The sequence below is a fragment of the Micromonospora sp. DSM 43699 genome (genome assembly GCF_055517075.1).
The window spans coordinates 1-162,153 of record NZ_JBTMMT010000008.1; the positions used below are offsets into that span (position 1 = coordinate 1).

A 162,153-nucleotide genomic window follows, 5' to 3' on the forward strand; every position below is an offset into this window, starting at 1 on the left:
GGGGTATTGCGCCGGGTCGCTATTCGGGGCGGGTGGGAAAGGGGCGGGGGACGGGGCTTTTTCCGTTACTTCGGGTGACGGCGGGGCCGCCCGGACCTGGCAAGATCGCCGTTCGGTCCCCACCGCCGGGACGACCCGGTGGACCCTGTAAAGAGGACCCGAAAGCTCGGCACCGCTCTTGCGAACGACCCCGGGGGGTCTGCGAGTATGTCCCAATGCCCCAGCAGCAGTCCTCCCCTCTCGCGTTCTTCGACAACGCGAACTCGCAACCAGATTTCACGGTCGGCCTGCGCGGATACAACACGCACCAGGTCGATGACTTCCTCGGCCGGATGACAGCCGCGCTGACCCAGTCGGAGCAGGCCCGCGCCGAGGCCGAGCAGCGGATGAACGATGCCCAGCGTCGGCTCCGCCAGGCCGAGCAGCGGCAGGCCGCCCTGGAGCAGAAGCTCACCGACACCAACAAGCAGCTCGAGGAGAACAGCCGGCCGACTCTCTCCGGTCTCGGCACCCGGGTCGAGCAGATCCTCCGGCTGGCCGAGGAGCAGGCCAACGACCACCGCAACGAGGCCAAGCGCGAGTCGGAAGGGATCCTCTCCGCTGCCCGGCTGGAGGCGCGGGAGATCACCGACAAGGCCCGCGCCGAGGCCGCCGCGATGAAGGCCACCGCCGAGCGCGAGGCCGGCACCGTCCGTACCGCCGCCGAGCGGGAGGCCGCCGAGGCCCGGGTGCAGGCCCGTCGGGAGGCCGACACGCTGCGTGCCGACGCCGACCGGGAGACCAAGCAGCTGCGTACGGTCACCGCGCACGAGGTGGCCGAGCTGAAGTCGACGGTCGAGCGGGAGGTCGCCACCCTGCGCGCCACCGCCGAGCGGGAGATCACCCAGCAGCGGGCGAAGGCCGCCCGGGAGGCCGAGGAGAAGCGCGCCGAGGCGACCAAGCTGCTCACCGACGCCCGCGACAAGCGCGACAAGGACCTCCAGGCGTTGGAGCTCCAGCTCGCCGAGCGCCGGGAGAAGGCCGAGCGCGAGGAGTCGGAACGGCACGCCGCCCAGGTGGCGCAGACCCAGAAGCTGGTCGGCGAGGCCGAGCAGCGGGCCCGGGCCGCCCAGGAGCGGGCCAAGGAGATCGAGCAGCGCGCCGAGGCCCGTCGGGTCGAGTCCGAGCGCACCGCCAACGAGACCGTCGACAAGGCAAAGGCGCTGTCCGAGAAGACCCTCAACGAGGCCAAGGCCGAGGCGAAGCGGCTACTCACCGAGGCGCGTACCGAGGCGGACCTCACCACCCAGGCGGCCCGTCGCGAGGTGGACGACCTCACCCGCCAGAAGGACGCGGTCACCTCCCAGCTCGGCCAGATGCTCTCCGGCCTGGCCGGGATCGTGCCGGGCGTGCCGGCACAGCAGCAGGCCGCCGCGCCGGCCAAGTCGGAGCCGGCCAAGGCCGACGCCGAGTCGCGGGCCACCGCGGAGACCACCGGCTGATCGGGCCGTACCGACGGGGCATGTGTCGCGGCGCGGGAAGACACCGGACGACCGGTGGACCCCCGCGCCGCGCCCGTTTCCGCCCTGTGACACCCTGTCGCGCGACCACAGTGAAACAGCTCCCCACAGCGGCGTCCGTATCGCCCCCGGAGGGCCGGATGCGTGTGAGGATGGGGGCATGTCGCACGGCGAGGAACTGTTCGCTCTCGGCGGGGATGTGACGACGGAGCCCAGCTTCGAGTCCGCCCTGCGGGGATACGACAAACGACAGGTCGACCGGTACGTCGCTCGTGCGGAGCACGAGATCACCACCCTGACCGGTGAGCGGGAACAGGCGTACACCCAGATCCACAAGCTGGCCGGTCAGGTCGAGCACCTCCAGCGGGATCTCGCCCAGGTGCGCAAGCAGATCGGCGTGGTGGACCGGGCCTCCTTCAAACACCTCGGCCCCCGGGTCGAACAGATCCTCGCCCTCGCCGAGGAGCAGGCGGACGCGATCCTGGCCGCCGCCAACGAGGAGATCGAGGCCCGCCGGGCAGCCGCCGAGCACATCATCGACGAGGCCCGGGAGCAGGCCGGCAGGGCGCTCAAGGACTTCGAGATCGCACTCGCCGCCCGGCGCGCCGAGGAGGAACGCCACACCACGGCCCGCAAGGCCGAGGCGGACGCCGCCGTGCGTACGGCGAAGCAGGAGGCCACCCGGCTGCGCGCCACCGCCAAGGACGAGGCGACCCTGCTGCGCGCGACCGCCGAGGAGGACTCGAACCGGCTGCGTACCACCGCCGAGGACGAGTCGAACCGGCTGCGTGCTGCCGCCGAGGAGGCCCTCAACAAGGCCAAGCAGGAGGCCATCCAGCTGCGCGACACCGCACGGGAGATCCACAGCCGGGCCCAGCAGGAGGCCACCAAGCTCCGCGAGACGGCCAAGGCGGCGCTGGCCAAGGCCCAGAAGGAAGCCACCGACCTACGCGAGGCCGCCAAGGAGGTGCACGCCAAGGCGCAGCAGGAGGCGAAGCGGCTCACCGAGACGGCGACCGAGACCAGCCGGGCCACCCACGCCAAGGCGCTCCAGCAGGCCAAGCAGGTCACCGACGACGCCGACGGGGCGGCGAAGGCGACCCGGGACCGGGCCCACCAGGAGGCGCACCGGCTGACCACCGAGGCGACCGAGGCGGCCCAACGCAGCCGCACCGAGGCCGAGGCGTACGCGCAGCGGATGCAGACCGAGACCGAGGCGTACGTGCGGCAGTCGCGTGCCCAGACGCAGCAGGAGCTGGGGGCCTGGCGCGCGGGGGTGGAGCAGGAGGTCAACGGCCGGCGGGAGGCCGCCGACCGGGAGCTGGCCCGGCGTCGCGCCGCCGCCGATCAGGAGTACGCCGAGCGCCGCGCCGAGCTGGACCGCAAGCACCAGACCCGGCACGACGAGCTGGAGCAGCAGCACAAGACCCGGCACGACGAGCTGGAACGGGAGTGGACCGCCCGACGCGACGAGATCGAGCAGGGCGCGGCGGAGATCCGCCGCGCCGCCGAGTCGGACGCGGCGACGCTGCGCCGGCAGGCCGAGCAGGAGACCGCCGAGCTGCTCGACCGGGTCGAGCGGGAGACCGCCGACAAGCGCCGCCAGGCCGACGAGCACGTCGCCGCCTCGCGCCGGCAGTTCGACGAGTACGCGGCCACCACCCAACAGCACCTGGCCACCACCCAACAGCACCTCGCCGCCACCCAGCAGGAGGCAGCGGCCGGCCGTCAGCAGCTCGCCCGGGTGATGTTGGAGATCGCCCAGGCCCAGCAGCAGCTCGCCGACCTGCGTCAGGAGACCTGGCAGGCGCGGCAGGAGCACGACGAGGTCCAGCGGCAGTTCACCGAACTCCGGATGCGCACCACCGCACCGGCCGGCCTCGACGGGGCGGTTTCGTCGCCGGACGGCGACGGGGCCGGGGCGGTGCTGTCGCCGGACGGCGACCGGGCCGGGGCGGTCCCGCTTGGCAACGGCACCAGGCCGAAGGCGACCCGCACCGCCGACGGCTCCTCGCCGGAGCAGGTGGGTTCCGGTGCCACGGCGGACTCGGTCGTGGCCGTCACCAAACCGGCGGGGGGTCCGGCCGCCAACGGTGCGAGACCGACGGAGAACGGCACGAAGCCGAAGGCGGAGCCGGTGACCACGGTCGACGGTGAGACGGCAAGCGCCGGGGTGGACGGCGAACCGACCGTCGCCGCGGTTCCCGGCGCCGCCGGTCGGAGGGCCACCCCGACGAAGATCACCAGTACCGGTGAGAACGGCAAACGCCCCACCAAGCCGACCACCGACGAACGCAGCGCCAAACCGAGCACGGTGACCGTCGAGTCCGAGTGAACACGTGCCCGACAGGGTGGGGTCGGATGACCCGGGGTCGCCGGCGACGACAGACCCCACTACCCTTCGAACCGGGATCCGCACTTTAGGTGTTCACCGAGACGGATCGGTGATCTACTGCGCAGATGGCGGATGCGAAAGCGGCAACGCCGGGCCGGGCAGGGACACGGCCCGGCCGAGCAGGAAGCGGCCCAGGCAAGTACACGGCCCGGCCGAGCAGGAACGGGCGCGGCCGAGCACAGGCCGGGCACAGATGAACAGGGGCCGGGCAGGGTGCGCGGTGCCGGAGTAGGACTGGACCTGCCAGCGGCAGTCCAGGTGCAGCACGGGGAGGTTCGGTGGCACAGCACGGCCCGGCACGCGACGACGTGACCCGGGACAGCGCCCCTCGGGGCGTACCGGCGGCCCGGCCCGGGACGGAGCCGGTCGCGGAGCGGACCGCCGAGTCGACCGCCCCGACCCAGGCGGACAGCGGCAACCCGGCCGCCACCTCCACCGCCCCGACCCAGGCGGACGACGGCAACCCGGCCACGACCTCCACCGCCCCGGCCGGATCGACGAGCGCCGCCCCGACCCGATCGGGCGCTGCCGTCACCGGCACGGAGAACGCCGGGTCGGTGGACACGGAGGCGGACGGCGACCCGGGGGAACACCGGCCCGCCGATCCGGTCGCCACCGGCTCGGGGCGCTTCGGTCGGCCCGGTCGACCACTGCGCCGCAGCAGCTTCCTGGTCGGCTTCACCGGCGCGCTCGGCGTGCTGCTGGCGTACACCGTGTTTCTGGGGATTCGCAACGCGGGCGGAATCCTGGTCCTGGTGGTGATCGCGCTCTTCCTGGCGGTGGGGCTCAATCCGGCGGTGGTCCGGCTGCGCCGCTGGGGGTTGCCACACGGCCTGGCCGTGACGGTGGTGGTGCTGATTCTGATGCTGCTGATCGTCGCCGGGTTGGTGGCGCTGGTGCCGCCGGTGGTGACCCAGACCGGCCAGTTCATCGACCAGCTACCCAGCTACGTCGAGGAGTTGCGCCGCAACCGCGCCGTCAACGATCTCGTGGTGCGGTACGACGTGATGCAACGGGTGCAGGAGTTGGCGAACGCGGACACCGTCGGCCGGGCACTCGGCGGAGTTCTCGGCGGCGCCCAGTTGATCTTCGGCACCATCTTCCGGGTGCTCACCGTGCTGGTGCTGACGATCTACTTCCTGGCCTACTTCGACAAGCTGCGCGACCTCGGGTACGCACTGGTGCCGAGGTCGCGCCGGCAACGGGTCAGTCTGATCGGCGACGAGATCCTGACCAAGGTCGGCGCGTACATGGTGGGGGCGCTGAGCATCGCGGTGCTGGCCGGTACGACCACCTTCGTCTTCGCGCTGGTCGTCGAGCTGCCCTACGCGTTCGCGCTGGCCGTGGTGGTGGCGGTGACCGACCTGATCCCGCAGATCGGCGCCACCCTCGGCGCGGTGATCGTCAGTCTGGTCGGGTTCGCCACCGGGCTGCCGATCGGCATCGCCTGCGTGGTCTTCTTCGTGCTCTACCAGCAGGTGGAGAACTACCTCATCTACCCCAAGATCATGCGGCGTTCGGTGGAGGTCAACGAGGTGGCCGCACTGCTCGCCGCACTGCTCGGGGTGGCGCTGATGGGGGTGGTCGGCGCGTTGATCGCCATCCCGGTGGTCGCCGCCCTCCAGCTGATCCTGCGCGAGGTGGTCCTCCCCCGCCAGGAACGCCGCTGACCACCCCACACCCCCACGCTCCCACGCCCCCGCACGGACAACCCACACCCGGCCCACCGGGAACCCCGGACACCACCCACAACAACCATGTTGTAGTGGCATCCTCCAGCCGGGAGGCCCCTACAACATGGACAACACCGTTGCGTTAACGCCATGGGCGGCTGGTCAACCTGACAGAAAGTGCCCGATCGGGGAGCGGGGTGGGCCCGCTTGGCGATCATGGAGTGGTGGTGCCGACCTTGGGGGCTTTACGGGCGTTCTGTTACCCACCACAACTCCATGATCGGCGAGGCAGCGGTGGTTGACGAACATCCGTTCCACCTAACGCAACGGTGTTGACAACATGGATCGAGCACGATCTTGAACCGCGTCGCGCGGGTGGGCGAAGCGGGCAGGCGAAGCGGGTGGGCGGGCGAAGCGGGTGGGCGGGACACGGGCGAGAGGCGGTGCGCGCAGCCGGAGCCAGGCGCCGGAGCCGGAGCCGGGCACGGGAGCTGACGCGAGACACGCGCCGGGTTGGGCTCAGGCGGTGGTGGGGCCGGGAACGGGGGTGTCGGCGAAGGCGGCCACCGTACGGTCGGCGTACGCGCTGACGTCGCCGGTCTCCATCGGGCCGTCCCAGCTGGTCGGCAACGGTAGCGGCACCGCCGGGTTCACCCGCCGGACGATCTCGTCGAGCACCCGCTCGGCGTCGCCCACCCAGAGGTGCTTGGCCCCCGGCACGCCGACCACCTCGGCCTGCGGCACCGCCGCGAAGCGTTCCCGGGCCTCATCGGGGCGCAGGTAGTCGTCGAACTCGGGCACCAGCGCGGTCAACGGCCGGCCCGACTCCGCCCAGACGGCCAGGTCCCCCGGGTTCGAGAAACGCAGCGGCGGGGAGAGCAGGATCGCCCCGGCCACCGCCGGGTCACAGCCGAACTTGAGGGTCAGGTCGGTGCCGAACGACCAGCCGACCAGCCAGATGTTCGGCAGCTCGTGGAACTCGGCGTACTCGATCGCGGCGGCGACGTCGAAGCGCTCGGCCACCGCGTTGTCGAAGGCCCCCTCGCTGGTGCCCCGCACGCTGCTGGTGCCCCTGGTGTTGAACCGGAGCACCGCCAGGTCGGCCAGGGCGGGCAGCCGCCAGGCCGCCTTGCGGAAGACGTGGCTGTCCATCATCCCGCCGTGGGTGGGCAACGGGTGCAGGCAGACCAGGGTGCCCGCCGGCGCCCGGTCGACCGGGCGGGCCAGTTCGCCGACGAGCCGTAGGCCGTCGGCGGTGTGCAGCTCGATGTCCTCCCGGTGGCCGGGCAGGATCGACGACGCGCGGATCGGTGTGCTCACCGCCCAAGTCTGACGCGAAGTCGCCGCGCCCGCCCGCCCGGGGCGGAACCGGGGTGACCCAGATCGCCCACTCGGCAGCGCGCCGGCTGGTCCCGGGAGCCCCAGCGCGGGCGCACCCGCCGGATCGGTCAGCCGTAACGGGAGGCGCCCGCCGGATCGGTCGGCCACACGCGGCGCACCCGCCGGATCGGTCAGCCACAGCACGGCACCCACCGGAACCGGTCAGCCGTAGCGGGGGGCGCCCCGGCCGCGCAGCAGGTTCGGGCCCCGACGGTCGCGGGCCCGCCAGCAGCCGCTGTGCCAGTGCCGCCGGTCGGTGAGATCACCCGTGCCGTCGGCGGGCCAGGCCACCAGGTGCGCCACCCCGGGGCGGATCTCCTGGTCACACCCGGGGCAGCGGTACGTCTTGACCGACGCGCCGCCGCTGATCCCGCGTACCTGCCACTCGCCGTCGCGCCACTGCTGCACCGATTCCACGCCGTGGCGGGCACGGTCGGCGTCCAAGTGGGCGGTGTCCTCGCGGCGGGGACGGTTGCGACGGGGGCTCACCTTGCCAAGGTTACGGTCAGTTCCAGGTGTCCGGCCGGGTGAGGTCGTCCGCCACCACCGCCCCGCCGAGCACCGTCGCCGCGTCCGCCTCGGTGAAGCCCCGGGACGGCCAGCCGAAAAGGGCCGTCAGGTGGGCCTTCTCCAGCCCGAGCAGCTCCAACCGGCTCAACTGCGGATACAGGTAGGCGGCTCTGCCGTTGATCGTCCGGTTCCCCTCGGTACGGCGGCCGACGATCCCGCTGCGGTACTCCAGCTGCACTTCGAGCCGCCGGTCCGCCGACCCGGTGACGACCAGGAGCACGTCCAGCATGGCCGGGAACTCGGCGACGTCGACCTGGCAACTGTCCAGCCGGCTGTCGGGGGGCAGGGTGGTCAACCGGAGCGGGGAGGCGCATCGGTGCGCCTCGTCCAGCCGCAGCGCGGCCACCGCCGCGCGGAGGGCACCGTCGTCGGCGACGGCGGCGGCGGTGTGTACCCGGGCGTACAGGCCGGGCACCGGCTGCCAGCGCAGGAACCAGCCCGGCTGCCCGCCCGGGTCGCGCGGCGGCACCCGGCGTACCCGCCCGTCGAAGTCGACGGCGGTGGCGGGCCGCTCCGGGTAGGTCGTCCCGTCGTGGAACGTGTCCTCGACGGCGGCCACGTCGGTGCCGAGGTCCACTGCGACCACCCGCCCGCCGGGCAGCTCCAGCCGGCCCCCCTCGACGCCCCTGCGGATGCCCCAGGTGAGCAGCCGGGCCCGCGCCGGGTCGACACCGAAGTGCAACAGCTCGGGATCGGTACCCACCAGGTCGGGGCGGGTGGTCGCCCCGGAAACCCCCTCGACCAGGGGAGGCGCGGCAACCGTCACGGCCGCCGGCTGCTCCCGGCCGTCACCCGGCAGGCCGGTGACCGTGCCGACGCCGAGCACCGCCACCAGGCCCAGCGCGACACCCACCCCGACCCGCCGACGACGACGGCGGGCCCGTCCGCCGGCCATCGCCCGGACGGTCAGCCCGTCGGTGTCCACCGCCCCCTCGGCCCGCTCCCGCAGGGTGTCGCTGATCCGCTGGTCCAGGTCGGTCACGGCCGGCTCCCGTTCGTCGAGGGGACGCCGAGGCGCTCCCGGAGGTGGGTGAGCGCCCGCATCGCGTGGGTGCGGACGGTGACCGGTGAGCAGTCCAGGATCTGGGCGTTGACAAGCATCCGGCGTACGTACACGTCGGGACGGTCGGTGCGGACGATCCGCCGCCAGTGCACGTACGCCCGGGCCAGCACGTCCTGGGTGAGGTCTTCCGCCCGGTGCGGGTCGCCGGTCAGCAGCCGGGCCAGCCGGACGAGCGCCGGCCCCCGGCTGCTGACGTACTCCTCGAAGGTCACACCCGTCAGACGCCGTCACGGGCGTCCGCCGTTGACCCGGATCAGCGTCGGGTGTGCTCGCGGAAACCCCTGCCGGTCCCACGGCCCAGGTAGCCGGCGGTGACCAGGTGTTCCAGCAGCGGCGCGGGGGCTAGGCCCGGCTCGCGCTGCTCCCGGTAGAGCGCCCGCTGGGCGGCCAGCGCCACGTCCAGGCCGATCGCGTCGAGCAGCGCGAACGGGCCCGTCGGGTAACCGCAGCCGAGCGTCATCGCGTGGTCGATGTCGTCGGCGGTGGCGTAGCCGGCCTCCACCATCTTCACCGCGTCGTTCAGGTACGGCAACAGCAATGCGTCGACCACGAACCCGGCCCGGTCGTCGCAGACCACGGCGGTCCTGCCGAGCGCGGCGCAGACCGCGCGGGCCGTGGCGGTGGCCTCCGCCGAGGTACGGACGGTGCGGACCACCTCGACCAGCGGTCGCACCGGCGTCGGGCCGACGAAGTGCAGGCCGAGTACGTCGGCGGGGCGTGCGGTGGCCATCGCCACCTCGATCACCGGCAGCGCGGAGGTGGTGGTGGCGAGCAGCACTCCAGGCTTGCAGATCTCGTCGAGGCTGGCGAACAGCGCCCGCTTGACGCTCAGCTCATCGACCACCGCCTCGACCACCAGGTCGACGTCGACGAGCTGCTCCAGCGTGGCCGACCAGGTGATCCGGGCCAGGGCGGCGTCCCGGTCGGCCCGGTCGAGGTCACCGCGGGTGACCTCCTCGTCGAGCAAGGTCCGGACCGCCTCGGCGATCCCGGCGGACGGCTCCGCGCCCCCGCTCACCGGCACCACCTGGTAGCCGGCCCGCGCGAAGACCCCGACGAGACCGCTCGCCATCACCCCCGTACCGATGATGCCGACCCTGGTCACGACTGCGGGGCTCGCAAGCTCACTCCTCGCGCTCCCGACGCCGACCCTGGTCACGACTGCGGGGCTCGCAAGCTCACTCCTCGCGCTCCCGACGCCGACCCTGGTCACGACTGCGGGGCTCGCAAGCTCACTCCTCGCGCTCCCGACGCCGACCCTGGTGAACTCACCTGCGGCGTCGGCGTCGGACGGGGTGGCGGTCGGGGTCAGCTCGTCGGGTACGACCTTCGGCGAGCCCGGCTTCTCGTAGGTGTAGAAGCCGCGTCCGGACTTGCGACCGAGCAGCCCCGCGGTGACCATCTGCTTGATCAACGGCGCCGGGGCGTGCCGACGGTCCCGCCCGCCGCGCCGGTACATCGTGTTCAGGATCTCGTACGAGGTGTCCAGGCCGATCAGGTCCAGCAGGGCGAGCGGACCCATCGGCAGGCCGCAACCGAGCTTCATCGCCGCGTCGACGTCCTCCCGGGTGACGTACCGGGCCTCGAACAGGCTCACCGCGTGGTTGAGGTAGCCGAACAGCAGGGCGTTGGCGATGAAGCCGGCCCGGTCACCGATCGTGACGGCCACCTTGCCGAGCCGGGCGCAGAGCGCCTCGACGTCGTCGACCACGTCGGCGGCGGTGACCACGGTGCGGACCACCTCGACCAGCTTCATCACCGGTGCCGGGTTGAAGAAGTGCAGGCCGACGACCTGCTGGGGTCGGTTGGTGGCGACCGAGATGTCGGTGACACTCAGCGACGAGGTGTTGGTGGCCAGCACGGTGTCGGGCCGGCAGACCCGGTCCAGCTCGGCGAAGAGCCGCTGCTTCAGGTCGAGGCGCTCGGGGACCGCCTCGACCACCAGGTCCACCGAGTGCAGCGCGGCCAGCCCGACCTGGAAGTCGACCCGGGAGTGCAGGACGTCCCGGTCGGCCTCGGCCAGCCTGCCCTTCGCCATCGCCCGGTCGGTCGACCGGGCGAGGGTGGCCCGGCCACGTGCCAGGGCGTCCTCGGAGATCTCCACCGCGACGACGTCGACGCCGTTGCGGGCGAACACCTCGACGATGCCGACACCCATGGTGCCCAGCCCCACCACGCCCACCCTGGTGAACTCCCGCGCCACGACCGGCCTCCCTGGTTGACTCCGCCGTCGCCGACATGAACGAACGCTAAGGTTATCCGCCGGAGTCTGCCACGCGGCGGCACGCCGTCGCGACGCGGGCGGGATTTGCCGCACCCCGCAGCGGCATCCGGCCCGGCCGCTCCCCCGCCCCGGGGCCGACGCCTGCCGCTCCCCCTCGGGCCACCGGGTCGGCCCGGCAGGCGGAACCATCGGCCAGGGACGCGCGGCCGTCGGCCCGGTCAGGGCGCGGCGACCGCCCCGATCAGGGCCAACAGCTCGGCGACGAACTCGGCGGGTCGCTCCAGGTGCGGGCTGTGCCCGCAGTCCGGCAGGGCCACCTCCCGGTAGCTGCCCCCGGCGGCGGCGTACCGTTCCAGCACCGCCCGGGTCTGGCCGATCATCGGCTGTGGTGGGCACGCCTGCTCACCCGGCCACCCGGGCACCACCCCCAACGAGCCCAGGTACGGCAGGTCGAACAGCGAGGTGTCGGAGACGATCACGTCGGCCTCACCGCGTACCCAGGTCACCGGCGGCTTGACCGCGACGGCGACCAGCTCGTCGGCGATCCGGAAGTGGGCCGGGGCCAGCGCGTTGAGCACCCCCCGGTCGCCGGCCGCGACGCCCGGCCAGTGCGGCGAGGGCACGGCGGTGCCTGGGTAGTTGTCGTCGCCGGTGGCGGTGGAGAGCAGGCTGTCGAGCAACAGTTCCTCGTCCTCGACCAGGCAGGCCGGGTCCGCCACGTAGCCGGCCCGCAGCACGGCGCGGGGGGAGGTCGAGGCGTCCACCCCCCGGTCACCGGCGGCGAGCCGGGCCACGAAGTCGGCGTTGGCGGTGCCCGCCCCGGTGCCGGCGAAGTCGGGGGTGGTCGGGGTGCCGGCGAGATCCCGGGTCCCCCCGAAGCCGTACGGGGAGACCGGCGCCTCCAGCAACAGCGCGCCCACCCGGTCGGGTCGGTCGACGAGCAACCGCATCGCCACTCCCCCGCCGAGGGAGTGCCCGACCACCACCGGACGCGCCCCGACGGCGAACAGTCCCGGGGTGTCGAGCAGGGCGGCCACGTCGTCGGCGAAGTCGGCCAGGCCCCGGCGGGCGTCGACCGGGGCGGTCTGCGTACCCCCGTAGCCGCGCAGGTCCGGGGCGACCACCCGCAGCGTCGCCGGCAGACGGCGCAGCAGTGGCACCCAGAAGGCCGACGACGAGCCGTTGCCGTGCACCAGCAGCACCGGCGTCCCGTCCGGTGGCCCGGCCACCCGGATGTGCTGGGTGATGCCGTTCGCGGTCACGGTGCGCTGCGCGATCTCCATCCGCGGCATGCTGCCACGGCAGGCCGGTCGGGTCCATGGGCCACCTCCCCGCGCCCCGCGCCACACCCGGCCCACCGGGCCGCCCGCAACATCAATGTTGTAGTGGCCTCGTAGCTGGAGGTTGCCACTACAACATTGATCGAGCACGATCTTGAGCCACGGGGCGGGGTGGGGCCGGAGCCGGTGACCCCATCCGGGGCAGCCGCGCCGTCAGGCGTCGACGCCGCTCCGGATGGAAGCGGCGGGTAGGGCGTCGGTCGGGCCGGGGGCGCGCGGTGGCAGCGGCAGCGTCGGCCGGTGGTCCCGACGGCCACCGGTGCCGCCGGTGAAGCGCAGACCGACCGGGTCGGTGGTGGCCAACCCCGGGTCGAAGTAACGCAGTTCGGTACGGCCCAGCCGGATCACGTCGCCGTCGGTGAGCGGCTCGGCGTCGGTGATCCGCCGGTCGTTGAGCCAGGTGCCGTTGGTCGACCCCAGGTCGGCCAGGACCACCCCGCCCTCGGTCAGCCGCACCTCGGCGTGCCGCCGACTCAGGTGCGCGTCGGCCACCGCGATGTCGGCGGTCGGCGCCCGGCCGATCACCTGCGGTTGGGGCCGGACGCGGAAGCTCGCTCCCCGCATCGGCCCGCCGGCAACCGTCAACAGCGGCATCAGTTCCGGATGATCCTGCATGGACAGTCAGCTCCCCACCCACCGTCGCCCCACGGTCAGCCTGCCAGCTCCGTGTGATCAGCTCACCACCCACCCGGTCATCTCCGCGACCCCTGCCGGACATCCACCGTCCACCGAACAGGCGGCGACCGGGAGTCGTAGCCGAACAAGGCTCACAACTACCAGCCGGTAGCTTCCGGGTCTAGACTTCCGCCATGACGGCTGTGCAGGTCCCGGGTGTCCCGGTCATCTCCGAGGGTCGGCTGATCTCGACCAGCCCGGCCACCGGCGCCGAGGCCGGCAGCCTGCCGGTCGCCACCACCGAGGAGGTGGAGCGCGCGGTCGCCCGCGCCCGGACGGCCGGGCAGTGGTGGGCCGGGCTCGGCTTCGACGGTCGCCGCACCCGGCTGCTGCGCTGGCGGGCGCTGCTCGCCCAGCGGATCGAGGAGCTGGCCGAGCTGATCCACGTCGAGGGCGGCAAGCCGGTCGGCGACGGGGTCGTCGAGGTCCTCACCGCCATCGAACACATCGACTGGGCGGCCCGCAACGCCCGCCGGGTGCTGGGGCCGCGCCGGGTCCGTTCCCGGCTGATCCTCGCCGAGTTCTCCGGCCACCTGGAATACCAACCGCACGGCGTGGTCGGGGTGATCGGCCCGTGGAACTATCCCGTCTTCACCCCGATCGGCTCCGCCGCGTACGCGCTGGCCGCCGGCAACGCGGTCGTCCTCAAGCCCAGCGAGTACACCCCGGTGGTCGGCCAGTGGCTGGTCGACACGTTCGCCGAGGTGGTGCCGGAGCAGCAGGTGTTCACGGCGGTGCACGGCCTGGGCGACGTCGGCGCGGCCCTGTGCCGCTCGGGCGTGGACAAGCTGGCCTTCACCGGCTCCACGGCGACCGCCCGCAAGGTGATGGCGGCCTGCGCCGAGTCGCTGACCCCGGTGCTGTTGGAGGCCGGCGGCAAGGACGCGATGATCGTGGCCGCCGACGCCGACCTGGACGCCGCCGCCGAGGCGTGCGTCTGGGGCGCGCTCACCAACGCCGGTCAGACCTGCATCGGCATCGAACGGGTCTACGCGGTGGCGTCGGTCCACGACGAGTTCGTCGGCAAGGTGGTCGCCCGCGCCGAACGGCTGACCGTCGGCGCGGACGGGGCCGACCTCGGTCCGATCACCATGCCGAGCCAGCTCGACGTGATCCGTCGGCACATCGAGGACGCCATCGCCGCCGGAGGGCGGGCGGTGCTCGGTGGTCCGGCCGCCGTACAGCCGCCGTACGTGCACCCGACCGTACTGGTGGACGTCCCCGAGTCCGCCTCGGCCATCCGCGAGGAGACCTTCGGGCCGACCGTGACCATCAGCCGGGTCGCCGACGCCGACGAGGCCGTACGCCGGGCCAACGCCCTGCCGTACGGCCTGGGTGGTTCGGTCTTCGGCCGGCGTGACGCGGTGGCCATCGCCCGGCGACTGCGCTCGGGGATGGCCTCGGTCAACTCGGCGCTGACCTTCGCCGGCATGTCCACGCTGCCGTTCGGCGGGGTGGGCGACTCGGGCTTCGGCCGGATCCACGGCGAGGACGGGCTGCGCGAGTTCGGCCGGGCCAAGTCGATCACCAGGCGACGGGCCCGGTCGCTGCTGCCCTCGATGACCTTCGAGCGGACCCCGACCGACGTGGCCCGCCTCGTCAAGGTCACCAAGGCGCTCTACGGCCGACGCTGACCCCGCCCGCACTGCGGAACGCCGACGTGGGCGGAATGCCACAGCGCGCCGACGCGGGCGGAATGCCACAGCGCGCCGACGACCGGTCAGAAGAGGGTCAGCTCGTCGCGCACGATGCCGCGCAGCCGGTCGTAGTCGACTACCACGCAGCGGATGCCCCGGTCGGTGGCGAGGACCCGGGCCTGCGGCTTGATCTCCTGGGCGGCGAAGACGCCGGTCACCGGGGCGAGCAGCGGGTCCCGGTTCATCAGTTCGAGGTAGCGGGTGAGCTGCTCGACCCCGTCGATGTCGCCACGCCGCTTGACCTCGACGGCGACCGCACCGGAGTTGGCGTCCCGGCAGAGCAGGTCGACCGGGCCGATCGCGGTCATGTACTCGCGCCGGACCAGGGTGAAGCCGGTCCCGAGGGTCTCCGGGTTGGCGGCCAGCAGCTCCTGCAGGTGCGCCTCGACGCCGTCCTTGCGCAGCCCCGGGTCGACCCCCAGCTCGTACGAGGTGTCCTGGAAGATCTCCGCCAGGTTGATCCGCAGCTCCTCGCCGGCCTTGTTGACCACCCGCCACACGCCGGGGGCCTCCTCCAGCCGACAGGGCGGGCTCATCCAGTTCAACGGTTTGTACGCCCGGTCGTCGGCGTGGATCGACACCGACCCGTCCGCCTTGACCATGAGCAGGCGGGTGGCCAGCGGCAGGTGCGCCGAGAGCCGTCCGACGTAGTCCACCGAGCACTTCGCAATCACCAGACGCACCCGACGAGGGTAGCCGAGGACCGGTCGGTCACCGTCGAGCGGCACTGGCGCGCCGGTGCGATGCTGAGATGGTGCTCGAAGTCCTCACCGGTACCGGCCTCGCCGCCTCGGCGGGCCTCAACGCCTACATTCCCCTGCTCACCATGGGCCTGCTCGCCCGCTACACCGGCCTGATCGACCTGCCGAGCGGCTGGCAGTGGCTCGGCAACGGTTGGGTCCTGGCGATCCTCGCGGCGCTGCTCGCGGTCGAGGTCGTCGCCGACAAGGTGCCGGTGGTCGACCACGTCAACGACGTCGTGCAGACGGTGGTCCGCCCCACCGCCGGCGGCCTCGCCTTCGGCGCCGGGTCGGGCTCCGAGACGGTGACGGTGAGCGACCCGGGCGGGTTCTTCACCTCCCACCAGTGGGTGCCGGTGGCCGCCGGTGTCGCCATCGCGCTCGGGGTGCACCTGTTCAAGGCGGCGGCCCGGCCGGTGGTCAACGCGACCACGGCGGGCTTCGGCGCCCCGGTGGCCAGCACCGCCGAGGACGCGACGAGCGTGCTGATGTCCCTGGTGGCGATCATCCTGCCGGTGCTGGTGCTGGCGTTCCTGCTGGGCATGGTGGCGTTCGTGGTCTGGTTCCTACGGCGACGCCGGGGCCGCCGCCAGGAACGCGAGGCGGCACGCGCCGCCGGCTACCGGGTCTGACCCACCCCCCGCGCACGTCGATGGCCGGCACCCCGGGCGGGGTGCCGGCCAACGGCGTCATGTGCGGGTGCGGGTGGGTCAGCTGTTCCAGTGCTCGGCGACGAGGTCGGCGGCCTGCTGCTCCCACTGGGCGTAGTGGTCGGGGTAGGCCGAGACCTGGACGGTCTGGGCGGCCTTGGTCAGCGGCATGTCCTGCCAGCCGTCGACCTGCTTGAGGCCCTTGAGGAACGCGGTGGTGGCGTACTCGGGGTCGGTGATCTGCTCGACCGTGCCCCAGCCGGACGACGGGCGCTGCTGGAACAGGCCCTGCGAGTCGTGGTCGTTGCGGTCGCCCAGGTGGCCCAGGTTCTCCAGCTTGGACTCCTGGAGGGCGGTGGCGATGGAGATGACCGCGGCCCGCTCGTCCAGGCCCGACTTCTTGGTCGCGGCGATGATCGCCCTGACGTTGGCGGTCTGCTCGTCGTCCAGGTCGATGCGGGACTGGTCGCCCTGCACACCGTGCGGGATCAGCTTGCCCTTGTCCACCGCCGGCTTGTCGGCCTGCACCACGGCCACGGTGTGGTCGGTGCCGGTCGACTCGGCCGTGCCGTGGTTCAGCGGGCCGGCGGCGAGGCCACCGGCGACGGCCAGACCGGCGATACCGAGAACGCTCTTGCGCAGGATGGTGGTCTTCATGGGGGATGCTCCTTCGAGGGGGTCGACGCCACCCGGCCGATCGGGGGACCGGACCACCGGACGCAGCCGGTGGGCGGGGGCGTAAGCACCACGACGAGGCGCTCATACGGGGGAAGTCCATAGGTCTCCGGCGGGCCTTGCCGCTCGCGCCGGAACCATGTGTAACGACCGGGGGCCCCACGTCATTCCGGGGCGCTGCCCACCTCCGGGCTGGCCGGGCGGGGTGCTGCTGCGGTCGTACGGTGGGTGTAACGACTGCGGGCCGGCCGGGATTCCGCCGCCAGGGTGTCCCCGGTCACCGGACGCCCACCCCGGACCACCCCGATCCGGGGCACCCGGGCCGGGACCGCCCGCACCGATCCGACCGCCCGGGACATCCGCTGACATCCGGGACATTCCGCGATCTCGGCGCACTCGGGGGTACGCCGCAGTCTTCGGGACTCGCCCGGCGACGTCGGAGCACCGCCGGGCGGCGGCGCTGGCTCCGAACCGGGCGATCCTCGGCGGAACCCCACGCGTCCGCTGACCAGATGCCTAAGATTGCGGCATATACGCCGAAAGGGAGGTTGTCATGACCACAGCGATGGAAATGCCCCGGGTTCAGGAGTGCGCGGCCTCGTCCTGCGCCTACAACCACACCAACGACTGCCACGCGTTCGCCATCACCATCGGCAGCAGCGACCACGCCCACTGCCACACGTTCGTGGAGTCACCGATCCGCGGCGGCCTCGACCAGCTCGTCGCCCAGGTCGGCGCGTGCAGCCGGGCCGACTGCCGGCACAACGCGGAGCTGGAGTGTCACGCCCCGGCGATCACCGTCGGCCCGGACAACGACCTCGCCGACTGCATGACCTACCAGAGCCGCTGACCACCCCCGCCGCCGACGACACCACACCACCACACCCCCCGCTGCCGCCCAGGTCGGCCTGGTCGCACACTGGACGTCATGGATGACGAGCTCGCGATCTCCGTACGGGGACTGCGCAAGGCGTACGGCGACAACGTCGCGGTGGCGGGGGTGGACCTGGACGTCCGCCGGGGCGAGGTGTTCGCCCTGCTCGGCCCCAACGGCGCGGGCAAGACCACCACCGTGGAGATCCTGGAGGGCTACCGGCAGCGCGACGCCGGCGAGGTCAACGTGCTCGGCAACGACCCGGCCCGGCCAGCGGCCGACTGGCGGTCCCGGGTCGGCATCGTGCTCCAGGGCACCGGCGAGTTCGACGAGCTGACCGTCCGCGAGGTGGTCAGGCACTTCTCCGGCTTCTATCCCGACGCGGACGACCCGGACAAGGTCGTCGAGCGGGTCGGGCTGGGGGCCAAGGCGAGGGCCCGCACGCACACCCTCTCCGGCGGACAGAAGCGCCGGCTCGACGTGGCGCTGGGCATCATCGGCCGCCCCGAGCTGCTCTTCCTCGACGAGCCCACCACCGGCTTCGACCCGGAGGCCCGGCGCGAGTTCTGGGAGCTGATCCGGGACCTCGCCGCCGCCGGCACCACCATCGTGCTCACCACCCACTACCTGGACGAGGCCGAGTCGCTTGCCGACCGGGTCGGGGTGATCGCCGCCGGCCGGCTGGTAGAGGTGGCCCCACCCGACCGGCTCGGCAACCGGCAGGACGCCCTGGCGACAGTCTCCTGGCGTACCCCGGACGGGACGCCGGAGTCGGCGCAGAGTGCGACGCCGACGGCGCTGGTGGCGGAGCTGGCCGCGCGATACGGCGGTGAGGTGCCCGGTCTCACGGTGACCCGGCCGACCCTGGAAGACGTCTACCTGAGCATGATCGGACACTGATGACGACCAGCACGAGGCCGGCGACCCCGGTCCCCACCAGTGGCGGCCGACGGATCGGGCCGGGGGCGCTCGCCCTGCGCCAGGGTCGGCTGGAGATCACCCAGTTCCTGCGCAGCAGGGAGTCCGTCGTCTTCACGATGGGCTTCCCGATCATCATGATCCTGATCTTCGCGTCGATCTTCGACGGGACGATCGGCGGCGGGGTGAAGTTCACCCAGTACTTCATCACCGGCATGATCGCCACCGGCCTGATGACGGTGAGCTTCCAGAACCTCGGCATCTGGATCCCGATCGAGCGGGACCGGGGCGTGCTCAAGCGCTACCGGGGCACCCCGATGCCAAAGTGGGTCTGGTTCGCCGGCAAAGTGATCATGGTGGTGGCGATCGGCATCGCCGAGACCGCGCTGCTGCTGGCGGTCGCCGTGGCGCTGTTCGACCTCGACCTGCCGGCCACCGCCGGGAAGTGGTTCACCTTCGGTTGGGTCGCCGTGCTCGGGGTGACCGCCTGCACCCTGTGCGGGATCGCCATCTCGTCGCTGGCCCGCACCGCGCGCAGCGGCTCGGCGGTGGTCACCCCGGTCTCCCTGGTGCTCCAGTTCATCTCCGGGGTGTTCTTCGTCTTCACCGACCTGCCCACCTGGATGCAGCAGGTGGCCGCGCTGTTCCCGCTCAAGTGGATGTGCCAGGGGCTGCGCGCGGTCTTCCTGCCGGCGAGCTTCGGCGCCCAGGAACCCGGCGGCTCCTTCGAGCTGGGCCGGGTCGCCCTGGTCCTGGCGCTGTGGTGCGTGATCGGCCTGGTCCTCTGCCTGACCACCTTCCGCTGGACCACCAAGCGCGACGGCTGACCCGCCGCCCCCGGCGTCCCGCCGGCCCCACGCCGCGCCGGGCGGGGCCGGGGCGGGACGTGATCGACACAGTTGCGCCGATACTGCGGTATCCGCTGGTGCGGATACCGCAGTATCGGCGACATTACGACCGGGCTACGCCGGCCGGGTCGGCTCAGTAGGAGTAGAAGCCCTGGCCGGTCTTGCGGCCCAGGTCGCCTGCGGTCGCCATCCGCTGGAGCAGCTCCGGCGGGAAGAACTTCTCGTCGGCGGTGTCGGTGTAGATGTTCTTCGTGGCGTTCAGCAGGACGTCCACGCCGGTCAGGTCGACAGTGGCCAGCGGACCCATCGCGTGACCGAAGCCCAGCTTGCAGGCGGTGTCCAGGTCCTCGGCCGACATCACCCCGGACTCGACCAGCCTGACCGCCTCCATGGCCAGAGCGCAGATCAGCCGGGTGGTGACGAAGCCGGCGATGTCCCGGTTGACCACCACCACCGTCTTGCCGATCTCCTCGGCGAACGCCTTCGCCGTGGCGATGGTGGCGTCGCTTGTCTTGTAGCCGCGGACCAGCTCGCAGAGCTTCATCATCGGCACCGGGGAGAAGAAGTGGGTGCCGACGACCGACTCCGGCCGCTCGGTGACCACGGCGATCTGGGTCACCGGGATGGCCGAGGTGTTTGTCGCCAGCACCGCGTCGGCCCGGCAGATCCTGTCCAGCGCGCGGAACACCTCGTGCTTGATCTCGATCTTCTCGAAGACCGCCTCGACCACCACGTCCGCGTCGGCCGCCGCCTCCAGTTCGGTGGTCGGGGTGATCCGGGCCAAGGTCGCCTCGACCTCGGACGGGTCGATCTTGCCCTTCTCGGCGAACTTCGCCAGCGACTTCCGGATCCCGGCCAGGCCCCGGGCGGTGGCTGCGTCGTCCACGTCCCGCAGCGTCACCTGCCAGCCCGCCTGCGCCGCCACCTGGGCGATGCCGGAGCCCATCAGCCCGGCCCCGACGACCGCGAGTCGACCCGCCATCTGCTTCTCCCTCGCTGCGATTGAGTGTCTGCCAGCACCCTAGTAGGCGGGCCTGAACGACCACTAAGCCACCGGCACCGGCGCGGGTCAGACGGCGCGGATCAGATGGTCAGGTCGGGAGCCTCCGGGGCGGTACCGCGCTCCACCTCCACGCCGAGCGCCCGCAGGTCGGCCACGAAGTCCGGGTAGCCCCGGTCGACGTGGTGCACGTGGGAGACCTCGGTGACCCCGTCCGCGCAGAGCCCCGCGATGATCAGCCCGGCGCCGGCCCGGATGTCGGTGGCGCGTACCGGTGCACCGGAGAGCCGGTCCCGGCCCCGCACCACGGCGTGATGGCCGTCGGTCTTGATGTCCGCACCGAGACGGGTCATCTCGTTGGCGAACATGAAGCGGCCGTCGAAGATGTTCTCGGTGATCAGCGACGCGCCGTCGCTCACCGCCGCCAGCCCGATCGCCATCGGCAGCAGATCGGTGGCGAACCCCGGGTACGGCAGGGTGACCACGTCGACGGCGGCGGGCCGGTCGTCGGCGCGTACCCGGAAGGCGTCACCCCGGGTCTCGACCAGCGCTCCGGCCGACACCAGCTTGTCCAGCGCGACCTCCAGGCAGGCCGGGTCGATCCCGGTGACCGTCACGTCCCCCCGGGTCATCGCCGCGCCGAACGCCCAGGTGCCGGCCACGATCCGGTCCCCCACCGTGGCGTGCCGCACCGGCCTCAGCGCGGGCACCCCGACGATGCGCAGGGTGGAGCTGCCGCAACCGGAGATCCGGGCGCCCATCCGGTTGAGCATGGTGCAGAGGTCGACGATCTCCGGCTCCCGGGCCGCGTTGTCGATCGTCGTCACACCCCGGGCCAGCACCGCCGCCATCACCAGGTTCTCGGTGGCGCCCACGCTCGGGAAGTCCAGCACGATCTCGGCTCCCCGCAGGCCGCCCGGGGCCGCGGCGATGACGAAACCGTGCTCACCGGAGACGTCCGCGCCCATCCGGGCCAGCCCGGCGATGTGCATGTCCAGGCCCCGCGAGCCGATGGCGTCGCCGCCCGGGTGGGCCACCCGCACGTACCCCCGGCGGGCCAGCAGCGGGCCGAGCACGCAGATCGACGCCCGCAGCCGGCGGACCAGGTCGTAGTCGGCGTCCGCGCCGGGCTGCTCGGGTACGTCGATGACGACCGACCGGGACCGGGCCTGCCCGCCGTACGCCACCATCGGGTCCACCGGGTCGTCCGTATCGAAGCTGACCACGCAACCGAGCCGACGCAGCACCTCCCCCATGATGGCGATGTCGGTGATCCGGGGCACGTTCGTGATCACCGTCCGCCCCGGTGCCAGCAGTGCCGCCGCCATCAGCTTCAACGCCGAGTTCTTCGCCCCGACGACGTGCACCGTGCCGGCCAGCCGGGCGTCCCCGCCGACCCGGATGACGTCGACGTCGTCGACCGCCGGGTCACCGGCGTCACCCGGCCCCACCCCCGCCGGCCAGCCGGCCGGGTCCGGCCGGGCCGGGATGGTCAGGTCCGGTATCCGTAGGCTGTGCGTCATGGCCGTCCACCTCACGCGCATCTACACCAAGGCCGGCGACGCCGGCATGACCAGGCTGAGCAACAACGAGCAGGTGCCGAAGACCGATCCACGGATCGCCGCGTACGCGGACGTCGACGAGTGCAACGCCGCGCTCGGTGTGGCGCTCGCCCTGGGGCAGCTCGACGACGAGCTGCGGGCCGTGCTGGAGTCGATCCAGAACGACATGTTCGACGTCGGCGCCGACCTGGCCACCCCCGTCGAGCCGGACCCGGCGTACCCACCGCTGCGGGTCACCGAGGAGTACGTCGAACGCCTCGAAGGCTGGTGCGACGAGTACAACGGGCGTCTGAGCAAGCTCGACTCCTTCATCCTCCCCGGCGGCACCGCAGGCGCGGCGCTGCTGCACGTGGCACGGACGATCGCCCGGCGCGCCGAACGGGCGGCCTGGGCCCTGGTCGCCCACGATCCGGATCGCACCAGCTCCCTTCCGGCCAAGTATCTCAACCGCCTGTCCGACCTGCTGTTCATCCTGTCAAGGACGGCCAATCCGGGCGGCGATGTGCTATGGGTGCCGGGCGGCAAGCGCTGAGCACGGGCGCGCTGCACCACGTCGAGGTCTGGGTACCCGATCTGGAGGCCGCGAAGCGGAGCTGGGGCTGGCTGCTCGGTGAGCTCGGCTGGACGCCGTACCAGGACTGGTCCGCCGGCCGGTCCTGGCGGCACGGCCCGACGTACCTGGTCCTGGAGGAGTCCCCGGCGCTGGCCGGACGGGTCCACGACCGGCTCGCTCCGGGCCTCAACCACCTGGCCTTCCACGCCGGTCCGCCGCACGCGGTGGACCGGCTGGTGGCCGCCGCACCGGCCCACGGCTGGACGCTGCTGTTCGCCGACCGCCACCCGCACGCCGGCGGCCCGGACAGCTATGCCGGCTACCTCACCGACGGGCAGGGCTACGAGGTGGAACTGGTCGCCGGAACCGACTGACCGGCACCGCCGAGAGCCGGGCCACGGGTCAGGACGCCGGCCGAGGTACACGGGGTCAGGACCGGTCCAGTGCGCCCCGGCGGGTCGGGGCGCTCCGTCCGGCACCCGGCCGTCGGGAACCGGGCACCCGGCACCTCGGTGATCGACCGGGCCGGACCGCCCCGGCGCAGGGCCGGACCGGTGCCCGCCGACGCCGCGCCTGGGCCCGGCGTACGGTCAACGCGACCACGACCACCACGACCACCGCGCCGCCGACAGCGGTCGGCAGCCCCGTGGACGCCGCGCCGGCCGCCCAGCCGAGCAGCACCGTGCCGGGCACCCAGACCAGCACCGCGACCCCGTCGAAGAACACGAACCGGGCGTACGGCAGCCCGGCCGCGCCGGCCACCCGGGGCACCAGGGTACGGACGAAGGCGGTCCACCGGCCGAGCAGCACCGCCGTCCCGCCCCGGGCGACGATCAGCGCCTCAGCCCGCCGCCACCGGTGCTCGCCGACCCACCGGCCCAGCCGGCCGCCGCGCAGCCGGGGTCCGAACAGCCGACCTTCCAGGTAGCCGAGCTGATCCCCGGCGAAGGCAGCGAGGGTGGTGACGGCGAGGGCCGTGCCGAGGTCCAGCCGACCGGCCCTCGCCAGCAGCCCGACGGTCAGCATCGTGGTCGCCGCCGGCAGCACCAGCCCGAGCAGCAGGCCCACCTCGGCGGCGAGGACCGCCGCCGCGGTCAGCAGGACGAATCCGGGCGGCAGGGTGCCGAGGCGGTCCAGCAGGGAGTCCACGAAGGTCATGTCGGCAAGCGTGCGGCAGCCAGCCGGCCCCACCGGTCCTCCCGCCGGCCGGGCCGGGTCCTCCGGGTGGCCGGTCGTGCCCCTAGGGCGTTCCCGGGGTGGGCACCGGGTTGAAGTCGTCGTCCACCAGGCCGAGCCGGTGCGCCACCACCGCCGCCTGCACCCGGTTGCGCAGGTCCAGCTTCTCCATGGCCGCCGAGACATGGGTCTTGACCGTGGTGACCCCCAGGTGCAGCCGGGCACCGATCTCCGCATTGGACAGGCCGGTGCCGACCAACGCCAGCACCTCCCGCTCCCGGGGGCTGAGCAGCTGCAACCCGGGCTGCGGCGCGCTGGTCTCCGGCCGCAGCTCGTGGTCGTGGGCGGCGATCGCCCGACGGACGATCCGGGCCAGCACCGGCGGTGCCACAAGCGCCTCCCCCCGGGCCGCCCGACTCACCGCGTCGATCAGTTCCTCGGGCACGCCGTCCTTCACCAGGTAGCCGATCGCCCCGGCACCCAGCGCGCCGTAGACGTCGGCGTCGTCGGCGAAGGTGGTCAGCACCACCACCCGGACCCCCGGTTGCCGGGCGAGGATCCGGCGGGTCGCCTCGATGCCGTCCATCCGCGGCATCCGAAGGTCCATCAGGACGATGTCGGGGCGCAGCCGTTCGGTGAGGCGGACCGCCTCGTGGCCGTCTCCCGCCTCGCCGACGATCTCGAAACCACCGGCCGTGCGCAACAGCAGGCCCACCCCCGCCCGGACCAGCGCCTGGTCGTCCACCACGAGCACCCGGATCACGAAACCCCCCGTACCGGCAGCCGAGCCAGCAGCTGCCACCCGCCGGCATGGGTCGGGCCGGCGGTCAGGGTGCCACCCAACAGCCCCACCCGCTCCCGCATCCCGGCCAGTCCGTGCCCGGACGAGGGTAGCGCCGGGCCGGGCCGGGGGTGCTCCGGGCCGCTGTCGCGCACCTCGACCAGCAGCCCGAACGGCTCCGACCGGACGACCACGCTGGCGGTCGCACCCGGACCGGCGTGCTTGAGGCTGTTGGTCAGGCCCTCCTGGATCACCCGGGCGGCGGTGGTGCGCACCACGAGCGGGGTGCTGGCCGCCCGGTCGTCGACGGTGACCTGCACCGCCAGGCCAGCGGCCCGGACCAACTGTTGCGCCTCGGTGATGATCTGCTCGGGCTCGACCATCGGCGCGCCACCCTCGATCGCCTCCGGATCGCGCAGCACCTCCAACAGCTCGCGTAGCTCGTCCAGCACCCGTCCGGCGGTGGACCGCAGTTCGCCGAGCGCCGTGACGGCCTCGTCCACCCGCCCGGTCCGCCGGGTGGCGTACTGGGCGGCCCCGGCCTGGAGGGCGATCGCCGCGACGTGGTGCGCGACGATGTCGTGCAGGTCCCGGGCGATGCTGGCGCGTTCGGCGAGCCGGGCGGCCCGGGTCTGCATCTCCTGCCGCGACTCGGCGTCCCGGGCCCGTTCCTCGGCCACCACCGCCGCGTTGCGCAGCCCCCGCAGGTAACGGCCGAAGGCGACCGGCGCGGCCGAGGAACCGACAAGCATGGCCAACCGGAGCAGGCCCGGGCCGCCGACCAGCGCGTCCGGCGGGCCCGAGTCGAGCACCGTGTAGATCACCACCGCGAGGAACAGCGCGAAGGCCGCGCCGGTGGCCGGCCAGCCCGCCCGGTACGCGACGAACCCCAGCGCCGCCGCGGCGCACAACAGCGGGGTACCCGTGCCGAACGGCGCGAACTGGACTGCGGCCAGCATCAGCGCGCTCTCCAGCACCAGCACCGGGCCGGGCCACCGGCGTACCCCCACCAGCGCCAGCCCGGCGATCACGGCGAGCGCCACGTTGACGCCCCGGTCGGTGACCTCCGGGGTCAGGCTATTCAGCCCGCTGGCCAGGCCCAGCCCGGCCGCGACCAGCCCGAGCAGCAGCTCCGGCCACCAGGTACGTCCGCCCCTCACCCGGCCAACCCTACGGAGCAGCGGTCGGACGGCGGTCCTCCCACCGGCCGCCCGGCCTCCTCCGGGTGGCCGGTGCTCGGGCCACCGGGGCGATCCGGCGACCCGGCAGTCGTTCCTAGCCTCGGCGGCATGAGCGATTCGTGGGCGTTCCTGAGCCAGTTCACCCGGCATCCGTTCACCGTGGGCGCGGTGGCCCCCAGCGGCGCGGGGTTGGCCGCCGACATCACCGCGGCGGTGCCCGGCACGGGCGACCCGGTGGTGGTCGAGCTGGGCCCGGGCACCGGCGCGTTCACCCGGGCCATCCAGCGTCGGCTCGGCGGCCGGGGGCAGCACCTGGCGCTGGAGGTCAACCCGCGTTTCGCGGCCCGGGTGGCCCGGCGGTACCCGACGGTGGAGGTGGTGCTCGGCGACGCGGCGGCGCTCGGCGGTCTGCTGGCCGCACGACGGCACCCGTCCGCCGACGTGGTGGTCAGCGGCCTGCCGTGGGCGGCGTTCCGGGAGAGCCGGCAGCGCAGCGTGCTGGATGCGGTGGCGGCCGGGCTGGGCGACGGGGGCGTCTTCACCACGTTCGCCTACCGGCACGCCCTGTGGACCCCGCCGGCCCGGCGCTTCCGCAGTCTGCTGCAGCAGGTGTTCGACGAGGTCACCGTGGGCCGGACGGTCTGGGGGAACCTGCCGCCGGCGCTGGTCTACCACTGTCGTCGCCCGCTGCGGGCCGGCGACTGACCGGACGACGGGTCAGGCGGCTGGCCAGTCCTGGGAGGCCATACGTGGCGAGGCCGCCCCGGGTGGGGCGGCCTCGAGCCAGGAGGAGAAACCGGTCACCGTCGACCGCGCCATGGCGATCTCGACCGGCGCGTGTCGACTGGTACAGCGGAGGATCACCCAGTCGGACGGCATGGAGAGCCGTTCCTGCCCCTCGGGCAGCCGCCGTCGCTCCACCACCAGCTCCTTGCGGGAGAGCACCCGCTTGGGCCGTAGGGCGAAGCTGAACATCCGGTACCAGCGCAGCTGGTCGCCGACGAACCGGGCGAAGCCCGGGGACCAGCCCCGACCATCCAGGACTGTGGTGACCCGGACGCTCAGCCGGATGATGCCACCGCTACGGGTGACCAGCGCCCGCCGGACGAAGAGGATCAGGACCGCGACCAGGAGCACCGCGATGCCGATTCCGATCCCTTCGACGATCTCCATCGGCGGGCGGGTTCAGCGGGCCGGAGTGGCCGGGGTGGCACTCTCGGCGAGCACTGTCACGCTCTCGGCGCCGACCGACAGGAATCCGCCGGTGATGTCGAAGGCGACCTGCTGGCCGCCGGCCTGCTTGATCCGGACCTGGCTGGGCTCGGCCAGCTGACCGAGCAGCGGCGCGTGCCCAGGCAGCACACCCAGCTCACCCTCGGTCGTACGGGCGACGACCATCTCGGCCTCGCCGGACCAGACCTTCTCCTCGACGGCTACGAGGTCGACGTGAAGCTGCTGTGCCACGCTGTCTCCTTGCTGCGGCGACGGATTGTCGAAAGTCTAGTCCGGCCGCTGGTGCCACCCCAACGCGGGTGGCGAGACCTGCACCACCACCCGGCGTGTCGCGGCACCGTGGGGCGGCACCGCCACCGGGCGGGGATCACTTGGCCTTGTTGCGGAACTCCGGATGCTCCAGCAGGAAGGCGTCCAACTGCTCGTTGCCGAGGGCGGCGAAGAAGTCGTCGGCGGCGGGCAGCAAACGCTCCCCCCGGTAGCCGTTGCCGGTGCCGATCCCCTCCCCCGGCAGCTTGATCATCTCGACGTTCTCCGAGCGGATGCCCTTGAGCGCGATGGCGAAGTCGACCACGCTGCTGCCCCGGCCGTTGAAGGTCAGCGACTGACCGGCGGCCCGGATCACCCGGTCCAGCTTGATCGGGTTGGTCACCACGTCGGCGCTGAACGCCTGGCCGACCATCGCCTTGATGAACTGCTGCTGGTGCCGCTGCCGGCCGTAGTCGGCGTCCGGGACACCGTTCTTCGGGTACCGCTGCCGGACGTAGTCGAGCGCCTGCCAGCCGCTGAGGTGCTGGTTGCCCTTCTTGTAGACCGCCTGCGGCCCGATGTAGCCCTCGCCGTACGGGTTGCCCTTGCGATGCTTGCCGTTCGGCTCGCGGTGCTCGGACTTGACCTCCCGCTCGATGTACATGTCGACGCCGCCCATCGCGTCGACGATCTTCTGGAAGCCGGTGAAGTTGATGATCGCGCCAGCGTCGAACCGCTCGATCCCGGTCGCCTTCTGCACGGTCTTGGCGAGCAGTTCGAAGCCCTGCGGGGCGCTGGGGTTCTTGCCCTCGACGATGCTGCCGTGCGACATCGCGCCGTTGATCTTGCCGGAGCCGCCCCGGTAGCCGGCCTTGTCGAACTTGGGGATGTCGACGTAGAGATCGCGCGGGACGGAGAAGATGTAGGCCCGGTCCAGCGACTCGGGCACGTGCAGCACCATGATCGAGTCGGCCAGCGGCGGGGTCTTCGCGTCCCGCGGGTCGATGCCCACCAGCAGGATGTTCAACGGGCCCTTGACGTTGCTCTTGCGCTCCTGCGCCCCGGCCGCCTTGTCGCCGAAGAGGTCTGCCTTGCCCACCGAGCCCTCGTAGCGGGACAGCAGCGTCTCGTAGCCCACCAGGACCGCGCCGCTGAGCATCATCAGCACGACCCCGAAGACGGTGCACACCCGGGCCCAGCGCGGCACCCCCGACCAGATGGACGGCTTGCCGCCGCCCTTGCCGGTCTTACCCACGAGCAGCTCCATTCGTCGCGCCACGAGGATCCGTCACGAGAATTCGTCACGTCCACGAACAGAAGACGGGCGTCCACCGTCGAAAGTTGCACCGGATCGACACCCGTTCGTGAGCGTCGTACGCAAAACGGTACCGTGCCCGCGCGCAGGCCGCTCCCCCGGCAACCGGACAACCGCACTCACCAGGCCGGTAACGGCCGAAGGCCACCCCGGTGTGCGACCGGGGTGGCCTTCGTGGGACGCCTTGTCGTGCGGCTCGGCCGACGACTGTCGGGGGGGCTCAGCCCTCCGACATCAGCTCCTTCGCCTTGCGCTCCAGGTCCTCCAGACCGCCGCACATGAAGAAGGCCTGCTCGGGGAAGTGGTCGTACTCGCCCTCGCTGATCTTCTTGAACGCCTCGATGGTCTCGGCGATCGCGACCGTCGAGCCCGGCACGCCGGTGAACTGCTCGGCGGCGTAGGTGTTCTGCGAGAGGAAGCGCTCGATCCGGCGGGCCCGGCCGACGGTGAGCTTGTCCTCCTCGGAGAGCTCCTCGATGCCGAGGATCGCGATGATGTCCTGGAGGTCCTTGTAGCGCTGGAGGATGCGCTTGACCTCGGTCGCCACCGTGAAGTGCTCCTCACCGACGAACTCCGGGGCGAGGATCCGGGACGAGGACGCCAGCGGGTCCACGGCCGGGTAGATGCCCTTGTCGGAGATCGACCGCTCCAGGTTGGTGGTCGCGTCCAGGTGGGCGAAGGTGGTGGCCGGCGCCGGGTCGGTGTAGTCGTCGGCGGGCACGTAGATCGCCTGGAGCGAGGTGATGGCCTGGCCCCGGACGGAGGTGATCCGCTCCTGGAGTTCGCCCATCTCGTCGGCCAGGGTCGGCTGGTAACCCACCGCGCTCGGCATCCGGCCGAGCAGGGTGGAGACCTCGGAACCGGCCTGGGTGAAGCGGAAGATGTTGTCGATGAAGAGCAGCACCTCCTGCTTCTTGACGTCCCGGAAGTACTCGGCCATGGTCAGCGCGGACAGCGCCACCCGCAGCCGGGTGCCCGGCGGCTCGTCCATCTGGCCGTAGACCAGCGCGGTCTTGTCGATGACGCCGGACTCGGTCATCTCGGCGATCAGGTCGTTGCCCTCACGGGTGCGCTCACCCACGCCGGCGAAGACCGAGGTACCACCGAAGTTCCGGGCAACACGGGTGATCATCTCCTGGATGAGCACCGTCTTGCCCACGCCCGCGCCGCCGAACAGGCCGATCTTGCCGCCCTTGACGTACGGGGCGAGCAGGTCGATGACCTTGATGCCGGTCTCCAGCATCTCGGTCTTCGGCTCCAGGTCCGCGAAGGCCGGGGCCTTGCGGTGGATGCCCCACCGGTCGTCCGCGTCGAGCGTCTCGCCCTCGGTGAGGTTGAGGCACTCGCCGATGGCGTTGAAGACGTGGCCCTTGACCGCGTCGCCCACCGGGACGGTGATCGGCGAGCCGGTGTCGGTGACCTCGGCGCCCCGGACCAGACCGTCGGTCGGCTGCATGGAGATGGCGCGGATCAGGTTGTCACCCAGGTGCTGGGCGACCTCCAGGGTCAGCGTCTTCTCACCGCCGGAGAGGTTCACCTCGACGTGCAGGGCGTTGAACAGGGCCGGCATGGCGTCGCGCGGGAACTCGGCGTCGACGACCGGGCCGATGACCCGAACCACGCGACCGGTGGCCGTCCTGGTCTCTGCCGGTCCCCCGGCAACTGCGGATACAGTCATCACACTTCACTTCCCGACGCGGCCAGCGCGTTCGCGCCGCCGACGATCTCACTGATCTCCTGGGTGATCCCGGCCTGGCGGGCCGAGTTCATCTCACGCGTGTACTTCTCGATCATGTCTTCGGCGTTGTCGGTGGCGCTCTTCATCGCCCGCCGACGGGCCGCCGATTCGCTCGCCGCCGACTCCAGCAACGCCGCGTAGATCCGCGTGTTGATGTACCTCGGCAACAGCGCGTCGAGCAGCGACTCCGCCTCCGGCTCGAACTCGTACGCCGGCAGCAGCCCCTCGGAGCGCGGCCGGTCCTCGACCTGCATCGGACCGATGATCTTGGTGACCGGGTTCTGCGTCATCAGGCTGTGGAACTCGGTGTAGACGATGTGCAACTCGTCGATGCCGAGCACCCCGTCCGGTCCGGCGTCACCGTCGGTGTCGTCCGCACCGGCGGTGAACGCCGCGATCAGCGTCTCACCCACCTCGCGGGCGTCGGCGAAGGTGGGCTGCTCCGAGAAGCCGGTCCAGTTCGCCGCGATCTCCCGGTTGCGGAACCGGTAGAACGTCAGGCCCTTACGCCCGATGACGTAGAGCACCGGCTCCTTGCCGTCGGCGGTGAGCCGGGCGATCAGCGACTCGGCGGTCCTGATCGCGTTGGAGCTGTACCCGCCGGCCAGGCCCCGGTCGGAGGTGACCAGCAGGACGCCCGCCCGCCGCACCTGCTCGCGCGGGGTGAGCAGCGGGTGGTCGATCCGGGCGTTCGAGGCCAGCGCGGTGAGCACGCCGGTGATCGCCTGGGCGTACGGCAGGGACGCCGTCACCCGGGCCTGGGCCTTGGCGATGCGGCTCGTCGCCACGAGCTCCATCGCCTTGGTGATCTTCTTCATCCCCTTCGCCGAACGGATCCGTTGACGAAGAACGCGTACCTGGGCCGCCATGAGTCAGCCCTACTGCTTCTCGGCGTCGCCGCCGGCGTACCGGGTGACCGTCTCGCGGTCGGCCTCGCCCTCCAGCGGCTTGGCAGGCGCGTCGTTGACCCGGTGCTCGTCGGCCTTGCCGAGGAAGACCTGCTTGAACTCGGTGATGGCCGAGTCGAGCGAGGACGCGATGTCGTCGCCCCACTTGCCACCGGCGATCGAGGCCAGCACGCCCTCGTGCTTGTGCCGCAGGTACTGGAGGAACTCCGACTCGAAGCGACGGACCTCGCCGACCGGGACGTCGTCCAGCTTGCCCTCGACGCCGGACCAGACCGAGACGACCTGCTCCTGCACCGGGTACGGCGAGTAGTTCGGCTGCTTGAGCAGCTCGACCAGCCGGGAGCCCCGGTTCAGCTGGGCCTGCGAGGCCTTGTCCAGGTCGGAGGCGAAGGCGGCGAACGCCTCCAGCTCACGGAACTGGGCCAGGTTGAGCCGCAGCGAGCCGGAGACCTTCTTCATCGGCTTCATCTGCGCGGCGCCACCGACCCGGGAGACCGAGGTACCGACGTTGATGGCCGGCCGGACGCCCTGGTTGAACAGGTCGGACTCCAGGAAGATCTGGCCGTCGGTGATGGAGATGACGTTGGTCGGGATGAAGGCCGAGATGTCGTTGGCCTTCGTCTCGATGATCGGCAGGCCGGTCATCGAGCCGCCACCCAGCGCGTCGGAGAGCTTCGCGCAGCGCTCCAGCAGGCGGGAGTGCAGGTAGAAGACGTCACCCGGGTACGCCTCACGGCCCGGCGGGCGACGCAGCAGCAGCGACACGGCCCGGTACGCCTCGGCCTGCTTGCTCAGGTCGTCGAAGACGATCAGGACGTGCTTGCCGCCGTACATCCAGTGCTGCCCGATGGACGAGCCGGTGTACGGGGCGAGGTACTTGAAACCGGCCGGGTCGGACGCCGGGGAGGCCACGATGGTGGTGTACTCCAGCGCGCCCGCGTCCTCCAGGATGCCCTTGATCGAGGCGATCGTGGAGGCCTTCTGGCCGATGGCGACGTAGATGCAGCGGACCTGCTTCTTCGGGTCGCCGGAGCGCCAGTTGTCCCGCTGGTTGAGGATGGTGTCCAGCGCGACGGTGGTCTTGCCGGTCTTCCGGTCGCCGATGATCAGCTGCCGCTGGCCCCGACCGATCGGGGTCATCGCGTCGATCGCCTTGATGCCGGTCTGCAGCGGCTCGTCGACCGACTGCCGGGACATCACGTTCGGGGCCTGGAGCTCCAGCTCGCGGAAGCCCTCGTCGGCGATGTCGCCGAGGCCGTCGATCGGCTGGCCGAGCGCGTTGACCACGCGGCCGAGGAAGGCGTCGCCGACCGGTACGGAGAGCACCCGGCCGGTGCGCTTGACGCGCTGCCCCTCCTCCAGCTTGGCGGAGTCACCGAGAACGACGACGCCGATCTCCCGGACGTCGAGGTTCAACGCCACGCCGAGCGTGCCGTCCTCGAACTCCAGGAGCTCGTTGGTCATGGTCGAGGGCAGCCCCTCGACGTGGGCGATGCCGTCACCGGTGTCGGCGACGGTGCCGACCTCCTCGCGGGAGACGTCGGTCGAGTAGGAGGAGACGTAGCGCTCCAGGGCGCCGCGGATCTCCTCCGTCGAGATGGTCAGCTCGGCCATCCTCTGCTTCCTTAAAATTCAGGGGCCCGGGATACCTAGTACCGACCGGTCCGAATGGCGTCGATCAAAGGGCGGCGAGGCCGCTTGTCAGCGCTTCACGAGCGCGTTGCGGGTCTCGTTGAGGCGGCGCAGGACGGTGCCGTCGTACAGGTCGGAACCGACCCGCACGCTCACCCCACCGAGCACCTCCGGGTCGACCGTCTGCTTGACGGAAACCTCTCGACCGTACATCGCGGAGAGGCGGGCACCGAGCCGTTGCTCGTCGGCCTCGCTCAACGGGGCAGCCACGGTCACGTAAGCGACCTGGCGGTCCCGCCGATCGGCGGCCAGCTCGACCAGCCGGGTGAGTGCCCCGGTGAAGGAGCGCCCCCCGAACCCGCCGAGAGCCGCCTCGACGAGGCGGACGGTGACCGGGCGGGCCTTGCCGTCGAGCAACTCCCGGGCCAGCGCGGCCCGCTGCCCGGCCGGGGCGATCGGGTCGGCGAGCGCCGCGGAGAGCGCGGACTGACCGGCGACCACCTGGCCGAAGCGGAACAGCTCGTCCTCGACCTCACCGAGGTCGCCGGCGGAGTCGGCGCTGGCCAGCAGCGCCTCCACCCCGAGCCGCTCGGTGCCGTCGAGCAGCTCCGACGGCGTCGACCAACGGCCGGCGACCAGGCCGGTCAGCAGGCCGAGCGCGTCCGCGCCGATCTTGCCGGCCAGGATGCCGTCGAGCAGCCCGGCGCGGTCGTCGCCGGAGCGGGCCGGGTCGGACAGCGCCCGGCGCAGCCGCGGCTCGCCCCGCAGCAGGGCGGCGACGGAGAGGATGTCGTCGGCGGTGGTGGCCACCGCCGACGGCTCCGCACCGCGGACGTACGCGTCGAGGCGCTCGGCCGCGATCGCGTACGACTCCCGGCTGGCGGCCTGCATCAGCGGGCCCCCGTGCTCTCGAGGTTGCTCAGGAACCGGTCCACGGTGCCCTTGCGGCGCGCCTCGTCGGCCAGCGACTCGCCGACGATCTTGCTGGCCAGGTCGACCGCGATGGTGCCGACCTCGGTGCGCAGCTCACGCACGATGGTGGCCCGCTCGGCGGCGAGCTGCTCCTTGCCGGCCGCGATGATCCGGTCGGACTCCTCGCGTGCCTTGCCGAGGATGTCCTGTCGGATGCCCTCCGCGTCGGCCCGTGCGTCGTCCCGGATCTTGGCGGCGTCGGTACGCGCCTCGGCGAGCTGCGCGCGGTACTGCTCGAGGAGCTGGTTGGCCTCGGCCTGGGCGGCCTCGGCGCGCTTGATGCCACCCTCGATCGCGTCGACCCGGGCCTGGAACGTCTGCTCCATGCGGGGGAAGACGAACTTCATCAGCACGATGCAGAGCACGATGAAGGCGACACCACCGACCACGATCTCCTGCCAGATCGGGAAGATCGGGTTGTGCGTCGACTCACCACCCTCTGCGGCGAGAAGGAACATGAGAGACCTCCCGGTCAGAGGGGGGATCAGGCGCCGGACCAGATGAAGCCGAAGGCGATGCCGAGCAGGGCGAGCGCCTCGATGACGGCGAAGCCGATCCAGACGTACGGCAGGGTCATCCGGGACGACTCCGGCTGCCGGGCGGTCGACTGGATGTAGGCGGCGAAGACCAGGCCGACGCCGATGCCCGGGCCGATGGCGGCGAGGCCGTAGCCGATGGCGGCGGTGCTGCCGGTGACCTCGGCGAGAACGCTAGCGTCCATGGGTGTGGTTCCTCCTGGGTATCTCGCGTGACTCTCACGCGGGACGACAACGGGTTGGTGCGGTGGACGAGTGCTCGCTCACGAGCCCCTGCCCGGGTGGATCAGTGTTCGTCGGCGAGCGCGCCCTGCACGTAGCTGGCGGTGAGGACCGTGAAGACGTACGCCTGCAGACAGATCACCAGGAACTCGAGGAAGGTGAGCGCGATGGTCATCACCCAGGACAGCACCGAGACCGGCGCGAGCCAGGCGTTGGCGCTGATCATCGCGAAGCCGCCGAGCGTGAAGACCAACAGGAGCATGTGGCCGGCGAACATGTTGGCGAAGAGACGCACGGCCAGCGAGAACGGCCGGATGATGAAGGTCGAGAAGAGCTCGATCGGGACCAGCAGCGGCAGGATGTACCAGGGTGCCGGCGGCATCAGCGCGTGCTTGAAGTACTTGCCGACGCCGTGGTGCCGGATGCCGACGTAGTTGAACATCACGTAGCTGATCACGGCGAGGAAGGCCGGGAAGGCGATGTGCGAGTTCGGGGAGATCTGGAAGAACGGCACGATCGCGAAGAGGTTGGTCAGCAGGATGAAGCAGAACAGCGTGGTGAAGTACGGCGCGAACCGCACCCCCCGGTGCCCGATCATGTCGATCGCGATGTTGTTCCGCACGAAGCCGTAGATCGACTCGGCCAGCCACTGCTTCTTCGTCGGCACCAGCTGCGGCTTCCGGTAGGTCGCCAGGAAGAAGATGATCAGGATGCCGACCGCGATCCAGACCATCGCCGTGACCTTGGTGAACCAGTACGAGTCGTGCGCACCCCAGGGCAGGATGCTGGGCAGGTAGAAGTCCTCCACGCTGGGTGGGAATGCCGCCTGGCCCGCTGCCAGGACGTTCGCCTGTCCGAACACCGCGTCCCTTCCTAAGTAGGCGTGCCGAGCCGGCGGACGACCAGGATGATTCCCCCGGCCATGCCGAGCACGACACCGATCCCGGTGGCGATGCCGCCGGAGTCGAGCCACTGGTCGACCAGCCAGCCGATGAAACCCCAGACGAGCATGCCCCCGATGAGGTACGAGAGCGCGGTCCAGCCCTGACCGGCGCCGGTCGGAACGTCGTCCGGACCGCCGGTGGGTTGGGGGGTTCGGTCACCAGCCATGACGGGGCGAACGATATCAGCCGAGGAGACGAGGCTGTGCCTCACCCCCCGCACAACCTTCGTTGTGTGGGCTTCCGGCGGGCTCCTTCGTCTGGGGGCACGCTACTCCCCTTCCGCCAACCAGAGAATGACCGAACGCGGACAGTCGCGCGCGTGTCCACCAATTGGGACGGTCAGTCGACCGATCGACGGGAATGCACCCTGGTCAGCCACCAGATGTGCACTCCGGTCCAGACCGCCACGCCGGCGGCGATGCCGACACAGAGCGGAACCAGTCCGTCCCACCCGGTCGACGCCACCGCCACCATGACCACCCCCAGCAGGGTGAACTTGGCCGCGTACAGCCCCAGGCCGAGCGGGAGCACCAGCTGCGGGTTGACCGCGTCGGCCCGGGCCAGCACCACGGTGGTCAGGGTGTGGCTGAGCACCGTCACCGCCACCCCGGCCGCCGCGCCGACCGCCGCGTCCGCACCGCCGGTCACCCCGCCGACCAGCGCCGCGAGGGCCCCCAGCACCGCCGAGGCGGCCAACAGCACAGGCAGGTGGCGCAACCGCCAACCCCGGTCGTCGGCCGTCGCCGCCGTACCCGCCCCGGGCTCAGCCACGGGGGTACGCCGGGAAGCCGCCGACCGACCCGGTGCCCGTCAGGCCGCTGCCGAGCCGCTCGACGTCCGACCCCCACCAGGTGTGCTTCGCGTTCTCCACAGCGAAGGAGTCTACGGAGCCGCACACTGGTGACCGTGAGATGCCTCGTCACCGGCGCCACCGGGTACATCGGTGGGCGGCTCGCGCCCCGACTGCTGGCCGAGGGGCACCAGGTGCGCTGCCTGGCCCGTAAGGCCGGTCGACTGCGCGACGTGCCCTGGGCCGCCCACGCCGAGGTGGTCGAGGGGGACCTGCGGAAACCGGAGACGCTGCCGGCCGCCTTCGAGGGCGTCGACGTCGCGTACTACCTGGTGCACTCGCTGGGGCAGGCCGACTTCGAGGCGGCCGACCGGGAGGCCGCCACCCACTTCGCCGCGGCCGCCGCCGCGGCCGGCGTACGCCGGATCGTCTATCTGGGTGGGCCGGAGCCGGCGGCGGGCGGCGAGGTGCCCTCGCCGCACCTGCGGTCCCGGGCCGAGGTGGCGCGGATCCTGCTGGCCGGCGGAGTGCCCACGGTGGTGTTACGGGCCGCCGTGATCATCGGATCCGGGTCGGCCTCCTTCGAGATGCTGCGCTACCTCACCGAGCGGCTGCCGGCCATGGTCACCCCCCGCTGGGTCGGCAACCGGATCCAGCCGATCGCCGTCCGGGACGTGCTGCGCTACCTGGTCGGCTGTGCCACCCTGCCGGCCGAGGTGGACCGGGCCTTCGACATCGGCGGCCCGGACGTGCTCACCTTCCGGGAGATGATGCAGCGGTACGCCCGGGTCGCCGGGTTGCGCCGCCGGATCATCGTGCCGGTCCGCCCGCTGACCCCGGCGCTCTCCTCGCACTGGGTGGGGCTGATCACGCCGGTGCCGAACGCCATCGCCCGCCCGCTGGTGGAGAGCCTGATCCACGAGGCGGTGGCGCACGAACACGACATCGCCCGGTGGCTGCCCGACCCGCCCGGCGGACTGACCGGCTTCGACGACGCCGTCGCGCTGGCCCTGACCATGGTGCGCGACGCCCAGGTGGAGACCCGTTGGTCGAACGCGAGCGGCCCGGACGCACCGGCCGAGCCGCTGCCGTCGGACCCGCACTGGTCCGGTGGCACGGTCTACACCGACGTCCGGGAACGCGAGGTCGACGCCTCGCCGGCCGCGCTCTGGCGGGTGATCGAGGGCGTCGGCGGTGAACACGGGTGGTACTCGTTCCCGCTCGCCTGGTCCGTCCGGGGCTGGCTGGACCGGCTGGTCGGCGGGGTGGGACTGCGTCGGGGCCGCCGTGACCCGCACCGCCTCCAGGTCGGCGAGGCGTTGGACTTCTGGCGGGTGGAGGAGATCGTCCCGGGTGAGCTGCTCCGGTTGCGTGCCGAGATGCGCCTACCCGGTCGGGCGTGGTTGGAGATGCGCGCCGAACCGGTCGGAGAGGGCCGCGCCCGCTACGTCCAACGCGCCGTCTTCCTCCCCCGCGGCCTGCCCGGCCACCTCTACTGGCTCTCGGTGGCCCCCTTCCACGCCGTCGTCTTCGGCGGCATGGCCCGCAACATCGCCAACCACGCCCCGACCCGCTGATCCCCCGTCCCGGGACGAGGTCAGTTGCCGGTGCGGGGGGTGGGGGTGAGGCGGTAGGTGATGGACTCGTTGGGCGGGACGAAGTCCCGGACGGGGGTGTCGGACAGGGCGGCGGCGAGGATCCGGCCCACCGCGTCGACCATCCGGGACTGGACGGCGGCACCGACGGCGTCGCGCGGGTCGTCCGGGTTGGCGGCGATCTGGGCGACCGCGAGCTGCGGGGTGAAGGCCACCACCGACTCGGTCTCGTTCCGCTCCGAGCTGCCGGTCTTGCCGGCCACCGGACGGCCCAGCCCCGGACGGAGCTTCTCCGCCGTGCCACCGTCGCAGCGGCGGTACATCGACTGGTCGCCGACCGGGCACCGGGCCGCGTCGGCGGCGGCGCGGGCCACCTCGGTGTCGATCACCTGCCGGCAGTCCGGCCGACCCGCGGCCACCTCGTGCCCGGCGCTGTCGGTGATCGACACCACAGGCAGCGGCGCGCACCAGGTCCCCTCGGCGGCCACCGTGGCGTACGCGTTGGCCAGGTCGAGCGGGGTGGTGGAGGAGACGCCGAGGGTGAACGCCCCCCAGTCGCGGGCGCTGTGCCGGGCCAGTGCGGCGTCGTCGGGGGCGCGGAACCGGATGCCCAGCCGCTCGGCCATCTCCACCACCCGGTCCGCGCCGACCTTCTCGGTGAGCCAGGCGAAGTAGGTGTTCACCGAGCGCCCGAAGCCGGTCCACATGGTGCGGTAGCCGTCCATCCACTCGGGGGTGGCGTTGGCCGGGCACCACCGCCCGCCGCAGCCGGCCCGGGGGTCGTCGGTCGGGAAGCGGGTCACGATCCGGCTCGGCGCGACGAAGCCGGTCTCCAGCGGCAGCCCGGACTCCAGGGCGGCCAACAGGGTGAACAGCTTGAACGTCGAGCCGGCCTGGTATCCCTCGATGCCGTTGCCGCCGGCGATCAGCTGGTTGACCGTGTTCGGATAGTTCTGCTGCCCGGCCGGGTTCGGAGCCACGCTGTAGTTGCGGTTCACCGCCAGGGCGAGCACCCGGCCGGTGCCCGGCTGGACCACCGCTGCGGGTGCCGCCCGGGGATCGTCGACGGCGTAGATGTCGGTCACCTGGCGTACGGCGGCCCGCTGCACGGCCGGGTCGAGCGAGGAGACGATCCGGAAACCGCCCCGGCGCAGGGTGTCCTGTCGTTCGGCGGCGGTGGCGCCGAAGGCCGGCTGGTCGCTCCACCACTGGGTGAACCAGTCGCAGAAGAAGCCCCAGTCGTTACGAGTCTCGGGCACTGCGGTGCAGTCATTCGGTGTCCGGCTGGGGCGCAACGCCAGCGGGGCGTCCCGGGCCGCCGCCGCGTCCGCCGCCGGCACCTGGGCCAGCGCCACCATCCGGTCCAGCACGTACGACCGCCGGGTCAGCGCCGCGTCGGCGTCGCCGTTGATCGGGTCGTCGGTGTCCGGGGAGCGGACCAGCCCGGCCAGCAGCGCCGCCTGGTCCAGGGTCAGGTTGGCCGCGGTGGTGGAGAAGTACCGCTTGGTCGCGGCGGCGATGCCGTACGCCCCGGCGCCGAAGTACGCGATGTTGAGGTAGCGGGTGAGGATCTCGTCCTTGGTCAGCTCCCGCTCCAACGCCAGGGCGTACCGCATCTCCTGGAGCTTGCGGGCGGTGCTGACCTCGGTGGCCTTCTTCCGCTGTTCCTTTGTCAGCCGGGGATCGTTGCTGAGCACGTTGCGGACGTACTGCATGGTCAGCGTGGAGGCGCCCTGCCGGGCCCGGCCGTCACGCTGGTTGACGGTGAACGCCCGGACCACCCCCCGCAGGTCGACGCCCCGATGCTGGTAGAACCGGGCGTCCTCGGCGGCCACGATGGCCTGCCGCATCACCGGGGCCACCTTGACCAACGGCACGTCCACCCGGTCCTCGGTGTAGAACGAGGTGATCAGGGTGACGCCGTCGGCGGCGTACAGGGTGGAGCGTTGGGCGGTGGGTGGGGTGCGCAGGGTGTTGGGCAGTTCGGCGTAGGAGGATGCGAGCCCGCCGAAGCCGATGCCGAACACCAGGGCGAGCGGCAGGGCCGCCACCGCCAGCACCAGACCGGCGAGCACGCCGGCGATCAACACAGTGAACGCCTTGTCGAGGTGGGCCCGGATCATCAGTACTCCCCGCAGGAGTCGTCAGGACCCGTTCAGCATGACCCGCAAAACCGCCCGAACTCTCATCTTTCCCCGAATACGGAAAAAGCTCGCACGGCACACACGGCGCGCGGGACGGGACACGCCGCCCCGGTCACCCGGACGAGACAGACCGGACGGCACCGGAGAACGGCACCCGGATCAGGACCGGAACAAGCTCAGGGCAGCAGGGCCGAGGCGAGCGGGTGCACGGTCTCCTCGATCTCGTCGGCCACCCGACTGAAACACTGGTCGCCCCGGCCCCACGGATCGTCCAGGTCGTCGGAGTGCAGCGCAGTCGCACCCTGCCGCGCCGCGTCGACCGCCGCGACCAGGGCCACCCCCCGGGCGTACACGGCATCGGGGGTGGCCTGTGCCGGCGGCAGGGCGGCGGTGTCCACCGCGCCGAGCAGCCGGCCGAACTCCCCCAGCACGAAGGTGCGCCCGGCGGCGTCCGGGCGCAACGCCACCACGTACTCCTGCTGGTCGGCGGTGGCGGTGAGGACGAGGTCGGCGGCGTCGATCAGGTCGGAGCGGAGCTTGCGGGCGGCGAAACCCTCGACGTCGCCACCCCGGCCCAGCACCTGCCGGGCGGCGGGCGGGTTCATCTCCTCCCCCGCGTGCCAGCCGCCGGTGCCGGCGCTGTGGCTGTGCAGCAGCGCGTCCGAGCCTGCCGGGTCGACACCGAGCCGCCCCAGCCGCCCCCGGACGGCGAGCACCAGCAGCCGCTCGGCCATCGGGGACCGGCAGATGTTGCCCATGCAGACGTGCAGGACGGTGAACGGCGGCACTCAGGCTCCCCGCTCGTCGAGGATGTCCGGTGCCACCTCACGGAGCTGGTCCAGGTCGATCGCGCCGACCCGGAGCAGCCGGGGCACCTCACCGGTCAGGTCGACGATGGTGCTCGGCACCGGCTCGGGGCAGGCGCCGGCATCCAGGTAGACGCGCACCGAGTAGCTGAGCTGGTCGCGGGCCTCCTCGGCGGTCAGCGCGGCCGGCTGGCCCACCTTGTTGGCCGAGGCCACCGCCATCGGGCCGGTCTCCCGCAGCACCTCCAACGCCACCGGGTGCAGCGGCATCCGTACCGCCACCGTCCCGCTGGCGTCGCCCAGGTCCCAGGCGAGGCTCGGCGAGTGCTCCACCACGATGGTCAACGCCCCCGGCCAGAACGCCTCCACCAGGTCACGGGCCGCCTTGGGCAGCGAGAAGACCAGGCCGTCGAGGGTGTGCCGGGAGCCGATCAGCACCGGCGGCGCCGCCTGGCTGCCACCCCGCGCGTCGGAGAGGGCCCGCACCGCGTACGGGGTGAACGCGTCCGCGCCGATCCCGTAGACCGTGTCGGTGGGCAGAACGACCAGCTCGCCGTTCTTGACCGCCTCGATCGCCGCGGCGACACCGCGGTCCCGGTCGGCGGGCGACCGACAGTCGTAGAGCATCACGAGGAGCCAGTCTGCCACGCCGACGTCCGGACGTCGTGCGGGCCGTCCGACCCGCGGGACGCGGTGGCGAAACGGGGCCGGCCGGCCAGGTCCCGGTGCGCCCGCACCGCCGCGTACCGGCCGTCCGCGGCGAGCAGTGCCGGGACCGCCGCGCCGTGCGTGTCGTCGTGCTCGACGCCCAGGTCACCGCCGGGTCGCAGCAGCTCGGCCGCCCGGCGCAGCACCGGGCGGACCACGGCCAGCCCGTCCGCCCCGCCGAAGACCGCCTCGTCCGGGTCGTACCCGGCCACCTCCGGGGGAACCGCGACCGTACGCGGCACGTACGGCGGGTTGCACAGCAGCACGTCCACCGCGCCGACCAGGTCGGCGAGCAGCCCCGGGTCGGTGACGTCGGCGACCACCACCTCGACCGGCCGGTCCCCGGCGGCGGCCCGCTCGGCGGCGTTGCGCCGCAGCCAGGTCAGCGCGGCGGGGGACCGCTCCACCGCCACCACCCGGGCCGTCGGCACCTCCTGGGCCACCGCGAGCGCGATCGCCCCCGAGCCGCTGCACAGGTCGACCACCACCGGGTCCGGGCGGGTCGACGCCCGGTCGATCCCCCAGCCGGCCAGCAGCTCCGTCTCCGGGCGGGGCACGAAGACCCCCGGCCCCACCGCCAGCTCCAGGTGCCGGAAGCCGGCCCGGCCGGTCAGGTGCTGCAACGGCTCGCGGTCGGCCCGCCGGGCCACCAGCGCGTCGTAGCGGGCCCGCTGGGCGGGGGTGAAGCCGTCGGCCAGGGCGAGCCGGCCCCGGGGCACGTCCAGCACGTACGCGGCGAGCTGCTCCGCCTCGGCGCGGGCCGACGCCACCCCGGCGGCGGCGAGGGTACGGGCGGCGCGGGCCACCACGAGCGAGGGCCGCTCGCGTTCTGTCCCTTCGGACGGGTGGCGCGGAAGTGAGGTCACGACATAATCATGATGCGTCGTCGGCCGCGCCACGAGTGGGTGTGGGCCCCCGCGTCGACCCGGCGGCGAGGCCGACGGTCCGGACGCGCACCGACAGGAGGTTCGCCAGGTGGGGTGGCTCGACCGGGTCGATGACCAGGTTGACTCCCTGACGCATGCCCGCCACCTCCAGGAGGCCAGCCGATCGGCCGAGGCGGTCGGGGTCCTCGACCGGGTGCTGCGCACCACCGCCGATCCGTACACCAGGGCCGACGCCCTGGTGCAGCGGCTCTGCGCGTTGATCAATCTCGGCCGGACGGCCGAGTTCACCAGGGCCATCGAAGAGGCCTCCGGGGCCGTCCGGGACCTCCCCGAGCCCTACCTGCACGGGCACCTCAACGCACTGGCCGCGCTCGCCGCGCACCACCAGGGCGCGCTGGACCGCTGCGTCATGCACCTGGTCCGGGCGGCCCGCGCGCTCGGCGCCGCGGAGGACCGGGACCGGGACACCGCCTGGGGCTGGCACGACCTGGCGATGGCCTACTCCTACCTCAGCTTCCACGGCCATGCGCTCGGCGCGATCGAGCGGGCCCGCCAGCACGGTGCCGCCGCCGGCATCCCCGAGGAGACCTTCGCCGCCCCGGGCATCCGACTGCGCAACGCCGTCGCGCTGGACCACAACGGCGACAGCGACGGCTGCCTGCGGGTGCTCCGCGACATCGCGGCCGACCTGGCGCGCTTCGCCTCCGACGGCCGGGCCGACCGGCTTCGACCGAGCAGCCTCGCCGCGTACGGCTACGCGGCGGTCCGCCGGGCGGCGCTCGGCGACCCGGGTCCGGTCGGCCCGGAGCCGGCCCGGCTGCTCGACCACAGCGGGGACAGCGCCCGGGCCCGGGACATGCGCCAGCTCGGCCACGTCTGCCTGGCGGTCGCCGACGGACGCCCGATCGAGGCGATCACCCGACTGGACTCGGCCCGGGTGTCGGCCGAGACGCTCGGCGCGGCGGAACCGTCCCGGCTGCGCAGCATCGCCTTCTCCCGGGCCGGCGACCACGCCGCCGCGCACCGCGCCGACCGGATGGCGTTCCGGCTGGCCGGGCAGCGCAACGACCGGTTGCGGGACGTCTACATCGACGGCATCGCGGCCCGGATCGACCACGAGGAGATGCGCCGGGAGGCGGCCCGCTACGAGGGCGAGGCACTGACCGACCCGCTGACCGGGCTGGCCAACCGGCGTCAGTTGGAGCGGCACATCGGCTCGGTGGTGTCCCGGGGCGAGCGGGTGGTGATCGGCGTCTGCGACCTGGACGGCTTCAAGGCGGTCAACACCACCCACGGCCACCACTCCGGTGACCTGGTGCTGCAACGGATCGCCGGAGTGATCAACCGGGTGATGCGCCGCGGCGACTTCGTGGCCCGCTACGGCGGCGACGAGTTCGTGGTGGTGCTCTCCGGGGCCGGCATGACCGAAGCGGCCGAGGTGGCCCGCCGGATCGACGCGGCCGTGCGCACCGAGGACTGGGAGTCGCTGGTCCCCGGCACGCCGGTCGGGGTCAGCATAGGCTTCGCCGAGGTCGACGGCAGCGGCGGCGGCACCGCGGTACGCGACGCCCTCGGCACCGCGTTCGAGATCGCCGACCGGGAGATGCTGCGGGCCAAGACCCGCTCCCGCGCCGGCTGACCCGGCCGGGTCGCGGGTCGGTCAGCGGCGGGTCAGCTCGGTGTCGCCGGCGAGGCGGGCGGCGCGGTCGGCCTCGGTGAGGGCGTCGAGGACGCCGTCCAGCTCCCCGGCGAGGGCCAGGTCGAGGTTGTACGCCGTGTAGCCGATCCGGTGGTCGGTGATCCGGTTCTGCGGGTAGTTGTAGGTGCGGATCCGCTCCGAGCGGTCCACGGTGCGCACCTGCGCCCTGCGGGCGTCCGAGGCGGCGGCGTCGGCCTGCTCCTGGGCCACCGCCAGCAGCCGGGCCCGCAGGATGCGCATCGCCTGCTCGCGGTTCTGCAGCTGGGACTTCTCGTTCTGGCAGGAGACCACCACACCGGTCGGCAGGTGGGTGATCCGTACCGCCGAGTCGGTGGTGTTCACCGACTGCCCGCCCGGCCCGGACGAGCGGAACACGTCGATCCGCAGCTCGTTCGGGTCGATGCTGACGTCGACGTCCTCGGCCTCGGGCAGCACCAGCACGCCTGCCGCGCTGGTGTGGATGCGGCCCTGCGACTCGGTGACCGGGACCCGCTGGACCCGGTGCACGCCGCCCTCCCACTTGAGCCGGGACCAGACGCCGTTGCCGCCCTCCGGCACGCCCTTGGTCTTGATCGCCAGCGAGACGTCCTTGACCCCACCGAGGTCGGAGTCCTGCGCGTCGATCACCTCGGTCAGCCAGCCGTGCCGCTCGGCGTACCGGGTGTACATCCGCAGCAGGTCACCGGCGAAGAGCGCCGACTCCTCGCCACCCTCCCCGGCCTTGATCTCGATGATCACGTCCTTGGCGTCGTGCGGATCCCGCGGGATCAGCAGCTCGGCCAGCCGCTCCTCGAGCGCCGGCACGGTCACCGCGATCGACTCCGCCTCCTCGGCGAAGGCCGGCTCCTCGGCCGCCAGCTCCCGGGCCGCGACCAGGTCGGCACGGGCCTGTTCCAGCTCACCCGCGGCCTTGTGCAGCGGGACCAGCTCGGCATAGCGGCGACCGACCCGGCGGGCGGTGTTCTGGTCGGCGTGGATGGCCGGGTCGGCCAGCCGCTTCTCCAGTTCGGCGTACTCGTCGAGGAGGGCGGCCAGGCGCTCGCTGCTCATACGGGGTGTACTCCTTCGACGGGTTCCCCGCGGAAGAACCGGGGACGGAGGTGGCAAGTAGGCGGAACGGACGAACGCCCGCGTCCGGCACGGGGCCGGACGCGGGCGTCGTCGGTGGAGCTACTTGGCCTTCTTCGCCTGAACCTTGGCGTACTTCTGCTGGAACTTGGCGACCCGGCCGGCGGTGTCGAGGACGCGCTGCTTGCCGGTGTAGAACGGGTGGCAGGCGCTGCAGGTCTCGACGCTGATCGTCCCGCCCTTGGCGGTGCTGCGGGTCGTGAAGGAGCTGCCGCAGGAGCACTTGACCTCGGTGGTCACGTACTCCGGGTGGATGTTGGGCTTCATGTCGCCTCGGTCCTTTCGTCAGGTGGTCGCCGGGTCGCCGCTGATCCCCCGCCGCCTGGTGCGCGACGGACTCGGGCGTGAACCGGAACCGGTGGCCGATTGACCAGTGTGCCATGGGCGTGAGCCGACCCGGCGAGCGGGCCGCACGATCGGTCCGGCAGTGGTAACGCCTGCCCACCGGGCCGCATTCCCGCCGTCCCGGCCCACATTCCTCGACCGGCCTGCCGGCCCCGCGCGCGGCCCGCGTCGGCGGGGTCGGGGGCCGGCCGGGTCGGCGGACGCGGCCCGGCCGGGTCGGCGGCGGGACGGAAGCCGGTCCGGCCGGACCGGGCGGGCTCCTCCCCCAGGTTCAGGAGCCCGCCCGATAGGGCGGCCGGGCGGCGGACGCCTCCCCAGGTCCTCCTCCGCCGCCCACCGGTGGGCACGCCCCGGCCGGATCGACCGCGAACCCGCGAACCCGCCTACCCCAGTCAACCCGGCTACGCACAGAATTTTCAAGAGCTGCCAGTCCCATCGAAGGAAAAGTTCATCAGCAGCAATCCCCAGCCAGTGCGAATCCGGGTACGACGAAGGGCACGGCCGCTGCGGCCGTGCCCTTCGTGGCGGTCTTCACCCGGGTGGGGTCACTCCCCCGGTGTCGACTTGGCGATCTGCATCAGGAACTCGATGTTGGTGCGGGACTGCTTGAGCCGGTCGATCAGCAGATCCAGCGCCGCCTGCGAATCCAGCGAGTGCAGCACCTTGCGGAGCTTGTGGATGATCGCCAATTCCTCCGGCGCGAACAGGACCTCCTCCTTGCGCGTACCGGAGGGGTTGATGTCGATCGCCGGGAAGACCCGCTTGTCGGCGATCTTCCGGTCCAGCTTCAACTCGGCGTTGCCGGTGCCCTTGAACTCCTCGAAGATGACCGTGTCCGCCATGGACCCGGTCTCCACCAACGCGGTGGCGAGGATGGTCAGCGAGCCGCCGTTCTCGATGTTGCGGGCCGCACCCAGGAACCGCTTCGGCGGGTAGAGCGCCGTGGAGTCGATACCACCGGACATGATCCGGCCGGAGGCCGGCGCCGCCAGGTTGTACGACCGACCGAGCCGGGTCACCGAGTCGAGCAGTACGACCACGTCGTGGCCCAGCTCGACCAGGCGCTTGGCCCGCTCGATCGCCAACTCGGCGATCGTGGTGTGGTCCTGCGGCGGACGGTCGAACGTGGCCGCGATGACCTCGCCCTTCACCGACCGCTGCATGTCGGTGACCTCTTCCGGCCGCTCGTCCACCAGCACCACCATCAGGTGGCACTCCGGGTTGTTCCGGGTGATGGCGTTCGCGATGGCCTGGAGCACCATCGTCTTGCCCGCCTTGGGCGGCGACACGATCAGCGCCCGCTGCCCCTTGCCGATGGGCATCACCAGGTCGATCACCCGGGTGGTGAGGATGTGCGGCTCGGTCTCCAGCCGCAGCCGTTCCTGCGGGTAGAGCGGCGTGAGCTTGTAGAACTCGGGACGGCGACGGGCCTCGTCGGGCTCCATGCCGTTGATGGTGTCCAGCCGGACCAGCGGGTTGTACTTGTCCCGCCGCTGGTCGCCACTGCCGCCGCTGTCCCGGGCGGCACGGACGGCGCCGGTGATCGCGTCACCCCGGCGCAGGCCGTGCTTCTTGATCTGCGACATCGAGACGTAGACGTCGTTCGGACCGGCCAGGTAGCCGGTGGTCCGGACGAAGGCGTAGTTGTCGAGCACGTCGATGATGCCGGCGACCGGCACCAGCACGTCGTCCTCGCTGACCTGCGGCTCGCGACCGCCGCCGCTGTCCGTCCCGCCCTCGATCCGGTCGCCCCGACCACGCCGACGGTCCCGGAACCGGCTGCGTCGGCCCCGCCGACCGCCACCCTCGCCGTCGTCGTCCGGATCGTCACGGTTGTCGCGGCTGTCGCGCTGACCCCGATCGCTGCCGCGGTCGCCCCGGTCGTTGCGGTCCGCCCGCTCACCTCGGTCGTTGCGGTCACCCCGGTCGTTGCGGTCACCCCGGTCGTTGCGATCGGCCCGGTCGCTGCCCACCCGCTCGGCCCGGTCGTTACCGGCCCGCTCGCCACGGTCGTTACCCGTGCGGTCGCTACCGGTACGGCCGGCCCGGTCGTTGTCCGCCCGCTCGGCCCGGTCGTTACCGGCCCGCTCGGCCCGGTCACTGCCCGCCCGCTCGGCCCGGTCGTTACCGGCCCGCTCGCCGCGCTCGGCCCGGTCGACGCCGGCCCGCTCGCCACGGTCCCGACCGCCGCGCGCCTCGGGACGCTCACCGGTCTCGACCGGCGCCTCCTCGGTCCGGCTCTCGACGGTCCGGCTCTCGACGGTCCGCGTCTCGGCAGCCGGCCGCGCCTCGGCGGTGCTGGCCCGGCTGCGCCGGGTCCGGGTCCGACCCTCGGTCTCACCGGTGGCGGCAGGGGCCGCCGACGCCGGCTCGGGGGCCCGCTCCGGGGTCACCTCGGCGCGCACCTCCTCCCGGACGGGGGCAGCCGCAGCAGCCACCTCGGCCCGCGGTCGAGGGGTGCCGGTCGCGGCGCCGCCCTGCTGCCGCTCGGAGATCGCGCTGATCAGCTCGCCCTTGCGCATGCGGGCGGTCCCGGAGATGCCGAGCGACGCGGCCAGGCTCTGCAGCTCCGGCAGCAGCATCGCCGACAGACCGGTACCGCTGCGCCGACGGCGGGCGGGGGCGGCGGTGGTGGCATCGCCAGCGACGTTGGAAACATCCGACGTCACGTCGGTGGTGTCGCTCAATGGATTCCTTCCCTCGATAGGCCGGGACTGCCCGGGATCGACAAGCAAGGTGGCCGGGCGGCCTCGGTGCACCCGCCTCGCATGACGCGTCGCGGGAGTCTGTGGCACAGCAGCCGGGCGGTTTCCCAACTCACCAACGTCGGTGAGCAGGTCTCGCCGTCTGCGGCGACCTGCGGAAACTGCGGTGCGGCGTGGGCCTTTGGCAGGGGTGACGGGCTGACCGCCGAGAGCTTCGGGGTGCGCCGACCCGCAGAGAGATCGCGTGCTTTCGCGGCTGTGCTGAGTCTAGAGCGTAATCAACTCTTCCGACCTGCGGCAACAGGGTCCCGCTCGGCGTGTCCCAGTCTACCCCGTACGACCGTCGCTCCGCGCACCTCTACCGGCAACCGCCAGACTTCCCATTCTGTTCCCGGCACTAACCCGTCGGGCGGCCCGTCGAACGCCAGCACCGTCGGGCCAGCCCCACTGACCACAGCGGCCACACCGGCCGCACGCAGCTCGCTGACCAGGGCCGCAGTCTCCGGCATTCCCGCCGCACGGTAATTCTGGTGCAGCCGGTCGACGGTGGCCGGCAGGAGCAACGCAGGCTCGGCGGTCAACGCGTGCACCAGCAACGCCGACCGGCCCGCGTTCAGGGCCGCGTCCGCGTGCGGCACGGTCGCCGGCAGCGCCGCCCGCGCGGTGGCCGTCAACCCCCGCTCGGCCGGCACGAAGACAGTGGGCCGTACCCCGGCGGCGACCGGCAACGAGACCGCCCGGCCGCCGGTCGGCTCGGTCCAGGCGATGGTGAACCCGCCGAGCAGGCAGGGGGCGACATTGTCCGGATGGCCCTCGATCTCGGCGGCCAGCCGCAGCACCGCGTCGTCGTCGAGCCGCTGCCCGCCGTCGGTGACCAGCGCGCGGGCCAGCAGCACCCCGGCCACGATCGCCGCCGAGGAGGAGCCCAGGCCACGGGCCTGCGGAATCCGGTTGACGCATTCCAGCGCCAGCCCCGGCGGCTGCCCACCGAGCTGGTCGAAGGCGGCCCGCATGGCGACCACCACCAGGTGCCGGTCGTCCGGCGGCAGCTCGCCGGCGCCCTCGCCGGTCACCGCCACCCGGACACCGGCCGGGGTCACCTCGGCGGCCACGTCGTCGTGCAGGGCGAGGGCCAGCCCGAAGGCGTCGAACCCGGGGCCCAGGTTGGCACTGGTCGCGGGCACCCGCACCCGCACCGGCCCGGAGGCGAAAGTCGTCGGCACCGGCTCATGCTAGGGCCCGGGACCGACGTCGCGCCTGCTCGCCCGGACGGTGGGACTGGATCACCTCGGTTAGCCTGACGCCGACCCCACCGCCGGCCGGGAGGCCACATGGAGATGTTCGGTTACCGACTCGTGCAGCTGCTGGGCCACCTGCCCGTGCTGCTGACGCTGCTCGCCGTCCTGGTGGTCGCCGCCACCGCCCGCCGCCGGCTGCCCGGTCGGGCCCGGTCGTTGCTGCTCGCCGGGGCCGCCCTACTGCTGTTGCTGGAACTGCTCAGCACCGCCTGGGTGGCAGCCCTGCCGGAGCTGATCCGGTCGCGCTCGCTCCCCGGCGGGATGCGGCAGTTCGAGCTGTGGAACCTCACCGTCAGCGTGGTCGGCTGGCTCGGCTACCCCGTCGGCCTGGGCCTCGTCGTCGCCGCCGTGTTCGTCGGCCGCGCCGCGTCCCCCACGCCCGGCCATCCGTGGGGCACCTGGACGCCCCCGGCTGGCGGGACACCCACCGGCGCCGCCGGTGGCCCACCACCCGGATTCGCCGCCGGCCATCCGGCCACCAGCCACCCTGCCGTCGGCCACCCTGCCCCAGGTCCGACGGTGCCGGGCCAGGCCGCCGCTGCCCGGGGCGGGAGCGACAGTCCGCCGACCGTCCCGCCGCAGGTCGACCGCCCCGACTGAGCAGCGTCCGGCGGTTCAGCGAGCGGGCAGCGGGTCCGGGTCGGCGGCCGGGCCGGTGAGCGAGAGCCGGCGGGTGGCGATCCGCCAGCCGACCGCGTACACCAGGGTGACCAGGCCGCAGCCGGCGAGCACCACCCGCTCGTCCACCCGGTCGACCACGCCGGCGACCACCAGCTGGCTGACCGAGATCGCCAGGGTGGCAAGCATCATGTCGGTGGCGAACACCCGGCCCCGCAGCCGGTCGGGCACCTCACCCTGGAGGGCGAAGTTCGACAGCACCCAGTTGCTGCCGCCACCGAAGTGGGCCACGAAGACCAGCACCACCACCAGCGGGAACCAGGGTGTCACCGCCGCGCCCAGGTAGGCCAGCCCGTACAGGGACATCGACAGGGCCAGGCCGGGCAGCAGCCAGGCCCGGTTGGTCAACACCCGGCTCATCAGGATCGGCCCGACCAGCGCCCCCGCCCCGCGCGCCGCGAAGAGCAGACCGGTGCCGACCGGCCCCACCCCGTAGAGGGCGGCCAGCAAGGGGAAGACGGTCAACACTCCGTTGCCCAGCCCCACCGCCGACTTCACCGTGACCAGCGCCAGCACCCGGGGCCGGTGCCGGATGTGGCCCAACGCCTCGCGGATCGCCGTCCAGGTGCGCGGCGTCGACCGGTCGGGCTCCCGGGCCGCCTGCAACGGCCGGCGGATCAGCGCTGCCAGGCCCGCCGCCAGCACCAGGCCGACCGCACCCACCCAGAAGCAGGCGTACGGCCCGACCGCCGCGCTCAACACCCCACCGAGGGACGCGCCGACCACGGTCATCGTCCCCCAGGCGGACCCGGCCACGGCGTTGCCCGCGGCCAGGTCGGCCGGGTCGAGCACATTGGGCAGGGCGGCCTGCGCCGACGGCGAGTAGAACGCCTTGCCGACCGCCACCAGCGTGATCGCCGCCATGGCCAGCCAGGCCGTGCCGGCGTCGCGGACGCCGAGCAGCAGCAGCACACCGAGCAGCGTCACGCCGTTCGCGGCCATCATGACCTTCCGGCGGTCGAACCGGTCGGCGATGGTCCCGGTGTACGGCAGCAGCAGCGCCAGCACCCCGGTGTCCAGGGCCAGCACCAGGGCACCCCAGACGCCACTGCCTGTCAACTGCGGCAGCAGCACCAGCAGCGGCACCATGACGAACCAGTCGGCACCGAAGACCACCAGCTCGGCCAGGAAGAGGTTGCGGAAGTCCCGGTTGCGGACCAGGACCGAGAGCGGAGAGGACACGTACCCGGACCCTACCCGCCGGCTCGCGGCACTGCCGTTCGGCTCAGCAGCCGGGAGACCGTGACGAAGGTGTAGCCACGGGCCCGCAGACCGCTGATCATCGCGTCCAGCCCGCGCAGCGCCACCTGCCGGTTCTCCGACCCCGCGTCGTGGGCGAGCAGGATGGTGCCGGGCACGACGTCGGCCACGATCCGCCGGGCGTGTCCGGCCGGGTCGTCCGGGAACTCGCCCTCCACCATCTGCAGCGACCAGAGCACGACGCGGTAGTCGAGACGTACGGCGGCGTGCAGCACCCCGCCGCCCAGGTGCCCGTACGGGGGCCGGACCAGCCGGGGCGGCACCCCGGCGACCTCGGTGATGGCCTCGTGCGACCGGCGCAGGTCGTCGTGTACGGCGGGGGCGGACAGCCGTGCCAGATCCCGGTGCCGCCAGCTGTGGTTGCCCACCTCGTGCCGGGTCAACCGGCCCCGGATCAGGTCGGCGTGCCGACGCACCCGTGTGCCGACCAGGAAGAATGTCGCCGGCACCGCGTGCCGGTCCAGGATGTCCAGTACGGTCGGCGTCCACCGGGGCAGCGGGCCGTCGTCGAAGGTCAGCGCGACCAGTCGCTCGGTGGTCGGCACGTGCCACACCACCTGGAGCCCACCCGAGCCGACGTCCTGTCGCCGGTTGCCGACCGTGGCGCTGGCCGGGCCGGCGGAGAGCGGCAGGTGCCGGTCGGCGAGCCACGTCCCCTGCGACATCCCGGCGGCGCCCAACGTGACGCCCCCGACCAGCAGCGCCCCGCCGCCCAGCAGCCGCCGTCGGCCCCACCGCCCGCCGCCCGGGTCGGCCGTCTCCGGCCCGCTCCGCGCCATCACCCAGGGTGGATCGACGATGACCGAAAGTAGATGAACACAGGGTGACCGTACCCGTCGGCCGGCCCGATGTCCCGGGCCCGGCCCGACGCGATGTCACCGGCCCGGCCCGACGCGATGTCACCGGCCCGGCCCGACGCGATGTCACCGGCCCGGCCCGACGCGCGCCGGGCCGGCGCCCCCGGGACCGAAGAGGACGCGCCCCCGGCCGGTGACCCCGGACCGGGGGCGCGTCGTGACGCGACTGTCGCGCCGAAGGCGACCCGAGGCGCTATTCGGCAGGCGGCAGCGGTGACCGGCGGCTCTTCGGCAGCCGCAGCACCTCGAACTGGTCGGTGCCGTCCACCAGCGCGGCCGACGGCGTCGGCCGGGCCGGCGTCTCGGCCGACGCCTCGGCGGCCGGGGCACCCACCGGGGCCGACACCTCGGCGTCCCGGTCGGCGGGCTTCCCGGTCGGCTCGTCGCCGTCGGTGGGGCTGCCCCGCCGGCCGGCCCGCCGCTCACGAAGCGACTCCTTGGTGCGCTCCACCATCGTGTAGAGGGTCGGCACCAGGACCAGGGTGAGCAGGGTGGAGCTGAGCAGGCCACCGATCACCACCACCGCGAGCGGCTGGGAGATGAAGCCACCCTCCCCGGTCAGCCCGAGGGCCATCGGTAGCAGCGCGAAGATGGTGGCCACAGCGGTCATCAGGATCGGCCGCAGCCGTCGCCGACCGCCCTCGACCACCGCCTCGGTGATGCCCATCCCCTGCGCCCGGTACTGGTTGACCAGGTCCAACAGCACGATCGCGTTGGTCACCACGATGCCGACCAGCATGAGCACGCCGATCAGCGCCGGCACGCCCAACGGGGTCCCGGTGACCAGCAGCAGACCGATCGCGCCGGTCGCCGCGAACGGGATCGAGATCAGCAGGATCAGCGCCTGGGTGATGCTCCGGAACGTCGCCACCATGATCAGGAAGACGATCGCGATCGCGGCCAGCACAGCCAGGCCCAGGTCACCGAAGGCGTCCTCCTGCTGGGCGCTCGCCCCGCCGACGGCGATCGTCGCCCCCGGCACGTCCAGGTCGTCCAGCCGCTTCTTGAGCTCGGTGGTGGTCGCGCCGAGGTTCGAGCCGGTGGCCGTACCGGTCACCGACACGCTGCGCTCACCGTCGATCCGGGTCACCTGCTGCGGTCCCTCACCCCGGGTGACGTCGGCGATGTCGTCGAGCTTGACCGGGCCCACCGGCAGCGCCCGCAACTGCTCCTCGGTCAGCGGCGGGACGGCAGTGGTCCGCAGCACGACGTCCTGCTGACCACCGTCGAGGGTCACCCGGCCCAGCGGGCTGCCCCGGTACGCCTGCGACACCAACTGCCCGACCGCGGCCTCGCTGAGCCCCACCCGGGCGGCGGCCAACCGGTCGACGGTGACGTCGACCCGGGGCACCCGGTCGGCCAGGCTGGTGGCGACGTCCTCGACCCCGGGGGTGCCCGCCATCGCGGCCCGGACCTGGTCGGCCGCCCGGTTCAGGGTGTCGGTGTCGGCGGCCTGGACGACCACCTCCAGCTGGTTGCCCGAGGCGCCCCCCTGCCCGCTGTCGAAGCTCAGCTCGCCCGCCGCGGAGCCGAGCCCGTCGAACTCCCGGCGGAGGACCTGCTTCATCTCCTTGGCGTCGGTATCGCCGCCGAGCGCCACCGACCAGCGGGCGGTGTTGTTGCCGCCACCGGCCAGCCACGGCTGGTCGTTCCCGCCCGCGCTGACCTGGTAGGTCTCGACCCCGTCGGTACGCCCCAGCACCCCCTCCACCAGGCGGGCCGCCTGGTCGGTGGCGGCCAGCCCCGACCCGGCCGGCAGCTTCTGGCTGATGCTCAGGGTGTCCTGGCCGGAGTCGTCGAGGAAGTTGGTCTCCAGCTTCTGGGCCAGGCCGAAGGTGCCGAACAGCAGCAGGATGCCCACCGCAACGGTGATCCACCGGGTCCGGCGGGTCCGGGTGGCGAACCCGATCGCCGGCAGGTACGCCCGCTGCAACGGGCTGCGCAGTTCCTTCTCCTCGGCGGCCCGGCGGACCGCCTCGTCCGCCCCGTCGCGCGGCGGCTTGAGGAACCAGTAGGCCAGCACCGGGATCACCGTCAGCGACACCAGCAGCGAGGCGAGCAGGGCCACCGTGACGGTGATCGCGAACGGCGCGAAGAGCTGCCCCACGAAGCCGCCCACCAGGGCGATCGGCGCGAACACCGCGACCGTGGTGAGGGTCGACGCGGTGACCGCCCCGGCCACCTCGCGGACGGCGGTGACTATCGCCTCCCGCTTCGGCTCGCCGTACTCCAGGTGGCGTTTGATGTTCTCCAGGACCACGATCGAGTCGTCCACCACCCGCCCGACCGCGATGGTGAGCGCGCCCAGGGTGAGCAGGTTGAGCGAGTAGTCGCCGATCCAGAGGGCGAGCAGCGCCACCACCACCGACAGCGGGATGGAGACCGCGGTGACCAGGGTGGACCGGACGGAGAGCAGGAAGACCAGGATCACCACGACCGCCATCAGCAGGCCGAGCAGCCCCTCGGTGGTCAGGCTCTCGATCGACTTCTCCACGAACGGGGCCTGGTCGAACACGATGGTCAGCTCGGCACCGGAGGCGGACCGCAGGTCGTCCAGCCGGTCCCGGATGTCGTGCGAGATCCGTACGGCGTTGCCGTCCTGGGCGGCCGTGACCTGGACCCCGATGCTCTCCCTGCCGTTGGTCCGGGTGAGCGCGGTGGCCGGGGCGAGCTGCTGCTCGACTGTCGCCACATCGCCGAGCCGGACCGGGGCGGTCTTGGGCGCGGTCGAGGTGAGCGCGATGCCGCGCAGCTCGTCGAGGGTGGTGACCGGGGCCCCCACCTGCACCGGCAGCGCGCTGCTGCCGTCCACGACCGCACCGGCCGGGACGGCGATGCCGTTGGTCTTCAGCGCGGTGGCGATCGCGGTCGGGCTCAGCTTCGCGGCGGCGAACTTCGCCGGGTTCGGCACGATCGTCACGACCTGGTCGCGGGTGCCGGTCACGGCGACCGTGCGGACGCCGTCGATCCCCTCCAGCTCGGGTACGACGGTGTCGCGCAGCTTGTCGGCGAGCGCCTGCTCGTCACCGCCACCGGTGGCGGCCAGCACCACGGCCGGCAGGTCGTCGGTGCTGCCGGTGATGACCTGCGGGTCCACCTCGTCGGGCAGCTGCGCGTCGACCCGGCTCAGCGCGGTCTGCATCTTGTTGGCCACGTCGTCGATGTCGGTGCCGAAGACGAACTCCACAGCGATCGTCGCCGACCCCTCCCGCGAGGTGGAGGTGACCTTCTCCAGCCCGGGGATGCTCTGCAGGCTGTTCTCGATCGGCTCGGTGACCTGCGCCTCGACGATCTCCGGCGAGGCACCCGGATAGACCGCGACGACGAACGCGCCGGGGAACTCCAGCGACGGCAGGAGCTGCTGCTTGAGCGAGGGGACGGCGAACGCCCCGAACGCCGCGGTCACCACCGCGATCAGGGCGACGAGCCCCCGGTTGGCGAGGCTGGATCTGGCGAGCAGCGACATCGGCGTGGCTCACTCCTGGGAGAGGGGACAGGCATGGGAAAGTCTGCCCGACCCGGTCTCCCCCGCCCCGCACGGGGTGGCCACCCGCCCCGCCGGGGTCGACAGGGCGGGCAGGGTGGGATCAGACCAGGTCGAGGGAGCGGGCGGCGGTCAGCGCGTCGTTGGCGATGGTGATCGGCGCGGGGGCTGTGGAGATGGCCCACTCCGGGTCCTTCAGGCCGTGGCCGGTGACCGTGCAGACCACCGTGCCGCCGGCCGGGACCTGACCCGCCGCGCCCTGCTGGAGCAGGCCCGCCACGCTGGCCGCGCTGCCCAGCTCGACGAAGACCCCCACCTCCCGGGCGAGCAGCCGGTAGGCCGCGAGGATCTCCCGGTCGGTCACCGCGGCGATCAGCCCCTGCGAGGCGTCCCGGGCGTCGAGCGCCTTGGTCCAGCTCGCCGGGTTGCCGATCCGGATGGCGGTGGCGATGGTCGACGGCTCCGGCACCACCTGACCGCTGACGATCGGGGCCGCCCCGGCGGCCTGGAAGCCGTACATCTTCGGGGCGCGGGTGGCGTTGCCGGCCCGCAGGTCCTCCGAGTAGCCCATCCAGTAGGCGGAGATGTTGCCGGCGTTGCCGACCGGCAGGCAGTGGATGTCGGGGGCGTCACCGAGCGCCTCGACGATCTCGAAGGCGGCCGTCTTCTGGCCGTGCAGCCGGTCCGGGTTGACCGAGTTGACCAGGGCCACCGGGAAGTCCTGGGCGAGCTTCGAGGCCAGCGCAAGGCAGTCGTCGAAGTTGCCCTGCACCTGGAGGAGCTTCGCACCGTGCACGAGCGCCTGGGCCAGCTTGCCCAGCGCGATCTTGCCCTGCGGCACCAGCACCGCGCAGGTGATCCCGGCCCGCGCGGCGTACGCGGCGGCGGAGGCGCTGGTGTTGCCGGTGGAGGCGCAGATGATCGCCTTGTCGCCGGCCTCGACCGCCTTGGAGACCGCGACCGTCATGCCCCGGTCCTTGAACGAGCCGGTCGGGTTGGCCCCCTCGACCTTCAGGTAGACGTCGGCGCCGAGCCGGGCGGAGAGCGCCGGCGCGGGAAGCAGCGGGGTGTTCCCCTCGTGCAGGGTGACCACGGGCGTGGCGTCGGTGACCGGCAGCCGGTCCCGGTACGTCTCGATCAGACCCCGCCACATGTCGCTCTCCTCGCCTCTGCCCGCCCCGGCCGTGCCGGAAGCCCCTGCCAGCCTGGACCAGCCTCGCCGATCACCCCTCGGCACACCCACCGGAAACCATCAGGCGAGACGCCGGGTCACGCCCCGCCCTCGACCCGCAGCACGCTGGCCACCGAGCGGACGATGTCCAGCCCGCGCAGCTCCCGTACCGTCGCGGCGAGCGCGGCGTCCGGGGCGACGTGGGTGACGATGACCAGGTCGGCGTCCTCACCCCGACCGGCCGGACCGCCGCCGGCCGGGCCCTGCCGGACGGTGGCGATGGAGACGTCGTGCCGGGCGAACACCCCGGCCACCGCCTGGAGCACGCCCGGCCGGTCCACCACGTCGAGGCTGATGTGGTAGCGGGTCAGCGCCTCGCCCATCGGCCGGACCGACAGGTCGGCGTACGCGGACTCGCTTGCCGCGAACGCCCCGGCGAGCCGGTTGCGGGCCACCGCGACCACGTCACCGAGGACCGCGCTGGCGGTCGGCGCGCCACCGGCACCCCGGCCGTAGAACATCAGCTGCCCGGCCGCCTCGGCCTCGACGAAGACCGCGTTGAACGCGTCGCCGACGCTGGCCAGCGGGTGGGTCAGCGGGATCATCGCGGGGTGCACCCGGACGCTCACCGTCTCCCGGCCGGCCGGGTCGACGCCCCGGGCGGCGATGCAGAGCAGCTTGATGGTGCAGCCCATCGCCTTGGCGCTGGCCATGTCGGCGACCGTCACCTCGGTGATGCCCTCGCGGTGCACGTCGGCGGCGGTGACCCGGGTGTGGAAGGCGAGCGAGGCCAGGATGGCGGCCTTCGCGGCGGCGTCGAAGCCCTCCACGTCGGCGGTCGGGTCGGCCTCGGCGTAACCCAGCTCGGTCGCCTCGTCCAGCGCTTCGGCGAAGCCGGCGCCGGTGGCGTCCATCGCGGAGAGGATGAAGTTGGTGGTGCCGTTGACGATGCCGGTGACCCGGTTGATCCGGTCGCCGTGCAGCGACTCGCGCAGCGGACGCAGCAGCGGGATCGCCCCGGCGACGGACGCCTCGTAGAAGAGGTCGGCCCCGCCCTCGGCCGCCGCGTCGTGCAGGGCCGCGCCGTCCTCGGCGAGCAGCGCCTTGTTGGCGGTGACCACGCTCTTGCCGGCGCGCAGCGCCTCCACCAGCCAGGTCCGCGCCGGTTCGATGCCGCCGACCACCTCGACGACCACGTCCACGTCGTCGCGTTTGATCAGGCCGAGCGGGTCGGTGGTGAACAGCGCCGGGTCGACGGGGAGGTCACCCCGGGCCCGGCCGACCCGGCGTACGGCGATGCCGGCGATCTCCAGCGGAGCGCCGATCCGGGCGGCCAGGTCGGCGGCCTGCGTGTGCAGCAGCCGGACCACCTCGCTACCTACCGTTCCGCAGCCGAGCAGGGCCAAGCGCACAGGTGACGTCATCCCACATCCAAAGCGAGCAGGTCTTCTTCGGTCTCCCGTCGAACGATCAGCCGGGCTCGGCCGTCACGCACCGCGACCACCGGGGGTCGGGGCACATGGTTGTAGTTGCTGGCCATGCTGCGGCAGTACGCTCCCGTGCCGGGGACCGCGACAAGATCTCCGGGCTGCACGTCGGCGGGCAGGAATTCATCCTTCACCACGATGTCCCCGGACTCACAGTGCTTTCCCACCACGCGGGCCAGCAGCGGCGCGGCGGTCGAGGCCCGGCCGGCCAGGGTCGCCGAGTACGACGCGTCGTAGAGGGCGGTCCGGATGTTGTCGCTCATCCCCCCGTCCACGCTCACGTACGTCCGCAGCCCGTCCACGTCCTTGACGGTGCCGACCGTGTAGAGGGTGAGGACGGCGGGGCCGACGATGGCCCGGCCCGGCTCGATCGACAGGTGCGGTACGGCCAGGTTCTCCGCCGCGCACTCCGAGTCGACGATCTTGCGGAGCCGCTTGGCCAGCTCGTCCGGCGTGGCCGGGTCGTCCTGGGTGGTGTAGGCGATGCCGAACCCGCCGCCCAAGTCCAGCTCGGGCAGCTCCACCCCGCGGGCGTCGCGGATCTGCGCCTGGAGGGCGAGCACCCGGCGGGCGGAGACCTCGAAGCCGCTGGTGTCGAAGATCTGCGAGCCGATGTGCGAGTGCAGCCCGCGCAGGTCCAGCACACCCTCGTCGATGACCTTGAAGGCGGCTGCGGCGGCGGCCCCACCGGCCAGCGAGAAGCCGAACTTCTGGTCCTCGTGGGCGGTGGCGATGAACTCGTGGGTGTGCGCCTCCACCCCGACGGTGACCCGGATCAGCACGCCGGGGCGGACCCCGCGCTCCCGGGCCAGCGCGGTGAGCCGGTCGATCTCGGTGAACGAGTCGAGGATGATCCGCCCCACCCCGGCGTCCAGCGCCCGGGTCAGCTCGGTGACCGACTTGTTGTTGCCGTGGAAGCCGATCCGGTCCGCCGGCATACCGGCCGACAGCGCGGTGGCCAGCTCGCCGCCGGTGCAGACGTCCAGGTGCAGACCCTCCTCGGCGATCATCCGGACCACCGCCCGGCAGAGGAACGCCTTGCCGGCGTAGTAGACGTCCACGTCGGGGAAGGCGGCCCGGAAGTCCCGGGCCCGCGAGCGCAGGTCGTCCTCGTCGAGGACGTACGCCGGGGTGCCGTACTCGGCCGCCAGCTCGCGGACGTCGAGACCCGCGACGGTCAGCGCGCCGCCCGCGCCGCGCGCGACCCGGCGGGGCCAGAGCTGTGGCACCAGGGCGTTGACGTCGGCCGGGGGACGCAGCCAGCCCGGCCCCCGGTCACCGATGTCGCCGTGCATCGCGCCGGCTTCGTGGGCGCGCATCAGCGATCTCCGCCCCGGGGCCGCGACGACCGCCGGCCCGCTCCGCCGACCTGCGGACGCAGGCCCGTTCCTGGGTTACGCATGGGCTACATCCTCTCCGGGGCGGCGACGCCGAGCAGGCGCAGTCCGTTGGCGATCACCGTGCGGGTGGCGTCGTTGAGCCAGAGCCGGGCCCGGTGCAGGTCGGTGACCTCCTCGTCACCGCGCGGCAGGATCCGGCAGTTGTCGTAGAACCGGTGGTACGCCCCGGCCAGGTCCTCCAGGTAGCGGGCCACCCGGTGCGGCTCGCGCAGCTCGGCGGCGGCGGCGACCACCGCGGGGAACTCGGCGAGCGCCTTGAGCAGCTCGTTCTCCTTGTCGTGGTCGAGCAGCTCGGGGTGGAACCCGGCCCCGTCGCCCCGGCCCAGGCCGACCTCGGCGGCGTTGCGGCCGACGCTTGCCGTCCGCGCGGCGACGTACTGCACGTAGTAGACCGGGTTGTCGCGGGTGGCCCGGGTCCACAGCTCCACGTCGATGTCGATCGGCGAGTCGCTGGAGTAGCGGGCCAGGGCGTAACGGGCGGCGTCCACCCCGATCGCGTCGACCAGGTCCTCCAGGGTGACCACGGTGCCGGCCCGCTTGCTCATCCGCACCGGGACGCCGTCGCGGACCAGGTTGACCAGCTGGCCGATGAGGATCTCCAGGTTGACCGCCGGGTCGTCGCCGAAGCAGGCGGACATCGCCTTCATCCGCCCGATGTAGCCGTGGTGGTCGGCACCCAGCATGATCACGACCCGTTCGAAGCCGCGCTCCCGCTTGTCCAGGTAGTAGGCGCAGTCGGCGGCGAAGTAGGTCCACTCGCCGTTGGACTTGCGCAGCACCCGGTCCTTGTCGTCACCGAAGTCGGTGGTGCGCAGCCAGGTCGCCCCGTCGGCCTCGTACAGGTGGCCCTGCGCGCGGAGCCGTTCCAGGGCCAGCTCCAGTTCGCCCCGGTCGTGCAGGTCCTTCTCGTTGAAGTAGGTGTCGAACTCCACCCCGAAGCCGCGCAGCGAGGCCTTGATCTCGGCGAACATCGACGTCACGCCCTCGACCCGGAACACCTCCTGGGCCTCGGCGTCGGCCAGGTCGAGCACGTCCGGCCGGATCGCCCGGACCTGCTCGGCGATCTCGGCGATGTACGCCCCGCCGTAGCCGTCCTCGGGGGCCGGCTCGCCCTTCGCGGCGCACAGCAACGACCTGGCGAACCTGTCGATCTGCGACCCGGCGTCGTTGAAGTAGTACTCGGTGCCGACGTCCGCGCCGGTGGCCCGCAGCAGCCTGCTGAGCGCGTCGCCGACGGCCGCCCAGCGGACCCCGCCGATGTGCACCGGGCCGGTCGGGTTGGCCGAGACGAACTCCAGGTTGATCCGCTGGCCGGCGAGCCGGTCGCTGCGGCCGTACTCCTGGCCTGCCTCGACGATCACCCGGGCGAGCTGGCCGGCGGCGGCGGCGTCGAGCCGGATGTTCAGGAAGCCGGGGCCGGCGATCTCCACCGACTTGACGCCGGCCGCCCGGCCGAGCTGTTCGGCGAGCGCGGCGGCCAACTCCCGGGGCGGGACGCCCACCTTCTTGCTGAGCTGGAGGGCCAGCGTGGAGGCGTAGTCACCGTGGTCGGGGTTGCGCGGTCGCTCCACCGCCGTACGCGCCGGAAGCGCGTCGGGGTCGAGCCCGCGCGCGGTGAATACGGCGTGGGCTGCGGAGAGGACGACCTCGGCCAGTTCTGCGGGAGTCACCGAACCATGTTATCGGGGGTAGACTCGGGCACTCGGCGGCGACCCTGAGCGTCACCCGGCCCGCCAGATCCCCTGACCGACCGACCTGACGAGGCACGATGAGCATCAGCACCCCGGGCGGCCCTGAGCGCCGTCCGACCGTGGTCAGCACCGGCAAGAAGCCGGCGGCGGGCCGGCCCGCCGCCGGCGCCAAGCCCGGGGCCGCCAAGCCCGCAGGCACCCCCCGGCAGACCTCGGGCGGAAAGGGCCCCCGCAAGCCGATCACGCCGGTGAAGGTGAGCCAGGGCCGGTCCTGGGGCCCGATCGCCCTGTTCGTCGCCGTGGGCGTGCTCGCTGCCTCGATCATCGGCTACGGCGCGTACGCGGCCTTCCAGGGTTCCAAGTCGTGGGAGCAGCGGGCCGCCGACATCGACGGCATCGTCGACTTCCGGGACAAGGACCCCAAGCTCGTCCAGGGTGGTCAGCACCAGCAGGGCGCGATCAAGTACGACGTCCTCCCGCCGGTGGCCGGCCCGCACAACCCGGCCTGGCAGAACTGCATGGGCGACGTCTACGACGCCCCGATCGCCAACGAGCACGCGGTGCACAGCCTGGAGCACGGCACGGTCTGGATCACCTACCGCCCCGACCTGCCGGCCGACCAGGTCAGCAAGCTCCGCAGCAAGACGCAGGGCGTGGAGAAGGTCATGCTCAGCCCGTTCGAGGGGCTGGACAAGCCGATCTCGCTCCAGGCCTGGGGCTACCAGCTCAAGGTCGACAACGCCGACGACAGCCGGATCGACGAGTTCATCAAGACGCTGCGGGTGAACGCCTCGGTCGAGGGTCCGAACGCCAACTGCGGCCAGGGCATCACGGCCACCGGCACCGCCCCCCGCGACAACGTCCCGCAGCAACAGCAGCAGCCCACCCAGTGAGGACACGGCGATGACCGCCCCCGCGACGACCGACACGCCGCCCGTCGAGCCCCCGGTCACCAGCTCCGGTGACCGGCGGCCCGCCGGCCGCTACGGCGCACTCGCCCTGACCGCCGCCGTCGTGGTCGGTCTCCTGCTCGGGTACGCCGGCGGCCTGCTGACCCCGACGTTGACCCGGCCGGGTGACGGCTCCGCCGAGGCGGGCTTCGCCCGGGACATGAGCACCCACCACGCCCAGGCGGTGGAGATGGGGCTGATCGCCTTCGACCGGGGCACCGATCCCGAGGTACGCCAGATCGGCGGCGACATCGCCACCGGCCAGCAGGGTGAGATCGGCACCATGCAGACCTGGCTGCGGTCGTGGGGGCTCGACCCGACCGGCAGCCAGCCCCGGATGGCCTGGATGCCCGACGGTGCCACCAAGGTCGAGAACGGCCTGATGCCGGGCATGGCGACCCCGGAGGAGATGGCGAAGCTACGCGTCGCCCAGGGCCGTGAGCTGGACGTCCTCTTCCTCCAGATGATGATCAAGCACCACCTCGGCGGGATCCACATGATCCAGGGCATCCTCGACGCCGGTGGCGACGACGACGTCCGTACGGTGGCGCAGACCATGAAGAACACCCAGCAGACGGACCTGACCAACCTCCAGAACGCCCTGAAGCGTCTGGGCGGCTGACCCGTCCCCACGCGTCCGAGAGGCCCGCGTCCCGCTCCGGCGGACGCGGGCCTCCGTGCGTCACCGCCCCCTCGCCGACGCGGTTGCGGGCCCCGACGGCACGCGGCGACCTGGAACGCGAAGACCTGCAACGCGGGTTATGGGCGATTTGTATTTTTAGCGCGGTCCGCACCTTTGAGGCCCTAAGAGACTTTTCTACCCACATATCGTGACCGGTAGTGATTCGTGCTCGTTGCGTAGGACGTGGGGGTTGCACTCAGAGACGCGCGGCGCTCGGTCACCAGCTGGTGCCGACGCCACACCATCGGCGGTGACGGAGCGGTGGCAGCCGCCCGTCGCGGACACCGGCAGGGCGAGTCGGGAGCGCTCAGCCGGGAACAGGAACTCGAACTGATCGACGTACTGCGGGGCGTCCACCCCGACGGGTTCGGGCTGGACGAGGAGCTCTGGACGCGGCAGAGCCTCGCCGCGCTGATCCAGCGCCGCTTCGACCTGGCGGTCGACGCCGGCACGGTCGGGTCGTACCTGCGGGCCTGGGGGTTGGGTCCGCGGGAGCCGCGCGAGCGGGCCTGCGGGCTCTGCGTCGGCGCGGTCGAGCGTTGGGTACGCAGTGACTACCCGGCCATCACCCGGGCCGCCCAGGAACACGACGCGGAGGTCTACTGGATCGGCCGGGTACGCCTGCGCGGCACCATGCCCGCCGCCGAGGTGATCTCGGCGGTGTCGTCCCGGGGCCAGGTCCGGTTCATGGTGACCACGCCGAGCGTGGATCCACCACTGCCCCGCGACTTCGTGTTCCGGCTCAGCGGCGCCGACCAGCACCCGGTGCACCTGATCGTGGACGGCTCCTGGCCCCGGAACGAATGGCCCCGCCGGCTGCCCCGGCGCATCGTCCTGCACCCGCTGCCGAGCTGCGGCCGCGCCCAGGCCGCCGCCTGACCCACTCGACCCGGGCCGGCACCCGACCCGCTCGGCCTGGCCGGCGGCGACGTTCCGCCCGGCTCGGCCGGCGGGTGATCCACCCGGCCTGACCGGAGGTGACATCTTCGCTCGTCGCCGACGGCAGTCGCCGCCGACCCCTCGCCAGCCTCGGCATCATGATCATCCAGGTCAGCGGGGCGTACCGGCGGGGGCCGGGTCGCGATTCGGTGATCCCGGAGGGGTTTGCTACTCTTCTCAGGTCGCTGAGCCCCCGTAGCTCAGGGGATAGAGCACCGCCCTCCGGAGGCGGTGGCGCAGGTTCGAATCCTGCCGGGGGCACACTTGCTAGGAAACCGAGACCAGCACACGAAGGCCGCTGACCAGGGGAAACCCGATCAGCGGCCTTCGTCGTACGAGTGGGGCTCAGGCGGATTCGCGGCGGGCCTTCGCACGGCGTTTTCCCTCGTGCATGGCCTGCACCCGGGGCACCGGGATGGTGCGCCCCTCGGCTACCAGGTCGACCGGGAGCCGCTGCGGCGCGGGCATCGCCCCGGCCCACGGATCCCGGTCACCGAGCAACGCGGGGACCGTCCGCACGGTGAAGTCCGCCGGGGTGATCCGGTCGAGGTCGTCCCAGGCGACCGGGAACGAGACCGGCAACCCGGGGCGCAGCCGGGGGCTGTACGCGGCCACCACTGTCGCCCCGCCGGCCCGGGTCGGGTCGACGAAGACCCGGCCACCCCGGTCCTCGCGGATGAAGGCGGTGGTCGCCGACTCCGGGTCGAGGCCTTCGGTGTGTACGGCGAGCGCCCGGGTGGCGGCGGCGACCTCCTCGGTGGTGGTGTCCGGGTGCACCGGGACGAAGACGTGCAGCCCCTTGGCACCACTGGTCTTCACCGCGCCGGCCAGCCCGACGTCGGCCAGCGCGCGGCGGACCGCCCCGGCGACCCGGGCCACCGTCGCGAAGTCCTCCCCCTCGGGCGGGTCGAGGTCGAGCACGAGGTGGGTGGGCTGCTCCGGGCTGGTCGCGGTGACCAGTGCCGGGTGGTACTCGACCGCCCGCTGGTTGGCGAACCAGAGCAGGGTGCGCCGGTCGTCGCAGAGCGCGTACGACACCTGCCGGTGGGACGTCTCGGCCCAGATCGCCGTGCGGCGTACCCATTCCGGGGTGTATTTCGGCAGGTTCTTCTGCATGAACGGCTCCTGCCCGCGCAGCAGCCGGACCACCGACAGCGGCCGGTCGCGCAGGACGGGGAGGAGGCGGTCGTGCACGGTGTCCAGGTAGTCGACCAGGTCCCGCTTGGTCACGTCGCCACCGGCGAGCAGCGGCTGACCGAGGTTGGTCAGACCGACCCCGTCGCGCGTCTCCTCCGCCCCGGCCATCCGCCCACCCTCCCGGCCGCACCGGCCGGGCGCAACCCCGACACGGGTCGGCCGACAGACCCGTCGTCGAGATCTTCGTCTGTGACCATGACACCGGCGGAAGGAGGCACCCCGTGTCCCAGGAACACAGCGACGGATGCGCCGGCGGGGAACAGGACGGCGTCTGCACCCTGCGGGAGGCGCTGGACCGGGTGGGCGGCAAGTGGAGCATCGGCATCCTGCTGGCCGCCTCCCCCGGGCCGGTCCGCTTCAGTGAGTTGGAGCGGCAGGTCGAGGGGATCAGCCGACGGATGCTCACCCTGACCCTGCGCAACCTGGAACGGGACGGTCTGCTGCACCGCCAGGCCCACCCGACCGTGCCGCCGAGGGTCGAGTACCGCGCCACCCCGATGGCGCTGGAGCTCTACGAACCGCTCGTGGCGTTGACCGCCTGGGCACAGCGGCACCGCACGGCGATCAGCGAGGCGCGGGCCGCCTACGACCGCAAGCACGGCCGGGAATGAGCCCCTGACCGGGCCTGTGGCGAACGCCACCGTGTTTCTCTGACCGATCGGTCAGTTCTGACCGATCGGTCAGGCATGCTGGAACGCATGATCCGTCGCACCCCCCGCACGCACGGCGAGATCCTCGCCGCGGCGGCCCGGCGGTTCGCGGTGACCGGCTACAAGGGCACCTCGTTGCAGGACATCGCCCGCGAGGTGGGCTGCTCCAAGGCGGCGGTGCTCTACCACTTCGCCGGCAAGGAGGCCCTGCTCGCCGAGCTGATGGCGGGGCCGATCTCGGTGCTCTGTGAGCTGGACGAGCGGATCTCGGCGTTGACCGGGGCAGCGGCGCAGCAGGTGGCGGCGGAGGGCTTCGTCGACCTCGCGGTGCGGTTCCGCGGCGAGATCGCGCTGCTGCGCGGGGAGTTCCCGGAACTGCTCGCCCAACCGGCCTTCGCCCACGTCCAGCGCATCTCGGAGCGGCTGATCGAGGCGATGACCGGCCCCGACGGCGGGCAGGACGCGCGGGTCGCCGCGCTGGTGCTGCTCGCCGGCATCGCCGAGGGATGCGGCACGTTCACCGACATCTCCGACGAGGAACTGCGTCCCGCCCTGCTGGCCGTCGCCCAGCGGGTGCTCCTCTCCCCCGTACCGCCGCCACCACGGCCACCTCTCGACCTACCCGATCACGAATGAGGACAAGGATCTGATGGCGACCCTGCTGTACCGGCTAGGCCGGGCATCGTTGCGCCGCCGGCGACTCGTCGTCGCCGTCTGGCTCGTCGTACTCGTCGGCCTCGGCATCGCCGCGGCCACCCTGAAGGGCCCGACCGCCAGCAACTTCACCATGCCCGGCACCGAGTCCCAGCAGGCGCTGGACCTGCTCGCCGAGCGCTTCCCGGCGGCCAGCGGCGCCACCGGCACCATCGCGGTGAAGGCACCCGCGGACGGCCAGTTGACCACCCCCGAGGGGCAGGCCGTGGTCAAGGGGGTCGTCCAGGAGTCGGCGACGCTGCCCGGCGTGGTCGGCGCGGTCGACCCGTACCAGTCCCAGGCGATCACCCCCGACGGCCGGTACGCCCTGATCCAGGTGCAGTTCGCCACCGGCGGGGACGAGGTCACCGACGACCAGCGCGAGGCGTACGAGAAGGTCGGCGCGCAGGCCGAGGCGCGGGGCTGGCAGATCGCCCCCGGCGGTGAGGTGCTCAACTCCGAGCCGGAGGTCGGCTCGACCGAGGCGCTTGGCGTACTGGTCGCCGCGATCGTCCTGATCGTCACCTTCGGCTCGTTGGTAGCGGCCGGGATGACCATGCTGAACGCGCTGATCGGCGTCGGGGTCGGCATGGCCGGCCTGTTCGCCCTCAGCGGTGCGGTCGAGCTGACCAGCACCGCGCCCATCCTGGCCCTGATGCTCGGCCTGGCGGTCGGCATCGACTACTCGTTGTTCATCACCTCCCGGCACCGACAGCACCTGCTCGAAGGGCTCACCCCCGAGGAGGCGGTCGGCCGGGCCGTCGGCACCGCCGGTTCCGCCGTGCTCTTCGCCGGCGCCACAGTGGTCATCGCGCTCGCCGGCCTCGCCGTCGTCGGCATCCCGTTCCTCACCGTGATGGGTCTGGCCGCCGCCGGCACGGTGAGCGTGGCGGTGCTGGTGGCGATCACGCTCGCCCCGGCGCTGCTCGGTTTCGCCGGCCGCCGGGTCCTCCCCCGTAAACTGCGCAACGCCGGGACCGGACCGGCCCACCGGGCCGCGCCGGCCGCCGAGGACCGCTCCGGTTTCGGGTTCCGCTGGGCGCACTGGATCACCCGGCTGCGCATCCCGGTCATCCTGGTCGGCCTGCTCGGCCTGGGGCTGCTCGCCCTGCCGGCCCAGGACATGCGGATCGCCCTGCCGGACGCCAGCACCGCCGCGGTGGGCAGCCCGGCCCGGACCAGCGCCGACCTGATCCGGGAGGGCTTCGGCCCGGGCTTCACCGGCCGGCTCGCCGTGGTGGTCACCTCGGACTCCCCGCAGGACACCGCGACCGCCGTGCCGCAGGTGACGGCGCTGGTCCAGCGTACCGAAGGGGTGTTGGCGGTGGCCCCGCCGCAGCTCGACCCGTCCGGACGGACCGCGCTGATCGGGGTGATCCCGAAGAGCGGCCCGACCGACGCCGCCACCGAGACGCTGGTCCACGACATCCGGGACCGGGTCGGCTCGGTCGGCAACGCCGAGGTGCTGCTGACCGGCGTGACCGCGATCGGCATCGACGTGTCCGAGAAGCTCGCCGACGCGATGCCGGTCTACCTGCTGCTCGTGGTGGGGCTGTCGATCCTGCTGCTGATGCTGGTCTTCCGGTCGATCCTGGTGCCGGTGAAAGCGGCGTTGGGCTTCCTGCTCACGGTGGCCGCGACCTTCGGCATCACGGTCGCGGTGTTCCAGCAGGGTCACCTCGCCGGCCTGGTCGGTCTGGACAGCCCGGCCCCGCTGATCAGCTTCCTGCCGATCCTGCTGATCGGCATCCTGTTCGGTCTGGCCATGGACTACGAGGTCTTCCTGGTCTCCCGGATGCGGGAGGACTTCGTGCACGGCGACAGCGCCCGCCAGGCCACCATCAACGGGATGGGGCACGGTGCCCGGGTGGTCACCGCCGCCGCGCTGATCATGATGTCGGTCTTCGGGGGCTTCGTCTTCCTCGACGACCCGGTGATCAAATCGATGGGCTTCGCGCTGGCGGTCGGTGTCGCCATCGACGCCTTCGTGGTCCGGATGACCATCGTCCCCGCCGTGATGTCCCTGCTGAACACCAGGGCGTGGTGGCTCCCCCGCTGGCTCGACAAGGTCCTCCCCAACGTCGACATCGAGGGCGAAGGCCTCCGCGCCCACCTCGACAAGCAGCCGGTCGACGCCTGACCACTGTCGATCATGGAGTTGTGGTGCCGGACAACGGTGGTGAAAACCCACCAACCGGGCACCACAACTCCATGATCCACCGACACGGCGACGCCTGGGCGCGCGGACACCGGGCGGTGGGATGGGGTCAGAGGCCGGAGGGGTAGGTTTCCAGCTCGGCCACCCGCGACGGGGTGGGCAGAGGGTGCAGGGCGGTGGAGGTGTCGCACCAGACGAAGGCGTCGTAGCGGTCGGCCAGTCGGGTGGGGACGTAGTTGCCCCAGCTCTCGAAGGTCGGGTCGTAGACCACCCCGATGGCCCGGTGGTCGGCGGTGTCGGTGGCCCAGTCGGGCTGGTCGGGGTCGCCGAAGACGAGCACCGCCCGCTCCGGCAGCAGCTCGTGCAGCCGCTGCTCCACCGAGCCCTCCCGGGCCGGCGGCACCGTCATCACCTCGGCCGGCGAACCCCAGTGCGGGGCGGCGACCACCGTCCCGCGGTAGCCGCCGACACCGATGAGCGCCACCGCCTCGCGGCCCAGCCGCTCCCGGGCGAGCTGACCGATGTTGACCATCCCGTCGTCGGCCATGTCGGTGGCCCGGGCGTCCCCGACGTGCGTGTTGTGCGCCCAGACGATCCCGCGGGACCCCGGGCCGTAGCGGGTCAGCAGCCGGTCCAGGGTGTCGGCCATGTGGACGTCCCGCACGTTCCAGGAATCCGGTCCGCCGTGCACCATCGCCCGGTAGTACCGTTCCGCACCGGCCACCACCTCCGCGTTCTGCCAGGCCGCGAAGGCGTCCGGGCCGTCCGAGGCGACATGGGCCCGGGTACGCGTCAGCAGCCGGATCACCTCCTCCTCGCAGCGCGCCGAGACGAACCGGCTGGCCGCGCCGTACTCCTCGACCCGCCTGCCGTACGGCTCGAAGCACCGGTACGCGTCCTGCGCCGCCTCCATCGCGTGCGGGTCCTCCTCGCCGAGATAGTCGAAGATGGCCTGCATGGACTCCCAGAGGCTGTAGACGTCCAGCCCGTGGAAGCCGGCCCGCTCCCGCTCCGGACGTTCCAGGTTCCAGGCCCGCAGCCAGCGGCAGAACCGGTCCACCTCGGCGTTGGCCCACATCCAGGTCGGCCAGCGGGTGAACCGCCCCAGCGCGGTACGCGGGTCCGCCGCGCCGCCTGGTGCACCCACCACCGACCGGTGCACCCGGTCGCAGTCCGGCCAGTCCCCCTCCACCGCCACGAAGTCGAACCCCTGCTCGGCGATGAGCCGTCGGGTGAGCTGTTCGCGCAACCGGTAGTAGTCGTGACTGCCGTGCGTCGCCTCGCCGATCATGACCACGCGGGCGTCCCGGACGCGCTCCACCAGCGGGTCGAAGTCGCTCGGCGTACCGAGCCGCTGTACCAGCATGGGCGGGGCTACCCGGCAGGATCGGCGGACAAACCGCTGATCCTGCCGGGCCCGTGCGGTGTGGCGACGGGTGGAACGGGTAGCCGGGCGGCATGAGCGTCACCGGCATGCAGTTGCAGGAGTACCTGGCCGGCCTCGACTACCCGGTCTCCCGCGAGGACCTGGTCCGCTGGGGTCAGGAGAACGGCGCGAGCACCGAGTTGCTCCAGCTGCTGCGCGCCCTGCCCGCCGAGCAGTTCGACGACCCGGCCGAGCTGAACCAGGCCCTGGTCACCCACAGCTGACACCCGGACGGGGTCACCGCCGACGGCCACCGACCCGGGCCCGGTGCCGGTCGCGCGGTGCGGTCCGGGCGGGGCGCCACGGGTCCGTGTCGCCGGCTCGGCGACGGTACGGACAGGCTGCACGGGCGGTCGGTCTGGAACTACCTGGCCGGCAGGTACTGAGACGTTCCGGCCACCGGGCTCAGAGGTCGACGGTGCGGGCCTCGGCGCGGGCGGTCTCCGCCGCCGCCAGGACGGCCACCACCTCCCGGCCGAAGCGGACGTCACACAGGTGGTCCCGGTCGCCCGAGTCGATCTGCCCCAGCAGTTGGTCGAGGGCCGTGCCGAAGGCGGTCAGCGCGTTGCCGTCGCCCGGCGGGACGGACCCGGTGCCGTTCTCGCCGTAGAAGACGTAGTCCCGGGTGACCGCCGTCGGCGGGGCGTCCAGGGTCAACGACAGGGCGCTCGTGGCACCCCCGTCGTGGGTGAGCAGCAGATGCACCAGTCCGGCGGGGCCGTCCATCGCGGCGACCCGGGTGACCCGGCCGAGCACCGGCAGGACGATCGACAGCGCGTGCGGGCCGATGTCCCACAGCGCCCCCTGCTCCTGCCGCCAGCGGGAGTCGCCGTACGGGCTGCCGGGTTGGTAGATCGAGGCGAACTGGGTGGCGCGGGCGTGCTGCCAACCACCGGCCGCGGCGGTGGCGGTGAGGAAACCGTCGATGTTCGGGAGGAACCGCTGGGTGAAGAAGACCACCGAGGCCACCCCGGCGGCCTGCACGGCGTCGACCACCCGGTCCGCCTCGGCGGGTTCCAGTGCCAGCGGCTTGTCGAGCAGCAGGTGCCGGCCGGCGGTGGCGGCCCGGACGGCGATCCCGGCCTGCACGTCCGGGGGCAGCGCCACGGCCACCGCGTCACACGCGTCGAGCAGCGCGTCGACGTCGTCGAACGCCGGTACGCCGTGCCGGGCGGCCAACGCGCCGGCCCGCTCCGGGTTGCGCCCCCAGACACCCGCCAGTTCGGCGCGCGGATGCGCGTCCAGCCCCGCGCCGTGCGTCTGCGCCGCCCAGTGACCGGTGCCGAACAGGCCGAACCGCAGCACGAGGTACCCCCGGTGTCGTCGTCGGCCACCCGATGCGGTGACCGTGACCCACGCTAGTCGTCCACCCCGGTCGCCGCAGCCGACGCGGCCGGTCCCCGGGACGGGAGCAGGGTTGCCTCGTTGCGGCAGGCCGCCCGACCCGCCCGGATCCCGCTGACCCGGGACCTGGACGGCGGCGAGTACTACGCCGGTTAGTAGGCTGTGCCGGTGACCGACACACCCATCGGATGTCCGCGATGACCGGCGCGGCGGCGGCCGGTTCGCCGGTGGACGGAGTCCCCGCCACGGCGGCGATCGTGCTGTCGCTCGTACTGGCGCTGTGGGCTCTGGTGGCGGCGGTCCGGCACCGGCCGCCGGACCTGGCGCAGTCCGTCGGCCTGGGCCTGCTGGAGCTGGCGCTGCTCGCACTGACCGGGCTGGCCCTGGTCGCCGTCGCCGGGGGTGAACGGGCCGGCGAGCCGGGCGCGTTCTTCGGGTACCTGGTGACGCTCGTCTGCCTGCCCCCGCTGGCCTGGGTGCTGGCCCGGATGGAGCCGACCCGGTGGGGGTCGGCGATCGTCTGCGCGGTCTGCCTGGTCGTCCCGGTGGTCGTGGTCCGGCTCCAGCAGACCTGGGAGGTCGTCGGTGGCTGACCCCCGGGCGGCGGAGCGCGCCACCGACGCCGGGCCGGCGCGGGCCACCAACACCGGGCCGGGGCGGTTGCTGATCGCCGTCTACATCCTGTTCGCCATCGCCGCCACGTCCCGGGCCGGGCTCCAGATCGCCACGAGGTTCGACGAGGCGCCGGTGGCGTACCTGCTCTCGGCGGTGGCCGCGCTGATCTACATCGTGGCGGCGGTCGGGCTGGCCCGCGCCGGTCACACCGGCCGGCGGGTCGCGCTGGCCTGCTGCTCGGTGGAGCTGGTCGGGGTGGTCGGCGTCGGGGTGCTCAGCCTGGTCGACGCCGAACTCTTCCCCGACGAGACGGTCTGGTCCGGCTTCGGCAGCGGGTACGGCTACATCCCGCTGGTGCTGCCGGTGCTCGGGCTGCTCTGGCTCCGGCGCACCCGCACCACCACCGGCCCCCACGCCCGCCCGCCCGCCTGACCGGCACCGCCTGACCGGCACCGCCTGACCGGCACCGCCGCCCGGTGCGGACCGGACGGCGGTGGCGGAACGCGCCGGTCAGTCCTTCGGGCCGCCGGCCACGTAGACGACCTGGCCGGAGACGAAGGACGCGCCCTCGCTGACCAGGAACGAGATGGTGTGCGCGACGTCCTCCGGACGGCCGGGGCGGCGGACCGGGATCTCGGCGGCGGCGTGCTTCTGAAGGTCGTCGAAGTCGACCTTCATCCGGGCGGCGGTGGCGGCGGTCATGTCGGTGACGATGAAGCCGGGGGCGACCGCGTTGACCGTCACCCCGAACGGCCCCAGCTCGATGGCGAGGGTCTTGGTGAAGCCCTGCAGGCCGGCCTTGGCCGCCGCGTAGTTGGCCTGGCCCCGGTTACCCAGCGCCGAGGTGCTGGAGAGGTTGACGATCCGGCCGTACTTCCGCTCGACCATGTGCCGCTGGGCGGCCTGGCTGAACAGGAACGCGCCGCGCAGGTGCACCCCCAGCACGGTGTCCCAGTCGGCGTCGGTCATCTTGAACAGCAGGTTGTCCCGCAGCACCCCGGCGTTGTTGACAAGCACGGTCGGCCCGCCCAGCTCGGTGGCGATCCGCTCGACGGCGGCCTCCACCTGGGACCGGTCGGCCACGTCCGCACCCACCCCGAGCGCCCGACCACCGGCGGCGGTGATCGCGTCGACCGTCTGCCTGGTCGCCTGCTCCTCGATGTCGACCACGGCGACGACCATCCCGTCGGCGGCCAGCCGACTGGCGGTGGCCGCGCCGATGCCGCGCGCGGCTCCGGTCACGATGGCGACGCGGGGCTCCTCCGACACGACTACCTCCCGGTAACTTGTGGCTCGATCGGAGGAGCTTAACCCAGCGGCACGCCGGCCGGCCCGGTCAGCGACCGGGCCGCCGGCGGATACTCCGGTCAGTAGGTGGCGGAACGGCAGAGCCGGATCCAGCGGTAGCCGTGCCCGCCCAGCTTCAGGCTGTCCAGCTTGCCGACGTCGCCGTAACCCCGGTCGGTGAGCACGTCGATCGGCAGGTCCGCCTCGGCGGCCAGGGTGCCCAGGTCCACCTCGACGTCCTCGGTGCCGAGGTTGTGCAGGAAGACCATGGTGCCGGTGGGGCCGTCGGCGCGGTGCGCGAGCACCCCGGCCGGCATCGGCACGTCGATGTGCGAGGTCGAGCCGGAGCCGATCTCGGGGGCCTCCCGCAGCGTGCGGATCATCCGCTCGAACCAGGCCAGCAGCGACTTCGGGTCACCCCGTTGGGCGGTGACGTTGACCTGCTGGTAACCGAAGTCACCCTGGTCGATCACCGGGCGGATCAGCTTCTCCGGGTCGGCCGTGGAGAAGCCCGCGTTCTCCTTGTACGACCACTGCATCGGGGTACGGATCGCGTTGCGCCCGTCCAGCGCCAGGTTCTCGCCCATCCCGATCTCCTCGCCGTAACGCAGCACCGGCGTGCCGCGCAGCGAGAACTGGAGCGCGTACGCCAGCTCGATGTGCCGGCGGTCGTTGCCGAGCATCGGGGCGAGCCGGCGCCGGATGCCCCGGCCGTAGAGCTGCATGTTCTCGTCCGGCCCGAACTTCGCCAGCACGTCGTTGCGCTGGTCGGCGGTGAGCCGGGACAGGTCGATCTCGTCGTGGTTGCGCAGGAAGGTCGCCCACTGGCCGCCGGTGGGCAGCTTCGGGGTGTCGCGCAGCGCGTCGACGATCGTCTCCGGGTCCTCCCGGGCGAGGGCGAGCATCAGCCGGCCGTTGAGCATGAAGTCGAAGAGCATGTGGATCCGGTTGCCCGAGCCGCTGCCGTCGCCGAAGTAGACGGGCAACTGGTCCGGTTCGACGTTCGCCTCGGCCAGCAGCACCGCGTCGCCGCGCCGCCACTGCACGTGCTGGCGCAGGTCGGTGAGGAAGTCGAAGTCCTTGGGCGCGTCCGGGTTGCCCGGCTCGGTCTGCTCGATGATGAACGGCACGGCGTCCATCCGGAACCCGGAGACGCCGAGCTGGAGCCAGAACGAGGTGATCTTCTTGATCTCGGCGCGGACCTTCGGGTTCTCGATGTTCAGGTCCGGCTGGAACTTGTAGAAGCGGTGGTAGAACCACGCCTTGGCGGTCCGGTCGTAGCTCCACGTCTCGTGCTGCTCGCCCGGGAACACCATGCCCTGGTGCCGGTCCGCCGGCTCGTGGTCGGCCCAGACGTACCAGTCACGGTACGGCGAGTCGGGCGAGGATCGGGCCGACTGGAACCACGGGTGCTGGTCGGAGGTGTGGTTGACCACCAGGTCGATGATCACCCGGATCCCCCGGTTCTGCGCCTGGTGCAGCAGTTCGGCGAAGTCGCCGAGGGTCCCCAGTCGTGGGTCGACGTTGTAGAAGTCGGTCGCGTCGTACCCGTCGTCCTGGTTGGGCGAGGGATGGATCGGGTTGAGCCAGAGGCAGGTCACCCCCAGCCGCGCCAGGTAGTCGAGCCGGCCGATGAGGCCACGGAAGTCACCGACCCCGTCACCGTCGGAGTCCGCGTACGTGTCGACGTCGAGGCAGTAGACGACTGCCTCGGAGTACCACCTGTCACCCATGCCGGCCTAATGTCTCCGTTCCGCCGTCGCCGCAAACGCGAGTCCTCCTCCCGCGAGGTCCGGGGTACGGTGCCGGGATGGCTGATCATCCGACGGACGGCTCCCGCACGGTGGACTGGGACGAGGGCCGGTGGTCGCACCCACCGGTGCGGGTGGACCGGACCGACGACGGTGGACTGCTGGTGGAGCCGGGGGCGGAGAGCGACCTGTGGCGGCACACCGGCTACGGCTTCGTCCACGACGACGGGCCGGCGCTGCTCGCTGCGCTGCCCGCCAGCGGCGCGGTCGAGGTAAGCTTCGTGCTGGACTACACGGCGCAGTTCGACCAGGCCGGGGTGCTGGTCCGGGTGGACGAGCGGAACTGGGTGAAGGCCGGGGTGGAGATCAGCGACGGGCTGCCGCAGGTCGGCGCGGTGGTCACCAGGGAGTTCTCGGACTGGTCGGTGGCCCCGGTGCCGGACTGGACCGGGCGCGTGGTGACCGTACGGGTCAGCCGGGACGGCGACGCGTTGACCGTCCGGGCCCGCACCGACGACGAGGGGTGGCGGTTGGTCCGGCTGGCTCCGCTCGCCCCGGACGCGGTCGCGCTGGCCGGGCCGTTCTGCTGCTCGCCCTCCCGGGGCGGGTTGACAGTCCGGTTCACCGGCTGGCGGCAGGGGCCGGCGGACCGGGAACTGCACCCGACGGACTGAGCCTCGGGTCAGGGCGGGACAGGGTGGCCCGGCCCACCCGCAGGTGTAAGCGGTGGTCGGGCGGGTACCACTGTCCGATCCCACCGGCACCGAGGAGGACGACGATGGCCCTCGCCCAGGACGTCGACCCGAACCAGTTCACCGGGCTGACCGGCTGGGTGGCGAGCGTGATCGACGCCCTCGGCGCGGCCGGTGTCGCCTTCCTGGTGGCGCTGGAGAGCATCATCCCGCCGATCCCCAGCGAGATCGTGCTGGCGATGGCGGGTTACCTCGCCGCCGAGGGCCGGTTCAACCTGGTGGTGATCGTCCTCGCCGCGACGGTCGGCTCGCTGGTCGGCGCACTGGTGCTCTACTGGCTCGGTGCCGCGCTCGGCGAGGAGCGGCTCAAGCGCTGGCTGGACCACATCCCGCTGGTCGACCGGGACGACCTGGAGAAGGCCGACCGCTGGTTCGAGCGGCACGGCCGGTGGGCGGTGCTGATCGGCCGGCTGGTGCCCGTGGTCCGCAGCCTGGTCTCCGTCCCGGCCGGTGCGAACCGGATGCCGATGGGCGAGTTCGTCCTGCTCACCACGCTGGGCAGCGGGGCGTGGAACGCGCTGGTCGTCGGTCTCGGCTACACGCTGGGCTCGCGCTGGCAGGACGTCGAGAAGTACAGCGACTGGTTCAACTACGCCATCTTCGCGGTCCTCGCCGTCATGATCGTGAGCTGGGCCGGCAAGAAGATCCGCTCCCGGCGCGACCGGAACGACAGGCAGTCGGCGACCGCCGACCACTGACCGGGCCACCCCACCGGGCCACCCCACCGGGTCGCCCCGCCCGAGCGACCGCTCGGCCCGAGAGACCTGCCCGCCGCAACCGGCCGGTCCCTCGGGCGGCGTCGGTCAGAACTTCGCGGTGATCGAGGTGAACTCCCAGGTGTTCTGGGCGATGCCGGAGCAGTTGGCGACCACTCCGCCACCCGGGCAGGGCCGGTCCCGGTTGACCGCCCAGAAGGTGAACCGGGACAGCCCCGGGGCCTTGGCCCAGTCCCGGATCTGGGTCCAGGTGGCCGGCGAGGTCAGCTCCTGCTGGTCGGAGAGGCCGTTCATGCCGCTGATGCCCATGTGCGCGTACGCGGTGGCGTCGGACCAGCCGAACGCCGACTTCAGGGTGTTCTTCAGCCCCTCGGCGGCATCGACGGAGTTCTGGTACATGTTCGCCCCGCCGCCGAAGTCGAACGGCATGATGGTGAAGGTGTCGATGTTCGCACCGAGCGCGGCTGCCTGCCTGACCAGCCGGGTGCCGTAGTACGACGGCCCGGTGGTCGTGGTGCCGAAGGTGACGATCGTCCTGATCCCCGGGTTGTTCTGCTTGACGATCTTCAGCGCGCCGAGGATCCGGTCCTGCACCGCCTCGTTCTCGAACTCGTCGCTGTTCTCGATGTCGACGTCGATCGCCTTCAGGCCGTACGCGTTGATCACCTGCTGGTAGGCCCCGGCGAGGGCGCTTGCCGACGCGCAGTTCGGGCCGAGCTTGTTGCCGCTCCACCCGCCGAACGACGGGATGACGTCGCCGCCGGCCGCCCGGATCGCGGCGATGGTGCTGGCGTGCGCGCCACCGGTGAGCGGGCCGGAACCGTCCCAGGCGGGGGTGCAGCCTCCACCGGAGAGCACGAACGCGACGGTGAACCACTTGACCCCGGTCGCCCCCATCACGGTGGCCGGTGCGGGCGGGTCACCCCAGCCCGGGTAGAGGTAGGGGGCGGCGGCCATCGGGCCGGTGCCCCCGGTGCAGCCGGTGGTGGTGGCCGAGACCGCTGCCGACTTCGCCGACTCGCCTACCGAGTTGTACGCCGTGACGGTCCAGCTGTGCGCGGAGCAGGTGGCCAGCCCGGAGACGGTCGTGGAGGTGCCGGTGACGGTGGCCTTCACCGTGCTGCCCTCGTAGATCCGGTAGCCGGTGACCGTGCCGGGGACGGCGTTCCAGGCCAGCGTGGCCGAGGACGCGGTGGTGCCGGTGACCCGCAGCCCGCCGGGGGTGGCCGGGCCGGTCGGGTTGCCGGGGCCGCCGCCGGTGCAGGCCCCGCCGTTGACCGTGCAGTCGGTCGGGTCGCCGGTGCCGGCGACGACGAAACCGAAGGTGGTGCTGGCACCCGGTGCGAGGCTGCCGTTCCAGCTCTGGTTGAGGGCGGTGACGTGCTGGCCGGAGCTGGTCAGCCGGGCGTCCCAGAACGAGCCGACGGCGCTGCCCGACGGCAGGTCGAACTGGACGTTCCACGAGCTGATCGCGGTCGAGGTGTCGTTGGTGACTGTGAACTTCGCCTCGTACCCGCTGCTCCAGCTGGCGGTGCGGACGAAGGCGGCGGTGGCGGCGGACGCGGCCGGCGGGGCCACGAGCGTGCCGGCGACCAGGGCAGCGGCGAGCGCGACGGCGAGGGTGGCCGCGCGGGGGGAGCGGAGTCTCACGGGTGGCCTCCAGGGACCGGAGCGGGGGTGACCGGCCCGCCTGCGCGGGCCGGTGGGGGCGCGGTCCGGGGGCGGGACCGCCGGGACGACCGATGGACCGATCCACGGTTGTCTACGTCCGCCTATTATTAAGACTCTTAACTGTTAATGTCCAGCGCCGGACAACTTCCCCGCCGGCCCAGCCCCCGGCCGCACCGCGCACCGGCCGCACCGGCCGACGGGCCAACGGGGTCCGTGCCGACGCGGCACGGACCCCGACTGCCGACTCAGCGACGGAAGGTGAACCAGTTGACGTTGACGAAGTCGGCCGACTGGCCGCTGCTGAAGGTCAGGTAGACGCTGTGCCGGCCGGTCACCGCCGAAACGTTGCCCGGCACCGACCGCCAGCTCTGCCAGCCACCGGTGTTGGCCAGGGCGAAGCTACCGATCGGGGTGCCGGTCGGGCTGTCCAACCGGACCTCGACCAGGCCACTCACCCCGCTGGCCGCCCCGGACGCCACCCGGGCCAGGAAGTCGCGCGGCCCGCCGGTGCCGAAGTCCACGTTGTCGTAGCGGGCCCAGTCGCCGTTGCGCAGCGCGGCGATGTTCTGCCCGCCCTCGGCACACGTCTCGACCGCGACCCCGTTCTGCCCGGAGAACGCCTCGGCCTGGATCGTGCCGTAGGCGTCCACGGTGCCGGACGGCGGCGGCGTGGTCGGGGCCGGCGTGGTGGGGGTCGGCGTCGGGTTGGAGCCGCCGCCCCGACGGTAGACCGCGACGTAGTCGACGAGCATCGGCCGACCGGAGACCGTCGAGCCGGTCGGCGTGACGTAGCCGGCCACCCCGTCCGGGAAGGAGCCGCCCATCGCCACGTTGAGCAGCAGGAAGTAGCCGCCGTGGCCGGTCATCTGCGCCCAGTAGGTCGCACCGACCTGGGTCTCGGTGACGGTGTGGAACAGCTGCCCGTCGACGTACCAGCGCAGTTGCTGCGGGCTGACCGAGGTGTCCCACTCGGTGCGGTAGGTGTGGAAGGCGGCCTGGCAGGCGCTGCCGGGGCAGACCCGGGTGGCGCCGAGCCCGCTGAACTCGTTGCATGGGCCACCGGGGGCGACCCCGCAGTGCAGCGCGCCCCAGACCTGGTTGAGCCCGTTGACGTTCTCCATCACGTCGATCTCGCCGATGCCCGGCCAGTTCTGGTAGTTGCCCCGGTAGGGCGCACCGAGCGCCCAGAACGCCGGCCAGTAGCCGGCCGCCTGGGCGGCCGTGACGTTGGGCATCTGGATTCGCCCCTCGATCGCCAGCACCCCGCCGGACGGGGGCTTGAAGTCGGTGCGGACCGTCTCGATCCGGGCCGAGGTCCACCGGCCGGCGGAGTCGCGCAGCGGGGTGATCCGCAGGTTGCCGGCACCGTCCTGGGCCAGGTTGGCGGTGCTTCCGGTGTACGTCTGGATCTCGCCGGTGCCCCAGTTGGCCGGGCCGCCGGGGTAGCTGGTGCCGGTGTCCACGATCCAGTTGGCCGAGGACGGCAGGGTGCCGGACGCACCTGTGAAGTCGTCGCTCCACATCAGGTTCCACCCCGACGGCGGCGTCGGGACGGCGGCCTGTGCCGCGACCGAGAGGCCGGTCAGTGCGGTGGCGGTGGCGAGGGTGACCGCCAGGGCGAGCCGGCGGCGGGACCGGCGCGGGGCGGTGGGGGCGACCGGGGCCGCCGGGACAGCGTTCATCGGGATGCCTCTCCGAGGGGGACGGGAGCTAGAGAGCGCTCTCTGAGCGGTTTTCTACGCTCCCGCCCCGCTGCTTGTCAACGTTCGTCGATGGCTTCGACGAGTTCCGACTGTGGCCGGCGCAGCAGCAGGTGCTCGGCCGCCGTCCACCCGGTGGTGGTGACCAGGTAGAGCACCGCCGCCAACGGCACCACCAACGCCACCAGCACCGTGCCATACGGCAGCAGCGGGATCACCCGGGCCAGCAGTGCCGCCCCCGGCTGATCCGTCGGGGCATCTGCCGACGCGGCCGTCCGCTGGGCCCGCCGGGACAGGAACCGGGCCGACCCGAGCAGGGCCGCCAGCAGCACCCCGAAGACCACAAGCACCGACGGTGACAGCCCGTCGCCCAGGTGCCAGCCCAGCGGCACCCCGGCCAGCCGCGCGTCGAGCAACCCGGCAGCACCGTCCCCGGTGCCGAACAGGCGGTACATGACCAGGAAGAACGGCGCCTGGAGCAGAGCCGGCAGGCACCCCGCCACCGGCGACGCGCCGGCCCGGCGGTAGAGCGCGAACATCTCCGACTGCAGCTTCGCCGGGTCGCCCGCGTACCGCTGCCGGAGCTGGCGGAGCTGCGGGGCGAGCGCCGCGCGACGCCGCTCCCCGCGGACCTGGGCGACGGTGAGCGGCGAGATCAGCAGTCGGACGGCGACGGTGAACAGGACGATGGCGGCGGCGGTGGCGACCCCGCCCAGTGGCGTCAGCAGCTCGGCGAGCCAGCCGACGAAGGAACCCGCGGCGACAGCCGCGTCGTGCACAGGTGAGAAGGCGAGCATGGAGGAACCCCTCGGTCCGATTCCGGAAGTCCGCACGGGACGGCTGCCGGCGGCCCACCAGGGGACGCCGGCCCGTGCACCGCAGGGACGGATGACGACGGAATCGGTCAGGGGTCGGCGGCGCGCGGGTCAGCCCGCGACCGGGGACCACCCGACCGGAGAGCAACGCCCGGGTGCCCGGGGGCGGGGTCGGCCCGCCGCGTCCGGGTCGACCTGGCGGGGCACCCGTCGACGTCGGGCCCGGTCCCGCAGCCCGACCGCCCGCCGCCCGAGCCCGGGGCCGGTCACCGGGCGGGGACGCGCCGCCAGCAGGACGACGAGCAACAGCGCGGCCACCACCGCCGCACCGGCCAGCAGGTCGCCCGGCCGGTCCGCGAACAGCGTCAGCCCGATGAGCGCGTACGCCCACAGACCCGTCACCACCCGCAGACCCGGCACGCGCACCAGACTAGGACCCGCTGTCACGTCCCACCGCCGCGACGGCCTCGACCACCGTCGCCGGCCGGTCGACGTGCAGCAGGTGCCGGGCGTCCCGGAACACCTCCTGCCGGCCCGCCGGGAAGCTCGCCGCCAGCCGGGCGTGCCCGGCCCGCCACGCCGCCCGACCAACCGGGGTGGGCACGTCGCCGAGCGCGGTCAGCACCCGCACCGGCAGCGTCGGTGCCGCCGTCACCTCGCGTAGCGCCACCAGCTCCGCCGCCACCGCCGGATGCGCCAGCCACTGCACCAGCGCGCCGACAAGCACCGCCGCCGAGCCGTACGGCACCGCCGCCGCCGGGTCGGGCGGCCGGACGCTCATCCGGCGTACCGCCCGATGCCAGGCCCACGGGCCGACCCGACGGACCAGCCCCGACCGGTCCAGCGCCCCGGCCACCATCGGGGCGGCCGCCGCCACCGCGCCGGCCGACCACGCCGACAACCGCTCCCAGCCCGCTGCCCGGGTCCCGCCCGGGTCCGCCAGGCGCGGTGCCGCCAGGCTGGGATCCGCGAGCACCAGCCCGGCCAGCCGCCCCGGATGCCGCCGGGCGTACGCCTCCGCGGGCAGGGCCGCCGCCGAGTGGGCCACCAGCACCGGCCGCTCCAGCCCGGCCACCCCCGCGGCGATCCGGGCCACCTCGTCGCCGAGGGTGGGCACCCGGAAGTCCTCCGGCCCCGGCCGGTCCAGCCGGCCCACCCGGTAGCCGGCGGCACGCAGCAGGGGGGCCAGCCGGTCCCAGGTCTCCGCCCCCTCCCCCATCCCCGGGCAGAGCAGCACCCCCGGCCCACCGGCCCCGCCCGACCGACCGGTCACGCCACCCTGCGCCGCCCGGTCGGCGGCGGGCCGGTCGCCGGGCCGGCCGGTCACCGGGGTTCCTCCGGGCGGGGACCCAGGCGGGCGACGGCGGCGGCGAGCAGCAGCCAGCCGGACAGCCCGGTCAACTGGGTCCGCTGCCACAGGCCCAACCCCCACTCGGGGCGCACCGCGGCGATCAGCGTCCCGACCGTGCCGACCAGCAGCACCACCGCCACCACCAGCCCGGCCCGGCGGCGGGCCGGGCCACGCAGCACGGCGAGGATCGCCACCACCGAGAGCAGCGCGCCGGCCACCGCCACCGACGAGGTGACTGTGTGCGCCTGGTGCCGCCAGGACAGCTCGCCCAGCTCCTCCAGCCGCGCGCAGCGGGCGTCCACCGACGGTGCGCAGTCCATCGTGGTCCAGCCGCCGTCCACGGCGGTGGCCACTCCGAAGAGCAGCAACCCCCACCAGGCCGGCCGTGGCACGTCCCGGGCCACCCGGCCCAGCAGCAGCCCGGCCACCGCCGCACAGAGCCCGGTCGCCACGTCGCCCAGCTGGAAGAGCCTGTGGTACGGCTGGTCCCGCGCGGCAAGCTCGCTGAGGTAGCTGCCGACCGGGTCGAGCCCCGGGTTGAGCACCGGGCCGAGCAGCCAGGAGGCGTAACAGACCGCCGCCAGCACGAGCGCCACCGCCGCCCCGGCCCGGGCCGCGCGGGGGCGGTTCACGACTCGCGGACCATCGGGAACGGCAGGGTCTCCCGGATGGACCGGCCGGTCAGCAGCATCACCAGCCGGTCCACGCCCAGCCCCAACCCGCCGGTCGGCGGCATCGCGTACTCCAGCGCGGTGAGGAAGTCCTCGTCCAGCTCCATCGCCTCCGGGTCGCCGCCGGCCGCCTTGAGCGACTGGGCGGTCAACCGCCGCCGCTGCTCGGTCGGGTCGACCAGCTCCGAGTACGCGGTGCCCAGCTCCATCCCGAACGCCACCAGGTCCCACCGCTCGGCCAGCCGGGGGTCGACCCGGTGCTGACGGGTCAACGGCGAGACCTCGGTCGGGAAGTCCAGATAGAACGTGGGCACGTCGGTGACCGCCTCGACCAGCCGCTCGTACAGCTCCGACAGCAGCTCGGCGCGCCCCCAACCCGGGTCGTACGGCACCCGGGCGCCGTCGGCGAGGCGGCGCAGGGTGGCCCCGTCGGTGTCCACGGTGACCTCCTCGCCCAGCGCGGCGGAGACCGCCTCGTGCACCGTGCGCACCGGCCACGGCCCACCGATGTCCACCAGCTCACCGGTGCCCGGTCGACGGGCCAGTGGAGCGCCGTGCACCGCCACCGCCGCCGCCACGATCAACTCCCGGGCCAGCTCCCGCATGTCGTGGTAGTCGGCGTACGCCTGGTACGCCTCCAGCACGGTGAACTCCGGGTTGTGGCTGAAGTCGACGCCCTCGTTGCGGAACACCCGACCCAACTCGTACACCCGCTCGACGCCGCCCACGGCGAGCCGCTTCAGATAGAGCTCGGGGGCGATCCGCAGGGTCAACCGCAGGTCGTAGGCGTTGCTGTGGGTGACGAACGGACGGGCGTTGGCGCCGCCGTGCACCCGTTGCAGGATCGGCGTCTCCACCTCCAGGAAGTCCCGGGTCACCAGGGTCCGCCGCAGGCTGGTCAGGGTGGCGCTGCGCGCCCGCAGCAGCTCCCGCGCCGACGGGTTGATCGCCAGGTCCAGGTAGCGGCGGCGGACCCGCGCCTCCGGGTCGGCCAGGCCGTGGTGCTTGTCCGGCAGCGGGCGCAGGCACTTGGCGGTGAGCCGCCAGTCGGCCACCCGCACGGACACCTCGCCGCGCCGGGTGGCGTACACCTCGCCTGTCGCGCCGACGTGGTCGCCGATGTCGACGGTGGCCCGCCACCGGTCCAGCTCCTTCTCCAGCATCAGTTGCAGGTCGCCACTGCCGTCACGGACGGTGACGAAGCAGACCCGGCCGTGGTCGCGGACGAGCAGCACCCGCCCGGCCACCGAGACCGTCTCCCCGGTGCCGGTGTCCGGGGCCAGCCCGGCGTGCCGCTGCCGCACCGCCGCGCACCCGTCGGTACGCGGCCACCCCACCGGGTACGCCTCGACGCCCTCCGCCCGCAGCCGGTCCAGCTTCGCCCGACGCACCCGGACCTGCTCGGGAAGCTGCTCGCGGGCCGGTTCCGGGCTGACCGCGTGCACCACTGCGGCCTCCGGCGGCACGAACCCCACCCCACCACCGGCCGGTGGTGCCCCGTACAGCGGGGACGGGCGGCCACCGGGCAACGCCAGGAAGCCCTCGGCGACGGCGGCGGCCAACCCCACCCGGGCCAGTTCCCGCCGCTCGCCGAAGCACAGGTAGCGGGGCGTCCAGTGCGGCTGGTACTTGGCGTTGGACAGGTACAGCGACTCCAACTGCCACCAGCGGGAGAAGAACAGCAGGGTACGCCGCCACAGCCGGATCACCGGGCCGGCACCGATCCGGGCACCCTGCTCGAAGACCGACCGGAACACGGCGAAGTTCAACGACACCCGCTCGACGCCCAGCCGGGGGGCCGCACCGAGCAGCGCGGCCACCATGAACTCGGTGACCCCGTTGTCGGCGGTGCGGTCCCGACGCATCAGGTCCAGCGACAACCCGTCGGCGCCCCACGGGCTCAGCGACAGCAGCGCCCGCACCCGGCCGGTGCCGTCCCGGGCCTCGACCAGCACACAGTCGCCGTCGGCCGGGTCGCCGAGCCGGCCCAGCGCCATCGAGAAGCCGCGCTCGTGCTCGGTGTCCCGCCAGCGGGTGGCCAGCGCGGCGAGGTCGGCCAGCTCGTCCGGCGGGATCTCGGCGTGCCGACGGACCAGCGCGGTGTGCCCGGCCCGCTCGACCCGGTGCACCGCCTGCCGGACCGGACGCATGTCCCGCCCGCCCAGGTCGAACTCCCGGGCCAGCAGGATCGCCTCGTCGCCCAGTTGCAGCACCTTCAACCCGTGCCTGTGGTAGGCCCGCGCGCCGACCTCGCTGGCCCCCATCACCGCCGGGGTCCAGGCGTACTCCCGGGCCTGCTCCAGCCAGGCGGTGATGGCCGGCCCCCACGCCTCCGGATCGCCGACCGGGTCGCCGCTGGCCAGGCTCACCCCGTTGACCACCCGGTAGGTCAGCGCCGCCTTGCCGCTGGCCGAGAAGATCGCCGCCTTGTCGCGCCGGGTGGCGAAGTAGCCGAGCGAGTCCCGCTCGCCGTAGCGGGCCAGCAGCTCCCGGATCCGCTGCTCCTCGTCGGGGTGCAGCACGGCGGCGGCGCGCTGCGAGCGCAGCAGGGTGAACAGGCCGGCGAGGAAGGCGACCGCGCCCATCCCGCCGAGCAGCAGGTTGACCCAGCCGGGGGCCTGACCGTGCCGGGTGACGTCCAGGGTGATCGCCCCGCCGAAGACCTTCTCGATGGCGTACCCGAGCCGGTCCAGCCAACTGCGCAGGCTGCCGGGCACGGCGGTGAGCAGCAGGTAGCCGAGCCCGACGGCGCCCGCGGCGAGGCCGAAGAACACCCCCAGGGCGCGGCGGGTGCTGCCGCTGCGGACCCGGGCGTAGAACTCCCGCCGGGCGGCCAGCAGCAGGGCCAGCGCGGCGGCGGCGAAGCCGATGCCCACCCAGACGCCCACGGTGTCGATCAGGTCGAAGATCCGCCGCCCGGCGTCGTCGGTGAGCCGGTCCGCGCCGACGGTCACCAGCAGCAGACCGGCCAGCGCGCCGACGACCAGGCTGAGGGTGAAGTAGACGACGAGCACCCAGTACGCCAGCCGTTTACGCCGCAGCACCGCCGCGGCGAGGGTGCCCAGGAACACCGCGTACGCCAGGTTGGCGGGGGCAGGCACCAGCAGCGTGTCGATGGTGGTCCGCACCGGCTGGAACTCGGCGTTGGCCGCACTGCTCACCGCCGCCAGCGCGCAGATCGCGGCGATGAACCACAGCAGCGCCGCGAACATCCGGGGCACCTGCCGCCGCCAGTCCGGCGCGGACGGCCGGGCGGGGTGGCCCGGGCGGCCGGTGTGGCCGGGGTGGACCGGCGGGGCCGCGACCTGGGACACCGTCGTCGGGGTCACCTGACCTCCCTCACGTCGCCGGCCCCGGCCCACCCGGTCGGGGCGGGGGTGCGCCACGGCACCGGTCGGCGGACCGGGTCATGGTAAGCATCCGGCGCGATGGCCCGCCGTGTCGCGTTTTCCCCGCCGGACACTCTGGGTAATGGGCCGGGCGACACCGCGGCGAAACCCGCCGCGACCCGACGGGACGGACGGTGATGGGCGATGACCAGTGGGGTGGCGGCCGGGGCGACGGCTCCGGAGCAGACCGGGGTCGACCGGCTCACGGTGGGCGTGGAGGAGGAGTTCCTCCTGGTCGACCCGCACACCGGTGCCGCGGTGCCCGCCATCGACCTGGTCATGGCGCAGGTGCCGGCCGAGCTGCGCGGGCAGGTGGAGCGGGAGTTCCAGACCAGCCAGATCGAGATCGGCAGCCCGCCCGGGTTGGAGCTGAGCTCGATCCGGCACTCGCTGGGCGTGCTGCGCGCCGCGCTGGCCGACGCCGCCGAGCGGGCCGGCGTACGGGTGCTGGCCATCGGGACCGGTCCGGTGGCGGGGCCGGTGCCGCCGGTGGTGGACAAGCCCCGCTTCGACCGGATGATCGAGCGGTTCCGGCTGCTGGTGCCCGGCCCCGGCAACAACGGCATGCACGTACACGTGGGTGTTCCCGATCCGGACACCGGGGTGCAGGTGCTCAACCACATCCGGCCGTGGCTGCCGGTGCTGCACGCGATGACCACCAACTCGCCGTTCTCCGAGGGCGTCGACACCGGCTACGCGAGCTGGCGCTCCGTCGAGTGGGAGCGCTGGCCTTCGGTGGCGCCCACCCCCTACCTGGAGTCGTCCGAGCACTACGAGCGGCTGATCCGGCAGTTGATCGCCAGCGGGGTGATGCTCGACGAGGGGATGCTCTACTGGTACGCCCGGCTGTCGGCGAAGTACCCGACCGTGGAGGTCCGCATCGGTGACGTCTGCCCCTCGGTGGACGACGCGGTGCTGGTGGCGGGGCTGGTCCGGGCGCTGGTCGCCACCGCCATGGACGACGTGGCGGCGGGCCGCCCGGCGGTGAACACCGACCATCACATGCTGGTCGCCGCGCACTGGCGGGCCGCCCACGACGGGTTGGAGGGCGACGGCGTCGACCTGGCCAACGGTGAGCTGCGCCCGGCCTGGGAGCTGGTGGACCGGCTGGTCGAGCGGGTCCGTCCGGCGCTGGAGGCGCACGACGACCTGGCCGAGGTGACCGAACTGCTGGCCGGGTTGCGTCGGCACGGCACCGGGGCCGCCCGGCAGCGGGCCGTGTTCGCCCGGTCGGGTCGGTTGGAGGACGTGGTCGCCGAGGTCGCCCGGCAGACCCGTGGCTGACCATCGTGCCGCTGGCCGGCCCGTCGCTGGTCGGCCCGTCGGCAGGTGGTCCGGGGGCGGCCGTCGTGCCGCTGACCGGCCCGTGCTCGGCCGGCGCGTGGAAGACTGGGCATCGTGGCAGAGCGGCTGATCGTCGTCGGTGGGGACGCCGCCGGGATGGCGGCGGCCTCCCAGGCCCGCCGCCGCCGGGGCAGCGACGACCTGGAGATCGTGGCGTTCGAGCGGGGACACTTCACGTCGTACTCGGCGTGCGGCATCCCGTACTGGATCAGTGGCCTGGTCGAGGAGCGGGACGCGTTGATCGCCCGCGACCCGGCCACCTTCCGCGACGACTTCGCCATCGACGTGCGGCTGCGTACCGAGGTCACCGGCATCGACCTCGACCGTCGGGAGGTCACCGCCCGCCGGCTCGACGACGGCGGCGAGGTCCACGAACGGTTCGACACCCTGGTGTACGCCACCGGCGCGGTCCCCAACCTGCCCGACTGGGCGACCGAAGACGTCGACGGCATCTTCGGCATCCAGACCCTCGACGACGCGGCGGGGTTACGTGCCTGGCTGGACGGCACCCCGGCACCCCGCCGCGCGGTGGTCGTCGGCGGCGGTTACATCGGGGTGGAGATGGCCGAGGCGCTGATCCAGCGCGGGCTCACCGTCACCCTGGTCGAACGGGCCGAGCAGCCGATGGCCACCGTCGACGAGGACATGGCCGGCCTGGTCGCCAGGGCAATGCGCGAGCTGGGCATCGAGATCCGTACCGGCGTCACGGTGAGCGGGGTCGAGCAGCGCGACGGCCGGGTGTCCGCGGTGGTCACCTCCGCCGGCCCGGTGCCGGCCGACGTCGTGGTCCTCGGCCTGGGCGTACGCCCCAACACCGCGCTCGCCGCCGCCGCCGGCTTCCCCCTCGGTCAGTCCGGCGGGGTACGGGTGGACCGCCGGATGCGGGTGCCCGGGGTGCCCGGCGTCTGGGCGGCAGGCGACTGCGTGGAGACCCTGCACCGGGTCACCGGCACGTCGGTGCACATCCCGCTCGGCACCCACGCCAACAAGCAGGGCCGGGTCGCCGGGATCAACATCGGCGGCGGGTACGCCACCTTCCCCGGCGTGATCGGCACCGCCGTGACGAAGGTCTGCGACCTGGAGGTGGGGCGTACCGGGCTGCGGGAACGGGACGCCGCGGCGGCCGGGTTCGAGTTCGTCTCGGTGATCGCCGAGTCGACCAACCGGGCCGGTTACTACCCGGGGGCCCAGCCGATGACGGTGAAGCTGATCGCCGAGCGGCCCACCGGGCGGCTGCTCGGCGCGCAGATCGTCGGTCGTTCCGAGGCGGCGAAGCGGATCGACGCGCTGGCCGTGGCGTTGTGGAACGAGATGACTGTGGACGAGATGACCGCCCTCGATCTCGGCTACGCCCCGCCGTACGCCCCGGTCTGGGACCCGGTGCTGATCGCCGCCCGCAAGGCCGTCGACGCCCTCGACCGCTGACCTGCCATCCCCCCGCCCACCGTCTCTGCGCTGCACCCCCGCCCGGCCCGCAGCCTTCCCCGCGCCACACCATCGCGGCCTACCACCCCGCACGCCGGCACCACCCCGCACGCTCGCACCACCCCGCACGCTCGCACCACCCCGCACGCTCGCACCACCCCCACGCCGGCACCGGCCCGCACGGCGACGCCCGCGTTGCTGCCGTCGTGCTGTTGCCTTTGTGGAGAGTTGTTGTCGCTATAGCCAGTCGCCAGTTCAGCAACAACACTCCACGATCGCCACAATGGGCGGGTGGAGGTTCCGGCGGGGTTGTCGTGGGTGCGGCAGCAACCCGACGGGCGGGAGTGGCTGGCGGTGCTGCCCCGGTGGCGGGACGAGTGCGCGCAGCAGTGGTCGCTGCGGCTCGGCAGGCCCTTCCCCTACGCGTTCGCCTCGCTGGCGATGCCGGCCGAGCTGCCCGACGGCACTTCGGCGGTGCTGAAGTTGCAGTACCCGGACCCGGACAGCCGGCACGAGGCCGACGCGCTGGCGCACTGGGACGGCGAGGCGGCGGTCCGGCTTCTCGCTCACGACCCGCAGCGACGGGCGCTGCTGGTGGAGCGGTGCCGACCCGGCTCACCCCTGCACGAACTCCCTTCCGACGAGGCGGTGGACGTGGTCGCCGCGCTGCTGCCCCGGCTGTGGCGGCGGCCGGCCGGGCCGTTCATCCCGCTCGCCGAGGAGGCCACCGGCTGGCGGCACCGGCTGCCCGAGAAGTGGGAACGGGCCGGCCGGCCGTACGAGCGGCGACTCGTCGACGCGGCCCTCGACCGGCTCGACGGGCTGGCCGGCAGCCAGGGCGAGCAGGTGCTCGTCAACCAGGATCTGCACGCCGGCAACGTGCTGCGGGCGACCCGCGAACCGTGGCTGGTGATCGACCCCAAGCCGTTGCTGGGCGAGCGGGAGTTCGCAGTGGTGCCGATCGTGCGCGGCGTCGAGCTGGGGCACTCCCCCGGGGCGGTACGGCGGCGGCTGGACCGGATCACGGGCGCGCTCGGGCTGGACCGGGAGCGGGTGGCCGGCTGGACGATCGCGCACTGCCTCGCCTGGAGCCTGGACGGCGACACGGTCTTCACCAACCAGGTGGAGGTGGCCCGCTGGCTGCTCGACGGCCACTGAACCCGGCACCCCCGGCGACGCGGCTCAGGGTTGGCAGGTGGGGCACCAGTAGAGGTTGCGGCCGGCCAGCCCACCCCGGCTGATCGGGCTGCCGCAGACGTGGCAGGGGGCACCGGGGCGGCGGTAGACGTACACCTCGCCGCCGTGCCGGTCGACGCGCGCCGGGCGGCCCATCGCCTCGGGTAGGTGGGCGTCGCGGACGGTGTCGATCCGGCCGCGCGCCACCGCCAGCGTCATCAACTCCACCAGGTCGGCCCAGAGCGCCGCCCAGCAGGCCGCTGTGAGCTGCCGGCCGGGCAACGTCGGCCGCAGACCGGCCCGGAACAGCGCCTCGGTCACGAAGATCAGCCCGGTGCCCGCGACCACCGACTGGTCCAGCAGCAGCGCGGCGAGCGGGGTGGGGCTGCGCCGGATCCGGGCGTACCCGTGGTCGGGGTCGGCGTCGGCGCGCAACGGGTCCGGGCCGAGCCGGCCGCGCAGCGCCGCCACCTCGGGCGGGGTCAGCAGCTCGCAGGCGGTGGGTCCGCGCAGGTCGAGCCAGTGCCGGTCGCTGGCCAGCCGCAACCGGACCTGCCCCACCGGTACGGGCGGCTCACCGTCCCCGTCGGTGAACTTGCCGTACAGGCCGAGGTGGACGTGCAGGGTCCGCTCGTCGGCGTAGTGGTGCAGCAGATGCTTGCCGTACGCCTCGGTGTCGTCGAGGACGGTGCCGGAGAGCCGGGCGGCGCCCTCGGCGAACCGGCCCTGCGGGCTGCTGGCGGTGACCTTGTCGCCGGCGAACAGCTCGGCGTGCCGGGCCGCGAGGCGGTGGATGGTGTGTCCCTCTGGCACGGGTGCCAAGGGTAGTCAGGCGGCCGGGGCCCCACCGACGCCGGTGCCACGGCCTGCCGATCGGAGTGTGGTCGATCGACGGGTGGGGTACGTACCTGTAGTTCCCGCGTGGCGGCCACCGACCCTTCCGAGGGCTGCACGCATCGACAAGGAGGTGTGGTGGTGAACGTTCCTTCTCTCCTGCGTCGCCGTACGGCGCAGGACAGCAACGGTGACGGGGTGGTCGACGCGCGCGACGGGCAGCCGGTGGTGACCGACCGGGACGCCGACCGGGCGACGTACCGCAGCGGGTCGCTGGCCACCGACGGCGAGCGCGACGCCGACGCGGCGCGACGCACCGCCGAGCGCGACGCCGACGCGGCCGGGGTCGGCGGCCGACCGACCGGCGAACGCACCATGGACGCCGGGCCTGACGCCGACGCCGAGCGGCGCGCGGCGGAGCGCGGCGCGTTGGCGCGGGCGGCGACCGCCCGCAGCGCCGTCGACGGCACGCGGAGCGCCGCTGCCGCGCGGCCCTCGACCGTCGACGACGAGCCGCGCACGCCGACCGACCCGATCCGAGTCGCCGACGCCGGCCCGGTCCGCACCGCACCGCGCCCGGTGGACGCCGACCGCCCGACCGCCCGGGACCGGACGACGGCCGTCGACCCGACGATGCCCACCGCCGGCGTCGCCACCCGCCCCGCCGACCGGGACCGGGTCGACGCCGACGGGGCCCGCCCGGAGGCGGCTGTGGTGGCCGGTCCGAAGCCGCGGGCCAGCCTGCTCGCCACGCTCGGCCTGATCGTCTCGGTGGTGGGCGCGGCGTTCGTGCTCACCGGCACCCTCGCCGGGTACGGCATCGCGCTCGGCGCGTTCGGCGCGGTCTGCTCGGTGCTGGGCCTGATCGCGACCCGCCGTCGGCACGTGGCCGGCACCACGGACGCGCTGATCGGCGTGCTGGTCGGTCTGGCCGCGGTGGTGCTGGGCGTGGTCGCGTTCACCGGCCAGTTCGACTGGCCGACCACGGACGGCGACTGGGTGGCCCGGCTCCGCGAGTGGCTTGACTCACAGTTTGTGGACCGGTTCTGACGGGCACATATGACCCCGCCGGCGGTTCGCCGGCAACGCTGGACCAGCCGGTTCGCCGGCTTCGCCCGATCAGCTCTGGTGGTTCACCAGCCGGGCACCCATATCGTTCGGTGGCAGCGGTTCGCCGTCACCGATGCGCACAGGGGCCGTCACCTCCGCCGAGGTGACGGCCCCTTCGCGTTGCGCTGCCACGCAACGGATCGCCGCCCCATCCCCAGCACACGCAATGAACTGCTGCCGTACGCAAGTCTCGGCGGTGGTTGTCGTGGCCCCCGGCCGCATACCGTTGACCCACGGCGCCAGCCCGTGGGCCACGGAGGCCGGGCGCGCCCGACCCCGGGAGCCAGGACAATGACGATGGACCCCACCAGCCAGCGCTTCCTGATGTGCCGGCCGACGTACTTCGCCGTCGACTACGCCATCAACCCGTGGATGGACCCGACCGCGCCGGTCGACACCGCGCTGGCGATCCGGCAGTGGGAGCAGCTCCGCCGCACCTACCTCGATCTCGGCCACACCGTCGAGCTGATCGACCCGGTCGCCGGTCTGCCGGACATGGTCTTCGCCGCCAACGGCGGCACGGTGCTCGACGACCGGGCGATGGCGGTGCAGTTCCGCGACCCGCAGCGCGCCGACGAGGCCCCCGCCTACCGGGCCTGGTTCGAGGCCGCCGGCTTCGAGGTGTACGACCCGAAGCACGTCAACGAGGGCGAGGGCGACGTCCTGCTGGTCGGCGACCACCTGCTCGCCGGCACCGGGTTCCGCACCGCGCACGCCGCGCACGCCCAGTTGCAGGAGGTCTTCGGCTACCCGGTGATCACCATGCAGCTTGTCGACCCGCGCTTCTACCACCTGGACACCGCGCTTACCGTGCTCGACGAGCGGACCGTGGCGTACCTGCCCGAGGCGTTCTCCCCCGGCAGCCGCGCGGTGCTGCGTCGGCTCTTCCCGGACGCGGTCCACGCCACCATGGCCGACGCCGGGGTGCTGGGCCTCAACGCGGTGAGCGACGGCCGGCACGTGGTGCTGCCCGCGCAGGCCACCGGGCTGGCCGCGCAGCTGCGCGACCGGGGTTACCAGACCATCGGGGTCGACCTGTCCGAGCTGCGCAAGGCCGGCGGCGGACCGAAGTGCTGCACGTTGCGACTCCGTCAGGGAAAGGCGAGCCAGTGATCGACGACATGCTGCGGACCCCGTCCGCCGTCCGGGACGCGGAGCGGTACACCGCGCACAACTACCACCCGCTGCCGGTGGTGATCTCGTCGGCCGAGGGGGCCTGGCTCACCGACGTGGACGGCCGCCGCTACCTGGACTGCCTGGCCGGCTACTCGGCGCTGAACTTCGGCCACCGGCATCCCACCCTGATCCGGGCCGCCCACGAGCAGCTCGACCGGCTCACCCTGACCAGTCGGGCGTTCGTCCACGACCAGTTCGCCGACTTCTGCCGGGAGCTGGCCGCACTCTGCGGCAAGGACCTGGTGCTGCCGATGAACACCGGCGCCGAGGCGGTGGAGACCGGCATCAAGGTCGCCCGTAAGTGGGGCTACCAGGTCAAGGGGGTCGCCCCGGGGCAGGCCAACATCATCGTGGCCGACGGCAACTTCCACGGCCGGACCACCACCATCGTCAGTTTCTCCACCGACGAAGACGCCCGCGCCGACTTCGGGCCGTACACCCCGGGGTTCACCGTGGTGCCCTACGGCGACCTGGCGGCGCTGGAGGCGGCGATCGACGAGAACACTGTGGCGGTGCTGCTGGAGCCGATCCAGGGCGAGCAGGGCGTCGTACTGCCGCCGGAGGGTTACCTGCCGGGCGTACGCCGGGTCTGCACCGAGCGGAACGTGCTGTTCGTGGCCGACGAGATCCAGTCCGGCCTGGGCCGCACCGGGCGCACCTTCGCCTGTGAGCACGAGGGCGTCGTACCTGACCTGTACCTGTTGGGCAAGGCGCTCGGCGGTGGCATCGTGCCGGTCTCCGCGGTGGCCGCGAACGCCGGCGTGCTCGGGGTGCTCAAGCCGGGCCAGCACGGCTCGACCTTCGGGGGCAACCCGCTGGCCTGCGCGGTCGCCACCGAGGTGGTCCGGCTGCTGGCCACCGGTGAGTTCCAACGCCGCTCCGCCGAGCTGGGCGAACGGCTGCGGTCCGGGCTGGAAGGGCTGCTCGGCAAGGGGCTGGTGGCGGTGCGGGTGCGCGGGCTGTGGGCCGGCGTGGACATCGACCCGGCGCTGATGACCGGTCGGCAGGCCTGCGAGCGGCTGATGGAGCGGGGTGTGCTGGCCAAGGACACCCACGGCTCCACCATCCGGCTGGCCCCGCCGTTGGTGATCACCTCCGACGAGATCGACCACGCGGTGGCGCAGCTCGCCGCCGTGCTGGCCGGCTGACCTCCGTATGACGGGAGAGGCGCCGGGACCGCTATGGTCCCGGCGCCTTCGTGCCGGTGCGTCAGGCCCGCCGGGGTCAGCCCTCGCGCAGCGGTCGCCCCACCTCGTGCAGGTGCGCCAGCCCCTGCCGGTACGAGTCGATCAGCCCGGTCTCCGTGTACGAGATGCCCTGCTCGGCGCAGTACGCCTTGACCAGCGGCTGGGCCCGGCGCAGGTTACCCCGGGGCATGTTCGGGAACAGGTGGTGCTCGATCTGGTAGTTCAGGCCGCCCAGCGCCTGGTCGACGAACCAGCCGCCGGACACGTTGCGCGAGGTGAGCACCTGCTTGCGCAGGTAGTCGAGGTCGTCCTCGTCGGTGGGCATCAGCATGCCCTTGTGGTTGGGGGCGAAGGCGCACCCCATGTAGAGGCCCCAGAGCCCCTGGTGGACGACGGCGAAGAGCAGCGCCTTCACCGGAGACATCACCGCGAGCAGCAGGCCGACGTAGCCGACGGTGTGCAGCACGAGCAGCAGCGCCTCCACGACCCGGTGCCGCATCGGCACCCGCCACCGGCCGTCCGACTCCCGGCCGGTCAGAGCCTGGATGCTCGCCACGTGCAGCGCCAGCCCCTCCAGCAGGAGCAGCGGGAAGAACAGCCACGCCTGCCGGCGGGCCATCCGCCGGCCCAGGCCCCGGGTCGCCATCGCCTGCTCGTGCGTCCAGACCAGCGCGCCCGCGCCGACGTCGGGATCGTCGTCGGTGTGGTTGGGGTTGGCGTGGTGCCGGTTGTGCTTGTCCACCCACCAGCCGTAGCTGAGCCCCACGGCGAGATTGCCGGCGATCAGGCCGGCCGCCTCGCTGGGCCCGCGCCGGCGGAACATCTGCCGGTGCCCGGCGTCGTGCCCGAGGAACGCCACCTGGGTGGTGGCCACCGCCATCACGACCGCCAGCGGCAGCTGCCACCAGGAATCGCCGACCACCCCTACCAACACCCAACCGGCCAGGAAGGCGCCCAGGGTTCCGACGATGCGGACCGCGTACCGGCCGGGCCGCCGGCTCAGCAGTCCCGCCTCGGCAACCTGGCGGGACAGGCGCGCATAGTCGCTGCCCCGCCGGGCGGTCGACGCTGCCAACGTCGATGAACTCATGTGATGTCGCCCTCCGGTGTCGCGGGTCGCACGTGATGTGCGACCCTCCGTCACAATCCTGGCGGTATTGGTAGCGCGGGGCAATCCTGCAATACCCCGAGTCGGGGGTGGGGTTACCCCTACCGGACCCGCGCCACCGGGACATCGCCGGTCGGAGGCGGGACGGCGGGCGTCGGAACATGGTCCCGATGCCCACCGTCTGGCACCGCCCGCAGCGGTGGCCGGTTCAGTTGCGGGGCAGCCGCATCGCCATGGTGGGAGCCTCGGCCATCACCGACGTCGGGGTGAACGCCGCACCGGTGGGCAGCTCCCGGGCCCGACCGATCTGCACCCCGGGATACAGCTCCACCATGTCCGCGCCGCCGAGCACCCGGGACTGCTTCGGGGCCAGCACGACGCGCTCCGACTCGGTCATCGACCCGTTCGGCCGGATGCCGGAGCCGTTGGTGCTGACGTCGGTGACGATCACCTCGCCGACCCGCAGCTCGAACCGGACGTGACCCCGGCTGATCCACCGACGTGCCTCGTCGTTGAGCCACTGGCCGAGCATCACGCCGCCGGGCTCCTCCGGTGCCCGGCCGACCGTCACCGGTTGCTCCTCGGTGAGCACGAAACGACGGCGGATCAGACCGCCGATCCGGATCGCCAGCACCTCGCTGCGCGGGCGCGGCCCGGCGTCGGAGAGCCGGGTGCCGTGCCGGGGACAGGTCGGCACGCCCTGCCGCAGGGCCGGCGGCGGCTGACCGGCCGGCGCGCGGTCCACCCGGGCCAGATCGGCGAACGCCCCGCCACCACCACCCCCGCCGAACAACGCGCAGCCCGACTCGGGGCAACGCCACTGCCGGGCCAGCAGCTGCCCACCGACCGGGGAGCGGTCACCCTCGACCGGGCTGTGCCCACCACCGACGTGCGCGACGAAGACCGGGCCACCCGCGCCGGGCACCGGGGCGACCACCCGCCCCGGCTGCTCCACCAACCACGGGAACCGGCCGCGCAGGCCGTCGAGCCGAACCCGGCTGACCACCGGCAGCCCGAGCAGGTCGGCCACCTCCAGCATCCGGTCGCCCGGATTGTCGAGCACCTCGACCAGGCCGTCGTCGGCCCACCGGCGCACCACCATCCGCTCGTTGGAGGTGAGGTCGGCGTCGGAGAGCAACGCCCGGTGCACGATCGCGTAGACCGGGACACTGTCCTCCTCCAGCTCGCGGGACAGGGCGTCGATCACCATGCCGAGCCGCAGCAGGCTGGCCGGACGGCCGCCGTCGAGGTCCTGGTAGCGGATCACCTCGGCCAGGTCCAGTACGGCTCGGGCCAGGGACGGGTCGGTGCAGACCCGCCCCTCGATCGCGTCGAGCACCTTGCTGATCTCGAATCTCATCGCGCGCTCCGGAGGATCTCGTCGCTCTGCCGGGCTGCCACCGCCGGCCCGACCAGCACCTGGGCGCCGGCTCGACAGTGGGCAGGCGCTGCCATGGGACGACCCTACCGGTGGCCGGGTCAACCCATCCGGCCCACCGCCGCCCGCAGCCGGGTCACGTCACGCCGCCGCCGCTCGTAGGTGGCGGCGAGGGTGATCAGTGTCAGCCCGCCGACGGCCAGGTAGATCCAGCGGGGCAGCAGGTCCCAACCCCGGACCAGCTCGTGCAGCGCGAGCAGGACGAGGCTGCCACCGCCGAGCACCACCGGCGCCTGCCAGCGCCGGGCCGCCCCGACCAGCACCACGCCCAGTGCGGCGGCACCGAGCAGCAGCCGCCGCACCGGCTGCGGGTCCGCAGCCACCAGCACCGAGACCAGGCTGGGCAGCAACCCGGCGGCGAGCCCGGGACCGAGGGCCAGCCAGCTGGTCAACCCCGGCCGGGTGCGCAGCGCCAGCAGGCCGGCCACCAGGGTCAACCCGGCCGCCGGCAGGGTGTACGCCTCCAGCAGCACCACCTCGCCACTGATCAGCAGCAGCCACGCCCCGAGCAGCTCGCTGCCGCCGGCCACCACTGCGAAGACCCACCGTCTGCCGGCCGACCGGCCCGGGTACAGCACCCGCAGCGCGGCGGCGGCCCCCCAGAGAACGCAGATCACCGCGGCGTGCCGGATCGCGCCGACGGTGAGCAGCAGGGCGAGCACGGCCACCGCCTGCGCCGCCGCCTCCAGCGCCCGTACGGTGAGCGGCCCGCGCCGGGCCAGCAGGGGCGTGCCGAGGAGCACCGCCACCGCCACCCCGAGCACCGGGAAGCCGGCCGTCCGGGTGGGCAGACCGGCCGCCAGCGGAGCGGTGAGCGCGAAACAGGTGGCCGCCGCGACCGTGGTCAGGCAGCCGAGCAGCCGTACCCCGGCCCACCTGCCTACCGCACCGACCACCGCCGCCGTGACCACCAGCAGGGCCAGCCCGGCCAGGGTGCCGGCCCGGGTGGCGAGCAGCCCGACCAGACCGGCGGCCGTCCACAGCAGACCGACCGGGGTGGTCACCGGGACGCCCGTGCCGGCGAGCGCGGCGATCAGCAGGGCGGCGACGCCGACGAGCAGCACCGCCGCCGGCACCACCGGCCAGGGGACGGGACCGGCGAGCAGCAGCACGGGCAGCGCCGCCGCCCCGAACGGCAGCGCGGCGACGACCGGACCGGACCGGCCGCCGGTGTGCCGGTGAGCGATCAGCGCGGCAGCGAGGGCGAGGGTCAGCAGCGCCACCCCGACCACCGCCGCACCGGGCGGCCCGTCTCCGGTCGGCGCCCCAGACCAGGGCCGGACCGGCCCACCGTACGGGGCGAACAGTGCGGTCAGGGCCACCGGAGCGGAGGCGACCAGGGCGCACCCGGCCAGCCCTACGCCGACCACCCGGCCCGGTGTCACCGGATCGGTACGCCGGTCGGCCAGCACCAGCGCGACAAGCGCCAGCGCGGCGTAGAGCGCCGCCGACTCGCCACCCGGTACGACGGCCGGCGTGACCACGGCGGCGAGCGCCACGGCGAGCGCGGTGCCGGCGTACCCGTCGAGGGCGGGGCGGCGGCGACGCAGCGCGAGGAGCGGGACCATCAGCAGCACGGCGGCGGCGAACCCGGCCCGCAGCTGCCACCACGGCGGCGAACCCGCGGCCCGCAGCGCGACTGCCGCGCCGGCCGGCACGGTGAGCAGCGCGACAGTCAGCGCTACCCCGGCGACCCGGCCCGCGACGGCGTTCACCGGGCGGCCGGGCAGCGCCACCGCCAGCCCGACGGCCAGCACCACCCCGAGCGCCACCAGCAGCCCCACCGGGTCGGCCGACGCCACCAGCAGCCCGTGCCCGAGCAGCACGGCGGCACCCCCGGCACCGACCAGCACGGTCGGCGTACGACGGGCCCGCAGCACCGCGACCGGCAGCAGCGCCGCGCCGACGACCAGGTCGACCGCGAGGGTGGCCGGCCACGGGGTGACAGTCACCGCCGGCAGCGCTGCGGCGGTGACCACCGCCCCCAGCAGTACGGTCACCGGACGGGCCGCCCTCGGCAGCAGCAGTACGCCGGCACCGACGGTGAACAGCACGGCGAGCGGGAGCTGCCAGCCCCAGGACAGGTCGGGTCCGGCTGCGGCGCCCCGCCACGCGGGCAGTGACCGGTCCACCGCGAGCGCCGCGACCGCCCCGCTGGCGAGCAGGCCGACCTGGGCCGCCCCGCCCGCGACGAGCAACGCGCCGACCCGGGGGCCGATCCGGTGCCGCTGCGGCAGCAGCCGGACGGCACCGGCCAGACCGGCCGCCACCAGGCCGACGGCGAGCAGCAGGAAACCGGCCCGCAGCTCGGCTACCGGCCGCAGCAACGCGGCGGCCACCAACGGCACCAGCAGCCCGGCGGTGAGCTGCCGGAACACCCGGGCACCGGCGGCCCGGGCCGCGCCGGCCAGCACCACCCCGACCAGCAGCAGCGGCAGGCCGGCGAGCAGCGGCTGGTCGGCGGCCCGGCCCAGGGCCAGCGGCACCAGGGCGCAACTTGCGGCGACCGTCACCGCGGCACCGAAGCCGAGCCAGCCGAACACCCGGCCGGCGAGCACGGCGGCCGAGCCGGCCAACGCCTCCCCGGCGCGTGGGGTGGTGGTGCCCGACCCCCCGGCGGGCACCACCACCGCTCCCTCTGGACCCGGAGCGGCCGGACCCGACCCTGGCGGCAGCGCTCCGGCCGGCACCGGAGCGGCGGGATTCGGCCCACCCGGCACCGGGCCGGTCGTGCCGGTGGCCGCCGGGGCGGCCGGAGCCGGCGACCGGCGGCGCAGCGCGACCACCACCGCGAGGTCGAGCAGTGCCACCCCGAGGAAGACCAGCGTCCAGCCGGTGGCCCCGGGTCGGGACTGCGCCGCCGCCAGCGGCAGCACCGGCTGGACCACGAGCAGCGCCGCGAACCACGGCACGGTGAGCCGACTGAGCAGGGCGTATCCGGTGGCGACCGCCGCGCTGACCCCGCCGACCAGGGCGGCGTACCGGGTGCCCGGCCAGTCGGCGGTGCCGAGCAGGTTCACCGACCAGGCGGCGTACCCGTCGAGGACCACAAGCAGCAGCCCCACCGCGGCGAACGTCTCGGCGGTGCCGCGCAGTCCACGCCACCTCGCCACCAGCGGCACCGCCAGGGCGAGCGCGGTGAACGCGGCCAGGATCAGCGCCCGGCCGGCCACCCCCACCGTCGCCCAGGCGACCGCGGTGAAGACCACCGCCGCCGTGCCGAGCAGCAGGCCGCCGAGGACGAACAGCAGCCACTGGATCGTCCGCGTCGAGGTCTCCGGACGACCCGGCGCCGACGGGTTCCCGGACCCGGCCGGCGGCACCTGCCCACCGGGCGCGACGACGCCGCCCCGGGGCACCGGCACCACCGGGCGGCCGGCCGGTGCGGCCGGGCGCGCGCCCGGCGCGGGCGGGTGGACGGCTTGGGCGGGCGGGCGGACAGCCTGTGCGGGCGCGACCGGATGCGCGGCCGTCAGGGCCGGAGGGGCAGCCGCGCCGACCGGCGTCGGCGCGGGGATCTCGCGGCGGATCCGGGCCGCCAGCTCCGCCCGTTGGCGCTGCGCCGCGAGCAGTCGCGCGCCGACCCCCTGGTACGCCTCCCGGGCCCGTTCGACCTCCCGGCCGAGGGTGACGATCTCCCGGTCCAGCCGGACCACCTCAGCGGCGGGCGGGTACGGCCCGAGCCCGCAGCGGACACACCCCCGGGTCAGCTCGGCGGGCGCACCACAGCGGGGGCAGGGGTAACCGGTGTTCTCCACCCGGCCATCCTGCCGGGGGGCGGCGATCGCAGGCCAGAGTGCCCGTACCTACGTACGGGTGGTCTCGTGCACCCAGACGGCGTACGCCGGGTCGCCGCTCTCCACCCGGGTGACCAGGATCTCGGGCACCTCGTACGGATGGTTGGCCCGGATCTGGCCGACCAGCGCCGTGGCCCGGTCGGGCGCGGTCTTGAACTGCACCGACCACTCGGTGCTGGTCTCCACCCCGGCCCGCCACCAGTACGTACTGTCGACCTGGCCGCCGACCTGGGCGCAGGCGGCCAGTCGCCCGGCCACCGCGGCAGCCGCCATCAGGTCCGCGACGGACCGCGAGTCCACCACTGTCGTCACCACGCAGATCTGGTCCACCTGCGCACCCTACGTGGGAACGAGGTCGAACCGGTCCACCGTCACGGTGCGTCTATCCGGTGGTCACGCCGTCCCGGTTGGCGGCGACCCATCTGTCGATCCGGGCCCACCAGTCGAAGAGCCAGTCGATCCGCTCCTGACGACCGGTCGGGACGTCCTCCGGAGGCACCGACCAGAACCGCATCACGATCCGTTTGTCCATCGGCAGTTCCCGCCAGACGTCGCCGACTGTCAGCATCCGGTCCAGGCCGGTGTGCGCCACGAAGATCACCCCGGCGTCCGGGGCGGCGTCCAGGGCGGCCAGCACCCCACCGGGCTGCGGGGCGAGCACGTGCTGCATCCGCTCGGCACGCGCCGCCATCCGTTCCAGGCCGAGCCCGCGCAGCTTGGCGATGGCCCGCAACCGCCGCCCCGGGGTGAAGTTGCCGCCCTCCGGAAAGATCACGAAGGCGTCGTCGTCGTCCAGGTCGGTGGCGAGGTGGCCGATCTGCCGGACCGCCGAATCACGGCCGTCACCGGGGGCGATGAAGCGGTTGGGCAACCGGTTGAGCAGGACGTCGATCGCCGGATCCCACTGGAGGGTCTCCTTGAGCACGATCCGGGGCTCCCGCCGGAACCAGTTGACCAGGGAGTGGATCAGGATGAACGAGTCACCCGGGCCGGCGTGCCGGCAGAGCACCAGCTCCGGCCGACCGGGAAGCGCGGTGTCGGGGTCGGTGCCGACCACGTCGATGCTCAACCGCAGCGTCCACCGGGCCTGCCAGAACAGGGCCTGGAGGAACCAACCGGCGAGCACGTAGTGGGCCCGCTGGAAGGCCGGTGAACGTTTCCACCGGCCGAATCCCGAGGCCAGCCAGAGCACGAAGAGGGCGACCAGCGCGGCAGCGTCCCAGAGCAGGTAGACGCAGCCGATCCAGAGCAGCCGCAGCGGACGCAGCCGGCCCGGCACGAACGGTGACACGGCCAGCGCGAGCAGCGCCCAGACCGGCACGGTGGTCACCACCGTGATCGCGAGCAGGATCACCGCGGGCGCGAACAGCAACCGGCGCACCCATCGTGGGGGTAGCGGCATCAGCGGTCCAGGGTCGCCAGGTAGGCCCGGGAGGCGGTGTAGGCGCGGCTGATCCGCCGCCCCACCGCCGCCATGTCCCGGTACGCCCACGGGCTGTCGTCGCGCGGCTCCAGCCCACCGGTCGGCAGCACGTGCACCGCCACCCCCTCGGGCAGCGCCGCCAACTCCCTGGCGAACCGGTGCCGGCGGGCGATCTCGAACGCGACCTGGGCGATCTCCCAGGGCCGTCGGGGTGGCGTCAACTCCCGCTCGATCCGACCCACCTGGAGGACGAAGATCTGCTTCGCGCCGACCGCCACCGCCTCGCCGATCGGGATCGAGTTGACGATCCCGCCGTCGATGTAGTGCTGACCGTCGATCTGGGCCGGGGGCAGCAGCCCCGGCACGGAGGCGGAGGCGAGCACCGCCGGCACCAGCGGTCCGGTGTGGAACCAGTGCTCGGCGGCCCGTTCGATGTTGGCCGCGCAGCAGCGGAACGGCACCTTCAGGTCGGCGAAGGTGGTCTCCGCCCCCAACTCGCCCTCCAACAGCTTGCGCAGCGGCCGGGGCGAGTGCAGGTGGGTACGGGCGGCGAACCGGCGCAGTTGCCGGGCCACCGAGTCGCCGTACACCTCGCTCGCCTCCGGCGAGGCCCAGAGCCGTACCAGCCGGTCGGTGACCGCCTCGGACGGGTCGGCGGCGACCAACGCGCCGTTGACCGCGCCGATCGAGGTGCCGAGCACGACGTCGGGGCGGATCCGGGCCCGGAACAGGGCGCGCAGCATGCCCACCTCGACCGCGCCGAGCACTCCCCCGCCGCCGAGCACGAACGCCACCGGACCGCCACTCATGCCGTTCATCCTGGCACGCCGCCGCCCGCAGCTGCGGCGCAGCCGCTGGCCACCGGCCCCGACCGCGGGTTCGTAGCGGTGGGAGAACGCACCACTGCCCACAGCGATCGGGCAATTGGACAACCGTTGACAGGGGGGACACATTCCCGCAACCTGACACCACCCCGACCCCAGGCAGGTGCGAACACTGATGGCAGCCCTGAACGCCGGTAGGTTGCTGGCCCGCAGGTACCGGCTCCTCGACAGGATCGGGGCCGGCGGGATGTCGGTGATCTGGCGGGCCCGCGACGAGGTGCTCGACCGGGTCGTCGCGGTCAAGGTGCTCGCGCCGTCGCTGGCCGCCGACGCCCGCTTCCGGGACATGGTCCGCGAGGAGGCGCGTTCCGCCGCCCAGCTCGTCCACCCGCACGTGACCGCGGTGCACGACTACGGCGAGGCGCTCGCCCCGGACGGCGAGATCACCTCGTTCGTGGTGATGGAGCTGCTCACCGGCGAGGAGTTGGAGCACCGGCTGACCGAGGGGGCGCTGCCCTGGCCGGAGGCGGTCGAGGTGGGCGCCCAGGTGGCCGAGGCGTTGGCGGCGGCGCACCGGCTGGGCATCGTGCACCGGGACATCACCCCGGCGAACGTGATGATGACCAGGGTCGGCGCCAAGGTGCTCGACTTCGGCATCGCCACCCAGATCGGCACCCCCGACGACGACGAGGACGGGGGCACCTTCGGTACCCCGGCGTACGTGGCCCCGGAGCGGCTGGACGGGGCGCCGGCCCAGCCGTCGACCGACGTCTACTCCCTGGGCGTGCTGCTCTACGAGACGCTGACCGGCCAACCGCCGTACCCGGCGGAGACCTGGGAACAGCTCGCCGCCGCGATCACCGACGAGACGCCGCCGACGCTGGACGGCGTCCCCGGGCTGCCACCGGTGGTGGTCGACGTCTGCCTGCGCTGCCTGGCCCGCGACCCGCACGAACGGCCGACCGCGCACCAGGTCGCCACCGCGCTGCGCGACCAGCTGCTGCCGGGCGACCCGCAGGCGGCCACCATGCTCGCCCCGACGGTCAGCCTGCCCGCCCTCGCCACCCCGCCCGCCACCCCCGGGGCCGCTACCACCGGCACGGGCGTCACCGCCACCGCCCGGGTCGCGGCGGCCGGCGTCGGTGCCGCCACGGCATCCGGCCCCGCAGCGGGCCCGGGCGGTGGCGCGGGGACCGGGAAGACCGGGGCCGGTACCGACGGCCGGACCGTAGGCACCGCCGCGCCACGTGCCGGCACGGCGGGCGCCAACGCGGTGGGGGGTCGGCTCGCCGGGAACGGCGGCCCAGGCAACGGCGGCGCCGGGAACGGTGGCGCGGTGAACGGGCCTCCCGAGCCGGAGCTGCCGCCGTCGCGCCGTCCGCTGGTGGCGGTGGGCGCGCTGGTCGTGTTCACAGTGGCGGCGGTCCTCCTGCTCGCTCCGCTCCTGGAGCCAGGGACCCACACCCCGCCGGTCGCCCGGCCGACGGAAGCACCGGTGACCGAGGTTCCGGTGACCGAGCCGCCGGCACCGCGCACCCAACCCCCGGCGGACCCCACGTCGACACCGGGCACCCGCCGGGCAACCGTCCCGCCCACCCCGCAGCGCCCCCAGCCGAGCCCGGACGGTGGGCAGGGTGGCGGCGGGTTGACCGAGGCGGCCGACCGGATGCGCCGGTTGGTCGACGACGGGGTCCGTACCGGCGAGATCCGCGAGGACGTCGGCCTGGACCTGCGCAACGTGCTCGCCAACCTGACCCGGTCCGCCGCCGAGGGAAGCTCCGACGTGTCCGCCCAGGCCGCCGCGCTCCGCGCGAAGGTCACCCGCCGGATCGACGAGGGCGGCATCACCCAGGAGTACGGTCGTCAGCTCGACGCCGCCGCCCGGGACCTGGCCGCGACGACGACCTGAGGGTCTGCTCCACCCGGGCCTGCCCGGTCCGCACCGCTGGCCGGTCAGTGGGAGCGGACCGGCACGGACCGGTGCAGGGGGCCCGGCGGTCAGCGCGGTCTGCCGCCGCTCGGAGCGGTCAGTGGGAGTGGATCGGCACGGGCCGGTGCAGGGGCGGGGTCGTGCCGAGCACGACGCTGCGGTAGACCGCCTCGTAGCCGCGCGCCATCCGCTCGGTGGAGAAGTTCCGGGCCACGTGCGCGACGCAGGCCGCCGGGTCGATCCGGACCACCTCGCGCAGCGCCGCCGGCAACTCCCCGGCACCGTCGCAGATCAGCCCGGTCACCCCGTCGACCACCACTTCCGGCACCGCGCCCCGACGCAACGCCACCACCGGGGTGCCGGTCGCCATGGCCTCCACCATCACCATGCCGAACGGTTCCTCCCACTGGATCGGCATGATCAGACAGCGGGCGTCGACAAGCAGCCGCAGCGTCTCCTCCCGGCCGGCGTTCATGATCACGTTGACGTCCTCGCCGAGCATCGGCTGGACCACCTCGGCGAAGTGGCGGCGCTCGGCGGACTCGTTGCACTTGCCGGCCAGGGTGAGCGGCAGGCCGGCCGCCCGACAGGCCCGGATCGCCAGGTCGGGGCCCTTGTCGGGGCTGAACCGGGCCAGCCAGAGCACCGGTCCCCGGCCGGGTTCCCGTTTGGCGGGCACGTCCCGGCCGTCGAGCGCGTTGTGCACCGTACCCACCCAGGGCAGGCCGGGGTTCGCCCGACGTTGGGCGTGCGAGATCGCCACCAGGCCCACCCCGTGGTCGGTGTCACCGAGCACCGTCCCGTACTCCCCGACCGGGTTGCCGTGGACGGTGGCCACGGTGGGCACCGCCCGACGGCCGGCGACCAGCGGCCCGATCGTGGTGTGATCGTGGATCACGTCGAAGTCGGCGGCGGAGATCAACTGCTTGGCCCGCGCCAGGTGGGCCAGCTCGGGCAGCGACTCGCCCAGCCGGTCGTACTGCAACTCGTCGATGGTGGAGACGAAGCCGGCGGCCGTCCCGTGCTGCCGGCCGGCACCGAAGAGGGTCACCTCGTGACCGTGCCCGACCAGCGCGTCCACCAGCCCGTGCACGACCTGTTCCAGCCCGCCGTACCCGGGGGGCGGCACCGACAGCCAGGGCGGGACCAGCATCGCGATCCGCAGCGGCGGCCCGGACGGCGGGTGTTCCGACGGACGGTGGGTCACGGTCACGGATCCTCCCCCGTTGTCCGGATGAGCGGGATCGGCGGCTGCCCGGTAAGCGGGATCAGCGGCGGTTTCCCCTCGGCCGGGAGGTCAAACGCACCCGGCCGGGCGAGCGTCCCGGGCAGGAAGAAGGGCGGCGGGGTGACCGGGCTGATCTGCGACGGTGCCGGGGAGTTGCCGGCGGCGCTGCGCGAGGTGGTCCGGGCGGCGGGCGAGGGCGCAACCCCCCTTGGCTCCGCCGCCCGCCGCCCCGGAGGAGGCAGGTCTGATTGCTATGACGTCTCGGCGAGCGTGACGGTTGCCGTCGCCTCGGTGCCATTTCGCTTGTAGGTCACCTGGACCCGGTCGCCGACCTTGCCGGCCTGCACCGCGCCGACGAGGTCGTTGGAGTCGTTGATCGCCTTGTCCCCGAACCTGGTGATCACGTCACCCCGCTGGATCCCGGCCTTCTCGGCGGCGCTGCCACCGGCGACCGCGGCGACCAGGGCACCGCCGTCCTCGGCCGCGTTGACGCTGACGCCGAGGGACGGATGGCTGATCTTCTCGCCCCGCTGGAGCTTCTCGGCGACGTCCTTGGCCTTGTTGCTCGGGATGGCGAAGCCGACACCGATGTTGCCGGTGCTGCCCTGCCCGGCGGTGGCGATGGCGGTGTTGATGCCGATCACCTCGCCGCGGGTGTTGACAAGCGCGCCCCCGGAGTTGCCCGGGTTGATCGGGGCGTCGGTCTGGAGCAGGCCGGAGATCGAGCTGGCACCACCCTGCGGGGCCTGCTGCGGGCTGTCTTCGCTGCCGGCCCGGATGGTGCGGTCCCGGGCGCTGAGGATGCCGGCGGTCACCGAGCCCTGGAGGCCGAGCGGGCTGCCCAGGGCGAGCACCTGGTCGCCCACCTGCATGGCGTCGCTGTCGCCGAACTTCGCCGCCTTGAGGTTGTCGACGCCGCTGGTCTGGACCACCGCGAGGTCGGTCTTCGGATCGGTGCCGACGATCTTGGCCGAGGCGGTCTTGCCGTTGGCGAAGACCACCCGGACGGTGTCGCCGGAGGCGGACGCGACGACGTGGTTGTTGGTCAGCACGAAGCCGTCGGCACTGAGGATCACGCCCGAACCCTCACCGTTGTCGGTGAGGATGGAGACCACACTGTCCTGCACCGACGCCGCGATCTTGGGCAGGTCGGCGCTGTCGATGACCGGCGCGGCCGAATAGGTGCGGGTGATGCCCCCCCGGTCGCCGTCGACCGCCAGGGCGAGCGCGCCGCCGGCCACGCCGGAGCCGAGCATCAGGGCGAAGACCGCGATCCCGGCACCGACGAACTTGGCCACCTTGCCGGCCTGCGGCCCCGGGGCCGACGCCCACGGCGGGACCGGCTGGCCGGGGTGCTGCGGGCCACCCGGGCCGGTCTGCCCCGGGTAGCCGGCAGACGGCTGGCCCGCTCCGGCCAGGGCGTGCTGGCCCGGGTAACCGCCACCGGGCTGACCCGGGCCGGCGGAACCGGGCTGGCCCGGATAACCGGCAGAGGGGGCGCCCACACCGGGCTGACCCGGTGCGCCGGGGTGCTGCTGCTGGCCCGGATGACCGGCGGCCCACCCGGGCTGCTGCGGGCCGGGCTGCTGCGGGCCGGACTGTGGGTAACCGGCCGTCGGGTACTGGCCCGCCTGCGGGTAGCCCGGGTAGCCGGACGCCGGATAGCCGGGCCGGTACGCCTGGTCGCCGGCGGACGCACCGGACTGGTACGCAGCCTGCGGGTACGGGGTGGCGGAGGGTTGCGCGTACGGCGACGACGGTGGCCCGTACGACGATCCGGGGTTTGGCGTGCCGGCCGGCTCCCCCGCGGCGCCGGCGGTGTCGCCCGGAGCGGCGGTGGCGTCGCCCGGAGCGGCGGTGGTGTCGGACTCGCCGCGCTCGACGCGGGACGGCTCGGCGGAGGGGTGCGACGGCTCGGCGTCGGTGGCAGCCGGCCGACGCTGCGGGTCGGTCTCGAACTCGGTCATGCCCATAGTTTTCCCCGTGGCACTGTCACCACCCTGGATCCTGCCTGGAAGTTTTCTGAAAGTCACACCGGGACCGGTGGAGCATCACTCCACGTCGCCGTCGGGCTCGGGCAGCAGCGGCAGCCGGACCCGGAAGGTCGCCCCGCCCCCAGGCGTCCCGTCCACCTCGACCGTGCCCTGGTGGGCGGTGACCAGCGCGGCGACGATGGCCAGCCCCAGGCCGGTGCTGGTGATCCCGCTGGCCCGGCGGGTCCGGGCCGCGTCGGCCCGGTAGAACCGTTCGAAGACCCGCTCGGCCTGCTCCGGGGCGAGCCCCGGGCCGGTGTCCGCCACCTCCACCACGGCCAGGTTGCCGGTCTCGGAGCGCAGCCGCAGGGTCACCGACGCCTCCGGCGGGGTGTGGGTAAGCGCGTTGGTCATCAGGTTGCCGATCACCTGCCGCAGGCGGGCGTCGTCGGCGTACACCACGAGCGGGCCGGAGCCCGGAGCGATCTCCAGCTCGATGCGCCGCTCCGGGGCGACCACCCGGGCGGCCTCGACCGCCTCTGAGGCGAGCACCGGCAGCTCCACCGGGGCCAGCGACAGCGGGCGCTCCCGGTCCAGCCGGGCCAGCAGCAACAGGTCCTCCACGAGCAGCCCCATCCGGGCCGCCTCGTCCTCGATGCGGCGCAGCAGGTCGGCGGTCTGTTCCGGGGCGCGGGCCGCCCCCTGCCGGTACAGCTCGGCGAAGCCCCGGATGGTGGTCAGCGGGGTCCGCAGCTCGTGCGAGGCGTCCGCGACGAACTGCCGCATCCGCTCCTCCGACCGGCGGGCGCGGGCCTCGGACGCCAGCGCGGCGTGCGCCGCGTCCCGGGCACCCGCCTCCGCCGTACGGGCGGCCATCTCCGAGGCGGCGCGGGCGGTGAAGGCGGCCTCGATCTGGGCCAGCATCGCGTTCAGCGCCCGGGAGAGCCGGCCCAGCTCGGAGGTGGCGCACTCCTGCCCCTCCTCCGGGTCGGGCACCCGGCGGGTCAGATCGCCACCGGCGATCGCGGCGGCGGTGCGTTCGATCTCCACGAGTGGTTTCAGGCTGGTGCGCACGATGGCCGCGCCGACCGAGGCGAGCAGGATCAGCACCGCCCCACCGACCAGCATGTCTATCCAGATCAACCGCTTCACGGCCAGGTCGACGTCGGTGAGGTGCTGTCCGACGGCGAGCACCCGGCCGTCGGAGAGTTCCCGGTAGAGCATCCGCCACCGTTCCCGGCCGTCCTGGGACCGGACCGTGAACGGATCGCCCTCGTCACCCCGGAATCCGGCCACGTCGGCGGGAACCGGTGGCAGGTCGTCCGGTTCGAGGGCCGGGTCGTACCCGATGAACCGGGAGCCGTCGCCGTCGGCGAGGGCGACCACGTAGTCGGTGGGCAGGGTGGCCCTGGCCAGCCCGCTCTCCAGGTTGGGCAGCGCCCGGCCGACCTGGACGCTTGCCGACTGCAACTCCCCGTCGACCTGCCCGATCAGGTACTCGCGCAGGAAGTACGTGGTCAGCGAGCTGATCACCACGAGGGCGACGGCGACCAGGGTGAGCACCGCCGCGACCAGCTTGACCCGCAGCGGGACGCTCCGGATCCGCCCTTTCGCCTCGTCGAGCGGGCTCACGCCGCCGGCTTGCGCAGGACGTAGCCCACGCCGCGCAGGGTGTGGATCAGGCGGGGCTGGGTGTTGTCCACCTTCCGGCGCAGGTAGGAGATGTAGGACTCGACGATGTTGTCGTCGCCCCGGAAGTCGTAGTTCCACACGTGGTCGAGGATCTGCGCCTTGGACAGCACCCGGTTGGCGTTGAGCATCAGGTAACGCAGCAGCTTGAACTCGGTAGGCGAGAGCTGCACCCGCTGCCCGGCCCGGTGCACCTCGTGGGTCTCCTCGTCCAGCTCCAGGTCGGCGAAGGTGAGCCGGGACGGGGCCTGCTCGCCGGTCGCGGTGCGCCGCAGCACCGCCCGGATCCGGGCGGTCAGCTCCTCCAGGCTGAACGGCTTGGTGACGTAGTCGTCGCCGCCCAGGGTGAGCCCACGGATCTTGTCGTCGGTCGCGTCCCGGGCGGTCAGGAACACCACAGGGGTACGCGTGCCGCCCTCGCGGAGCATCCGGATGACCTCGAAGCCGTCCAGGTCGGGCAGCATCACGTCGAGCACCACCAGGTCGGGCCGGTGGTCCTTGGCCGCGTGCAGGGCCGCGCTGCCACTGGTGGCGGTCGCCACGTCGAACCCCGCGAAGCGGAGACTGGCGGAGAGTAGTTCGAGGATGTTGGGATCGTCCTCGACGACGAGCAGTCGCGCCTCGGTATGGGTAGCGGCCATGCCGGCCATCATCCGTGACGTCGCTGCGCCGGCGCTGGATGCTCGCTGGAAAAACCCTGTGAAGCCGTGAACCGGCCCGCGCCGCCGTGCCCGGCCGCCGCCAGCACGCCAGCCTGCGCAGCCGTACGCGGCAGCCGTGCGCAACCATCAGCGCAACCGTGCACGTCGCCGCCCACGTCAGCGCGCCGCGGCCGTCAGCGCAGCAGTCGGCGCAGCCCGTCCAGTGCGCCGTCGAGGACCCGGATCGCGGTCCGGAGCTGGGTGTCGCTGAGCTGCCCGGCCCGGACCAGCGCGCCGACCTCGACGGTGAACTCGGCCAATCGCTTGTCGAAATCGGCCAGCAGGGGGGAATCGCCCTGAGCGGGGTCCGCCGGGCGGAATGTCGAGCCGGGCGCCGGGCGGGGTGTCGGGCCGGGCACCGGGCGGTCCCAGCGGGTCTGCCGGGTCTGCCGGGTGGCCTCGCGCAGTTCGCGCTTGAGGTCGCGCACCGAGCCGCGTACCTCGGTCTGGATCTCCCCGGCCAGCGCGGACAGATCCTCCACCGAGGCGGTGATGTCGGTTTCCAGGGTGGTCACCTCGTCGGCGCGTTGGCGCAACTCGGCCCGACCGCTCTCGGTGATCTCGTAGACCTTGCGGCCACCGGCGGCGGTGTGGGTGACCAGGCCGTCGGCCTCCAGGCGTTGCAGCCGGGGATAGATGGTGCCGGCGCTCGGGGCGTAGAGGCCGAGGAAGCGCTCCTCCAGCAGCCGGATCAGTTCGTAGCCGTGCTTGGGACCGTCGTCGAGCAGCCGGAGCAGATAGAGCCGGAGCCGCCCGTGACTGAACACGGCGGTCACGGCTGCTCCTCCTGGTCGTCGTCCACCGGCCGGGCGAGCAACGCGATGCTGCCGGAGGTCGCGGACGCCCAGAGCTTACCCTCGCCCGCGCCGAGCACCCCGTGGCTGTCCTTGACCGGTCCGATCCCGCTTGCGCCGCTGACCTGGGGGAAGCCGCTGGTGATCCGGCCGGAGGTGGTGTGCAGGTGGACGGCGAGGTCGCTGTCCTCGCGGACCCGGACGGTGATCGGCCCGGAGATGGTGGTGAGCCGGATCTCGCTGCGCCGGGGATTGTCCAGGTCGCAGGTGATCGCCCCGGAGACGGTGTTGGCGTGCACCCGGCCGGCCGCGCTCTCGGCGAGGGTCACCTCGCCGGAGACCGTGTCCAGGCTGAGCTCACCGGTCACGCCGAGCGCCTCGACCGGGCCGGAGACGACCCGTGCCCTGGTGCGCCCGGCCAGGCCCATCAGGGTGACCTGCCCGGAGGTGACGTTCACGGTGCTGTCGTTGACCAGGCCGGAGGCGACCAGCGAGCCGTCGATCAGGTGCAGGTCGGCCAGCGTGTCGGCCGGGACGGCGATGGACACCTCGGCGCGGAACCGGCGACCGAGCTGACCGAGCCACCAGAGGAGCCCGGGCCGGCGCGGGTGGCGCTCGTGCCCGACCGTGAGCACACCGTCGCGGTGTTCGACGATGAGCGGCCGGCTGCTGATCCGGGTGACGTCGACCCGGGCCGGGCCGTCCGTGCCGACCACGTTGAGCCGCCCGGTGACCAGGCGTACGTCGAGCCGGGTGACCGGCCCGTCGATGGTGAGCTGCTGTGGTCTGTCGACCTTCCAGGTGGCCATGACGTCTCCCCTCGGTGGGTCGCGGCCGGTAGCCGCGCCACTGCACGGGCAGAGCGTAACGCGATACATCGCGATAGAACAAGACTGTCGTGAGTCGCAAACCCGCCAATGCCCACCCCCGCCTCGCCCCCACCTTGATCCACTCGCGTGGGCCGATGTTGCGGCAACCAGTCACCCGGGATACCGCAACATCGGCCCACGCGAGTGGGTCAGGCTGGCGACCATGCCGGCCGGGCGGACAACCAACGCTGAAGGGACCTCTCGGCACGATGCCGAGCGGTCCCTTGGTGTATCCGCCCGGCGACCTGACCCACAGCCAGCCGAGGCGTCCCCAACTCCGGCGGACGAGTATTCCTGTCCGTCATGTTTATGCCACAGCGTCATACCACCTACGCCCAGAACAGGCCGCCCTGGCCACACCCGCCAACGGGCGGACCTGCCGTCCCGCCACCGGCACACCACCCACCGCCAGACCGCCGCCTCGATGACGCGATCCACTCACTTGGGTCGGTGTTGCGGTAACCGGTCGCCAGGACACCGCAACAACGGCCCACCCGAGTGGATCATGCCGTCGAAGCGGCCCCTTGGGTGAGACGGGTCAGGCGGCCAGACCGAGGCCCTTCCCGGCGGCCGGCGCGGACGCGGACCCGGGCAGGGCGACCACGGGCACAGCGGCCAGGGTGAGGCGGCGGGTGACCGGGCGGGGCGGGAGCAGGTGCACGACCGACTCGGCGGCCCGGGCCAGCACCCGGCGGTCCGCGCCGGGGGCCGGGTGCAGGGCGGCGGTCACCGCGACGTCCACCACCAGGCCCCGGGCGGCCAGCACCCGGCCCAACGAGCGCCACAGGGTCTCGTCGCCGAGGAAGGCGGCGGTGGTGGTCGTCGCCCCGGTGGCAGCAGAGCGGTAGCTGATCCGTAGCGGCACCACCGGGGCCCCGGCGTCGATCGCCGCCTGGAACGCCGCCGGCCGGAACCCCCGGGGCGGCCGGCAGTCCGCCGAGGGGGCGACGCCGCACCAGGTCGTCCCCTCGGGGAAGACCGCGACCGGGTGACCGGCCCGCAGGGTGGCCGCGAGCCGGGCCACGGTGCGCGGCAGGTCCCGGGGACGCGACCGGTCGACGAAGACCGCGCCGGCGGCGCGGGCCAGCAGCCCCAGCACCGGCCAGGTCCGCACCTCCCGCTTGGCCAGCAGCCGGGCCGGCGCGACCGCCAGCACCGCGAGGACGTCCAGCCAGGAGACATGGTTGGCGACCAGCAGCGCCCGCCGCCGGGGCAGCCGACCGCGCACCGTCAGCCGCACGCCGAGCGCCCCGGCGGTCCCCCGGGCCCAGCCCCGGACCACCGCCGCCCGCTCCGCCGTCGGCAGCACCGGCAGCAGTACGACCACACCCACCCCGACCAGCAGCATCCCGAGTACGCCAAGCAGCCGGAGCACCCGCCGCCCTAGCGACACCTCCGTCCGCCCCGCCCCCGGCAGGCAGTCCGGGCCACAGCCGGCGGTCGGTCGCCACAGTTCGGCGCTCACCGCGTCTCCCCACCGAGGAAGTGCCGCAGGTAACGCGGGTTCATCCGGTCCAGCGAGAACAGCACGTAGAAGTCGGCGCAGCGGAAGTCCGGGTCGTACGCCGGCTCTCCGGCGATCCACGCGCCGAGCCGCAGGTAGCCGCGCAGCAGCGGTGGGACCAGCGCCCGCCCGGCGGGGCCGCCGGTGGCGGTCTCCGGTGCCGCCGCGCCCGGCTCGGCGAACCAGGGCCGCAGCGGGCGCACCCTCAGCGGCGGGGGCGCGAGGTGCCCGGCCCGGATCAGCGCCCATGCCTCGGCGGCGGCCCGGCCGCCGTCGTCGACGGGCACCGAGGCGCAGCCGCCCAGCCAGTTGGAGCCACGCAGGTGCAGGTAGCGGGTCAGTCCCGCCCACATCAGGTTGATCACCGCGCCGGAGCGGTGGTCCGGGTGGACGCAGGAGCGGCCGGTCTCGACAAGCAGATCGCGCAGCGGGTCCAGCGCGGTCAGGTCGAACTCACCGGCGGCGTACCGGCGGTCGGTGCGGCCGGGTGGCAGCAGCCGGTAGGTGCCGACCACCGCGCCGGTGCGCTCCTCGCGGACGATCAGGTGGTCGCAGTGGACGTCGAGGTCGTCGGCGTCCAGCCCGGCGGCCCCCGGGCGCAGGGTCGCGCCGAGTTCGGTGGCGAACACCTCGTGGCGCAGGCGTTGCGCGGCCGCGACCTGGGTCGGGTCGTCGGCGATCAGCAGGGTGTATCCACTGGTCGTCAGGGGTGCGCCAGCGGCATGCAGAACAGCCATGGGACCTGTCTAGGTGCCCCGGGTTGCCTGCCGCCCGGCGAAGGGTGTCGATCCGATGAACGCCGGTCGGCGGTCCGGCCCCGCGTGTGACCTGCGGGGCAGGTGGGGCCGACGGGACGCCTGGGGTGTGTGCGAGGCTGCCTGCGGGGAAGCCGGCCACCCGGGCCGGACGGACGACGCGGCGGAGGGTTGATGATCATCGAATCCCGGTACAACGGCCCGCCCGGTTCGGGCAACGGCGGCTGGAGCGCCGGGGTCTTCGCCGAGGCGTACGGCGCGGACCGGCCCGTCGAGGTGACGCTGCGTCGCCCACCCCCGCTGGACACCCCGCTCACCCTCACCGACGGCGACGTGTACGACCCGGACGGGCACCTGGTCGCCGAGGTACGCCCGGCCGGCGACCCGCCCGCCCCGGTCCCCCCGGTCGACCCGGCGACCGCGCACGCCGCCTCGGCCGGCTATCCGGGCCTGGTCGACCACCCCTTCCCCGGCTGTTACGTCTGCGGCCCGGAGCACCCCGACGGCCTGCGGATCTTTCCCGGCCGGCTGCCCGACGGGCGGACCGCCGCGCCGTGGCGGACGCCACAGCGGGTGACCGCACCGACCGCCTGGGCGGCGCTGGACTGCCCGGGTGGCTGGACGGTGATCGCCCCCGGCCGGCCGTACGTGCTGGGCCGGCTCGCCGTCGCGCTCGACACGCTGCCCGAGCCGGGTGAGCAGTGCGTGGTCACCGGTGCGGTGGTCACCGCCGAGGGCCGGCTGGCAGTGGTGCACACCAGCCTCTACGGAAGCGCCGGTGGGCTGCTCGGCCGGGCCCGCGCCACCTGGGTCGCACTGCCGCCCGCGTCTCGTCCCTGAGGACTACCGCCTCCTGCCTGAGAGGGAGCACGACCTACCGACCCGGGCTGATGGCGTAACTTGACGTCACCAGCGAGGCTGGTCAGCGGCGCATTCCGTAACGGCGCCGCAGGACGCGGTGCACGATGCGCCGCCGCACGGGAGGAGAACGATGTCCGACGGGCAGTGGAGCCCCAGCACCGGCCAGATCGTCGTGTCCGGGTTGACCAAGCAGTACAAGAACGTACGGGCGGTCGACAACCTGTCCTTCACGGTCGAGGCCGGCCGGGTGACCGGCTTCCTCGGCCCGAACGGCGCGGGCAAGACGACGACGCTACGGATGCTGTTGAACCTGGTCACCCCGACCGGTGGCACGGCGACCATCGGTGGCCAGCGGTACGCCGACCTGACCGACCCGCTGCGGCACGTGGGCGCGGTGCTGGAGGCGTCCAGCGCGCACAAGGGCCGTACCGGCATCAACCACCTGCGGGTGATCTGCGCGGCGGCCGGCCTGCCTAAGAGCCGGGCCGACGAGGCGCTGGCCCTGGTCGGGCTCACCCCGGCGGCGAAGCGCAAGTTCAAGGGTTACTCGCTGGGCATGAAGCAGCGCCTCGGCATCGCCGCCGCGATGCTCGGTGACCCCCGGGTGCTGATCCTCGACGAGCCGGCCAACGGCCTCGACCCGGAGGGCATCCGCTGGATGCGCGGCTTCCTCAAGGGTTTGGCGCACGAGGGGCGCACGGTGTTGGTCTCCAGCCACCTGCTGTCCGAGATGCAGCTCCTCGCCGACGACGTGGTGATCATCGCGGCCGGCAAGCTGATCCGGCAGGGGCCGGTGGAGCAGGTGCTCGGCTCGATGGCAGAGAGCGGCCGGGTGCGGGTGCGCACCCCGCAGGCCGAGGAGTTGACAGTGGCGCTGCGCGAGCAGTCCGCGACGGTGGAGACCGACGAGCACGGCGTGCTGCTGGTCAGCGGGGTGGACGCGCCGGCGATCGGCCGGGCCGCGCTGGCCGCCAAGGTCGAGCTGCACGAACTGACCCCGGAACGGCCCGACCTGGAACGGGTCTTCCTGGAGCTGACGGCCGGGAAGGCGGGCATCCGATGAACCTGGTCCGATCCGAGCTGTTGAAGATCCGTACCACGAGCACCTGGTGGATCTTCGGGCTGATCACGGTGCCGCTGTGGGCGCTCACCGCGCTGATCAACTGGTTGCAGACCGACGCGCTGGCCAGCAACAACTTCGGCGACGTACCGGCCGACCAGGCCGACCAGATGCAGGCCGTGCAGTCGGTGGACAGCCTGGCCGCCAACGTCTACACCAACGGGCAGTTCTTCGGCCTGATGATCGTGATGTTGCTCGGCATCATCGTGGTGACGAGCGAGTTCTTCCACCAGACGGTCACCACCACCTTCCTCACCGTGCCGCACCGGACGGCGGTGATGCTGGCCAAGCTGGCTGCCGCAGCCATCCTGGCCATGCTGTTCTGGCTGGTCACCACCGTGTTCAACCTGCTCTTCGGGGCACTGGTGATGAGCAGCGTCGACCTGGGCTCCCAGCTCGGCAGCGGCGCGGTCTGGCGGGCGACCGCGCTCAACGGCCTGGCGTACCTGCTCTGGTCGGTGCTCGGGGTCGGGATCGGGGTGCTGATCCGCAGCCAGATCGGCGCCACCGTCACCGGCATCCTGCTCTACCTGGGCGGCGCGGTCGGCGCGGCCATCGCGATCAGCATCCTGGCCGCCAAGTGGGGCGACTGGATCAACGACCTCCAGGTGCTGGTGCCGTCGCTGGCGTCGTCGCTGATGGTCAGCGGGGCCGAGATCCCGGGCAACCCGCCCCGCTGGGCGGGCGCGGTGGTCCTGATCGGGTACGCGGTGGTGGCCGGCGCGATCGGCACGCTCACCATGCGGCGGCGGGACATCTCCTGACCGACCCGCTTTCCGGACCGTTCCGGCCCGGCGTGACGACTGTCGCGCCGGGCCGGTCGGCTGTCGGGAGGTGGTCGTCGCCCTGTCCCGCTCCGGTCCCGCCTCAGGTCCGGAGGCGAAGCCCCACTCCGGTCCGGAGTCAACAGGATACGAAGAGCTGATTGACTTCCGGCATCTTCTGTGAAACCGGCCACCCGACCGAGGTGGGAATGCCTACCGTAATCTCACGGCGTAGCCTGGGAACCATCCCCCGCCCACTCGCACTTCCGGACGACGGCGGACACCGCGTGACACACAGACCCGCGTGAAAGAGGCGATTACCGGCCGTGTCGACCCAGCAGACTTCGCAGGAGAACCCACTGGCGGGTTTCGGCCCGAACGAGTGGATCGTCGAGGAGATGTACCAGCGCTACCTCGCCGACCCGTCGAGCGTCGACTCGGCCTGGCACGACTTCTTCGCCGACTACCGACCCGCCCCCGGCACCGCGACACCGCGCCCGGCCGACGGCAAGGGCACCCCGGCCGCAACGTCCGAGCCGGCCAGGCAGCAGGAACCGGCCAGGCAGCAGGAACCGGCCGGGCAGCAGGAACCGGCCGGGCAGCAGGAACCGGCCGGTGGCGGCAAGACCGCCCCGGCCACCAAGGCGCCGACGGCCAGCGCGAAGCCGACCGCGACCGCGAAGCCGGCCACCGCCGCCAAGCCCACACCGGCCAAGCCCGCCGCGACCGAGAAGGCCGCCCCGGCCAAGCCGGCAGCGAAGGCACCGACGGCCAGCGCCGCCGGCACCACGCCGCTGCGCGGGGTGGCCGCCCGGATCGTGCAGAACATGGACGCCTCGCTGTCCGTGCCGACCGCCACCAGCGTGCGCGCCGTCCCGGCCAAGCTGCTCGTCGACAACCGCATCGTGATCAACAACCACCTCGCCCGGGGGCGTGGTGGCAAGGTCAGCTTCACCCACCTGATCGGCTACGCGCTGGTCCGCGCCGTGGTCGAGCACCCGGAGCTGAACAACTCCTTCGCCGAGGTCGACGGCAAGCCGGCGATGGTCCGCCCGGAGCACGTCAACCTGGGCATCGCCATCGACCTGACCAAGCCCGACGGCACCCGCAACCTGGTCGTGCCGTCCATCAAGGGCTGCGAGCAGATGGACTTCCGGCAGTTCTGGCAGGCGTACGAGGACGTGGTCCGGCGGGCCCGCCGCAACGAGCTGACCATGGAGGACTACGCCGGTACGACGATCTCGCTGACCAACCCGGGCGGCATCGGCACGGTGCACTCGATCCCCCGGCTGATGCAGGGGCAGAGCGCGATCATCGGGGTCGGCGCGATGGAGTACCCCGCGCCGTATCAGGGGATGAGCGAGGCGACCCTGGCCGAGCTTGCGGTCAGCAAGATCATCACGCTGACCAGCACCTACGACCACCGGATCATCCAGGGCGCGCAGTCCGGCGAGTTCCTCAAGGTGATGCACGAGCTGATGCTCGGCGAGCGCGGCTTCTACGACCAGATCTTCACCTCGCTGCGCATCCCGTACGAGCCGGTGCGCTGGGTGCGGGACGTGGCCGTCGACTCCGAAGGGCAGATCAACAAGACCGCCCGGGTGCACGAGCTGATCCACGCCTACCGGGTCCGGGGCCACCTGATGGCCGACACCGACCCGCTCGAGTTCGCCATCCGCAAGCACCCCGACCTGGACGTCCTCCAGCACGGGCTGACCCTGTGGGACCTGGACCGCACCTTCCCGGTCAACGGCTTCGCCGGCAAGCAGCGGATGAAGCTGCGCGAGATCCTCGGGGTGCTGCGCGACTCGTACTGCCGGCGGCTCGGCATCGAGTACATGCACATCCAGGACCCGGAGGAGCGCCGCTGGATCCAGGAGCGGATCGAGCGCCGCTACGAGAAGCCGGCCGCCGACGAGCAGAAGCACGTGCTCAACCGGCTCAACGCCGCCGAGGCGTTCGAGACCTTCCTGCAGACCAAGTACGTCGGCCAGAAGCGGTTCTCGCTGGAGGGCGGCGAGTCGCTGATCCCGCTGCTCGGCGAGGTGCTGGAGGCGTCCGCCGAGGACGGGCTGGACGAGGTCGTCATCGGCATGGCGCACCGGGGCCGGCTCAACGTGCTGGCCAACATCGTCGGCAAGCCGTACGAGAAGATCTTCTCGGAGTTCGAGGGTCACCTCGACCCGCGCTCCACCCAGGGCTCCGGCGACGTGAAGTACCACCTGGGGCAGAACGGCAAGTTCACCACCCCGGACGGCGACCACTCGGTCAAGGTCTCGGTGGTGGCGAACCCGTCGCACCTGGAGGCCGTGGACCCGGTGCTGGAGGGCATCGTCCGGGCCAAGCAGGACCGGATCGACCTCAAGCTGGAGGGCTACACCGTGCTGCCGCTGGCGGTGCACGGTGACGCCGCCTTCGCCGGGCAGGGCGTGGTCGCCGAGACGCTCAACCTGTCCCAGCTGCGCGGCTACCGCACCGGCGGCACCGTGCACGTGGTGGTCAACAACCAGGTCGGCTTCACCACCGCCCCGGAGTACAGCCGGTCCAGCCTCTACAGCACCGACGTGGCCCGGATGATCCAGGCGCCGATCTTCCACGTCAACGGCGACGACCCGGAGACCGTGGTCCGGGTCGCCCGGCTGGCCTTCGAGTACCGGCAGGCGTTCAACAAGGACGTCGTGATCGACATGGTCTGCTACCGCCGGCGCGGGCACAACGAGGGCGACGACCCCTCGATGTCCAACCCGCAGATGTACAAGATCATCGACTCGAAGCGCTCGGTCCGCAAGCTCTACACCGAGGAGCTGATCGGCCGGGGCGACATCACCGTCGAGGACGCCGAGGAGCTGCTACGCGACTACCAGTCGCAGCTGGAGCGGGTCTTCAAGGCCACCCGGGATGCCGCCACCACCCCCCGCCAGGCCACCCGACCGCGCCGCGAGGACGAGCCGGAGCCGCAGGTGGAGACCGCCACCGACGCCGCCGTGGTCAAGGCGGTAGGCGAGGCGCACGTCAACCTCCCCGAGGGCTTCACCCCGCACAAGCGGATCCAGCAGTTGCTCGACCGGCGGGCCAAGATGTCCGTCGAGGGCAACATCGACTGGGGGTACGGCGAGATCATCGCCTTCGGCTCGCTGCTGCACGACGGGGTCACCGTCCGGCTCGCCGGCCAGGACTCCCGCCGGGGCACCTTCGTCCAGCGGCACGCCTCGGTGGTCGACGCCAAGACCGGCGAGGACTACCTGCCGCTCAAGACGCTCACCGCCGACGGCGAGCGGTCCCGGTTCTTCGTGCACGACTCGCTGCTGAGCGAGTACGCCGCGATGGGCTTCGAGTACGGCTACTCGGTGGAGAACGTCAACGCGCTGGTCTGCTGGGAGGCCCAGTTCGGTGACTTCGTCAACGGCGCCCAGTCGGTGATCGACGAGTTCATCTCCTCCGGCGAGGTGAAGTGGGGTCAGCGCTCCGCGGTCACCCTGCTGCTGCCGCACGGCCACGAGGGGCAGGGCCCGGACCACACCTCCGGCCGCCCGGAGCGGTTCCTGCAGATGTGTGCCGAGGACAACATGCGGGTGGCCATCCCGACCACCCCGGCGAACTACTTCCACCTGCTGCGTCGCCAGGCCCTGTCGCCGAAGCGCAAGCCGCTCGTGGTGTTCACGCCGAAGTCGCTGCTGCGGCACAAGCTCTGCGTCAGCCCGGTGGAGGACTTCACCACAGGCACCTTCGCCCCGGTGCTGGCCGACACCGCCGCACCCGCGCCGGAGCAGGTCAAGCGGGTGCTGCTCTGCTCGGGCAAGATCTACTACGACCTGTTCTCCGCCCGCGCCGAGCGGGGTGTCACCGACACCGCGATCATCCGGATCGAGCAGCTCTACCCGCTGCCGGTGGAGGAGATCCGGGCGGCGCTCGCGGCGTACCCCAACGCGGAGGACTTCGCCTGGGTGCAGGAGGAGCCGGCCAACCAGGGGGCGTGGAGCTTCGTCGCGCTCAACCTGCTGGAGCACCTGGCCGACGTCCGGCTGCGCCGCATCTCCCGCCCCGCCGCCGCCGCCCCGGCGGTCGGCTCGGCGAAGATGCACGAGGTGGAGCAGGCCGGGCTGATCGACACCGCCCTCCCCCGCCCCTGACCGCACCAGCCCCGACCCGGTACCACCCCGGCCCGCGCCCCCTCCCACGGGCGCGGGCCGTCCCATGTCGCGGCCCGCCCCGCACCTCGCCACGCCACGTCGCACCACGCCGCACCGCACCACGCCCACCACGTCGCACCGCACCGCACCGCTCCACGCCATGGCCACGCCGCACCGCAGCTTTGGGGAGAGTTGTTGTCGCCCCAGCGACAACAACTCTCCCCAAAAGAGCTGAACCCGCTGCGCGGCGGGCGCGGCGAGTGGGGCATGGTGACCGGTGGGATCGTCCGCCACCCGGGTGGCGGAGCGCCCCCGGTCGGGAGGGATCATGTCCACTTTCCGAGTTGGTCCGAGGCACGGAACGCAGCAGTGAGGAGGCGCGGTGTACTTCACCGACCGTGGGATCGAGGAACTGGTGCAGCGGCGGGGTGACGAGCAGGTCACCCTGGAGTGGCTCGGCGAGCGGCTGCGCGACTTCGTCGACCTCAACCCCGAGTTCGAGACGCCGATCGAGCGCTTCGCCACCTGGCTGGCCCGCCTCGACGACCTCGACGAGGACTGAGCCCGGGGCGGGCATCCGCCCGCCCCGACCCTCGGTCCCCGGGCACCATGTCGTGCCAGGGCGCGTGCGAGCCGCAGCGCGTCAACGCGGACCAACACCGCACCGCGACGCGGACCAGCACCACACCGCGACGCGGGCCGGCACCGCACCGCGACGCCGACCGGCACCGCACCGCGACGCCGACCGGCACCGCACCCCGGTCAACGCGGGCCGGCGGGGACCGGGACGGCGAGGGGTCAGCCGGTGCGGACGGCGGGTTCCAGGCCGGTGCGGCGGAGCTTCTGCCAGCCCAGCCGGCCACCGGTCACCGCGGTGACCACCGCCTGGATCATCACCAGGTACATCAACTGCCGGTAGACGAACTGCTGGAGAGGCAGGACCCACAGCACCCCCAGCTTCTCCCGGTCCAGCCGGAACGCCACCACGGCGGTGGCGGTCTGCACGCCGAGCATGACCAGCCAGGCCACCGCCGTGGCCTTGCGGTCGAGGAAGAACAGGCCGTACAGGGCCAGCAGGTCGATCACCGGCGCGAGCAGTGGCAGCAGCACCCCGAAGAGGCTGAGGAAGAACAGACACCGCCTGGTGAACCGGCCGGACGAGCCCCTGTCGAGCACCGAGCGACGGTGCTTCCACATCGCCTGCATGGTGCCGTAGCTCCACCGGTAACGCTGCTTCCAGAGCTGCCCGATGGTCGCCGGGGCCTCCGTCCAGGCGCGGGCGGTCTCCTCGTAGACCACCTTCCAGCCGGCCCGGCCCAGGGCGATGGTGATGTCGGTGTCCTCGGCCAGGGTGTCGTCGGTCATCCCCCCGGCGTAGCGCAGCGCCTCCCGCCGGAACCCGCCGATCGCCCCGGGCACCGTGGACATGCAGCGCAGCGTCTCGTAGAGCCGCCGGTCCAGGTTGAAGCCGATGACGTACTCGATGTGCTGCCACTTGGCGATCAGGCTGCGCCGGTTGCCGACCTTGACGTTGCCGGCCACCGCGCCGACCTGCGGGTCGGCGAAGGGTTGCACCAGCCGGCGGACCGCGTCGGGCTCGAAGACGGTGTCCCCGTCGACCATCACGATCAGGTCGTGCCGGGCCAGCGCCAGGCCGGTGTTCAGGGCACTGGGCTTACCGCCGTTGGGTTTGCGGACGACCCGGACGTTGGGCAGGCCGAGCGCGTCGACGATGTCCGCGGTGCCGTCGGTGGAGCCGTCGTCGACGACGACCACCTCGATCCCGCCGGGGTGGTCGCCACCGGCCAGGGAGCGGACCGCCGCGGCGATCCCCTCCTTCTCGTTGTACGCCGGGACGATCACCGACACCGGCGCGGTGACCGGTGGCCCCCAGCTCCAGCCCCTGGCCCGGCGGCGTCGGGCGTGCCGCCCGGCCAGCACGAACAGCGCGAGGGTACGACCCACGGTGAGCAGACCGACGACGACGAAGAGCCCCCCGAACACGGTAAGCATGGTGTCGGCGCCCTGCACCGCCCAGATCAGCATCCGGCCACGCCACCGGTCCCCGGCGGTGGCGACCCCTGCGGAATCCACCCGGTGGTCCGCCCCGGCGGCGGCGAAGGCGAGGTTCAACCCCTCGGTCGCGGTGACGAACCGGTACCCCCGCTGCTTCATCATCGGGATGAACCGGTCGAGGGCGGCCACGGTCTGCGCCCGGTCGCCACCGGCGTCGTGCCAGAGGGTGACGGCACCGGAGTCGCCCTCCGGGGCGGCGTTCTCGATGATCCGGTCCACCCCGGGCAGCGACCAGTCCTGGCTGTCGGTGTCGTTGAGGAACGTCAGGTAGCCCAGGTCACCGGCGGCGGTGACCACCGGCCAGTCCCGGTTGTCGATCGCACCCGGGTGGGACGAGTACGGGAACCGCACCAGCGAGGTCCGCAGGCCGGTCGCGCCCGCCACGGCGAGCTGGGTCTGGGCGTACTCCAGGCGTTGCCGCCACACCGGCAGCTCGGCGAGGTCGGGGTGGGTGAAGGTGTGCACGCCGAGCTGGTGCCCACCGTCGGCCAGGTCCCGGGCAATCCGGGGGTGCCGGGCCACCTGCGAGCCCAGCACGAAGAACGTTCCCTTGACCTGGTGGGTGTCCAGGACCCGCAGCACCTCGCGGGTCCAGACCGGGTCGGGGCCGTCGTCGAAGGTCAACGCGATGGTGCGCGGCGGCAGCCGGTAGGAGCGGACCAGCTCGCTGCTGGCACTGATGATCGGCCCACCGGTCACCACCGAGGTCGGCACCTCGCGTTGCCCGGCGGTGCTCTGCCGGCGGTCCGGGGCGAACGACGCGTTGGCGTACGCGCCGACGAGCAGCACGCCGGCCAGCAGGGTCAGCACCGTGCTCAGCAGGATCCAGCTCGGCGGCGGTACCGCCCGACGACGCCGGGCCGACCCGGTGAGGCGACGGCGGGTCGGCGGGACGACCGGCTCAGCCATCGGCACGGGCGTCGTCGACCCGGCCGGACAGCAGGTCGGGCAGGGCTGGCGGTTCGCCGGTCGGGTCCGGCGGGTCGGGCGTGGTGGCTTCCGGGACGGTGCGGGTCGGTCGGGGCGACGTCGACGAGGTCGCCGGGCTGCGGCTCGGCGAACGGGTGGCGCTGGGCGACCGCGAGGGGGTGGCGGTGGGCGAGACGGCCGGGGACGGGGTGGCCGGGACGACGGCGGGCGCGCTCGCCCTCGGCGTACGCGTGGCGACCGTCGTGGGCACGGCGGCTGCGGCGGCCGGAGTGGTGGCCGTGGTGGTGAGCGCCTCGGCCTGCGGCGACGACGACCGCTCGGGCTGCTCGACCTCGTCCACGAAAGGGAGGACCGTGTGCGGCTCGATGCCGCCCGCGAAGCTGACCCCCACCAGCCCGGTGTAGACCAGACCCACCAGCCCGAGGGTGTACGCGAGCCAGCGCAGCCGGGAGTGGCGTCTGCCGCTGGGGTCGACGAAGACCGGGGTCAGCTCGGGCACCGCGGCGATCAGCGCGGTGGGACCGTCGGCCGGGCTGATCACCACGGTCGGCCCGTCGGTCGGGGCGGCCGGTCTGATCGGGGTGGCCGAGCCGACGGGGATGCCGGCGGTCCGGCGTCGCACCACCGGGTGGGCCGCCTTCGGCTGAACCTCGGTGGGCCCATCGAAATTCGTCACGGGATCGATACACTTTGGACCAACAGTCGACCGACCGCCGATTGCACCCACCGGCATCGATCTCCGGTTCGGCACGTTATTGCTGCTCAGGCGGTCGGCAGTCATGGGATGCGAGTCTAGGCACGAGGATCGCTCAGCTCCCAGCGCGTCCCACGAATGAGACTCTGATCGCATCCTCGACGCCGACCCGCGCCGTCGGAGGTAGCGGTTCGGGGCGAAGGTCCCGGGCGGCGGACGACATGATCTCCTAGGGTGGTGGCGTGGCCCGCAGCGTCTACCTGACCAGCGTGGGGTCCGGCGGGGGTAAGTCGACCATCGCCCTCGGCCTCGCGGAACTCCTCTCCCGGCAGGTCGAGCGGATCGGCGTGTTCCGGCCGCTGGTCTCCGACGCCGGCCCCGACCCGATCCTCGCCCTGCTGCACGACCGCTACCGGATCGACCTGCCCGAGGCCGACCTGACCGGCACCACGTACGCGGAGGCGGCGGCCCTGGTCGCCGACGGGCGGCGGGAGGAGCTGATCTCCCGGATCGTCGAGCGGTATCGGGCGGTGGAACGACGCTGCCCGGCGGTCGTCGTGGTGGGCAGCGACTTCGCCGACGGCGGGGACGGCGCCGGCCCCCGGGAACTCGCCTTCAACGCCCGGCTGGCCACCGAGTTCGGCAGCGTGGTGGTGCCGGTGGTGGACGGCTTCGGGCAGCAACCGGAGACGACCGCGGCCACGGCGCGGGGGGCGTACCACGATCTGGTGGACCTGGGCGCGACGGTGCTGGCGGTGATCGCCAACCGGGTGACCGGGGCGCTGACCCTGCCGGAGCTGCCGGTCCCCACGTACGCCATCCCGGAGGTGCCGAGCGTGTCGGCGCCGACGGTGGCCGAGGTGGCGGCGGCCCTCGACGCCACCCTGCTGGCCGGGGACGACGCGGCCCTCGGTCGGGACGTGCTCGACTACGTGGTCGGCGCGGCGCACGTGCCGATCCTGCTCGACCACCTGACCGAGGGGGCGCTGGTGATCACCCCCGGTGACCGGGCCGACCTGCTGGTCGCGGCGAGCACCGCGCACGTCGCCGGGCAGGTGTCGCTGGCCGGGGTGGTGCTCACCCTCGGCGAGCAGCCCGACCCCCGGGCGATGCGCCTGGTCGAGCGGCTCAACACCGGCTTCGCCGTGCTCTCGGTGACGAGCGACAGCTACGACACGGTCGAGGCGTCCAGCCACATCGAGGGGCGGCCCGGCCCGGCCAACCCGCGCAAGGTCGAGGCCGCGCTCGGCGCGTTCGAGGGCCACGTGGACACCGTCGACCTGGCCCGCCGGCTGCGGGTCAGCCGCTCCGAGCGGGTCACCCCGCTGATGTTCGAGTACGACCTGATCGACCGGGCCCGCGCCGACCGCCGCCGGCTGGTGCTGCCGGAGGGCACCGACGAGCGCATCCTGCGGGCGACCGAGATCCTGCTCCGCCGGGGAGTGGCCGAGCTGACCCTGCTCGGCCGTCCGGACGAGGTGGCCCGCCGCACCCGGGAGCTGGGCATCGACCTCACCGGCGCGGAGGTGGTCGACCCGGCCGGGAGCGGCTGGCGGGACGAGTTCGCCACCCGGTACGCGGAACTGCGCGCCCACCGGGGCGTCACAGTCGAGTCGGCGTACGACATCGTGGCCCAGCCCAACTACTTCGGCACCATGATGGTGGCCACCGGGCACGCCGACGGGATGGTCTCCGGGGCCACCCACACCACGGCCGCCACCATCCGCCCCGCCTTCGAGATCATCCGTACCGTGCCGGGCGTCTCGGTGGCGTCGAGCGTGTTCTTCATGCTGCTCGCCGACCGGGTGCTGGTCTATGGCGACTGCGCGGTCAACCCCGACCCGGACGCCGCCCAGCTCGCCGACATCGCCATCTCCTCGGCCGACACGGCGGCCCGGTTCGGCATCGAGCCCCGGGTGGCGATGCTGTCCTACTCGACCGGGGACTCCGGCGCGGGGGCCGACGTGGAGAAGGTCGCCGCCGCCACCAGGCTGGTCCGCGAGCGCCGGCCCGACCTGCTGGTCGAGGGGCCGATCCAGTACGACGCAGCGATCGACCCGCAGGTCGCGGCGACCAAGCTGCCGCAGAGCACTGTCGCCGGACGGGCCACCGTGTTCGTCTTCCCGGACCTCAACACCGGCAACAACACCTACAAGGCGGTGCAGCGGTCGGCGGGGGCGGTGGCCGTCGGGCCGGTGATGCAGGGCCTGCGCCGGCCGGTCAACGACCTGTCCCGGGGCGCGAGGGTCGCCGACATCGTCAACACGGTGGCGATCACCGCCATCCAGGCGGCCGGATCGCCGGAGGAGGGGTCGTGACCGACCGGGTGCTGGTACTCAACTGCGGGTCGTCGTCGGTGAAGTACCGGCTCTACGACGGGGAGTCGACGGTCGACTCCGGCACCGTCGAGCGGGTCGGCGAGCCGGGCGGCGGACCGGCCGACCACGCCACCGCCGTCCGGGACATCCTGGGTCGGCTCGACCTGACCGGGTTGACCGCCGTCGGGCACCGGGTGGTGCACGGCGGCCGACGGTTCAGCGCCCCGGTCCGGATCGACGACGCGGTCTTCGCCGCGATCGAGGAGCTGGTGCCGCTGGCCCCGCTGCACAACCCGGCCAACCTGGCCGGCATCGAGGTCACCCGGGAGCTGCTGCCGGACGTCGCCCAGGTGGCGGTCTTCGACACCGCGTTCCACCACACCCTGCCCGAGGCCGCCGCCACCTACGCCATCGACCTGGCCACCGCCCGCCGCCACGACATCCGCCGGTACGGCTTCCACGGCACCTCCCACGCGTACGTGTCGAAGCGCACCGCCGAGCTGCTGGACCGGCCGTACGACCGGCTGCGCACGATCAGCCTGCACCTGGGCAACGGGGCGAGCGCCTGCGCCGTGGACGGCGGACGCAGCGTGGCCACCTCGATGGGGATGTCCCCGCTCGAAGGGCTGGTGATGGGCACCCGCAGCGGTGACCTCGACCCGACCGTCATCTTCCACCTGCGCCGCGAAGGCGGGCTGAGCGTCGACGAGATCGACGACCTGCTCAACCACCGCAGCGGGCTGCTCGGGCTGACCGGGGCCAACGACATGCGGGAGGTGCTGTCCCGCCGGGCCGCTGCCGACCCGGCCGCCATCCTCGCCTTCGACGTCTACTGCCGGCGGATCACCGGCTACGTCGGGGCGTACTACGCACTGCTGGGCCGGGTGGACGCGGTCACCTTCACCGCCGGGGTGGGCGAGCACTCCCCCGAGGTGCGGGCCGCCGCCCTGGCCGGGCTGGACCGGCTCGGCATCGCCGTCGACCCGGAGCGCAACGCCGGCACCGGGGACCGGGTGATCTCCCCGGCCGGCGCGGAGGTGAGCATCTGCGTGGTCGGCACCGACGAGGAGCGGGAGATCGCCCGGCAGACCCGCGCGGTGCTGGCCGACGCGAGCTGACGGGTGGGGGCTGACCGACCGGGGAGCTGACCACCATCGGTCCGGACGGCGGGGCCGCACCGGCCGCCGACCGCCTACCGTCGAGGGATGGGGGTGAGACGGCTGGGCGCCGTGCTGTTGGCCGCGCTGCTCGCCGGTTGTGGCCCGGCCACCGCCGCCACCGAGGCACCACCGCCGGCCCGACACGCCCCGGACCAGGCCCGGCCGGTCGCGGTCCGCACCCTCACCGTCGACCCGTCCGGGCCGCGTCCGCTGCCGGTGACGCTCTGGTACCCGACCGAGCGCGGTCGGGTCGCCTCGGGCCGGTTCCCGGTGGTGGTGCACAGCCACGGCCTGCGCAGCCTGCCCGAGTTGCACGCCGCGCTGGCCACCCGGTGGGCCGCCGCCGGGTTCGTGGTGGCCGCGCCGACCTACCCGTACACCAGCCGGCGGGCGGCCCGGTTCAGTCGCGCCGACGTCCGCAACCAGCCCGCCGACGCCTGGCGGGTGATCCGGCACCTGGTCCGGCTGAACGCCCGTGCCGGTGACCCGTTGGCCGGGCACCTGGACGTCGGCCGGTTCGCCGCGACGGGCCACTCGGCGGGCGGGTTCACCACCGCAGGCATGTTCACCTCCGGCCACTCGGCCCGGCTGCGCTCCGGCGTGATCATCGCCGGGGGCGGGCTGGCCGGGGCCTTCGCCGGGCCGACCGCCCCGCTGCTCTTCGTGCACGGCACCGCCGACCCGGTGGTGCCGTTGACCGTCGGTCAGGCCGGTTACCAGCGGGCGACCGGCCCGAAGGCGTTCCTGAGTCTGCTCGGGCAGGGCCACGGCGACTACCTGATCCCGGGCCGGCCCGGCTTCGACGAGTTCCTCGCCACCACCACCGACTTCCTGCGCTGGACCCTCTACGACGACCGGGACGCCGGCCGCCGGCTGCGTACCGACGCCGCCCGCCCCGGCGTCACCACCTTCGACGACCGGTTGACCGACGACGGACGGTGACCGCCGCCCCGACGCGGGCGTCCACCGGGCCGCGACGAAGACGTCCACGGGCCGTGACGAGGACGTCCACCGGGGGTGCGACGGGCCGTAGCCGGCCGGGTAGCCCGACCAGCAGGGCACAATCGGGTTCATGTTCCGTCGCCGTACCCCGGTCCTGCTGACCACCGCGCTGCTCGCCACCGGCCTCGTCGGCTGCTCGGCCCAGGCTCCCGCCCGCACCGAGGCCCCGCCGGAGCCGCCGAAGGCCACCACGCCGGCACCGCGCGTTCCCGCCGGGACCGCGCCGGCCGAGGCGTTCGCGGTCGGCGTACGACAGCTGAAGCTGAACCGGGGTGGCGACCGCCCGCTGCCGGTGACCCTCTGGTACCCGGCCCGGGGCACCGCCGGTGAGGCGGCGCGACGCGACGCGACGGCGGCGACAGGGCGGTTCCCGGTGGTGGCGTTCAGCCACGGCCTCGACGGGCGACCCGTCGACTACCAGGTGCTGCTGACCCGCTGGGCGGCGGCCGGTTTCGTGGTGGCCGCACCGACCTTCCCGCACACCGGCAAGGGCGCCGACGGCAGCGTCCTCGACGTGCTCAACCAGCCCGCCGACGTGTCGTACGTGCTGGACAAGGTGCTGGCGCTGGACGCGAAGGCCGGTGACCCGCTGCGCGGCCGGCTGGCAACCGACCGGGTGGCGGCGGCCGGGCACTCGGCCGGCGGGGTGACCACCATCGGCCTGTTCACCACCGGCCGGGACGAACGGCTCGACGCCGGGGTGGTCTTCGCCGGGACCGGGCTGGGCGTGGGCACCGCCTTCGCCGGGGCCGCCGCCCCGCAGCTCTTCGTGCACGGTCAGGCCGACGAGGTGGTCGACTACGCCGCCGGCAAGGCCGTCTTCGACGCGGTGCCCTGGCCCAAGGCGATGCTCAGCCTGCCCCGGGGCGACCACGGTCGGGCGCTGCTCGGTGACGGCCCGGCCCTGCGGGTGGTCTCCGACACCACGATCGAGTTCCTCCGCTGGACCCTCTACGGCGACCGGGCCGCCAAGGGCCGGCTCCCCGCCTCGGCCGCCCGGGGCGACGTCGCCACCCTCGACGACCGACTCTGAGCGCTCCCACCGTCGCCGCCCGACCCGCCCGGTCGACCCGCCCGGCAGTCCCGACCAGGCCGGGTACGACTGTCAGCTGGTGTGGTCGACGACGACCTTGCCGAAGACCTCGTCGGAGTGCAGCCGGGCGAAGGCGTCGGCCACCCGGCTGAACGGGACCACGCTGTCCACCACCGGGCGTACCTCGTGCTCGGCGCAGAAGGCGAGCAGCTCGGTCAGCTCGTCCGGGGTGCCCATCGAGGTGCCGAGGATCTCCAGCTGCATGGCGAAGACCCGGCGCAGGTTCACCGCCGGCAGGTGGCCGGAGGTCGCGCCGGCGACCACGATCCGGGCCATCGGGGCGGCCGACTTCAACGAGTGGTCGAAGGTGGCCGCGCCGACAGTTTCGACCACCACGTCGACCCGCTCCGGCAGCCGGGCACCGGGTTCCAGCGCGGTCGCCCCCAGCGCGGCGATGCGTTCCCGCTTGCCGGCGTCGCGGCTGGTGGCGTACACCCGTTTGCCGAGCGCCACGCCCAGCGCGACCGCCGCGGTGGCGACGCCGCCACCGGCCCCCTGCACCAGCACCGACTCGCCGTCGGCGACCCGGCCCCGGGTGGTGAGCATCCGCCAGGCGGTGAGCCAGGCGGTCGGCAGGCAGGCCGCGTCGGTCGCCGACAGGCCGCTCGGCAGCGGCAACAGGTTCGCCCGGGGTACGGCCACCCGCTCGGCGAGGGTGCCCTGGTAGTGCTCGGAGAGGATGGAGACGCCGCGCGGGTCGCCGGGGGTGGGCAGCACCGGGTAGACGACCACCTCGTTGCCGTCCGGGTCGGTGCCGACCGCGTCACAGCCGAGGATCATCGGCAGCTGAGCGTCGGCGAGCCCGACCCCCTTGAGCGACCACAGGTCGTGGTGGTTGAGCGAGCTGGCCCTGACCTGCACGGTCACCCAGTCGTCCTCCGGGTGGGCGGGCTCGGGACGGTCGCCGACGGTGAGCGCGGCGAGCGGGTTGTCGGCGTCGAACCGGGAGGCATAGGCGGCACGCATGATCCGCACCGTAACAGCGCGACGATCGTTCACGAAGGGTCCGGCCCGGCCTGTTCCGCCCGCGCACGCCGCCGGCAGGCGCGGGTGGCGCACCGCTGGTCGGCGGTGCGCCGCGCGTCGGCTCAGGCGCGGGCGACGCCGTCGTGGCGGGCCGCCTCGGCGACCGCCGCCGCCACCGCCGGGGCGACCCGGGGGTCGAGCGGGGAGGGCACGATGGCGTCCGCGCTGAGCGACCCGTCGACCACCCGGGCGATCGCGTCGGCGGCGGCCACCTTCATCCCGTCGGTGATCCGGGTCGCCCGCGCGTCCAGCGCACCCCGGAACACCCCGGGGAAGGCGAGCACGTTGTTGATCTGGTTGGGGTAGTCGCTGCGCCCGGTGGCGACCACCGCCGCGTGCCGGGCAGCCACCTCGGGGTCCACCTCGGGCTGGGGGTTGGCCAGCGCGAAGACGATGCCGCCGGGGGCCATGCCGGCGACCGCCGCCTCGGGAATCCGGCCGCCGGAGACGCCGATCAGCACGTCCGCGCCGCGCAGCGCCTCGGTGACGTCGCCCCGGCGGCCCTCGGCGTTGGTGGTCTCGGCGAGGTGCGCCTTGGTCTCGGTCAGATCGGGCCGGTGCCGGCCGATGACGCCCCGGGAGTCGCAGACCACCACCTGCTCGGGATCCACTCCCCCGGCGACCAGCATGTGGGTGACCGCGATCCCGGCGGCGCCGGCCCCGCTCACCGTCACCCGCAGGTCACCGAGCTTGCGGTGGAGCAGGGTCGCCGCGTTGCGCAACGCGGCCAGCACCACGATGGCGGTGCCGTGCTGGTCGTCGTGGAAGACCGGGATGGGCAGCGCCTCGTCGAGCCGCCGTTCCACCTCGAAGCAGCGCGGCGCGCTGATGTCCTCCAGGTTGATCCCGCCGAACGACGGGGCGAGGGCCCGCACGGTCGCCACGATCTCGTCGACGTCCTGGGTGTCCAGGCAGATCGGCACCGCGTCCACCCCGGCGAACTGCTTGAACAGCACCGCCTTGCCCTCCATCACCGGCAGCGCCGCGCGCGGGCCGATGTTGCCGAGCCCGAGCACGGCGGAACCGTCGGTGACGACCGCGACGACGTGCGACACCCAGGTGTAGTCGTCGACCAGGGCCGGGTCGGCGGCGATCGCCTCGCACACCCGGGCCACCCCCGGGGTGTACGCGAGGGAGAGGTCCTCCCGGCTGGTCAGCGGGACGGTCGAGGCGACGGCCAGCTTGCCGCCGAGGTGCAACCGGAAGACGGGATCAGCGGGATCCACGGTGGATGCAGACATGGTGACTCCAGGATCTGTCGAAGCAGACGGAGCGGCCGGCGCGAGGGCGCGAGGTGAGGCGGAGCGGCGACACGCGATGCGGGGGGTCACCCGAACACCCCCGAGCATAGTCAGCCGCTCCTCGGCCGCATGTGAGGAGGGTCATATCCGTTTCGGCGTCAACCGACCGGGGCGGGGCCAGTAGCGGAACAGCACCCGACCCAGCACGTCGGCCACCCCGTACACCCGGGAGTCGTCGGTGACGAACTCGTTGTCACCGCGCAGCCACCAACCGTCGTCCTGGCGGCGGACGGCACGCTTGACCACCAGCAGGTCCGGCCGGCTCCGGAAGACGGCCACCACCACGTCCCCGGGACGGACCGGCCGACCGCCCCGACGGACCAGGACGGCGTCGCCGTGCCGCAGCGTCGGTGACATGGACGGCCCGCTCACGCCCACGGCGGTGAGCGGGGCGGGCAGCCGTGGGGTGGGACCGGACCCGCCGACCGTCACGAGGTTTCCCCTCCGCCCCTGCCGGGGACGTCCTCAGGAGTAGTGTCGTCTCGGATCATCGCAAACTTCCCATGGAGGACCCTGATGCGACTTCCCCGCATCCTCTCGCCCCGTGTGACCGCCAGCGCGCACTGCGACCTGCCGTGCGGCGTGTACGACCCGGCGCAGGCCCGCATCGAGGCCGAGTCGGTCAAAATGATCTGCGAGAAGTACCAGGCGAACACCGACCCGGAGTTCCGCACCCGGGCGATCCTGATCAAGGAGCAGCGCGCCGATCTGGTCAAGCACCACCTGTGGGTGCTCTGGACCGACTACTTCAAGCCGGCGCACTTCGAGAAGTACCCGCACCTGCACCAATTGTTCAACGAGGCAACCAAGGCGGCCGGCGCGGCCGGCGCCAAGGGTGCGACCGACCCGGCCAAGGCCGACGAACTGCTCCAGAAGATCGACGAGATCTCCAAGATCTTCTGGGAGACCAAGCAGGCGTGACCCTGCCCGTCACGGCACCGACGATCCGGCCGGCACGTCCACAGGACGTGCCGGCCGTCGTCGCGATGGTGCACGAGCTGGCCGACTACGAGCGGGCCGCCGATCAGTGCCTGCTCACCACGGCGCAGCTCGACGATGCCCTGTTCGGCCCGGCCCCGACCCTGTTCGGTCATGTCGCGGTGGACGACGACGTCCCCGTCGGCTTCGCGCTGTGGTTCCTCAACTTCTCCACCTGGGCCGGCGTGCACGGCATCTACCTGGAGGACCTGTACGTCCGGCCGACCCACCGGGGCACCGGGGCCGGCCGGGCGCTGCTCGCCACGCTCGCCGCGGTCTGTGTGGAGCGCGGCTACCAGCGGCTGGAGTGGTGGATGCTCGACTGGAACCCGGCCGCCCACTTCTACGCCTCGATCGGGGCCGAACCGATGTCCGAGTGGGTTCCCTACCGGCTCAGTGGAACGGCCCTACACGCTCTTGCGAGCCTTGGGGTGACGTCGACCACGCACGCCCGAGCCCGGCCGGGTAGAGTCCCGGACCGGGGGGATGAGGCGTGACTCAACTGACCGGCCAGCCAGCGACCGACGACGTCGTGCACCTCACCGTGCCCGCCGACGGCGGCTACCTGGGCGTGCTGCGCACCGCCACGGCGGGGCTCGCGGCCCGCCTCCAGTTCGCCCTCGACGAGATCGAGGACCTGCGCATCGCGGTGGACGAGGCGTGCGCGATGCTGCTCGCCATCGCCACCCGCGACGCCGAGTTGGAGTGCCGTTTCGCGGTCACCGAGGACGCGCTGACCGTCGAGGTGACGGTGCCGATCGTGCGCGGTGCGGCGCTGCCGGGCGAGTCCTCGTTCGCCTGGAAGGTGCTCACCGCGCTGACCACGGCGGCGGCGGCCGAGTCCGCCGACGGCCGGGCCACCATCTCCCTGCTGACCCGCCGCTCCGCCAGCTACTGACCCGCCGCTGCCGGGCTCCGCACCGCCCGGCGGGCACGGCCGACGTCTCGGCCGACGCGTCTCGGCCCGGTCCGCCGGTGGTGGCTCAGCCGAAGCCCAGGGCCTTCGTGGTGGGCGGGCTGACCAGCAGTGCGCAGACGCCGAGGCCGAGCGCCATCAGCGGTACGCCGAGCCAGCCCAGCCCGCCGCCGATCATGAACCAGCCGACCGGCAGCAGCATCAGCTCCAGCACCATCGCCGGGGCGCGGGCACCGGCCCGGCGGCGGGCCAACGCCCCGCCCAACGCCCAGAGCGCGACGGCGCCGGCGACGGCGAACCCGGTCACGAAGAGTGCCGAGACCAGGTCGGTCCTGGTGGCGGTCAGGTCGGCCCAGACCAACCATCCGGAGATCAGCGCGAGGGCGACCGCCTCGGCCCGCAGCAGGCGTACCGCCCAGCGCAGAGTGTCGGGAACCGGCGCGGAGTCGATCGTCACGCGGGCCACGATACCCCCGCCCGATCACGTAAAGTGCCGCCCATGCGGGCCGTCCTGGTGGTCAATCCGAAGGCCACCACCACCAGTGAACGCAGCCGGGACGTGCTGGTCCGGGCACTGCGCAGCCAAGTAGACCTGTCGGTGCGGTACACCCGGCGCAGGGGTCACGCCACCGACCTGGCCCGGGAGGCCGCCCAGGAGGGCGTCGACCTGGTGGTCACGCTCGGTGGCGACGGCACGGTCAACGAGGTGGTCAACGGACTGATGACCGCCGAGCCGCCGACGATCCGTACCGGCGGCTCCCCGGCGGAGCGGTTGCCGGCGCTGGCCACCGTGCCGGGTGGTTCGACGAACGTCTTCGCCCGTGCCCTCGGATTGCCCCGGGAGTGGGCGGACGGCACCAGCATGATCCTGGAGGGGCTGCGGCTCGGCCGGTCCCGGACGATCGGGCTGGGCCTGGCCGACGACCGCTACTTCACCTTCTGTGCCGGCTTCGGCCTGGACGCGGCGGTGATCCACCGGGTGGAGCAGGCCCGGCGGCGGGGGCGGGTGTCCTCACCGTCGCTCTACTTCCGCTCCACCCTGAGTCACTACTTCCTCAGTTCGGACCGGCGGCACCCGGCGATCAGCCTGGAGCGGCCGGGAGAGCCGGCCGAGGGCGAGCTGGGCACGGTGATCATCCAGAACACCGCGCCGTGGACGTACCTGGGCGAGCGGGAGATCAACCCGAACCCGGAGGCGTCGTTCGATCTCGGGCTGGACGTGATGGCGCTTCGTCAGCTGCGCGTCGCCAGCACCACACGGACGGTGACGCAGTTCCTGTCCCGACACCCCGATCCGCGCGGCAAGCAGGTGCTCCGGCTGCACGACGTGGACGAGTTCACCCTGGTCTCGGCCCGTCCACAGGCCTTCCAGCTGGACGGCGACTACCTCGGCGAGCGACACAAGGTCAGATTTTCCTCCGTTTCCGGCGCACTGAGAGTAATCTGTTAGGTCTCGGGTAACGCCCTAGGTCGAGCGGTCGGGACACCGCACGGCGCGGTGGCCGCCACACCGAGGAGGTAGTGCCGGAAATGTCAGCATTGTCACGCGGACTGTACTATATTGATCCTCGACTGTGGTACGCCGGGTAACCGGGGAAGCCTGAAAACCGGACAAAAGGGTCGTGAGCTTGCTCACCGAGCGGAGTTTTTCCGAGCGTCACCCTTGACATCGCGTTTGTTCGTGAAAGTATTCACAAGCGAACTTGAGTTACCGAGACATTGCCTGGATATGCTCGACCGCTTGAGCGGTTCCAGCAGGCCCAGGCGCTGAACGAGTCTGCTCACGCAATGCCGAATAGTCGTACGCGAACCGTCACGACCGGCACTGCGGACGGATATAAGAAAAGCACGAGCGTTATCTTCCGCCCATCCAGAATGAGGAGTGTTGCCGCCATGGACTGGCGTCACAATGCCATCTGCCGCGACGAGGACCCGGAGCTGTTCTTCCCGATCGGGACGTCCGGCCCGGCGGTTCTTCAGGTCGAGCAGGCCAAGGCCGTCTGCCGGCGCTGCTCCGTGACCGACCAGTGCCTGCAGTGGGCGCTGGAGTCCGGTCAGGACGCGGGCGTCTGGGGCGGGATGAGCGAAGAGGAACGCCGCGCGGTCAAGCGCCGTGGCGGCCTCCGGGTGCTGCGCGCTCACTCCGCCTGAAACCGATCACACGCTGTCCGCCCCGGCCGGGTCCACCACCCCGCCGGGGCGTTCTGCTTTCCCCACTCTCCGTAATGGGCAGTTGACCGAATTCGGGTGTCGATGCAATAACGTAGAGTAATGTCAACGCGGTGACCCTCGGTTACCCGACATTTGTGGCGTCGACCCGCCGCAGCACCAGGCCGACCAACTCCGGCGAATCGTTCAACGGCGCGCCGACCGCCACCGCACCCGCCCGCCGCGCCGCCACCACCACCGAGTCGTGGAAGAGCCCCGGCGCCAGGAAGTACGCCACCACCGCCACCCGCCGGGCACCGACCGCCCGCAACCGGGCCACCGCCACCTCGGCCGTCGGCGGGGCCGCCGAAGCGTAGGCCACCGTGCAGGGCACCCCGAACCCGTGTGACAGGGCGACGGCGACCCGACCCACCGACCCGCGGGCCCGCGCGTCCCTGGTCCCCGCCGCCGCCAGCACCAGCGCGTCGACCGGTCCCGGCCCCGCCTCGGTCAGCCGGCGGCCCAGCCCGGACAGCAACCCCGCGTCCACCGTCCCGTCCGCCGGCCCGAGCACGTCGGTCACCCGTACCGTCAGCTCGGGCGCGTCCTGTCGGGCCGCCGCCACCGCCGCCGGGACGTCCACCCGCCGGTGGTACGCGGCGGTGAGCAGCAGCGGCACCACCACCGCCGTACGGTGACCGGCGGCGGCCAGCCCTCGCAGCACCTCCGTCGGCCCCGGGTCGGTGTGGTCCAGCCAACTGGGCAGCACCGGGGTGCCGGGGCGGGCGGCCTCGACGGCCCGGGCCAGCGCCCGGGTCGCCGCCGCCGCCCGCGGATCCCGACTGCCGTGCGCCACCAGCACCACCGGGGGGACCTGCTCCGGCCCGGTCAGAGGTGCAGGCCGCACTCGGTCTTCTCGAACATGGCCCACCGGCCGGCGCGCGGGTCCTCCCCCGCCCTGGTCCGGCGGGTGCAGGGCCAGCAGCCGATCGAGCCGTAGCCCCGGGCGAGCAGCTCGTTGACCGGGATGTCGTAACGGGAGATGTAGGAGTCGACGTCGGACTGGGACCAGGCGGCGATCGGGTTCACCTTCACCTTGCCGCGCCGGGGGTCGAAGGTCACCACCGGCGTGTTCGCCCGGGTCGGCGACTCGTCCCGGCGTAACCCGGCGGCCCAGGCGTCGTACCCGGACAGGGCCCGTTCCAGCGGCTCGACCTTGCGCAGCTGGCAGCAGTCGTCGGGTGAACGGTTGAACAGCCGGGGCCCGTACTCGCCGTCCTGCTGACCGACGGTCTGCCGGGGCCGGATCGAGCGGACGTTCACCGGCAACCGTCGGGCCACCTCGTCGCGGACCCGCAGCGTCTCCGGGAAGTGCAGCCCGGTGTCGAGGAAGACCACGTCCACCCCGGGAGCGACCCGGGACACCAGGTGGGCCAGCACGGCGTCGGCCATCGAGCTGGTCACACAGAACCGGTCGCCGAAGGTGTCGGCCGCCCAGCGGGCGATCTCCAACGCCGGAGCGCCCTCCAGCTCGCGGCCGGCCCGCTCGGCCAACGCCCGCAGCTCGGCCGGGTCGCGCCGGGTCGGGTCGGTCGGTCGCGGACCGCCGGGCTCGACCAGGCCCAGGTTCGTGGCGGAGAGCAGGCCGGTCATCGGGCCACCGCCCGGCTGAGCAGGCCGTTGAACTTGACGGTGAATACCCGCGCGCAGGCGTGGCACTCCCAGGCGCCGTGTCCGGCCTCGTTCGGCCGCAGGTCCTCTTCGCCGCAGTACGGGCAGTACAGCGGCGCGGATCGGGTTTCGCTCATCGGAGTTCCTCCTCGTCGACCCTGATCACCCAGTTGGCGAACGTCTCGCCCTCGGTCCGGCCGGCCAGGTAGCGGCGGGCCAGTCGTTCCACGTACTCGGGAAGCTCGTCGGCGGTGGTCTTCAGGCCGCGCAGCTTGCGGCCGAACCCGGCGGTCTGCCCCTGGGCCATCCCCAGCCCGCCACCCAGGTGCACCTGGAAGCCCTCCACCTGCTGGCCGTCCGGGCCGACCACCAGCTGCCCCTTGAGGCCGATGTCGGCGACCTGGGTCCGGGCGCAGGCGTTCGGGCAGCCGTTGATGTGGATGGAGATGTCCGCGTCGAAGTCGCGCAGCCGCTCCTCCAACCGGGCCACCAGCTCCTCACCGCGCGCCTTGGTCTCGACGATGGCCAGCTTGCAGAACTCGATCCCGGTGCAGGCCATGGTGCCCCGCCGCCAGGCCGACGGCCGGGCCTCCAGGCCGATCCCGCGCAGCTCGTCGACCAGCGACTCGGTCCGCGCCGGCGGCACGTCGAGCACCAGCAGCTTCTGGTACGGGGTGAGTCGTACCCGGTCGCTGCCGTGTGCCTCGACCACGTCGGCGAGCTTGGTCAACTGCCCGCCGGAGACCCGCCCCACCACCGGGGCGGCCCCGACGTAGTTGCGCCCGTCGCGCTGCCGGTGCACGCCGATGTGGTCGACCGGCTTGTCGGGCAGTTGCGGGGCCGGACCGTCGAGCAGGGTGCGCCCCAGGTAGTCCTTCTCCAGCACCTCGCGGAACTTCTCCACACCCCAGTCGGCAACCAGGAACTTCAGCCGGGCCCGGTTGCGCAGCCGGCGGTAGCCGTAGTCGCGGAAGATGCCGACCACTCCCGCCCAGACGTCGGGCACCTCGGCCAGCGGCACCCAGACGCCGAGCCGCTTGGCAAGCATCGGGTTGGTGGACAGACCGCCACCGACCCAGACGTCGAAGCCGGGGCCGTGCTCCGGGTGCTCGACCCCGAGGAAGGCGATGTCGTTCGCCTCGTACGGGGTGTCGACCAGCCAGGAGATCGTGGTCTTGAACTTCCGGGGCAGGTTCGAGTACGCCTTGTCACCGACGTACCGGCTGACGATCTCGTCGATCGCCGGGGTCCCGTCGAGCAGCTCGTCCTCGGCCACGCCGGCGACCGGGCTACCCAGCACGATCCGGGGACAGTCGCCGCACGCCTCGGTGGTCTGCAGGCCGACCGACTCCAGCCGACGCCAGATCTCCGGCATGTCCTCGACCCGGATCCAGTGGTACTGGATGTTCTGCCGGTCGGTGATGTCGGCGGTGTCCCGGGCGAACTCCCGGGAGATGTCGGCGACCACGCGCAACTGGGCCAGGGAGAGCTGACCGCCGTCGACCCGGACCCGGAGCATGAAGAACTCGTCCTCCAGCTCGTGCGGCTCCAGCACGGCGGTGCGACCCCCGTCGATGCCGGCCTTGCGCTGGGTGTAGAGCCCCCACCAGCGGAACCGGCCGCGCAGATCCTGCGGGTCGATGGAGGCGAAACCACCGTGGGCATAGATGTTCTCGATCCGGGCCCGGACGTTCAGCGGGTCATCGTCCTTCTTGATCCGCTCGTTGGGGTTGAGCGGCTCACGGTGACCCAGGGCCCATTGTCCCTCCCCGCGGGGCCGACGGGGGGCACGGGTGGCGGGTACGGCGGGGGCCGTCGGGGTTCCGGGACGAGCCGGGGTGCTGCTGACCGCCATTGCGGCGTCCTCCGTTGTCTCTGCGGTGCCTCGGTGGGAGCGCGGACGCGGCGGCGACCGGCCCTGGAAGGGCCGAGGACAACGGTGTCGGAACGGCCGGCGCAGTACACGCGCCCGAGACGGATGGGTCGGGCGTCGTCAGTGGGCCGGACAAAGCGCGCTGCGCACGCGGCCGTAGTCGACGTGGCGGCGGGCCACGAAGCGGCGGACGACAGCGGCGGTCATACCGCCATGCTCCCACACCCCCCGCAGACCGGCCAATGACCACGTGCGACATCCCACATCACGGACCGCATCCCCACCGTCACCGCCCCACCCTGTCCGCAACGCTCCCCCTCCGCGCACCCCACCTTGCGCGCCCGACGCCCACCCACCTTGCTCGCCCGCCGTCGAGTCCGTTTGTCGCTCGCCCGCCGTCGAGTCCGTTTGTCGCTCGCCCGCCGTCGAGTCCGTTGTCCGCACGCCCGCCGTCGCACCCGAGTCCATGCTTGTTCACCGGACCCGCATGCACTCGGACCCGCACACGCCACACCCGGCGTCCCTCGCCCGGAGCCCCGCCTGCTCGCCGAGTCGGCGTGCCGCCCACCGCCCGACCAACTGCTCCCGACTCGGCGGAACATGCCATCCCGCCTGCCGCCCCGCCCCCACCCATACCTCTTCAGCGCCTTTCGAGCTGATGACGAGAACGAATCGCGACTCCGACGAGCGGGCCAGGCGCTGACATCGATAGACACAAATGATATTGCGATCGTCGCCCCGAGGGCCGGAGGCCAGGGGCCGAGGCCGGGAGCCGAGGCCGGGAGCCGAGGCCGGGAGCCGAGGCCGGGAGCCGAGGCCGGGAGCCGAGGCCGGGAGCCGAGGCCGGGAGCCGAGGCCGGGAGCCGAGGCCGGGAGCCGAGGCCGCAAGCCGAGGCCGGGAGCCGAGGCCGGGAGCCGAGGCCGCAAGCCGAGGCCGGGAGCCGAGGCCGGGAGCCGAGGCCCGATGCGGGGCCGGGGACGAATGCCGAATGGGCGGCCGGGACAACGGAAGCCGCCGGAGGGGAAGTCGACCTCGGCGGCGGGTGAGTAGCCTGAGTCACGCGGGTGTCGATGGTGAATCGTTTACGTCATCAGCTCCAAAGGATGCGAACCCCACCCCCGTAGGTAGCGGCGATGTCCGGTGCGAACAGGCCCGACCTGGCCGGCAGCCCGACGTCCACGGCACGCGCCACTGACGCCACGGGCACCGTAGGCACCGGGCGCATCAGCCGCCGGAGCGCCAGCCGAGGGCGGTGGTGCCGGCCGCGACAGCTTCCACGCCCCCCATGTGATCGAACCCAGAGTCACACCGGCTCCGGCTCCGGCTCCGGCTCCGGCCGCATCGTCGGGCCGGGTGTGAAATCCTCGACCGGTGGGCGCAATGTCCAAAACGCGGTACTCAGGGCGGTGGGTGGGGTCGCTGGTCTGGGCGGTTCCGCTGATGGTCACCCTGGTCGCCGGATGTTACGGGATCAGTCGGGCTCAGCCCTGGCGCGACGAGTTGGCCACCTGGAGCGCCGCCACCCGACCGGTCGGAGACCTGTTCCGGCTCACCCGCACCGTCGACGCGGCGACCGGGCCGTACTACCTGCTGGTGCATGCCTGGACCAGGCTGTTAGGCGATTCCGTGACGGCGCTGCGGCTGCCCTCGGTGTTGGCGATGGCGGGGGCAGCCGGCCTCACCGCCGTACTCGGTCGGCGGTTGTTCGGGGCACCTGCCGGCCTGCTCGCCGGCCTGCTCTTCGCGGTCCTCCCGGCCACCTCCCGGTACGCGCAGGAGGCCAGGCCCTACGCCCTGGTGACCCTTTTCGCCGTGCTGGTGACCCTGCTGCTGGTCCGCGCGCTGGACCGCCCCGGGGTGCTGCGTTGGTCCTTCTACACTGCGGCCGTCGCCGGGCTCGGCCTGGCGCACCTGCTCGCCCTGGGCCTGCTCGCCGCGCACGCCGTGGTGGTGCTGACCGCTAGGAGCACCGCTCCCCACCGACCGGGCACGGCCAAACCGGACGACGCCGGGCCGGACGACGCCAGGTCGGGTGACGACGGGTCGGGTGACGACGGGTCGGGTGACGACGGGTCGGGTGGGAGGCTGCGGGATCGACGGTTGTCGGGGTGGGCGGTGGCTGTGCTGGGGGCCGTGCTGGTGCTGGTGCCGCTGCTGGTCGTCGCGCAGGGGCAGCGGTCCCACCAGCTCGACTGGATCGCCCCGGCCCGGCTGGCGGATCTGGCGGCCCTGCCGGGCGGTCTGGCGCAGGGCGGTGTGGTGGGCGGAGTACTGGTCGGGCTCGCCGCGCTCGGGGCGGCCCGATCCGGATGGCGCGGCCTGCTCCCCGGGGCCTGCGCGGTGCTGCCGGTGCTCCTGCTCTTCGTCGCCGCGCTGGCCGTACCTCTCTGGGTGCCGCGTTACCTGTTCTTCACGGTGCCCTTCGCCTGCCTGCTCGCCGGTGCCGCCCTGGCCGGGCCGTCGCCGCCCACGGCCCCGACGAGGACCGGCCTACCAGAGGCGGCGCGGCCGAGCCCGGCGGGGACGAAGCCGGCCGGCCCCGCCGGGGCAGGACGGGCCGGCCCCGCAGGGATGGCGGCAGGGACGGGGGTGGGGGAGGCGGCAGGGAGGAGGGCCGGGGTCGCGGCAGGGACGGGGGCGGGGGTGGCGGTGGTGGTGTTGGCCGGGCTGCTCGGACTGCCGGACCAGGCAGCGGTACGGCACAGTCACGGCTGGCCGCGCAGCGCGACCGTCGACTACCGGGGGGCGGCGGCGGTGATCGCCGCCGGACAGCGTCCCGGTGACGCGGTGGTCTACGCACCCCGCGACGGCTGGCTCTTCCTCGACCTCGGCGTCGACTACCACCTGACCCGGCGGGGCGACGACGCGCCCACCGGCGTGCCGACCGACCCGCCGGGCGGCGGACCCGGCACCGGAACCATCGCCGGGATCCACCCCCGGGACGTGCTGGTGACCGGGGACCGGCGGGAGCGGGCCGACCTGTGGGTCGACGAGTGCGCCCGGCCAGCCGAGTGCCTGGCCGGCGTCGACCGGGTCTGGCTGGTGGTCGCCGGGCGGCGCGACGACCCGCTCGCGGCGGTGCCCGGGGCCAAGGGTGACGCGCTGCGGGCCGGGTTCACCGTCGCGGAGGTCCGGCCCCGGCCCGGGGTGACCGTGGCGCTGCTCGTGCGCAACGGCTGAGCCGGCGACCGGTCAGGCCGGCTTGCGCTCCAGCAGTACCACCCGGACCCGGTCGAACCGCTCGACGTGCCGGATCAGGAAACGCTGCCGCAGCAGGGCCTCCCGGGCCGGCGGCAGCCCGGCCAACGGATCGTTGAGGTGCTCGGTCTCGACCAGCCAGAGCCGCCTGGTGTCCCCGAGGCAGGGCAACGGTTCCGGGCACTCGCGGGCGGTCAGCCAGCCGGTCTGCCGGGCCGCGACGGCCACGAAGACGTCTCTGGGCCGCGACTGGTCGCGCAGGCCGTAGTCGACGGCCTTGCGGGCCACGTCGCTGGGGCCACCGAACCCGTCGTTGTAGGCGACCCCGTCGCCCGGCTTGACCTGTGTCCCCAGGTAACGGACCGCGTCGAGGTAGCGGGGCTGCCCGTCGGCCTCGTTGGACCGCACCTTCTCCTGGGCCGGCAGGGTCTGCCAGGCCAGCACCGGCAGCAGCACCAGCGCACCGGCCAGCCAGGCCGCCGGCAGTCGTCCCCGGGTCAGCAGCTGGGCGGTGCGGCAGACCGCGAACGCGGCGAGCAGCGCCCAGGCCGGGACAGTGAACAGGAAGTACCGGGCCAGGAAGAGATGCACCACGCTGAACGTCAGGTAACCGGCGATCGGGGGCAGCAGGGCCCAGACGAGCAGCATCAGCACCGTCGCCCGCCGTTGCCGCCCGGCCACCGCCACCGCGAGGACGGCGAGGGCCGCGACCAGCACCAGCGTCGCCGTCGTGCCGGTCAGGTTCGCCAGGAAACGGAGCACGGCGTCGGCGTCGTTCTCCACCCAGGAGATCTGCCCGGACTGCCGGCTGGCGAGGATCAGCACCGGGAGGACGAACAGCCCGGCGATGCCGGTGGAGGCCGCCCACCGCCACCTCGGTTCCTCGCCGCCGACCGACCGCCAGAGGTGGAACAGGTGCGCGACCACCACCAGCAACGCGACGAAGTGCAGCCAGCCGACCAGCACCAACAGCACGCCGTACGCCCACCAGCGGCCCCGGGTGGGTCGGTCCACCGCGCGCAGGAACAGCCAGGTGGCCGCCACCGCCGCCAGGGTGACCAGGGCGTAGGACCGGGCCTCCTGGGCGTACCGGGAGACGGTGGGCAGCAGGGCGAAGACCAGCCCGGCAAGCACACCGACCGGGGTGTCGAAGAGTCGCCGCCCGATCAGCGTGACAAGTCCGGCGGTGAGCCCGATCGCGATCACCGACGGCAGCCGCAGGGCGATCGTCGAGTCCCCGGTCAACGTGGTCAGCACCGACATGATCACGTAGTAGCCGGCGTGGACCAGGTCGATGTTGCCGACCAGCATCCGGAACTGGTCGGCCGAGAGCGCCGTGACGTGCCAGGTGACCAGCTCGTCGTTCCACAGGTCCCGGGCGTCCAGTCGCCACCAGCCGAAGCCGAGCGCGACGACGGCCGGCAGCAGCGCCCACCACCCGCCCCGGCCCCCGGACCGCACCGGTACGACCGTGCCGGTCACCTCCGCCGGGTCGGCCTGCCCGGTCCACTGGATCGCCGGCGCGGTCACTTCACCGTCCTGATGTCGAAGCCGTAGGTGTCCTTCGCGGCGGAACGGCGGAACGAGCGCAGCGCGGCGTCGTCCCGGTCGATGTTCCACTTCCCGGAGCCGTTGATGTTGAAGTACGCCACCCCCAGGAAGTCCTTGCGCCGGGTCACGTTGGTCAGCAGGTCGGTGATCTGGCCCGGCCGCCGGGCGCTCGGTTCGACGCCGGTCTCCACGATCAGCAGCGGACGCCTGGTGAAGGCGCGGATCTGGGTGATCGTGGGGACGAAGAGGTCCTGGAACGTCTTCGGCCCCCGGTTGGTGTAGTAACCGTCCATGCCCACCCAGTCGACGTAGGCGTCACCGGGGTAGAGCGCCTTGATGCTGACCTTGCGCAGGTAGTTGACGACGTTCGGGGTCCAGGTCCAGATCACGTTGGTCGCGCCCTGCTGGGTGAAGATCTCGTGCAGGTGCCGCCAGGCGGCGACGTACTCCGCTGCGCTGGTCTTCTTGGTGCCCCAGGAGTACCAGTGCCCGTTCATCTCGTGGGCGAAGGTGAGGGCGATCGGCAGGTTCAGGGCACGTACGGCGGTGGCGAACTCCTTGACGTACGCGTCGTGCCTGCCGGCGGCGATGTCCCGCAGCGGCACGTCGTACGGCTCCCAGCGGATCACCGCCAGCGCGCCGTAGTTGTGCAGTTCCCGGACCTCGCTGGCGGCGAACTTGTCGTCGAAGCTCTCGAAGATCGCCACCAGGTTCGGGGTCTTGCCGGTCTCCTCGGCGAACTTCCTGACCCGGTCCATCTCCGCGCCGCCGGTCACGGTGACGCCGAGGTACTTGCCCTTCGGCGACTTCAGCGCGGTGACGTCGTACGCCGGGACCTGTTTCTCGGCGGCGGCCACCCCGGCCGGTCCGCCGGCCTCGGTGACCGTGATGTCCACCTTGCGCAGCACGGCGAACTCGGTGAAGGCCAGCGCGAGCACCACCATGAAGGTGACCAGGTACTTCGTCCTCACCGCACGACCTCGACGTCCTTCTCCGGGTCGACAAGCAGCGCCTGCCCGACGACGGCCAGGTAGAAGACGGCGCTGAGCAGGGCCGGTACGAAGATCCACGGGGCCGGTTCGACGAGCATCCGCCAGCCGGCGGCGCCGGCCCAGACCAGGCCGCTACCGGCGGTCCAGACCCGCATTCCGGTCCACAACCGCCTGGTCTTGCTCTTCTTGGCGGTGCCGCCGGTGGGCTGCCAGCCCATCCGCCGGCCCCGGACGATGTCGATGATGGCGAAGGCGTGCGCCCAGCCGTAGATCATCTTGACCGTCCAGCTCTCCAGCCCGTAGCGGTTGCGGTGCCAGAACGGGAAAATGATCATGTTGTAGACCACGCTGGGCACGATCAGCAGGTAGTTGGCCAGCGCGATCTGGTGCGCGAACGCGGTGAGCATCAGCACCGGGATGATCGGCGCGACGAAGGTGAACAGCCCGGTGTGCAGGTAGTAACAGAAGCCGGAGATGTAGCTGAGCCGGGCCCGCAGCCGCAGCTTCGTCGACCAGAACTTCTTGGAGCCGAGCAGGCTCATCGAGCCGGCGCACCAGCGGTACTGCTGGGTGAAGAACGAGTCCACGTCCGACGGGCAGAGCCCGGCCGCCAGCACGACCGGGATGTACCGCAGGTTCCACCCCTTGATCCGCAGGTCGAAGCCGGTGTGCACGTCCTCGGAGTGCTCGATGAGGGTGGATCCGCCGATGGAGAAGAGCGCGTCCCGGCGGTAGATGGCGCAGCTGCCGACGCAGATCGCCGAGTCGTGCGCCTGCCGGGAGACCTGCACCGACCGGTAGAACAGCTCCTGCACCGCCCCGGCCCCACGCTCCACCCAGGTCTGCCCCAGGTGCACCCGGAAGTACTGCGGGGACTGCACGATGCCCGTCTTCGGCTCGGCGTCGAACCAGGGCAGCATCTGGTCGAGCATGTCCTTGCGCGGGACGAAGTCGGCGTCCAGGACCAGGATGAAGTCGCTCATGGTGCGCTCGAAGGCGTACCGCATGTTGCCGGCCTTCTTGAACCAACCCCGGTTGGGCCGCCGCTGGTAGACGAAGCCGAAGGCGAGCGCCATCCGTTCCATCGCCTCGTTGGGCGAGTCGTCGAGCACGTAGACGGTGACCTCGCCCCGGTAGTGACCGCCCATCGCCCGGACGTGCTCCCAGGTGTTGCGCAGCACGTGCGGCGGCTCGCCGCAGACCGGCAGGAAGACGTCGACGCTCGGGTGCCGCGCCGGCCGCCAGGTCCGGACCAGCTCCTGGTGGCGGGCCATGTCGAAGCCCGGGGTGAACAGGTTGACCGCCAGCGAGATGAGGTAGTAGACGATCGTGAAGAACAGCAGCGGGGCGAGCAGCCAGAGCCACGGGGTGAGCCGGACGAAGAGCAGTTGGCTGGTGATCAGGCAACCGAAGCTGATCAGCGACGGCACCATCAGCGCGGCCATCCGCCGCTTGCGGTAGGAGACCAGTTCGTCGTCCGTCGGCGGCAGCGGCACCGGGGCGTACGCGGGCCGGTGCGGCGCGTCGGTGGGCCTGCGGGGGGTCCACCTCGACAGCTGGGTCGGTACCCGGAACTCCGCAGTCGGCGACAGCACCGCGGCCGGGTCGACCGCAGGTGGTGAGGTCATCGCTCCGTCTCCCCCGCTCGCCAAGCAGCACGTCTCCCCGACAGTGCGGGCGAGATGTCGCCGGACGCGTCCAGGAAGCCGGGCACGGCGGCATGGCCGTGCCTGCTTGATGGTTGAGCTAGAAAACTATTCAGTCGTCCGCAAGGTGTCAATGCCCGTAAATGGATCGAATGCCACATCGGGCACCAGATCCCCCGTCACCCTGCTCACATTCACCCGAGCGTCACCGCCAGGCAACCGGACCGTCATCGGCCGGCCCGGTTCATGCCTTCGCCAGCGGGACCACCAGCACCGCCTCGGTGCCCCCGGCCGGGCCGTGGCGCAGCTCGATGCTGCCGCGCAACTCCCCCGTGACCAGCGCCCGGACGATCTGCAACCCGAGCCGCCCGCCCCGGTCGGCGTCGAACTCGGCCGGCAGGCCGCGCCCGTTGTCGGCCACCGAGACGTGCAACTGCTTGCGGTGCCGGTGGGCCGAGACGACCACCTCCGGCGGGGCGTCCGGCTCTGCCGGCTCGCCTCCCTCCTCGGCCGGCGGGAACCCGTGCTCGACGGCGTTGAGGAGCAACTCGTTGAGGACCATCACCAGCGAGGTGGCGATCTCGGCGGGCAGCACCCCGAAGCTGCCGGTACGGCGCATCCCGACGCTCACCTCGGTGGCCGCCACCTCGGTCGCCGCGCTCGCCACCCGGTCGACGATCCCGTCGAACTCGACCGCCTCGTCACTGGACATGGAGAGCGTCTCGTGCACCAGGGCGATGGAGGCGACCCGGCGTACCGACTCCTCCAGGGCGACCCGGGCCTCCGGCATCGACACCCGGCGGGCCTGCAGGCGCAGCAGCGCGGCGACGGTCTGGAGGTTGTTCTTCACCCGGTGGTGAATCTCCCGGATGGTGGCGTCCTTGGTGATCAGGGCCCGGTCGCGGCGGCGTACCTCGGTGATGTCGCGGACCAGGACCAGCGCGCCGATCGGCACCCCGGCGGGCATCAGCGGCAGGGCCCGGGTGAGCATGGTGGCCCCCCGGGCGTCGATCTCCCGGCGGGGCGGACCCTCGCCGCGCAGCGCGGCGAGGATGCCGTTCGCCGCCTCGGTGCCGTCGAGCGGGTCGCTGGCCAGCCGGCGGTGCAGCTTGGCCAGATCCTCGCCCACCAGGTGGGAGGCGTAACCCAACCGGCGGTACGCCGACTGCGCGTTGGGGCTGGCGTAGGTGACCTTGCCGCCCGCGTCGAGGCGGACCAGCCCGTCGCCGACCCGGGGGGCCGAGGTGGTCTCGCCCGGGTGCCGGGGCGGCGGGAAGGTGCCGTCGGCGATCATCTGGGCCAGGTCGTCGGCGGTGGTGAGGTAGTTCAGCTCCAGCTGGCTGGGGGTGCGGGCGGTGGAGAGGTTGGTGTCCCGGCCGACCACCGCGATCACCTCGCCGGCCTCCCCCTCGGCGGTCCGCAGCCGGACCGGGATCGCCTCGTGCCGGGCCGGCACGTCGCCGTACCAGACCGGATCGCCCTCCCGCCAGATCCGGCCCTGCCGGTACGCCACCTCCAGGTGGGCCACCTCCGGCCCACCCACGATCCGCCCCACCTGGTCGTCCAGGTAGGCGGTCGGGGCGGTCGTCGGGCGGACCTGGGCGACGCAGAGGAACGTCCCGTCGTCGTCCACCGGCACCCACAGCAGCAGGTCGGCGAAGGACAGGTCGGACAGCAACTGCCAGTCGCCGGCGATCCGGTGCAGGTGGTCGATGTCGGCCGGGCGGAGCTTGGTGTGCTCCTCGGCGAGGTCGCGCAGCGTGGACACGAGACACAGCGTGCCACGGCCGCCGGTGTCCCGTCCCGCTGGCCGACCCCTGTCACATCGTCGCGGTGACCTTCTTCAGGCCCCGCGGGGCGTCCGGGTTCTCGCCCCGGGCCAGCGCCAGGGCGAGCGCGAGCCGCTGCAACGGCAGGATGTCCAGCAGCGGGGCGTACCGCTCGTCGACCTCGGGCACGGCCATCCGGGTGACCCCGGCGACCTCGGCCGAGCCGACCACCACCACGTCGGCGCGGCGTTCACCGAGCCGGGGCAGCACCTCGCCCATCGACCGGCCGCCGGGGCCGGAGCCGACCACGGCCAGTACCGGCACGTCCGGGTCGGTCATCGCCAGCGGGCCGTGCAGCAGGTCCGCGCCGGAGAAGGCCAGCGCCGGCAGGTAGGACGTCTCCATCAGCTTCAGCGCCGCCTCCCGGGCGGTCGGGTACGCGTACCCCCGGCCGGTGGTGACGAGCTGGCCGGCGAACCGGTAGCGCGGGGCGAGTTGGGCCGGGGTGGGGTCGGCGAGGGTGCGCTCGGCCAGCTCGGGGAGGCGGTCCAGGGCGGCCCGCTGGTCGGTCGGCAGCCCGCCGTCGCCGGCCCGGATCCCCTCCACCAGCAGCAGCAGGGCGAGCAGTTCGGCGGTGTACGTCTTCGTCGCGGCGACCGCCCGCTCGTGCCCGGCGGCAATGTCCACGCCCAGCTCGGCGGCCTGCGCCAGTGGCGAGTCGGGGGCGTTGGTGACCGCCAGGGTGAGCGCGCCGCGTTCGCGCGCGGTGCGCAGCACCTCGGTGAGGTCGGGTGAGCCGCCGCTCTGGCTGACTCCGACGACAAGCGCGTCGGAGAGGTCGGGACGGGCCCCGTAGACGGTGACCGCACTGGGCGAGGCGAGCCCGGCGGGCAGCCCGAGCCGGATCTCGGTGAGGTACGCCCCGTAGAGGGCGGCGTGGTCGGAGGTGCCCCGGGCGGTGAAGACCACGTGCCGGGGGCGGCGTTGCGCGACGGCCGCCGCGACCCGGGCGATCGCCCCGGTGTGCTCGGCGGAGAGCAGCCGCGCGTAACCGGCCGGCTGCTCGTCGATGTCGGCGGCCATCCCGACCCCTGGCTGTGTCACGGAAAACTCCCCTCCTTGCGCGATAGCCGCGCGTTTCATGTTCAGTCTTGCACGATATTGCCGTCTCAGACAATCCAGTGAGCAGTAACGCGCAGTCGATCCACACTTGTTGCCGGCATCCCCTACGCTTGCCCAGCCCTGGCAACCCCCTGCGAGCGAGAGGCCGACGTGTCGGAGGATCCACCCGCGCTGACCGCGGCGGAGGAACTCGCCCTCGCCCGGCTCGCACTCGACGAGGGCGACCTGACCCACGCCGCCGACCACCTCGCCGCCGCGCTGGTGCTGGCACCGACCCTGCCCGAAACGCACGAGACGCTCGCCCGGATCGCCGCCGCCTCCGGCGGGGACCTCGACCTCTTCCCGCTCGGTCACCGCGCACACGTCGGGGCCGTCGTCGCCCGCGCCCACCTGCTCGCCGCCGCCGGCCGCCCGGCCGAAGGGCTGGACCTGCTGGTCGCCGCCACCGGCCACGCCCCCGGCGTCGACTGGGCCGGGGTGCCCTGGGTGACCGCCCCCGAGCTGGCCGAACGACTCGACCCGGACCGGTGCGCCCGGATCCTGATGCAGGTCTGCGCCGCGGTGCCCGACCCGGTGCCCCGGACCGGCCGGGTGCCCCTGCGGCCCTACCTCGCCCTCGCCCGGCACGCGGTCGCCGCGCACCCCCGGCACGCCCTCCTGCTCGGCGCGGCGTCCGCGCTGGCCCGGCGGCTCGGCGAGGCCACCCTCGCGGTCACCTGGGCCAGCCGGGGGGTACGCCTCGCGCCGTCCAAGCTCGGCGAGGTCTGGCTCGGGTACGCGTACCGCAGCGCCGGCCGGACCCGGGAGGCGCTGGCCGCCCTGGAGCGGGCCGTCGCGCACGAACCCGACGACCTCGCCGTCTATGCGGACATCGCCGGCACCCTGGCCGACAACGGGCGGCTCGACCAGGCTCTCGACTGGATCGACCGGGCCCTGGCCCGCGACCCGACCTTCGACTGCGCGGTGCACACCGCGCACCGGCTGCGGTTCCTGCGCGACGGCGACGTGGGCCACCTGGTCGCCCTCGCCGACTTCACCCGGGACCACCCCGACGACAGCCACGAGCACACCGACCTCGCCGAGTCCTGCCGGGCACGCCCCTGGCTCGGGCAGGTCACCCCGGCCACCGGCGCGATGGTCGACGCGCTGCGCCGGGCGCTCGCCGCCGACGGCCTCCCCGACGCGGCGGTACGTCTGGACACCCTGGAACCGCCGAGCGCGATGCGTACCGTCACCGCCGCCGTGCCCGGCCTCTACGTCGAGGTGACCGGGGTCGCCGAGCCGGACCCGCGGGAGCCGCGCCGGGCCGGTGAGTGCCAGCTCTGGCGCTACGACGGCACCAGCGCCGCGCCGACCCTGCCCGCCCCGTCCACCGCCGCCGCAGACCGGGTACGCCAGCTCGCCCACCCGGCGTGGCCACATCCACCGGCCGCGTACGACGCGGCGGTCGGGCTGGCCACCCTGGAGCTGACCGACCTGCTGGGCCTGCTGGTGCACCCGCCCGAGGCACCACCCACCGCGCTGGGCCGGGTGCTCACCGGCCAGGACCCGTCGCTCTGGGTGCGCTGCGTCCAGGTCTGGGCCTGCCTGGGCCTGCTGCACCACCGCACCGACGAGCCGTGGACGACCTCGACCCGCCGCCGGGTGCTGGTGGAGCTGATCTGGGGCGTCGAGGACTGGATCACCGAGGCGGCGTTGTTCGCCCTGGTCACCGCCGCCTGGGTGGACCCGGCGGTACGCCCCGACGTGGCCGACCTGGTGGCCGAGCGCCTCACCGACGTGGCGACCGTCGCCCAGGGGCGGCCGGTGCCGATCGCCATCTCCCTGGCCCACCTGGCACTGGCCACCCCGGCCGTGGACCCGACCACCACCGCGCTGGCCCACCGGCTCCTCGCCTCCCCGCCCCGGACCGGCCGGGCCGGTCGACTCGCCCGCGCCTGGCGTCGCCTCACCGGCCCGTTCCGCCGTCGCCCCTGACCCGCCGGGCACCCCACCCGGCCCGGCCCTGCCGGGCTCGGGACGGGCGCGGCCGGCCCGCACCCCGGACGGGGACGGACCGGCCGCGACGGGTCGGGACGGGGTCAGGCGACCGGGGCCCTGCCCAGGGCGATCTCGGCCTGTTCCTCGCCGGTGGCGTCCGCCGGCGGGACCTCGTTCGCCGTGCGGAGCGGGATCTCCCGGATGAACCAGGCCAGCACCGGCACCGCGACGGTGATGACCGTCGCCCAGAGGAAGACGTGCGAGATGGCGTCGGAGAGGCCGCCCAGCACCACCTCGCGCAGCTGCGCCGGCAGTTCGCCGAGCTTCACCAGGTCCAGCCCTTGGCCCTCGCCGGTGCCACCCTCGAACGCGCTGCCGGCCGCCGAGCCGGCGAGCCGGTTGGCGAAGACGGCACCGAAGAGCGAGATGCCGAACGAGCCGCCGATCGAGCGGAAGAAGGTGGCCGCACCGCTTGCCGCACCGAGGTCCTTCTGCTCCACGCTGTTCTGCGCGATCAGCATCGAGGTCTGCATCAGGAAGCCCATGCCGGCGCCGAGGATCAGCATGTAGAGCGACGACTCGACCTTGCCGGTGTCGACCTCCAGCCGGGACAGCAGCGCCATGCCGAGGGCCATCAACACACCACCGGCGATCGGGTACATCCGGTAGCGACCGGTCTTGGTGATGGCCCGGCCGATCACCAGGGACACCACAAGCATGCCGAACATCATCGGGAGCAGGAGCAGGCCGCTGTTGGTGGCCGACGCGCCCTGCACGGTCTGCTGGTAGAGCGGCAGGAAGTTCATCGCGCCGAACATCGCGAAGCCGAGCAGGAAGCCGATCGCCGAGATCAGCGTGAAGTTGCGGTTGGCGAAGAGGCCGAGCGGCAGGATCGGCTCGGCGACCCGGTGCTCGACGAAACCGAAGGCGACCAGGCTGACCAGCGCCAGCGCGACGAGACCGAGGATCTGCGGGGAGGCCCAGTCGTAGGAGTTGCCGCCCCAGGTGGTGACCAGGACGATCGCGGTGATGCCGACCGAGAGCAGCGCCGCGCCGAGCCAGTCGATCCGGTGCTCGGTCCGGTACTTCGGCAGGTGCATGGTGGTGGCCAGGATCAGCAGCGCGAGGCCACCGAGCGGCAGGTTGACGTAGAACGCCCAGCGCCAGGAGAGGTTGTCGGTGATGAAACCGCCGACCAGTGGGCCGGCGACCATGGCGATCGCCATGATCCCGGCGATCATGCCCTGGTAGCGGCCCCGCTCACGGGGTGGCACCAGGTCACCGATGATCGCCATCACACCGACCATCAGGCCACCGGCGCCGAGCCCCTGTACGGCCCGGAACGCGATCAGCTCGACCATCCCGTTGCCGGTGCCGCCCAGCAGTTCCGAACCGGACATCCCGCACAGCATCGACCCGATCAGGAAGATGACCACCGAGGTCAGGAAGACCGCCTTGCGACCGTACAAGTCACCGAGCTTGCCCCAGATCGGGGTGGAGACGGTGGTGCCCAGCACGTACGCGGTGACCACCCAGGTGAAGTGGTTGACGCCGCCGAACTCGCTGACGATCCTCGGCAGCGCGGTGCTGACGATCATGTTGTCGAGCATCGCGAGCATCATCGCGATCATCAGACCGAACAGCACCACCCGGATGTTGGGTTTCGCCGTCGCCTGGTTCTGCTGAGTCATGGGTAAGCTCCCCCGGAGATCTGTCGCACTTACTTGCCGCCCGGCTAGTTACCTTACTAGCCGCACGGTAAGTTGGACAGCAGGACCCCGTCAAGTGAGTTGGGTGGTGCAGGTGAGTCAGAGCACAGGCGGCACACGGGAGCGCATCCAGGCCGTCGCGCTGGAGCTCTTCACCGAACAGGGCTACGAGAAGACCTCGCTCCGGGAGATCGCCGAGCGGCTCGGGGTGACCAAGGCCGCCCTCTACTACCACTTCAAGAGCAAAGAGGAGATCGTCAACAGCTACGTCGAGGACCGGTTGCACCGGATGGACGAGCTGATCGACTGGGCCCACGGCCAACCGGCCAACCGGGCCACCCGACAGGCGCTGGTCAGCCAGTACGCCGACACCATGTTCACCACCGGGCAACCCTCGGTGATGCGTTTCTTCGAGCAGAATCAGACGGTGCTCAAGAGCCTCACCGCAGGCCAGCAGATGCGCGAACGGATGTTCCGGCTGGCCGACGCGATCTGCCTGGGCGACGACTCGCCCCGGGCCCAACTCCGGGCGGCCCTGGTCCTGTTCGCCGTGCACAGCAGCTGGTTCGCCGTCCGGACCCCGGACATCACCGACGACGAGCGCAAGGCGATCGCCCTGGAAGTGGCCGGCGAGCTGATCGCCGGCATGGACGAGTAGACCGCGCCGGCCGGGCCGGAGGCGACAGGGCCGGATCTGAAGCGGCCGGACCAGGCCGGAGGCGACAGGACCGGAGGCGGCAGGGTCAGGCCGGGCCGGAGGTCAGCTCGCGGCGCAGGCCGAGCAGGTCCACGCCCGGCAGCGGCGACCAGTCCCGCTCGGGGGTACGGACGAAGCCGAGCCCCGCGTACAACCGGTGCGCGGCGTCGGCGAGCCCGCTGCGGACGCAGATGACCACCGCCGCGCAGCCCTGGTCGGCGGCCCGGGACAGGCAGGCCCGGGCCAACTCCGCGCCCACACCCCGCCCCTGGGCGGCCGGGTCCACCGCCAACATCCGGAACTCCGCCTCGCCCGGTCCGGACAACTCCGCGTATGGGCTGCCGGGCAGCACGAAGGTGACCGAGCCGAGGACGGCACCGGTCACCTCGTCGACGGCGACCAGGATCTCGCCGTGCTCCGCCCGGGCGGCCACGTCGGCCAGCACCCCGCCGTAACCGTGCTCGCCCTTGAGCTGACCGTCGGCCTCGTACGCGGCGACGGTCAGCCGGGCCACCGCCGCGAACTCGGCCGGCACGGCCCGTCGGACCAGCAAACCGGTCGACCGGTTCCCGGGGGTCAACCGATCACCGCGATCAGGTCACCGTCCTGCACCACGTCACCCTCGTTGACCACGAGCTGCTCGACCACGCCGTCGGACTCGGCGACGACCGGGATCTCCATCTTCATCGACTCCAGGATCACCAGCGTGTCCCCCTCCGACACGGTGTCCCCGGTCGACGCCACGACCTTCCACACGTTGGCCACCATCTCGGCGCGGATCTCCTCGGCCATCACGGCCCTCCCTCTCCACCGGGTGTGTCTGCGTTCGGTATCCAATCACGTACCGGCCCCGTACGGGTGCGGAGCGGCGGGACCGGGCTGCTCCACGCCGCCCCGGTGCGCGACGGCGGGCGCCGGTCGCACTAGCATCATCGGGTCGGACCCCGACGCCGGGAGGACCGGTGGCGGACACCGGTGCCGAGGGTCGCCGCAGCAGGGGTCGGACCCATCACGAGGAGGTCAGCATGGCGAAGAAGGCCCGCAAGAAGAAGGCCCGCAAGAAGAGCGGCGCGAACCACGGCAAGCGCCCCAACTCCTGAGTCGTCCCGGCGGGCATCCGCCGCGACGTCCAGGGCCGGCCCGGAGCCGGACAGACCGGTGGCCCGGGTCGACTCGACCCGGGCCACCGTCGTGTCCGTACGTCACTCGGCCAGTTCGCGCGATTCGCTGGCCTCGAAGACCACCAGCTCGGTGAGGCGTACCCGCAGCCGCTCCCGCAGCTGGTCGGGGGCGGTCTCGTTGCCGCAGCACCGGGCCACCAGCGCCCGCACCTCCTGCTCGATGCCGTACTCCCGCAGGCAGGGCCCGCACTCCTCCAGGTGGTAACGGATCAGCGAGCGTCGCTCCTCGGCGCACTCCAGGTCCAGGTAGAGGTAGACCTCGGCGAGCACGTCCCGGCAGTCCGTCTCGTGCGGTTTCCCACAGCTCACGTCACACCTCCCGGCTGGCAGCGGTGGCGGTCGAGCCCTTCGCGGGCTGCGCGGCGCTGAAGCCGCGCTCCGCGGCGTACCGCTCGAGCAGCTTGCGCAGATTGCGACGCCCGCGGTGCAACCGGGACATCACGGTGCCGATCGGCGTGCCCATGATGTCGGCGACCTCCTTGTACGAGAAGCCCTCGACATCGGTCAGGTAGACCGCCAGGCGGAACTCCTCCGGCAACTGCTGGAGCGCGTCCTTGACGTCGCTGTCCGGCAACCGGTCCAGCGCCTCGGTCTCGGCCGACCGCAGCCCGCTGGAGGTGTGCGACTCGGCCTCGGCGAGCTGCCAGTCGGTGATCTCCTCGGTGGGCGCCTGGATGGGTTGGCGCTGCCGCTTGCGGTAGGAGTTGATGTAGGTGTTGGTCAGGATCCGGTAGAGCCAGGCCTTCAGGTTCGTGCCCTGCTCGAACTGGTGGAAGGCGGCGTACGCCTTCAGGTACGTCTCCTGGACCAGGTCCTCGGCATCTGCCGGGTTCCGCGTCATCCGCAGCCCGGCAGCGTAGAGCTGATCGACGAAGGGCATCGCGTCCCGCTCGAAGCGGGCCCTGCGCTCGTCCGTCTTCTCGGTGGTCAACCGCACATCCCCTCGCGTCGGATGCTGTCCCGCCGAGGATACGCGGACGAACCGGTCCGCAGCTTCGGTTCCGCCGGGTGTGCTGGTGCTCACCACCCCGGGGCCGGTCCCCACCGCCGGCCAGTCCGGGCCGTCCAACAGCCGTCTGAGCTGCCGCGCGTCCCGCTCGTCACGCTCCCGGCTCCGTGTCTCGGTCGGCACCGGTCACCCCCCTCGCCAGATTCCTCGTCCGGGAGTCGTAACGCCCGACCGTGGGCCGGACATTCCACCGGCCTCCCGCTCCTGGTCCCGGCCCGCCGGTCGGCTACCGGGGGCTGGGACCAGGAAGGGCCTGGGAGGGACGGTCCCGACCGCCCGAACCGGAAGGCCGACACCATCGGATGCAACGACGGGTCCGCCGGGGCGGAAACGGGTGACCCGGGGTCAGCGCGCCCACCGGTGGGCGCGCAACCAGGTGAGCACCACGTCGGCCATGCCGGCCGGGTCCTGACGTAGGTCGTGCCGTTCGCCACGGCGCACCACCACCTCGACCGACCCACCGGCGGCGGGTACCCCGAACGGGTCCCGGTCACCGTTGACGACAAGCGTCGGCAGCCCGGTGACCAACTCGTCGGCCCGGGAGCGCTCCGGTCGGCCGGGCGGGTGCAGCGGGAAGGCCAACGCGACCACCCCGACCGCGCCCACCGCACGCGCCGTCCGGCAGGCCACCCGGGCGCCGCTGGACCGCCCGCCGACAAGCAGCGGTACGCCGGGATGTCGGCTCCGCAGCACGGCCAGCACCGCCGTCCACGCCTCGTCCAGGTGACCGGCCGGGGCCGGGGCCCGGCGGCCGGCCACCCGGTATGGCTGGGTCACCCGGGCCACCACCGCCCCGCCCCCCCACGCGGCGTCACGCAGGGCGAGCAGGTCAGGCGCGTCCACCGCCCCACCGGCCCCGTGCCCGAGCACGAGCAGGGACGTCGGTGGACCGGCCGGCAGGTCGGTGTCGACCCGGGCCGGGCCGCGGGGGGTGTCGAGGTGCGGCACCTGGTCATTCTGCGCCGTCGCCGTCGGACGGATCAGCTCAACGGCACCAGGGTGAGCAGCCGGTCCCGCACCGGTGGGCCGGCGGCGTCGGCGGCGTCGGGATCGGACTCGACCTCGCCGCGCCAGGCGACAAGCATGGCCCGACGCTCGCGGGGCGTGGTGCCGCCCCACACCCCGTGGGTGTCTCCCACCTCCAATGCCCAGGCCAGACAGGAACCCTGGACGTCACAGCTGCGGCAGAGCGAGACGGCCGCGTCGGCCGGTTCGTTGGGCGCCGGAAAGAACGTCTCCGGGTCCACACTCTGGCAGGTTCCTCTGGTCCGCCAGGCATCGTCGGAACGGCGGTCCCGCAACGCCCGTAACAATCGAGGATCTCGCCGTGCGGCGGCCACCTCGTGCGGACGGGGCATACGCGCCCGGGTCATCACACCCACCTCCCCCGTGGGACCGGCAAGATCGACGGGCGTCGTTCACACTGCGCGAAGACGCTCCCAGTGCCAGCGCTGTGTTCTATCGCACCGTCGGCCACCGGGACAAGGGGTCTGCCGGAAAGATGGCCGAAGATCCGAGCGACGTTTCGCCCAGAACTCTGGCAATTGGTACGCGACTATGTCACCAATGGCCTTCAGAACAGCGCGCTCTCCTCCTGGGAGCGTTCCCGGTCCACCGGCACCCGCTCGATCAGCCCCGGGCCGTCGTTGCGGACGTCGCCGACCGCCGGCCCGACCGGCCTGATCTCCAGCCCGTCGAGCCACTGCGGCGGCGGCGGGACGAGCAGCGCCGCCGGATCGTCGGCCGGGGCCAGCCAGTCCGCCCAGCGGTCGGCGGGCAACAGCAACGGCATCCGGTCGTGCACCTCGGCCAGCTCACCCACCGCTGCCGTGGTGAGCACGCTGAAGGTGAGCAGCGACTCCCATCGCGACCAGATGCCGGCCAGCGCCAGCACCGACCCGTCGTGCGGGGTCATGAAGTACGGCTGCTTGCCGCCACCGGCCAGACGTACCCACTCGTACCAGCCGTCGGCCGGGACCAGGCAGCGCCGGCGGGCGAACGGCACCGCGTACGCCCGGCTGGTGGCGACCGTCTCGGCCCGCGCGTTGATCATGCGGGCCGCCCCGCTGGCCGACTTGGCCCAGTGCGGCACCAGCCCCCAGCGGCCGACCGAGAGCACCCGCCCCTGCTCCGCGTCGACCCGGACCACCGGCACCGGATCGGTCGGGGCGACGTTGTGGTCGGGCCGGAGCCCGCCGTCGGTGTCGTCGGACGACTCGAAGACGGCGCTCAGGTCCCCGGCGCTCCGGGTGGTCGCGTACCTGCCGCACATGGCGCCCACGGTAACGCCCCGCGCCGCCGTCGGCTGTCCCGCCAACCGGGAGTCACCCCGGCAGTCGGCCCGACGGCCCCACCGGGTTGGCAGAATGCGACCGTGGGAAACCTGACCGCCGCCCGTGCGCAACAACCCTGGACCGCGCCGACCGCCGGTGACCCGGTCACGGCGACACTGCGCCTGCCCGGCTCGAAGTCGATGACCGCCAGGGCCCTGGTGCTCAGCGCCCTGGCCGGCGGCCCGTCGACGCTGCACGGGCCGCTGCGGGCCCGGGACACCGAGTTGATGGCGGGCGGGCTGCGTGCGATGGGCGCGCACGTCTCGGTCTCCGACGACGAGCGCTGGCTGGTCCGGCCGCACCCGCTGGTCGGCCCGGCCCACGTCGACGTGGGTCTCGCCGGCACGGTGATGCGGTTCGTCCCGCCGGTCGCCGGCCTCACCGAGGGGCGGGTCACCTTCGACGGCGACCCGCAGGCCCGGGTCCGACCGCTCGGCCCGCTGATCGGCGCGCTGCGCTCACTCGGCGTCCGGATCGAGACGCCGGCCACCGGCAGCCTGCCCCTGGTGGTGCAGGGTGGCGGCCGGGTCACCGGCGGCGAGGTGGTGATCGACGCCTCCGCCTCCAGTCAGCTCGTCTCCGGCCTGCTGCTCGCCGGGGCGCGCTTCGACCGGGGCGTGGTGGTCCGGCACGAGGGGCCACCGGTGCCGTCCGCCCCGCACCTGCGGATGACGGTGCAGATGCTGCGGGCCGCCGGGGCGGCCGTCGACGACAGCGTCCCCGACGTCTGGGTGGTCGAGCCGGGGCCGTTGGCCGGTCGGGGCTGGGAGATCGAGCCCGATCTCTCCGGTGCGGTCCCGTTCTTCGCCGCCGCCCTGGTCACCGGCGGTGAGGTGACGTTGCAGGGGTGGCCGCACAGCAGCGTCCAGCCGGTCGAACAGCTCCGCTCGCTGCTGCACCGGATGGGCGGCGAGGTGGCCCTGACCACCGAAGGGCTGACCGTCCGGGGCACGGGCACGGTGCACGGACTCTCCGCCGACCTGTCCGACGTCAGCGAGCTGACCCCGGTGATGACCGCGCTGGCCCTGCTGGCCGACTCGCCGTCGACCTTCACCGGGGTCGGGCACATCCGGGGGCACGAGACCGACCGGCTCGCCGCGCTGGCCCGCGGGTTCACCGCGCTCGGCGCCGACCTGACCGAGACCGCCGACGGGCTGGAGATCCGGCCCCGGCCGCTGCGCGGCGGCACCTTCCGCACCCACGCCGACCACCGGATGGCGCACGCCGCCGCGGTGGTCGGGCTCGTCGTCGGGGGCATCGAGGTGGACGACGTGTCGTGCACCTCGAAGACCATGCCGGAGTTCCCGGCACTATGGTCGGCGATGGTGACCGACAAGAGCTGACGGCGGAGGGGGCAGGGTCCTGACGACCAAACGACGGGAGTACGACGAGGAGGACGTACGGGTCCGTCCCGGCCGGTCCTCGCGTCCGCGTACCCGCACCCGCCCCCGGCACGACGACGCGGTGGACGGGTTCGTGATCGCCGTCGACCGGGGCCGGTACACCTGTGTGCTCCCGGACGCCCCCGACGACGGCGCGATCACCGCCATGCGGGCCCGCGAACTGGGCCGCAAGTCGGTGGTGGTCGGCGACCGGGTGAGCCTGGTCGGGGACGTCTCCGGCGCGGACGGGGCCCTCGCCCGGATCGTCCGGATCGTCGAGCGGCGTTCGGCGTTGCGGCGTACCGCCGACGACGACGAGAACACCGCCGAGGGGCGGCATGAACGGGTGGTGGTCGCCAACGCCGACCAACTGGTGATCGTCAGCGCGCTGGCCGACCCGCCACCCCGGACCGGGTTCATCGACCGCTGCCTGGTCGCCGCGTACGACGCCGGCATCGAGCCGCTGCTCTGCCTGACCAAGGCCGACCTGGCCGGCCCGGACCAGGTGGTCGGCTACTACGCCGAGCTGGAACTGCGGTACGTGCTGGTTCGGCCGGACTCCGACCTGGACGCGCTGCGCGCCCTGCTCGCCGGCCGGGTGTCGGTGCTGGTGGGGCACTCCGGGGTCGGCAAGTCGACCCTGGTCAACCGGCTGGTGCCGGAGGCGCTGCGGGCGGTCGGCGTGGTCAGCGCGATCGGCCGGGGCCGGCACACCTCCACCAGCGCGGTGGCGTTGCGGCTGCCGCGTACCCCCGATGCCGAGGGCGACCCGGGCTGGATCGTGGACACCCCCGGGGTACGCAGCTTCGGGCTGGCCCACGTCTCGGCGGAGAGCCTGCTGCACGGCTTCCCCGACCTGGTGGAGGGGACGCTGGACTGCCCGCCTAACTGCCCGCACACCCCGGACGAGGCGGACTGCGCCCTGGACGCCTGGGTGGCCACCGGCAAGGCCGACCAGCGCCGGCTGGCCTCGTACCGTCGGCTGCTGGCCTCCCGGTCCGGCGACGTCGACCCCCACGAACCCGAACGCAACCCCGGCGACCCCCTGGCCGGCTCATAACCCCCACCCTGCCCTGCCCCACCCTGCCCTGCCCTGCCCCACCCTGCCCTGCCCTGCCCTGCCC

At 73.0% G+C, this 162,153-nt stretch carries 142 protein-coding genes, 1 tRNA gene and 3 pseudogenes; 53 read left to right on the top strand and 93 right to left on the bottom strand.

Translation table 11 applies throughout. The features are described 5' to 3' along the window. Positions 1-215 precede the first annotated feature (215 nt). The 3 genes from AC0AIB_RS06220 to AC0AIB_RS06230 all read left to right on the top strand — a co-directional run bounded on the left by AC0AIB_RS06220 (position 216) and on the right by AC0AIB_RS06230 (position 5,564). On the top strand, positions 216-1,481 hold the full coding sequence (locus AC0AIB_RS06220; protein ID WP_328343504.1) for a DivIVA domain-containing protein: 1,266 nt from the start codon (positions 216-218) through the stop codon (positions 1,479-1,481). A gap of 178 nt (positions 1,482-1,659) precedes the next feature. After that, positions 1,660-3,834, top strand: coding sequence for a coiled-coil domain-containing protein (locus AC0AIB_RS06225; RefSeq protein WP_465096216.1), 2,175 nt, complete (start codon positions 1,660-1,662; stop codon positions 3,832-3,834). A 617-nt stretch (positions 3,835-4,451) separates the two neighbouring features. After that, positions 4,452-5,564, top strand: a complete 1,113-nt coding sequence (locus AC0AIB_RS06230; RefSeq protein WP_328349077.1) for an AI-2E family transporter — start codon at positions 4,452-4,454, stop codon at positions 5,562-5,564. A gap of 522 nt (positions 5,565-6,086) precedes the next feature. On the opposite strand, the gene AC0AIB_RS06235 is transcribed toward AC0AIB_RS06230, so the two are convergent. The 8 genes and pseudogenes from AC0AIB_RS06235 to AC0AIB_RS06270 all read right to left on the bottom strand — a co-directional run bounded on the left by AC0AIB_RS06235 (position 6,087) and on the right by AC0AIB_RS06270 (position 12,759). Beyond that, positions 6,087-6,887, bottom strand: a complete 801-nt coding sequence (locus AC0AIB_RS06235) for an alpha/beta hydrolase (RefSeq protein WP_328343501.1) — start codon at positions 6,885-6,887, stop codon at positions 6,087-6,089. Positions 6,888-7,109: 222 nt separating this feature from the next. Then, positions 7,110-7,436, bottom strand: coding sequence for a hypothetical protein (locus AC0AIB_RS06240; protein WP_328343500.1), 327 nt, complete (start codon positions 7,434-7,436; stop codon positions 7,110-7,112). A gap of 16 nt (positions 7,437-7,452) precedes the next feature. Beyond that, entirely contained in the window at positions 7,453-8,499 is a 1,047-nt protein-coding gene (locus AC0AIB_RS06245) for a hypothetical protein (RefSeq protein WP_465096217.1), read from the bottom strand. After that, the gene (locus tag AC0AIB_RS06250; protein WP_328343498.1) at positions 8,496-8,792 is read right to left on the bottom strand and encodes a sigma factor; all 297 of its coding nucleotides are present in this window, start codon (positions 8,790-8,792) and stop codon (positions 8,496-8,498) included. Before AC0AIB_RS06250 ends, AC0AIB_RS06245 begins: the two co-directional genes overlap by 4 nt. Positions 8,793-8,833: 41 nt before the next feature. Next, a pseudogene (locus tag AC0AIB_RS06255) lies at positions 8,834-9,676 on the bottom strand (3-hydroxyacyl-CoA dehydrogenase family protein); the annotation flags it as partial. A gap of 153 nt (positions 9,677-9,829) precedes the next feature. Further along, positions 9,830-10,783, bottom strand: a pseudogene (locus tag AC0AIB_RS06260) (3-hydroxyacyl-CoA dehydrogenase family protein); the annotation flags it as partial. Between the two features lie 239 nt (positions 10,784-11,022). Beyond that, positions 11,023-12,087: an alpha/beta fold hydrolase gene (locus AC0AIB_RS06265; RefSeq protein ID WP_465096218.1), complete on the bottom strand. Its 1,065-nt coding sequence runs from the start codon at positions 12,085-12,087 to the stop codon at positions 11,023-11,025. Between the two features lie 210 nt (positions 12,088-12,297). Further along, on the bottom strand, positions 12,298-12,759 hold the full coding sequence (locus AC0AIB_RS06270; protein WP_328343495.1) for an FHA domain-containing protein: 462 nt from the start codon (positions 12,757-12,759) through the stop codon (positions 12,298-12,300). 194 nt (positions 12,760-12,953) lie between these two features. Between AC0AIB_RS06270 and AC0AIB_RS06275 the strand changes: the two genes are divergently transcribed. After that, positions 12,954-14,453 carry an aldehyde dehydrogenase family protein gene (locus AC0AIB_RS06275; RefSeq protein ID WP_328343493.1) on the top strand — a complete coding sequence of 500 codons (1,500 nt, stop codon included), beginning with the start codon at positions 12,954-12,956 and terminating at the stop codon, positions 14,451-14,453. A gap of 86 nt (positions 14,454-14,539) precedes the next feature. On the opposite strand, the gene nucS is transcribed toward AC0AIB_RS06275, so the two are convergent. Further along, complete coding sequence (gene nucS / locus AC0AIB_RS06280; protein ID WP_328343491.1) at positions 14,540-15,199, bottom strand: endonuclease NucS; 660 nt, start codon at positions 15,197-15,199, stop codon at positions 14,540-14,542. A 71-nt stretch (positions 15,200-15,270) separates the two neighbouring features. Here nucS and AC0AIB_RS06285 point away from each other — a divergent pair, with 71 nt between their 5' ends. Continuing rightward, complete coding sequence (locus tag AC0AIB_RS06285; RefSeq protein ID WP_328349075.1) at positions 15,271-15,888, top strand: DUF4126 domain-containing protein; 618 nt, start codon at positions 15,271-15,273, stop codon at positions 15,886-15,888. Positions 15,889-15,966: 78 nt separating this feature from the next. Here the strand turns inward: AC0AIB_RS06285 and AC0AIB_RS06290 are convergent, their stop codons facing one another. Together AC0AIB_RS06290 and AC0AIB_RS06295 are read right to left on the bottom strand one after the other, a co-directional pair. Continuing rightward, positions 15,967-16,563, bottom strand: coding sequence for a hypothetical protein (locus AC0AIB_RS06290; RefSeq protein ID WP_328343489.1), 597 nt, complete (start codon positions 16,561-16,563; stop codon positions 15,967-15,969). A gap of 182 nt (positions 16,564-16,745) precedes the next feature. After that, complete coding sequence (locus tag AC0AIB_RS06295; RefSeq protein ID WP_328343487.1) at positions 16,746-16,940, bottom strand: hypothetical protein; 195 nt, start codon at positions 16,938-16,940, stop codon at positions 16,746-16,748. Between the two features lie 194 nt (positions 16,941-17,134). On the opposite strand from AC0AIB_RS06295, the gene AC0AIB_RS06300 reads away from it, so the two are divergent. The 3 genes from AC0AIB_RS06300 (at position 17,135) to AC0AIB_RS06310 (ending at position 19,200) form a co-directional block, all read left to right on the top strand. Continuing rightward, positions 17,135-17,431: a DUF1540 domain-containing protein gene (locus AC0AIB_RS06300; protein WP_328343485.1), complete on the top strand. Its 297-nt coding sequence runs from the start codon at positions 17,135-17,137 to the stop codon at positions 17,429-17,431. 78 nt (positions 17,432-17,509) lie between these two features. After that, the gene (locus AC0AIB_RS06305; RefSeq protein ID WP_465096219.1) at positions 17,510-18,355 is read left to right on the top strand and encodes an ABC transporter ATP-binding protein; all 846 of its coding nucleotides are present in this window, start codon (positions 17,510-17,512) and stop codon (positions 18,353-18,355) included. Beyond that, positions 18,355-19,200 (top strand): ABC transporter permease, encoded by an 846-nt coding sequence (locus AC0AIB_RS06310; protein ID WP_328343481.1) that lies wholly within the window; start codon positions 18,355-18,357, stop codon positions 19,198-19,200. The genes AC0AIB_RS06305 and AC0AIB_RS06310 overlap by 1 nt, the downstream gene beginning before the upstream one ends. A gap of 154 nt (positions 19,201-19,354) precedes the next feature. On the opposite strand, the gene AC0AIB_RS06315 is transcribed toward AC0AIB_RS06310, so the two are convergent. Together AC0AIB_RS06315 and murA are read right to left on the bottom strand one after the other, a co-directional pair. Further along, on the bottom strand, positions 19,355-20,203 hold the full coding sequence (locus tag AC0AIB_RS06315) for a 3-hydroxyacyl-CoA dehydrogenase family protein (RefSeq protein ID WP_328343479.1): 849 nt from the start codon (positions 20,201-20,203) through the stop codon (positions 19,355-19,357). Positions 20,204-20,304: 101 nt separating this feature from the next. After that, positions 20,305-21,744, bottom strand: coding sequence for a UDP-N-acetylglucosamine 1-carboxyvinyltransferase (gene murA / locus AC0AIB_RS06320; RefSeq protein WP_328343477.1), 1,440 nt, complete (start codon positions 21,742-21,744; stop codon positions 20,305-20,307). On the opposite strand from murA, the gene AC0AIB_RS06325 reads away from it, so the two are divergent. Then, positions 21,743-22,315, top strand: coding sequence for a cob(I)yrinic acid a,c-diamide adenosyltransferase (locus tag AC0AIB_RS06325; protein ID WP_328343475.1), 573 nt, complete (start codon positions 21,743-21,745; stop codon positions 22,313-22,315). The genes murA and AC0AIB_RS06325 overlap by 2 nt on opposite strands. Beyond that, on the top strand, positions 22,291-22,710 hold the full coding sequence (locus AC0AIB_RS06330) for a VOC family protein (RefSeq protein ID WP_328343473.1): 420 nt from the start codon (positions 22,291-22,293) through the stop codon (positions 22,708-22,710). Before AC0AIB_RS06325 ends, AC0AIB_RS06330 begins: the two co-directional genes overlap by 25 nt. A 55-nt stretch (positions 22,711-22,765) precedes the next feature. Here the strand turns inward: AC0AIB_RS06330 and AC0AIB_RS06335 are convergent, their stop codons facing one another. The 3 genes from AC0AIB_RS06335 to AC0AIB_RS06345 form a co-directional block, all read right to left on the bottom strand. After that, positions 22,766-23,494, bottom strand: coding sequence for a DedA family protein (locus tag AC0AIB_RS06335; protein ID WP_328343471.1), 729 nt, complete (start codon positions 23,492-23,494; stop codon positions 22,766-22,768). 82 nt (positions 23,495-23,576) lie between these two features. Then, positions 23,577-24,275 carry a response regulator transcription factor gene (locus AC0AIB_RS06340; RefSeq protein ID WP_328343469.1) on the bottom strand — a complete coding sequence of 233 codons (699 nt, stop codon included), beginning with the start codon at positions 24,273-24,275 and terminating at the stop codon, positions 23,577-23,579. Beyond that, positions 24,272-25,453 carry a sensor histidine kinase gene (locus AC0AIB_RS06345; protein WP_328343467.1) on the bottom strand — a complete coding sequence of 394 codons (1,182 nt, stop codon included), beginning with the start codon at positions 25,451-25,453 and terminating at the stop codon, positions 24,272-24,274. Before AC0AIB_RS06345 ends, AC0AIB_RS06340 begins: the two co-directional genes overlap by 4 nt. A gap of 129 nt (positions 25,454-25,582) precedes the next feature. Between AC0AIB_RS06345 and AC0AIB_RS06350 the strand changes: the two genes are divergently transcribed. After that, positions 25,583-26,179, top strand: a complete 597-nt coding sequence (locus tag AC0AIB_RS06350; protein ID WP_328343464.1) for a class I SAM-dependent methyltransferase — start codon at positions 25,583-25,585, stop codon at positions 26,177-26,179. A 12-nt stretch (positions 26,180-26,191) separates the two neighbouring features. Here AC0AIB_RS06350 and AC0AIB_RS06355 read toward each other — a convergent pair whose 3' ends face one another. The 12 genes from AC0AIB_RS06355 to AC0AIB_RS06410 all read right to left on the bottom strand — a co-directional run bounded on the left by AC0AIB_RS06355 (position 26,192) and on the right by AC0AIB_RS06410 (position 35,994). Beyond that, on the bottom strand, positions 26,192-26,647 hold the full coding sequence (locus tag AC0AIB_RS06355) for a DUF2550 domain-containing protein (RefSeq protein WP_328343462.1): 456 nt from the start codon (positions 26,645-26,647) through the stop codon (positions 26,192-26,194). A 12-nt stretch (positions 26,648-26,659) separates the two neighbouring features. Further along, positions 26,660-26,938, bottom strand: a complete 279-nt coding sequence (locus AC0AIB_RS06360) for a F0F1 ATP synthase subunit epsilon (RefSeq protein ID WP_328343461.1) — start codon at positions 26,936-26,938, stop codon at positions 26,660-26,662. Between the two features lie 136 nt (positions 26,939-27,074). After that, positions 27,075-28,217, bottom strand: a complete 1,143-nt coding sequence (locus tag AC0AIB_RS06365; protein ID WP_328349073.1) for an LCP family protein — start codon at positions 28,215-28,217, stop codon at positions 27,075-27,077. Between the two features lie 274 nt (positions 28,218-28,491). After that, the gene (gene atpD, locus AC0AIB_RS06370; RefSeq protein ID WP_328343460.1) at positions 28,492-29,949 is read right to left on the bottom strand and encodes a F0F1 ATP synthase subunit beta; all 1,458 of its coding nucleotides are present in this window, start codon (positions 29,947-29,949) and stop codon (positions 28,492-28,494) included. Continuing rightward, a complete protein-coding gene (locus tag AC0AIB_RS06375) occupies positions 29,949-30,878 on the bottom strand; it encodes a F0F1 ATP synthase subunit gamma (protein WP_328343459.1) in 930 nt (309 codons plus the stop codon). The genes atpD and AC0AIB_RS06375 overlap by 1 nt, the downstream gene beginning before the upstream one ends. 9 nt (positions 30,879-30,887) lie before the next feature. Further along, on the bottom strand, positions 30,888-32,531 hold the full coding sequence (gene atpA, locus AC0AIB_RS06380) for a F0F1 ATP synthase subunit alpha (protein ID WP_328343457.1): 1,644 nt from the start codon (positions 32,529-32,531) through the stop codon (positions 30,888-30,890). A gap of 87 nt (positions 32,532-32,618) precedes the next feature. Then, the gene (locus tag AC0AIB_RS06385) at positions 32,619-33,440 is read right to left on the bottom strand and encodes a F0F1 ATP synthase subunit delta (RefSeq protein WP_328343455.1); all 822 of its coding nucleotides are present in this window, start codon (positions 33,438-33,440) and stop codon (positions 32,619-32,621) included. Then, positions 33,440-33,979: a F0F1 ATP synthase subunit B gene (locus AC0AIB_RS06390; protein ID WP_328343454.1), complete on the bottom strand. Its 540-nt coding sequence runs from the start codon at positions 33,977-33,979 to the stop codon at positions 33,440-33,442. The genes AC0AIB_RS06385 and AC0AIB_RS06390 overlap by 1 nt, the downstream gene beginning before the upstream one ends. A gap of 26 nt (positions 33,980-34,005) precedes the next feature. Further along, complete coding sequence (locus AC0AIB_RS06395; RefSeq protein WP_328343453.1) at positions 34,006-34,242, bottom strand: F0F1 ATP synthase subunit C; 237 nt, start codon at positions 34,240-34,242, stop codon at positions 34,006-34,008. Positions 34,243-34,343: 101 nt separating this feature from the next. Next, positions 34,344-35,141, bottom strand: coding sequence for a F0F1 ATP synthase subunit A (gene atpB, locus AC0AIB_RS06400; RefSeq protein ID WP_328343452.1), 798 nt, complete (start codon positions 35,139-35,141; stop codon positions 34,344-34,346). An 11-nt stretch (positions 35,142-35,152) separates the two neighbouring features. Next, complete coding sequence (locus tag AC0AIB_RS06405) at positions 35,153-35,389, bottom strand: AtpZ/AtpI family protein (protein ID WP_328343450.1); 237 nt, start codon at positions 35,387-35,389, stop codon at positions 35,153-35,155. Between the two features lie 173 nt (positions 35,390-35,562). After that, positions 35,563-35,994, bottom strand: a complete 432-nt coding sequence (locus AC0AIB_RS06410; RefSeq protein WP_465096220.1) for a hypothetical protein — start codon at positions 35,992-35,994, stop codon at positions 35,563-35,565. A 135-nt stretch (positions 35,995-36,129) separates the two neighbouring features. Between AC0AIB_RS06410 and AC0AIB_RS06415 the strand changes: the two genes are divergently transcribed. Continuing rightward, a complete protein-coding gene (locus AC0AIB_RS06415; protein ID WP_465096245.1) occupies positions 36,130-37,590 on the top strand; it encodes an SDR family oxidoreductase in 1,461 nt (486 codons plus the stop codon). 20 nt (positions 37,591-37,610) lie between these two features. On the opposite strand, the gene AC0AIB_RS06420 is transcribed toward AC0AIB_RS06415, so the two are convergent. From AC0AIB_RS06420 to prmC, 4 genes are all read right to left on the bottom strand, one after another. Continuing rightward, the gene (locus AC0AIB_RS06420) at positions 37,611-39,731 is read right to left on the bottom strand and encodes a transglycosylase domain-containing protein (RefSeq protein WP_465096221.1); all 2,121 of its coding nucleotides are present in this window, start codon (positions 39,729-39,731) and stop codon (positions 37,611-37,613) included. A gap of 197 nt (positions 39,732-39,928) precedes the next feature. Next, positions 39,929-40,540, bottom strand: coding sequence for an arsenate reductase/protein-tyrosine-phosphatase family protein (locus AC0AIB_RS06425; RefSeq protein WP_328343442.1), 612 nt, complete (start codon positions 40,538-40,540; stop codon positions 39,929-39,931). Beyond that, entirely contained in the window at positions 40,541-41,206 is a 666-nt protein-coding gene (locus AC0AIB_RS06430; protein WP_442930623.1) for an L-threonylcarbamoyladenylate synthase, read from the bottom strand. Continuing rightward, positions 41,185-42,132, bottom strand: coding sequence for a peptide chain release factor N(5)-glutamine methyltransferase (prmC, locus tag AC0AIB_RS06435; RefSeq protein ID WP_328343440.1), 948 nt, complete (start codon positions 42,130-42,132; stop codon positions 41,185-41,187). The genes AC0AIB_RS06430 and prmC overlap by 22 nt, the downstream gene beginning before the upstream one ends. Positions 42,133-42,241: 109 nt before the next feature. Between prmC and AC0AIB_RS06440 the strand changes: the two genes are divergently transcribed. Next, complete coding sequence (locus AC0AIB_RS06440) at positions 42,242-43,792, top strand: GGDEF domain-containing protein (protein ID WP_328343438.1); 1,551 nt, start codon at positions 42,242-42,244, stop codon at positions 43,790-43,792. Between the two features lie 21 nt (positions 43,793-43,813). On the opposite strand, the gene prfA is transcribed toward AC0AIB_RS06440, so the two are convergent. The 4 genes from prfA to thrB all read right to left on the bottom strand — a co-directional run bounded on the left by prfA (position 43,814) and on the right by thrB (position 49,253). Next, positions 43,814-44,902: a peptide chain release factor 1 gene (gene prfA / locus AC0AIB_RS06445; protein WP_328343436.1), complete on the bottom strand. Its 1,089-nt coding sequence runs from the start codon at positions 44,900-44,902 to the stop codon at positions 43,814-43,816. Between the two features lie 120 nt (positions 44,903-45,022). Beyond that, on the bottom strand, positions 45,023-45,247 hold the full coding sequence (gene rpmE / locus AC0AIB_RS06450; protein WP_328343434.1) for a 50S ribosomal protein L31: 225 nt from the start codon (positions 45,245-45,247) through the stop codon (positions 45,023-45,025). A gap of 623 nt (positions 45,248-45,870) precedes the next feature. After that, entirely contained in the window at positions 45,871-48,012 is a 2,142-nt protein-coding gene (gene rho, locus AC0AIB_RS06455) for a transcription termination factor Rho (RefSeq protein WP_328343432.1), read from the bottom strand. 296 nt (positions 48,013-48,308) lie between these two features. Beyond that, on the bottom strand, positions 48,309-49,253 hold the full coding sequence (gene thrB / locus AC0AIB_RS06460; protein ID WP_328343431.1) for a homoserine kinase: 945 nt from the start codon (positions 49,251-49,253) through the stop codon (positions 48,309-48,311). 108 nt (positions 49,254-49,361) lie between these two features. Between thrB and AC0AIB_RS06465 the strand changes: the two genes are divergently transcribed. Continuing rightward, entirely contained in the window at positions 49,362-49,928 is a 567-nt protein-coding gene (locus tag AC0AIB_RS06465) for a hypothetical protein (RefSeq protein ID WP_465096222.1), read from the top strand. Between the two features lie 15 nt (positions 49,929-49,943). Here the strand turns inward: AC0AIB_RS06465 and AC0AIB_RS06470 are convergent, their stop codons facing one another. The 7 genes from AC0AIB_RS06470 to argS form a co-directional block, all read right to left on the bottom strand. Then, on the bottom strand, positions 49,944-51,188 hold the full coding sequence (locus tag AC0AIB_RS06470) for an MFS transporter (RefSeq protein ID WP_328343429.1): 1,245 nt from the start codon (positions 51,186-51,188) through the stop codon (positions 49,944-49,946). A gap of 11 nt (positions 51,189-51,199) precedes the next feature. Continuing rightward, a complete protein-coding gene (locus tag AC0AIB_RS06475; RefSeq protein ID WP_328349069.1) occupies positions 51,200-52,045 on the bottom strand; it encodes a polysaccharide deacetylase family protein in 846 nt (281 codons plus the stop codon). A 271-nt stretch (positions 52,046-52,316) separates the two neighbouring features. Beyond that, complete coding sequence (locus AC0AIB_RS06480; protein WP_328343428.1) at positions 52,317-55,589, bottom strand: efflux RND transporter permease subunit; 3,273 nt, start codon at positions 55,587-55,589, stop codon at positions 52,317-52,319. A gap of 121 nt (positions 55,590-55,710) precedes the next feature. Then, positions 55,711-56,760, bottom strand: coding sequence for a threonine synthase (gene thrC, locus AC0AIB_RS06485; protein ID WP_328343426.1), 1,050 nt, complete (start codon positions 56,758-56,760; stop codon positions 55,711-55,713). 116 nt (positions 56,761-56,876) lie between these two features. Further along, on the bottom strand, positions 56,877-58,190 hold the full coding sequence (locus AC0AIB_RS06490; RefSeq protein ID WP_328349067.1) for a homoserine dehydrogenase: 1,314 nt from the start codon (positions 58,188-58,190) through the stop codon (positions 56,877-56,879). Positions 58,191-58,198: 8 nt separating this feature from the next. Then, positions 58,199-59,584, bottom strand: coding sequence for a diaminopimelate decarboxylase (gene lysA / locus AC0AIB_RS06495; RefSeq protein WP_465096223.1), 1,386 nt, complete (start codon positions 59,582-59,584; stop codon positions 58,199-58,201). An 86-nt stretch (positions 59,585-59,670) separates the two neighbouring features. Next, on the bottom strand, positions 59,671-61,335 hold the full coding sequence (gene argS, locus AC0AIB_RS06500; protein WP_328343422.1) for an arginine--tRNA ligase: 1,665 nt from the start codon (positions 61,333-61,335) through the stop codon (positions 59,671-59,673). A 98-nt stretch (positions 61,336-61,433) separates the two neighbouring features. Here argS and AC0AIB_RS06505 point away from each other — a divergent pair, with 98 nt between their 5' ends. From AC0AIB_RS06505 to AC0AIB_RS06520, 4 genes are all read left to right on the top strand, one after another. After that, positions 61,434-62,249: a DUF3105 domain-containing protein gene (locus tag AC0AIB_RS06505; RefSeq protein ID WP_328343421.1), complete on the top strand. Its 816-nt coding sequence runs from the start codon at positions 61,434-61,436 to the stop codon at positions 62,247-62,249. Positions 62,250-62,259: 10 nt separating this feature from the next. Continuing rightward, positions 62,260-62,928 (top strand): DUF305 domain-containing protein, encoded by a 669-nt coding sequence (locus AC0AIB_RS06510; protein WP_328343420.1) that lies wholly within the window; start codon positions 62,260-62,262, stop codon positions 62,926-62,928. Between the two features lie 243 nt (positions 62,929-63,171). Then, complete coding sequence (locus AC0AIB_RS06515; protein WP_465096224.1) at positions 63,172-63,867, top strand: winged helix-turn-helix domain-containing protein; 696 nt, start codon at positions 63,172-63,174, stop codon at positions 63,865-63,867. Positions 63,868-64,116: 249 nt separating this feature from the next. Further along, positions 64,117-64,188 (top strand) — tRNA-Arg (locus AC0AIB_RS06520). 84 nt (positions 64,189-64,272) lie between these two features. On the opposite strand, the gene ligD is transcribed toward AC0AIB_RS06520, so the two are convergent. Next, the gene (gene ligD, locus AC0AIB_RS06525) at positions 64,273-65,232 is read right to left on the bottom strand and encodes a non-homologous end-joining DNA ligase (protein ID WP_328343418.1); all 960 of its coding nucleotides are present in this window, start codon (positions 65,230-65,232) and stop codon (positions 64,273-64,275) included. A 113-nt stretch (positions 65,233-65,345) separates the two neighbouring features. On the opposite strand from ligD, the gene AC0AIB_RS06530 reads away from it, so the two are divergent. The 3 genes from AC0AIB_RS06530 to AC0AIB_RS06540 all read left to right on the top strand — a co-directional run bounded on the left by AC0AIB_RS06530 (position 65,346) and on the right by AC0AIB_RS06540 (position 68,607). Next, positions 65,346-65,735, top strand: a complete 390-nt coding sequence (locus AC0AIB_RS06530) for a winged helix-turn-helix transcriptional regulator (RefSeq protein WP_328343417.1) — start codon at positions 65,346-65,348, stop codon at positions 65,733-65,735. Between the two features lie 87 nt (positions 65,736-65,822). Next, positions 65,823-66,410 (top strand): TetR/AcrR family transcriptional regulator, encoded by a 588-nt coding sequence (locus AC0AIB_RS06535; protein ID WP_465096225.1) that lies wholly within the window; start codon positions 65,823-65,825, stop codon positions 66,408-66,410. A gap of 13 nt (positions 66,411-66,423) precedes the next feature. Beyond that, positions 66,424-68,607, top strand: a complete 2,184-nt coding sequence (locus AC0AIB_RS06540) for an MMPL family transporter (protein WP_328343415.1) — start codon at positions 66,424-66,426, stop codon at positions 68,605-68,607. A 127-nt stretch (positions 68,608-68,734) separates the two neighbouring features. On the opposite strand, the gene AC0AIB_RS06545 is transcribed toward AC0AIB_RS06540, so the two are convergent. Then, positions 68,735-69,991 carry an erythromycin esterase family protein gene (locus tag AC0AIB_RS06545; RefSeq protein ID WP_328343413.1) on the bottom strand — a complete coding sequence of 419 codons (1,257 nt, stop codon included), beginning with the start codon at positions 69,989-69,991 and terminating at the stop codon, positions 68,735-68,737. 92 nt (positions 69,992-70,083) lie between these two features. On the opposite strand from AC0AIB_RS06545, the gene AC0AIB_RS06550 reads away from it, so the two are divergent. Next, complete coding sequence (locus AC0AIB_RS06550) at positions 70,084-70,275, top strand: DUF2795 domain-containing protein (protein ID WP_328343411.1); 192 nt, start codon at positions 70,084-70,086, stop codon at positions 70,273-70,275. A 181-nt stretch (positions 70,276-70,456) separates the two neighbouring features. Here the strand turns inward: AC0AIB_RS06550 and AC0AIB_RS06555 are convergent, their stop codons facing one another. After that, on the bottom strand, positions 70,457-71,356 hold the full coding sequence (locus AC0AIB_RS06555) for a Gfo/Idh/MocA family protein (RefSeq protein WP_328343409.1): 900 nt from the start codon (positions 71,354-71,356) through the stop codon (positions 70,457-70,459). 227 nt (positions 71,357-71,583) lie between these two features. Here AC0AIB_RS06555 and AC0AIB_RS06560 point away from each other — a divergent pair, with 227 nt between their 5' ends. Next, positions 71,584-71,988: a hypothetical protein gene (locus AC0AIB_RS06560; RefSeq protein WP_328343407.1), complete on the top strand. Its 405-nt coding sequence runs from the start codon at positions 71,584-71,586 to the stop codon at positions 71,986-71,988. Next, positions 71,981-72,442: a hypothetical protein gene (locus AC0AIB_RS06565; RefSeq protein ID WP_328343405.1), complete on the top strand. Its 462-nt coding sequence runs from the start codon at positions 71,981-71,983 to the stop codon at positions 72,440-72,442. The genes AC0AIB_RS06560 and AC0AIB_RS06565 overlap by 8 nt, the downstream gene beginning before the upstream one ends. A gap of 78 nt (positions 72,443-72,520) precedes the next feature. Here AC0AIB_RS06565 and fabG read toward each other — a convergent pair whose 3' ends face one another. Continuing rightward, the gene (gene fabG / locus AC0AIB_RS06570; RefSeq protein WP_328343404.1) at positions 72,521-73,279 is read right to left on the bottom strand and encodes a 3-oxoacyl-ACP reductase FabG; all 759 of its coding nucleotides are present in this window, start codon (positions 73,277-73,279) and stop codon (positions 72,521-72,523) included. Between the two features lie 98 nt (positions 73,280-73,377). After that, positions 73,378-75,030 (bottom strand): alpha-amylase family protein, encoded by a 1,653-nt coding sequence (locus AC0AIB_RS06575; RefSeq protein WP_328343403.1) that lies wholly within the window; start codon positions 75,028-75,030, stop codon positions 73,378-73,380. Between the two features lie 77 nt (positions 75,031-75,107). Here AC0AIB_RS06575 and AC0AIB_RS06580 point away from each other — a divergent pair, with 77 nt between their 5' ends. Together AC0AIB_RS06580 and AC0AIB_RS06585 are read left to right on the top strand one after the other, a co-directional pair. Beyond that, positions 75,108-75,722 carry a DUF1349 domain-containing protein gene (locus AC0AIB_RS06580; RefSeq protein WP_465096226.1) on the top strand — a complete coding sequence of 205 codons (615 nt, stop codon included), beginning with the start codon at positions 75,108-75,110 and terminating at the stop codon, positions 75,720-75,722. Positions 75,723-75,826: 104 nt separating this feature from the next. Then, positions 75,827-76,498, top strand: coding sequence for a DedA family protein (locus AC0AIB_RS06585; protein ID WP_328343399.1), 672 nt, complete (start codon positions 75,827-75,829; stop codon positions 76,496-76,498). Between the two features lie 105 nt (positions 76,499-76,603). Here AC0AIB_RS06585 and AC0AIB_RS06590 read toward each other — a convergent pair whose 3' ends face one another. The 7 genes from AC0AIB_RS06590 to lysX form a co-directional block, all read right to left on the bottom strand. Continuing rightward, positions 76,604-78,166, bottom strand: a complete 1,563-nt coding sequence (locus AC0AIB_RS06590; RefSeq protein WP_465096227.1) for a cellulose binding domain-containing protein — start codon at positions 78,164-78,166, stop codon at positions 76,604-76,606. A gap of 266 nt (positions 78,167-78,432) precedes the next feature. After that, on the bottom strand, positions 78,433-79,869 hold the full coding sequence (locus tag AC0AIB_RS06595) for a carbohydrate-binding protein (protein WP_465096228.1): 1,437 nt from the start codon (positions 79,867-79,869) through the stop codon (positions 78,433-78,435). Between the two features lie 77 nt (positions 79,870-79,946). Next, the gene (locus tag AC0AIB_RS06600; RefSeq protein WP_328343393.1) at positions 79,947-80,684 is read right to left on the bottom strand and encodes a YidC/Oxa1 family membrane protein insertase; all 738 of its coding nucleotides are present in this window, start codon (positions 80,682-80,684) and stop codon (positions 79,947-79,949) included. Positions 80,685-80,813: 129 nt separating this feature from the next. Further along, positions 80,814-81,122 carry a DUF6412 domain-containing protein gene (locus AC0AIB_RS06605; protein ID WP_328343391.1) on the bottom strand — a complete coding sequence of 103 codons (309 nt, stop codon included), beginning with the start codon at positions 81,120-81,122 and terminating at the stop codon, positions 80,814-80,816. A gap of 10 nt (positions 81,123-81,132) precedes the next feature. Further along, complete coding sequence (locus AC0AIB_RS06610; RefSeq protein WP_328343389.1) at positions 81,133-82,029, bottom strand: alpha/beta fold hydrolase; 897 nt, start codon at positions 82,027-82,029, stop codon at positions 81,133-81,135. Continuing rightward, entirely contained in the window at positions 82,026-82,685 is a 660-nt protein-coding gene (locus AC0AIB_RS06615) for a DUF998 domain-containing protein (RefSeq protein WP_465096229.1), read from the bottom strand. The genes AC0AIB_RS06610 and AC0AIB_RS06615 overlap by 4 nt, the downstream gene beginning before the upstream one ends. Beyond that, positions 82,682-86,053: a bifunctional lysylphosphatidylglycerol synthetase/lysine--tRNA ligase LysX gene (gene lysX, locus AC0AIB_RS06620; protein WP_328343385.1), complete on the bottom strand. Its 3,372-nt coding sequence runs from the start codon at positions 86,051-86,053 to the stop codon at positions 82,682-82,684. Before lysX ends, AC0AIB_RS06615 begins: the two co-directional genes overlap by 4 nt. A gap of 204 nt (positions 86,054-86,257) precedes the next feature. Between lysX and AC0AIB_RS06625 the strand changes: the two genes are divergently transcribed. The 3 genes from AC0AIB_RS06625 (at position 86,258) to AC0AIB_RS06635 (ending at position 90,040) form a co-directional block, all read left to right on the top strand. Further along, on the top strand, positions 86,258-87,397 hold the full coding sequence (locus AC0AIB_RS06625) for a carboxylate-amine ligase (RefSeq protein WP_328343383.1): 1,140 nt from the start codon (positions 86,258-86,260) through the stop codon (positions 87,395-87,397). A 114-nt stretch (positions 87,398-87,511) separates the two neighbouring features. Beyond that, complete coding sequence (locus AC0AIB_RS06630; RefSeq protein WP_465096230.1) at positions 87,512-88,882, top strand: FAD-dependent oxidoreductase; 1,371 nt, start codon at positions 87,512-87,514, stop codon at positions 88,880-88,882. 291 nt (positions 88,883-89,173) lie between these two features. After that, positions 89,174-90,040 carry an aminoglycoside phosphotransferase family protein gene (locus tag AC0AIB_RS06635; protein WP_328343379.1) on the top strand — a complete coding sequence of 289 codons (867 nt, stop codon included), beginning with the start codon at positions 89,174-89,176 and terminating at the stop codon, positions 90,038-90,040. 24 nt (positions 90,041-90,064) lie between these two features. Here the strand turns inward: AC0AIB_RS06635 and AC0AIB_RS06640 are convergent, their stop codons facing one another. Further along, positions 90,065-90,871 (bottom strand): Fpg/Nei family DNA glycosylase, encoded by an 807-nt coding sequence (locus AC0AIB_RS06640; RefSeq protein WP_328343377.1) that lies wholly within the window; start codon positions 90,869-90,871, stop codon positions 90,065-90,067. A gap of 162 nt (positions 90,872-91,033) precedes the next feature. Here AC0AIB_RS06640 and AC0AIB_RS06645 point away from each other — a divergent pair, with 162 nt between their 5' ends. The 3 genes from AC0AIB_RS06645 (at position 91,034) to rocD (ending at position 94,326) form a co-directional block, all read left to right on the top strand. Beyond that, positions 91,034-91,942, top strand: coding sequence for a ribosomal eL19 family protein (locus tag AC0AIB_RS06645; protein ID WP_465096231.1), 909 nt, complete (start codon positions 91,034-91,036; stop codon positions 91,940-91,942). A 357-nt stretch (positions 91,943-92,299) separates the two neighbouring features. Further along, a complete protein-coding gene (gene ddaH / locus AC0AIB_RS06650) occupies positions 92,300-93,115 on the top strand; it encodes a dimethylargininase (protein WP_328349066.1) in 816 nt (271 codons plus the stop codon). Then, complete coding sequence (gene rocD, locus AC0AIB_RS06655; RefSeq protein WP_328343372.1) at positions 93,112-94,326, top strand: ornithine--oxo-acid transaminase; 1,215 nt, start codon at positions 93,112-93,114, stop codon at positions 94,324-94,326. The genes ddaH and rocD overlap by 4 nt, the downstream gene beginning before the upstream one ends. Before the next feature lie 76 nt (positions 94,327-94,402). On the opposite strand, the gene AC0AIB_RS06660 is transcribed toward rocD, so the two are convergent. From AC0AIB_RS06660 to AC0AIB_RS06685, 6 genes are all read right to left on the bottom strand, one after another. Continuing rightward, positions 94,403-95,455, bottom strand: a complete 1,053-nt coding sequence (locus tag AC0AIB_RS06660; protein WP_328343370.1) for a fatty acid desaturase family protein — start codon at positions 95,453-95,455, stop codon at positions 94,403-94,405. A 226-nt stretch (positions 95,456-95,681) separates the two neighbouring features. Then, the gene (locus AC0AIB_RS06665) at positions 95,682-96,833 is read right to left on the bottom strand and encodes an FHA domain-containing protein (protein WP_328343368.1); all 1,152 of its coding nucleotides are present in this window, start codon (positions 96,831-96,833) and stop codon (positions 95,682-95,684) included. A 119-nt stretch (positions 96,834-96,952) separates the two neighbouring features. After that, a complete protein-coding gene (locus tag AC0AIB_RS06670; protein WP_465096232.1) occupies positions 96,953-100,669 on the bottom strand; it encodes an SCO7613 C-terminal domain-containing membrane protein in 3,717 nt (1,238 codons plus the stop codon). Positions 100,670-100,717: 48 nt separating this feature from the next. Then, a complete protein-coding gene (gene cutA / locus AC0AIB_RS06675) occupies positions 100,718-101,038 on the bottom strand; it encodes a divalent-cation tolerance protein CutA (RefSeq protein WP_328343364.1) in 321 nt (106 codons plus the stop codon). Between the two features lie 52 nt (positions 101,039-101,090). Continuing rightward, a complete protein-coding gene (locus AC0AIB_RS06680) occupies positions 101,091-102,110 on the bottom strand; it encodes a 1-acyl-sn-glycerol-3-phosphate acyltransferase (protein ID WP_328343362.1) in 1,020 nt (339 codons plus the stop codon). Next, positions 102,110-102,940 carry a patatin-like phospholipase family protein gene (locus AC0AIB_RS06685; protein WP_328343360.1) on the bottom strand — a complete coding sequence of 277 codons (831 nt, stop codon included), beginning with the start codon at positions 102,938-102,940 and terminating at the stop codon, positions 102,110-102,112. Before AC0AIB_RS06685 ends, AC0AIB_RS06680 begins: the two co-directional genes overlap by 1 nt. Positions 102,941-103,130: 190 nt before the next feature. On the opposite strand from AC0AIB_RS06685, the gene AC0AIB_RS06690 reads away from it, so the two are divergent. Beyond that, complete coding sequence (locus AC0AIB_RS06690; RefSeq protein ID WP_465096233.1) at positions 103,131-104,864, top strand: serine/threonine-protein kinase; 1,734 nt, start codon at positions 103,131-103,133, stop codon at positions 104,862-104,864. 118 nt (positions 104,865-104,982) lie between these two features. Here AC0AIB_RS06690 and AC0AIB_RS06695 read toward each other — a convergent pair whose 3' ends face one another. From AC0AIB_RS06695 to AC0AIB_RS06730, 8 genes are all read right to left on the bottom strand, one after another. Then, positions 104,983-106,092 carry a glycosyltransferase family 4 protein gene (locus AC0AIB_RS06695; RefSeq protein ID WP_465096246.1) on the bottom strand — a complete coding sequence of 370 codons (1,110 nt, stop codon included), beginning with the start codon at positions 106,090-106,092 and terminating at the stop codon, positions 104,983-104,985. 272 nt (positions 106,093-106,364) lie between these two features. Continuing rightward, the gene (locus tag AC0AIB_RS06700) at positions 106,365-108,080 is read right to left on the bottom strand and encodes a trypsin-like peptidase domain-containing protein (RefSeq protein ID WP_328343356.1); all 1,716 of its coding nucleotides are present in this window, start codon (positions 108,078-108,080) and stop codon (positions 106,365-106,367) included. 84 nt (positions 108,081-108,164) lie between these two features. Further along, positions 108,165-109,718 (bottom strand): sensor histidine kinase, encoded by a 1,554-nt coding sequence (locus AC0AIB_RS06705; RefSeq protein WP_328343354.1) that lies wholly within the window; start codon positions 109,716-109,718, stop codon positions 108,165-108,167. After that, entirely contained in the window at positions 109,715-110,416 is a 702-nt protein-coding gene (locus AC0AIB_RS06710) for a response regulator transcription factor (RefSeq protein ID WP_107160940.1), read from the bottom strand. The genes AC0AIB_RS06705 and AC0AIB_RS06710 overlap by 4 nt, the downstream gene beginning before the upstream one ends. Before the next feature lie 194 nt (positions 110,417-110,610). Then, positions 110,611-111,252: a PadR family transcriptional regulator gene (locus AC0AIB_RS06715; protein WP_465096234.1), complete on the bottom strand. Its 642-nt coding sequence runs from the start codon at positions 111,250-111,252 to the stop codon at positions 110,611-110,613. Next, entirely contained in the window at positions 111,249-112,079 is an 831-nt protein-coding gene (locus AC0AIB_RS06720) for a DUF4097 family beta strand repeat-containing protein (protein WP_328343348.1), read from the bottom strand. The genes AC0AIB_RS06715 and AC0AIB_RS06720 overlap by 4 nt, the downstream gene beginning before the upstream one ends. A gap of 598 nt (positions 112,080-112,677) precedes the next feature. Then, positions 112,678-113,604, bottom strand: a complete 927-nt coding sequence (locus tag AC0AIB_RS06725) for a lysophospholipid acyltransferase family protein (protein ID WP_465096235.1) — start codon at positions 113,602-113,604, stop codon at positions 112,678-112,680. Continuing rightward, positions 113,601-114,380, bottom strand: a complete 780-nt coding sequence (locus AC0AIB_RS06730) for a GNAT family N-acetyltransferase (protein WP_328343346.1) — start codon at positions 114,378-114,380, stop codon at positions 113,601-113,603. The genes AC0AIB_RS06725 and AC0AIB_RS06730 overlap by 4 nt, the downstream gene beginning before the upstream one ends. 192 nt (positions 114,381-114,572) lie before the next feature. Here AC0AIB_RS06730 and AC0AIB_RS06735 point away from each other — a divergent pair, with 192 nt between their 5' ends. The 5 genes from AC0AIB_RS06735 to AC0AIB_RS06755 all read left to right on the top strand — a co-directional run bounded on the left by AC0AIB_RS06735 (position 114,573) and on the right by AC0AIB_RS06755 (position 121,835). Further along, entirely contained in the window at positions 114,573-115,238 is a 666-nt protein-coding gene (locus tag AC0AIB_RS06735) for a hypothetical protein (protein ID WP_465096236.1), read from the top strand. A gap of 151 nt (positions 115,239-115,389) precedes the next feature. Then, positions 115,390-116,322, top strand: a complete 933-nt coding sequence (locus AC0AIB_RS06740) for an ABC transporter ATP-binding protein (RefSeq protein ID WP_328343342.1) — start codon at positions 115,390-115,392, stop codon at positions 116,320-116,322. Beyond that, on the top strand, positions 116,319-117,143 hold the full coding sequence (locus AC0AIB_RS06745; protein WP_328343340.1) for an ABC transporter permease: 825 nt from the start codon (positions 116,319-116,321) through the stop codon (positions 117,141-117,143). The genes AC0AIB_RS06740 and AC0AIB_RS06745 overlap by 4 nt, the downstream gene beginning before the upstream one ends. 326 nt (positions 117,144-117,469) lie before the next feature. Continuing rightward, the gene (locus AC0AIB_RS06750) at positions 117,470-121,273 is read left to right on the top strand and encodes a multifunctional oxoglutarate decarboxylase/oxoglutarate dehydrogenase thiamine pyrophosphate-binding subunit/dihydrolipoyllysine-residue succinyltransferase subunit (protein WP_465096237.1); all 3,804 of its coding nucleotides are present in this window, start codon (positions 117,470-117,472) and stop codon (positions 121,271-121,273) included. A gap of 382 nt (positions 121,274-121,655) precedes the next feature. After that, positions 121,656-121,835: a DUF6104 family protein gene (locus AC0AIB_RS06755; protein ID WP_091241170.1), complete on the top strand. Its 180-nt coding sequence runs from the start codon at positions 121,656-121,658 to the stop codon at positions 121,833-121,835. Positions 121,836-122,071: 236 nt separating this feature from the next. Here AC0AIB_RS06755 and AC0AIB_RS06760 read toward each other — a convergent pair whose 3' ends face one another. Further along, positions 122,072-124,258: a bifunctional polysaccharide deacetylase/glycosyltransferase family 2 protein gene (locus tag AC0AIB_RS06760; protein WP_328343334.1), complete on the bottom strand. Its 2,187-nt coding sequence runs from the start codon at positions 124,256-124,258 to the stop codon at positions 122,072-122,074. Further along, the gene (locus AC0AIB_RS06765; protein ID WP_465096238.1) at positions 124,251-124,955 is read right to left on the bottom strand and encodes a hypothetical protein; all 705 of its coding nucleotides are present in this window, start codon (positions 124,953-124,955) and stop codon (positions 124,251-124,253) included. Before AC0AIB_RS06765 ends, AC0AIB_RS06760 begins: the two co-directional genes overlap by 8 nt. A 260-nt stretch (positions 124,956-125,215) precedes the next feature. On the opposite strand from AC0AIB_RS06765, the gene pta reads away from it, so the two are divergent. From pta to AC0AIB_RS06785, 4 genes are all read left to right on the top strand, one after another. After that, on the top strand, positions 125,216-127,291 hold the full coding sequence (gene pta, locus AC0AIB_RS06770; RefSeq protein WP_328343331.1) for a phosphate acetyltransferase: 2,076 nt from the start codon (positions 125,216-125,218) through the stop codon (positions 127,289-127,291). Continuing rightward, positions 127,288-128,409: an acetate/propionate family kinase gene (locus tag AC0AIB_RS06775; protein ID WP_328343329.1), complete on the top strand. Its 1,122-nt coding sequence runs from the start codon at positions 127,288-127,290 to the stop codon at positions 128,407-128,409. The genes pta and AC0AIB_RS06775 overlap by 4 nt, the downstream gene beginning before the upstream one ends. Before the next feature lie 87 nt (positions 128,410-128,496). Beyond that, the gene (locus AC0AIB_RS06780) at positions 128,497-129,393 is read left to right on the top strand and encodes an alpha/beta hydrolase family protein (RefSeq protein WP_328343327.1); all 897 of its coding nucleotides are present in this window, start codon (positions 128,497-128,499) and stop codon (positions 129,391-129,393) included. 130 nt (positions 129,394-129,523) lie between these two features. Then, on the top strand, positions 129,524-130,486 hold the full coding sequence (locus tag AC0AIB_RS06785; protein WP_465096239.1) for an alpha/beta hydrolase family protein: 963 nt from the start codon (positions 129,524-129,526) through the stop codon (positions 130,484-130,486). Between the two features lie 72 nt (positions 130,487-130,558). Here AC0AIB_RS06785 and AC0AIB_RS06790 read toward each other — a convergent pair whose 3' ends face one another. From AC0AIB_RS06790 to AC0AIB_RS06800, 3 genes are all read right to left on the bottom strand, one after another. Beyond that, the gene (locus AC0AIB_RS06790) at positions 130,559-131,521 is read right to left on the bottom strand and encodes a zinc-binding dehydrogenase (RefSeq protein ID WP_465096247.1); all 963 of its coding nucleotides are present in this window, start codon (positions 131,519-131,521) and stop codon (positions 130,559-130,561) included. Positions 131,522-131,634: 113 nt separating this feature from the next. Beyond that, positions 131,635-132,813: an NAD(P)-dependent malic enzyme gene (locus tag AC0AIB_RS06795; RefSeq protein ID WP_328343322.1), complete on the bottom strand. Its 1,179-nt coding sequence runs from the start codon at positions 132,811-132,813 to the stop codon at positions 131,635-131,637. A 141-nt stretch (positions 132,814-132,954) separates the two neighbouring features. Next, a complete protein-coding gene (locus AC0AIB_RS06800) occupies positions 132,955-133,305 on the bottom strand; it encodes a S24/S26 family peptidase (protein WP_465096240.1) in 351 nt (116 codons plus the stop codon). Between the two features lie 84 nt (positions 133,306-133,389). Here AC0AIB_RS06800 and sodN point away from each other — a divergent pair, with 84 nt between their 5' ends. Genes sodN through AC0AIB_RS06815 form a run of 3 tightly spaced genes read left to right on the top strand, consistent with a single transcriptional unit; the run spans position 133,390 to position 134,749 of the window. Then, positions 133,390-133,794, top strand: a complete 405-nt coding sequence (gene sodN, locus AC0AIB_RS06805; RefSeq protein ID WP_328343319.1) for a superoxide dismutase, Ni — start codon at positions 133,390-133,392, stop codon at positions 133,792-133,794. Further along, positions 133,791-134,348: a GNAT family N-acetyltransferase gene (locus AC0AIB_RS06810; protein WP_328343317.1), complete on the top strand. Its 558-nt coding sequence runs from the start codon at positions 133,791-133,793 to the stop codon at positions 134,346-134,348. Before sodN ends, AC0AIB_RS06810 begins: the two co-directional genes overlap by 4 nt. Next, positions 134,345-134,749 (top strand): ATP-binding protein, encoded by a 405-nt coding sequence (locus tag AC0AIB_RS06815; RefSeq protein WP_328343315.1) that lies wholly within the window; start codon positions 134,345-134,347, stop codon positions 134,747-134,749. Before AC0AIB_RS06810 ends, AC0AIB_RS06815 begins: the two co-directional genes overlap by 4 nt. Positions 134,750-134,834: 85 nt before the next feature. On the opposite strand, the gene AC0AIB_RS06820 is transcribed toward AC0AIB_RS06815, so the two are convergent. Further along, the gene (locus AC0AIB_RS06820) at positions 134,835-135,224 is read right to left on the bottom strand and encodes a hypothetical protein (RefSeq protein ID WP_328343313.1); all 390 of its coding nucleotides are present in this window, start codon (positions 135,222-135,224) and stop codon (positions 134,835-134,837) included. A gap of 42 nt (positions 135,225-135,266) precedes the next feature. Between AC0AIB_RS06820 and AC0AIB_RS06825 the strand changes: the two genes are divergently transcribed. Together AC0AIB_RS06825 and AC0AIB_RS06830 are read left to right on the top strand one after the other, a co-directional pair. After that, on the top strand, positions 135,267-136,217 hold the full coding sequence (locus AC0AIB_RS06825; protein ID WP_328343311.1) for a diacylglycerol/lipid kinase family protein: 951 nt from the start codon (positions 135,267-135,269) through the stop codon (positions 136,215-136,217). A gap of 443 nt (positions 136,218-136,660) precedes the next feature. Further along, a complete protein-coding gene (locus tag AC0AIB_RS06830; protein ID WP_328343309.1) occupies positions 136,661-136,918 on the top strand; it encodes a WhiB family transcriptional regulator in 258 nt (85 codons plus the stop codon). A 142-nt stretch (positions 136,919-137,060) separates the two neighbouring features. Here AC0AIB_RS06830 and AC0AIB_RS06835 read toward each other — a convergent pair whose 3' ends face one another. The 4 genes from AC0AIB_RS06835 to AC0AIB_RS06850 are packed head-to-tail and all read right to left on the bottom strand — an operon-like array spanning position 137,061 to position 140,441. Beyond that, entirely contained in the window at positions 137,061-137,822 is a 762-nt protein-coding gene (locus tag AC0AIB_RS06835; RefSeq protein ID WP_465096241.1) for a sirohydrochlorin chelatase, read from the bottom strand. Then, positions 137,804-138,568 carry a phosphoadenylyl-sulfate reductase gene (locus AC0AIB_RS06840; protein ID WP_465096242.1) on the bottom strand — a complete coding sequence of 255 codons (765 nt, stop codon included), beginning with the start codon at positions 138,566-138,568 and terminating at the stop codon, positions 137,804-137,806. The genes AC0AIB_RS06835 and AC0AIB_RS06840 overlap by 19 nt, the downstream gene beginning before the upstream one ends. Further along, a complete protein-coding gene (locus AC0AIB_RS06845) occupies positions 138,565-138,723 on the bottom strand; it encodes an IS1 family transposase (protein ID WP_208568333.1) in 159 nt (52 codons plus the stop codon). The genes AC0AIB_RS06840 and AC0AIB_RS06845 overlap by 4 nt, the downstream gene beginning before the upstream one ends. After that, positions 138,720-140,441 (bottom strand): nitrite/sulfite reductase, encoded by a 1,722-nt coding sequence (locus tag AC0AIB_RS06850; protein ID WP_328343302.1) that lies wholly within the window; start codon positions 140,439-140,441, stop codon positions 138,720-138,722. The genes AC0AIB_RS06845 and AC0AIB_RS06850 overlap by 4 nt, the downstream gene beginning before the upstream one ends. 1,399 nt (positions 140,442-141,840) lie before the next feature. Between AC0AIB_RS06850 and AC0AIB_RS06855 the strand changes: the two are divergent. After that, positions 141,841-142,707: pseudogene (locus AC0AIB_RS06855) on the top strand (glycosyltransferase family 39 protein); the annotation flags it as partial. Between the two features lie 945 nt (positions 142,708-143,652). Here the strand turns inward: AC0AIB_RS06855 and AC0AIB_RS06860 are convergent. The 5 genes from AC0AIB_RS06860 to AC0AIB_RS06880 form a co-directional block, all read right to left on the bottom strand. Next, a complete protein-coding gene (locus AC0AIB_RS06860; RefSeq protein ID WP_328343300.1) occupies positions 143,653-145,188 on the bottom strand; it encodes a glycosyltransferase family 39 protein in 1,536 nt (511 codons plus the stop codon). Beyond that, positions 145,185-146,180, bottom strand: a complete 996-nt coding sequence (locus tag AC0AIB_RS06865; RefSeq protein WP_328343298.1) for a glycoside hydrolase family 26 protein — start codon at positions 146,178-146,180, stop codon at positions 145,185-145,187. The genes AC0AIB_RS06860 and AC0AIB_RS06865 overlap by 4 nt, the downstream gene beginning before the upstream one ends. Continuing rightward, positions 146,177-147,829: a glycosyltransferase family 2 protein gene (locus tag AC0AIB_RS06870; protein ID WP_465096243.1), complete on the bottom strand. Its 1,653-nt coding sequence runs from the start codon at positions 147,827-147,829 to the stop codon at positions 146,177-146,179. Before AC0AIB_RS06870 ends, AC0AIB_RS06865 begins: the two co-directional genes overlap by 4 nt. Positions 147,830-148,091: 262 nt before the next feature. Continuing rightward, positions 148,092-149,615: a sensor histidine kinase gene (locus AC0AIB_RS06875; RefSeq protein WP_328343294.1), complete on the bottom strand. Its 1,524-nt coding sequence runs from the start codon at positions 149,613-149,615 to the stop codon at positions 148,092-148,094. Positions 149,616-149,667: 52 nt separating this feature from the next. Beyond that, on the bottom strand, positions 149,668-150,699 hold the full coding sequence (locus AC0AIB_RS06880; RefSeq protein ID WP_465096248.1) for an SIS domain-containing protein: 1,032 nt from the start codon (positions 150,697-150,699) through the stop codon (positions 149,668-149,670). Between the two features lie 189 nt (positions 150,700-150,888). Here AC0AIB_RS06880 and AC0AIB_RS06885 point away from each other — a divergent pair, with 189 nt between their 5' ends. Beyond that, positions 150,889-152,715 carry a tetratricopeptide repeat protein gene (locus AC0AIB_RS06885; protein ID WP_328343293.1) on the top strand — a complete coding sequence of 609 codons (1,827 nt, stop codon included), beginning with the start codon at positions 150,889-150,891 and terminating at the stop codon, positions 152,713-152,715. 104 nt (positions 152,716-152,819) lie between these two features. Here the strand turns inward: AC0AIB_RS06885 and AC0AIB_RS06890 are convergent, their stop codons facing one another. Further along, on the bottom strand, positions 152,820-154,409 hold the full coding sequence (locus AC0AIB_RS06890) for an MDR family MFS transporter (RefSeq protein WP_328343292.1): 1,590 nt from the start codon (positions 154,407-154,409) through the stop codon (positions 152,820-152,822). A gap of 106 nt (positions 154,410-154,515) precedes the next feature. Between AC0AIB_RS06890 and AC0AIB_RS06895 the strand changes: the two genes are divergently transcribed. Further along, positions 154,516-155,085 carry a TetR/AcrR family transcriptional regulator gene (locus AC0AIB_RS06895; RefSeq protein WP_328349058.1) on the top strand — a complete coding sequence of 190 codons (570 nt, stop codon included), beginning with the start codon at positions 154,516-154,518 and terminating at the stop codon, positions 155,083-155,085. A gap of 85 nt (positions 155,086-155,170) precedes the next feature. On the opposite strand, the gene AC0AIB_RS06900 is transcribed toward AC0AIB_RS06895, so the two are convergent. Continuing rightward, positions 155,171-155,704 carry a GNAT family N-acetyltransferase gene (locus tag AC0AIB_RS06900; protein ID WP_328343291.1) on the bottom strand — a complete coding sequence of 178 codons (534 nt, stop codon included), beginning with the start codon at positions 155,702-155,704 and terminating at the stop codon, positions 155,171-155,173. Next, on the bottom strand, positions 155,701-155,916 hold the full coding sequence (locus AC0AIB_RS06905; protein ID WP_091241253.1) for a biotin/lipoyl-binding carrier protein: 216 nt from the start codon (positions 155,914-155,916) through the stop codon (positions 155,701-155,703). The genes AC0AIB_RS06900 and AC0AIB_RS06905 overlap by 4 nt, the downstream gene beginning before the upstream one ends. A gap of 233 nt (positions 155,917-156,149) precedes the next feature. Between AC0AIB_RS06905 and AC0AIB_RS06910 the strand changes: the two genes are divergently transcribed. After that, on the top strand, positions 156,150-156,224 hold the full coding sequence (locus AC0AIB_RS06910) for a 50S ribosomal protein bL37 (protein ID WP_369700219.1): 75 nt from the start codon (positions 156,150-156,152) through the stop codon (positions 156,222-156,224). Between the two features lie 102 nt (positions 156,225-156,326). On the opposite strand, the gene rsrA is transcribed toward AC0AIB_RS06910, so the two are convergent. The 5 genes from rsrA to AC0AIB_RS06935 form a co-directional block, all read right to left on the bottom strand. Then, positions 156,327-156,614, bottom strand: coding sequence for a mycothiol system anti-sigma-R factor (rsrA, locus tag AC0AIB_RS06915; RefSeq protein WP_328343287.1), 288 nt, complete (start codon positions 156,612-156,614; stop codon positions 156,327-156,329). 1 nt (position 156,615) lies between these two features. Beyond that, on the bottom strand, positions 156,616-157,437 hold the full coding sequence (locus AC0AIB_RS06920) for a sigma-70 family RNA polymerase sigma factor (RefSeq protein WP_328343285.1): 822 nt from the start codon (positions 157,435-157,437) through the stop codon (positions 156,616-156,618). 222 nt (positions 157,438-157,659) lie between these two features. Further along, positions 157,660-158,262: an alpha/beta hydrolase family protein gene (locus AC0AIB_RS06925; RefSeq protein WP_465096244.1), complete on the bottom strand. Its 603-nt coding sequence runs from the start codon at positions 158,260-158,262 to the stop codon at positions 157,660-157,662. Positions 158,263-158,294: 32 nt separating this feature from the next. After that, positions 158,295-158,687, bottom strand: coding sequence for a WhiB family transcriptional regulator (locus AC0AIB_RS06930; RefSeq protein ID WP_328343281.1), 393 nt, complete (start codon positions 158,685-158,687; stop codon positions 158,295-158,297). A gap of 200 nt (positions 158,688-158,887) precedes the next feature. Further along, complete coding sequence (locus AC0AIB_RS06935) at positions 158,888-159,586, bottom strand: SOS response-associated peptidase (RefSeq protein WP_328343279.1); 699 nt, start codon at positions 159,584-159,586, stop codon at positions 158,888-158,890. 102 nt (positions 159,587-159,688) lie between these two features. On the opposite strand from AC0AIB_RS06935, the gene aroA reads away from it, so the two are divergent. Together aroA and rsgA are read left to right on the top strand one after the other, a co-directional pair. After that, complete coding sequence (gene aroA, locus AC0AIB_RS06940; RefSeq protein ID WP_328343277.1) at positions 159,689-160,990, top strand: 3-phosphoshikimate 1-carboxyvinyltransferase; 1,302 nt, start codon at positions 159,689-159,691, stop codon at positions 160,988-160,990. A gap of 166 nt (positions 160,991-161,156) precedes the next feature. Further along, positions 161,157-162,089 (top strand): ribosome small subunit-dependent GTPase A, encoded by a 933-nt coding sequence (gene rsgA / locus AC0AIB_RS06945; RefSeq protein ID WP_328349056.1) that lies wholly within the window; start codon positions 161,157-161,159, stop codon positions 162,087-162,089. Positions 162,090-162,153: the final 64 nt, after the last annotated feature.

Bases quoted from the DNA above. Each gene is read 5' to 3' on its own strand.
- AC0AIB_RS06785 (WP_465096239.1), top strand. From the start codon at position 129,524: ATGTTCCGTCGCCGTACCCCGGTCCTGCTGACCACCGCGCTGCTCGCC.
- AC0AIB_RS06310 (WP_328343481.1), top strand. From the start codon at position 18,355: ATGACGACCAGCACGAGGCCGGCGACCCCGGTCCCCACCAGTGGCGGC.
- AC0AIB_RS06585 (WP_328343399.1), top strand. From the start codon at position 75,827: ATGGCCCTCGCCCAGGACGTCGACCCGAACCAGTTCACCGGGCTGACC.
- AC0AIB_RS06680 (WP_328343362.1), bottom strand. From the start codon at position 102,110: ATGCCGCTACCCCCACGATGGGTGCGCCGGTTGCTGTTCGCGCCCGCG.
- AC0AIB_RS06575 (WP_328343403.1), bottom strand. From the start codon at position 75,030: ATGGGTGACAGGTGGTACTCCGAGGCAGTCGTCTACTGCCTCGACGTC.
- AC0AIB_RS06465 (WP_465096222.1), top strand. From the start codon at position 49,362: ATGGAGATGTTCGGTTACCGACTCGTGCAGCTGCTGGGCCACCTGCCC.
- AC0AIB_RS06780 (WP_328343327.1), top strand. From the start codon at position 128,497: ATGGGGGTGAGACGGCTGGGCGCCGTGCTGTTGGCCGCGCTGCTCGCC.
- AC0AIB_RS06405 (WP_328343450.1), bottom strand. From the start codon at position 35,389: ATGGCTGGTGACCGAACCCCCCAACCCACCGGCGGTCCGGACGACGTT.
- AC0AIB_RS06600 (WP_328343393.1), bottom strand. From the start codon at position 80,684: ATGCTCGCCTTCTCACCTGTGCACGACGCGGCTGTCGCCGCGGGTTCC.
- AC0AIB_RS06890 (WP_328343292.1), bottom strand. From the start codon at position 154,409: ATGACTCAGCAGAACCAGGCGACGGCGAAACCCAACATCCGGGTGGTG.
- AC0AIB_RS06510 (WP_328343420.1), top strand. From the start codon at position 62,260: ATGACCGCCCCCGCGACGACCGACACGCCGCCCGTCGAGCCCCCGGTC.
- AC0AIB_RS06625 (WP_328343383.1), top strand. From the start codon at position 86,258: ATGACCAGTGGGGTGGCGGCCGGGGCGACGGCTCCGGAGCAGACCGGG.
- AC0AIB_RS06375 (WP_328343459.1), bottom strand. From the start codon at position 30,878: ATGGCGGCCCAGGTACGCGTTCTTCGTCAACGGATCCGTTCGGCGAAG.
- AC0AIB_RS06315 (WP_328343479.1), bottom strand. From the start codon at position 20,203: ATGGCGGGTCGACTCGCGGTCGTCGGGGCCGGGCTGATGGGCTCCGGC.
- AC0AIB_RS06355 (WP_328343462.1), bottom strand. From the start codon at position 26,647: ATGGAGATCGTCGAAGGGATCGGAATCGGCATCGCGGTGCTCCTGGTC.
- AC0AIB_RS06740 (WP_328343342.1), top strand. From the start codon at position 115,390: ATGTCCGACGGGCAGTGGAGCCCCAGCACCGGCCAGATCGTCGTGTCC.
- AC0AIB_RS06300 (WP_328343485.1), top strand. From the start codon at position 17,135: ATGACCACAGCGATGGAAATGCCCCGGGTTCAGGAGTGCGCGGCCTCG.
- AC0AIB_RS06475 (WP_328349069.1), bottom strand. From the start codon at position 52,045: ATGGCGCGGAGCGGGCCGGAGACGGCCGACCCGGGCGGCGGGCGGTGG.
- AC0AIB_RS06270 (WP_328343495.1), bottom strand. From the start codon at position 12,759: ATGCAGGATCATCCGGAACTGATGCCGCTGTTGACGGTTGCCGGCGGG.
- AC0AIB_RS06385 (WP_328343455.1), bottom strand. From the start codon at position 33,440: ATGCAGGCCGCCAGCCGGGAGTCGTACGCGATCGCGGCCGAGCGCCTC.
- thrC (WP_328343426.1), bottom strand. From the start codon at position 56,760: ATGTGGCGGGGTCTGATCGAGACGTACCGGGACCGGCTGCCGGTCACC.
- AC0AIB_RS06225 (WP_465096216.1), top strand. From the start codon at position 1,660: ATGTCGCACGGCGAGGAACTGTTCGCTCTCGGCGGGGATGTGACGACG.
- AC0AIB_RS06720 (WP_328343348.1), bottom strand. From the start codon at position 112,079: ATGGCCACCTGGAAGGTCGACAGACCACAGCAGCTCACCATCGACGGG.
- rpmE (WP_328343434.1), bottom strand. From the start codon at position 45,247: ATGAAGCCCAACATCCACCCGGAGTACGTGACCACCGAGGTCAAGTGC.
- AC0AIB_RS06745 (WP_328343340.1), top strand. From the start codon at position 116,319: ATGAACCTGGTCCGATCCGAGCTGTTGAAGATCCGTACCACGAGCACC.
- AC0AIB_RS06350 (WP_328343464.1), top strand. From the start codon at position 25,583: ATGAGCGATTCGTGGGCGTTCCTGAGCCAGTTCACCCGGCATCCGTTC.
- AC0AIB_RS06730 (WP_328343346.1), bottom strand. From the start codon at position 114,380: ATGGCTGTTCTGCATGCCGCTGGCGCACCCCTGACGACCAGTGGATAC.
- AC0AIB_RS06545 (WP_328343413.1), bottom strand. From the start codon at position 69,991: ATGCTGGTACAGCGGCTCGGTACGCCGAGCGACTTCGACCCGCTGGTG.
- AC0AIB_RS06550 (WP_328343411.1), top strand. From the start codon at position 70,084: ATGAGCGTCACCGGCATGCAGTTGCAGGAGTACCTGGCCGGCCTCGAC.
- AC0AIB_RS06930 (WP_328343281.1), bottom strand. From the start codon at position 158,687: ATGACCCGGGCGCGTATGCCCCGTCCGCACGAGGTGGCCGCCGCACGG.
- AC0AIB_RS06335 (WP_328343471.1), bottom strand. From the start codon at position 23,494: ATGACCTTCGTGGACTCCCTGCTGGACCGCCTCGGCACCCTGCCGCCC.
- AC0AIB_RS06840 (WP_465096242.1), bottom strand. From the start codon at position 138,568: ATGACCGGCCTGCTCTCCGCCACGAACCTGGGCCTGGTCGAGCCCGGC.
- AC0AIB_RS06330 (WP_328343473.1), top strand. From the start codon at position 22,291: ATGGGTGCCGGGCGGCAAGCGCTGAGCACGGGCGCGCTGCACCACGTC.
- AC0AIB_RS06690 (WP_465096233.1), top strand. From the start codon at position 103,131: ATGGCAGCCCTGAACGCCGGTAGGTTGCTGGCCCGCAGGTACCGGCTC.
- murA (WP_328343477.1), bottom strand. From the start codon at position 21,744: ATGACGCACAGCCTACGGATACCGGACCTGACCATCCCGGCCCGGCCG.
- AC0AIB_RS06595 (WP_465096228.1), bottom strand. From the start codon at position 79,869: ATGAACGCTGTCCCGGCGGCCCCGGTCGCCCCCACCGCCCCGCGCCGG.
- AC0AIB_RS06710 (WP_107160940.1), bottom strand. From the start codon at position 110,416: ATGGCCGCTACCCATACCGAGGCGCGACTGCTCGTCGTCGAGGACGAT.
- AC0AIB_RS06870 (WP_465096243.1), bottom strand. From the start codon at position 147,829: ATGACCTCACCACCTGCGGTCGACCCGGCCGCGGTGCTGTCGCCGACT.
- AC0AIB_RS06825 (WP_328343311.1), top strand. From the start codon at position 135,267: ATGCGGGCCGTCCTGGTGGTCAATCCGAAGGCCACCACCACCAGTGAA.
- prfA (WP_328343436.1), bottom strand. From the start codon at position 44,902: ATGAGCAGCGAGCGCCTGGCCGCCCTCCTCGACGAGTACGCCGAACTG.
- AC0AIB_RS06295 (WP_328343487.1), bottom strand. From the start codon at position 16,940: ATGTCCCGGGCGGTCGGATCGGTGCGGGCGGTCCCGGCCCGGGTGCCC.
- AC0AIB_RS06580 (WP_465096226.1), top strand. From the start codon at position 75,108: ATGGCTGATCATCCGACGGACGGCTCCCGCACGGTGGACTGGGACGAG.
- AC0AIB_RS06685 (WP_328343360.1), bottom strand. From the start codon at position 102,940: ATGAGTGGCGGTCCGGTGGCGTTCGTGCTCGGCGGCGGGGGAGTGCTC.
- AC0AIB_RS06275 (WP_328343493.1), top strand. From the start codon at position 12,954: ATGACGGCTGTGCAGGTCCCGGGTGTCCCGGTCATCTCCGAGGGTCGG.
- AC0AIB_RS06850 (WP_328343302.1), bottom strand. From the start codon at position 140,441: ATGGCGGTCAGCAGCACCCCGGCTCGTCCCGGAACCCCGACGGCCCCC.
- atpD (WP_328343460.1), bottom strand. From the start codon at position 29,949: ATGACTGTATCCGCAGTTGCCGGGGGACCGGCAGAGACCAGGACGGCC.
- AC0AIB_RS06325 (WP_328343475.1), top strand. From the start codon at position 21,743: ATGGCCGTCCACCTCACGCGCATCTACACCAAGGCCGGCGACGCCGGC.
- AC0AIB_RS06735 (WP_465096236.1), top strand. From the start codon at position 114,573: ATGATCATCGAATCCCGGTACAACGGCCCGCCCGGTTCGGGCAACGGC.
- AC0AIB_RS06560 (WP_328343407.1), top strand. From the start codon at position 71,584: ATGTCCGCGATGACCGGCGCGGCGGCGGCCGGTTCGCCGGTGGACGGA.
- AC0AIB_RS06660 (WP_328343370.1), bottom strand. From the start codon at position 95,455: ATGAGTTCATCGACGTTGGCAGCGTCGACCGCCCGGCGGGGCAGCGAC.
- AC0AIB_RS06265 (WP_465096218.1), bottom strand. From the start codon at position 12,087: ATGGAGATCGCGCAGCGCACCGTGACCGCGAACGGCATCACCCAGCAC.
- AC0AIB_RS06700 (WP_328343356.1), bottom strand. From the start codon at position 108,080: ATGACCGAGTTCGAGACCGACCCGCAGCGTCGGCCGGCTGCCACCGAC.
- AC0AIB_RS06795 (WP_328343322.1), bottom strand. From the start codon at position 132,813: ATGTCTGCATCCACCGTGGATCCCGCTGATCCCGTCTTCCGGTTGCAC.
- AC0AIB_RS06760 (WP_328343334.1), bottom strand. From the start codon at position 124,258: ATGGCTGAGCCGGTCGTCCCGCCGACCCGCCGTCGCCTCACCGGGTCG.
- AC0AIB_RS06505 (WP_328343421.1), top strand. From the start codon at position 61,434: ATGAGCATCAGCACCCCGGGCGGCCCTGAGCGCCGTCCGACCGTGGTC.
- AC0AIB_RS06535 (WP_465096225.1), top strand. From the start codon at position 65,823: ATGATCCGTCGCACCCCCCGCACGCACGGCGAGATCCTCGCCGCGGCG.
- AC0AIB_RS06540 (WP_328343415.1), top strand. From the start codon at position 66,424: ATGGCGACCCTGCTGTACCGGCTAGGCCGGGCATCGTTGCGCCGCCGG.
- lysA (WP_465096223.1), bottom strand. From the start codon at position 59,584: ATGCGCGCCCACGAAGCCGGCGCGATGCACGGCGACATCGGTGACCGG.
- AC0AIB_RS06935 (WP_328343279.1), bottom strand. From the start codon at position 159,586: ATGTGCGGCAGGTACGCGACCACCCGGAGCGCCGGGGACCTGAGCGCC.
- AC0AIB_RS06880 (WP_465096248.1), bottom strand. From the start codon at position 150,699: ATGGCCGCCGACATCGACGAGCAGCCGGCCGGTTACGCGCGGCTGCTC.
- AC0AIB_RS06420 (WP_465096221.1), bottom strand. From the start codon at position 39,731: ATGATCCGGGCCCACCTCGACAAGGCGTTCACTGTGTTGATCGCCGGC.
- AC0AIB_RS06905 (WP_091241253.1), bottom strand. From the start codon at position 155,916: ATGGCCGAGGAGATCCGCGCCGAGATGGTGGCCAACGTGTGGAAGGTC.
- ligD (WP_328343418.1), bottom strand. From the start codon at position 65,232: ATGGCCGGGGCGGAGGAGACGCGCGACGGGGTCGGTCTGACCAACCTC.
- AC0AIB_RS06480 (WP_328343428.1), bottom strand. From the start codon at position 55,589: ATGTCGCTGCTCGCCAGATCCAGCCTCGCCAACCGGGGGCTCGTCGCC.
- AC0AIB_RS06290 (WP_328343489.1), bottom strand. From the start codon at position 16,563: ATGAAGACCACCATCCTGCGCAAGAGCGTTCTCGGTATCGCCGGTCTG.
- AC0AIB_RS06665 (WP_328343368.1), bottom strand. From the start codon at position 96,833: ATGAGATTCGAGATCAGCAAGGTGCTCGACGCGATCGAGGGGCGGGTC.
- AC0AIB_RS06305 (WP_465096219.1), top strand. From the start codon at position 17,510: ATGGATGACGAGCTCGCGATCTCCGTACGGGGACTGCGCAAGGCGTAC.
- AC0AIB_RS06830 (WP_328343309.1), top strand. From the start codon at position 136,661: ATGGACTGGCGTCACAATGCCATCTGCCGCGACGAGGACCCGGAGCTG.
- ddaH (WP_328349066.1), top strand. From the start codon at position 92,300: ATGGACCCCACCAGCCAGCGCTTCCTGATGTGCCGGCCGACGTACTTC.
- AC0AIB_RS06220 (WP_328343504.1), top strand. From the start codon at position 216: ATGCCCCAGCAGCAGTCCTCCCCTCTCGCGTTCTTCGACAACGCGAAC.
- AC0AIB_RS06845 (WP_208568333.1), bottom strand. From the start codon at position 138,723: ATGAGCGAAACCCGATCCGCGCCGCTGTACTGCCCGTACTGCGGCGAA.
- sodN (WP_328343319.1), top strand. From the start codon at position 133,390: ATGCGACTTCCCCGCATCCTCTCGCCCCGTGTGACCGCCAGCGCGCAC.
- AC0AIB_RS06395 (WP_328343453.1), bottom strand. From the start codon at position 34,242: ATGGACGCTAGCGTTCTCGCCGAGGTCACCGGCAGCACCGCCGCCATC.
- AC0AIB_RS06390 (WP_328343454.1), bottom strand. From the start codon at position 33,979: ATGTTCCTTCTCGCCGCAGAGGGTGGTGAGTCGACGCACAACCCGATC.
- atpA (WP_328343457.1), bottom strand. From the start codon at position 32,531: ATGGCCGAGCTGACCATCTCGACGGAGGAGATCCGCGGCGCCCTGGAG.